This is a genomic window from Gordonia sp. 11cp, from assembly GCF_057767225.1.
The window spans coordinates 4,312,344-4,543,029 of the sequence record NZ_CM173437.1 but is presented as its reverse complement, the minus strand read 5'-3'; the positions used below and the strand labels follow the sequence as shown (position 1 = coordinate 4,543,029).

Below are 230,686 nucleotides of genomic sequence, written 5' to 3'. Positions count from 1 at the left end.
ATACGAACGAACCCGCTGCCAACGAGGTCCTGGTCTATCTGGACATCGACTCGGTCGATGGTGCGGCGTTCGAGGTCGGGGGCAACGTCTCGGTCTATGCCGGCAGCGATCTGCTCGACGAGCGCGGAGAGCTCAGGGAAGATCTGACCATCGATGTCTCACCGAGAGTCTCGGCCGCTGAATTGCAGTTCCCCGCTGGTACACGCCCGGGCGCCCTGCCGGTGACCTTGTACAGCAACGGCGACATCCGACACTGGCCGTTCGACAGCTATGTGTCCGACTCCGTGACGGTTCAGGCCTTCGGGCCGAACGACGTGGAGTTGCCGACGGACGTCGTGCTCACCGATTCGCTCATCGGCTGGAACATCGAAGCCGGAGACACGCCCTCCTCCGGCGGAAAGGCCTTCACGATCTCCTCGTCGAGAACGGCCGGATCGTTGACCTTCGATCTCGCGTTGTGCGTGATGCTGGTTGTCCTGCCGATCTGCACGCTGTTCGTCTCGATCCAAACGGTACGCCGTCGCAAGGCATTTCAGCCCCCGATGGTCACCTGGTTCGCGGTGATGCTGTTCGCTGTGCTGCCGTTGCGCAACATCTTTCCCGGTACGCCCCCATTCGGGTCGTGGGTCGATTACTCCGTGGTGCTGTGGGTCCTCGGCGGTCTCGTCGCATCGCTGGCGCTGTACGTGATCGCCTGGTGGAAGCAGGCTCCCTGATCGGACCCGGCGGCCGGACCGCGAGTTGTGGGACCGCGGGTCCTGCTGCTGTCAGTCGGGCGGTGGAGTGGTGCTGAAGATCGGCCAGTAGATCTCGGTCGTGGTGATCGATGTCGGGTTTGACGGCGTACCGCCGACGTAATGTTCGCGGATCGGCCCTGGGCCGCTGATCAGATGCTCGTTCACGTAGACCCCCAGGGCCCCGTAGCTGCGGTCGATGCCCTCATGGCCACCGGAGTGGGTGAGCACTGCGAATTCGGCGCGGGGCAAGACCTCGGCACGGATGCCCTCTGGGGGAGTCGCGGACTCCGGTGCGGGTACGAAGAGGGTTGCCTCACCTCGTGATTCGACGAACAGCGCTCGATCGTAGAGGCCGCCCGGCACGATTGCGGACGTGGCGCCTCCCACCGTGGCGACGGCGTTCCGCAGCGACCTCAGCGTCGCCGCGAACCACCCGTCGAGTTCGGAGACCTCGAGGGTGGCACCAATGGACCATACGGCGAGGGCGGGTTCATGCCGGACCGCCACCACGGTGGGGGTGTGCACGGGAGAAAGTAGTTCGCGCAGTGCGCCGACGGTGTCACGAGTCTGCTGCAGCTGGACCTCCATCTGCTCGAGATGAGTTGCGATGATCTCGGTGCGGGCCGCTGCGTCGTCGGTGCTCAGTAGCGCCTTGATGTCGGGTATGGACATTCCGAGAGATCGGAACCGGCGGATGATATGCGCATGATCGACCTGGCTGGTGTCGTAGAACCGGTAGCCCGTGCGGGAATCGATGTGGGTCGGTTGGAGAATGCCGATGTCGTGGTAATGCCTCAGGGCCTTCCGGCTCAGGCTCGTCATCACTGCGAAGTCGCCGATCGAAACCCGTGCGCCCATCGCGTCCTCCTGTGATCCGTCGCGCGTCTTACGGTCGAGGGACATCCTGCAGTCTCCCCCGGGGGGAAGGTCAACATGTCGGTGCAGTCCGACGAACTGCGCCGCCGACAGTTGACTTTCCCGTAGGGGGAAACTCCATCGTTGGGTCATGACCACAGAATGGGATGCTCTCCCGGACACCATAAAGACGTTCATGACCGCGCTCGACGCCCGAGAGGACGACCGTGCGTCCGCCACGTTCGCCGCCGATGCCGTCGTGACCGACGACGGCCGCGACTACCGGGGCCGGGATGAGATCGAAGCATGGCTGGCCGCCTCGCTCAGCGAGTACACCTATACGTCCGAGTTCACCGGCGCAACCACGACCGCTGAGATCGTCGACGTCGGGCAGCACCTGCAGGGGGACTTCCCGGGCGGCGTCGTCGACCTGCACTACCGCTTCACGTTGCGCGGCGCGCTGATCAGCCGGTTGGTGATCGAGCCATGACGCGGCATTGGTTCATCACCGGGGGCACACCCGGTGGGTTCGGGGTTGCGTTCGCCGAAGCGGCACTCGAGGCGGGGGGCCGCGTTGTGCTCACGTCCCGGCGTCCGCACGAGTTGGTGACGTGGGCCGAGCAGTTCGGAGACCGCGTGCTCGTCGTGCCGCTCGATGTCACCGATCCCGAGCAGGTGAAGCGAGCGGTGGGTGCGGCCGAGGAGCACTTCGGCGGTATCGACGTGCTGATCAACAGCGCCGGCCGCGGCTGGTTCGGATCGATCGAGGGTATGGACGAATCGTCGGTGCGGGCGATGTTCGAGCTGAACCTCTTCGCAGTGCTCTCCGTGACGCGCGCCGTACTGCTGGGCATGCGTGCCCGCGGCGACGGATGGATCGTCAACGTGAGCTCGGTGGCGGGGCTTGTCGCGGCGACCGGCTTCGGCTACTACAGCGCGACGAAGTTCGCCATCGAAGCCGTCACCGAGGCGCTGCGCGAGGAGGTCATGGCGCAGGGGATCTCGGTGCTGGCAGTCGAACCAGGAGCATTCCGCTCGAACGCCTACGCCGGCTTCGCCGACGAGCCGGTGTCGGAGCCGATTCCGAAGTACCACGAGATGCTCGAGCAGATCCGCGCAGCGTTCGTGGACATGGACGGTAGACAACCCGGCGACCCGCGACGCGGCGCCCGTGCGGTGATCGCTGCCATCGACCAGGACCAGCCTCCCCGTCGGCTGATCCTGGGCAGTGACGGTTTTGATGCCGTGACCGACACGCTGGAAGCGGCGTTGACGGACATCCGAGCCAACGAGGACCTCTCCAGGGACGCGGACTTCCCCGAAGATGTGTAACCCGTCAGTGCGTGGACGCCGCGCGTCCGACTCAGTGCGGTCCGCGATGTCGCGTAGCTGTCACATTCGCGACACCGTCGGTGTCTCGAGGATGACCACCTCGAACACCCGACGGAAGGCAGGACCATGAACACCACCGACATCATCGGATTCGACGACACGAACGCCAACGGGCATCGGACGCACGTTGTCGTCCTCGGCGCGGGCTACGCCGGCGCGATGGCGGCCAACCGGCTCCGGCGGAATCCCGCTGTCGACGTCACGGTCGTGAATCCGCAGCCGTTCTTCGTGCAGCGCATACGGTTACATCAGTTCGTATCGGGTACCGGTGATCCGCAGGTCGGTTTCGACGACGTGCTGGCCGACGACGTGCGCGTCCTCGTCGACACCGCCGTGCGCATCGACGCGCGCGGGCGCCGGGTGCAGCTCGCCTCGGGGGCTTGTCTCGAGTACGACTACCTGATCTATGCGATCGGGACCCGCCGTCGCACTCCGGAGATCCCCGGCGCGGCGGACCACGCCCTGTCCATCGCCGATTGGGCGGGCGCACAACGGATACGCGAACGCGTCCAGGGCCTCGCGGCGAATGACATGATCACGGTCGTCGGCGGGGGACTCACCGGAGTCGAGTTAGCTGCCGAACTCGCCGAGACCGGACACGACGTCCGGCTGGTCGGCGGCGGGGGGATCGCGACCTCGGTGAGCGCCCGGGCCCGGCGCGCCACGCGGACGCAACTGAACCGACTGGGTGTCGACGTCGTGGACCGGGGACGCGCCGTCGAGGTGGGGGAGCGGACCGTCAGCGTCGAGATCGACGGCCAACGGATGGTCTTGTCGAGCGCGGCAACGATTCTCGCCACGGGTTTCGAGGCTCCCGAGTTGGCCGCCGACAGCGGTCTGGTCGTCGACGAGATCGGCCGGTTGCGCACCGATGCGACCCTGGTTGCCGTCGGTGACGACCGGATCGTCGGCGCCGGGGATGCGGTTGCGGTCGAGGGCATGAGTTTGCGGATGAGTTGCCAGGCCGCCGAGCCGCTCGGTGCTCAGGCCGCTGATGCCGTCCTCGCGAAGATCGGCGGTGAGCAGCCGAACGCTGTCGACCAGGGTTTTGTCGCGCAGTGCGCCAGCGTCGGTCGCCACGCCGCCACCCTGCAGTTCACGCACCGCGACGATTCGCCTGCGCGAGCGGTCGTGACCGGTCGCGTTGCGGCCTGGGCGAAGGAGCTGGCGTGTCGCGGAACGGTGGAGAACATCCGGCGTGAGGCCGCTCGGCCCGGTAGGTTCAGCTGGTTCGGTGGGGCGAAGGCGACGACAACCGAACGCGAACCGGTCGGGCGCTGACCGGCAGGACGATGAGGAGCGGAGTGAACATGCCCGTCAGCGAGTCCGACCGTCGTGCAGTGTGTTTTGCCGAGCTTCGGCCGCTGCTGTTCACCGTCGCCTACGAGATCGTCGGGTCCGCGGCCGACGCGGACGACGTCCTGCAGGAGAGCTACCTGAGGTGGGCCCGGGTCGACGACGATGTCGTCGACCCGAAGGCCTACCTCGCCAAGATCGTCACCCGCCAGGCGCTCAACACCCTGAGGTCCCGGTCGCGGCGGCGGGAGGAGTATGTCGGACCGTGGCTCCCGGAGCCGATCCTGCTCGATGACCGCGATCTGGCCGACGACGTCGTACTCGCCGAGTCGGTGTCCACGGCGATGCTGGTGGTGCTCGAATCCCTGAACCCCGACGAGCGTGCGGTATTCGTCCTGCGTGAGGTCTTCGGCTTCTCCCACAACGAGATCGGGACGATGGTCTCGAAGTCCGCTGCCGCAGTTCGCCAGATCGCGCACCGCGCACGGGCGCATGTCGAGTCGCGCCGGCCGCGTTTCGAACAGGTCGATGCGCAGCGCGTCGGCGCGGTCGTGGCGGAGTTCCTGGCCGCCGCCCAGTCTGGGGAGATCGAGCCTCTCATGGCGATGCTCGCCCCCGATGTGGTGTTCACCGCCGACAGCGACGGCAAGGCCACCGCGGTCAAACGACCCGTTCAAGGCGCGCTGCCGGTGGCGCGCCTGCTCGCCGGGTTCGCGCGGCTCGGGACCACTGTCGACGATTACCGGGTAGAGGCGGCCGTGTTCAACCACGAGCCGGGAATGCTCGTGTACTTCGAAGGAAAACTCCAGGGTGCGTTCACATTCCACATCGTCGACGGCGTGATCGAACACGTCTACGCGATGCGCAATCCCGACAAGCTCGGCGGGGTCGAGCAGCCGCGGACACTTGCACGGTGACACGGTGGACCCGGTGGCGGCCGAGAGTCATGGCAGTGCGTGGCAGGGTCAGCACAGTGGGTGCCGATGTCAGAGGAGTGCAGCCACCTTCTCTGCGGTTTCCTTGGCCGAACCTGGATTCTGGCCGGTGACGAGGGTGCCGTCGACGACGGCGTAGGAGACGAACGGGAGCTTGGCCTTCTCGTAGAGAGCACCACGCTCCTTGGCGGCCTCTTCGGCGTTGTACGGGACAAGCTTGTCGACCCGCGCCAGTTTCTCTTCCTGCCAGGCGAATCCGGTCATCTTCTTGCCGGCGATCAGGTACGAGCCGTCGGAGAGTCGAGTGTTGAGCAGGCCGCAGTAACCGTGGCAGACCGAGGAGACGATGCCGCCGCGCTCGTAGATCTCACGGGTGATGCGTTGCAGGCCAGGGTTGTCGGGGAAGTCGTACATGACCGCGTGGCCACCGGTGAAGAAGATTGCATCGTAATCGGCGGAGTTGATGTCGTCAGGGTGGTTGGTGTTCTCCAGAAGCGCCATCTTGGCTGGGTTGGCGCGCCAGGCCTTACGGTCGGCATCGCCGCGGGCGACGCTTCCTTTAATGCCATTTGCCGGACATGAGTGCGTTGACGCCGAGCCCGTAGCTGTATGTACTCGGGTCAGCTCGAAGGAACTGCGCACTGAGGGTCGAACGTACCCCGCGAACACCCTTCGCTGGAGTCAGCTCTGAGCGAAGACCGTTGCGATTACCGCGTAAGCGAGTAATCATGTAATCACCAATCAGAGGAGTGATCATGATCAAGCAACAGGGTCGTGGCGGAGGACGTCGCGGCGGGTGGCAGCAGGCCGAACTCCCCGACGCGAGCGGCGCCCAGGCGTGGTTCGTCGGTCGCCTGCCCGACGACTGGTTCGACGGCGCCCCCGAGGTCGTCGTCGATCGCGACGAGATCACCGTGGTTGGAACGCTGGCCGCCCCCGATGCCGACGGTGACGGCACAGCGGCCGCCCAGGGCCGAGCGTCGCGGTTCCGTGAGGACACGCGCACGCAGCGAATGGCCATCGCCGACGAGGCCCAGGCACGCTACGGGCGCACAGTGTCGTGGGGTGTACGGATAGGTGACCAACGAATCATGTTCACGCACTTGGCTGTTCCGGTGATGACGCGTCTTCGACAGTCCGAGCGGCAGGTCCTCGACACACTCGTGGACGCGGGCGTCGCGCGTTCGCGCGCCGACGCGGTGGCGTGGTCGGTCAAGCTGGTCGGTGAACACACCGAGGCCTGGCTCGCCGAACTGCGGCAGGCGATGGACTCCGTGGACACCCTGCGAGCCCAGGGGCCGCAGATCTGAGTCACTGACGGCCCCTTGGGCCACGCAGCGCAGGGCCATAGAGCGCCAGCGGCACACCGCCAGCAGCTGCGCTGGTAGCGGATCAGTGATGTCGGGGGAGGCGCAGCACGTGGCGCCTCATCGGCACGCCGATGAGGGCCGAGGCGATCACGTCTGCGGTGCCGTCGGTGACGGCGCATTCGGCCGCCAGGCGTACCGGTCTGGTATCCCTGCATATTCCATCACTGCATAATGCGGTTGCAGCGCCGTGCGATTCGTTGCGAGTCTTGTCGTGTGGAAGTTATTGCTTCGAAGGAGAAGAACCAGCCGGCACCGCCGCATGTGGTCTTCGATGACCTCGTCAGCCCGAACAGGCAGCCGTCACGCCCATGGCTGCATCTGTACGACGACGAGGTTGCGCCGACGGTCCTCGAAGCGGCGCGACCCAGGCGGGTGGTGTGGTCGTCGTTGTGGACGAAGCGACCGGATGCTCGAGTGGTCTTCGATCTGAGCGGCGGGCGTAGTGGTACCAATCTCCGGTGGACGCTGCTCACCGAGCAGCCTGCACCGGATGATCGCCAACTGCGTCACCTATGCCAACGCATCGGCAACCTGATCAACGCCAACCTGCGCTACACGTACGGCCAGTAGCGTCAGCCACGCGGGTCAGTCGTAGAACGACTGGCTCTACCGTATCGGTCGGCGGGGTAAGGGCAGCGTGGACAGGTGAGTGCATCGGATAACTAGCAGTTACTTGACATAATGTATCTTATCGGCGATCCATGGGTGCCGCGTCGCAGCGCAGACGAGTCGGCTAGATCCCGTGGGTCCTGAGTGGCGGATCTTCCTTGGATGTTCTGGTGACTGTGCAGGTCCGCGCGGATGTCGGTTGTCGTCGCCGAGGTTTCGTAACTTTCGTGGAAGCTGGCTGCGGTGGCCGTGTGCGTGTCTGTAGACGCCGTGCCTGCGAGCGACGCCAACCCATAGGCTCCGGCCGCGTGGACAGTTCGCCGGCCGCATGGATGGTTCGCCCGGTCTCGCCCGCTGCGTCGTAGTCCGATCTCAAAACGTCACATGTGACGAAAGTCGAGGGACAACCAGAGGCTCCGGTAGGCGCCAATTACGGAGATCAAGGCCGTCCGTCGTCGCGGTTGGACAAACGCTCTGGTTGTGGGTGCAGGAATGTGTTCTGTGCGTGCACTTCACCCCACGTTTTTCGGCCGAATCGGTAATCTGCGCATACGTCCATTCAGCTGGGTTCATGGCCGAACACATGGAGGGATGCTGCTTGACCGTTCTATTCCGCGCTGCGGACATACCCATGTCGGAACGCCACGAGGCCACGCTGGAGGCGATCTCCGGCGCTGCCTGGCCCACCACGGTCACACTTGATGACGGAACCTCGCCGCATGGCGAGGTGTCGGTGACCTCCTTCGGGCGCGCGTCGATTCTGCGACTCGAGATGGCCGGGATGCACGCAACCCGCAGCGCCACGCAGATCCGAACCGGCCGCTCCGACCACGTATCGATCGCAGTTCAAGAAAAGGGTCACCACGCCCACGAGCAACACGGCCACCAAGTCGTGGTAGGGCCAGGTCAGTTGTCGCTCAATGATCTCGATTCGCCCTTCACGATGGGCTGGTCGGGTCGGGCAGCCAACCAAGCCCTGTGGATGCCCGTCGATGACCTCGGACTACCCCACCACGTCGTTCTGCAAGGCGGCATGCGCCTGGCGTCAAGTCCCATCCATGACCTGGTCAGCGCGCAGATACTCAACCTGACGGCCGCCGGCGATTCTCTCGCCGAAAGCGCCCACGCCGAACAGATCGGTGAGACGACAATCGACCTCATTCGGGCACTGCTGGCCTCGGCCTACGACGGTGACTACGCTCGGGGTCCCATGGCTGAGGTATTGCTGCCACGGATCCGTGGATACATCGATCAGCATCTCAGCGACCCGTCGCTCTCACCGAACTCCATCGCTCACGCGCACGGAATCTCTGTACGAAAGCTGTTCTCGCTCTACAGCGCAGCTGACATCAGCCTCGAACAATCGATCATCACACGCAGGCTCAGAGGCGCCCATGCCGACCTCGCCCGACCCGAAACTCGAAGGCAGTCAATCGCTTCCATCGCCCAACAGTGGGGCTTCAGCAATCCCTCCCACTTCAGTCGCCGGTTTCGTGAAATGTATGGGATGACCCCGATCGCCTGGCGAAACACGGCCGCTCATCAGCGCAAGCCCGTCGATGTCTGAGCGGGCCACCCCGCCCGGCATCGCCGACCGCTTCACGCTGACCGGTACGCACCGCGACCGTCCCGACCTTTCGGTCGAACACTGGGCGTTGGGATTCGACACGTACCTGACGCTTCTGAGTTACGACGGCATCGCCGTCGCATCGCTTCCTCATCGCGAGCGAGCAGCGCAGGGTCACCTGCGGCAGGTGTCGGTGGCGGTTCTCGCCGCGGGTGATTGGTGGCTGAGAATCGACGGCCGTTCGCAACTCATCGGGTCGGACAGTCCGACGTTGGTGGTCGTCAACCACCAACGGCCGCTAGATTTCCGCAACAACCGGCGCGGATCCATCGTGGCGTTGCACACCCTGTCAGCAAGGCTGATGCTCAGCGAGAACACCATTGACCGCGCGATCACTCACCTCGGTCCTTCAGTTGCGCTGTACCCGTTGGCTGTCACGCAGATCCAACATCTGGGAATGCTGGCTCGCACGGCACCGGCACTACTGCCCGAACTCAATGTGCCCACGGTGGCCCTGATCCGCTCGCTGCTTCTGAATGCAGCCGCGACGGGAGGTTCCCCCTCAGAGAGCAATCTCGTGGCTGTGATCGAGAAGTACATCGATGACAACATCCGCGACTCGTCCATGTCCCCGGCCACGATCGCAGCGGCGCACCACATCTCGGTGCGGCAGTTGTACAAGATCTGGCCCGCCGACAACACGACGGTCTCGTCCTACATCACCCGTCGGCGTGTTGAGTCTGCCTGCGCCGCTTTGGTGTCCGAGCCGCATCTCTCGATAGCCGCTCTCGCTCACCGGCACGGCTTCGTCGACCCCACCCACTTCGCACGCCGGTTCCGCGAGGCGTACGGCACGACACCCAGTCGCTTCCGCGCAGGCGACCGCCGGACCCAGCTCCCCCGCTAGCGGAGCGGTTGTCGAGCTCTTCCCCGGGGCACTCAGCTCGCTGCGGCCGATCGGGTCGCGGGTGATCGACGCCCCGCCGCCCGAACCTCTCGGTGCTCCGGTCGCCGACAGCCCTTAGATGGCCTAACATTCCTACGACTCGAGGGTACATAGCGCACGCCTGCATCATTGCGGGTGACGCCCCTCACATGACAATGCCGTTGGGACAAGGGGATCGAACTGATGCAGGATTTGACGAGGCGAGGGTTCCTCGGATTTGCCGGCGCTTCCGTGGCGGGAGCAGTGGGTCTCGTGACGGCCCAGACCGGCTCTGCGTCACCGCTTCCGGGAACCCGCTCGCCCCGCGTCGACCCGACCGTGTGGCGTGAATACGGCGAACCATTGGTACGCCCGAGCGGCGTCGGGATCCTGCAGGGCAAGTCCGTTGCGGTGAAGGATCTCTACACGATCAAGGGACACCGGGTCGGCGCGGGCAACGAGCAATGGTTGCGAGAATCACAGCCCTCGAGGACGACGGCGCGCTCGGTGGCAGCGCTACTGGCGGCGGGTGCGTCTGTCGCAGGCATCAGTCGCACAGACGAGTTCGCATACAGTTTGGCCGGTACCAACGGCCACTACGGAACTCCGCCCAATCCGAAAGCGTCGAACCGCATTCCGGGCGGCTCCTCGTCGGGTTCGGCGAGTGCGGTCGGGCTCGGCCAGGCGACCATCGGGTTGGGCACCGACACCGGCGGATCGATCCGAATCCCGTCGTCGTACCAGGGTCTGTATGGAATCCGCACGACCCACGGTGCGGTGTCCCGTGACGGTCTCCTGCCCCTCGCGCCATCGTTCGACACCGTGGGGTGGATGACCCGTTCGCGGGCCGACCTGGTCGCGACCACGAGCGTGCTCATGCCCGGACTCCCCTCGCGCGTCGACTTCCCGATCACCTACTCCGACGACATCATCGACCTCGCGAGTCCCGACGTGGCCGCCGCCGTGCGAGCCGGGATCAAGCGGCTGGGCAGCCAGATGCCGCTGCGCTCGATCCGATTCGATACGGCCGTACTGCCTGTGTGGGTCAAGGCATTTCAGACCCGGCAAGGGTGGGAGGCATGGCGGGCTCACGGTGAATGGGTGTCGCGGCACTGGGATTCGCTCAACCCCGACGTCCGATCGAGGTTCGAGACTGCCTCGAAGGTCACCGCAGCCGACCTGGCCGCAGCCGACCGGACACTTGCCACAGCGCGCAACCGGATCAACAGCGCGCTCGGTGAGACGATCCTGCTGCTGCCGTCTGCGTCGTCGACCGCTCCCACCCGCGCGAGTGCGGCCCTTGGCGGCTCGGTCATCGAGGACACTCGAGCACGCACGTTCCAGCTGACATGTCTTGCCGGAATCACCGGTCGTCCCGCGGTGAGCAATCCACTCCCTGTTGGTGGACCACCGGTGGGTCTCTGCGCGGTCGGACCCCGTGGCTCCGACCTCGCCTTGGCGACACTTCCGGTCGTCTGAGAACGGGCGGCGCGATCCGACGCCGCCCCGGGGCAGCATGAATGATGTTCATCAGAACGTCCGGGTAGATGTCGGTGGCGAATTCGCCATCCTCTACCCCGGCCGACAGGATGACGAGCGGATCGAGGAGGGCGAATTCTGTAGGTGGTCCGATGAGGCCACACTATGTTCGCGTCATCGAATTGTGTAGACCAGTCCCAGACCGTCGTCAGCGAGGGCGACCATGAAGTCTTGTGCCCGGCGGAGAAAGGCATTGGCATAGTCGGCGCTCGAGTACGGCACTGCCTCGATGATGTCGGTCTCCAGGATCGGATCGACCATGACAATGTCTTTCGCAACCTCGTCGACCACGTCGGGAGGTAACACGTGAACGAATCCGACGTGAGCACCGTACTGCCCCACCGGGGTCACGTTTCCTTTGACGAGCTCCAAGGAGATGCGCGGCTGTAGCCGCCCGTCAGTCACAGCGAAAATGTGTTGGAGCTCTCGCCACGCCTTGTCGAGATACAGCATCCGGGGGCGGTCTTCCTCAGTTCCCCATGCATCCATGAGCGGGTCAGCCGAGAGGAACGGATACGGATTCCGTCGGGCCGCGTCCACATCACTCGGCTGCAAAGGGTAGGCGTAGTAGCGAATTCCCATGTGCGGAATACTGACAGGGGAACCGGCTCGTGAACGGAGTTCGAACCCCGGTGTGGAGAACTCCAAGTGTGGCCGACGCCTTGTGGAGTGCCACCTGGGTTGATCGTCGGCGTGGATTTCTGGGTTGGTGGCTGCCGGACACATGAGGGAGAGTGGTTTCTATGTCTCACAACGAGTCACGCTTCGACCGGTCGTCGATAGCAGACATGGTCGCGCAGACCACCGGCCAGGCGATCCGTGCTGCACGCGCCTACGACTCCGAGGCGTTCGATGCCACCGCCGACCTGCTTGCGTTGCACCCCGAGTCGCGTGAGGTGCATGCGCTCATGCTGCGGGAACTACTCGAGACCGCCTTCCCAGATGGGCTCACCGGCGATGATGTGTCCGAGGTGATGACGACCACGAGCCGGGCTGTCGCCTCATGGAATCCTGCCATCAGTCCCGCATCTCTGGCGCTGGTGCTGACCGGCGCGTTGGGAGTGGGCGACACCGCTGACTCCCATGCGCTGTCGTCCGCCGGCCCGTTGGACACCGAGACCACCCCCGCTGCACTGGTGGTCATCGCCGACCTCGCCGCGCGTGCTGAGGTCGACCCGGCAGCGTACTTGACCCGGGCTGTGGAGGAGATCCGTCGCGCCCAGACGATGGAGATGCCTTGATCGGTGGTGACCCGCAGTTGTCAACCGGGTTGGCCCACCAGCCTGACTAGAGCACCCGCGCTGTCATTCGCCGGCAACGCGGACCACGATCTTGCCCCGCACATGACCGGACTGGCTGCTCTCGTGGGCACCGGCGGCATCGGCCAGGTCGAACACCTCGGCGATCTCCGGCTTGAGGTTGCCGGCCTCGCCGAGACGGGCCAGCTCCGCGAGGTCCGCGGAGTCGGGCCGTACCCACACGTAGTGACCGCCGAAGTCGTCCCGCGCGCGTGCGTCGGTGATCGAGGCGACCGTCCCGCCGTCCCGCAGCACCTCTGGCACCGAGTCGAGTGCGTCGCCACCGACGTAGTCGAGCACGACGTCGACGCCGTCGGGTGCGAGTGCGCGTACCCGGTCGGCCAGACCCTCCCCGTATGTGGTGGGCTCGGCCCCGAGGGTCCGGAGATAGTCGTGATTGGATTCTGAGGCGGTCCCGATCACTCGTGCGCCGAGAGAGCGAGCGACCTGGACCGCGAAGGATCCGACGCCGCCCGCGGCAGCATGGACCAACACCGTGTGGCCTGCCTGGACTCCTGCCCGGCGAATGGTCTGAAACGCCGTGAGACCGGCGAGGGGAACAGCGGCAGCCTCCTCGAACGACCAGCTCGACGGTTTGTGGGCGAGAGTGCGCACCGGTGCGGCGACCAGCTCGGCGAAGGTTCCGCCCGCCACTTCCCCTCCGACGACGTCTTTGCGGACGTAACCGAACACCTCGTCGCCGACCTTGAACTCGGGTGTGTCCAGGCCGACCTGTTCGACCACGCCCGCGACGTCCCAGCCCGGGACCACCGGGAAAACGGTGTCCATGATCTCGGCGAGGTAGCCCTCGCGGACCTTCCAGTCCACCGGATTGACACTCGAGGCCCGGACGCGCACCAGCACGGAGTCGGGGCCGACCTTGGGCGTGGGGAGGTCGGTCAGTTGCAGGACATCGGGACCGCCGAAGCGGTCGTAGGTGATAGCTCGCATGGTGGCACCAACGGGTGTCTCGACGGAATGATTCCACCAGCACTGCGATATGTGCCGGCGTCACATCGTGACGGATCGTGATGCGCGCGCCATCCGGCGGGAGTAGGAAGTGGTCCAACGTAGGAACGACCAGTGCAAGTCCCGGCGCGAGCCGCGGGACGGAGCCCGGTCGCAGCATGAAAGACATTGTCCCGTAGTGTATTCACCCGTGAATCTCGCTGCTACCGATGCCATCGTGACCGACTCCACTGCCCGCGCCTGCGTGTGGTGCTCATCCAGCGACGACATCGCAGAACTCCGCGGCGAACCGCGGTGCGGGCGCTGCCGAGGCGCAGAACAGATCATCGCGGCGGCCCGTGAGTTCGTCGGCTTCTATGGTCTACGACCATTGGGCGCGTCATTGACGTCCGATGACGACGAAGAACGTGAACACCGGGAGGCGGCTCGTGAAGCCTGGGCAGTGCTGAACCGGACCCGCACACAGCCCCCGCTGCGCGCCCGGTCCGGGCAGCGCGGCATCGCACGATCCGCATCCACCACCACAAGGACAGGCGGACACACGACAGCCCCCAAAGCCAAGAACGCCGTGTCCGGAAACGCCCGGCGGGCGGATGTCTCCCGGCCCGACCGCGAGGAGCTCATGAGCCGCGCCCAAGCGTTGCTGGGGCAGCTGACCGAGATCGAGGAACGGCTGGCCGTCGCGCAGGCTGACCCCGGCCTGAGCGGCAAGGCGAAGGTGTCCGACTTGACCGCCAAGCGCGATTCGGTGCTGCGTACGCTGGCCGCATTGGAAAAGGCCAAGCGGGCCCTGGAGCCGGCCTGACATTTCACGTGCCAGGACCGTTGATTCTCACGGCCACTGCGACACGATCAGCACGAGAATGAGCAGCTTCATGGCCCAGTCCCCCAGGTGTACTGCCGCCGCGGACATCGCGGTTCCTTCGTGGAACACCGCGCCGGCGAGCAGCACGAGCGGAATGAGGAACAGCCCCGCGGCGAGCAACAGTGCGCCGGTGAAATCCGGATCGAGCTGTGCGACCAGGCCGGTGACGAGCACCACGAGCACAGCTTTTCGGGCCAGTTCGACGACCGGCGTCGCCCAGGTCGGCCGGTGAACCTCTGCCGCAGCCGGTGCGCCCAGAACGCTGTAGTACAGGGCGCTCGCCACGAATGCGGCGACTACCGCGACTACGCACGCCCACACATTGACGTTGCTCATGCCTCCTCCGATCGTGTGTGTGAAGTCTGACCGCACCACCTGACGAAACTCATCGCCGGCCCACTGGCGGCGGCGCCGCCGCGAACAGCCGGTGGGCCCCGACCAACCATCTCGTCTCCAGGTCGACGGCGGTGGCTCCCTCCCTCTGCGCCCGGCGATGTCGCCGAGGGCCTGTGTCAATCTAGAACTCGTATGTACCACTCCGGAGGGCTTGTCCGATGACGACTTCGATATCCACTGCCAATCCCGGGCAGACCCCGGACATGCCGATGCGCGCCAAACTGGCGATCCTCTGGTCGTACATGCGCCCGAACCGCGGGCTCCTCGCGCTGGGTGTCTTCCTCGGATTGCTTGCTACCGCAGCCGAACTCGCAACCCCTCTGGTCACCAAGTGGGTACTCGACGGGCTGGCGATCTCGGAATCGCTGGCGGCGCCGATCACCGTCCTGGCCGTTCTGCTCGTCGCCGGATCCGTGATCAGTCTGATCCAGACGATCATGCTGGGCACACTGGCCGAACGCATCATCCTGGCCACCCGGACCGGCCTGATCGGTCACCTCCTTCGTGTCGAGATCCCCGAACTCGGCCGGAGACCGAGCGGCGAGATGGTAGCGCGCGTCACCTCCGACACCCTGCTGATCCGTGAAGCGACGACATCGAGCATCGTCAACGGTGTCAACGGCTCGGTCGGGATGGTCGGGGCGCTCGTTCTCATGGCGGTTCTGGACCTGCCGCTGTTCGCGACCACGATGGCCGTCGTCATCATGGTCGGTGCCGCCGCAGCAGTGCTGATGCCCGGACTGGCCAAGGCTCAGCAAGACGCGCAAGCCGAGATCGGTTTCCTCGGTGGCCGATTGGAGGGCGTCCTCCGCTCGATCCGCACGGTCAAGGCAAGTCGCGCCGAGGCGCGAGAATCCGCCAGGATCGGCGAATTCGCGCACAGCTCGGCGAGCAAGGGTATCCGGGCCGTCCGCATCGAGGCCTGGGCGTGGACGATCACCGGCGGCGGAATCAATCTGGCGGTGATGATCGTCCTGGCGTTCGGCGCCTGGCGTGTCGCGGACGGTTTGATGAGCGTCAGCACCCTGATCGCTTTCCTGCTCTATGCATTTCAGCTGATGATGCCGGTCTCGCTGCTGACCATGAGTGTCACTGCGCTGCAGTCGGGGCTGGCCGCCGCCGCGCGAATCTCCGAGATCTCCGACCTACGAACGGAATCTGACGATGCGGTGATCGGATCCTCACCGGCGCACGTCGACCGGACCGCCGCCGCGCTCGAACTCCACGACGTGGTGTACCGCTACGCGCCCGACGCCCCAGCCGCGCTCAACGGCATCGATTTGGTGATTCCGCGCCGCGGGCACACCGCCATCGTCGGACCGTCGGGCGCCGGGAAGACGACCATCTTCTCCCTCTTCCTGAAGTTCCTACGGCCCGATCGGGGAGAGATCCTGCTCGACGGCCGGCCGCTGGACCAGTGGACACTCAACGACTTGCGCGCCCGTATCGCCTACGTCGAACAGGACACCCCGCTCGTTCCAGGGACGGTGCGCGACAACCTGGTCTACGCGGCACCCGAGGCCTCTGACGACGACGTGTGGCGTGCCCTGGCGGCCGTGCGGATGGATGACCGGGTCCGCTCCATGCCCGATGGTCTCCTGACCGATGTCACCGCATCCACGCTGTCCGGCGGGGAACGGCAACGAATCGCACTCGCCCGAGCACTGGTCGTCGACCCCGAACTCCTCCTTCTCGACGAGGTGACCGCCCAACTCGACGGGCTCACCGAGGCGTCGGTGACCGACGGCATCCGACGACAAGCGGCCCGCGGAGCAGTCGTCACCATCGCCCATCGGCTCTCCACCATCATGGACGCCGACCAGATCGTGGTCCTCGAAGCCGGACGGGTGCGTGCGGTCGGCAACCATCGAAGCCTGCTCGCCACCGACGAGCTCTATCGGGAACTGGTGGCCGCCATGCGTATCGACACCGAGGTCGACCCCGCCGAAGCGGGTTGAATCGACACTCGCCCACCCGGATGTGCCCGGGTGGGCGAGGTCGGCTCAGAACCTGCCGACCACCACGTTGGTGGTCTGGACTCGCGCGCGGCAGTCGCCGTCGGTGAACCGGACCCGGACGAACACCTCGTCGGCGCCGTCCCGGTCCTCGTCGAGAACCGAACTGGGAACCACGAACTGGCGGAGGTATTCGAGTCCACGGTCGGACGCCCGCAAGAATCCGTCGGTACCCACTGATGTGCCCGGGAAGTTGCGATCGTAGAGGTACTGCTCCTTCCCGTCGTCTCCCAGCACGATGTAGTGCATGCCACCGCAGCCCCGATCGTTGATGTGCGTGACGAATCCGACTGCGTCCGCCCGGGTCATCGGGTACAGACCCTGGATGATGATGCGGTTCTTGCCGGCGCCGGTGATGTTCTGATCGACGATCGTCAGCGTCGCGCCCGGGGTGCGGGCGGGTGCTGCCGATGCAGTCGTCACGAGAGGTGCCGCCACACCGACGGCTGCGGCGATCGCTGTCACCGCACCGAGGCGCGTGGTGACCGTGCTGCGTCTGCGAGAAGCGTTCACGACCGCACCGCCTCGACCACCCGGTACTGCCAGTCGATCGAGATCCCGCCGGACACGGACTGCTGGTGGGATTCGGCGAGCGCGATCAGGTCGGCTCGCAGTGCCTGCCTGCCGTCCTCGTCGAGTTTCGACGCGGCGGCGAACGTCGGGCCGTAGTAGCCCAGGAACATGCTGCGGTTCCTGTGCCGTCGTATCGAGTCGATGCCCTTGGTCCTGCTCCTGACACATCGAGACCTCGAACCGCAGGCATCGGCGCGTGCGCTCCTCGCCGAGGACGTGTGCCGCATCGAGTTGCCGCCGCTCAGCGTCGCGGCGATCGCTGAGTTGGTCGAGGGTACGGGTCTCGATCCCACGCTGGTGCACGCCGCGACCGGCGGCAATCCGTACTTCGCGACCGAGGTCTCCCGCGAACCGGACCTGCCGATCCCCTCGTCGGTGCGTGACGCCGTGCTGGCGCGGACGACGAAGGTCAGCGCGACAGACTTCGAAGCACTCCAGCTGATAGCGGCGTCCCCGGAACGCGTCGCCGACACCGCGTTGCCCGTCCTGGGGATCGACTACCCCACGCTCCAGCGTCTCGCCGACACCGGACTCCTGGAGTGGCGATCCGATGGCATCGTCTTTCGACATGAGTTGGCGCGCCGGGCAATCGAATCCACCATCCCACCGGGTGGGGTCGCGCACCTGCATGCACAGCTGCTGGAGGCGCTCGAGCAGTTGGGCACCGTGCACCCGTCCGTGTTGACCCATCACGCGGTTGCCGCCCGAGACTCGGGCCGCGCCATCCGATATGCCGTCGCGGCGGCCGAGGACGCCATCCGCGGCGGTGCGCACACGGAAGCCGTTGCGTACTACGAGATCGCGAAGCGGCACCAGCGCAACGCTTCGGCGCGTGAGCGTGCGGAGTTGCTGCTGGCGCTGGCCAACGAGCAGTACATGGTCAGCCACCTCCGCGATGCGATAGCCACTGTCAACGAGACGTTCCCGCTGTGGACGGAACTGGGCGACGACACCGGTGTGGCGACAGCTCATGTCGCCGTCGGTGTCTACGAGTACTACAGTGCGCACCGGCAACGCGCCGAGTCACATCTGACCCGTGCGGCAGAGATCGCGTACGGCACCGGGGCGACCACGGTGTACAGCCAGGCCCAGATCCAGCGCGCCTTTCTGGCGTTCATGCGGGGCGACGTGTCGGGGACCGCGACCCTGTTGGCCGACACCACCTCCGCAACCGACGACGAACTGCGCCTGTGGAATCAGGTCGTCTCGGATTCGGCCGCCCTGTCCAGAGGCGAAGAACATTCGCGGACCAGGCTTCTCGCGCACATGGAAGCCGCTCGCACACTCGGTTTCGACGAACTCGCCTCGACCGTCTATTCACAGGTGGCCAGCCTCGACGTCGAACAGGGCAGGTACCGTGCGGCCGACCGGATCCTCGACGCCGGTCTCCCGTTCACGGTCGAGCGCGACATCCAGATCTGTCGGCACTGGCAGACCGCGGTGCGCAGCCGACTGCAGCTGACGCGTGGCCACTGGAACGGTGCCCTCGAGGACGCCGGAGCTGTCATCGAAGCCGACGGGATGCCGATCGCCACGTTGTGGCCGCGCCTGGTCACGGCGCTGGTGCCGCTCCGGTGTGGCGCTCCGTTCGATGTCCACGAGATCGAGAAAGCGTGGACCCTGGCCGGTCAGATCGACGAACCTCTCCGGCGACTCGCGGTCCTGGCCGCTCTCGCGGAGATCAGCTGGATGACCGGTGCCGAGGATGCGCGGGTCGTCGCGGCGGACACTCTCGACGACGACGGAACCGAGTGGGCATCGGGAAGCGTCGCCGTCTGGCGGTCCCGACTGGGCATGTCGACCCAGACCGGTCCGATCGCGGAGCCGTATCAGTTGTCCATCGACGGCCGGCACGCCGACGCCGCCCGGTGGTGGACGGACGCCGGCGACCCGTTCTCGGCGGCGTTGTGCTGGATCGACTCCGACGATCCCGGACGCGGTGTGACGATGCTCGACGGTCTCGGCGCGGTGGGTACCGCAGATCGCGCGCGAGCGATGTTGCGCGAACGCGGCTGCGACACAGTCCCCCAGCGCCCCCGTTCGACAACCCGCGTGAACCCCGGTGGCCTGACGAACCGGCAACTGGAGGTCGCGCGTCTGGTGGCAGAGGGGTTGTCGAACACGGAGATCGCCCGGCGGTTGTACATCTCGTCGAAGACCGCGGACCATCATGTGTCGGCGGTGCTGTCCAAGCTGGGCATGACCTCGCGTCGCGAAATCCTCGCTCGGGGTGTGGAGTTGGGGCTGCGATAGTTCGAAGGCCCCGGTTGTTGCGAGAACTTGTATGACGTCGAACCCGGAATCCGGGCTCATCGTCATACGGATCGAGAAAAACAGTGGCGGCCCTTGTCGGACGGTGCTAGCGTCAGCCGCGCTGTCCGACAATGGACAGCTCGAGACCTGGAGGTGTGTCGATGGTCGCCGTCGAGATCGCTGTCGTCGACAGCAGCATCCGAGCCATCCCCAATTCTCCAGCCCGTCTCCGACCCTCGTAATCTGTTCCCTCACAGGCGACTCTGTCGCAGCACTGGGGAACTTCCGGGGTCGCGGGCTCATCCCGAAGGTCTCCACAGTGAATTCTCCAGATCATTCGTCCTCCCCTATCGAGCTCACCAGCATCGGCTGGGACGAGCATTTCTCGACTCTGTTCGCCGATCACGCTGCCGACGATGATGTGCCTGCTCGCGTCGTGCGAGTGGATCGCGGCGGGTGCGACACCCTGACAGCAGCGGGTCCGGTCCGGGCCGTCCGCAGCTCCCACCACATCGGCGACCGCGAACTGGCCGTGTGCACCGGTGATTGGGTCGTGCTGCGCCGTGACGATGAGCGGGCCCAGGTCGTGGGCGTCCTGCCGCGGCGGACGGCGATCGCGCGCGCGAGCTCGGACCGGACTTCGGAACGGCAGGTGCTCGCGGCCAACGTCGACACGGTGATCATCGCGGTGTCGGTGGCGCACCGGGTGAACGTCGGCCGGATCGAGCGCCTGCTGACGCTGGCCTACGACGCCGGCACTCGACCGGTCATCGCGCTGACCAAGTCCGACCTGGTCGACGACACCCTCGCCGGCGAAGCCGCGGTCACCGCGGTCGCCCCGGGCGCCGAGATCGTGACGACGAGCACGGTCAGCGGCGTCGGTATCAATCTGCTCGCCTCGGCCATCACCGGTACCGCCGTTCTCCTGGGTTCTTCCGGTGCCGGCAAGTCGAGCCTGGCCAACGCGCTACTTGGACGAGAGCACATGGCGGCCAGGCAGATTCGCTCGGTCGACGGCAAGGGCAGGCACACCACGGCGCACCGTGAGCTGCTGCCTCTCCCGGGGAGCAAGGTGCTCATCGACACCCCCGGTCTGCGCGGGATCGGGGTGCAGGATGTTGCGGACGCGGCCGGCCGGACCTTCGCCGAGATCGAAGAGTTGTCCCGCGACTGCGGATTCCGCGACTGCGAGCACCGCAGCGAGCCCAGATGCGCGGTGCAGGAGGCAATCCGAGAAGGCCGGCTCGATGCCGGTCGATTGGAGCGCTACCGCAAACTGCTACGCGAAAGCGAGTGGTCGGCGGCTCGGGGCGATGCCCGTCGGTCGAGTAAGCGAAACAAGAGGGACAAGGCCATCACGCGAGACATCCGCGCGATGTACCGGTTTCGGGACCGGCAGGGCTGAGGCGACCCAGCCGGCCAGTCGTCAGTCGTCGTCGCCGGGACCGTCCAGGTGTGCGAGGGCGGCCCGCGCGGCTTCGAGTTCCTGACTGAGCTCCTCGATGCGACGCTGGGCGGCGGATCGTGCGGACTCGATCACGGCGTCGACTGCCGCGATCGCGGTCTCGTCGTCCAGCTCTCGCATCGCTCGTGCCACCCGATCCGCCGTGACCTCGGCAGGTTTCCCCTGCTTTCGGGTCCCGTGCGCAACTGACACCGTCCAGGTGCTCTCCCCCGACGCGGTGATCGTGACGGTCGTCGGCGCGGTCGACGCCTTCGACTTTCGCGGCGGTTTGCTCGTCGCGGGTGGGGGCGTCGGCTCCACCGCTTTCGGTTGTGTGTCCGACGCGGGCCGTGACTTCTTGGGTGCGTCAGCGGGAACTGTCGGGGTCACAGCAGGTTTGGCGACCGGGCCGGGATCGTCCTGGGCGGGTGCCCGCTTCGGTGTGCGCCCGCGAGCGGCCGTCGTCGTGCCCGGCGCCGGCCGGTTCCGCCGCAACTCGTCGGCCTCGAACGGTAACTGGTCGTCGATGCCTCTCGGGCTCACCGTCACTGTCGAACCGTCGATCGACACGACCCGCGCCGAGGCGCCGGCCTCCAGATTCAACGACGGCATCGCGTCGCGCAGATACACCGTGGCCCGTTTGCCGGAGGCGAGTGCGGCGGACAGCGACTCCAGATCTCCGGGCGTCAGTCCGGCTCTTGTCTGAGAACTCACCGAGACATTGTCGCACATGCGTGCGAACGGCTGCCGCGGGATCGGGGCGTTCAGACTGCGATCTCCGCAGCCTGAGTGGATTTCAAACCTACGGAGAGATGACCGTTACGAATTCGTTATCTTGTGCATCGGTGCGGCGTCGACCGGCGGCACCAGGGGAATCCCGAACGTTCGCGGCCCTAATGTTCTCAGGGACGGTATCGGGTCATCGGAGGGAAATCTTGTGACGAAGGCGAGTACCACAGCAGATGTCTCGACAGGCGCGCGCGAAGTCCCGATAGCCGATCATGCTCGTGCCGGCGTGACGATCGCCGCGCTGCTGTGTGTCACCTCGGCGGCGACCTTTCTCACCCTCTTCCCCTGACTCGTTCGTCCCCAAGACTCCGAGTGGAAAGCACCACAAGTGCTCCTTGCCGGTGTGTCACCTGCGTCGACTGCGGTCCGCAGGTGGCACACACCACTTAGCCAATCGAGAGTCATCGCGAGGTCTGATCGTCAGCTCGCCCTCACGCGGGTCAATTGTTCAGAGACCTCCCACAGCCGTGTCGCCGCCCCGTGATCACGGAACGGCCCCCAGAGTGGATGCGCGCCGGGTGGACCGCCCGCGTTCCCCGGCCACTGGGGTCCGTAGAACGCACCGTCGGGCACCTCGGGCGTTGTGGCGGCCATCAGCGCTGGGAGAGAAGCGGTTTCGACCGTTCCGACCCCCAGGCCATGTCGCGACAACCACTCGATGATCCGCCGGCCGCCGGTTGACGCCGTCCTGCCGACCTCCGGCCTGGCCGCGAGAAGACTGGTCGGAGCGACCCCGGGATGCGAGATCGTGCTCGTCACATCCCAACCCGCGGCGTGGCTGCGGCGTCCGAGTTCGAGGCCGAACAGCGCACACGCGATCTTGGACTGGCGGTATGCGCTCATCCCGTCGTAGTCGTGCTCCCAATTCAGGTCGTCCCACTGTATCGAGCCCCGCTTCGCGGCGATGCTCGTCTGCGAAGTAACCCGCGCCTTTCCGGCACGGAGTACCGGCAGCAGCGCGACGGTGAGCGCGAAATGCCCGAGGTGATTGGTGCCGAACTGGACTTCGAACCCATCGGACGTGGTCATCCGTTCCGGCGGAGTCATCACACCGGCGTTGTTGACCAGGATGTTGATCGGTGTGCCGTCGGCGCGGAGCCGTGCGGCGAGCGACTCGACGGAGGCCAGCTCGGACAGGTCGACGTGCTCGAGGGTGAGGGTGGCCGCGGGGTGTCGGTCGCGAATGCGTGTGGCGGCCGCCGCACCCTTGCTCGGATTGCGTACCGGCATGACCACTTCCGCGCCGGCTCCGGCGAGGGCCGCCGCGATCTCCCAGCCGATCCCGTCGCTGGCGCCGGTCACCACCGCTCGTCGACCGGTGAGATCCGGAATGGTCAGGGTGTATCTGCTGCCTGGTGACATCTGAGCTCCTCGTCGGGCCGGGTTCGTTCTCACGTCTCCGAGTGTCGCGGCCTACCGCACCGTTAACCACGGCCTGTCGATCCGTGGCTGAGCGGTACCCGTGCACGGAACAATGGCCACATGATCGATCGACCGGGCCTCGCAGACTTTCTCCGGGTGAGGCGCGCCGCGCTGCAACCCGAAGACGTGGGACTGCCGCGTGGACAACGGCGTCGCACAGGTGGCCTCCGTCGCGAGGAGGTCGCGGCGTTGAGTCACATGTCCACCGACTACTACTCGCGGCTCGAACGAGAGCGCGGCCCGCAGCCGTCGCCGCAGATGATCGCCGCCATCGCCCAGGGTTTGCACCTCTCGCGCGCGGAGCGAGACCATCTGTTCCTCCTCGCCGGCCACCAGCCGCCGATTGCGGGCTCCGACCGCGAGCACGTCGCCCCGGGCATGATGCGCATTTTCGACCGACTCGACGACACTCCGGCCGAGATCGTCACCGAACTCGGTGAAACGTTGCGCCAGAACCGTCTCGGGGTCGCCCTCGTCGGCGACCTCACGCGGTTCGACGGTCCCGCGCGAAGCATCGGCTATCGGTGGTTCACCGACGCCGGTTCTCGCCGGTTGCACCCTGCCGAGGACCATCAGTTCTACTCGCGGATGTACGTGTCGGGGCTCCGCGGAGTCATGGCGCTCCGTGGCCCTGATTCCTACGCGGCGTCACTGGCGGAACGACTCCGCGCCGAGAGCGAGGAGTTCCGCGACATCTGGGCACGGCACGAAGTGGGCATCGCACCTCGGGAGCTCAAGCGGTACGAGCACCCCGAGGTCGGGTTCCTGGAGCTGAGTTGCCAGATCCTCGTCGACCCGCGGTGTTCGCACTCACTCCTCGTCTACACCGCGACACCGGGTAGCGCGAGCGCGGAGAAGCTCCGGCTGCTCTCCGTCGTCGCCGCACCGACAGCGACCTGAGCGGTCCTCAGGGTAGCCGGGAGACCCCAGGGAGAGCGCTCAGAAGTCGAATCCACCGCCGAAGTCGCCGCCGCCGAAATCGCTTCCTCCACTGCCGAAGTCGCCGGAATCACCGCCTCCGGAATCGCCACCGCCGAAGTCGCCGGAGTCGCCGCCGCCCTCGAGTGCACCCGCTTCGGAACCGTCGCCTGCGCCGCTCTCGAATCCCTGCGCGTCGTAGGGCACGCCCGCCATTCCGGAGAACATCGCCGAGAACAAGAACATCGACCCGAGTCCCCAGGCGCCGGCCACCAGAGCCGGTTTCCACCACGGCTCCGAGTACCAACCGGCGGGCACCGGGCGACCCGCGACACGACCGCCGGGGTAGTAATTCGGTGTCTGCTCCGACGGATTCGGCGATGCCGCGACCGTTCGTCCCTCGAACTCCACGGTGCGATCCTCGGTGACCGCACCCGCACTCTTCTGACCGTCGAGTTCGGGGATGGCCGGTCCGGGGTCGAGATTCATCGCCGCGCGGGCCGCCCGGATGTAGTAGAGACCCTCGATCGCGGTCTGCTTGGCCAGCCGGGCCTGCGTCGGCGAGTTGGCCTGCTCGATCTGGGACCCCGCCGCGGTGTAGCGCTCTCCCGCGTCGGCGAGCGCTTGCTTCGACGCCGGGCCGTCGCCGACCAGCATGAACACCTGTCCCCCGAGTCGTTCGATGACTTGCCGCGCGTCGGCCTTCGCGTCGTCCAGTGTGCGGGCCGCGTTGGCGCCGGAACGCTGCTGTGCGACGACCACCACCCCGACGACGATCACGACGATGACGGCAATCAGTATCAGTGCTTCCATGATTCCCTCCGGTTTGCGTGTCCGCGGCCCGCCGTTGTCGTCATCAGACCGACAATTCGGTCACCATCGAGCCTACCGATTTCCGGCATCGCGACGGCCGCGTCGCCGAGTGGTCGACGCTACCTCCGACGGTGTCCATTCTCGTCGCGGAACCCGATCGACGCCGCGCCTTCACCGGAGTGAAACGCGCGTGGCCGGGCGAGAACGTGGCGTCGTCGTACGGCGGACGCGGAACATCGGTCACCCTTGGGGGGTGACCGATCGGGACGGAGTGGGAATACACCGCTGTCGAAGCGCGGAACAAGTGGCCGAACTTCGGTGGGAGTGGGCGCGCGAGACCGATGCCACAGTCGGACCATGGCAGGGCGACGTGGACTTCGTCGCCGCGGTCGCGACCTGGCTCGGCGACGACCGGCGAACGGTCTGGACCGCCGGCACACATGAACTCGCAATCGGAATGGTGTGCTTGACCGAGCACATCCGGATGCCCAGTCCGCGCCGGGCCGCCGGCGGCCGATGGGGCTACCTCGGCCACCTGTATGTCCGGCCGACGTTCCGCGGGTCCGGGATCGGAGAAGAACTGGTGCTGCGCACACGTCCAGTCGCCGCCGGGATCTCTACCATGGCGGTGTGTTCTTCTTGTTCGGATATGGCCGTAGGCAAAAGCATCTCGGCGCGGGCCAGACCCGTGCGTGTCCCCGCTGCCACAACACCACCCAGTGGGCGAGGATGCGTGAGTACTCACAGTTCAGTGTCTTCTTCATTCCGATCGCCCGGTGGAATCGACGCAACTTCGAGGCGTGCGGCATCTGTGGCGCGGCACTGGCTGTCTGACGGCCGTCCGAGGCCGACGAACCGGACGGTTCCGACCGCGCACCCGGTTTGCCGATGGCGAAACTGGTTACCCTCGGTAGGGTGTCCGCCTCTCCTGATTCCCCCGCACGCACGAGTGCCGCGATCGCCGGCTTCGAGCGCACTTTCGTCGATGCGCTGACGCCACTCACCGTGCCGTGGCAGGGCGCCGATGCACCCGCACCGCGCCTGCTGGTCGTCAACGAGGCACTCGCTGCCGACCTCGAGCTCGACACCGACGCCCTCCGAACCGACGACGGCATCGCGCTCCTGGCGGGTGCGGCCGCCCCTGTCGACGCCGTCCCCGTCGCGACGGCTTACTCCGGGCACCAGTTCGGCGGTTACACCCCACTTCTCGGCGACGGTCGGGCCTTGCTGTTGGGAGAGCTCGTCGATCGCCACGGTCGACGAGTGGACCTGCAGCTCAAGGGTTCTGGGCGCACTCCGTTCTCTCGAGGCGGCGACGGGTTCGCCGTGGTGGGGCCGATGCTGCGCGAGTACCTCGTCAGTGAGGCGATGCATGCGCTGGGCATCCCGACGACGCGCTCGCTGTCGGTCGTGGCCACCGGGCGCGACATCCAGCGCACCGGTGCCGAACCCGGCGCGGTGCTGGCCCGGATCGCCGCCAGCCATCTCCGCGTGGGAACCTTCGAATACGCCGCGCGTAACACCGACCTGACGCAGCAACTGGCCGATTACGCGATCGACCGTCACTATCCGGAACTCGCCGCGGCGTCGGAACCCGGCGACCACAGCCGCTACGTCGCGTTCTTCGAAGCCGTTCTCGAACGTCAGGCGGCCCTGGTGGCCCAGTGGATGCTCGTCGGCTTCGTCCACGGGGTGATGAACACCGACAACACCACGATCTCCGGAGAGACCATCGACTATGGCCCCTGCGCCTTCCTCGATGCGTTCGATCCGTCAGCGGTGTTCAGCTCGATCGACCATGCCGGTCGATACGCATACGGGAATCAGCCCGCCGTCCTGAAATGGAACCTGGCCCGGTTCGCCGAAACCCTGCTCAGGTTCATGGCGCCGACGCCCGACGACGCGATCACTGCGGCGACCGAGGTGCTGACCACCTACGAGGCGCGCTACGAACGACATTTCATCACCGGCATGGCGTCGAAGATCGGACTGGACGATGTGTCTGCCGAACCCGACCTGATCGCCGACCTTCTGACCCTGATGCGCGACCAGCGCGCCGACTGGACGGGCACCTTCCGGGCGCTGGCCGACGAGCTCCGCGGCGACCAGGTCCCGATCACCAGCCTCATTCCCCGCGAGCACATCGGTCCATGGCTCGAACGGTGGCGACGTGCACTGGCCGGTGCCGGTCGCGAGCCCGAGGCGGTCGCCGCGGCGATGGACCGTGTCAACCCGGTCTACATCCCACGGAATCACCAGGTCGATGCTGCCCTGCGTGCCGCGACCGAGGGGGATCTGGAACCGTTCGGCCGGTTGCTGACCGCGGTCACGCATCCGTTCGAACGTCGCATGGACTGGGCTCACTACGCGGCACCGGCCCCGCAGGCGTTCAGCGACACCTTCCAGACCTTCTGCGGTACCTGAGCGAGACGCCGTCGGATGGGCGCACTGTGAACCCGAGTGAGGACGTCGACTCCCGCGATGCACTGGTCGCCGAGAGGGAACGTACCGCCGCACTGATCGAGTCGTTGTCGACCCGCCTTGCTGCCGTCCTCGAGGCGACGAGCGACGCGGCAGCCGACGACGAGCACGATCCGGAGGGTTCGACGCTGGCGGTCGAACGCGGACACCTGGTTGCCCAGTTGGAACGATCGCGGGTTCGGCTCGACGAGATCGGTGCCGCGCTGGATCGTGTCGGCTCCGGTGCGTACGGGCATTGCGAGACATGCGGCGCACCGATCGGTGCGGAGCGCCTGGAGGTGCTGCCGGCCGCCCGGCAGTGCGTACGCTGTGCGGCTCGGAGCCCCTCGCGGCGATGGTGAGGTCCGACCAGGAATTCATGTCCGGTTCGCCGTAGACCTATGCGCGTATGGCCATACGCGGGTAGACCGGAGGGCGGGAGAGCACGCGAACGACTCGAACCGAAGGGTGTCCGGCATGAAAGCCATCCAGATCATCAAGCCAGGAAGTCCGCCAGAGCTCCGTGAGGTCGACAAGCCGACACCCGGTCCCGGACAGGTGCTCCTGAAGGTGACCGCTGCGGGTGCGTGCCACTCCGACGATTTCGTGCTCAACATGCCCGCAGAGGGTTTCCCTTATCCGTTGCCGATGACGCTCGGGCATGAGGGCGCAGGCGTGGTCGCCGAAATCGGTAGTGGCGTCACGTCACTCAGCGAGGGGACGGCGGTCGCGGTCTACGGCCCGTGGGGTTGCGGTGTCTGCCATTTCTGTTCGCGTGGGCTCGAGAACTACTGCACTCGCGCCGCCGAACTCGGCATCGCTCCACCCGGACTCGGCAACGAGGGCGCGATGGCGGAGTACATGATCGTCGACGACGCTCGTCATCTCGTCCCGCTCGGTGATCTCGACCCGATCGCGGCGGTCCCGCTCACGGATGCCGGGCTCACCCCCTACCACGCGATCAAACCATCGCTGCCGAAGCTCGTCGGCGGCACAACGGCGGTCGTGATCGGTGCCGGCGGTCTGGGACACATCGGGATTCAGCTGCTGAGGCACCTGACCCCGGCGCGGATCATCGCCCTCGACGTCAGCGAGGACAAGCTCGCGTTCGCGCGCGAAGTGGGCGCCCATGAGACAGTCCTCAGCGATGCCGACGCCGTGGCGAATGTCCGGTCGATCACCGGAAACGACGGGGCCACAGCCGTATTCGACTTCGTCGGACTCCAACCGACGCTCGACACCGCGATGGGGGTCGTCGGCACGATGGGTGACGTCGTGATCGTAGGCATCGGTGACGGCGTCGCCGCTGCCAACGTGGGATTCTTCTCGCAGCCGTACGAGGTGTCGGTGCGCGCCCCCTACTGGGGCGCTCGGGATGAGCTGATCGAGGTCCTCGACCTCGCTCGCGACGGAGTGCTGGAGGTCGCCGTCGAGAAGTTCTCCCTCGACGACGGGCTCGAGGCGTACCGACGACTCGCCGCGAATGAGTTGCGCGGACGGGCGGTCGTCGTCCCGGACTGACCAGAACCGCATCGCGCCGTCACAACCTACGGTACCGTAACTTAGGTGAGAGTCGAGCTGTCCGAGTCGCAGGCTGTGTACGAGCACTACCTCGTCCATCAGCAGGACCGAGCCCGGGCGCGGATGATGTACGGCGTGCTCGCCGCCCGGATTCGGCCGGTCGTTCGCTTTCGCTCGCGGGACCGGCTCAACCGCACCGTTCGCACCGGGGTGCCGATGCTCATCGCGGCAAATCACGTCTCCGAGCGGGACCCGTTGGTCCTCGCCGCAGCCGGGTTCCGCTCACCGTTGCGACGGCGGATCGGCAGTCTGCGGGTCCTCGCGAAGGACGAATTGTTCGAGGATCCGGAGCAGCGTAGGAAGATCGACACCCTGGGCGGGATCCCGGTCTTCCGCAGCAAGGACCACGGGGTGCGGGCGGCCGCGGATGCGGGGCGTCGGATGATCGGCGTCTGCGTCGAACGGATGGCCCGCGGTGACAGCATCGCGGTGTTCCCGGAGGGAACCTGCAACGAGGGTGACCCCACCCAGGTTCAGCGACTCGGTACCGGGATCGGGCACATCGCCCATCGCGCCCTGCGGAACGACGTCGAGGTGTGGATGGTGTCCGCGGGTATAGCCTATCCGAGCGGAGGCGGACGCCCCGTCGTCGCGTTGGGCGATCCGGTGGACCTCCGCGCTCGACGCGACGAGACGCCGGCTGCGGTGACGCGGTGGATCCAGCGTGATCTGCAAAGTGCGGTCGATGACGCGTGCGCCCTCGCGCGCTGACCCCGAACGCCCGGTGGGGGTTGACGACGTCGATCGGGTTTGGCTTGCGTGCCCGAGGGATATGCGCAGGAGATGCAACGAGATGACGCCGCCGACCCAGCTGAGCGAGATCCGGTCGCGGGCGACCGGGACGTTCGCGACGACCCCGATTCGGCCGATCCCGACGACCCGCGTAAGCCGGACTCGCCGACCGACCTGACCAAGCCGTCGATGCTCTTCGTACTGAAGAAGACCGCTCGCGAGTTCTCTCGCGACCAGTGCACCGACCTCGCCGCGGCGTTGACGTACTACTCGGTGCTGTCGCTGTTCCCGGCGCTGCTCGCGCTGGTCTCGCTGCTCGGCGTGTTCGGCCAGGGCGAGAAGACGACCGACGCAGTCCTGCAGATGGTCGACGACATCGGCCCGTCGTCGGCGGTGGACACGTTGCGAGGGCCCGTCGAACAACTCGTGGCCGCGCCCAGCGCCGGTTTCGCACTCGTGCTCGGTCTGCTCGGCGCGCTGTGGTCCGCATCGGGATACGTGGGAGCCTTCGGCCGCGCCATGAACCGCATGTACGAGATCGACGAGGGCCGCCCCATCTGGAAGTTGCGTCCCATCATGCTGCTGGTGACACTCGTGGCGCTTGTTCTCGCGGCCGCGGTGGCACTGATGCTCGCGATCAGCGGGCCGATCGCGAAGTCGATCGGTGACGCCGTCGGGCTCGGCGACACCGCGCTCACTGTGTGGAACATCGTTCGGTGGCCCATCCTGCTGCTGTTCGTCATCCTGATCGTCGCGATCCTGTACTGGGCGACGCCGAACGTGCAGCAGCCGAAGTTCCGTTGGATCAGTGCCGGTGCGGTGCTCGCCATCGTCACGTGGATCGTCGCGTCGGCCGCGTTTGCGCTGTATGTGTCGAACTTCGGCAGTTACAACAAGACCTACGGGGCACTCGCCGGGGTCATCGTGTTCCTGCTGTGGTTGTGGCTGACGAACCTCGCCCTGCTGTTCGGCGCCGAGTTCGACTCGGAACTCGAGCGCGGCCGGCAGCTCCAGGCGGGTATGCCCGCCGAGGAGCATTTGCAACTGCCGCCGCGGGACACCACGGCCTCGGACAAGAACGATGAGAAGGATCAGAAGTTCATCGAACAGGCGCGGGCGCTTCGCAACTCGCAGGGGAACTGAGCCGTCGGGTGGCACCCCGTAACGTCAATGGGACCGGCCGGGCACGAGCTCGGTCGATCGGCGGAAGGGACGTGGCACGATGAGCCGCAATCAAGTGACCGGCGCGGTGGACCGCGCCACCGACAGCCCGTGGTTCGAGCGCCTCGCCCGCGCCGGGCACGCAGTCAGCGGGCTGCTCCATCTGCTGATCGCCTACATCGTCCTTCGCCTCGCCTTCGGCGGGGGTGGAAACGCCGACCAGTCAGGGGCCCTGGGCATCTTCGCCGACTCGTCGGGTGGGCGAATCGTGCTGTGGGTCGCCGCGGTCGCGTTCGCCGCCCTCGCCCTGTGGCGACTCGCCGAGGCCATTGTGGGGCCACACGCGACCGAACCGGGTGAGGACAGTGACGGCGCCGAGCAGTGGTTCGACCGCGGAAAGGCGCTGTCGTTGGCCGTCGTCTACGTCGGTTTCGCTTGGTCGGCAATCCGTTTCGCGACAGGTCAGGGGAAGTCGAGCGGTCAGGAGAACGCCGGTCTGACAGCTCGGCTCCTGCAGTCGGGCGGAGGCAAGTTCGTTCTCGTCGCAGCCGGCCTGATCATCATCGGGGTCGGGATCTACCACGTGTACAAGGGAGCCAGCCGATCGTTCCTCGACGATCTCACCATCTCCGGCGACAAGGCTGCGACGGTTGCCGGCGTGGTCGGCTACTGCGGCAAAGGTGTCGTCCTCGCCGGTACCGGCATCCTGGTAATCGTCGCGGTCGCGACCGCCGATCCGTCGAAGGCCACGGGGATCGACGGTGCGGTCAAATCTCTCGCGGGCCTGCCGGCGGGCCAGGTCTTGATGGTGTTGGCAGCGGTGGGTATCGCCGCGTACGGCGTGTACTGCTACTGGCTGGCGCGGTACGCACGGATGTGACCCACACGGATGTGTTCCGCATGAACCGCGAGGAGGGGTCAGGCATCGAAGACGTTCTGCCCTTCCAGCGCCGACGCGACGAGGTTGTCCTTCTCGAGTGCGGTGCCGGCCGTGACGGCCTCGAGCCAAGCGTCGGTCGTGGCGACGGCGGCGAAGTTGGAGTTGAGCACCGTCATGAGCGTGTTGTGGACCTGCTCGGCCGACGCCTTTCCGGCCGCATTGGCGATGTGGATCGCACCCGTGGCGTCGGAGATGATCTCCGCGGTGAACCCGAGTTCCTCGGCGCCCGCCGCCGACGCGAGGTCGCAATTGTTGGTCATGTAGCCGACGAGGGTGATCGTGTCCACGCCCTCGGCCCGCAGCCACTCGGCGAGGTCGGTGCCGCCGAACACGCTTCCGACGTTCTTGTGCACCGACTTCCAACTCGGATCGACCCGTCGGGCGACCTCGGGATGCAACTGCCAGGCATCGCTGCCCTCGGCGAACACCGGAGCCTCTGACGGCAGCGTGTGGCGGACGACGACGACCGGGACGGCGTTCGCGACCGCATGGTCGATGATCCGCGCGATGTTGCGCACGCTCGTCTCGCGCGGCGGGTACTGGATGGTGAGCGGGCCGTCGAAGTACTGATTCTGGACGTCGACGAGGACGAGTGCCCGACGAGATGCTGTCACGATGTGCTCCTTGTGTCGTCGGCGTTCGCCGGTGCGCCCGCCGATGTGTCGACTCGATTCTCCGAGACCACCGGGTACGGTCGGAAGTGGCGCAACTGCCCCCTACCGATGGGATCGAGCCAGTATGCACATCGCCATCTACGCCTTCGACGGCGTATCGAGCTTCCATCTGGCCGCACCCCAGCTGGTGTTCGGCGAAGTGCGCCGGGTGTCACCACGTACGCCGTGGACGACCACGCTGTGGAGTTTCACCGAGAATGCGGTCACCCTCGCCGAGGGCTACCGCCTGAGTGGACTGTCCGGTCCCGACGCCGCCGCCACGGCGGACATCGTCGTGGTGCCGTCCTGGCCGGAGGATCTGCCGGAGCTCGACGCCCGTCTCGACGAACTGCTGACCGCGGCGCACGCCCGCGGCGCCACCATCGTGGGCTTGTGCCTCGGGGCCGTGGCCGTTGCGGACTCGGGTCTCCTGGCCGGCCGGACCGCGGTGACCCACTGGGCTGCGATGGAGGCGCTCAAGTCCCGGCACTCCGACATCGACCTCGACTCGTTGGTCCTGTACGTCGATCACGGCGACGTGATGACTTCTGCGGGAACGGTTTCCGCCGTGGACGCATGCCTGCACCTGGTGCGGGAGCGGCTCGGCGCCGACGTCGCCAACGACGTGGCGCGCAGTCTTGTGGTGGCCCCACATCGTGACGGTGGGCAGGCCCAGTACACCCGGCGTCCCGTGCCCACGACCGCCGCGGACAACCCGATCGGTGATGTGATCGCCTGGGCGCTGGGGCATCTCGACGAATCGCTGACCGTCGAGCGATTGGCCGCACACGCATGCATGAGTACGCGGAGCTTCGTTCGCAACTTCAAGATCGCGACCGGCGCCACCCCCGCACAGTGGGTCCTCACCCAGCGACTCGACGCGGCGCGCGCGCTGCTGGAGACCACGGACCTGGCCGTCGACACCATCGCCCGTCGCTGCGGATTCGGGAGCAGCGTCACGATGCGGCAGAACTTCGCGAGCGCGTTCGCGACGTCACCAGCGAGGTACCGGCAACAGTTCCGACGGACATAGCCGTCGGAGGTGGCCGTCAGCCCGATGTCCGCCGCGCGTCGGCCGCGGAGTTCTCACGCGCGGCCGCGGAAGCCGCGGAATCGCGAGCGACCGCCTGGCCCAGCAGTTGTCCGCCGCTGGTGAGGAGCGCTCGGCGCCACGGAAGTACCCCTTCGATCTCGATCTGGATGGACATCGACAGCACGGTCCGGATCACGACGATGATCCCCAGGATCAGCGCGTCCTCGATGGAGGGTTTGGAGGTGATGGTGCGGATGAGGTCGGCGGCGACCAATACCTCGAGTCCGAGCAGGATGGCTGCGCCCAGGGTGTTGCGGAGTACGGAGAACGCCACCCCTCCCCCTTCGTGACGGACCAGGGATCGTGCTCCCAGGACGATCGCGACGACGAACCCGATGATCATCGCGAGCGCACCGACCGCCTCGAACGCCACGGCCACCACGGTGAAGGTCTCCTCGAACTCCATGCGGTCAGCGTACGGTCCCGAACTCGCCGGCACCGTTCTTCCGACACGGGGTCAGGACGACGGCGCAGCCGTGGTCGCCGAAACGGTTCGCTCCCCCGCCACGGCGAATCGCAGATTGTCGTCGGCCACGTGGCCGCGGAGCAGGCGACGGTCGGTGTAGTAGCTCATGGACATGACCCACGGCGCTTCCGGACCCTGCTTGGGCAGGGTGTCGAGCGCTCGTTGCACGTAGCCCGCGCCGAAGTCGAGGAGTGGACGGGTCGGCATGTCCGGGTCGGCCACCGCCCAGACCGTGTCGTACCCCGCGGCGTCCATGTGCGCGAGGAGTTTGCAGAAGTACTCGCAGATGAGGCCGATCTTGAGCGTCCACGACGAGTTCGTGTACCCGATGGCGAGTGCGAAGTTGGGCACCCCGGACAGCATCATTCCCCGATAGACGACGGTGTCGGGCAGTGACACCCGCTCGCCGTCGACGCTGAGGTCGATTCCGCCGATGATCTTGATGTTGAGACCGGTTGCGGTGACGACGATGTCGGCGGCGAGCTCCTCGCCGCTCTCGAGCCTGATCCCGGTCTCGGTGAACGTTTCGACGCGGTCGGTGACGATGGAGGCCTTGCCCGACCGGATCGTCCGGAACAGGTCGGCATCGGGGACGACGCACAGTCGCTGATCCCAGGGGTTGTACGGCGGGTTGAAATGGGTGTCCACCGGATAGTCGTCCGGTAGCTGGGATTGATTGATCTTCCGGATGATCCGGCGGGCGGTTTTCGGGAACCGTTGGCACAGTTCGAACAGCACCCGCTGCTGGGCGACGTTCTTCTGCCGCGTCAACGCGTAACCGCGTTCGTTGCCCAACACCTTCTTCAGGGTGTTCGCGATCGCGTCCTCGCGTGGCAACGGGATGATGTAGGTGGGTGTCCGTTGCAGCATCGTCACGTGCGCGGCACGCTCAGCCATCGCCGGCAGCAGTGTCACAGCAGTGGCACCGCTGCCGATCACCACGACCCGCTTGTCCGTGTAGTCGAGGTCCTCCGGCCAGTGCTGAGGATGCACGATCTGTCCCTGGAACCGCTCGCGCGCGGTGAAGTCCGGGCTGAACCCTTCGTCGTAGTCGTAATAACCGGACCCGCAGAAGATCCACTGCGCACTGATCTGGATGTGGTCACCGGTGTCGGTGCGCTCGACGGTGACCGACCAGCGTGCGTCGGCGGACGACCACGACGCCGCGATCACCCGATGGCCGTAGCGGATGTGCGGCGCGAGGTCGTTCTCCTCGATCGTCTCGTGCAGGTAGTCGAGTATCCGGGGTGCGTCGGCGATTGCCTGCTTGTCGGTCCACGGCTTGAACGCGTAGCCGAAGGTGTGGAGGTCGGAGTCCGACCGTATTCCCGGGTACCGGAACAGATCCCACGTGCCGCCCGCCGACTCTCGGGCCTCGACGATGGCGATCGTCCTGCCCGGGTGCTCGGTTCGCAGGTACCGGGCGGCCCCGATGCCCGATATGCCTGCGCCGATGATGAGGACATCGACATTCTCCGGCGTCGTCGTCACCCGGTACTCCTCTGGTCGACTACGGTGTGCAGTCTCCAGGATGCACCACGGACGTCAGGCCGAGGTCTCGACCTCACGTCCGGCCTGTTGACCAGGACTCACGTGGCGGTGTCGACCAGGCTCATGCCTTGTCCGCGACGCCGCCGAGTCTGTCCTCGGGCGCAAACCCGGACGGAACACGCCCTGCGACAACGGCCTCGGCGAGCGCTTCACCGATCACGGGCGCGTGTTTGAACATGTTGTGGCCCGCCACCGCGACGACAGGCCCGGTACGCCAGAGCGCGACACCGTCGTCACCCCACGGGAGAGTAGTCACCCAGCAGTGCACGATGTCGCGAGGTGTGGGATCGAGGCCCGGCAGTGCAGTCGCCACATAGCGGCCGGCTGCTTCCGCGAGCTCACCCAACCGAGTCGCGTCGTCGAGGGTTCCGTCGTCGTGTGCGTCGAGGTCGTCGGCGATGCCCAGCCCATACGCCGACCGGTCCGGATACCCCGCGGCGTAGACGGCGTCCGCGCCGAAGTGTCCACTGCCGTCCTGAAGCGTCGGAAGCCGAAGGTTGCTGTCCCGCACCGCGAACGAGACCCGAACGTGCGCGCCCAATCGGACCGGGATCGCCACACCGAGGCCCCGGGCCAGCGGTGCGGTTCCGCGTCCCGCGCACACCACCGCCGCACCATGCTCCCCCACCGTCGTCGGTGTCCTGATGGTGACGGTGTCACCGTCGGAATGCGACGCGAGAACCTCCTCGTGGACGAAGGTCCCGGACAACCGGCCGCTCAGTCCCGCGATCGCGGAGCGCGTGTCGATGGAACCCCCGTCGACATCGAGCATCGCCTCGCCCTGATAGTCCGCCAGCACGGGCATCACCTCCCGAAGCCCTTGGGCGTCGAGCGGAACGACCGTCACTCCGGCCCGTTCGAGCAGACCGCGACGGCGAGGGACCGCATCGCCGAGCATCACGGCTCCGTCGGGCGAGATCAGCGGGATCCCGAACTCATCGGACCAGACGTCCCAGTGGTGCCGGGCCCGGACGGCCAGATCGACCAGGCGCCGGTCGTCGTGCGCGTGCCGGAAGATCCGCGACTGCCCCGCCGACTGGCCGTGACCCGGCCGGCCCACGTCGTACACGGTGACCGAAAGACCCTGCCGAACAAGGCGATAAGCGGCCGACAGGCCGATGATCCCGGCACCGACGACTGCGACGTCGGAGACCCTGGGCACTACTTCCCTCCGTGCCAGACCGCGTCGAAGGGGGCCTGCGAGGCCAGACGGCCGACGATGCCGTCGTGCGTGAACTGCTTGGCGGTCCGGATCGCTTCCAGTACGTCGACCCCCTTGGTGAGCTCGGCGGTCGTAGCCGCGGCGAACACACACCCGGCCCCGGAGACACGCTCGTCACCGACCTTCGGGGCGCGCAACACGGTGACGTCCGCACCGTCGAAGACGACATCGATCGCCTCGTCGCCGGGGAGTCCGACCCCACCCTTCACGACGACGACCTTCGGCCCCAGGTCGTGGATGCGGCGAGCCGCCTCGCCGAGATCGTCGATCGACGTCAGCTCGTCCATGCCGGCCAGAGTCGCGGCCTCGAACAGATTCGGGGTCACCACGGTGGCCAGCGGCAGGATCTCCGAACGCAGAGCGTTGTCGGTGTCGAGCGCGGCCCCCGGCTCCTGACCTTTACAGATGAGCACAGGGTCGACGACGACCTCGCGCCACGGTCGCGAGGCCAGTGCCGCCGCGACGGTGGAGATCGTGGCCGGGGTGCCCAGCATTCCGATCTTCACGACATCGGGCTCGTGCGCAGCGGTTGCCACCTCGATCTGATCGGCGATCACCGCGGACTCGACGGGTACGAAGCGATGCGCCCAGTCGTTGTTCGGGTCGAAGGACACGATGCAGGTGATGGTCCCCACCCCGTAGGTACCGAGCTGCGCGAAAGTGCGCAGGTCGGCCTGGATGCCCGCTCCCCCGCTGGCCTCCGATCCGGCGATCACATATGACACCACTGACATCGACATCTCCTCCTGCAGCCTGTCCTGGGCTCGGGTTCCTTTTGTACACCCCTGCCCGTGACACCGGTCTTCTCGCGCAGTGTCTCCAGCGCGATTAGTCCCGCGGACGCCGGGGTACCCGGCAGCGCATGAGCCCAGACACAATGCGAGCGATGGTCTACCGCGGGCCCTACAAGGTCCGCGTCGAGGAGAAGCCTGTACCGCAGATCGAACATCCCAACGACGCCATCGTCCGGGTGACCCATGCCGCGATCTGCGGCTCGGACCTGCACCTGTATCACGGGATGATGCCCGACACCCGCCCGGGGATGACCTTCGGACACGAGTTCGTCGGGGTCGTCGAGGCGGTCGGCGGCTCGGTCCAGAACGTGGGTGTCGGCGACCGGGTCATGGTCCCCTTCAACATCTACTGCGGAACGTGCTACTTCTGCGCGCGGGGCCTGTACTCCAACTGCCACAACGTGAATCCGAACGCCACGGCCGTGGGTGGGATCTACGGCTATTCACACACCTGCGGCGGATACGACGGCGGACAGGCCGAGTTCGTGCGTGTTCCGTTCGCCGATGTCGGACCCAGCGTCATACCGGACTGGATGGACCCGGAGGATGCGCTCATGCTGACCGACGCCCTCCCCACCGGGTACTTCGGAGCCCAGCTCGCCGACATCCGGCAGGGCGAGACCGTCATCGTGTTCGGCGCCGGACCGGTCGGACTGTACGCCGCGCGGTCGGCCTGGTTCATGGGCGCGGGACGGGTCATCGTCATCGATCACCTGCAGTATCGCCTGGACCAGGCCGCGCAGTTCGCCCACGCCGAGACTTACAACTTCGCCGAGTACGACGACATCATCGTCCACCTCAAGGAGATCACCGACAACATCGGCGCGGACCGCGTCATCGACGCCGTCGGCGCCGAGGCCGACGGCAATTTCCTCCAGCACGTGACAGCGGCCAAATTCAAACTCCAGGGCGGATCCCCGATAGCCCTCAACTGGGCCATCGACTCGGTCCGCAAAGGCGGGACCGTCTCGGTCATGGGCGCCTACGGCCCGATGTTCAGTGCGGTGAAGTTCGGCGACGCCATGAACAAAGGACTCACTCTCAACATGAACCAATGTCCGGTGAAACGTCAGTGGCCCAGATTGTTCGACCACATACGCAACGGCTACTTCAAGCCGAACGACATTGTCACCCATCGCATACCACTCGAGCACATCGCAGAGGGTTATCACATCTTCTCGGCGAAGCTCGATGACTGCATCAAGCCCATCATCGTCGCCGACGCCGGCTGAGGAGGAACCGTGCCCGCATATCCCGCAGACCGCCCCAACGATCCCGACACCTCCGCCCTCGTCGACCGGATCCCGGGCTGGGGCGTCGATCTGGACACCGCGAACCGTCCCGCGGTTCCCCGCGAACTGCCCGTCGAACCGGCGCCCGGCGTCCACTGGACCGTCCCGGACGACCAGCCCGAGCGTCGACCTCGCGAACGGTCCAACGAACACGCCTTCCTCACACCGGTTTTCGGTACATCGACGCCGCCGCGCGGGCTGTCCGGCGCGATCCGGCGATCTGCCTACCGCTACAGCGAAGGTCGCGCGGCGCACTGGCTGATCCTCCTCGGCGCCGACCGTGTGGCGTCGATCGAAGCGCACCTCGCGTCCCTGGCGAGCGCCCGACCGGACAACCCACTGACCGAGACCGGCATCGCGTCCGAGTTCACCCACCACGGCTGGTCATCGCGCCATGGCCGCACCCGCGTCGACGGCAGTCATGCCTGGATCGATCCGCTGCTCGTGGGCGGGCCGTGGGTGGTCACCGGCGCGGTCGCCGGTGTCGCGGTTCGCCGACTGGTCCGCTCTGCTCGACGGTCTCGTCGATGATCACGGTTGGCAGGCATCGTGAATCCCGGAGCAAAGACGACGCATGTCGGCGCGGCTGAGTTCGTCCCCGACTCGCACGACCTCGACGACCTCGCATCGGCGGCGCGCGCCTGTCGTGGGTGCGACCTCTACCGCGACGCCGACCAGACCGTGTTCGGCGCGGGCGATCCCGGATCGACGATCATGTTCGTCGGCGAGCAGCCCGGTGACCAGGAGGATCGTGCCGGTGAACCGTTCGTCGGTCCGGCCGGCCGCGTGTTCGACCGCGCACTCGAGGCCGCCGGCATCGACCGCGAGATCACCTATGTCACGAACGCGGTGAAACACTTCAAGTTCACCCGGGCAGCGGGTCAGAAGCGACGAATTCACGAGAAGCCGAACCGCGGTGAGGTCGTCGCGTGCCGGCCCTGGCTGTTGGCCGAACTCGACGCGGTCTCGCCCCGCATCGTCGTGTGTCTGGGCGCTACGGCCGCACAGGCGTTGCTGGGCACCGGTTTTCGACTCACTAAGCACCGTGGCGAACGCTTCGAGCTCGGAGCCGACGGAGATGTCGGTCCCGACCATTCCGAGTCCGTGGTGGCGACCGTTCATCCCTCGTCGATTCTCCGGGGACCCGTCGAACAGCGCGATCAGGCGTTCGACGCCTTCGTCGCCGATCTCTGCGTCGTCCGGGATCTCGCGAGCACCAGCTGACCGATCACGCAGCACAGCGGAAATCGCTGACAGGCGTCTGGACTGGTGTCTATAGTCGTCGACGAGGAAGCCGGCGACCGCGGGTCACCTCGGCACAGCGGAGATCGACCGACTGGAGAACGATGGATCTGCAAGAGATCAGCGACCGGTTCGGCATCGCGGACACGCTGTACAGGTACTCACGCGCCGTCGACACCAGGGACTGGGAACTTTGGCGTTCGGTGTTCACCCCGGAAGCGGTGGTCGACTACTCGTCGACGCCATTCGGTCAGGCGGGCACCCGGGACGAGATCGCGGCGTGGCTCGAGGAGAGTTTCGCGTTCGTGTCGGTGAGTCAGCACTTCATCACCAACATCGAGTACACCTTCGCCCACCCCGGCGAGGGTGATCGTGCCGACGTGCGTGCGATGTTCTACAACCCGATGCGTTTCGTCGGGATGCCCGAACTGAGCACGTGCGGCGGGAACTATCACCATTCGATGGTCCGGACCGCCGACGGATGGAAGAGCGCCGGGCTCGTGGAAGAGTGCCTGTGGTTCGAGAACTCGCCGGCGGGAGCGGAGGACGGCTCACCGGCCGACGGCTGATTCGGGTTGGTCACGTGCCCTGTGCATCGCGTCGTTACCGAACCGTGGCCGCAGAGAACGATCCGGCACCGACCCCGCCGATAGGGCGGCACGACGCGAACACTCTCCCTAGCCTGGGAAGCACATCCCAGAGCAGAGGAGTCAGGTGGACGAGTCGCGAACCTGTCTGGTCACCGGAGCAACCGGCTATGTCGGCGGCCGGTTGGCACCGCGGTTGCTGGCGCGCGGGCACAGCGTGCGCGCCCTGGCGCGGACGCCGGACAAGCTGTCCGGCGCACCGTGGTTGTCCGAACCGGGAGCCGAGGTGGTCGAAGGCGATCTCTCCGATCGCGATTCGCTGGTGAAGGCTTTCGCGGGCGTCGACGTCGTCTACCACCTGGTGCATTCGATGAGCACCGACGCCGACTTCGCCGCCGAGGAACGACGTGCCGCGGAGAACGTCGTCGCCGCGGCACAGCAGAACGGGGTCTCCCGGATCGTCTATCTGGGCGGCCTGCACCCGTCCGGCACCGAGCTCTCCGAACACCTCGCGTCCCGTGCTGAGGTCGGAGACATCCTGATCGACTCGCCGATCGAAACCGTCGCGTTGCAGGCAGGCACCTTGATCGGATCGGGGTCGGCCTCGTTCGAACTGATCCGGCACCTCACCGAGCGTCTACCGGCGATGACCACACCTCGTTGGGTGCACAACAAGATCCAGCCGATCGCCGTCGACGATGCGCTGCATTATCTCGTCGAGGCGGCCACCGCGACCGTCCCATCGTCCAGAACCTGGGACATCGGCGGACCCGACGTCCTGGAATACGGCGACATGATGCAGGTGTATGCGGAGGTCGCGGGCCTGCGTCCGCGGATCATGGTGGTCCTGCCGTACCTCACCCCGGCCCTGGCCAGCCGGTGGGTCCGGTTCGTCACGCCGATTCGTGGCAAGATCGCACGACCGCTGATCGAATCGCTCGAATGCGACGCGGTGTGCCGCGACCGAGCGGTCGACGCGATCATCGATCGTCCGGACGGCGGGCTGACCCCCTACTCGCGGGCGGTGGCACTCACCCTCGAACGGTCCGCGCGCGGCGACGGGCCGGCCTCCTGGGCCAACGCCTCCGCCGATGTGTCCCCCGCCGAGCCCCTGCCCACCGACCCGGAGTGGGCCGGTGAGGAGATGTTCGAAACCGTCACCCGCAGCAGCGAGCAGGCGAGCCGCACGACGGTCTGGGACCGGCTCGAGCGGGACGCACGGCACCGCGGCGAGATCGCACATGCGCGACGGCCGGACTTCCTCCGAGTACGCCTGCGCGACAACAGATTCGGTAGGGCTTATCGCGAACAGCAGATCCGGGACGTCGACGGTTCGCGCGGGGTCGTGGAGACCACGACCACGGAACGCTTCTTCCCACGTGGTCTGGCCGGTCTCGCCTATTGGCGTCTAGGGCTCCCGTTCCGGGCACTCGGCATTCCCGGCGCTGATCCATTTCGGTGAATCGCCGATCCGATGGCGTGTCGGACAATCAGGCCGCGTGCGGGTTACAGTCGGCACCACCGTGGTAACTCCCGGTGAATGACTCGTTCGACTGAGCGAGAAGCGCGGACGATCCGTCGAGGAGGAATGAACGGGTGTCGTTGACCGAGCGGGTCGACCGGTTCCAGCGGGACCATCCGGCGACGGGTTTCCCACTCGCCGTCATCTACAAGTTCGTCGACGATCAGGGCGCGTACCTGGCGGCACTGTGCGCCTACTACGCCTTCATCTCGCTGTTCCCGCTGTTGCTGCTCTTCGCGACCGTGCTGGGGATCGTCCTGGCCGACAATCCCGACCTCCAGGAACGGATTCTGGACTCGGCGATGAGCCAGATCCCGGTCATCGGCGGACAACTCGAGGAGCCCGAGAAACTCAGTGGCGGTGTCACTGCGATCATCATCGGGGTCGTGGTCTCCCTATACGGCGGCCTCGGAGTGGCCGTCGCCGCCCAGAACGCGATGAACACGATCTGGGCGGTCCCGCGCAACGAGCGCCCGGATCCGATCGTCGCCCGCCTACGTGGACTGTTGTTGCTGTCGACGATCGGCGTCGCGGTGATCGGCCTGACCGTCGTCAACGGCGTCTCGGCCGCCTTCGAGCTCGGGATCGTCGGGCGGTGGCTCGCGATCCTCGGGTCGGTGGCGCTGAGCACGCTGGTGTTCACGGTCGCGTTCCGGATCGGCACCGCCCGGGATGTGTCGGTGCGGGACGTGCTGCCAGGTGCTTTCGCAGCAGCGGTCGGCTGGCAGATCATCCAGACCTTCGGCGCGGTCTACGTGCAGCACGTCATCGGGAACGCGAGTTCCACCAACGGCGTCTTCGCGATCGTGCTGGGCCTGCTGGCGTTCCTGTACGTGGCGTCGATCGTGATCGTGTTGTGCCTGGAGACCAATTCGGTGCGGGTCGATCACCTCTACCCACGGTCGCTGTTGACGCCGTTCACCGACAACGTCAGCCTGACGAAGGGCGATGAGGCGGCGTACTCGGCGCAGGTTCTCGCGCAGCGCAACAAGGGTTTCCAGGAGATCGACGTCTCATTCGACAATCCACGCGACGTCGAGTCCGACGTCGAGATGGACGTGCGCTCTCCCGATTCCGAACGCGGCTGACCGTCGGGGCCCCAGCGGGGCAATTCTCCGAGCCGGAGGTCAGTGCAGCGCACCCAGCTCGACGAGGAGCACTCCGACGATGATGACGCCGATACCGGCGACCATTCGACGGGTGAGCCGCTCGCGGAACAGGAAGTGTGCCGCGACAGCCGTTGCCGCGACGCCGGCGGCGGCCCAGATGCCGTAGGCGACACCGAGCGGCACACCGTCCCTCAGCCCGAATGTCAACGCGACGAACGCCGTCAGATATCCGGCCACCACGACTGCGTAGAAACGCCGACGGCCGGTGGCGGCGGCGCGCAATGCGAGGGTGCCGGTGACCTCGGCGACGATCGCCGCGACGATGAACAGATATCCCACAGTCAGGCCTCCGTGGTGCCGGCGTCGACGGGTGGCCGGTGACCGGTCTCGACCAGGACCACCCCGATCACGATGCACACGATGCCCATCCCCATCGCGATCCCGAAGGGTTCGTCGAAGATCCAGGTCGCCAGAACCGCGGTGAGGGCCACACCCGACGCCGACCAGATCCCGTAGGCCACCCCGATCCCCATGCCGCGCTTGAGGACTCCGGCGAGGAGTGCGAACGCGAGCATGTACCCGACGGCGACCACGACGTACAGCGCCGGTTCTGTTTGTGCACCCTTGAGCGACAACGTCGCCGCCACCTCGGAGGCGATCGCCGCGATCAGCATCAGCCAGGTCATGTCTCTCATTCCGCTCGGCACCCTGACGGGGACTGTATGTCAACGACGCAGCGCCCCGGCCGAACGGGGCCGGGGCGCTGCGTCGTCAGCGGAGCGAGCGGGCCGTCAGCGCGTGGATCCCGCGAGTTCGCGCGACCGGGAGTCGTCGGCGGCCAGCCAGCTGACCTTCGAGCCCAGTGCGGCGTCGACGCTGAAACGCCCGGCGCCGATGACTGCCAGGATCAGTGCGCCGGCCCCGAGGGCGAGGACCAACTCGTAGCCGCCGTCGGAGACCCAGATGCCGTTGTCCACGTGTGCGATGAACAGTGCGCCGATCATGTTCAGGGTCAGCAGCGCGGCGATGATCGGGGTCAGCAGTCCGATGATCAGCGCGATGCCACCGAGGATCTCGAGCCAGGTGACGACGAACGCCGAGAACGATGCGGCCGGGACGCCCATCATGTCGAATCCCGTCTGCGGTCCCGTCCAGCCGTTCTGCTGGAACTTCTGCAGGCCGTGGGCCAGGAAGATGACGCCGAGAGCGACGCGTCCGAGGAGGATGCCCGCGCTGCGGACGATGGGGTTGGTCATGACTGAGCCGCCTCACTGAGAGTGTGTTCTGACTTGATGAATCAAGTGAAGGCTAGGCTATGACACTTGACGCGTCAACCTGATCACGGATGTGTTCACTTCATATACACTGCGCAGATGTCGACTGCCCCCGAGCCGAATTGGCTCGACGACGAGGAAATGGACGCCTGGATCCAGGTGGCAACCGCGCTGGCCCACCTCCCCCACGCGCTCGACGCCCAGCTCCTCCGCGACGCCCAGATCACACACTTCGAGTACGAGGTGATGGCTGCTCTGTCCGAGGCGCCGGACCACACCTTGCGGATGAGCCAGCTCGCCGAACTGTCCTACGGTTCGCTGTCGCGGCTGTCGCATGTGGTCTCCAGACTCGAGAAGCGTGGGTGGGTTGTGCGCCACCCCTGCCCGGAGAACGGGCGGTTCACCAATGCCGTTCTCACCGAGTCGGGTTGGGAGAAGGTGGTCGGCACCGCGCCCGGGTATGTGGCCAATGTGCGCGAACTCGTCATCGATCGGCTGACGCGTGCGCAGCTTCGGCAGGTGTCCGCGATCGGCCGGCGGATCAACACGCGTCCGACCGGTTCGCCGTAGTCCCACCGCGATGTGCGCTGTCGCAGCGGCCGTCGGCGCGCGTCACGGGCCGGACCGTCAGCGCGGGTCGAGCCGGAGTTGCTGAGTGCCGAGAACGTTGAGCAACTCGATCTTTCCGGCCGCGTCGGTCCTCGGTGCCGCCGTCAGCACGAGCAGGACCTGGGTCTCGTCCTCGGTGAACAACGCCTGGCAATCCACCTCGATCACGCCGACCTCGGGATGGAGCAGGATCTTGTGGTCCTCGAAGCGTCGACTCACCATGTGGGTGTCCCAGAGTGCGGTGAACTCGCTGCTGCGGCGCCGGAGCTCTGCCACCATCGCTCCGGCTCGCGAATCCGCACCCATCACACCGTAGGCAGCCCGCAGTGAGGCGACCTGTGCCCGGCTCTGCCGTTCGTGGTCGTCGGCCGGATAGCGGGCGCGCTCGTCGTCGGGGTGCACGAACCACCGGTAGATGGCGCTGCGTTCCATTCCGGTGAGGTGGTCGGTGTCGCCGAACAACGCTCTCGCGCAATCGTTCTGGATCAACGTCTCCCCCAGCGCCGAGAGGATGAGGGCGGGCGTGCCGGTCAGTCGGTCCAGGACGCGCAGAAGTCCGGGTGCGATGTGGTCCGACGCAGCCACCCGGTCCGGTGCGCTGTGCCCGGCGACCCGGAACAGGTAGTCCCGCTCATCGGCGGTGAGGCGTAGGGCGCGAGCGAGCGCCGACAGCATCTGCGTGCTCGGTTGTGGGCCGCGGCGCTGCTCGAGTCGGGTGTAGTAGTCGGTGGACATGGTCGCCAGCTGTGCGACCTCCTCACGACGCAGACCCGTCGTGCGTCGCCGGGCGCCAGCCGGGATACCCACATCCGACGGTTGCAGACTGTTGCGTCGGCTCACGAGGAACCCGGCCAGCGCATCGCGATCCATCTCGTCAGTATCACGGCGCCGGTACCACGTTGCCAGGGATCGGCGATCCCCCGATGAGCGAGCTCTGGATCGTGTCCCTGCCGGATCGGAGACTCGAGGGCATGAACCTCACCGGAAACACCATTTTCATCCCCGGCGCGACCAGCGGAATCGGTCTGGCCCTTGCCACCCGGCTGCACGACGAGGGCAACACCGTCATCGTCGGTGGGCGGCGCACCGAACTCCTGGACCGAATCCGTGCCGAGCACCCCGGGCTGCACACGATGGAGATCGACATCGCCGACCCGGACAGTGTCGATGTGGCCGCACGACAGGTCATCGCCGAGCACCCTGATCTCGACGTGCTCGTCGCGATGGCCGGGATCATGCGCATCGAGGACTGGTCGTCGCCGGCGGGCTTCCTCGACACCGCCGAAGCGACCGTCACCACCAACCTGCTGGGCCCGATCCGTCTGATCGCCGCGTTCATCGAACACCTGCAGGCGCGGCCGGCCGCCACGATCATGACCGTGTCCTCCGGCCTGGCGTTCGCCCCGCTTCGGGTGACACCGACCTACAACGCCACCAAGGCCGCCATCCACATGCTGAGCGAGTCGTTGCGCCTCCAATTCGCCGGCACATCGGTGGACGTCGTCGAACTCGTACCGCCGGCGGTACGCACCGATCTGTTGCCCGGGCAGCGTGACAGCGACATCGCCATGCCGCTCGACGAATTCGTCGACGAGGTGGTCGACCTCATCGGCTCACAGCCCACCGCCACCGAACTGCTCGTCGAGCGGGTGAAGTTCCTGCGGTGGGGCGAAGCGCGCGGCGACTATGCCGAGGTCGTCGCGACGCTGAACGAGCGCGACCCGCACGGTTCCTGAACTCGTTCGGAGCGTGATCAGCCGAGCCGGGTGATCGTATCGACGGCCGACTCCTCGACGGCGTCGCGGAACCCGCTCCCGGCCCAGAGGTTGATGCCGTCGGGATCGTTGGCGGCGGCGCGCCGGATGCCGCCGGTCAACGTGTTGACGGCCGGGTATTCGGCCACCGCGACGTCGGAGAATCTGTCGGTGAACAGGTTTCGTAGTGCGCGGGCAGGTCGGCCGCTGAACGCCCACGTGACCACGGACTCGGTTCGTTCCGGGTCGGCGAGTGCGGCCGCATGGGCGGGCTTGGTACCGGCCTCGCTGGTTCTCAGCAGAACGGTACCGACCTGTACCGCAACGGGTCCCAGGGATCGGATCTCGTCGGCCCGGGCCGCCGTCGAGATCCCGCCCGCGGCGACGATCGGCAGTTTCACCCGATCGGCCACCTCGCCGATCAAGTCAGGCAGAGGCAGTGTGGGAGGGCTGGTCCGACGGTCGAAGACCGATCGATGACCGCCGGCGTCCGGACCCTGCACAATGAGCCAGTCGGCCCCGGCCTGCCCGGCGATCTCGGCATCCGCGGCCGTGGTCACCGTGACCCCGACGTTGCACCCATGCCGGTGTAGCTCGGCGAAGACCTCAGGCCGGGGACACCCGAAAGCGAAGGAGACAAGCGAGATCCGCTCGTCGCACATCAGCCGGATCTTGGCGTCGAAATGGTCGTCGTCGCCCAGGTCGTCGACGTCGGGAAGGGTCACACCCAGACTTCGCGCATACGGCACCAGTTCGGCACGGTAGCGGGCGAGGGCGTCGGGGTCCACCGGCTCCGATTCCGGAACGAAGATGTTGACGCCGAAGACCTCGGTGCCCGCCGCCCGCACGGCCGTGATGTCGGCGCGCACCCTGTCGGGGCTCAGGTAGCCGGCGGCGAGCTGGCCGACACCGCCGGCCGACGCCGCCGCCACCACCAGCTCCGGGGTGGTCGGACCACCGGCCATGGGGGCGGCGACAACGCGGCGCGAGAGTTCGCGGAGATCGAACATTCAGCCCTTGTCCTTCGCCGCGCGGACCGCGGTGAACTGTGAGAGTCGCGCGTCTGCGACCGAATCCATCTGCTCGAGCTCCATACCCTTGGTCTCCTCGACCTTCCGGAAGACGTAGAAGAACGATGCCGCGGCGCAGAAGGCGAAGAACCCGTAGATGATCCCCAAGCCCACTGCTTCGGTCATCGGCGGGAACAGCATCGAGATGGTGAAGTTCGCGACCCAGTTGACCGCCGTGCAGACGCCCAGGGCGACGCCGCGGATCCGGTTCGGGAACATCTCCCCCAGCATCACCCACATCACCGGGCCCCAGGTCGCCGCGAAGGCGACCACGAAGAGGTTGGCGCCGATCAGTGCGACCACACCCCAGGGGTCGGGCAGCGTGATGTTCTCGCCCTCACCGATCTGCTGGGTGAACGCGATACACGCCATGAGCAGACCGATGAACATGCCCACCGACCCGCCGAGCAGGAGCCTGCGGCGTCCGAGGCGGTCGACGAACAAGATCGCCACGAAGGTCATCACGACGTTGATGACGGCGGTGATGACCGACGTCTTGAACGAGTCGGCCTCGGAGAAGCCGACGGACTGCCACAGGGTGGTCGAGTAGTAGAAGATCGCGTTGATACCGACGAACTGCTGGAAGATCGCCAGCCAGATGCCCACCCAGACGAGCGGGTGAAGTCCGAACGACGGCCCCGTGATGTCCTTGATCGACGACTTCGCCTCACGCTTGACCGTCAGCTTGATCTCTCTGACCCGCTCGAGCGGATTCTCCTCGCCGGTCACCTCCTGCAGGATCCGTGCCGCCTCGGCATCGCGGTTGCGGCCCACCAGGTATCGCGGCGACTCCGGGATCAGGAGCGCCAGCACACCGTAGACGACCGCAGGCACGACGCCGACGAGGAACATCCACCGCCACGCCTCCAGACCCCACCAGAAGTCGCTCGACGCGCTCCCGGCACTGTCTGCTAGCAGCGCGTCGGAGAGCAACGCCGCGAAGATTCCCAGTGTGATCGCCAACTGCTGCATGGAGGCGAGGGCCCCGCGATATCGGGCCGGTGCGATCTCGGAGATGTAGGCCGGCGCGATGACCGAAGCGATACCGATGCCGATGCCGCCGAGGACACGCCACAGCAGCAGGTCGGGAATCGTCTGGGTGAAACCGGTCCCGATCGCCGAGATGATGAAAAGTGCGGAGCCGAGCAGCATCACGCGCTTGCGACCCCAGACGTCGGCCAACCGGCCGGCGAACCAGGCGCCGAGCGCGCAACCGAGCAGTGCGATCGCGACGGTGAAGCCGGTCATCAGCTTGCCCAGTCCGAAATCCGCTTCGATCGAGTCGACCGCGCCGTTGACGACCGAACTGTCGAAACCGAACAGGAATCCGCCGACCGCGGCGGCGACCGTGACGCCGATGACCTTGGCAGTGTGTTGTTCGGCGACTTCGCGCTGCTGGTCGGTCATGGCGTCGTCCTGACCGTCGGAGAAGCCCACCGCAGAATGTGTGTCATGTCCGTGACCTCGCTGTCCGGTTGCATGGACGCCGGGTAATCGACGTTGGCGCTCAATCTACTCGCGTGAGTCGCCACGACTGACGCTATCGGACAACGACGAGCTCGGATCGCAGGCGCGCGCCGGTGGTCTCGTGTCGGAGCGTGGGGGCGGTCGACACACGCGCCGGGAAGGTCAGGCGTTCTCCCAGACACCGGGATTCGGACGGATCCGGAGTCCGGACGCGATGACCTCCGCCAGCGGAGCCGGGCGGCCGAAATGGTATCCCTGGGCCAGGTCGCACCCGACCTCGGCGACGATCGCGGCCTGCGACTCCGTTTCCACTCCCTCGGCGACGACCCGCATCCCGGCGGCGTGCGCCATCGTCACGATGCCGGCGAGGATCGACTTCGCGCTCGGATGTTCCTCGAGGGCGTCGACGAAGGACTTCGCGGTTTTCAGCACGCTGACCGGTAGGCGGTAGAACTCGCTCAGCGACGACGCACCGGTGCCGAAATCGTCGAGCGACACCTGTGTTCCGAGCTCGCGTACGTCCCGCAAGAGAGTGAGCAGGTCCCCGTCGAGCGGGTCGAGTGCACTCTCGGTGATCTCCAGACAGAACGCGGCGGGGTCCAGGCCGGACCGGGTGATCGTGTCCCGGAGCCGGTCCGGGAACTGCCCGTTGGTGAGTTCGCGCCGGGAGACGTTGATGCACAACATCACCCGGCGCAGTTCGGGGACGGCCGCCACCTCGGCGGCCGCGGTCTCCAAGACGTAGTTCCCCACCCGGTCGATGAGGTTGGATCCTTCTGCGAGCGGGATGAACTCGGTCGGTGAGATGGAGCCCAGCTCCGGGTGGTGCCAGCGCAGAAGACCTTCGAGTCCGACGAGGGCGCCGTCACCGGTCGACACGATCGGCTGATAGTGGACCTCGAGCTGGTCGGTGTCGGCGTCGAGAACGCGTCGCAGTTCCTCTTCGATACGCTGCTGGCGCTGCAGTTCTTCCCGGTGCTGGGTCTGGAACCGGACGTAGCTGGCTCGCGAAGCCTTGCGCGCCCGGTGCAGCGCGATGTCGGCGTCGCGCAGGAGGTCGGCGGCGGTGAACTCGTCCCCGGCGTTGACGGTCGCAACGCCGATACTCGCCCGGACAGTGAGCGGTTCGGACCGGGAAGTCACCGTGACGGGTTCGTCCACCGTTCCGCGGATCTTGTCGATCTGCGCCTCGATCTCGTCGGCGGAGCACGCTGTTCCGAGGGTGGATACGAGCACGAACTCGTCGCCACCCAGACGTCCTACCGCCGCGCAGTCGGGTGTGATCAGCGCCAGCCGCTGCGCGACGGTGTGCAACACCTCGTCGCCCACGGCATGGCCGAGTGAGTCGTTGACCAGTTTGAAGTTGTCGAGATCGATGTAGAAAATCGCGACACAGCACGAGTCGTCCTCGTCTTCCGCTTCGAGTCCGGCCATGTGCGATTCGAGCTCACGGATGATCCCGGAGCGGTTGTACAAGCCCGTCAACGGGTCGCGGACAGGGCCCCACGCGAGGTCGGTTCGTTCCCGGAAGTCGTCGGTGACATCGACGAACGACACGAGGACGACCACGTCGGTGCCGTCGTCGGGGATCGGTCGGCAGCTGCACGACAACCAGCGTGCCCCGACGGATGTCGTGACCTTCGCGGTCGTGTTGGTGACCGGCTCGCGGGTGCGCAGACACTGCGTGATCGGGGACTCGCCCTCGGCGAACTCCAGTTTCAGCTCGTCTATCCCCGATCCCGGGACCGCCTCCTGGCCCAGCAGCGTCGCCGCGGCCGGGTTCGCGAGTTCGATGTCGCCGTCCTCGCGCACGACGATCACCGCCTGATGGAGTGCATCGAGAACGACGCCGAGACGCTCGACGAAAGAACGGTGCGTCGGTTCGACGACGACGAGAAAGCCGTCGTCCATGGTCGTCACCGACGTCCGGGTCGGAAACGATCGTCCGTTGTCGTGACGGCGGTGGTGCTGATCCACCGCTCTGCCGAGCGAGACCGCCGTCTGCAGATCGACGTGGACGCCGACCACGTCGTCGAGATTCCGTCCGATCGCCTCGGAGGCGCGGCGGCCGTACATCCGCTCTGCGGCAGGGTTCCACGACAGGACGGTCAACTGGTCGTCGACGGCAACCACCGCGTTGCTGACATGCTCGAGGAGTATCGCGTGCCGGCGGAGAGCCGACTCGACCGCCTTGTGCGCGGAGACGTCGCGCAGGATGACCTGGTAGGCCGGGGAGTCGTGCCATACGGTGCGAACCGAGATGACCTCCATCGGTCGCGAGACACCGTGGGCGTCCACCATCACGACTTCTTCGGGTTTCGTCGCGGCACCTGGCGCATCGCTCATGGCCGCGATCCGCTCGACCATCCGGGGCAACTCTTCTGGATGGACGAACTCGGCGATCGGACGGCCGAGCATCGCCTCGCGGTTGTCGACGTGCGAGAAAGCGAGTGCAGCAGAGTTGACATAGACGATCAAGCCGTCCTGGTGCACGACGATGGCGTCGGGGCTCAGTTCGAGTAGGAGGCGATGACGTTCGGCAACGGCGGCGTCGCCGGGTGTTTCCCCAGCGCCGGGAACGACTCCGGCGGGCATCCCCGCGGACCCGTGGTCGTCACCTGCGGATCGTGCCATCGAGTCACCCCTCCCGCCTCCGGGATCATCCTCCCCCACACCACCACGGAATTTATGCGCTGCGCGGTGAAAGAACGTGTCCATCGGGGAATTTGCCCCGGTCGCCGCCTGAATTACCCGAATCGCGGAGTTCTCGTTTACCGCCCGCCATGTCGATGACGTTGAGACGGGTGGCCGTCGTCGGGGACGCCATGAGTGCGGATGTCCGGGCGGGACCTGCGGGCCCGGCCCCACACAAATGTGAGGCGGATTGCCGTAGTGCGCTGCGGATTGCCTCGTCGCGCCTCACAATTCAGCAATGAGCGATGATCCGACTCCGCCGGTGGCCGACTCGACGCGGACCGATCCACCGCCGACGTCGGGCGCCCGGCACGCATTGACGCTGTTCCTCAACTCGCCGTTCGCGGGTATGTCCCCGTGGATCCTCATGGCGCTGCTCGCGGGGCCCGGCCGGTTCGAGGAGGCCGCGGCGTCGGCGTTCGCGCTGTCGCTCCTGCTGGTGATCGGCGGTCACAAGCGTGGCACGAGTGTGAAGCTCCTCGAAGTCTTCGACGTCACCTACTTCGGCACGATGGCGATCATCGCGTTGTTCGCCTCCGACGGCGTCATCGACTGGCTGGAGCGCTGGGGCGGGGAGATGACCAACATCGCTCTGGTCTCGTTCGCGCTCGGGTCGATCCTCGTGCGTCAGCCGTTCACCCTCCAGTACGCGCGGGAGACCACCGAGAAGGAATTCTGGGACAGCCCGCTGTTCATCCACATCAACTACGTCATCACCTGGGCATGGGTGGCCGGGTTCGGTGTCGCCGCGATCTCGGGCGCGTTCGGCGATCTGGTGCTCGACGACCCGAACAACTTCTGGACCGGGTGGATCATCCAGATCGGTGGCACGATCTTCGCGATCGCGTTCACCGAGTTCTATCCCGACTACGCGACCTACCGTGCTGCGATTCGGGAGGGATGGGCCACCGACGAGAAGCCGGAGAGCATCCTGCATTTGTTCGGCTGGGTGCCGATCTACGTTCTCGCGATCGGCATCTCCGGGTTGGTCACCGACTCACTCGGCACCGTCGCGGGAGTCGTCCTCATCGTCGCGGGGGTCGTCGCGATCAACCTGTTCAAGCGGATGACCGCCGCGATGGACGCGCGGCTGGAGGCGGCGGCGGGTCGACCGGCGAACAGCTGAGCCGGATTCGACCGTCGCCACAACCCGATCACTCGATCGGTAGTGTCGAGGGCATGAAATTCGACGGCGTAGGAATCTGGAGTTCACCGCTACGGTACGGAGACACCGGGGAGGCCGCCGAAGCCGCGGCCGAGCTCGACGAATTGGGTTACACAGCCCTGTGGATCCCCGACGTGGGCGGTCCGGTCCTCGATGCGGTCGAGAACCTGCTCGGTGCGACCCGCAACACCGTGATCGCCACCGGAATCCTCAACATGTGGATGCATGAGCCGCATGACGTCGCGGCGGCCCACGCGCGCCTCAGCGAGCAGTTCGGCCCGCGGTTCCTTCTCGGCCTCGGCATCAGCCACGCACCGCTGATCGACGCGCAGGAAGCCGGACGCTACAAGAAGCCGCTCGCGACCACCAAGGCGTTCCTCGACGGCCTGGACGACGCGCCGCAGCCGGTGCCGGCCGATGCCCGGGTGCTGGCCGCGCTCGGACCGAAGATGCTCCAGCTCTCGGCCGACCGGACTGCCGGAGCCCACCCCTACCTGGTGACCCCGGACCACACCTCGATCGCCCGCGACACTCTCGGCGACAGGCCGCTGCTCGCCCCGGAGCAGACGGCGATCTTCGCCGCCGACCGCGACGAGGCACGCGCGATCGGCACGAAGTGGCTCAAGGGCTACCTCGCGATGCCGAACTACGCCAACAATCTTCGGCGTCTCGGGTTCTCCGAGGAGGACCTGACCTCGGCGAGCGACCGACTCTTCGACGCTCTGATCGTCTGGGGCGACGAGGCCGCGATCCGCAAGCGGATCGACGAGCACCGTGCGGCCGGCGCGGACCATGTGTGCGTGCAGGTTCTGCAGGCCGACCACCGAGGCTTCCCGCGCGAGCAGTGGCGCCGCCTCGCGGCAGCCCTGGGCTGATTTCCTGCTCCCTGAGGTGCGGACACCCGCCTGCTCCCTGAGGTGTGGACACTCTCCTGCTCCTGAGGTGTGGACACTCTCCTGCTCCTGAGGTGTGGACATCCTTCTGCTCCCTGAGGTGTGAGGAGCGAAAGCGACGAGCCACGAAGGGGCTGGCGAGACACGTTGCGAGGCCCTTCGTGGCTCGCTTCGCTCGCACCTCAGGGATCATTGGTTGGGTTCGCTCCGCAGGGATCATTGGTTGGGTTCGCTCCGCAGGGATCATTGGTTGGGTTCGCTCCGCAGGGATCAGTAGTCGGGCTCGCACTTCAGGGATCAGAAGTAGGGCTCGCACCTCAGGGGTCAGTGGTTGGGCTCGCACCCCAGGGTGCGTCTATGGCACGTCCCGCCGCCGGAACCCGGCGAACCCGAGTACGACCAGCAACACCACGACCACTCCCACCCCACACAGCCCCCACCAGTCGGGTTGCGCGGCAGAGACATCCGGCACGTGGTGGAACGGACTGACTCCCAGCGCCCACTCCGGGAGCTTGAAGCTCGGGCCCAGGATCGTCAGCACGAACGACACCAGGACGCCCAGCCAGATCGCGGGCCGCATGTGTGGTCGGGCGCCGATGACGGCGACCGCGATGCCGACGACGGCCCAGACGGCCGGGATCGTGGCAATCGACTGGACGAAGACGTCGCCGAAACCGATGTCGAGATCCGTTGTCGAGGCGAAGATCCCGATGACCGAGCCGGCGACGGTGACGAGAACGGCGGGGACGACGAGTGCGACCCCGGTGGTGGCGCCGAAGTAGCTCGACCGGCTGACGGAGGTGGCGAGTACCGCCTCCGCGCGGTCGTCGAGCTCCTCGGTACGGATTCGGTTGACGATCTGTACGCCGGCGACGGACGCGATGATCCCCACCAGACCGAGAATCGTCGTGACGAATGCCGACACCAGGTCCGCGGGCGACGCGGCGCCGGAAGCGAAGATCTGGGCCATCGCCGGATTAGCGGTCAGGAGACCGCGAACCGACCTGGTGAAGTAGCCGAAGACGACGCCGAGTCCGACGAAGGCGAGTGCCCACGACACGATCGGCGCGCGGTTGAGGCGGAACGCAAGAGACAGTGGCGAGCCGACGCGGCCCCGTGACGGACCAGGTCGCGCCGGAACGAGTCCCTGACCGAAGTCCCGCGCGCTCTGCAACACGAAAGCCGCCGCTCCCACGACGACCACGAAGATCACCCCGAGCAGCAGAGGCCACCAGTGATCTCCGGTTGCCGGTCGGGTCTCCTGAACCCATCCCAGCGGATTGATCCACGTGGTCCACGCCGGTGCGTTCACCGAGAAGAGGAAGCCCCTCAGCACGAACAGCACGCCGAGAAGCGACACCGCGATCGTGGTGGCGGCCCGCGCGTCCGAGCCCACCTGGGCACTCACCGCCGCGACGGCGCCGAACATCCAGCCGGTGACCGTGAAACCGAATCCCAGCAGAAACGACGATTCCCAGTCCCCGCCGCACAGCGACGTCGCGAGACCCGCGACGACTCCGATGGCGATGGAGCACAAGCCGGCCATGATCAGCGCGGTCGACAGCCGCGCGGCGCGCCCGAGCACACCTGCGGCGAGGAGTTCCGCCTGGCCGGAGTCCTCCTGTACGCGCGCGGCTTTGACCACGATGAAGATCGCTGCGAGGGCCGCGACGAATCCGCCGAGCGCAAGGCTGCGCCACGCGACGAAACCGTCGACGGTGGACAGGTCGTAGGCGGGCCCGAAGATGAGGCCCAGCGCGGGATTCGAGCCGATGGTCGCGGCGAACGCGGAGCGTTCCGCGGCGTCGGGAAACAACAACGGATACGCGATGACCGAGGACACGGCGAGAGCGGTCGGCAGCACGATCCACGGCAGGAAGCTGCGACCCTCGTGGTGCAGGGAGGCCCGCAACAGCGGGGCGGTGCCGATCGTCGACGCCGTCATCGCCTCACCGTTCGCCTCGGGGAAGATCGCCCGGCTCGTACAGCGACAGGAACAGACTCTCCAGCGACGGTGGTTCGACCGTCAGGGCACGCAGGCCGCAGGATGGCAGCACCGCCATGACCGATCCGATCCGATCCGAGTCCACGGTCGCGCTCAGGCGATACCCTCCGGAACCGGTGTCGCGCACGTCGACGTCGTGCAGCTGCGCCAGGAGATTCGGATCCGGAAGCGAATCCAGTTCCGCACGAACCGAAGTGCGGGTGTGTCCGCGAAGCTCGGCCAGCGTGCCGGTCGCCACGACGGCCCCGTCGCGGATGATGGAGAGCCGGTCGGCGAGGGTTTCGGCCTCGGCAAGGATGTGACTCGACAACAGCACGGTGGTACCCCGGTCGGTGGCCTCGCGCACGACTTCCTGGAATACGTTCTCCATCAACGGGTCCAGCCCGGACGTCGGCTCGTCGAGGATGAGCAACTCGACATCGGACGCCAACGCGGCCACGATCGCGACCTTCTGCCTGTTGCCCTTGGAGTACTGCCGCCCGCGCTTGGTCGTGTCGAGTTCGAACCTCGCCACGAGATCGGCACGACGCTGCTCGTCGAGACCGCCTCGCATCGAGCCGAGCAGATCGATCATCTCGCCGCCGGTCATCGTCGGCCACAGCGCGACGTCGCCGGGTACGTATGCCAGTCGCCGATGTAGCTCCACGACATCACGCCAGGGGTCGCCGTCCAGCAGTCGGACCTCTCCCCCGTCCGCTCGCAACAAACCCAGCAGGATGCGGATCGTCGTCGACTTGCCTGCGCCGTTGGGACCGAGGAAACCGTGGACCTCGCCGCGGGCGACTTGGAGGTCGAGCCCCCGTAGCGCCTCGAACTTGCCGAAGTTCTTGCGCAGCCCCCGGACATCGATAACCGGATCGGTTCCCTGATGGTTCTCGGGACGTTCCACGCCCATGCGTACCTCCGGCTCGTCACGACCTGATGATCGTTCCACAGCAAGCGATCCGACAGGTGCCGTTCGCGCCGGTCGCCCAGCCCGGTCGAGCGGGCGGCGGAGGTTTGACCGTCGTCGCCGGCGGGGCACTCTGTCGCCATGGCGATCAAGAAGAACGACACCGTGCGCTGGAACACGTCTCAGGGCGAGACCGAGGGCACGGCCGAGGAGAAGCGGACCAAAGAGTTCACCTTCGAGGGCCAGAAGTTCAAGGCCAGCGAGGACGAGCCGTACTGGATCGTGAAGTCGTCGAAGACGGGTTCGAAGGCGGCGCACAAGGAGTCGTCGCTGTCCAAGAAATAGCTGTCGCAGAGATACCCGGAAGGCCTCGATCGAGTCGGCCTCATACCTAGAGCTGCTATGCTCCTTGTAGTTCTAGGTATAGGGGTTCTATGTATATCGAGAAAGACCTGGTGGCCGCATCCGCGACGCCGCTGGTGCTCGGCATTCTCGCCGAGGGTGAGTCCTACGGGTACGCGATCCTGAAGCGCGTCCGGGAGATGTCCGGTGGCCGGATGGAATGGACCGACGGCATGCTCTACCCGTTGCTCCACCGGCTCGAGCGTGCCGGCCATGTCGAGGCGACCTGGGGCAAGGCCGACACCGGCAGACGGCGTAAGCACTACACGATCACGCCGTCGGGGCTGGCCGCCCTCGCCGAGCGCAGGTCCCAATGGGAAGTCGTGGCCGACGCGCTCGATCAGGTGTGGCGGACGGTCGCCCTGCCGCCCACCGCGGAGGGCCTGGCGTGAGCGCGGACACCGAACTCGAGAGCCAGATCGACCGGTGGCGCGGATATGTCCTGCGCCATCAGGCCATTGCCACCACCGATGCCGATGAGATGGAAGACCACCTGCGCGGTCAGATCGCCGACCTCGCCGCCGGCGGTCTCGACGACGACGAAGCGTTCCTGGTCGCCGTCAAGCGAATGGGACGAGTCGATGCGCTCTCGCGCGAGTTCGCCCGCGAGCATTCCGACAGGTTGTGGAAACAGCTGGTCCTGACCGCGGAACCGGCCGGGGACCTGGGCCGAAGACGTCACGAGCTCGGCGTCGTGATCGGTCTCGTCGTCGCGGCGGCCGCCACGGTCCGCATCGCGCTCGAGGTGATGCCCGAATGGGTTCTCGTCCGCAATGCGACTCTGCTCGTGTTGCCGTTCCTGGCAGTGTATTTCGGCTGGAAACGCCGGGTCTCGACACGAACCGCGCTCGCGGTGGCCGCCGCATTCGTCGTGACCGGCGTGGCCGTCAACATCTATCCCTTCGTCGACGAGGGGCCGACGCAGGTCATCGTCGCGATCCACGCGCCGATCGTCCTGTGGTTCCTGGTGGGCGTGACGTACGTCGGCGGCCGATGGAGATCGGGTCCCCGGCGCATGGACTTCATCCGCTTCACCGGCGAATGGGTGGTGTATGCAACGCTTCTCGGCCTGGGCGCGGCTGTGCTCACGGGACTGACCGCCGGCGCCTTCGGTGCCCTCGACATCGACGTCGACGCCGTGATCTCCCAGTGGCTGGCGCCGATCGCCGCGACCGGGATCGTGCTGCTCGCCGCCTGGCTGGTCGAAGCGAAGCAGAGCGTGGTCGAGAACATCGCACCGGTGTTGACCAAGGTGTTCACGCCGATCACCGCGGTCATGCTCGTCGTGTTGCTGGTCGCGATGGTGACCAGCGGCGACGTCGTGGACGTCGACCGCGAGTTGCTGATCCTCGTCGACCTGATCCTCGTCCTCGTTCTCGGCCTGCTGCTGTACGCGATCTCGGCGCGCGATCCGCATCTGCGCCCGGAGCTCTTCGACCGTCTGCAGCTGGTACTGGTGGTGACCGCGCTCGCGGTCGACGCGGTCATGCTGACGATCATGGCCTCGCGTATCGCGGAGTTCGGGTTCACCGCCAACAAGACCGTGGCCCTGGGCCTCAACCTCGTTCTGCTGGTGAACCTGTCGTGGGCTGCGTATCTGCTCTTCGGTTTCGTGCGTCGCCGCCACGGGTTCGACGCCACGGAGCGGTGGCAGACGGACTACCTGCCGGTGTTCGGGCTCTGGGCGGCCGCGGTGGTCGTCGCGGTGCCGCCGCTGTTCGACTTCTCCTGACGGCGCCGGGAGCGAAGCGAGCGGGCCGAAGGGGCGACGGCGCCGGGAGCGAAGCGAGCGGGCCGAATCGATGGCCGGCGCCGGGAGCGAAGCGAGCGGGCCGAATGGAATGCAGCCGCGTAGACTGCGCGACCATGGCCATCGTCAACCGAGGGTTCGTGGGACGCCGCGACCGCGATGCGCGGCGTCTCCCACCAGGGCAGTACACGACACTCGATTTCCCGGTCCTGTCCTCCGAGCCGACACCCTCCGTCGCCCCGGAGGGTTGGATGCTGGCCGTGCAGTCGGCAGACCATCGGGCGGCAACATTCACGTGGGAGCAGTTCCAAGATCTGCAGCACGACGACATCACCACCGATATCCATTGCGTCACAAGGTGGTCGAAGTTCGACACGCGGTGGCGCGGGGTCTCGTTCGACACGCTGCTGCAGGCGCTGCCGTGGGAGCCGGCACCGTATGTGATGGCGCACTGCCACGGCGGTTACACCGCCAATGTGCCGCTTGCCGATCTCGTGGGCGGGCGCGGCTGGATCGCCGACACCTACGACGGTGAACCGCTCGCTGCCGAGCACGGCGGTCCGGCACGACTCCTGGTACCGCACCTGTACTTCTGGAAAAGTGCCAAATGGGTTCGGCGGCTTCGGTTCATGGCCGAGGACGCACCCGGTTTCTGGGAGGAGCGCGGGTACCACATGTACGGCGACCCCTGGCGCGAGCAGCGCTACTCGTGACGACCTGGCATCTCACGACGGTCACCTCGGTTGTCGACATCACCCCGACCGCGCGGACGCTGCGCCTCGCCCTTCCGGAGGCCATCCATGCGCTGCCCGGCCAACACGTCGACATCCGCCTGACCGCCGAAGACGGCTACTCCACCGCGCGGGCCTACTCGCTGTCCGACGTCCGCGAGACCCGCTCGGTCGAGGTCACCGTCGAACGACTCCATGACGGCGAGGTGTCGCCGTACCTGGTCGACGTCGTCGAGCCCGGTGACCCGCTGGAGATCAGCGATCCGCACGGATTCTGGTTCACGTGGCCGTCCGGCGACGACCGCCCCGTCCAGCTGATCGGCGGTGGCTCCGGGATCGCGCCGCTCATGTCGATGATCCGCAGTCGCGAGGTCGAGGCGCCGCAGACGCCGTTCTCACTCGTCTACTCGGTCCGCAGTCCCGACCGCGTCTACTACCGGGACGAGTTCCGGCAGCTGATCGACCACCGGCGCATGGACGTTCACCTCATCCACACCCGCGTCGGGCCCGAGGACGCGACGCGACCCCCGGGGCGCCTCACCGCGGACGAACTGGCCGGACTCACGCTCGATCCCGCGACGTCGCCGACGGTGTTCATCTGCGGGCCGAACCGCTTCGTCGAGAACTGCGCCCGGTGGATGGTCGACGCCGGCCACGACCGGACCCGCATCCGGACGGAACGTTTCGGGGAGTGACCCGAAGTCCTTGGACGGTTCTCCCGAGCAAGTGCTTGATCGGCACGTAGCGTAGTGTCATGACCTCTGCGTACGACTTCACCGCCACCGGTATCGACGGCAACCCCGTCGAACTCTCGGAATTCCAGGGCAGTCCCCTGCTCATCGTGAACACCGCCTCGCAGTGCGGATTCACCCCGCAGTACCGCGGCCTGGAGGCCTTGCACCGCGACTACGCCGACAAGGGGCTGCGCGTCCTCGGCTTTCCCTGCGATCAGTTCGGGCACCAGGAGCCCGGTGATGAGGACGAGATCAAGAACTTCTGCTCGCTGACCTACGACGTGACGTTCCCGATGTTCGCGAAGGTCGACGTGAACGGTCCCGACGCCCACCCGCTGTTCGCATGGCTGCGGGACCAGAAGTCCGGCGTCCTCGGCGGGCGCATCAAATGGAACTTCACCAAGTTCCTGATCGGCCGGGACGGGTTGGTCGTCGCGCGGTATGCCCCGACCACCAAGCCGGAGAAACTCGCCGGGTCCATCGAAGAACAGCTGTGACCGAGTGGACACGCCCGTGAGCACCGACACCGCCGTCAGCCGCACCGGTTCGTTCGTCCGCGTCACCGTCGCCTACGTGATCGCCTTCGCGGTCGCCGCGGCCTGGCTGATGTGGGGTCCCGCCACCGGCCACCTGTGGCTCGACACGTTGATCGCCGATCTGCTGGCCACGCTGGTGATCTTCGCGTTCAGCAGGTACTACGGCAATTCCAGCTTCTACGACGCCTATTGGAGTGTGGTGCCGCCCGCGCTCCTCATCTACTGGTGGGCGGCAGGCGACCTCGGGATCGACGCGGTGCACTGTTGGGTCATCGCCGTCGTCGTCGGTGCCTGGGCGATTCGTCTCACCGCCAACTGGGCGATCGGCTGGCCGGGTCTGCAGCACGAGGACTGGCGCTATCCGATGCTCAAATCCGGGGCCGGACGCGCGGAGTTGCCCGTCGACCTGATGGCGATCCACGTCTTCCCCACCGTCCAGGTGTTCCTCGGCATGATCCCGGTCTACGTGGCGGTCACCCACACCGGCGGCGTCGTGGCATGGCTGACCGCCGTGGCGGCCGTCGTCGGACTCGCCGCCACGCTGCTCGAGTACGTCGCCGACGGGCAACTGCGTCGTTTCGCCGCTCACCGGACGCCGGGCGCCGTCCTGGACACGGGCGTATGGGCGTGGTCGCGCCACCCGAACTACTTCGGGGAGGTCATGTTCTGGGTGTCGATGGCCCTGTTCGGGCTCGCCGCCTCACCCGGTGACTGGTGGTGGCTGTTCGTGGGAGCGGTGCTGGTGCTGGCGATGTTCCTCCGTGCGAGCATCCCGATGATGGAGAAGCGGAGTCTCGAGCGACGCCCCAGCTATCAGGACGTCATCGACCGGGTACCGCGCTTCGTCCCACGCCCGCCGCGCTCTGCCGCGCACCCGCCGGATCAGGTCTCTGCGTGAGCCGACCGCGCGTCGTCGTCGCCGGTCTCGGTGACTCCGGATTGCTGACCGCGATCCACCTCGCCTCGCACGTCGATGTCGTGGGGATCTCGTCGAAGCCGGGACTCGTCAGCGGGCAGGAACTCGGTCTGCGGATCAGCCGGCCCGACGCCTGGGCACGTGATTACCGAATCCCGTTCGGACGCTTCCGCAAACTCGACGGTATCCGGACCGTCCACGGCACGCTGACGGCCGCCGATCTCGACAACCGCACCGTCACCGTCGTCGATGCCGCCGGCTCCGAGAGCGTCGAGGGTTTCGATGCGTTGGTCATCTCCACCGGGGTCCGCAACGGCTTCTGGCGACAACCGGACCTGCAGTCCGCCGCGGACGTCGACGCCGACCTAAGGTCGTCGCACGAGCGGTTCGCCGAGGCCGCCTCCATCGCCGTCATCGGTGGCGGGGCGGCTGCGGTGAGTGCCGCCGCCAACCTGGCGCGGACCTGGCCGGACAAGCGCATCGATCTCTATCACCCGGGCGAACGCGCCCTCCCACACCATCATCCGCGGACCTGGGCCACGGTCCTCGCGCGGCTGCGCCGGCTGGGTGTCGGCGTGCACGGCGGCCACCGCGCGGCCGTGCCCGACGGATTCGGCTGCGACGAGATCACGCCGGGGCCGGTGAGCTTCTCGACCGGACAGCCGGCGGTCGAGGCCGACGCCGTGCTGTGGGCCATCGGCCGGGTCACGCCGAACACGGAATGGCTGCTGCCGGATGTCCTCGACGCGTCGGGCTTCGTCCGTGTGACGGCCGAACTACGGGTCCCCGGTGTCGAGTTCGTGTACGCGATCGGCGACGTCGCGGCGACCGACGACCTCCGCAGCTCCGCCCGCAACCGGGCCGATCGCCTGCTCGCGCACAACATCCGCGCCGACCTCGCCGGACGGCCCGACCGGGTGCGGAGCTACGTTCCGCCGCGGCGAAGGTGGGGTTCTGTGCTCGGGGTACAGGCCGATGGTCTGCAGGTGTTCGCGCCCAACGGCCGCCCGTTCCGCTTCCCCGCCTGGTCGGTCGACACGATCCTGCAGCCATGGATCGTCCGTCGCGGCATCTACGGCGGCATCCGTGAGCCGGAGTGACCGTGCCGCTCTTCTCGGCGGTCAGCTCGCCACCCGCGCATAGACTCGGCCCATGAGCAACGAACCGTTCTCGGCGAATCCATCCGGACATCCCCCGACGCCGGGTGGACCGGGACAGCCGTCGTCAGGTGCGTACCCGCCGGGAGCGGTGCCGCCCGCCGGGTCGCCACCGGGAACCACTCCTTCGTCCGCCTCGTATCCCGTCGGGAGCGAGCCCGGTACGGCGCCGGCGACCGACCCGACGACAGACGCGACGCCGGTCAAGCCGACCGCGGGCGAACGCGCGAACGCCGTCGTCAAGAAGGTGGTGATCGGACTCGTCATCGCTGCGCTGCTCGTGGTCACCTATTTCATCCTCGAGGCATTCCTGCCCCGCTGGTGGGCCGGCCAGATCGGACAGCGTGTCGAGGGTTCGTTCAGCCGCGGCATCGGCACCGGACTGGTCCTCGGGATCGTCTGCACCTTCGTGCCCGTGCTGTTCTTCACGCTGTCCTTCGTCTACCGCGGTCGGATGAAGAACGTCCCGACGATCATGTTCGCTGTTCTCGGCGTGATCGTCGCGGTCCCCAATCTGCTCACCCTCACCGTGGTCGCCGGTGGCGGGAACGGCGCCCATGCCGGTGAGCGCATCTTCGACGTCGAGGCGCCCGGTTTCCGTGCCGCCACCGCGTGGGGCGTGATCATCGGCGCGGTTCTCGCGGTCGGCGTCGGCTACTTCATCTGGCGCTACCGGCGCCGTGGCCGCCAGCTCCGAGAGATCAAGCACCCCACCACAGATCGGACGTAGACAGATGACCGAACAGCGGATCGTCGTGGACATCGACGACGCGGGGGTCGCCACCGCGGCCCTCAACCGAGCCGACAAGCACAACGCTCTCGACCCGGCGATGTTCGACGCCCTCATCGAGGTGACCGGCACCCTGGCCGAGGACAAGCGCGTCCGCGCCGTCGTGGTGCACGGTTCGGGCAAGAGCTTCTGCTCCGGACTGGACGTGTCGAGTCTGGGTCAGGGCGGCGGCGTGAACTCGCTCCTGGAACGCGAGCCGGGCGTGCTCGGCAACCACGCGCAGCGAGTGTCGCTGGACTGGGGCCGGATCCCGGCGCCGGTGATCGCCGCCATCACCGGCAACTGCTTCGGCGGTGGCCTGCAGATCGCGCTGGGCGCCGACATCCGGTACTCGACCCCCGACGCGCGGCTGTCCATCATGGAGGTCAAGTGGGGTCTGGTGCCCGACATGGGCATCACCCAGACGTTGCCGCGACTCGTGTCCGCGGATGTGGCAAAGGAACTCACGTTCACCGGCCGGATCATCGACGGCACCGAGGCCCATCGACTCGGCCTGGTCACTCGCGTCGTCGACGATCCGCTCACCGCTGCACTCGACCTCGCGCACGAGATCGCGTCGAAGTCGCCGCACGCTGTCCGCGCCGCCAAGCGGCTCTACGACGAGTCGTGGGCGGGCACGGACCCGGCGGGAGCGCTGATGCTGGAGAGCCGACTCCAGGTCGGCCTGATGGGGTCACCCAATCAGATGGAAGCGGTACACGCCGGGATGTCGCGACGCGAGGCGCGCTTCGCCGACCCCGAGTGACTCGCTCCCGGGCCCAGTCTGTTCACCGGGTCCGGGTCGGTGACGGCTCCCGGGAGGAAACCATTCAGTCGGCCAGGCCGGCGTCCTTGCTGCCGTAGGCCTCCCGCAGTCGTGGTTTGACGACCTTGCCACCGGCGTTGCGCGGAAGTTCGTCGATGATCACCAGATCCTTCGGATGCTTGAACCGGGCGAGGTTCTCGTTCAGATGCGGTTCGAGCTCGGCCAGGGTGAGATCCTCGACGCCCTCGGCCAGCACCACCACTGCTACCGGCACCTCGCCCCACTTCTCGTCTGCCCGGCCGATGATCGCGGCCTCGCTGACACTGGGGTGTCCGTAGAGGACGTTTTCGACCTCGGCGCAGTAGATGTTCTCACCACCGGAGATGATCATGTCCTTCGCGCGGTCGACGACATAGAGGAAGCCCTCCTCGTCCTGGCGCACCAGGTCGCCCGAGTGGAACCAGCCGCCGCGGAAGGCTTCTGCGGTCGCTTCGGGCTTGTTCCAGTAGCCGATCATCATGTTGGGCCCGCGGTAGACGATCTCCCCCACTTCGCCGGGTTTGACGTCGTTCATCAGTGGATCGACGATGCGCGCGGTGACGGCCGGGACGACCTTGCCGATGGAACCCAGCTTGCGCAGCGCATCCTTGCCCTCGAGGATCGTGGTCACCGGCGACATCTCGGTCTGTCCGAACGCGGTCATGTTCGCGGCATCGGGGAAGGACTCGTTCATCGCGTTGAGGATGGTGTCCGACGCCGGTGCCGCGCCCCAGCTCATGGTGCGCAGCTTGAGGTTGCGCGGCCGCGCCTTCTGCGCGGCGCACACCGCCTGCCACTGGGCCGGCACCATGAAGATCGACGTGACCCCTTCGCGTTCGAGTGTGTCGAGCATGGTGTCGGGATCGAACGCGCCGAGTGGATGCAGGACCGCGCGCACCCCGCGGTAGAAGATCGGCGCGAACCCGCCGATCCCGGCGATGTGGAAGAGCGGCGGCACGATCGAGGCGACATCGTCGGATTGGCCGTTGGTGGTGGCGATCGTCGTCACCGCCTGCGCCTGGATGTTCTGATGGGTGAGCATGGCGCCCTTGGGTTTTCCCGTGGTTCCCGAGGTGTACATGATGACCGCCACGGTGTCCTCCGGTACGTCGACCTCCGGCAGGTCAGAAGCGTCCTCGGCGAGAAGGGTCTCGAAGTCGAGATGGGCGTCGTTGTCGCTGCCGCCGACGACGATGATGGTGTCGATCTGCCCGGTCGACCCGGCGACCGCGTCGGCGACCGGCGCGAGCAGGGTCTCGGTGACGACGACTTTGGCTCCGCTGTCGGTGACCAGGTAGGCGACCTCGGCCGGACTCATCCGGATGTTCACCGGTACCGGGATCGCACCGATCAGCGTGGCCCCGAGAATCGCCTCGATGTACTCGGTGCGATTGAGCAGGGCCATCAGGACACGATCACCGAACCGGACACCCCGCCGATGGAGTGCCGCACCGAAGGCGCGTGACCGGTCGTCGAGCTCTTTCCAGGTCGTGTTGGTGTCGAGGTAGGTGATCGCAGTGTTGTCCGGGGTCATCATCGCGTGCCGGCGAACCTGGTTGTTCCAGTGATTGCGTCGCGAGCGATACGGCTCGGTGGTCAGGTTGCTGGCGACCTCGGCACTTGCAGTCATGACTGCCTCCCATTCGTCGAGCGGACTCGACCCGTAGTGAACGCCCTCGGCGAGGGTCCGGCACTGTTGTGTCCCGTGTCACACATTAGGTCGTCGGCGTTGCCAGATTCAGGCATTCCCGCGGTTCGGGTGGTGGACGCATCCGTTGACTGTGCGTGAAATTGCGTTGACTGTGCGTTTGTCCATGGCCGTGGTGAACTCCAGTCACATCCATTTCGCGTTTTGCTTGGACGCAACCCAGTGCCTGGGCGCAATTGCTGCGACGCGACGGTCTCGTGCGGATCCGGTGGCGGCCGGGCCCCGTCGGATGTGCACAGTCGATGCAGGTCGACGCCCAGTGGACGTGAAGGCCTACCCAGTCGACGGAAGAGCCTGCCCAGTCGACGGAAATGCCTACCCAGTCAACGAAGTTCGTGACTCACGGCAAGCGCGCGTCACGTGCACGTCGTCGAAGATATTCACGCGCGCGTTTGTCGCGAGTAAGCGCTGCCGCCTGCTCATAGTGCTTTCGCGCCGCATCGTACGAACCGGCCCGAACGAGCAGATCGGCTTGCGCGGCATGGAACGGTCCGAAGTCGGCGACTCCCGGCTCGCCGTCCAGACGCTCGAGGAGTGCGAGTCCGTCCTGCGGCGAACTCGCCCGTCCGACGATCGCTGCGTGAGCGGTGCGCGCACCGAGAGTCGGCGCAATCGCGACGAGTGCCGCCGACAACGACTCCAGCGAAGCCCAGTCGACCGCACCGGTGCGAGCGCGGTCGGCGTGCACGGACTGCATCGCCGCCTCGAGTTGGAACCGACCGTGCGGGCGGCCGAACGACGACGCCCGTCGGAGCATCGCTTCGCCGTCACGGATGAGTGCCGCGTCCCAGGTCGCGGGGTCTTGCTGTTCGAGCGGGACGAACGGACCGGTTCGCGCCGGGGCACGTGACAGCGACAGCGCGATCAGCGCGGCGAGACCCCAGGCCTCCGGCTCGTCGAGCAGCGAGGCGAGCGTGACGGCCAGGTAGAGCGACTCCCCCGCCATCGATTCGACGGTGTCGGGATCGGCGCCGTCCGCATCGTTCCACGCGATTGCGAAACACCCGTAGACGGCTTCGAGAACGGCGGGCAGCCGTTCCGGCATGGCCTCCCGATCGGGAACGACGAACGGGATCCGCGCGTCGCGGATCCGGCGTTTGGCGCGCACGAGACGCTGCGACATCGTCGCCGGTGCGACCGCGAAGGCGTCCGCGATGTCGGCGGCCTCGAAGTTGAGGACCGACTGCAGCATCAGCGGGGTGCGGGCGGCAGCGTCGATGGCCGGATGAGCACAGGTGAACAGCAACTCGAGCCGCTTGTCGGGGATGGCGTCGGGGTCCACGTCGTCGAACGGGGTCACGGCGGTCGCTCCATGAGAGATGGTGTCGTCGAGGACCGTCGACGTGCGGTGCGCTGGCGACTTCCAGGCGTCGCGCTGCTGATTGCGCGCGACGGTGAGCAGCCAGCCCTCCGGATTTGTCGGCACCCCGTCCGACGGCCAGGTGACGAGTGCCCGTTCGAAGGCGGCGCCCAGTGCGTCCTCCGCGAGAGCGAGGTCACCGGAGGATGCGGCGAGAAGCGCCACCAGTCGCGAATACGATTCGCGGGCAGCGTGTTCGGCAGCGGTGTGCGCTTCTCGTCCGGTCACGTGTTGGGGGTCCACGATCCTTCGACGGTGTAGGTCGCGCCCGGCCTGATCTCGACGACTCCCCATTCGATCGGCGGTGCCTGACCTGCCCACTCGATGGCGGCGTCGAGGTCGGCGACGTCGATGACGACGGTTCCGCCGAGCTGCTCCTTGGTGTCGGCGAACGGACCGTCCTGTACGACGAGCCGGCCGTCGACCTTGCGCAACGTCGTGGTGACCTCCGAGGGCTGCAGGACTTCGGCGCTCACGAGCACGCCGGCGTCCTGGAGGGCGCGGGTGTAGGCGGAGAAGGCCGCCTGGCCTTGGGCGAGGGCCTCCTCACCGAGGGTTGCGGCGTCCATCTCCGGGTAGTGCAACAGAAGCGAGTAGTGCATGATCTGACCTCTCGTCCAGCGGGCCGCTCATCGGTCCGTGTGCAGTGATGACGACCGTGCCGTGCGCCATTCGACATCTCCCCCGAAGTTCTCTGCGTCGCTACCCCTCCCCGCTCACGGAGGGCCGTGTGCCCAGCTCCCTGAAGCGGCCTGGAGCTTGCGGACGGCCGTGCTCCCCGCTCCTTGAAGAGGCCCGGAGCTTGCGGACAGCCGTACTCCCAGCTCCCTGAGGAGGCCCGGAACTTGCGGAGGGCCGTACTCCCCGTCCCCTGAGGAGGCCCGGAGCTTGCGGAGGGCCGTCACGAAGGGTCACCCCAACCGATCGGCACGGGCCGCCGCGTCGGGCCACATCGCGGGACACGGCAGGCCGGGGACGGTGGCGATTTCGAAGTGCCACCACTCGTTGGCGAAGGTTCGACACAGGCCCCAGCGGTGACCGGTGCGTTCGAGCCAGGCGGCGCCTTCTCGTGGGCCGACGTCGATGGCCTTGCCGCGCACGTGTGGCGATTGCTCGGGCGGCAGAACCCAGCGTCGTGCCGCTTCCGGGCTGCCGTAGGTCGCGATCGCGTCCCGCCACATCTGGCGCTGCTCGGCGTGTGTCCTCTTCCCGGAAGTGATCCACAGCGGAACCCCCTGCGCGCGAGCAGAGTTCGACGCTTGCTGGTAGGCCGTCGCCAGAACTGGATCGAGGCCGGCTGTCGGCGGTGCGGCCGTCGCCGGGCCGGGACCGAGTCCTGCGATCAGCAGGGCACCGAACACGGTGGCACAGATCATCGCCAATCGGCGGGTGGTGACGTCCATCAACCTCATGACCGCAGTAAACCGTACGACCGACACTCATCGCATCAGGCCGTGAAAAGGGGTTACCGTGTGACCCGGGTGGGCCGCGCGCGAGCCTGTGGAGGGTCGGAAAAATGAAAAAGCGTCTGGTGGTCTGTTGTGACGGCACGTGGAAGTCGTCGAAAGACCCGAGAATTTCGAATGTCGAGAAGATCGCCCGAGCCGTCAAAACCGATGCCGACGACGGCGCGGTGCAGTTGGTCCACTACGTCAACGGCGTCGGTACCGGGTCGAGTTGGTCCGACCGTGTCATCGGCGGAGCTTTCGGTCGGGGTCTCGATGCCAACCTGATCGATGCCTACCGCTTTCTCGCTCTCAACTACGAGCCCGACGATGACATCTTTGTCTTCGGCTTCAGCCGCGGCGCATACACCGCCCGGAGTCTCGCCGGGATGATCTGGCACGTCGGCCTGGTCACGCCGCGCGAACTCGCCGAGAACCCGACGGAGAATCTGTTCGAAACGGTCCTGCGGTACTACCGGATGAAGCCAGAGAACCGACCGGCATCCACCCCGGGTACCCATGTGCCGGTCAAGTTCATCGGCGTCTTCGACACCGTCGGTGCGCTCGGCGTTCCCGGTATCACTCGGGTGAAGCACAAGTTCCATGATGTGAACCTGGGCAGGAACGTCGAAGTGGCCCGGCAGGCACTCGCCATCGACGAACGCCGGCTGACGTTCGACCCCTGCGTCTGGGAGGTCAAGGACGAGGATCAGGGCGAGATCGATGTCAAGCAGGTGTGGTTCGAAGGCGTCCACTCAGACATCGGCGGGGGCTTGGCGATCACCGAGCCGTCGGAGCTGAGTCTGTCCTGGATGGTGCGTGAGGCGACGCTCGCCGGTTTGCAGTTCTCGTACGACCGGTTCACCCCGATCCGATACCCCATCGACCCCGCGGATCGGAGATACACCACGAACAAGTCGATGAACGCCATGTACGGCATCGTCAACGTGTTCAAGATCGCGTTCGGGCCGCTCCGCATGCGCGGGGCGACCATTCGGCATAAAGGTCAGTCGCGATTGCTCGAGGTCGAGAACGACCACGCGACACCGCTGTTCATCGCCGCGCCGGCACTGGCCCGGTGGACCGACGACGTCGGATCCCGCAAGAAGAAGGCAAAGAACATCGGCGCATGGGAAGCGCTGCTCGAGGACCTGTCTGGCCGCGCGGTCGAGATACCTCCGCTGGCCGCACCGGTCACCGCGCCCGAACCGTTGGTCGACCAGCGGTAGTCACTGCGGGGCAGTGTCTTTCACCGCAGCGATCTGGATCAGGTTGCCGCACGTGTCGTCGAAGACTGCGACGATCGCGGGGCCGATGTCGGTGGGTTCTTGGGTGAACTCGACGCCGAGGGCGCGCAACCGTTCGTATTCGGCCGCAACGTCGTCGACGGTGAACTGGGCCAGTGGGATTCCATCTTCGATGAGCGCGTCTCGATAGGGCTTCACTGCTGGATGGCCGGACGGTTCGAGAAGGAGCTCCATGCCCTCCGGATCTTGGGGCGAGACGACCGTCAGCCACCACGTGTTCTCCCCCATCGGGATGTCGTGTCGCGTAGTGAATCCCAGGATCTGGGTGTAGAACTCGTGCGCCTTGCGCTGGTCGTCGACGAAGATGGACATCAGTGTGAGCCTCATGGGAGGTCCTTTCGAGGAGTGGGCCATCGGTCGGTGATCTCGCCGAGCGGTGCAGGGTCGAAGTAGTGAAATTTGGAGCGTCCACGTTTCTCGGTGTGAACGAGTCCGGCGGACTCCAAGACGCCCAGATGCTGCGAGATCGCCTGCCGGCTCAGGTTCAGCCCACGCCGCGATGTGAGACGACCGCAGATCTCGAACAGCGTCTGGCCGTCACGCTCGACCAGCTCGTCGAGGATTGCCCGCCTCGTCGAGTCATCGAGTGCATGGAACACATCGGCCACACCCGACAATAGGCAAGTAGTCACTTGCATGTCAATTGTGGCCGTCACGCTCGCCCTAGTGCCCTGAGGTGCCCACCCATTGCTCCCTGAGGTGCCGACCCATTGCTTCCTGAGGTGCGAGGAGCGCAAGCCGCCGGGCCGAGCAAGCGACGAAGGAGCGCGTCGAGGTCGACGAGCCACGAAGGGTTTGGCTGGCATCTCGCCAGGACCCTTCGTGACGGCCTCTGCAGGCTCCGGCCTCCTCAGGGAGCAGGGGACGGCAACTCCCTGGCGCTAGTGAGCAGCACTCCCGAGATACGCCTCCTCGATCCGGCCGATGTCACCCGCGAGGGACGCCGCGGTATCGGTGAGCGCGATGTCGCCATGGACGAGAACGACCGCCCAGTCGGCCATACCCAGTGCCAGCCGGACGTGCTGCTCGACGAGAACCACCGCCGTGCCGTCGGTGTCGGCGACATCCCGCAGGACGGGCAGGATCGACTCGACCACGATGGGGGCCAGCCCCATGCTCAGTTCGTCGACCAGCAGGACCTTCGGTCGCTGGAGTAGTGCCCGCCCGATCGCGAGCATCTGCTGTTCTCCCCCGGACAATTCGCCCGCGGCGACCTTGAGCCGGCCACGTAGCGCCGGGAAATGGTCCAGTACTTTGTCGACGGCTTCTGTTCGCGCCGACCCGCGTCGACGAACAGCGAGTTGGAGGTTCTGACGCGTCGTCAGTTGCTTGAACAGCGACCGGTCATCGGGCACCAGGACCAGTCCGGCGCGCACCGCAGCGCGGGCGTCTCCGGCGCGCACCGAATGGCCGTCGACCAGGGTCTCACCGTTCAGTCGAGGTAGCAGACCGGCGAGCGTGGTGAGCAGTGTCGTCTTCCCCGCGCCGTTCGGCCCGAGCAGGGCGACGATCTCCCCTGCCTCGACGGACAGGTCGAGGTCGTGGACGCAGGGCTTTCCGCGCGCGTATCCGGCATCCAGGCCCCGGCATTCGAGGACCGTCACGATGTCATCTCCTTCGTCGGTGAATGAGTCTCGGAGACAGTCGTGTTCGAAGCCGACGGATCGGCCGTGTCGGTGGTCCCCGCAACAGCTGACGACGGCGTACCGAGGTAGGCGCCGACAACCGCCGGCGATCGTCGGATCTCGTCCGGGGTGCCCTCTGCGATGACCGCACCGAGGTCCAGGACGATGACCCGATCGCAGAGACCGAGGACGAGGTCCATGTCGTGATCGACGAGGACCATCGCGAGGCCGTGGGCTCGGGCGGCACGTAACCTGTCCCCCAGCCACCGACTCTCGGTGGTGTCGAGCCCGGCGGCCGGCTCGTCGAGCAGTGCCACCTCCGGTTGCGCGGCGAGTACGCGGGCGACCGCGACGAGTTGACGCTGCCCCTGTGAAAGATCGGCGGCGACAACCTCGCTCAGATGGCTGATCTCGAGCATCCGCAGGACGTCGCGGACATTGTCGGCCGTGTCGCCTGGTGCACGACGCGCCGCGATCGCCAGATTCTCCGCGACCGACAGCTCGCCGTAGAGCTCGATGTCCTGGAAGGTGCGACCGAGTCCTGCGCGGCTGCGGCGGTGCGGCGCGAGACCGTCGATGGTTGTGCCGTCGAGGGTCACCGTTCCGTCGGCGGTGGCGAAACCACTGATGGCATCGATCAGGGTCGTCTTCCCGGCGCCGTTGGGCCCGATGAGGCCGACGATCTCACCAGAGCGCAGGTCGAAGCCGACGGAGTCGACAGCGGTCACCGCCCCGTACCGAACAGTGACGTCCCGTACCGAGAGAACCACTCGATCGCCGCGATCGGGAGACCTCGGCGGGATCGGTGCAGCGTCATCGGCGACGTGAGGCTGCCCCGGTGCACGACGACGTCCCGGCAGCGGGATGTTGTGCAGGTAGCCGATCACGCCGTCGGGACTGGTGACGACGGTGAGCACGAGAAGGATTCCGCTGATCAGCATGTAGTAGTCGCCGAAGGATCCGTACTTGTCGGCGACGAAGTACATCACCCCGCCCGGGGCGATGATTCCGGCGAGGACAGCTCCCGATATCGAGGTCACCCCCGCGATGTAGAAGACCGCGAAGAGTCCGATGCCGGCGAAAACGGCGTAGCTACCCGCGGTGGCCAGCGTCTGCTGGTACGCCAGAAGCGTGCCGCCGAGGCCGGCAAGGAACGAGGCGATCGCGAAGGCGATGAGTTTGGTTGCGCCGACATTGATCCCGGCGGCGGCCGCGGACCTTTCGTTGGCGCGCACGGCCAGCATCGACGCGCCGAGTCCGCTACGGCGGAGAACGGCCACCCCGAACGCCACCGCGGTCAACACCACGAGGCACATGATCCCGAACGCGATGCGCGGATACCCCTCGCCTGCTCCGATTCCCAGATCGACGCCGAACAGCGACGGGGAATCGACAGGCGCACCCTGCAACCCGCCGTTGAGCGACGGGTTGCGGAACCAGAACGCCTCGCAGAACACGGCGAGCGCGAGCGTCGCAACCATGAGTGGCAGCCCGCGGACCCGAAGTGCGGGAAGACCGACGATCACGCCGATGACCGCCGCCGCACAAGCGGCGAGCAGAGGCGCGATCGGGAACGGCAGGTTGAGGTCGTCGGTGAGTCTGCTCAGCGCGTAGGCGCCGACGCCGGCGAGGGTCAGCTGTGCGAGTGAGACCTGGCCCGCATAACCGGTGACGACGACCTGGGACAGCGCGATGATCGCGTAGATCATCGTGGCGATCACGGCCAGGCGGAGACTGCCGGAGGTGGTGACGAGGAGGAGGACGGCGACGAGGATCCCGAGGATCCCGGGAATCATCAGATGGTTCGGTCGTGGTGACCGTCCGAGATCGTTGCGGGTGACCGCGCCACGACCAGGGAGTGGTCGGCCGCGGATGAGCAGGAATCCGATGATGAGGATCAGCGGGACCGCTTCGGCGACACCGGCGTCGGGCATCCAGTCCCAGGTGGTCTGCAGTTTTGTGGCCTCGGACTGCAGCATGCCGATGGCGAGTCCGGCACCGACCGTTATGGAGATCGCGCTGAAGTTGCCGACGAGCGCCGCCGCGAGCGCCGGCACGATGAACATCGTGTAGGCGACGGGGTTCAGTGGCACGATCGGGGCGATGAGCACGCCACCGAGCCCGGCCGTGGCTGACGACAACGCCCAGTTGGCGACGGCGATCCGGTCTGGGGAGAGGCCGGTGACCAGTGCGCCCTTCTCCGATTCGGCGGCGGCCTCGGTCGCCACCCCGAATCGGGTGTAACGCAGCACGAGTCCCGCGCAGACGGCCAGTCCGAGGATGACCGCGGCGAGCAGCAGGCGGTCCGTCGGGACCGCGCTGGATCCGATCGTGAACGTGTCGACCTTGAAAATCGGGCCGACGCTGGGTGCGTTCTCGCCGACCCGCAGAGCGATCAGCGCCTGGATGACGAGCATCAGGCCGATTGCGGCGACCGCTTTGGCGAGGGCGGGGGCGGCGCGCATCGGACGGAAGACGATCAAGTAGAGGATGACTCCGAGGATCGCGGCGACGATGACGGAGATGATGAGCGCCGCAACCACTCCCAATTCGGACCCGAGCGAGATCGTGGCCGGGAAACCGGGGATCGGATTGAGGAGTTCTCCCTGGCGCAGAAAGGCGTACGTGTAGGCGGCGTACAGCGCCACCGCACCGGTGGCGAAGTTGACGACCCCGGAACTCTTGAACGTCATCACCAGTGCGAGTCCGAGCGCGGCGAAGACGGCGCCGTTGCCGAGACCGAGGATCAGGAACGCGAGATGGTCTGTCAATGGAACTCTCACTCGTGGAAGTGCGGGGATCGGGGGCCGCGCGGGAGGCGGCCCCCGATCTGTGACCGAAACTAGTTGTTGGTGACGACGGTGTTCTCCAGCTTGGCGTCGGAGGTCACGTCACTGACCAGGATCGCCTTGCTGCACAGCGACGTCAGCGGTGGGAACACCTTGCCGTCGCAAGTGAAGGTGATGCCAGGTGCGGCCGGCAGCGGGACGTCCTTCGCCTGCGACAGCGCGGTGGTGAAGGTCTGGGCGTCGACGGTGCCCTCTAGGCCGTTCAACTCCCCCAGTGCGGTCATGACCTGGTAGCCGATGTAGGCGAGACCGGCCGGATCGGTGCCGGGTGCGTATTGCGCCATGACACTGCGGTATTGGGTGACGCTCGGGTCGTCGGAGCTGAGGTTGACCGTGGTGAACGCCTTGGCGCCGGATACTGCTTCGTTGCCGACGGCGTCGAGGACAGGCTTGTCTAGGCAGCTCGCGATCAGGTACTTCGAGGCGTCGGGCGCGACAGTCTGCAAGGTCTTGAGGACCGAGATGCACTGACGGGTGTCGCCGAGGATGCTGACCGCGTCCGGGTTGTCGGCGAGTCCGGCGGTGATCTGCGGTGTCAGGTCCGCGGCGCCGACCGGGACGGTGACGACGTTGAGAGCGACGCCGGCACGCTGGAACATCGGGTCGCCCAGTGCTTTCACCGAGGCGGCCGCGTCACCGGAGTCGCCGATGATCAGGGTGACCTTCTTGAGTCCGTCCTTGGCCGCGGTCGCGGCCTGTCCCGCGAGAACTGCGACGATTCCGCCGGACAGCATGAATGAACCGGGGGTGGCCATCTCGGCCTGGGACACCGGAGCCTGTGCGACGAACGGGATCTTGGCGCCGGCGATGATCGGCAACATGACGGCACCCTGTGCGCCGAGGGGCGAAACGACGACCGAAACCTGCTGCTCCACCATCTGATTCGCGCACTTGGTGGCCGAAGCCGGCTCCTCCTGCTGCTTGCACACCACCAGCTCGATCTGGTGACCGCCGATGCCGCCGCCGTTGTTGTTGAGGTATTCGACGGCGGCTTCGCTGCCCTCGCGCACCATCGGAGTGGTCACCGCACCACCCTCGGGCACGATCAGTCCGACCTTCACCGGGTCACCGGTGGCCGGGTTGCTGGGGAGCTGGCTGGTCTCGCCTGCGGTGGACGTCTCCGAACTGTCGTCGGCGCAGGCGGTCAGCGCTCCGAGTGCGAGAACCCCCGAACAGCCGATCACCGTCGCGGTCCGAAGCACACGCCTGAGTGCACTTGGTGATTTCATGCGATCCCCTTTGATCGTGATTCCGACACGTCGCCGCCTCCGGGTGGGCAGAGCGAGCGGAATGTCGGAGTTGATGACTCGGTGGCGACTGTAACCGGCAGGCCGTCGCCACAGGATGGATTCGAAATATTCTGTCCTCCAATGAGTCTCGGCACAGATCGCGATTAGTGCGTATGGCAGCACGAACCGTCGGTCCGGCCGGAAGACCCCCGGCGGTCGACTCGTGTGATCGCGTCGGCGTACTGCCGACGAGCGCACACTGGACTCAGAGGCAAAAGTTAGACGACAATCCAACTTTTGGTGTCGGAATGCAAGAATTGGTCATTCGGGGTCGTCCCGCAAGCACGGAAGGCACCACATTGACCGAAGCTCCGGCCGTCGGCCGCCGAGAACGCAACAAGCAGCAGACGCGCGAACGCTTGCTCATCGCAGCGCGCGAGTTGCTCGCCTCCGACGGGAGTGCGGCGACGGTGGAGTCGATCGCCGAACGTGCCGAGGTGTCGCGGGCGACGTTCTTCAACTATTTTCCGAGCAAGGACGATCTGCTCACCGATCTGTACGGCCAGCTGATGGGGACCTTCTCGCACGTCGTCGACGCGATGCTCGACAAGCCGTGGAGTACATATGACCGCGTGGTGGGTGTGTTCGTCGATTTCGCGCGGTCCTCGGTCGCCGACCCGGATTACATGCGGACGGTGACGAGCGAGATCGAACGGATCTCGTCGATGTCCGGGACACTCGGCGAACGCAGCCACATGTTCACCTCGGAGGTGCTAAGGCTCATCGAGCGCGGCGTCGAGCAACGGGATGTGCGGACCGATCACCCGCCCGCGTTCCTCGCCCAGATGGTTGCGGCGATCTACGTCTCGAGCATGAGGTACTGGCAGATCGATCCCGGCTTCGAGGTGAGCGAGAGCTTCGAGCGTGCCGGCCGCTATGCCGCGGAGTCGCTCTTACCACGGTAGGACTCAGTTCTCGGGTCGCGCGACGTAGGCCTCCCACCTCTGCCGGCGCTCCTCCTCGGTCTGCTCCCACCATGGGGTCCCGCGCTCCCCGAGTGCGACCTTCGCGGCCTGGACGCCTTGGCGTGACTCGGGTGCGCCCTTCGTCCGTTTCACGTCCCGACGCCACGCCATGAGGATCGACTGGAGTTCGGCTCGGCGCTCGTGCGGGATCAACGGATCCGTCGCCCGCCACTTCCGGCCGTTGACGATGACGTGGTGGCCGTCGGGGGTGTGTTCGGGATCGGGCATGGTTCCACGGTGCCATGGCGACGATTAGCGGGTGTGACCCAGATCTCCCTGGGTGTGTGAACTGCGATTCTGTCGACTTTGAGCGAACACTCTCAGGGTCTGCTTATGTCCGCGTGGGTAACCTCGCCGTGTCCTTGCCGATACCGAACCGTTACCCAACCTGAGATGGACAACGCTGTGCCTCAACACCGCCTGAATGCCCAGACCACGACGCGCCCCGCCACCCGCGCCCTGCTCGACTCGACGCCGCGCGCGTCGGGGCCCGGGCGTCACCGCGCCGCCTCGCGCTCGACCACCCGCACGGCTGTGCGGACCGGCGCCTTCGCCGCGTTCGTCGGTGCTGTCAGCCTGACGGCCGGTACCGCAGCGCAGGCGTCGGCCCAGCCCGCTCCCCCGCCTGCGCCGAAGATCGCGTTGCCCGACAACGTGAAGCTCCCGGCCGGTCTGGTCCTGCCGCCCGAGATCGACGACTTGGCTCGCGACGTCCTGCCGCCGTCGGTGTTCACCCCCGGTAACCCCGGCATCCCTGGCATCAAGAAGGCTGTGAAGCCCGTCAGCGGCACCGTGACCTCCGGCTACGGCCCGCGATGGGGAACCCACCACAACGGAGTCGACATCGCCAACAAGGTCGGAACCCCCATCTACGCCGTGACCGATGGTGTCGTCCTCGAGTCCGGCCCCGCCTCCGGCTTCGGCCAGTGGGTCCGGGTGAAGCAGGACGACGGCACCGTCGGCGTTTTCGGGCACGTCGATCAGAGCTTCGTGCACCCGGGCCAGAAGGTCCGCGCCGGTGAAAGAATCGCGACCGTCGGCAACCGCGGCCAGTCCACCGGACCCCACCTCCATTACGAGGTCTGGGCCGCCAACGGCACCAAGATCGATCCTCAGGCGTGGCTCAACAAGCGTGGGGTTCACCCGTGATTGACGCCTGACCCTGCTGCACAGACGATCCCGCCGACATGTCGGTGGGATCGTTTGTGTTGTATCACCTGTCGGCGTTCCGATCGGACGTGATTCGACGGTCCGAACAATCCGCTCGGCATCGTCGCTCCCGCTGGTTCTCCGAGCCACCCGCTACCCCGGTGTCGTGCTGGGTTCAACATCGGCACGTTCGCCGCGGGCGGGACCGCACCGTGCGTGGCGGCCCAACTTGTCGGATCGACCGGGAACCTCGCCGGTTAGTGTGTGGTCAGTCGGGACCAGATCTGAGAGGACGTCCCGCGGTCGAGTCGTCATCGGCCATCGATCTCCGCATGGTGCTGCACCGGTCAAAGTCCTCAACAATGGTGCCGATGCAGGCCGCACTGCCAGGGAACGCCCTCGTAGAGTCGGTACTGCGACGCCTAGTTCGGTGATAAGGGCTTGCCCCAGGCTCCGCTCGGGCTGCCGTCGAAAGAGTAGCGCTCGGCGGTTTCCCGGTCGCGGATCACGACGAAGGAATCCGGAATCATCTCGATGTCGCCGTTACGATTGGTCTCGCCAAGAGCAACGCCGAGAGGCTCCGAGTGGTCGAACACGAACATTGCCGCCCACGGTGTCTCCTTCACCTCGAGGAGGGAGACTCGCCCGGTGGCAACTCGGACAGTCGCGACCTTGCCTGACACTTGAATGGACGGCGGAAATGGCTCGTCGACGGACTCGACTGTCAGCCGGACTGTGGCTGAGACCTCGCTGTAGATGCGCAAGCAAGTTTCGTCGTCGAAATGAACAAGTACGGGCCAGAATGTCTCGAACAGCACCGGATTTCTAACTGAGAACTGCGCAGGAGCGCCGCTTCCCCATTCATAACAACTGAATCCGCGTACCGTCCTCCCAACGGAACGGCACAAAAGATCAATGGACTCCGAATCAAAGCCTGTCATCGTGGTGACTACTCCATACCGTCACTTCGACACCGTAAGTGTTTTCCTCAGAGCGTGACTCGATTCGTAGTTCGGGGAACTGGGAACAGGCTTGCCGACTCCATCCCACGGCTATCCATTGTCCAACAAACTCTGCAGCGGGTCCGTCCACGTCCAGGATGTCCCAGACATGGAGGTGATTGACGACCTTTTCGACACTCTCGAGGTCGCCCAGCGTCCTGATCCAGCTATCGATACCGTCGTTGTCCGCATCCGATCGGACCAGACAATCGCGGTAGATTCGAAACTGACGCGCATGAATCATTGCAATCGCGATCGCAGTCGGCGGTTTGCCGAGGTTGTACAGGTACGACTCGGGATCGAGGCCACCGGTCGCCTCGACCTCCGGCAAGGACTGCCATATCTCTTCTTCCGTCATCCCTGCCCAGCACCCTCCTCCGGCCGTGCCTTGCGCACAGTGTTCAGTTTCGTAGGGAGAGTCGTCCCGTCACGGGCAGTGTGACGCAGGGAACTCGGCAACACGTGGGGTTGGACTTGCACCGTGTGCCCGGCCGATGACTGCCGGTGTCACTGCTCTCCTCCAACGATCTTGGACTTCGACAGTGTGTCGCTGATAGCCGAAACAGCTTCGCGCCGTCCGAGGAACTGGAATCCGTGCTCGACATCGTCGAATGCGCCAAAGGTTCCCACGACGAGCTCGTCCAGCCCAGTGGTCTGTAGCGATGACATCAGCAGGCTTTGCAGCTCGACCGGTTGACGGCCAAAAGCGGCACGAGCGAAATCTGGAACTCCCCGTGGCCTGACCGTCCCTATGGCCTGAGATCCTCGAAGCGCCGCAAAGTACGCTGCTGAGCCAGGCATGTCGGCGAAGCCCAGAGCTTGCACGGTTCCGTCGTCGTATTCGCGGACCCAGGTCGTTCTCTGGCCTCCGGTGTTGTCCAGCCCGGGGAACATCGACCAGGGTCCGTCTTTGTGTAGTCGGAGGGTCGCGAGACGGTTTGGTGGCTTCGCCGCACCGGTGAAGACGCGGAGCTGCCACGTCCATGCTGCATTCGTCCCCAGGCCTGCGGTGAGGTGATCGACGATCAGGTCGACACCTGTGGGTTCGGACGGCGCTGACCTCCGATGGAGAACCTCGAGTGCAAATAGATCAGGCAGCCCGAGTTCAGCGAAGCCCGGCCATCGGCTTGCGTCAGTGGTCTCGAACTCGATGGTCATAGAGCTCCTTGTCACGGGGCGCTGAGTGGATGTCCCGGTTCTGGGCGGAAGCAAGAGAAAGCAGTGTGCGGACGACGTCACAGACGCGGAAAGAGGCCTTCGACGAATGTTTCCGTGTCAGTGGGCGCATCCACGCGTGCGCTGATCTCTGCCAGAACCATCGTCTGTTCGTCGGAGAAAATCCAGAAGGCCTTACTGGACGACTCATTCAACTGGTCCAGCGCCCAGCTCGAGAGTTCCGTCCATCCGTAGTACCCGCCCTCGAACCTGGCCAGTCTGAGAACGATTGCATCGCGTGCAGACTCGGTTCGGACGGCGAACCTTACCGACGCGACCAAGTCCGGATCCCCGACGATGAAACCGTCGTCGAGTCGGTCCATGAGCGGCAAGAGCGATCGATGCGCGATGCTGACCCGCCACCAGTCATTCGCGAAGTGCTCTGCGGAAGGACGAATGACTTCGATGGTGTCGAAGTATCGCCCATCGATCCATCCGATCACGCCGTGGTCATCGACTGTGAGGAATCGCGACGACTCGTTGACCACAGCGTGGGCGACACAGGTATAACGGTGTCCTTCGGTCAGCGCGAATCCGGCAGTGCCGCTGAGGGCGTCAGGACGGTAGAGGTCGTTACAGACGAGAATCATCGAGCACCGCCTCGAAATCTGAGAAGAGCGATCCGATCAGTTGCTGATTCGGATCTCGATTCCTATGTAGACACACCGCGTTCTCGATTCCGATCTCCGCCCAGATCTCCCAGAGGTCGTAGTACCGCGGCCAGCCGGCGTCGCCGAGGGCATTGACGGCCGATTCCAGTCGCCAGGCGAGGCGGTCAAGAGGCAGACTGCCCGCTGTGTACGCCGCGATCAGCGAACGGTCCTCGTCGATCAGGATCGGCACTACTTCCGCTGTCGAATCAGGCACCGGCGGCTCCGTCAATGGCTTGGTGGGCAGCTCAAGGCTCGAGTGGACAGCCCACGATGGAGACGCCTGCTGCGCGATTGCTGATGAACCATGGGGCTCGTCCGGCATCCGACGTCGCAATGACGTGATGCGCGTCGCCGAACTCCAAGACGCACTGGCGAGCTGAGTACCGGACGCGTTCTAGCTGCATGCCGACAGTCGCCGGTACCGGGCCGGCTAGATGGCGGGCATACCCCACCGGTGGATCGACCTGCCAGGGGCACGCAACCAGAACGGTCCACTGGTCGGTTGACACCGACCATCCCGGTGGGAAGCTCCGCACGGTACGCACTTCGCCGAGGCCATCGAGCTCTCCGGGTTCGACCACCCGCGTTGTGGTGCGGACATGCTCGATCTCGGACGGTGAACTTCCGACCAGGAGGATGTCCGGCACCCCCATCGTCCAGGGTTCGCACGGATCGTTCGGATCTGCTGTGAGCGAGATCCGGATGCCATCGTCCAGCGAGAACGTGGGATTGTCCATGTCGTTGTTCGATTCGACGGCCGTCAGCGTCGCGCCGATCAACCGACGGGACAGTTCGTCGAGTTCGCTCAGTGCGGAGTCGTCGCTGAACTTCCCGTCAGCTGTGGCGATCGAATATGGACACGTGGCGTTCAGATGCCACTCTGAACCCCCGATGTGCAGGCTGTAGTCGATCAACTCGCATCGCGTTATGCGCAGCGGCAGTGCGTGTCGGACGATCTCGAGGGTCGTCACGGGGCGCCACACGCGCTGAGGGACGTATGCCGGATTACGGTGGCGATGGATCGGTGCACCTGCGGAACCGTCCTCCTGGTATCGGGGATGAAGTAGCGAACTATGGTGCGTCAGATGTGGCGTCGAGTCCATCGAATAGAACCGCGATGGTGCTCGTGCCCGATCGTGTGAAGCGCACACGGAGTAACCATCTCTCCTGCTCGCGGTCGATCAACGGCACGTGCAGCGGTGAACCGCTGTCAATGGACCGGAGTGCCTCGGCTACCAGCACGCGGACGTCCGTCACAGGTTCGACCGGCGTCGACGGGCGCTGAATCATGCCGACGATGTCTTCGCCCGACATGTCAGTGGATGCGCGAATCATGAACAAGGCGTTCGCATCGCCGTCCGAGATGGCCTCGACGACATCGGTCACCCGCTTAACGAGCTGCCCTTGGACGTCCGGTTCTCGCCACCGTAACCACTCGGACATTTCGTCGATCGTTGCCGAAACAATCAGTGACTCGTCCGCGTCGAGGCCCGACATGCTCCGTTGAAGACATCTTGCGAGAAGCTCTACGCGGTCGGGGGTCCATCGCGGTGAGAAATGCTTACGAGGGTCGATGGTGTCGAGCTCCTCGGCTGACGCCGCGTGCGTCTGAATGTGGTCTTCTGCCTCGATTGGGTTGCTAGTAGTCAATCCCGGAACGACCATCGACCACCAGTGGGTGGCTACCGGGTCTCTTGAGGAGTTGTCGCGCCACTCCGCGATGCTTGCCAGGTCGACAGCCCATCGTCCGGACTCGTCACGCAGATCCGCAATCGCTAAGAGAAGGAGCCCGTTCCGTTCGACGGCACCACATGCAGTCGAACGTGCTGCGAGCAATTCTCGGGCCGCTAGCGCTGCACGCTTTCGATCAGTTTCTTCGGACAGCAACCGACCGGCTAGGTCGATGACGATCCGCAAGCCGTCGGAGGGTCTGTCGTCAAAGACTTCAATCATGCGGGTCCGACTTCGGCCAACCAACCGTCGATCCTTGCCACAAGCTGGGTGATTTCTCGGTACTCGGTTTCGGACACACGATGGGTCGCCAACGCGAGATGAATCGCGCTCGACAGTTGCCGGAAGCTGTCACGGTCTCCGTACAGGTGAGGTTTGTCCGAGAGAACGATCTCCGCGTGGGGAGCTACCTCCTCGACCACGGAAATCCATCGCCTGATCTCCTGTGCGGGCGCGCTCTGAACTACTACACGCCAATCGCGATCGAGAGAGTCAGCGCCGTCTCGATTGGTGAACTGAGTCGTCGAGACGTCGCGCCCGAGTGTCGCCACGTGCGCAAGCGCGTAGCTGTTCAGACTCTGCTGGAGGCGCACCGAGTCCGTGGCGTCACGGTCAACGGCGGCAGTAATCGCTGCGATCGACGTCGCTGCTGACCAGCGGCCGTCTCGTAGACCTCGAGTGATTGAGTTCATCGGTACGGCCTCATCATTCGCAGCGTCAGACATCAGAGCCGCCCAACGAGGTCAATATCCAGTCCAGCAATCCTTCGATCTCGGCTTCGCCGATCGCGTCCCTAACCCCCTCCGAGCGGAACAACCCGGCGAGGTCGCCGAGTGTTTGCGCATCCAGATCGCCGATCAGAAGCCTGTCACGAGGATTGTCGATCAACTCCCAGAACCGGGGCGGATGTCCCCCGTCTGAGCGAGACACAATCGAGACGGCTTGAGCCTCTGTCAGACCTGCAAATGCGAACACGCGTGTGTTCAGCTCCTCCATGTCAGTCGCCCACCCTCTCGGTCAGATCGAAGTTGAAGGTGCCTTCTCTATTGCCATTCCGGAAGGCTCGCTCGTTCTTGAACACCTTCCAGACACCGCCGTTGTGGCTGTCACGGTCGTAAGAAACCACGCGCTTTCTGTCCCTGAAGACAGGTTGCCCGTGACTGGACAGCGACGGATCGGGCGACATGCCGTTCCACCTTGCCAGATCTCGTTGCTGGGGACTCGTGAGAGGCACCTGACTACCGCCGCGGTTTCGCGCACCCTGGTTCTCGCATCCTTCGGTTGGTGCCAGTCCCAGTGGGTCCGCCCTCACCGCCGGATTGTCTGGATAGGAATGCGGGTTCGGCGCGGGCCCCAGTCCCAGCGGGTCTGGACTCAGATACCTTCCGGTCCCTGGTTGGTAGTACCGGTAACGGTTGTAGTGGAGACCGCTCTCGGAGTCCACGTACTGACCCGGTAACGCCCATGGCGTCGAGAATCCAACCCACGTGCTCTCCCCGTACAGTGTTCTCGCTGAGTGCCCGGCGACGTCTCCTGTGAGGGGGTCTACGAGCGCTGTCGGTGTCGCAATCTGATCAGTGACGATCGCGAAGAACTCTCGATCGATATCGGTTTGGGTCCACTCGACCGGCCGGGACGGCGCGAACGTAGGTGCGCTGAGGTTGAGGCTCACGTCCGCGTCGGGTGCGCTGTTCCCTGAGTCAGCATCGTCCATCGCCGTGATCGATTCTGTACTGCGCGTCTGAGCGAGGGGCGTGTACTCATAAGGTGCGAACGTCCAGGTAGTCGCCTCGAAGCCAGAGTCCGACTCGGCGTCGGCCGCATCGGTCGTTGACTCCGTTTGCTCGACCATCTGCTCGCCGTGCCAGTGGAACCGAGTGATTGCCCCGGTTGCCGTGTTGGTCTTGCTGAGTCGACGTCCCAAGTGGTCGTACGTGTACGTCCACGTCGTACCGTCGGGAGTATTCACGCGGCGCAGCCGATCGTGAGCGTCCCAGACGTAGAGCCACACATCGGGTTTCCGCGACAGTCTTCGACGACTCATCGAGGTGAGGCGACCAGCGGGGTCGTAGCGGTACGACGTACGTCCGTCGTCTACGAGCAGGGTGCCGGAGTATCGCCAGCGGGGACCCTTCGAGGCTCGGCTAGCGCCTCGCACCTCAGGGAACGGAGACCGGCCGGTGTCTTGCGCATCCGGAGGCGCGGTCCCCGAGATCCCGTAATTGGTGATATTGCCGGTCGCGTCATAGGTCAGCTTCTCCGAGGTGGAGACACCGACCGCAGCGATGATCCGCCCGAGAACGTCGACCTGGTAGTCGGTCCGGCCGCGACCGGCAAGCGTCGTCGTCGAAGCTGTCAGGATCCCGTCAGCGCGGTACGTGTACTCGGCTCGTGCGACGGTGCGTTCCGGTCCCCCACCGCCTGGACCGCTCGGACCAAGGTTCAGCGTCGCCGGATTCGCAGAGACTGTCGCAACCGACCGTCCCACCAGCCGTCCGACTGGGTCCCATGACGAGTCGATCGCTGTACCTTCGAACCGTCGACGCTGCTCGCGGCCAGTGCCTGAGGTGGTGATGTCGCAGGTACGACCCGCCGACGAGATGAAGTCGAGCACTCCGCGCGGGTCGTAGCCGTAGCGGGTGTGCACCGCCGTCGGCGTCGTTACCGACGCCAGGCGGCCCGCGCCGGTCCACCCCGATGCGATCATCCAATCGGTCGATCCGTCGTTCACACCGGTCAGCTGCGGCATTCCCGCTGCCGTGTAGGTTGAGTGCCACCGCCCGAACACCCCAACGACGCTCTCGGGCCGTCCTGCGGAGTCGTAGCTGTACCCGGTGACCTCGCCATCGAACTCAGGGTTGAGCAGGTCGGCGCACCGTTCAGCGACTACACGGCCCGCCGCGTCGTACTCGAACGCCACTGTCTGCCCGGCAGCGTTCGTCCGCGTGGCGAGTCGTCCGGCTGCGTCGTAGGCGTACGTGGTTGTCGCGCCGTTGAAGTCGGTCTCGGACTGCAACGAGCCGTCCGCGCTGTAGGAATAGCTCCACACGAGACCGTCAGGGTTGGTCACCGCGACGAGCCTGCGTGCGGTGTCGTAGGTGAACGTGGTTCGCGATCCGTCGGCGTCGATCCGGGCGATCGGTAGGTCGTAGTGGCCATACTCCCAACGAGTAATCGCGCCAACCGGATCGACGTAAGCGACGCAGTTGCCTTCGCCGTCGTATTTCCAACGCGACTGTCCACCATCGGGAGCGACGAGACTGGTCCGATTCCCCATCGCGTCGTACCCGACGACCGTGATGGCGCCCTCAGCATCGACGACCTCAACCGGCCGCCCGAACGCGTCGTACGCGATCCTCGTCGTGTTGCCGAGCATGTCGGTGATCTCAGTCGGCAATCCGGCCGCGTTGTTGCGGTACCGAACCATCACGCCGTCGGGATCCGTGTGCGATGTCAGCGCACCATGTTCGTCGTAGGTGTATGACGTGACCGCGCCGGCATTGTCGGTCAGTGTCAGCGGACTTCCGTTGTCGGTGTACGTGATCTGCGTAGTGATCGGGCCAGGTTCGACGACACTGTCCGGGCGCCCCGGACCTGCGTAACTCACCTCAGTCACAGCACCGTCGGGGCCGACGATCCGCTCGACATCGCCAAACGCGTTGTAATGCAGTCGCGTCGGAAGCCCATCCGGACCCGTGAGCACCATCGGCTGCCGACTGTCGTTGTAGTCGGTCCGGGTGATCCGGCCCAGCGGATCGATCTCCTGCCGCACCCGATTGTCTGTGTCGATGCCGTACAAGGTCGTCGCGCCGATGGCATCGGTGTAGGTCGTCATCGACCCGGGACCTGCCGTTCGGAGCTGGTAGTCGAACCGCCCCGACCACACTCCGTTCATGCCGGACTGGATGGTCACCCGGCCGAGGTCGTCGTACCGGTTCCAGTACTCCATCCCGATCGAGTCGCGCCACCAGGTCATTCGGCCGGCGTCGTCGTAGCCGAAACGTGTTGTCGCACCCACGGCGTTGGTCGACGCTGCGAGATGGCCGCGATGGTAGGCGAAGGTGCACAGCTGCTGGTCGACGGGGACGCCGCCCACCCCGGCGACCAGGCGGTACCCGAGGATCCGTGCGCCGTCGCACTGCACGTCGATGCGATACCCGGCAGAATGTTCGACGGCCGAGGGTCTTCCGTGCTCGTCGAAGACGAAGCGGATCTGGTTGCGATGCCGGTCGGTCAGGGCCGAGACCGCGATGCTCCCCGCCCGCACATCAACGCCGTCGAGTTCCGGTATCGGAATGAAGAACCAGCTCACGAGCGTCCGGATGTGGGTCAGTTGATACCCGTCCGTGGCCGTCGGACGCAGCTCCCAGTCGGTGTCGTTGACACTTCGTGAAGCCGAGTCGGCCTGTGGCTTGGGGAAATTCGTCATGGTGCCGTCGGCGTCGACGATGGTCACCAGATCGTCGGTGACGATGGCACGGGCGTCGAAGGTGGACGGCGTCGTCGGTCCGAGCCAGCGTCCCCACCGGTACCGCGAGCGATGACGGTGGGTGAGCCGCAGTGGCAGGACCCCGGGCAGGTCGACGTCGGTCAACGGAAGGAAGTACTCGCCGGTTGCGACGTTGACCGGCTCACCGTTGCTGCGACACTGCTCGGGAGTTTCGTTGCCTTCGCTGGTGTCGGCGCGCTCGGTCGAGCCCGAGTCGGTGCGGTCTGGGTGCCCGGCGTCGTGTGGTTGGCCGGTGTCGTTGTCGGGGGTGGAGTTGGTGCCGTCGGGGTTGTCGCCGTCGGGTCGGTTCGACGGTTCGGGGTCGCGCGGGGACGACGGCGCGTCCGGGCCCGCTGGCCGTGGGTTGGCCGCAGCGGGGCGTTCCGGTGTGAACGGGCGGTCCGGAATCACGGCCGGCGGGATCGGCCGATCGTCGGGGCCGCTGCGGGGCGAGGGAGTGGTTTCCGGCGCGTTCCGGACGGTTGGTTCGGGCACATGATGGGTGTTCGACGGGACCGGACGTCCACGGTCGACGTCGCGCGGTGTGGTGGATTCTGGCGTGGTGCGCGCAGGAGGTGTGCGGTCCGGGGTGTGGTCGGGAGTGCGCGGAGAGGCCGCTGGAGCATCTGCCCGGCTCGGAGCGCCGGGACTGGTCGGCGTCGCGCCTGGCTTCGGTTGCGCAGCATCCGGTGTGGCATGCGGCGTCGACACTGGATGATGGGCGCCGACCGGCGCGATGGGCCCGGTTGCGGGTGTGTCTGCCTGGTCAGGCGTACGCGTTGGGGCGTCGACGGTGTCGGGTCGAGTTGTCGGCGCATCCGGGTGCGTCGACGTCGGTGACGGACGTGGACCAGGCGCGTCTGTTTCTGGTCGCGCATGAGGTGTCGCCGGCGTGGCTTCGTCGGCTTTTGCCGGGTGGCCGCCGGCCGGCTCGTCATGCCGTATCGGGGTCCGGCCGACGACGGGCTCGTCGGGTTTGGCCGGCGACGGTTCGTGGTGCGTCGGGCTCGGTGCGGCGTCGCGGTCGACCGTGTTGGTGCCGGGAGTGGATTGGCCGGGTGAATGGTCGCCACCGGGCGCGGCCGCGGGCGTGGTGGTGTCGCCGCGGTTGGGTCCGGGCGGGTCGTCGTCGCCCAGGATTCTTGGTCCGGATGGATTGTCCGCGGGTCCCGGCGTCTGCGATCCCGGCCCGTCCGAAACAGGCGACGGCGCAGGCTCGGGTTTCGGCGCAGGTGCCGGAGTGTCGGGACTGGGTGCGTGTGGGCCAGGGCCGTCGACAGGTCCGCCGGCAACGGGTTGGTCCGGGGACGCAGCGTCAGGGCGTGGTGCAGGCGATTCAGGTGATCCCCCGCTGGGCGGAGTGTCGACGGCGCCCGGCGATGGTGTGCCCGAGTCGGGGGTGGGGGCCGGATTCGGTGGGCCGGCGGGCGCAGGTGATTCGGGTGCCGGAGCGTCCGGCGCGGGACCGTCAGCTCTGGGGACCGGAGGCGCGTTGTGGTCGACAGCGAGGTCGGGACCTTGTCGTCCGGGCAGGTCGGCACTGGGACTGGCACCAGGCGTGTTCGGCGACGATCCGTGCGGGGCGGGCGTCGGGTGCGGTGACGCTGGCGGGGCGTCTGGGCGATGTGCCGTCGGGCTGATATGTGGAGTCGGCGGCGTCGTCGGGAGGTTGCGGCCTGACTTTGCGAGCCCGGTTATCAGGCTGCCGCCCTTGGGTCCCGGCGCGATCATCATGACCGTATTGCCGATGACGTTGCCCAGCGCCTGGGACGGATCCGTCGACCATCCGGACCCGGCGAAGTTTCGAACGAACTCGTCGGGATGGGCGACCTGGTGCACGATCCCGGTGACCATGGTCGCCGAGTTGCGCATGTACTGGTGGGGGTTCGCGATGTTGTACGGGTTCTGCGGGAGCATCATGTTCAGCCCCTTCACAACCTCGGTGACCGACCCGATGAGACCAGCTTCGAAGTGGTTGAAGCCGGTGAGCCCGGCAGTCCCGACGTCGCTGGCAGTCATGCGTGCCTGCTCGAACGCAGACGGCATGGGTGGTGCCATGTTCGCGGCGCCGCTGAGTTCGGCCTTGACCCCCGGGGCTGACGAGTTGCGATGATCGCGTCCGACTTTCAGGATTCGCTCCGCCTCGACTTTGTATCCGGGCCACGGGTCGGGCCCCGGATGTGTCGGCGGGGTGTCGCGACGATCGTTCTTGTAGTCGTCGAGCTCGTCGTTGTAGACATTGGCCTTGGCGACCCACTCGTCCCGTTTGCGCTCGCCCTCTTCCCAGATGCGGACGGCCTCGGCGGCCTTCTGCTGCGCGAAGGTGACGACGCCGGCCCAACCAGAGAGCGCTGCAGCCGCTTTGGAGGCGGCGTCGCCGGCTGCGAACCACTGCGGGACCTGGCGTCCAGTGGCATCGCGGAACTCGACTGCGCCGGTGCCGGACCAGTCACCGACCGAGATCCCACGTAAACCTTCACCCGCCGCGACGAAGTTGCCGGCGAAGCCCGTGAACTTCTCGGCGAGAGCGGTGATGCCGGGAGGATCGCCGAGGATCAGTTCCTTGGGGTCTTTGGTCTGGTCGAGGTTCTTCTCGTCGGGCATGGCGCCCAGCGAGTTCGCGACATTGTCGCCGAAGTCCTCGACGCCGGTGGCGATGCTGTCGAGGCCGACAGCGCGCAAACCGCCGCCGAGTATCTCGGTAGCACCGTCGACCAGACCTCCGAGCACTTCCTTGCCGCCCTCGAGGGCGTCGAAGAGGCCCACTAATCGGCCTTAGGCCGGGCAACCGGCCCGGTCTGGAGCCCGGTGTCCGGCGAGTCCGCGGTGAATCCGTCACGCTCGAAGCCGTCGATCGTGTCGGTGACAAGTGTCGACGGGTCGACCTGGTGGCGGGCGATGGTCTCGAGGTCCTCGATCAGTGTTCCTCTGAGTTCCTGGCCCAACTGCCGATGCGCGGCCATCTCCTCGGGCGTCAGGGCCCACTTCGGGTCGGTGATGGCGTTTTTGTTGTGCTCCCACAGCTCGCCCCACGACTTGTCTTTGACGTCCTCCGGGGTGAGGCTCGGGTCACCGATCAGGTCCATCGTGAAGTTCTTCAGCTGGTCGCCCGCCCATTCCTCTTCACGCTCGTAGTGGCTGGCTCCGAGTCCGAGGCCTTTCGAGATCTCGGCCGCGCCGGTGACGAGCGCTCGAACGCCCCATTCCCAGCGGTCGCAGTACTCCTCGAGTCCGCTCTTGGGGTCGGCGTGTCCGATGGTGCGGCCGTCGAGGTCGAGGTCGCCATATCCGCGACCGAGCGCAGCGCTGTAGTCCGACCCGACGCCGGTGTCGGCGAGCCCGTCGATCACGCCGTTGATGCCGGCGCTGGCCTTGGTGAGGTCGGCGGGGTCGACTTTCAGGTTGTCGGTCATCGGACTACCTCGCCCTCGTCGTCGTAGTAGCAGTGCGGCGTCAGCTCGCGGCTCGGCGGGAACGTCATCGTCGACGGTGTCGCGGGGTCGACGACGAGGCCGGTGGGTTCGGGTGCCTGGTCGAGGACGCGGTCGATGAGCGCGTGACCGGGAACATTCAGGTAGCGGACCTCGTCTACGTCGCGGTCGGTGAGGTCGGCGAACTCGCGCAGACGCTCAGGCGTCGTGAATGCCATCATCCAGGGGATACCGGCTTCGACCAGCGTGAACAGGCGTCCGTTGAGATCGAGAGGAACGGCGAGCGTGGCATCGCGGAGGGCATTGTAGAGCCGAGGTGGATCACCGAAACCGGACAAATACGCCCGCACCTCATCGACATATGTCGTCATCACCGGACTCCCCCGCAGTCATCACCGTGCCGGTTGATGCTAGATCATGGAACCGAGATTCTCGCGGTGGTGTCCACAGGTCGGTTGACGCCGACTATGTGTGGCACGAGACCGAGCACCGTCTGACTATCGTCGGCGAGAACTTTCGAATCTCGGTTCTTCTGGAGGGCCTTCCGAGGCGGTGTTCTCGGGACCTGCCACGACCCCCAAGCCGCCAGTCCCTCCACATCTCAACAGGCCCCATCACTGTGAGCGCGCGTCGTACTAGTCTATTCGACGGGTCGGCCCAGTAAGGGTCGACACCGGGAGGGGGACCCATGACCACGCCATTCGCTGACGATTCGTTGCTTCCCGAGGCTGCCCCAGTAATGCCGGTCAGCCCGCACGGACGAGCAACGGTATTCCGATCAGAGCGTGTTGACTGGGAGCGACGGGCCGCTGCGGCAAATTCAGCGGCAACGCAGTTGGCGGAGGCAGCGAGATCCTTGGATCGTGCCGCTCGTGCAAACTGGTTTGGCGACTGCGTCGAGGGTCGTGCTTTTCACAAAGCCCTAAGAGGGTCACTCGAGCGCCTATCAGAAACTCTCACTGATCAAGTGAACCGAACAATCAGCCTCCGTGAGCAGTGTCAACTGGCCGCCGACAGGATCGAGGGTGCTGACAACGAGGGCGCGGCAGGTTTTGGTGCGTGACTTCGCGAGGGCTGTAGGTCGTTACTCAATTTGTCTCGTTGCAGCCGCCCTGGCCAGTGGATGCTCTACCAAAGGCGATCCGGCAGCCGTCACATCGTTACCTAGCTCTTCAATATCGATACAGACCATGCGCCAGACGGACGATGCAGGACTTAGGCTTCCTTTCGATACCGAGTTCCCGAATCGGTGGAGTATCAACAACGATGGAAGTCCATACGAGCCATGTACTCAAGTACCGACGGAAGTGCTTCGCAACTTTGGCCTGAACCCCTCATCGGTCAGTGACGCCGCAGCTTCTGACTTTCAGACAGCTCGCGGTTGTGAATGGACTTTTCTCGACGACAACCTGTCAGCTATCTCGCAGATCGTCGGCGACATTGTGCACCCACAGGACGGGTTATCTGGGCACAAAGCCCTGAACAGCTCCGGAACGGACTGGTTTCCAGATCTGGTCGTGCAGGACCGTAGAGTGCTTGTTGGTTCGATAACACCGTCCGACTGCGCAGTTTATGTGCGTTCCGGAGATGCAGTCGTAGTCACATCGGTCATCAAGTTTGGCGACGACGTCCCCTCAACGGCTGAGATTTGCCAAATGGCTGAAGACTTCTTGGAGAGTACGATCAGCCGGATCCCGAAGTAGATTCTTATCCTGACTCATGGGCGGTTGATCAAAGACGTCTGTGTAGTCAGACCTGACGTGCAAGGTCCCTGTGTAACAAAATCCGTCGATGCTGTCGCGCCGCCCTATCGTCACCTCATGACTACCGACACGAGCGACAGAGAACGTATGTCGAGAACACGCAGGGCCTCGATACCGCACACGTTGTGGCTGGCCGTCGGATTCATGTGTACCGGTGCGAGTCTCCAGCTGATCGGCATGTTCTACGCCCTGTCACTGGTCGAGTCCATCAACGAAGAAGTTCGTGCGCGGCAGTACGTCAGGCTCGGCCCTCGACCCGCTCAGTCGAATCTCGACGCAATCGACGACGCCGTCGAGACGGGGACCACCATCGGGGTCGGTTTGATCGTGTCCTTTTGCCTCGCCTCCGCGGGACTCTGGTTGTTCTTGGCATACGCCAACGCGCGAGGTTTCGGGTGGGCACGCGTCATGGCGACAATCAACGGTGTTGTCGGACTGGTCTTCGGGTTGATGTCACTGACGGCCGACGACCGTCCGGTGGCCGAGGTGCTGAACGCTCTACTGGTCGCGGTCGAACTCGCTGTACTGCTACTCCTCTGGCTTCCAGGATCGAACGGCTACTACCGACATGTGTCGGCAACGAAGCGACGGCGCGGCCGACGGGTTGCCAGCCGCCCTTAGTTGCACAGGGGACGCGGCGCTGCATTTGGCACAATGCGGGCATGGTCGAACAGAGCATCTGGATGCAGAAGGTCGCCGAGGATCCCAACCACTCGAGCTGGTACGTCGAACGTTTTCGTGACCTCGCTCGGGAGGGCAACGACCTGGTCGGCGAGGCGCGACTCATTGACGCGATGGCCGCGCGCGGATCCCGCATCCTCGATGCCGGATGCGGCCCGGGCCGCGTAGGTGCCTACCTCGCCGAGGTCGGACACGACGTCGTTGGCGTCGACGTCGACCCGGTCCTCATCCAGGCCGCCGAAGAGGACCACCCGGGCCCGCGCTGGTTGGTGAACGACCTCGCCGAACTCGACCTCCCAGCCCGCGGCATCGATGAACCGTTCGACTTGATCGTCTCGGCCGGCAACGTTATGGCGTTCCTCGCACCGAGCACGCGCGTCACAGTGCTCGAGCGACTGCGCGCACACCTCCGCGACGACGGTCGCGCCGTCATCGGATTCGGCGCCGGCCGTGACTATGCGTTCGAAGAGTTCCTCGAGAACGCCGCCACCGCCCGCTTAGCTCAGGACCTGCTGTTGGAGTCCTGGGACGTCCGGCCGTTCACCGAGAAATCAGAGTTTCTCGTGGCTGTGTTGCGGCCGGCGTAGCCGAGTCCGTCTGGACGGCTGGCGGCCGGGCCAACTCGATTCTCGCGATCCGCGGCAAACGTCCCCTCGGTGATCTCGACCTCCGGCGCAAGCGGCTGCCGCATCCGCCAGCGTTCGGTCATCTTCGACGCGGCGATCTGCCACTCACCGTCCTCGACGACGTACTCATCGTCGTACTCCCCCGCCATGACCGTTTCGGTGCGGTCGAGCAGGTTCACCTGACGGAAGCGCAACGACCAGCATCCCACCGCGGTCGTCTCACTGGTGAGGGTGATGTCGGGATACATACCGTGGTGCATTTCGAGGATGGCGAATCGGCCGTCCTTCTTGTGCAGTTACCGCGGACTCGTGGACTACGTGGCGCATCAGGGTGAGCGGCAGATCGCGATCACGTGGCATCTGCGGCGGGCAATGCCGGTGGATGTGTTCGAGAGCGGGTCGGTCGTGGCGTGCTGACTAGGTCGCCAGCTTCCTCGCCGCACGACGACCATTGATCATCGCGGCTTCGATCCCTGGGACGGTTGTCCGCTCGCCGCTCTTGGGAAAGAGCCGCGCGGCGATGGCCCCCTGAGACGGCAGATCGTTTGCAGGATATTGCTCGGACGGCACTCGGCTGATTTCACCGATAGTCAAAGCCTCGCCAGCTTCGACACCGATAAATGCGTTGACGATGTGCTGACCGATATCACGGCGACCCGCTCCGGTACGGCGCGGTCGCCGAATCTTAATAGCGCCCCCGGTGGGCGCGCGGTCCCTATCGGGACGCAGTTCACGCTCGCTGTCGTCGATGACGTCATGCACTGGCGCGTCGTCCGGTCGCGACCAGATCGCTGCAGCAAGCTGCGCCAAAGACCTCGAACGCGCCTCGATTTGCGCGGTCGTCCATTCCGCCGGCAGTTCACGGTTAAGCGTCAGCGCCGAATTACGCAAGATCTCATCACGCTTCAGCGACCAAGCGCCATTCGAGACGCTCGAGTTTAGCGATCCGGTGATTAGGGTGAGATTTCCGAGCGTGTGCACAAGCGCATCGCGACGCTCTTCCTCATCCGCGACGTCCGCGGATGTACCGACCGGCCAATGCTCCTGCCATGTTTGCGGCATTAGGTGCTCGACGGAGAGATTCCTGCTAATCGGCACCGGCTCGGTGCGGTTGGTGGTCAGCTCGTTCTCGAACGCCAATAGAAGCCTCTGCAAACGATCACGCTTGAGAAGGCGGTAAAGAGGCAGACGAAGCAAAGAATCCGTCAGCTGGGCATCTGTTGGCCACACGCCCGACTCCGAGCGCTGGCCGACGAGAAATTGCTCAACAATGAGATTCGCGGGATCTGGTCCGGACTCCAACCGGCGCAGCAGCTCCAGGAAAAGTCTGTTGTAGTTCTTCGGAGTCAGCCGGCAGACCGCGCGGCGGATGAGGTACGCCTCCATTAGTTCGAGAGCGCGAAATCGTTCACCGCCGTCAGCGTTCGCAAACAGCCACAAGAGGGTCGGCGTGATCGTCTGTGTGTCGACGATTTCGAGACGATCCAGGATGGTTCTCTCGGCGTCGGACGCAATAGTCCGGTTATCGAGACCATCGTAGATCTCGGCATACCGCGCCAGCTCGGCAAGGAAGTCTCCGGCTCGCTCGGCGTCGCCGTCAAAATATCGTCGGGCCGAGGGAAATAGTTGGTGAGTCAATACTTCACGCTGGAGCAACACCGTAAGGAAGTAGCCGACGAAGACGTCGAGACGGGGACGATTGAGTCGACCGACCCGCACTTCCTCCTGCCAATGCTCGCTCTCCAGAGGCTCCCAGTATTCCAGGTATAATCGTTCTACGTCTTTGGCGCTGTCCTGGAGTGTGCGGAACAGTGCGTTCTTGATGAGATCCGACGCCCTCAGTGCCGTTCCCCGTGCGTTGAGTGTCTCGAAGATGACCTGTGCGTTGTCCTCGCCGTCCAGGTCGATCACCACGACTTCTAGGTGCTCGAGCATGACTTCAGCAAGGCCGTCAAGGACTTCCGCTGCCTCTTCGCTCGATGAGCACGACGCAACGAATGCTTCGAGACGGCTACGAAAGAACAGGTATGCGAGAGCAATTCGTGGGAGGGCCGGGTCTGGAGTACTTTCGCGGTATTGTCCACCCATCACGTCCGCGTAGGGCCGACGATCCCGATTGGTTGGATATAGCTTGAACTCTTCTCCAGGTTGGTCGACATAATCGGCGTCGTTCTCGAGCGTCTTCCGCAACCTGTTAAACAGTCGAGTGGTCACGCCTTCGGCTATATAAGTGTCGCGCAGCGCGGCGATGATGAGTTGCAGCGTAGTCAATCGTTGCTGCCCATCGATGACTTCACGGACCTCGAGACTGCCCAGCGACCCCCGCTTCTGCTCGAGTACGACGGCCCCGAGAAAGTGTGGCGCAGTGTCGGTATCCGTCCGACGGTCGAACGCAGCAACGATGTCGTCCCACAACGGTTCCCACTGCTCCTCTTCATCCCAGACGTATGGACGTTGGAACAGTGGCACTACTAATCTCACGTCGGTGCGAAACACCGTCTTCAGCCTGCGCGGATGCGCTTCCACTCGAGACCCTCTTTCTTCAACCCGTTTCGTCTCATCTCTATCAGAGTGAGGTCCCCGTGTCCGCGCCTCCATCGGCTGTCTTGACATCGACGGCTCCCCACCAGCGTGTCAGCATCTGCTTGATCACTTAGAGGCGCGCTCCGAGCAGCGGCTGAGGAACGCAGCGATTACAGCCGCACCCTCATGACCGTGCCAAGCCACTCGGGTGGCGTGACGAACCCAATTGGCAGGTAGGTAACGTGCGAACTGATCGTGCGGCACTACCCCCTGAAGCCGAATATATTCGCATGGAACCTTCTCAACAGGGCTAAACCGGTAGAGTCCCGAGAGGCCGGTACACGATCGGTCGATGAATCGTAGGGGTAGCAGTGACGGAGCCGTGGCTGTCCGCCGAGCACATCGCCGTCCATCTCGGCGTCACCAAGGACACCGTGTACAGCTGGATTGCAGAGAAGGGCATGCCCGCTCACAAGATAGGCCGGTTGTGGAAGTTCCAGACCAGCGAGGTCGACTCTTGGGTGCGAGGCGGCGGAGCCGCCAATAGCCCCGACACGATGGAGGGCTGACGTGCGGATCATCGACAACGTCAACGACCTGCTTGGGAACGATCTCAAGGCAGAGATCATGCCAGGCTCGAAGATACGCATCGCGGCGTCGACCTTTTCGATCTTCGCGTTTGAGGCGCTTCGCAAGGAGTTGGAGCAGGTCTCCGAGCTGGAGTTCGTCTTCACATCACCCTCCTTCATGACGGAGAAGGTGACTGACAAACTCCGCAAGGAACGCCGTGAGTTCTTCATCCCAGGCGGGCACGCCGAGTCGAGCTTGTACGGCTCTGAGTTCGAGATCCGGTTGCGGAACAAGCTCACCCAACGTGCGATTGCCAAGGAATGCGCTGACTGGGTGCGATCGAAGGTGACGTTCCGGTCGAACGCAACCAGCAGCCCGATGCAACCGCTCGCCGCTGTGGACGATGCTGCTGTCTACTTCCCGATCCAGGGCTTTACCACCAGTGACCTCGGTTACGAACATGGGCCAGCGGTGTCGAACATGGTCACCAAGTTCGAGGGCGCACCCGAGACGGAGCAGTTCCTCAGCATCTTCGACCAGATCTGGAACAACCCGAGCCAGCTCGACGATGTCACCCAAGCGGTGCATGATCACATCGTCAGCGTTTACGCCGAGAACTCTCCCGCCCGTATCTATTTCCTGATCCTCTACAACCTGTTCGCCGAGTTTCTCGACGACATCAGCGAGGACGTTCTGCCGAACGACCGCACTGGATACCAGGACACCCAGGTCTGGCAGAGCCTGTACAACTTCCAGCGTGACGCCGCGACCGGGATCATCAACAAACTCGAGACCTACAACGGCTGCATCCTTGCCGACAGCGTCGGTCTCGGTAAGACATTCACCGCGCTGGCGGTGGTCAAATACTACGAGCTGCGCAACAAGTCGGTGCTCGTGCTGTGCCCGAAGAAGCTCGCCGAAAACTGGACGAATTACAACGCGAACCTGACCACCAACATCTTTGCCGGCGACCGCTTCAACTACGACGTACTCGCCCACACCGACCTGTCCCGAACCCGCGGAGAGTCGATGGGCCTTCGTCTCGATCGGATCAACTGGGGCAACTACGACCTGGTCGTGATCGACGAGTCCCACAACTTCCGCAACGCCGACTACGCGCAGGAGAAGGAGTCACGCTACCAGCGCCTGATGCGCAAGGTCGTCCGTGAGGGTGTGAAGACCAAGGTGCTGATGCTCTCGGCCACCCCGGTCAACAATCGTTTCTACGACCTTAAGAACCAGCTCCAACTCGCGTACGAGGGCGAGTCGGAGAATCTGTCCCGCCACCTCAACATCTCGACCACGGTCGAAAAGATCTTCAAGGATGCGCAGACCGTCTTCAACGAGTGGTCGAAGTTCGATACCGAGGACCGCACGAGCGATCGCATCCTCCAGATGCTCGACTTCGACTTCTTCGAGCTTCTCGATGCCGTCACGATCGCACGGTCACGCAAGCACATTCAGGCGTTCTACGACACCACGGAGATCGGCGCCTTCCCGGATCGCCTTCCGCCGAGATCGATCCGCGAACCGCTCGCCGACCTTCCCGACGTGCCTGGATTCAACGACATTTTCGAGCAGCTCCAGGCACTGACGCTTGCCGTCTACACACCGCTGGCTTATGTCTTTCCGAGTCGAATCAGCAAGTACGAGGACCTCTACAACGTCACCGCCGGAAATGCGCGATCTAACCTCGGTCAGAGTGGGCGCGAGCAGGGCCTAAAGAAGCTTATGACCGTCAACCTCCTCAAGCGGCTGGAAAGCTCGGTCGATGCCTTCCGTCTGACCCTGAGCAAGATCGAAAACACCGTTGACCGGACGCTGAGCCTCCTAGACACCCACAGCAGTTCCACCACCGATCTCGGTGCTGATCTGTCGGGCCTCGACCTCGATGTGGACGACGTTGACGACATCAACCTCGAGGCACTGTCTTTCGGAGAGAGGATCAAGATCGACCTCGACGATATCGACATCGAGTCTTGGCGTCGGGACCTACGGAACGACCGCGCGACCCTCCGCGGACTCGTTGACGAGATGCGCAAGGTCACCCCGGATCGTGACCTCAAGCTTCAAGCGCTCAAGCAACTCGTCGAGGGCAAGGCCGCTCATCCGATCAACCCGGGTAATCGCAAGGTCCTGGTGTTCTCCGCGTTCGCCGACACTGCGAACTACCTCTACCGCGAGCTCGCGCCCATACTGTCCGGGGCGGGGCTGGAGACGGCCCTGATCACCGGTGGCGGCCACAAGGCGAAGACGACACTCGGTACCGGGTTCGACTTCCAGCAGGTCATGGCGATGTTCTCGCCCCGCTCGAAGCAGCGCCACCTGACCATGCCGAAGGAAGCACGCGAGGTCGACGTGCTCATCGGCACCGACGTCATCAGCGAGGGCCAGAACCTCCAGGACTGCGATTACCTGATCAATTACGACATCCACTGGAACCCCGTCCGGATAGTCCAGCGGTTTGGCCGAATCGACCGCATCGGCTCGACCAACACGCGGATCCAGCTGGTGAACTTCTGGCCCGACATCTCCCTTGATGAGTACATCAACCTCAAGGAGCGCGTCGAGAACCGGATGGTCATCGCCGATCTTGCCGGCACCGCCGACGACAACGTCCTCACCCTCGAGGACGGTGACGCGGCGTTCCGCAAGGAACAACTCCGCAAGCTGCAAGACGAGGTCATCGAACTCGAAGACGTCCGCACCGGCGTCTCCATCACCGACCTCGGCCTAAACGACTTCCGGATGGACCTACTGGGCTACCTGAAGGAGTACGGCGACCTGTCCACCACACCGAAGGGCCTGCACGCAGTTGTGCCGGCGGACCCCACCAAGGGATTGAGGCCCGGCGTGATCTTCGCGCTGCGGAACGTGAGCGCCGACCGAAACAGCAACCGAGGCAACCGACTTCATCCCCACTACCTCGCGTACCTAGACGGTGACGGCAATGTCATAGCTGATCACACTGAGGCCAAACACCTGCTCGACCTCATTCGCGCGGGATGCCGGCCCTACGACGAGCCCATAGCCGACGCAGTCCGCGCCTTCAATGAGGCAACTGGGGAGGGTGCAGACATGGTCAGGTACTCCGAGCTGCTCACCGATGCGATTCATTCGATGATCGACGTCACCGAGGAGCGCGACATCGACAGCCTTTTCACCGGCGGTCACACCACCGCGCTTACCCAGACCATTGCCGGCCTCGACGACTTCGAACTCATCGCGTTCATCGCTGTCGTCGATCCAGACGGCGGGGAAACCGTCGATGGGTGACGGCGGAATGAACCTGCTCTACCGCTGGCCCGACGCGGCGAAGTTCGGCAGCCGTGTCCCAAAGGAGAAGTTCTACTCCCATGGCACCGTTTCCACTGAGGTGCGCGAGAAGTTCGTTGTCGACGTGCAGCGCATTACCTGGGCGTACAAGCTTGCCGAGAGCACGATCAATCTGGCCGGCAGCACCGCCGTGCCGGAGATTCAGGTATTCGAGATTGACGCCAAGGGCAATGATGTCTCTGAACCGGTGTTGACCGCGATCGACAAGGCTATCCCGTTTCCCATCGTCTTCGAGATCAACCGCGACGACGGCGAGATCAGGACCACCCGGATGGTAGCCGCGCACAAACAACTAGGCTATGGTGCACCGAAGATCGGCGCCTACTACAACACAGACTGGCAGTCGGTTCGGACCGCACGGCAAGCCCTTCCGACCTCGATCACTCTGCCTGCCCTCTACACCGCACTACTCGATCCGCTGACACCGGTGGCTGCGCGACCCGGTGAAGACGTGGCAGGGGTCGCGGCCAGACTGGCGACGGTGCGCAAGCTCGAACGTGAGATCGCCGCGCTGGAACGCAAACTCCGCACCGAAGCCCAATTTAACCGCAAGGTCGAATTGCGGCGCGCATTGAAGACGAAGCAAGCAGAACTGACCGTGTTGGTCGAAACGTAGGCAGAGGAAACCCGTGGAGAAACTGCGCATGACATCGCCCGACCTGACCGACACCAATATCGACAAAATCGCCGAATTGTTCCCCAGCGTAGTGACCGAAATCATCGACGCCGACGGCAACTCGAAGAGGGCCATCGACTTCGACGTCCTCCGCCAGGAACTGTCCGACCACGTAGTGGAGGGACCGCAGGAGCGCTATCAGCTCGACTGGCCGGGCAAGCGTGCCGCCGCATTCGCTGCCAACGCCCCCATTGCGAAAACCCTCCGGCCAGTACGCGAGGAATCCGTCGACTTCGACACCACCAAGAACCTGTTCATCGAAGGTGACAACCTCGACGCGCTCAAGCTCCTCCAGGAGTCGTACCTCGGCAAGGTAAAGTTGATCTACATCGACCCGCCGTACAACACCGGGCGGGACTTTATTTACGACGATGACTTTGCAGAGTCGGCGGCCGACTATCTAGTTCGTTCCGGGCAAGTCACCGACGAAGGAAATCGACTTGTCGCAAATACCGAAGCCAATGGGCGTTTTCACTCAGATTGGCTAAGCATGATGTACCCGCGCTTAAAACTCGCCCGCAATCTGCTCGCGGACGATGGGGTTATTTTCATATCGATCGACGATAACGAGGTAGACAACCTTCGAGAAATCGCATCGGAGGTCTTCGGTGACCGAAATTTTGTCGCCCAAATTATTTGGCAAAAGGTATTTTCTCCCAAGAATTCTGCCAATTGGTTCTCGGAAGACCACGACTACCTTATCGTGTTCGCCCGGAACAAGGAGTCCTGGTTTCCGAATTCGCTGCCGCGAACAGCGGAAATGGATGCGCGATACACTAACGCTGACAACGACCCGCGAGGCCCTTGGACGTCGTCTGACCTAGCCGCACGGAACGCGTACGCCGCCGGGGTCTATCCAGTGACAACGCCTACCGGCCGAGTCATACCCGGTCCACCCAAAGGGCGATACTGGGGAATTTCGGAAGGTAAGTTCAAAGAACTGAATGCCGACGGACGCATATGGTGGGGGGACGGCAGAGATAATATGCCGCGATTGAAGCGCTTCCTATCCGAGATGACCGGGGGCCGTACGCCCCAAACGCTCTGGTCTTACAAAGAGGTCGGGCACACACAAGACGCGAAGAAGACGCTGCTAAAGTACGTTCCGTTCGAACACACCGAGAATGTGCTGAATTCCGTGAAACCGGTCGAGCTAATCCAACGCATCCTGCAGCTTGCGACGTCGCCTGACTCTGAGGACATCGTCCTGGACTTTTTTGGCGGTAGTGGTACCACACCGCACGCCGTGCTCACGCAGAACGCCGCAGATGGCGGAAACCGGCGGTTCATCGCCGTGCAGATACACGAGCCGCTTTCCAAGCCGGAGGCCACTTTCGATTCCATCCTCGGTATGAGCCTCGAACGACTCCGGAACGTAGCGAGAGAACTCGCCGGACGCACCGAAGTCCCGGACGTCGGCTACCGGCTCGTCCGCATCGACACCACCAACATGACCGACGTACTGCGTTCGCCAGATGAAACGGATCAGCTGTCGCTGTCGGAATTAGAGGGCAGTGTGAAGCAGGGACGATCTGGCGAGGACCTGCTGTTCCAAGTGATGCTCGACTGGGGCCTCGAACTCACCATGGAAATCAGTATCGAGCAGATCGACGGGCACGAGGTCCTCGTGGTCGAGGACGGCGCCCTGATCGCGTGCTTCGACTTGAAGGTTGGGTCCGCGTTAGTGCGCACCATCGCTGAGCGCGAACCCTTGCGCGCAGTGTTCCGCGATTCGGCCTTCGATACGGATGATGCCCGCATCAACGCAGAGCAGATTTTCCGCGAGGTCTCGCCGGCCACCGATGTAAAGGCGATCTGACCACGATGAAGCTTCAGTTCAAGGTTCAGCAGTATCAAACCGATGCAGTCGAAGCAGTGGTTGAGGTATTCGCCGGTCAGCCCAAGCACGATGGCATCTCGTACCGAATCGACCCCGGCAATCGAAAGCCAGTCGTTAGCCCAGGACTGTTCGAGACAAAGGAGACGCCGGACTCCGGCTTGCGGAATGCGGAGATCGCACTCGCCGGTGCGCAACTGCTTGAGAACACCCACAGGGTGCAGCGGTCCCGAAACCTGCCGCTGTCGACGAAGTTGGTGGACAGCAAGGCAGCACCGGGGGCACCGAATCTCGATGTTGAGATGGAAACTGGTACCGGCAAGACCTACGTCTATATCAAGACGATCATGGAGCTGCACAAGCGGTACGGCTGGTCGAAGTTCATCATCGTCGTACCGTCGGTCGCGATCCGCGAGGGCGTGCAGAAATCGTTCGATGTCACCGCCGAGCACTTTCAGCAGCTCTATGGAACGAAACCGCGGTCGTTCATTTACAACTCCTCGCAGCTGCACGAGCTTGAGAGGTTCAGCTCCGACGCCGGGGTGCAGGTGATGATCATTAATATTCAGGCGTTCAACTCGTCCGGCAAGGACAACCGTCGCATCTACGATGTGCTCGACGACTTTCAGTCGCGCCGGCCGATCGACGTCATCAAGGCCAACCGGCCGGTCGTGATTATCGACGAGCCCCAAAAGATCGGCGCGGATAAGTCTCTAGCGTCCCTGGCCGAGTTTAACGCGCTGATGGTGCTGCGCTACTCGGCCACCCACAAAGTAGAGCACACCAAAGTGCATCGCCTCGACGCTCTAGATGCCTACAACCAGAGGCTAGTCAAGAAGATCGCTGTCCGCGGTATCACCGTCAAGGGGCTCTCCGGCTCGACCGCCTACCTGTATCTGGATGCCATTGAGATCGCCAGGGGCGCCACACCCCGTGCCCGGGTCGAGATCGAAGTACAGACCAAGAGTGGTCCAATTACACGCCAGATCAAGCGGGTGGAAAAGGGGGCGAATCTGCACGTCCTCTCGAACGGTCTCGAAGCTTACAGACCGAATGGCCGAGCGCTCGTCGTCACCGATATAGACGCCAACCGTGACGTGCTCGAACTGAGCAACGGTGACGTGGTCATGGCCGGGCAACTTGCGGACCGCGATGTGACCGAGGAAACCAAGCGACGCATCCAGATCCGGGAAGTCATCCGCGCCCACCTCGACAAGGAACGCGAACTGTTCAGCCGAGGCATCAAGGTGCTCTCACTGTTCTTCATCGACGAGGTAGCCAAATACCGCGACTACGACCGCGACGACACGCGCGGCGACTACGCACGCGTCTTTGAGGAAGAGTACGAGACGATCCGCGACGACTTGCTCGGTGAACTCGCCCTTGACGATTCGACCACTGCGCACCAGGAGTACCTGCTCCGCGACGAGATCGGGAAGGTCCATGAGGGGTACTTCTCCATTGATAAGAAGACTAAGCGTCAGGTTGACGGCAAGGTCAGTGGACGGGGCGACGACAAGGGCCAGTCCACCGACTCGGACGCCTACGATCTGATCCTCAAGAACAAGGAACGACTGCTGTCGTTCGAGGAACCGGTGCGGTTCATCTTCTCGCACTCCGCTCTGCGTGAGGGATGGGACAACCCCAATGTGTTCGTGATGGGGATGCTCAAAAAGAGCGACAACACGGTCTCGCGCCGGCAGGAGATCGGGCGCGGTCTGCGATTGGCGGTCGACCAACACGGCGAGCGCATGGATAACCCGGTCTTCGTGCACGACATCAACGAACTGACGGTCGTCACCGACGAGTCCTACACCGATTTCGTGACTGGACTCCAGAAGGAGATCGCCGACTCGTTGGCGGCGCGGCCACGCAAGGCGAGCGTGAAGTTCTTCACGGGCAAGACCATTCAGACTCCAGGCGGTGAGTCTGTAGTGGAGGAAGCGCTCGCGCTCGCGCTGTACAAGTACCTCATCAAGAACGACTACCTCAACGACGACGACACGGTCTCTGAGGTGTACAAGGAGGCGAAGGAAGCGGGCACCCTCGTCGAGCCCACCTCGGAGGTTCTGCGGCCGGTCATCGATTCCGTGTGGCCGCTCGTGGATGCGCTGTATCTCGATGTGAAGGTAATTGGCGAGGACGGTCGCAAGCCGAAGAAGATCCCGCTCAACGAGGCCAACTTCGCGAAGAAGGAATTTCAGGCGCTCTGGCGCCGGATCAACCACAAGGCGGTCTACCAGGTTGAGTTCGACTCGGACGAGTTGATCCGCAAGTGCATTCAGGCGCTCGACAGCCATCTCAACGTCGCTGCGATGCAGTATGTCCTCGTCGAGGGACAGCAGAAGGACGCCCTTGACGCCGAGGATCTCACCAATACGGCCGGATTCGGCCAAACGCGGACACGGATACACACTGAGTCGGTCACCGCCGGCTCACAGGTGAAGTACGACCTACTCGGCGAGATCACCGAGAAGACGCAGCTCACCCGACGTACTGTCGCCGCCATCTTGGGTAGGGTCGCACCGGCGACATTCGCGAAGTTCCGGCTCAACCCGGAACAGTTCATCTCTGAGACGGCCAGGCTCGTCAACGAGCAGAAGGCCACCGTGATTGTTGAGCACCTGACCTACGACACATTGGAAGGCCGGTTCGGCTCGGCGATTTTCACCGAGAATCAAACGAAGCAGGACTTCACGCAGGCCGGCGACAAGCTGCGCAAGCATATCTACGACTACGTCGTCACCGACTCCAAAGTCGAACGCGACTTCGTCAACGAGATCGATACCAGCAACGAGGTCGCTGTCTACGCGAAACTCCCGCGGGGCTTCTTCATCCCGACCCCGGTCGGTGACTACAATCCCGACTGGGCGATCGCGTTCACCGAGGGCAGCGTCAAGCACGTGTACTTCGTCGCCGAGACGAAAGGCTCACTGTCGAGCCTGCAACTCAAAGGCGTCGAAAACGCCAAGATCGAATGCGCGCGGAAGTTCTTCGATTCGCTCAACAAGAAGAACGGGCAGGACGTCAAATACGACGTCGTCACGGACTACACGGAGTTGATTCAGCTCGTGACCACGTAGCCGAGATGAGCGGCCCTTCTTCTTTCCTCAAAGTGAGAAGGCCCCAGGTAACCTAACCAATGCCTGGGTGTAGACATACGACGCTGAAGCAGCTCTACCAGGATTCGGATTGCCGGACACATTCCGCGAGCCCATGACTTCCTCGACGCCATCGTCGCTCGTGGATTCGGTGCGAAGACCACCTGCATAAGTGCAGGCGAACGAAATCGGGTCGTTTCCACCGCGTACGTCGACTGAGCTCCCTCGGACATGTGCCGGTCGGGGCAGAAAGGATGAGCCTGGCGCTGAATGAGCTGGCGGCGAAGGCCTTTGTGAATGGCTAGGTCACAGCGAGGGCTGACCTGCGGGATCTGAGGGGTGCGTTCGCTGAAATCCGGCGCCCTGGATGCACAGCCCAGCTCCGGATTCGGCGCGAGCGTTCGATTCTATCACCAGCAGTGCGGCCAGATATTCCCCTGAACGACCAGTCCGCCACACGGGCTTCTGGGCGATCCAGGCATAGTTTTGGGCGGTCCGTGGTGCTTTGAGGAGCCTGGACTGTGGGCGATCAGCTGTTGGCGTCAGAAGGTGTGCTCGGTCGTTTTGGTAGTCATCAGGCACCGCTCAAGCCTAGATGTAGGAGCGTGAGCGCTGAGGTCGACTACCTAAAGCTGCGCGTCACCGGAGGTTGGCTGTCGCGACTTAAATTGTTCGCGTCGAGCTTTCCCACCGCCACGTGATGAGGGTCAGTGGTTACACCGCCCGGTCCCAGTATGGCTGGTGCTCGGGCGCCTCCGCTCACTACACCTGACAAGCCACTACCAGACCCCCGCCGAGTACGCTGCCCGAAGCACCAGCACCACCCCGTGGGCTGCGAGATCGACTGACCGAACAGCTAGAAGGAACTGGCTCTAGAACTGCCTGGACCGGTTATCGGGGACCTGCCACACCGGGCAACAAACGGTCCAGGCCAGCGGTCACGGCGATCATTCGTCCGACCACCTCTGAACTGACTGAGTGGACGATCCGGCGATCGCGACGTGGTAGTCCCGACCCAGCCGGGTGGTGACCGATGCTCCGATACCGAAATATAGTGGCAGGGGCGCCATCGACCGGCCGTCAACGACCAACTCCTCGGCAGGCTTCTTTCGGGTGGTGCGGTCAACTGTGAGGTTCACGTGAAGAAGTGGACACGGTTGGGTCGACCGGACGGTAGGTGTAGCGCAACCAGCTTCGTATTGCTTGTAGTCTTGAATTTCCCGCGCCCGGCTCGACGAATCATCCTATGTTAAATACTCTGCTCGTCATTCACGGCAGGGCGCGGCCAGCACGGCCTAATTTTCTCCGCGATTCGTTCTGTTTCAGCAATCGACAGCTCGTCGACTTGGCCCCACTCTGTACCACCTGAATCTAGAGTGCCCGCAACGTGGAAGTGAACGTGCCGGATGGACTGACTGGCTGACTCACCGTTGTTCTGCCACACAGAGATGCCCGGCCGCTTGTAAGCTACATCGATCGCTCGCGCGGTGTCCCGCACGTCGGCCATCAATGCAGAGCATTCGTCATCCGTCAAATCGAGAATGGTTTCGCGGTGGGCAATTGGGACGACCAAAAGGTGGGGTACTCCCCGCTGCTCCTGGGTAACCATGACCGCAGTCGTGCCACTCTTTCTCACAAAGGAGAAGGGCCTGCTCTCATTCAGGTATGCGCAGAATGCGCACGGCTGCGCGTCCGGAAGCCTAATTCCCGTTTGAGTCATGACGGCCTAAGTGAAGAGAGGAAGGCTTGAAGTTCGAGTCGGTCAAGCCGATCGAAGTCAGGCGGGTGCACAACTATTCGCAATTCGTCGCAGATCTTCTGAGTGCGCGACGCGAACATGAACGACATCACGATGAATCGGATCGAGTCTTGCGCTGGCATAACATGCGACAGGCGAGACTGGCCCCCACCAATAACAGGAATTGCAACTGGCGTACCATTTGCCGTCCTGGAGACTTCATCCCATAGCGAAGCGAGGCTCCGCCAAATAGCGTCCGGAGTGCTCTGCGCCTCATTATTGGCGTTCATCTCGCTGTAGGCCAGAAAGTAGAGGCGACGAGCTCCATGACGAAGCGTAGCGACGGCACCCACTCCATATTTGTCCGTCTTTCCTGGTTTCTGGATCGAACCCCCAACCGCTCTTCCCTGTAGCGCGGAAGCCAGTTCGCTATCTAATCTCTGCAAATCGCCGCCGTAGAGACGTTCAAGTGCCTGTCCTTGGATGCTACTTTTTGCAATAATATTGGGCACCGTCGTGTCAAATGTATCGCACGTGCCGACCACGATGTTGCAATCCTGGACGAACAAGTCGTCCTTCACAATGTCGATTCTCGTGTTCGGAGAATTGTACTGCTGGCTGATCGGGCGCGGCCATGCCCGTGCTAGCCCATATACGACCGAGATAGCAGCGATCAAGATGACAAGCGGCCATCCTCTGATAGGCAAGCGCCCAACTATGAAGTTGATCAATTCAAGGATGACTGTCAGAACGCCGACCGCTGAAAACGCTAAGACAAGGAACCAGCGCCAGAATCGGAGGGTCCGCAAATCATTCAGCAGGTCATGCATTTACAGTCCAAGGTTCGCATAGGTCTCGGGCTTGTAGTAATGGGGACCCACTTTGCCACTCGCCGAATACTGTGGAGCGTAGTTGTCGAGAGCATATGTGATGATTCTTGGCTGAAAAGAGACAGACAACGTGTAGTAACTAGCATCCAACAACGGCGCGGGTATAAAGTTCTTGTCGATGTTGCGGTCACCGTCGAGATTGGCAATGACGACCGGGAGATCTAGTTCGATCATGACTTTCACTTCATGGGCAAGGAATGAAATCCCGTCGCCTCCCTTCTTCTTACTATGGCTACTACCCAGAAGCACTACCTGCTTGACGTTCTTCATCCGTTCCCGAAGATTCCGCTTGATCGTCTCGGGCTTGCTGGTATCCAGTGAGATGAACAGGTCGTGTGCATCGTAGAAGGTAAAGTCGATATTATCGTTGTCGCGCCATGCCTCCATCAATCGGTACTTTCCGATGTCTTCGCTGGCGAAGGCCACATACGTCTTATTTCGGTAGCTCATCTACAGCATCCGCTCCGGTAGTCCAGTTAATGTGTACACGCTTGAGCCTATCTTCCAGGTCTGACATCGCTAGCAACGTGAGGCCCGATGCTCGTTAGCTTCTCAGACACGCTTTGGGTTAACCATGGGACACGACCGGTTGGCGCGGAGTTGGTTTGATCGAACGACAAGGGTGTCGTCATCGGACCGAACTGTCGTAAGCGCCAATGCCGCTGGTTGGTAGTTGCGCCGCCTTCCCGGCCCAATCTGTCGACAAACGGAAGCGCCACACTGAAGTCTCGAGTCCAGGCAGCGTACCCATTCGACAGTCAAACGGGCAACTGACTCCCAGACCGTCGTAACTCCGAGAACGCCTTGATTCCCGTCGACGTGGCTGTAGCGACAGGCCGCAAGTCAGGCCCAACCTCGGTCTTCGACACCATCACGACGTTGTCGACGTACGGCTGGATCGTGCTGGTGTTTTGGACCGTGGCCACGATGATCAGCTGGAAACCGAACTTCCGAAACGCGCTTAGCGCCTGCTGAGCGAACTGCGGGTCGGACTTGGAGAACGCCTCGTCGAGCATCAGCTGGGCGAAGATCGGTCGGTTGTCGTTTCCGTGGGGGCTGGCCAGGTTGAAGCTCAGCGCGCCAGCGAGACAGAAGGCCATCAGCTTCTCCTGCTCGCCGCCGGAGTTGTCGCCGGCGTTGGAGTAGGTGCGGATGGTCTCCCCCGACTCGGCGTCGTGCTCCTCGCAGTAGAAGTCGAAGCGGTTGCGCACGTCGAGGGCATCGCGCGTCCACTGGCGGTCCTCCGGGGTGTTGCCGGCGAGGCGTTCGCGCAGCAGCAGGATGTCGGAATACTGCTCAAGGATCGCCTGCTCGTCGCCAAAGCTGACCGCTGTCGCACGGTTGGAGATCTGACGGGCCTTCTCGGTCAGCTCCTCGACTGCGGCGAGCTTCTTCCGACCGGGACGCAGGCGCAGGCGGGTGCCGCGGTTGAAAGCCACCGCCCCGAGGCCCGTGTTGACGCGCTCGATCTGCTCGACGATGCGTCGTTCCTCGGCGTCGGCCGCCATGTGCAGGCCCAGGATCGCGCCGGGCGCCTGCTCGGTGATCAGTCGACGCATCCGCTCGTAGGCGGCGGGCAACTCGCGCTCGTCAATACGCCGGCAGACGGCGACATAGTCGTGCAGACGTTCGTCGAAGTCGTCGCTGTCGTTCGGGATGGCGTCCGGGAACTCCTCGTCGTAGGTGTCGAGGATGCGGGCCAGCTCATCGCGGGAACGTCGAGCATCGGACCGCATCCGGTCGCGCTCGCGGCTTGCCGCCTTGACGATCTCTTGTCGGTACGGCTCCGGGTTGAGCACATCGAGCGTCGCCGAGAGGTCCTCGCGGAAACCGTCGAGTGTCTTCTCCGCCTGCGCGGGAACATCTTCGGGCTTAAGCCGGTCGATGAGGTCGAGGAGCTGCGTACGGCGGGAGTCCTGACGGGCGATCTTGTCTTTGACCAGCGCGGCCTGCGAAATCGCGTTTCGCACCTGCTCCCAGAGGTCTTCGGCCTTGCGCTGCAACGCCTCGACGTCGGGGTTCTCTTCGATCAGGAGGTCGTACTGGTCGGTGAGCTGGTCGACGCGATCATCGACGGAATCGACGTCGATCTCGTTCCACTGCGTGAACTGCTCGCACACGCGGCGATACGCGTCGCGGCGCTTTTCCTTGGCGCTGCGCTCACGGTCGAGCTCGGCGCAGTCCTGGCGCGCATCCTCGAACGCCCGCTCCTCGTAGTCGAGTTCGTCGCGCAGCGCGGCGATCTTCGACGCGACGTCACCGACGAAGATGTACTGCGACCGACGCAACTGCTGGCGGTCGTCCTTCACCGCGAGCTTCGCCGAGTCCTTACGCAGACCCTGGTCCGTGACGGCCTTCGCGTACTGGGAGAACTCGCCGGGACTGTCGACGCACATGTGGTTGCCCAGCTTCGACAGGACGGTCATCGCCTCGGCCGCGCACGGGTGCTGCGCATCGACGGGGCGGAGCTTCGAGGCCAGGGTGCCGGGCTCCAGAACGGGCATCGGGCGAGAGTCGGCCTGGTGTAGCTGGATGCGGCCGCGCATGTCGTGCGAGTTCACGAACCGCAGGGCGGCGCGGAAGTGCTTGTCCGGCACCAGCAGACGCAGGCCGACGTTGCGCAGGACCTTCTCGACGGCCAGACGCCAGCGTTCTTCGTCGGGGTCGAGTTCGACGAGTTCGGCAACGTACTTCAGTTCGGACTCGTCGATCTGGAGTCCGTGGGCGATGGCGCGGCGCATCTCGTGTTCGGTGCGGGGCAGTGCGGAGCCGGCGTTCTCGACGCGGCCGAGTTCCTCCATCGCGGCGTCGCGGCGGGTCCGCGCTGCGACCTCGCTGGCCAGCGCCTCGGCGTAGTGGGCGCGACCGGCGTCGAGCTGGCCGTCGATCTTGGCGGCTTCCTCGGTGAGTTCCTCGCGCAGCAGCCAGAATCCCTCGGCCCGGGTGGGCGGGGTGAAGCCGAGCGCGGAGACCTTGTCCTCGTACGCGTTGCGTCGGGCGGTGACCTCGGTGCTGAGCTTCTGTGCGCCGCCGAGCTGTTCGCGCAGCGGGGCGAGATCGCCGGTGGAGGTGGCGATTCGGGACAGCAAGAGGCTGTGGTCCTGGCGGAGCTGGTCGTGCTGGGTGGTCAGCGCGGCGAGATCACCGTCGAGGCGGGTGATCTGGTCGTCGAGGTCGGCAACCTCGGGCTGCGCGTTGCGGATCCGCAGGTTGTTGACGTAACTGCGGATGGTGGTGTTGTCGATGGTGTCGAGGACGGAGAAGGTGGCCGCCTCCCCCGCGTACCGCTCGTGCACCTCCTCGATGTTGCCGAGAATGGTGCGCTTGCGGCGCGCGACGTCGAGCAGTTCGCGCGCCTCGACGAGCGGGTCGATCTGGTCGAGGGCGTCGGCGATGCCGACGATGCTGGTCGGGGCGTCGAGCATGAACTCCCGCACGAACTGCGCGAGTCCGCCGACGCTCTTGAGCGACTTGGCCTTTCCGAGCAGCTGCTGCGCGGCGTCGGAGCCGCGGATGCCGATGAGCGAGTACAGCGTCGAGAGGTACTTGCCCTCGCCGGGTCCGCCGCGCCAGCCGCGGTCGCGGAACTTGGCCGAGTTGTAGTTGTTGGCGGCCCACTCGTTGCAGGCCTCGACGATGTCGGCGTCGCCGTCGTAGATGAAGTACGAGCTGTGCGCGTCGGTCATCTTGCCCGCGGCAAGCCATTTCAGCACCAGTCCGGTGATGGCCTCACCCGAACTGGAGGTGTACGTGACCGAGATGGCGGCCCATGCCGGGCCGGTGCCGCGCAGGTACATGATCTCGCGATGAGCGTTGGTGCCGTCGCGCCGCTCACCCCAGGCGCCACGCACGTACTTGCCCACAGTGCGCTTGCCGCTCGACGATCCGGCCGCCGTCGCATCACCGGAGGCGTTGAAGTTACGCCGGTGGTCGGGCAGGAACGCCAGCGAGATGGCGTCGAGCAACGACGACTTGCCGCTACCCGACGAGCCGGTGATCAGAGAACCGTTGGGACTGAACGGGATCGAGTGATACCCGTCGAACACGCCCCAGTTGATCAGCTGCAACCGGGACAGGTGGTACTGGTCGACCTGCCCGCTCACCAGTCGTCTCCTTCGTCGTTCTCGCCGTACGCGTTGTCGCCGTCGAGGTCGGCTGCGTCGTCGTCTCGCTCCGCAGGCTCGTCGGCGAGGTCTTCCGGCGGCACTTCGCCGGTGTCACCGGATCCGATGAACTGCTCGAATTGCCTTTGTAGGTCGGTGATCACCGACGCCGTCATCACCGCGGAGATCACCGGGCTGACGATGAAGGTGTCGGCGTCGTCGCGCTGTTTGCGCAGGAACTCGAGCTCCTCCATCTTGTCGAGAGCGCGTTCGATGCGCTTGTCGAAGAGCGCGAGGTCGCGGTCGATGGTGTTGGTGACGCCGGCGAAGAGCTCGTGGATCTCCTCGCGGGTGATGAGGACCGGCTCGTCACGGGCGGCGCGCACGTACTTGGCCAGGTGCAGCGCCAGGATGGCGTCGTAGGTGTGAATCGTCTCGCGCTTGAGGATCTTTCGGCCCCAGCGGGAGTCGTAGCCGGCCTGTTCGACGAAGGCGACCTGCAGCTCGTCGACGATCCGCAGCCGGAGGTCGAGTTCGGAGAGGCGCCCGCGCAGCACGTCCTGGTACTCGGCCACCCACGACCACAACTGCGGCTGCCGGTCACCGCTGATGTAGCGGCGGGTCAACAGGTTCTGCAGCGCCCAGCACGCGCGGTCGGGCAGCTCGCTGACGTCGCCGTCGAAGCGGGGTGCGTCCGGCGTGTGGGTAGCCGCGCGGTTCGCGACGGTGGGCAGGTCGTCGAAGCCGACGAATTCGTCGGGGGTTGGGGCGCCCTTCGTGGCTCGCTGCGCTCGCACCTCAGGGGGCAGAGAATCGGCGTCGCTCGCAGGGGGCAGGTCGCCCTTCGTGGCTCGCTTCGCTCGCACCTCAGGGAGCAGAGGGTCATCCCCTCGCACCTCAGGGAGCGAAGAATCGGCGTCCACCTCAGGGGGCAAAGATGTCATTCGGCGTCGACCTCCGCAGTCGGAATCGGTTCGGTGAAGGTCAGGTCGGGCACTTCGATGGCGTGGTCGTCTCCGATGAGGGACCGGAATCGCACGGTGGTCATCGGCACCTTCTCCCCCGCCGCTTGCTGTTTGGACGCCCACGACCACAGCACGATGACGTGCGCGAGGTACGGCTCCTCGAGTCCTTCGATGACGTCGGCCAGGGCGACCGGCCCGGCGGCGACCGCGGCGTTCACGGTGTCGGTGAGTTCGGTGGTGTCGACCTGGCCGGACAGTGACGCGAACGACGTGAGATCGGCGTCGACGGCAGCCGGGAGCGCAGGTGCGGGCGGTACGTGTTCGCGGATCTCGAAGGCGAGCCGGCCGATGGAGTTCACCGTCGGCGTGGCGAGAGGAAGCTCGTACCCGATGCGACGGTCGGCCAGGGAGGTCTTCAGCAGTTCGTTGGCGGTGGCCAGCGCGTCGTTGAGCTGACGGGCCAGGCCGCGGCTCTGCTCGAGCGTGCCGGACGCGACGAAGCGTCGAATACGGCGTGCGCAGCGTTGCCTGGTCCGCCCGACCTCGGCCATCTGCTGGGTGACGAGGCCGAAGAAGTTGTCCATCACCGACCGCAGGCCCGCGTCCATGGCCGGGAAATTGTCGACGATCGTCTCGATGTCGTGCTTGAGGCGGGCCCGACGCTCCGGGTCCTGGATCATCTGCGAAAACGCCTGGTACGACGCGGACTGCGGCGAGTCGAGAAGCGCCTCGTAGTCGTCGAACAACTGGCGCTGACGGTCGCGGTAGGCGAGGTCGGAGTCGCCCGGGTCGTCGAGCAGGGCGGTGGTGATGCGGTCGAGCATCGTGCCGTACTGGCCGATGTCGGAGATGATCTGCTCCATCTGGTAGCCGATGGTGCGCGCGGCGTCCTCGGCGACGCGTAGGTCGACTGGCGGGCGTCGGCCGGCGTCGAGGTCGGCGAGCTCGGCGTCGAGGTCGGACATCTGCGCCTCGATCTCGGAGCGGATCTGGTCGGGATCGTTGCTGACCTGGCCGGCGACGCGTCGGAGCTCGGCGGCGATTCCGGTGATGGAGCCGCCGGTGGCAATCGAATCCTCACGACGCTGCCGGCGCATGAAGTCCAGGACCGACCGCGCCTCGCTGGTCAGATGGCACAGGTTGGGGGCGTTCGGGTCGGTGGTGTCGGTGACGCGGTGCAGCCAGCCCTGCCGGGCCCAGAGTTTGACCAGCTCGAGCCCGGTGGCCTGATCGGTGAGGTCGAGGTCGGTGAGATCGCGGTCGAGGCGCACCGACAGCTCGGTCTCCGACAGTTTGGTGCCGTAGTCGAGATGGCGTTCCATCAAGGTGACGTAGAGGGCCGAGTTGGTGGCCGCGAACAGCCGACCCACCGCCGACTTCTGGATCGAGCGGTTCGATTCCCACGCGTCGGCCAGTGTGAGCTGCACGGACTCGGGGCCGCTCGACGCGCCGGGGGCCTCGACCGGAGCCGGGAAGGCTGAGAACTCCATCGCCGCCTCACGGGGATCTCGGGGACTAGAGGACCCGGGTAGTCTGCCACGCCTGGCGGCCGCGGCCCCACCCGGTGGGTCGCGTGTCCAGCCGCGGGAGACGCGCGTCGCTACCCTGAGGCGCATGGTGATGGCTGATCGTCCGGAGGTCCAGACCGCGTCGGCGCCGGTGACCGCGCTGACGGTCGTCGGCCTCGCGCAGAGCATGATCAACGGCCTCGCGCGGGTGCCGTTCCGGAAGCCCTGGTCGGGTCCGTCCGGGTTGCTCGACAACCTCGGCCAGTCCGTCACCCGGCAGACCATCCGCGCTTTCATGGGCTACTCGATGGGACTGCCGATCGAGGAGTTCCGGTCGATGGAGAAGATCCTCGACGACCTGTGCCGCATCGTGATGCCGCCCTTCGTCGAGCTGACCGACGGCGTCGAACTCACCGACGACATCGTCGGCGGGGTTCCCGGGCTGTGGTGTCGCGCCAAGGCCAGCTCCGACGCCTACGTCGACGACGAGAAGGACAAGGAAGAGATCGGCGCGACGATCCTCTACCTGCACGGCGGCGGATACATCGGCACCTCGCCGATGATGTACTCCGCATTCGCGTCGTCGCTGGTGCGCATCGCCGGACACGAGGTGTTCATCGCCGACTACCGGATGGCCCCCGAATTCCCTTTTCCCGCAGGTGTTCACGACGCCGCCGACGTGTACCGGGGGTTGCTGGGTCGCGGCGTCGACCCGGATCACATCATCGTCGCCGGTGACTCCGGCGGAGGTGGGCTCGCGGCGTCGCTGGTCGCCTACCTTCACGACCACGACCTGCCTCGCCCAGGCGCACTCGCATTGTTCTCCCCCGAGATCGATTTGGACCTCGACCATCCGTCGATCACCGAGAACGCCCAATACGACATCCTGCCCTGGAGCATCCCGGTCACTCCCTACCTGCACGGTGTCCAGCCGAACGACGCGCGGGTCTCGCCCGTCAACGCCGAACCCGACCCGTCGTGGTTCCCGCCCACCTTCGTCTGCTGGGGCGGCAGCGAGATGTTCCGCGACGGCATACGCGACTTCGCTGCACGGCTCGAGGCATCGGAGGTGCCGACGCACGCCATCGAAGAACCCGGCATGTTCCACGTCTTCCCCATCCTCATGCCGTGGGCCGAGGCGTCGAAGCGCGTCTTCAGGGCGTTGTCGGAACTGGCAGACGGGCACGTTGAAGGTGATCCGGACGCTTCGCAGACGCACTGAGTTCGCCGCGCGGATCGTCGAGGCGTCGTCGTCGCCGGGTGTCGTGGGGAGCGAACGTAGCCAGGCCGAGATCCCTGGTCCCCGCCTCCCGGGCGGGCGGATCGTGACAGCGGTTTATGTTGGACGAACCAAGAGCCTCAACGGACCTCCGCTGTGGATACGGCCGATGTGGTGACCGACGCTCAGAAGAGGGGACAGACATGCCGTATCTCGGGCTGATCTACTTGGTGATCCTGGTGGTCGCGCTGATCGACATCATCAAGACCGACGACGCCGCCGTGCGCGGGCTGCCCAAGTTCGCCTGGGTGGTGCTGGTGGTGATGATCCCACTGGCCGGCGCGCTCGTATGGCTGGCGGTCGGACGCCCCACCGCCGATGAACGACCGCGCCGGCAGCACTCGGGCGCGACCAGTGAGTTCCCGGAATACGACCACCCCGGCCGCTACATTCCGCGGGACCCTGAGGCAGACCGGGAGTTCCTCCGGCAGGTGCGAGAACGCGCCGAACAACAACGTCGGACCGCGCGCGAGCAGCAACGAGCCTCCGACAGGACCGATGACGAAGGTCAGCCACCGGCCACTACGTAGAGCGCAGAAGACGGCGGCCGGATCGAGGTACGGCCGTTAGGTTGTCGGTATGACATCGTGGCCAGAGATCCGGGGTTTGTCGTACAGCACGATGGGTCGAACGGCCCGTGGCACCGTGTATTCCAGCGACGGGACAGCCAGCTTCGTGTGGTTCGCTCCGCCCACGTCATGGCGCATCGAGAACCCGGACGGTTCACCTGCATATATCGAGAATGAAACCGACGAGTACCGATTCGGTGAGGACGGCGTCGCTGTCCACACCGCGAAACACCCGCACCGACTTGTCGCGGTGGTCGGCGCGTCTCCGACGGAGTTGTTCACGGCGTACCGCACGTGGACCCCAGCGGAGCTGACGGGGCGACCGCCGCGGTTCGGTGAACCGAAACACATGACCGAGAATGAGGTTCGGGGCCGACGGGGTTGGCAGGTGGAATTCGATGATTCCTATGGCGGTCCGACGATCAATTTGGTGATCGACGCCGAGTTGGGGATCGCGCTGTCATGGAGTCAAGGTTCACAGTGGGTGCAGCTGGAATCACCGGTGTTGGATGAGGACTTCGACCCGGCACTGTTCTCATGGGAAGGCGCGACCATCGAGTCCGAGGAGCACCTCGGGTCTCGCGAACAGCTCGAGCATGATCGGAAGATGCGTGCACTGGCCGACATGCCGCCGACCCGGATCGGTTGGTTGCCCGTAGATATCAGCGTGTCGCCTGACGAGGGCGACCCGCTATCGGGCGCCCTCGATGTGACGGTGTCCGCGACGTCGACCCAGTTCGGTATTCGCCGTTGGCTGACCGAGCTGGGAGAGCCCGAGGTGGGGTTCTCGATGGAGCTCTACTCACCCCGGGCACGCACCACGATCGGGCCGTGGACTGTCGAATTGCGTTCCTACAACGAGATTTCCGCCGACGACGCCGACCGTGTTCTCGCCGAGCTGGGGTTGCCAGACCCGCCCGGCGCCGTCGGTGACATTCGGGACGCAACCACGGCCCGTCAGGAAGCTTCTGAGCAGGCTGAGATCGTCTCAGCGTTGGGTATCGGTCGTGACCTCGATGACTACTTGCACGACTCGTACGGAGTGTCGCTACTGGTGCGCACCGACTTCAGCGACGACAGACGTTGGCGCGAGATCGCTCTGGCCGCGATGGCGCCCGTGGACAGCGGCATGGACGACGAGTCCACCTTCGAGGCGGGGCTGACGTGTATCGACCACCGAGACAACGACGGTCTGACAGTCGAGGCCCTTGTCGAGCGGATCGGTGACGACCCGCCCTACTATGCGTTCGTTGCTGATTCGGTCACGATGTTCCATCCCGAGAGGGCGATCCTGGTCGTCGATTGCGGCCGAACCGACTTCGGTCACGAACCCGGCCGGACTTTCCGCGTCATACCTGAACAGATGCAGTCGGTCGAGAACAACCTCTCGATCTCGAATATGGACTTTCGTGACTTCGCCGACTCCGTCGATGACGACGGGGTTTTCCGTGGCTTCGCGCCGTCGCCGCCGCATGTGGCGATTCTGCAGCGCGACGATCTCCTCGCTCTCAGTGCCACCAACCGGTCGACCCCGGCACTGGCCCGCTTCGCCGAGGAGCTGCCTCAGGTGGACCACCCGTCCATGGTCGTCTACGAGACCACCCGAACGAAGGTCCACGACTCAGTGGCTGCGCTCGACGACCCTCCCGCCAACGAGATCCGCGTCGGAGTCGAGGACTACTTGGCAGCAACCGCCCGGGAAGGCATGTGCCGGCACGGATTCGTCCAGATCCGGGGCGGACATTGGAGTCTGGTGATCGATCCCGACACCGGCACGCTCGAAGCCGCGATGCTCCGTCAATACCAACCCTCCACGCCGTCGTGAGGCATGTACGGATGTATTGCAACACCTGCGTTTCGAAGACTTGATGGCGTATCCCCTCACTGCACCCAGCCGCACCGTTCTCCGCGCTGTTGGTTCAGGCGTGGCTCCAGCCATAAACGAGGTCATCTCCACCCAGAGGGTCACCGGAGATGACTGCCTGATCTTCGACATCCACTGCGTCGACGCAGCTCGCCTGGAGACTGTCGTCGACTACTGGCTCGATACGGCCCCGTCACGACCTCGCTGGTGCTGCACGACTAAACGAACAAGCCCCTCATGCCGCAGCCGTCGGCAAGCTCATGACCTGAACGAGCCGGCTGGCTCGGGCGGTGCCGGCGCTTGTTGCTGCGGCGCGACGACCCGCGCCCCGTGCATCACGGTCCGCCTGAGGGAGCGGTGGGAGCGGTGGGAGCGGTCACCCGAGCACGAAGGCCAGCAGGAAGCCACCAGCGGTCGCCAGTCCGACCCACCATCCGCCCTCGCGGTAGGCCTCCGGCATCAGCGAGTTGGCCAGCACTCCAAGCGTCGCGCCGCCGGCGAACGCCTGCACCACGCTGATCGCGGTCGGTGAGATGGCGTCGGCCACCGCGTACCCGCCCACCGTGACTGCCACCAGGACGACGGCGGTGAACAACCACATCGCCAGCGCCGAGCGGATCGAGGCGTCGTGCTCGCGACGCATCAACGACGCCCCACTCACCGCTTCGGGGACGTTGCCGACCGCGATCGCCACTACCAGCACGAGCGAACCGCCCGCGGTGAGCGAGACACCGAGCGCGGTGTTCTCCGGAACGCCGTCGAGGAATACGCCGATCATCAGGGCCGGTCCGATGGCCGACGACCCGAGCTTGGTTTCGACGAGTCGGTCAGCGACGACGTAGACCGCGGTGCCGGAGAACAGCGCCATCGCCGCGACCCCGGTGCCGGCCTGGGTGAAAGCCGGTTCGAACAGTTCGGTCGAGACCGCCGCGATCATCGTCCCGGCGCCGAACGCCATCAGGGTCGCGAGGATCGGGTTCGGCAGATTCCAGCGCAGCCCGATTGCAGCGCCGACTGCGATGGGAACGGCGGTCGCGAGACCGTACAGAACCGCGGTGAGCATGAGGACAAGGTTGCCTCGTGCGTCGGTCGATGGCGAGTGGGGTGAGGAGGTTCCGACGCGGCTTGCGTGGACCCTTCGTGGCTCGTCGCTTGCGCTCCTCGCACCTCATAGCTCCTATGTCAAGCGGCGTCTTGTTGTGGGGTTGCGCGGTTGTGGTGGTCGAGGGTGAGGTTGTTGTAGACGACGCGGGCCAGGCGTCGTTTGAGGCAGCGCATGGCTTCGCGTTTGGTTTTGCCTTCGTCGCGTTTGCGTTGGTAGTAGGTGTGGCCGAGGGACTCGGGCATGCGGGCTTGGGTCAAAGCGATGCGGTGCAGGGCGGCGTTGAGTTGTCTGTTCCCTGAGCGGGTGAGGCGGTGGCGGCCGGGGTTGGCTGACCACACCGGCACGGGTGCGACACCGGCGTTCCGGGCGAATTGTGCCTCGGTGCCGAAGCGGGTGATGCCGGCGGATTCGCCGAGTAGTTTCGCCGCGGTCAGTTCCGCGCAACCGGGCATCGCCAGCAGCGTCGGCACGGCGTCGCGCGCCAGGGTGGTGATCTCGCGGGTGACCTGTTTGATCTCGGCGGTCAATGCGATGATCGCGGCGACCTCGTGGCGGGCCAGTCGGGCATCGATCCCGGGGCGGTCGATCAGCCACGCCGCGAGGTTGTTCTGGTGTTTGTTCAGCGTCAACCCGCCGCGAGGCATGTGGTATTCGGGGTCGAGTTGATGCACCCGCCACAACACCCGGTTGATCTTCGATGTGCGGTCCCGCACAAGGGTTTCCCGATAGTCCACCAGCGCTTTGGCCTCATACGACACGTCATCGTGGGAGGCCACCGGCAGATCAGGTTCACGGGCGGCGGCCCGCGCCACGGCCAACGCGTCGATGGGATCGGACTTACCGCGTTCACGACCGGTGCGGCGGTGTTCGGCCATCAACCGCGGGGTGACCCGCACGACTTTCTGCTTTGCGCCGAGTAGGTCGCGTTCGAGGCGTGCGGACATGTTGCGGCAGTCTTCGATGGCCCAGAGCAGTTCGTGACCGAACTTATCGTGGGCCCAGCGCAGTGCTGTGTGATGACCGGTGGTCGTCGTGGCTACGACCGTGGATCCGAGTTTGCGGCCGACGTCATCGACGGCGACAAAGGTGTGGGAGCGCTTGTGAACATCAGCACCGATGACGATCATGGAGCTTGCCTTCCTGTCACAGGGTGGGCGGACAGTCGGGCCGGTCGGTGGACATACTTCAGTGGAGGGGCGCTGCCACGCTCCTATCAAGTCACGCCGGCCGGTCCGTCACACCAGATGTCGGCACGATGAGGCATCACCAACCCCGCAGGGGTGGCAGGGAGCAAGAGAGCCAAACACCTGGTGGACGAAACCCAATCACCACTCACGTGGCTCCACAACCCTGACACTGAAGGGAGCAATGGGGGGTCGCTTCTTTTGGATTGGCGAGTGGGGCACGCGGGGTGGTGACCGTTGGTTGCGGCGCCCTTCGTGGCTCGTCGCTTGCGCTCCTCGCACCTCAGGGAGCAATGGGGGGTCGCTTCTTTTCGATTGGAGAGCGCGGGTGGTCGCTTCTTTTGGATTGGCGAGCTGCGGGGGGTCGCTTCGCTCCCCCGACATCAGCGAGCAAGAGGCGATGAAGGATCTGCAATCCAACAGGTCACAGAATTGCGGATACCTCGATGGACCGTGCTGGGGCGCGAGGGATACACTGTGTATGTCCGACGAACCGGTCAGACCCCCGACCCGACCGGTTCGTCGGACATTTTTGTCTGCTCAGCCGGGCATGTGTGTCGGTCGACCGACCAGGGTCGTGTTACACGATTCGGCGGTTTCTTTATTCCGCCGGAAACCATTCGGTAATCGGTGGCGAGTGAACTGAGTGTCGTAGCAAGCAATCGCTACTCGATCAGACCGGATCTCCGGTCGAACCACTCCCGGGCAATGATGCCCGATCCCACCTTCGCACGTCGAGCCGCCATGCGGCCGAACACTTGCAGACACCGTCTCGCCATCCCAGGAGTTCTTGTGCCCTCTTTCGACGAAACCATCACCGAGAACATTGCCGCGTCGCTGGCGGAGATCCCGCACCCCTCACTTCCCAAGGGCTCGAGCATCTATGGCGGTACCAAGATCTTCCCGGACTACCAGGCCGAGAACGGTGAGTCCTACTTCACCCTCGTGCACGGCATCGCACACGAGTCGTCGGTGTCCTTCGTCGCAGTCCTGCAGGCCACACGCGCACTTCGCAAGGGCTTCGAGTCGGCCATGTACTTCTACGGTCCGGGTGCGATCAATTGCCTTGCCACACGCGGATTCCCGACGACCGGCGACTCGGGGTTCCCCGGCGAGCAGAACATCAACAACTCGCTGGAGACCTTCATCTCCGAGGGCGGCACCGTGTTCTGCTGTCGCTTCGGCCTCGCACTGCACGGCGGACGCGAGGAGGACCTGATCGAAGGTGTCATCCCGGCACACCCGCTCGACGTGCAGGACGCGCTCATCCACTACGCCCGCAAGGGCGCAATCATCAACTCCACCTACATGGTCTGAGGATCCGGAACACATGACCACCATCGGAACCGTCGCGGCGAACTTCACCCGCGACCTCGAGCAGAACTACGCGACGATCGAACAGTACGTCGGCGAAGCACGAACGCGGGGAGTCGACTTCCTGGTGTTCCCGGAAGCGGCGATCGGCGGATACCTGTCGTCGTTGGGCAACCACGGCGACACCCGGAAGAACAGCGCCCGGTCGTTGCCGCCGGCGATCTCCCTCGACGGACCCGAGATCGCTCGAGTGCAGTCCATCGTCGGCGATCTGGTGGTGGCGATCGGATTCTGCGAACTCGGCGAGGACGGCGAGACCCGCTACAACGCGGCCGCCGTCCTCGACGGGAACCGCATCTACGGCAGCTACCGAAAGGTGCACCAGCCGCTCGGCGAGAACATGTCGTACTCGGCGGGCGACGAATACGGCGTCTTCGACACCCCGGTCGGACGTATCGGTCTCCAAATCTGTTACGACAAGGCCTTTCCCGAGGCTGCCCGGATCATGGCACTCAAGGGTGCCGAGATCATCGCCAGCCTGTCCGCATGGCCGGCCGCGCGCACCGCGACCGCCGAGAACCTCCAAGACGATCGGTGGACCTACCGGTTCAACCTCTTCGACACCGCGCGGGCCCTGGAGAACCAGGTGTTCTGGGTGGCTTCTAATCAAAGCGGGACGTTCGGGTCGCTGCGCTACGTCGGCAACGCCAAGATCGTCGACCCGGGCGGCAACATCCTCGACACCACGCTTCTCGGGAGCGGACTGGCCGTCGCCGAGGTGGACATCCCGGAGAGCTTCACCGCCATGCGTGCCGGGATGTTCCACCTGCGGGACCGTCGGCCCGAGGTGTACGGCATGCTCGTCGAAGCCGACAGCGATTCCGACGCCGGTGCCGATTTCGCCTGGCGGGACCTCGCTCATGCCTGAGATGACCGTCCAGGTGCGCTGGCCCGACGGACTGTTCCGCCAGTACTACTCCCCCAGCCTCGTGCTGCACGACCATCTCACGCCAGGTACCTACCGCGTCGACGACTTCCGGTCGCGTGCCACCACCGCACTCGACGAGGCCAGCGCACGGGTCCGCGCCAAGTACGGCTTCGCCTGCACGTCCGCGGCGGCGTCGGCCGAGGAGATCGCCGTCGACGCCGCTCGGCACTCCGATTCCGCAGAGGTCGAGGTGGTCTCGATGTACCCGCCGTTGCCGGGTGCGGAGGTGGCTTCGACTCGGGGCGTCGCTTCGCTCCGGCCCGGCTCAACCAGCGGAGGGGACGCGGGCGTCGCTTCGCTCCGGCCCGGCTCAACCAGCGGAGGGGACGCGGGCGTCGCTTCGCTCCGGCCCGGCTCAACCAGCGGAGGGGACGCGGGCGTCGCTTCGCTCCGGCCCGGCTCAACCAGCGGGATACCCGGCCCAGCCAACACTGAGGAGCTGTCATGAACGCACACGTGTCGGTCGTGGTCATCGGCGGCGGACAGGCCGGGCTCTCGGTCAGCTGGTACCTCGGACAGGCCGGCGTCGAGCACCTGGTCGTCGAAGCCGATACCGCAGTACATGCGTGGGCCGACAAGCGCTGGGACAACTTCACCCTCGTGACCCCGAACTGGCATTGCAAACTCCCCGGTTACACCTACGAGGGTCCGGATCCCGACGGGTTCATGACCCGCGACGAGGTCGTGGAGTGGCTGCGCGGGTGGTTGCAGACGTTCGAACCACCGCTCGTCGAGCACACGAAAGTCACTCGGCTGCAGCGGTTGTCCGGTGATCGGTTCGAGCTGACACTCGACGGCCCCGACGGGATCCGTTCGATCACCTGCGACCAGGCCGTGATCGCGACGGGTGGATACCCGCTGCCGGTGGTGCCACCGTTCGCGCCGTCGCTGGATCCGGCAGTGCACCAGGTGCACTCCGAGGAGTACTTCAATCCCGAGCAACTCCCCGACGGTGCTGTGCTGGTTGTCGGGTCGGGACAGTCGGGCACGCAGATCGCCGAGGACCTGCACCTCGCCGGCCGGCAGGTACACCTCGCGATCGGGAATGCGCCGCGGGTCGCGCGCTTCTACCGCGGCCGCGACTGCATGACATGGCTGTCGGACATGGGCCTCTACGACACCCCGACCCAAGAGTACCCGGGCGGACGTGCCGCACAGGAGAAGACCAACCACTACGTCACCGGACGGGACGGTGGCCGCGACATCGACCTACGACGGTTCGCCGTCGAGGGCATGAAGCTCTACGGCGTCCTCACCGACGGCAAGGACTCGATGCTGCGGTTCGCGCCGACGCTGACCGCTGCGCTCGACCGCGCCGACGCGGTGTACAACTCGATCTGCGGCGACATCGACCGTCACATCGACAAACACGGCATCGACGCGCCCGAGAGTTCTCGGTACGAACCGGTGTGGGTTCCGGACGTGGATCCGGTCGAGCTCGACCTCGCCGCCGAGGGCGTCACGTCCATCATCTGGGCGATCGGCTACCGGCCGGACTACCGGTGGATCGAGGCCAGCGCCTTCGACGGCGGCGGTCGGCCCATGCAGACCCGCGGGATCACGGAGGTTCCCGGACTCAGCTTCGTCGGGTTGCCGTGGATGCACACCTGGGGGTCCGGACGGTTCCTCGGTATCGATCGCGACGCGCGGTATGTGGCGGAGCACGTTGTCGAGGCGGTACGGAGTGGGCAGCCGTATCTGGCTGCTGCGCAGTGATTTTGGTTCAGATTGTCGCGGGGGGTCGCCGGACCCTTCGAGGCTCGTCGCTAGCGCTCCTCGCACCTCAGGGAGCGGTGGGGGCGTCGCTAGCGCTCCTCGCACCTCAGGGAGCGGTGGGGGCGTAGCTTGCGCTCCTCACACCTCAGGGAGCGGTGGGTCGAGTCGCGAGGTAGCTCACCAGACCCTTCGTGGCTCGTCGCTTGCGCTCCTCGCACCTCAGGGAGCAGAACGGTCGTCGCTAGCGCTCCTCGCACCTCAGGGAGCAGAGAAAGAGAGTACCCATGACGGTATCCACACGAGTCGACCTGGCGTTGCTCGGTATTCGCGGTGACCCGCCGTTGCAGCGCAGTGGCGGTGCAGGGCCCAGCGACGACGGTCACCTGATGGTCGACGGGTTGCACGCCGCGATTCCGCGGAACCCGCAGAGTCCGTTCGTCTTCGACGGTGACCGAGTGTTGTACGACGGGGTCGACGTCGGTGTCGAGGTCAGCGCCATCGGACGTCCGCGGTTCTACGACCTGCAGACCGCCGAGGGCGTCAGCTACGAGAAGATCGCCCGCCTGCACGGCCGCAACGTGCTGGCCACGACTGTTCTGCAGACCTGCATCCGCTACGCCGAAGATCAGCGCTGCCGGTTCTGCTCGATCGAGGAGTCGCTGAAGTCGGGCTCGACGATCGCGGTGAAGAAACCCGAGCAGCTCGCCGAAGTCGCCCGTGCGGCGGTCGATCTCGACGGCATTACCCAGATGGTCATGACCACCGGCACCAGCGGCGGGCGCGATCGCGGAGCCCGTCACCTCGCCCGGTGCGTCCGAGCCATCAAGGCGGCGGTGCCGGAACTGCCGATCCAGGTCCAGTGCGAGCCGCCTGCGGACCTCGCCGTCCTGACCGAACTCCGCGAGGCCGGCGCCGACGCCGTCGGGATTCACGTCGAATCGCTTGACGACGACGTGCGGCGCCGCTGGATGCCAGGCAAGTCGACGGTACCGATGGCGGAGTACCGCGCGGCCTGGGCCGAGGCGGTGCGGGTGTTCGGCCGCAACCAGGTGTCGACCTACCTGCTGGTCGGTCTCGGCGAGGACACCGACGAGATGATCGCCGGCGCCAAGGAACTGGCCGATATGGGGGTGTACCCGTTCATCGTGCCGTTCCGGCGTCACGCGGGGACCCTGGCCGTCGACGTCGACGATGCTCCCGCACCCGATCCCGCGATCGTCGAGAAGATCAGCCGTGAGGTCGCCGGCCATCTGAGCTTCATCGGCATGTCCGGGTCGGAGCAGCGGGCGGGTTGCGCGGCGTGTGGTGCGTGCAGCGTGCTGCCGACGGTCGGAGGCTGAGATGCTGTCCATCCCCCGCGGTTCGTCCGCGACTCCGCTGCCGGGCGAACTGTCGATCCTGTCCGGGCTGCCGCGAACGACTCCCCGGTCCGAGTTCCTCATCACCGTTGCGGACAGCCCCCGGGAGCTGGCGGCGTATCGGGCGCTGCGACACCGCGAATTCGTCGAGCGCCAGGCACTTTTCGAGCACACCGATCTCGACGACACCGACGAGGACCCACGGACCGCCGTCCTCGTCGCGACCCTGCCCGACGGGACGATCGCGGGCGGGGTGCGGGTTGCCCCCACACCGTGGGCGGGCTCGGCACACGCCGACATCGGCTGGTGGTTCGGGAGTCGTCTCGTCGTCGCCGAGGCGGGGCACACCGCCGGACTGGGCGCAGCACTCGTCCGGGCGGCGTGCGCGCACGTTGAGCAGCTCGGTGCACTGCGGTTCGACGCCACCGTCCAGGATCGGTACGCACCGATGTTCGTCCGCCTCGGCTGGCGGGATCACGGTCCCGGGCCGCAGATCGAGGGTCGGTCACATCGGGAGATGCGCTACCCGGTCGACCGAATTCAACGCACGGTCGACGGGACGAAAGCGGTTCTCGCCGAGGCGCTCGCGCCGTTCGCGGAGATGCCCGGCGGACTGGGGTCCGCCGGATTCCGCGGGGACGACGGCGTTCCGCTGCCCGGCACCGATGTGATCGCCGCCTGCGACGCCATCGTCCCGTCGATGATCGAACGCGATCCCGAATGGGCCGGCTGGTGTTCGGTGCTCGTGAACATCAACGACCTCAGCGCCATGGGTGCTCGACCACTCGGTCTGCTCGACGCCGTCGGGGCGCCCACGACGTCACACCTGACCCGCATCATCCGGGGCATCAGCTCGGCCGCGGCGGCATGGCGAACACCCGTTCTCGGCGGACACACCCAGGTCGGCGTGCCGTCGGCGCTGTCGGTGACCGCATTGGGCACGACGGATCGTCCGCTGCGAGCCGGAGGCGGCGCCGTCGGCGATACCGTGACCCTCCATGCCGACCTCGGCGGCTCCTGGCGACCGGGTTATCACGACCGCCAGTGGGACTCGACGAGCTCCCGCAGCAGCGACGAACTGTGCGCCATGGCGTCGCACCTCGCGAACGTCCGACCCGCGTCGGCCAAGGACGTCAGCATGGCCGGCATCGTCGGCACACTGGGCATGCTCGCCGAAGCGTCGGGAACAGGCGCCGAACTGGATGTGACGGCGGTGCCGCGACCCGACGATGCCTCGATGGGCGGGTGGCTCACCTGCTTCCCCGGTTACGCCATGCTCAGCACCGACCGTGCCGGCGCCCGATCCGCGGTCCCCGCGCCTGACCCGGTGACGACTGCCGACTGCGGCCGGCTGACCTCCGAACCCGGCGTGCGGCTGCGGTGGCCCGACGGTGAGACGACCGTCGCCGTCGCGTCGACCGTCACCGGGCTGGGCAGCGCATGAGTCCACACCCGGTATCGGACCCTAGCGGTACAGTTCGCCCATGAGGACGGTCACCCTCGGCGCCCTCGCCGCGCACTTCGGACGCGACGTGGAACGCGGTGTCGCCAAAGCGGTCGGCATCATCGAATCCGCCGCACGCGACGGCGTCGACCTCCTCGTCTTCCCCGACGCCTCGCTCGGCGGTTACCTCGGCGACCTGCGCCACCCCGACCCGGCCGAACTGCCGCCCCCTCTCCACCCCGACGCTCCCGAACTCGCCGCGATCGCCGCCGCCGCCGGCGACATGACGGTGTGTATCGGTTACACCGAAGCCGTCGACGACCAGCGGTTCAACACCGCCGTCTGCGTCAACGGAGACGGAATTCTCGGTACGCACCGCAAAGTCCATCAGCCCGCGGGCGAGGCACTCGCATACGCGGCCGGCGACCGGTTCGGCGCCTTCGACACCCCGGTCGGCCGCCTCGGCATGCTGATCGACTACGACAAGACGTTTCCGGAGTCGGCGCGCACGCTGGCCCTCGACGGGGCCCGGATCATCGCGGCGCTGTCCGCATGGCCCGCCAGCGTCACGGACCGTGCCGCTCGCCTGCCCGCCGACCGGCAGTCACGCCTGTTCGACCTCTACGACTGCGCCCGAGCTGCGGAGAACCAGGTCTTCGTCGTGTCGTCGAACCAGACGGGCGTGATGGGTTCGCTGCGCTTCCTCGGACAGGCGAAGGTCGTCGGACCAGGCGGCGACGTCTTGGCCACCACCCGATCGAAGGGTGGATTGGCCACGGCAACAGTCGATGTCGATGCCGAGGTCGACCGCGCCCGGCGGGTCCTGAGTCATCTCGGCGAACTCCGGCCGGACACCTACCGGTCGACGACGTCGGCGGACCAGCGATGACCGGGGCGTCGAATCCGTCACTGCGCGTCGCACTGCTCACTTACTCGACGAAACCCCGTGGCGGCGTGGTCCACACGCTGAACCTGGCCGAGGCGATGGCCCGGCTCGGCGTCGATGTCACGGTGTGGTCATTGGCCCGCGGCGGCGACGAGGGCTTCTTTCGTGCCGTCGATCCGGCTGTCCGGGTGCGGCTCGTCACCTTCCCCGATCGCGAGAACGAGACGATCACCGAACGCATCGTCCGGTCCATCGACACCCTGCGGGCTGCGTTCGATCCCGGCGCCTACGACATCGTGCACGCGCAGGACTGCATCAGCGCCAACGCCGTCGGGACGTGTATCCGTACCATCCATCATCTCGACCAGTTCACGACGCCCATCCTCGTCGACTGCCACGAGAAGGCCGTGGTCAATCCGTATGCGCGGATCTGTGTGTCGCGCGCGGTCGCCGACGAGGTCGAATCGGGCTGGGGCCTCACCCCGAATGTGATCCCGAACGGCGTTGCGTATGAACGCTTCGCCGACGCGGCGTCGGATGATGCCGTCGCCTCCGAAGCGCGCCGACGCTGGTCGGATCGGCTCGGCGACTACGTGCTGGCCGTGGGCGGGATCGAACCGCGCAAGGGCAGCATCGACCTGCTCGGCGCGTATGCCATTCTGCGCACAGCACATCCGGAACTGACGCTCGTCTTCGCCGGTGGCGAGACCCTGTTCGACTACCGGGACTACCGTGCCGACTTCGATCGTCGGCGCGCGGAACTCGACGTCGAACCGCTCGTGCTCGGCAACGTGCCCGACGACGACCTCCCGTCGCTCGTCGCCGCCTGCCGAGTGTTCGCGTTCCCGTCGGTCAAAGAAGGTTTCGGCTTGGCCGCGATGGAGGCGCTCGCCGCGGGACGGCCCGTCGTCGCGCGAGATCTCCCCATCCTGCGCGAGGTGTTCGGCGCGACCGTCGCCTATGCCTCGACCGTCGGAGAGCTGGCGTCCGCCCTTGAGGAGTCACTCACGCCCGACCCCGACCGCGCGGTGTCGGGACGTGCCCTGGCTGCCTCGCTGACGTGGGACGACGCGGCGCGCCGGCACCTCGAGTTCTACGCGCGGCACCCGCATCCGGCGGGGCGGATCGACACGCGGGAATGAGCGACTCGCGCAGGAACGAACGCGCCGGGATGCTGGCGGTGGCGCTCACGGCCATCCTGTGGGGTACGTCGGGTACCGCGGCGGCGATGGCCCCCGCGCTGAGTGCCGTCACCATCGGTGCCGTGGCCATGTGCGGTGGCGGCCTGTTGCAGGCGTCTGTCAACGCGCGGGCCATTCGACGCTCATGGTCACAGGTGACCGCGCAGTGGCGGGTCGCGCTCCTCGGCGGGATCTGCGTGATGATCTACCCGCTGTGCTTTTTCGGATCCATGCGCGTCGGCGGCGTCGCGCTCGGCACCGTCGTGTCCCTGGCGTCGGCACCACTCGTGTCGGCGGTCATCGAACGTGTCGCCGAGGGTCGGAAGCTGACCCCGCGGTGGACGGTCGCCTGCCTGCTCGGCATCGTCGGCAGCGCGGCGCTGGCGTTGTCGCGGAGCGAGTCGTCACACGGGGACGCGCTGTCGGGCAATCAGTCGGCCGCGCTGGGCGTCGGGCTCGGGTTGCTCGCCGGGATCACGTATGCCGGGTTGTCGTGGTCGATGCGTCGACTGATGAACAGCTCCGTGCCGCGCGGCGCCGCGGCCGGGACCGTCATGGGTCTGGGCGGGATCTTCCTGTTGCCGATCGTCGCGCTCGGCGTACCGGCCGTGGTCGCGCACCCCGAGACGCTCGGTGTCCTCGCCTACCTCGTCCTTGTCCCGCAGTTCCTCGGGTACGTGTTGTTCAGCCGCGGGCTCGGCCGGATCGACAGCTCGACCGCCACCACCATCACCCTGATCGAGCCCGCCGTGGCGACCGTGCTGGCCGTCGTGGTGCTCTCCGAACCGATCACCGCGGTCGGATGGGTGGGCATCGCACTGCTCGCGGCGGCCCTGCTCGTACTCCTGGCTCCTCGCCTTCCTACATCGACCGGCCCGGCATCCATTAGCGTCGACTCAGAATCATCGACAGGGAGGTCGACGTATGAAGCAGTTCCGAGAGGCCGTCGAGGCACGTGACGAGCAGGCGATGAGTGCGCTGCTCGCCGACGACGTGGTCTTCACCAGTCCCGTCGCGTTCAAGCCGTACCCGGGCAAGGCCATCACGTCGGCCATCCTCCGTGGCGTGCTGCGGGTCTTCGAGGACTTCCGCTACATCCGCGAGATCAACGACGCCGGCGGACACGACTCGGCACTCGTCTTCGAGGCCGTGGTGGGTGGCAAGAAGATCACCGGGTGCGACTTCATCCACGTCGACGACGACGGCAAGATCGACGACCTCATGGTCATGGTCCGCCCGCTGTCGGGTGCGCAGGCCGTCGCCGCCGCGATGGGCGCGCAGTTCGATCAGATCGCCGCCGAAGCCGCTGCCGACTCCGAAGGGGCTGTCCAGTGAAACTCGGTCTGCAACTGGGCTACTGGGGCGCGCAACCGCCGACCCATCACGCCGAGATCGTCGCCGCGGCCGAGGCGTCCGGCTTCGACAGCATCTTCACCGCCGAGGCCTGGGGATCCGACGCCTACACCCCACTGGCGTGGCTAGGGTCGTCGACCGAACGTGTCCGGCTCGGGACGTCGGTGCTGCAGTTGTCGGCCCGTACCCCGACCGCCTGCGCGATGGCCGCGCTGACCCTCGACCACCTGTCCGGCGGGCGGCACATCGTCGGACTCGGGGTGTCGGGGCCGCAGGTCGTCGAAGGCTGGTATGGGCAGAAATTCGCCAAGCCCCTCGCCCGGACCCGCGAATACATCGACATCATGCGCCAGGTGTGGGCCCGCGAAGCCCCCGTCAGCAGCGCCGGACCCCACTACCCGCTGCCGTACAACGGTGAAGGCGCATCGGGACTGGGCAAGACGCTGAAGCCGATCACCCATCCCCTGCGCAGCGACATCCCGGTGATGCTCGGTGCCGAGGGGCCGAAGAACGTAGCGCTCGCGGCCGAGATCGCCGACGGCTGGCTGCCGCTGTTCTACACGCCACGGATGGCCGACACCTACAACGAGTGGCTCGACGAGGGCTTCGCGCGCCCCGGAGCACGACGCAGCCGCGAGGACTTCGAGGTGTGCGCCACCGCCCAGATCGTCGTCACCGACGACCGTGCGGGCACCTATGCCGCGATCAAGCCGTTCCTGGCGTTGTACATGGGCGGGATGGGCAGCGAGGACACCAACTTCCACGCCGAGGTCTACCGCCGCATGGGGTACTCCGACGTCGTCGACGAGGTGACCGCACTGTTCCGGAACAACCGCAAAGACGAAGCAGCACAGATCATCCCCGACGCGGTCGTGGACGACTCGGCGATCGTCGGCGACCTCGACCACGTGCGCGAACAGATCAAGGTCTGGGAAGCGTGTGGGGTGACGATGATGCTCGTGTCGCCGGGAAGCGTCGCCGAGGTCGAACAGCTCGCCGACCTCACCCGGTGATGCTCTCCCCCGCCCGTGTCACCGTCATCGATGCGGTGGTCTCATTCGACGCGCCGCTCGACGTCACTTTCGACTACCTCGCGGACCCGGCGAATCGTCCGGAGTGGCAATCGAGTCTGCGGCGCGTCGACGACCTGCGGCCGATCGGTGACCGGGCGGGTGACGCCGGGACGAGCTGGACCGACGTCACCGTCGTACCCGGGGTGTCACCGCTGATGGAAGTGACTGTGTGCCAGGCGCATCGCGTGTGGCAGGAGATCGGGCGGTGGCGGTCGGTCGACGCGGTCCTGACGTTGACCTTCGCCGAGCGTGACGGTGGGAGCCGAGACGGGGGCACCGATGTCCATGCCGAGGCGGTGTTGACGGTGCCGGCGGTCGGCGGGTTGGTGCTGACCGCGGCGCGGTGGCCCGTCGCACGAGCGGTGCGGGCCGATCTCGAGCGAGCCGCACGTGTTCTCGCCGGTCGTGGCTCTCGGTGAGTGGTCGCGGCTCGGGTAGCGTTCCCAGAGTGAACATCAAGAACGCGACACTCGTCCTCGGCACCGCCCTCGTCCTGGCCGTCGCCGGTTGCAGCTCCGACTCCGACTCCGGTTCGGGCACAACGGAACCCACCGCGACCGCGGCGACCGGCGGTGCTGAGACACCGGCAGGATCGGAGAGCTGCCCGACCGAACCCGCGAACGCCGACGCCACACCGCAGTGGACCGAGCAGGGCACCACCGGCAGCCTGCAGATGGTCGCGTCCACAGCGACCCAGGCCCCGGACATCACCGTCGAGAACCCGTTCAGCGTCGATGCCACCCAGGTCAAGGTGCTCGTAGAAGGTGACGGCGCCGTCGTGCCAGAGACCGCTTCGGTGTCGGTCTGCTATGTCGGTGTGAACGGCCGCACCGGCGAGACCTTCGACAGCGCCTACGCAAACGGCTCCCCCGCCACCTTCCCGCTCGACGGCGTGATCCCGGGCTTCAGCAAGGCCATCGCCGGGCAGAAGGTCGGGTCCAAGGTGGGCGTCGCCATGACGTCGGCCGACGGCTACGCCTCCGGAAACCCCCAGGCGGGCATCGAGGTCGGCGACACGCTCGTCTTCGAGATCAGCATCCTCTCGGCGTCGTAAGGCGGTAGTTCCCGCAGCCTGCGAGGCAGCCTTCCCCTGCTCCCTGAGGTGCGAGCGCAGCCCCCCCTGCTCCCTGAGGTGCGAGCGCAGCGAGCCACGAAGGGCCCGAACCGATTTCGCGGTGCGGGCCCTTCGTGGCTCGTCGCTTTCGCTCCTCGCACCTCAGGGAGCAGAGACAGGGGCGTCGCTTGCGCTCCTCGGGGGCCGTCAGATCTTGCGGTGCCGCAGGTTGATCGGCAGACCGTCGGCGGGGGTCGGTCCGGTGCCGTAGGTCAGCTCCGGGCGGTAGTCGGCCGGGACGTCCCACTCGAAGCGCAGCAGCATCTGGTGCAGGATCGACTTCACTTCCATGCCACCGAAATACAGGCCGATGCACTTGTGTGCGCCGCCGCCGAAAGGCGCCCACGCGAACCGGTGGACCTTGTCCTCGCGACGTTCGGCCGAGAACCGTTCGGGGTCGAAGTGGGTGGGGTTGGGCCACCACTCCTTGCGCAGCATCGTCGCCCACGGGTGGATGGCGAGCAGGGTGCCCTTCGGGATGTAGTGACCGCAGATCTCGGTGTCCTCGATCGCCATGCGGAAGAGCATGCCGACGGGGGCGTTGAGGCGCAGGGTCTCCTTGAACGCCAGCTCCATGCTGGGCAGCTTGTCGACGTCGTCGTAGTCGATCGTCGGCTTGTCGAGGGCGAGGGATTCTTGGCGCAGACGCTCCTGCCACTCAGGATGGCGGCCGAGGAAGTAGGTCAGCATCGACAGCGCGATGGTGCTGGTGTCGTGCGCCGCCATCATCACGAAGATCATGTGGTTGACGATGTCCTCGTCGGAGAACGTCTCACCCTCGTCGCTCTCGGCGTTGCAGAGGACGCTGAACAGGTCGTCGGCATCGTTGCCGCGACGCAGCGGGATCTCCGAGCGGAAGTACTCCTGCAGCGCCTCGCGGCCCCGGAGTCCCTGCGCCCAGGTCCAGTTGCCGACGTCCTTGCGGACCATCGCCTGGCCGCCGCGGACCGCAGCCTCGAAGGCATGCTCCAGGCGGTGGGCCTCGGACTCGCTGACGTGCGCACCCATGAACACCTCGGTCGCCAGCGACAGGGTGAGATCCTTGGTGCGCGAGTACATCCTGAACCCGTTGCCGACCTCCCAGTTGGCGAGGGTCTTCTCGATGTGCGGCGTCATGATGTCCAGGTAGCCGTTGAGCCGGGGCCGGCTGAACGCCTGCTGCATGATGCGCCGGTGCTGCATGTGCTCGTCGAAATCCATCAGCATGACGCCCCGGCGGAAGAACGGCCCGATCATCGGTTCCCAGCCGAGTTCGCTGGAGAAGGCCTTCTTGCGGTTCATCCAGACCGCTTCGATCGCTTCCGGGCCGACCAGGGTGACCATGTTCATGCCCAGCGCACCCGACCACGACACCTGGCCGTACTTCTCGAACCGGTCCATCGCCGACTTCAGCGGGTCGACCAGCGCTTCGAGGGTGTTCCCGAGCCACGGAATCCCCGGGTCGCCCATGACCGGCTTCAGGTCGGAACCGGCGGGCGGCTCGGCCAGCGGGCGTTCCGAGCTCGGATACATGCTGCTCGCCTTCGCCAGCACGCCTTGGATCTGCTTCTTCCGACTCGTCATGTACCTGCCACTCCCCATTGTTCCGTTGTGCGTTACATCACTATGCACCATTGGAACGGATTTTAGCGGTTGTTTCAAGGGGATCGCGCGGACGGGGTGTTCAGGCAGGTTGTGCGAGCGTGTCGGCGCCTCTCCGGGCGGCGAGTACGCGGGGCGCAGAGGCACCGAGTGCGATGAGGACCAGCAGGCCCCAGAGCAGGTACGACGACCCGATGACGTGCTGCCACCAGGACCAGGACAACTCGGCGTCGTACCGCTGCGGGATGCGCTGATGCGGCGCGACGGCGAAGATGACCAGTCCGGTGCCGAACAGCCACCACCAGATCGTCGTCGCCGCGGGGCGGGTCGCGAGGTAGGTGAGCAGGATCAGCAGCGGGACCACCCACACCCAGCTGTGGTCCCAGGCGACCGGCGAGCAGAACAGCGCGGCGAAAGCGACCGCGATCAGGGCCGCCACGTCGTGCGGTGTCGTCGTTCGAGGGCCTGCCGGTGCCGCGGACACCAGACGCCACGCCACCCACGCGATGAGCAATCCGACGACCAGCGAGACGAGGAACCATGCGAGGTCGGATTCCGCACCCAGGCGTCCGAGTTCACCCTTGATCGACTGGTTGTTCGCGAAGTGTGGGCTCCCGATCCGGTCGGTGTCGAAGAGGGTCGACGTCCAGTAGGTCGTCGAGTCGTCCGGTGTCAGCAGATGGCCCAGTGCGGCGTAGCCGACCGCAGAGAGCGCAGCCACTCCCAGTGCACGCCAGTCCCGCCGGACGAAGAAGTGCAGCAGGAAGACCGCGGGAGTCAGCTTGATCGAGATGGCGAGACCGACGAGGAGTCCGTTCCACCACCTGCCCCGGCCCAACAGGGCGTCGACGACGACGAGCGTCATCAGCACGATGTTGATCTGTCCGAAGTTGAGGGTGTCGCGGACCGGCTCGAGCCAGAGACCGACCGTCGCGGCCGCCGTTGCGAGCCACCACAGGTCGGAGGCCGATCGGTCGAGGAGGCGCGACAGCACGATTCGGCACACCACGAGCAGACAGCCGATGGACATCGCCGTGAACAGGGCCTGCCCGACTGCCAGCGGGACGAGGGTGAACGTCGAGAACAGCGCGGCGGCCAGCGGCGGATAGGTGAAGGGCAGACTCGCACCCTCGGCCAGCGGTGGCAGGACGCCGTACAGCTCGCCGCCGTCGAGCAGGACCTGACCACCCATGCGGTAGACGTCGAAGTCGATGCGGTACGGGGCGGGCGGCTGATTCGGCAGGACGACGATCGCGACCACCGAACTGATGAGGAAGGCGGCGAGAGTCGCCCATCGTGCCCAGGGCGTCTCCAGGTAGCGATCCAGCGAACTCCGGGTGGTTCCAGCAGTAGTCACGAGCCCTCACTTCCGAGCGGGATCGTATCGCGGGGCGCGCCCTGCGCATCGGAGCGGAGTCCGGGACCGGCCGTCGTTCGGTAGGTGTCAGGCCGCGCCAGCGCTGCGTCGAGGAGCGCGTGCCGGAGTCCGGGACTCTGCCGGGTAACCGTCGAGCATGATGGTCGCGACCGCGCCGAGCGCACGGTCCCATGCCAGCGTCATGGCCGGAGTCCACGAGTCGCCGGCGATTTCGCTCATGGCGGCGATCATGCATTCCGCGACTGCCGTGTACATCGGCCGCGTGACGCCGAACCCGGCGTGCCGACGCCCCAGCGCGTGCAGCGTCGTCGTCAGCCACTCGGCGTCGTCGACATGCTTCACCACCGACACGACCACGTTCCGCAACATCTCGGCCTGGGCGCGACTGTCTCGGCCGAACATCGCACGGACCGTGGGATAGCGGTCGAACAGGATCTCGTAGAAGCGAACGGTGAGTCCCGAGTCGGGCAGGTCGACGAGGGCCAGGCTCTCTTCGAGCAGTTGCTTGTCCATGTGCGGACTTTGCTGCCCGGGCATTGCGGCTGGACTCGCGACGCGGAAGGCAGAGGTAACAGTGGTCTCACACCGAAGCGCGCCCAGTGTGAGGTTCGGGATGCTTCGGTGCCGATGGTTCTCAGGTGTCCCAGTCGATCGAGCCGGCAATGTCCAGAAGCCGGCGTCGGCGCGCCTCCCCCGTTGCGCCCACCCAGGCGATGAGTCCGTAGACGTGTGCACGAAAGTCCGGGTGGTCATCATGATTCTGCGACGACGCCCCGTGGCGGCGCGCGTTGTGAAGCAGGGCCCTCAGATTGTCGTAGTCGGATCTCGCGACCTGGGGTCGGTCGTTGACGACCAGGCCGGCAAGGCGTTGGCGCTGATGGCTGTACATGATCCGGACCTTGCCCGGGTGGACGGTGAAACGCTCGTCCTCGACGATCCGGAGCATCGTCCAGAGCGCACGGTCGGCGTTTATCGCGTCGCCGGAGATCGCGAGGTCGTCGCCGTACCGGGTGTACCGGAGACCGTTGCGGCGGGCATAGCCGTCCAGGCGCTGGTCGAGTGGTCGCATCACGAGGTTGGCCAGATGCGGCGAGGTCGGCGCACCCTGAGGCAGGTGCCGGTCCCGTAGTAGCACCGCATGTTCGCGATCGAGTCCGCGAAGTTCGTCCACGGGCGTTGCCGTGGTGCACAATTCGGCGAGCAGGCGCGCGATGTGTGGCTGATAGCCGGCGTCCCGGAACACCGCACGGACACGCTGGACGGTGATGGTCTCGAAGCAGTGCCGTAGGTCGACGCGCACGACCGCGGGCCGGTCCGTGTGCGGCCAGGCGAAAGCAGCGGGCGATGACCCGGGCACGAAACCGCGGGCCGCCGGATGCGCCGGGATGCGTTCGACCAGCCGTCTGAGCAGACGCCGCTGCGTTTCTCGCATCCGCGGCTTCGGAGCTTCGATGACGCGAACACCGTCGCGTTTCTCACGGCGCCAGATGCGATAGTGCCGCAGCGGCGGACGCGCGGTTCGCAACCACTGGCCCCGGTCGGCGAACCACTCGAGCTCCGGGACGGTGAAGTCGAGCCAGTGCGCGAACTGCTCCACGTCGTAGAGATCGGGCAGATCGTCGAGCACTGCTCCCGTCGACGCCGGCTCGTGGAGCAGGATGGGCTGACCGACCGCGGGGGCCTGATGTGTCCATGGCAGCAAGGCCTCGATCATCACGGTCGCGGGATGGCGCGGTTCGTGTGGTGAGAGGTCGAAGATGCGTGCGGCCACGTCCGTGGTCACGTCAGCGGGCAGAACCGCCCGCAACGCGGTGAGCACCTCCGGCCACGTCCAGGCGGAATACGTCCGCGAAAACGCCGCAGCGACTTCGGCCGCCTCGTTCGCGTCCAGAAAAGGCTCGGTCACGGCGTCGTCGTGCGTCGGCGTGAGGGGTGTCGGTGATGAACGACGGGTGTGGTGACCAGAACTGTGGTGCAGCGGCGCCGCGTGGCACGTGGAGCGTGCGGGCCGGCGTCGGACGCAGGAACCAGCTGTGAATTGCACCCAGGGGTTACCCCTGAGACGGATCGCGACGATCCACTCTCACCTCGCCCGTCGTTCATCAAGCGACATGCTGCCACGGCGGTGGGACAACTCGGTGGAACGACGGGACGTGCGCGGGTCACCTGCGGCGGCTGCCGCTGGTGCAGTTGGCGAGAGTGCTTCGTGGGCGGCCGTTCTGCGGCTCGTCAGTGGCCGCACTGCATCTGAGGAACCCCTGGGTTGGCGGATCTCGTGGATGCATTGGTGCTCGCGTCGCTCCTGCATCGACTGAACCGTGGTCGCTGAATGTCGTTCCCCGTCATCACGGCCACGGCGTGGCCCTTGAATTGATGACCTCGGTGCTCGGCGGTACCGGCGTCCCGGCCTACCTGTGGGTTGTACGCGACAACGCACGGGCCGTGGCGTTCTACCGCAAACACGGCTTCGAACTCGACGGTGGCACACGCTACGACCCCGACTGGGACCGCCACGAAGTACGCATGACCACCACATAGGGATAAGGGACGAGAAACAACTCACATCGAAAAGGTGCAAGAACGACGCCGAGCCACTCCTACGGCGTTCGCCGGGCGTGCTCCACATCCGCGGACGCAGAAGCGCAAGTTGCCGACTGAAAGCCGACTTGCGGCCCGAATCGCGATACGGCTGTGACGGGAGTTCACCACTGTCAACGATTTACGCACAGTCGACGAAATCGACTGCACAGTCGAATATTTCGCGATCCCGGGCTTGTGGAAACTCCTCGAAATCGAACGCATGTTCCTGTACCTTGGAGTCATGCCAGAGCTCACCACCCTCCTCGATCAGCTCATCGAGACCGCACCGCCCGCCGACGACCCCACGGGCACAGCAACATTCGACGCGTTGAACGTGCTCCGGTTGATCCGCAACGCCGTCGATCACCAGATCACTACCCACACAGCACAACTCGACGAACGCGGAGTCGCACACAAGGCAGGTGGCACCACCCGGCAGCTCTTGATCGAGATGGGACATGCACCCGCCATCGCCTCACGCATCATGCGAAGCGTCGACGGCCTACCCACGCTGCCCGACCTGGCTCGTCACGCCGCCGACGGACGCCTGTCATCCGAAGTCGTCGATGCCATCGTCCGCGGGATGTCGCACATCGACAAACGCTGTCCCGAAGGACTTTCCGACAACGACAAGAGTTCGTACGAGGTCGAACTCCTCGGTCAAGCACTCTCGGGCGCGACGCCAGCACAAGTGGTTGAACACGCCCGCACCATCGCCAACACCCTTGCCGACGCCACCGTCACCGGTATCCCCGCCGCCGACGACTCGTCGTTGAACACCGTCAACGTCCACACCATCGACGACGGCCGCATCGACATCCGCGCCGACCTGACCCAGACGGTCGGCGAGAAGTTCCTCGCGATGATTGACGAACGATCCTGCCCACGACCTGAACCCGACGGCGCAGACGACCGACGCACCGCCGAGCAACGCCGCGCCGACGCCTTCGAGTTGATCCTCGACCAGGCCGCGTTGGGTGCGAGCATCGACAGTGCCGGCTCCCCGCGTACCCAATTGATGCTCACCATCCCCGCCACCGGCACAAACCCGGCAACCCTGCCGTGGACTGGATCCGTCAGCCAGGCCACCGCGAAACGACTGTCGTGCGACGGGTCGTTGACCAAGATCGTCCTCGACAGTGAGGGAGTTCCATTGCAGATGGGGCACGCCCGGCGGTTGTTCCCGGCGCACCTACGTAAAGCCGTGATCGTCAGAGACGGCTGCTGCATCAAATGTGGTGCGCCGCCGTCGCATACGCAAGTCCATCACATCGAGCACTGGGCCGACGGTGGTCCCACCGATCTCGACAACGGATGCCTGCTCTGCCAACGCTGCCACACCCAGGTCCACCACCACGGCTGGGACATCGTCCTAGGTTACGACCGACATCCCTGGCTGGTCCCGCCGGTGTCGATCGATCCGCAACGCCGGCCCCTGCCCGCCTACAACCGACGCACCATGCGACTCGACAACGCCGCCTGACACCCGCCGATCACACTTCGCGTAGCACCTTCCGCACCCGGCCGGCCCGGGACCGCGAGTCCCTTGACAACTCCATAGTGGGATAGTGAACGCCGAGAGTTAGAAGCTCGGCTCACTGGGTGCGAACGTGCAAGCGTCGCCCTGCTCGCTGAAGAGCGAGCTTGCGAGCGTTACGAAAGTTTCGCAGTCTCGGTCGCCGGAACCTTCGTGGCTCGTCGCTTACGCTCCTCGCACCTCAGGGGAGCGGAGGGGCGGACGCTGTGCACCCCAGGGGGCAAGGGCATCGCCATGGCTCCTCGCACGTCAGGGTGCATCGCCATCGTTCGTCGCACCTCAGTGTCTGCGGACTGGCGGCCGTCGTGGTCTCGGAGAGACCTGTCCCGAGGTTGCGGGCTGCAGGTCCGCGCTACTTCGACCCAATGTGCGCTAGTTGTATCAGGCGCAGATCCAGGTAGGTAGCGACCTGTTGGGCCGTCTCACCGCCGGCCGCAGAACTCTACCCGCACGGGCGCACCGTCCTCAGCCAACGCGGTCGCCTGGCGCGCGCCTACCACTCTCGTGACCGACAGACCTCAACTCGACTGGTGGACCTCGATCGAAGTCCACCAGTCGAGTTGAGGTTCATCGGTCGAATTGGTCACCGGCGCAGCGAGGTGAGTCACGTCGACTCCTCACCTCGCGGGGGGAGTTCTGCGGTTCCTCGGATCTGTGAGCGACGGCACCGCTATAGCTCCACCCGTGGGCGCCCGCTTCTGTGCGTCTGCAGGTCAGGGACTTGCGCGTTCCTCAGTCTCAGGCCCCGACGTAGTCGGCGAGGTGCTCGCCGGTGAGCGTGGACCGGTCGGCGACGATGTCGGCCGGCGTGCCCTCGAAGACGATCCGGCCCCCGTCGTGACCGGCGCCGGGGCCGAGGTCGATGATCCAGTCGGCGTGTGCCATGACGGCCTGGTGATGTTCGATGACGATCACCGACTTCCCGGAGTCGACGAGACGGTCGAGGAGTCCGAGGAGCTGTTCGACGTCGGCGAGGTGGAGGCCGGTCGTCGGCTCGTCGAGGATGTAGACGTCACCCTTCTCCCCCATGTGGCTGGCCAGCTTCAGTCGCTGACGTTCGCCACCCGACAGGGTCGTCAGCGGCTGGCCGACCTTGATGTAGCCGAGCCCGACGTCGACCATCCGATGCAGGATCTTGTGCGCTGCCGGGAGTTTGGCGTCCCCGTCGGCAAAGAAGGCCTCCGCCTGGGCGACCGACATCTCGAGCACCTCACTGATGTTGCGGCCGCCGAAGGTGTACTCGAGCACCTCGGCCTGGAATCGCTTGCCCTCGCACACCTCGCAGGGCGCGGCGACGCCGGCCATCATCGCGAGGTCGGAGTAGACGACGCCCGCGCCGTTGCAGTTGGGGCAAGCGCCCTCGGAGTTGGCGCTGAACAGTGCCGGCTTCACGCCGTTGGCCTTGGCGAAGGCCTTGCGGATCGGTTCGAGCAGACCGGTGTAGGTCGCCGGATTGGAACGCCTCGACCCCTTGATGGCGCTCTGGTCGATGGAGACGACCCCGTCTTCCTTGGCCACCGTCGAGTTGATCAGGGAACTCTTTCCGGAGCCGGCGACGCCGGTGAGCACGACGAGCACGCCGAGAGGGATGTCGACGTCGACATCGCGCAGGTTGTTCGCGTCGGCTCCGCGGACCTCGAGATGTCCACTCGGCGTACGGACCTCGTCCTTGACGGCGGCGCGGTCCTCCAGGTGGCGCCCGGTGAGCGTGTCCGCGGCCCGCAGTTCCTCGACGGTGCCCTCGAAGACGATCTCGCCGCCGTCGGTGCCGGCGCCCGGACCGATGTCGACGACGCGGTCGGCGATAGCGATCACCTCGGGCTTGTGCTCGACCACGAGGACCGTGTTGCCCTTGTCGCGCAACGCCCGCAGCAGGTCGTTCATCCGGGTGATGTCGTGCGGGTGGAGGCCGATCGACGGCTCGTCGAAGACGTAGGTCACGTCGGTCAACGACGAACCCAGGTGACGGATCAGCTTGGTGCGCTGGGCCTCCCCACCGGACAGGGTGCCGGCCGGGCGTTCCAGCGACAGGTAGCCGAGACCGATGTCGACGAACGCGTCGAGATGATCGCGCAGCGCGGCGATCAGCGGCGCCACCGACGGGTCGTCGAGGTCGGCAACCCATTGGGCGAGATCGCTGATCTGCATCGCACACGCATCGGCGATGCTGATGCCCTTGATCTTCGACGACCGCGTTTCCGCCGTGAGGCGGGTGCCCTCACAGTCCGGGCACTTCGCGAAGGTGATCGCGCGGTCGACGAAGGCACGGATGTGCGGCTGCATCGCCTCACGGTCCTTGCTCAGCATCGACTTCTGGATCTTCGGGATCAGACCCTCGAAGGTGATGTTGATGCCCTCGACCTTGATCTTCGTGGGCTCTTTGTACAGCAGGTCGTTGAGTTGCTTCTTGGTGTACTTCGCGATCGGCTTGTCGGGGTCGAAGAAGCCGCAGCCCCGATAGATCCGGCCGTACCAGCCGTCCATCGAGTAGCCGGGAATGGTCAGCGCGCCCTCGTTGAGGGATTTCGACGAGTCGTAGAGCGCGGTGAGGTCGAAGTCGGAGACGTCTCCACGACCCTCGCATCGCGGGCACATGCCGCCGGTGATGGAGAAGCTCCGGCGTTCCTTGACCTGCTGGCCGCCCTTCTCGATCGTCACCGCACCCGCCCCGCTGATCGAGGCGACGTTGAACGAGAACGCCTGCGGTGAGCCGATGTGCGGAGTTCCCAAGCGGCTGAACAGGATACGCAGCATCGCGTTGGCATCGGTGGCCGTACCCACGGTCGACCGGACGTTGGCACCCATGCGTTCCTGGTCGACGATGATCGCGGTCGTCAGACCTTCGAGGATGTCGACGTCCGGGCGAGCCATCGAGGGCATGAAGCCCTGGACGAACGCGCTGTACGTCTCGTTGATGAGGCGCTGGGATTCCGCGGCGATCGTGCTGAAGACCAGGGAGCTCTTCCCGGAACCGGACACACCGGTGAACACCGTCAGCCGCCGTTTGGGCAGATCGACGCTGACGTCCTTGAGGTTGTTCTCGCGTGCCCCGTGGACGCGGATGAGGTCGTGCGTGTCGGCGGGGTGGACATCGGCACTCGGTGCGGCGCCGTCCTGCTCGGCGGACCGTGATGCGGATCGGGCAGGCCGGGCGGTGCGCGTTGCTGGGCTCATCGTCTCTCCATCAGGGCAACGACCACCGGTCGACGGTCGTCATGGTTCGGGGCGCTCGTGTCGTTCCGGGGGTTCGGTTGCGCGGGGGGTGTGCGCGGACTCCCGGTCGATCTAACCAGGGTGGAGGGCACGGCCGCGGAGAGTTGTCCATCGACGGTGGCGACGAGTGCGTCCGAAGGCGGGAATCGACCGGGTCCGCACATCTCTCAGCCGGCCTGGTCGATACGGATGAGGTTGCCCGCCGGGTCACGGACGGCGGCGTCTCGCACGCCGTACGGCTGATCCATGGGTTCCTGCACGATGTCGACGCCGCTGCCCTGCAGCTTCTCGAACAGGCCGTCGAGGTCGTCGGTCGCCAGCGTCAGGGCACCATAGCTTCCCTTGGCGATCAGTTCGAGGATCGTCTGACGCTCGTCGTCGGTGATGCCGGGGTCGGCGGCCGGTGGATGCAGGACGATCGACGTACCGGGCTGTCCGGGCGGGCCGACGGTCAGCCACCGCATGCCGTCGTATCCGACGTCCTTGCGGAGTTCGAAGCCGAGGAGGTCGCGGTAGAAGGCGAGGGCCGCTTCGCCGTCGGTGTGTGGGAGGAAGGTGTACTGGATCGTGATGTTCATGGGATCAGGCTAGGCAGTCTCATCCACGCTGTGCTTCTCGATTCCTGATCGGTCTGGTGATGTTCTTCGCCAGGCACGCCGGTATCCCGTCCGTCGCGTCGGCCGACTGTTCGCGGTACACCGTCGGCGGTACTCCGACGAGTTCGGTGAACCGGGTGCTGAAGGTGCCCAGCGAGGAACAGCCGACCTCGAAACAGACCTCGGTGACGCTCAGGTCCCCGCGCCGGAGCAGGGTCATGGCGCGTTCGATACGACGAGTCATCAAGTACGAGTACGGGGATTCACCGTAGGTCTGACGGAACTTCCGACTCAGGTGACCCGCCGACATGTTCGCCCCGCGTGCGAGCGCCTCGACGTCGAGCGGTTGCGCGTACTCGCGATCGATGCGGTCGCGGACCTGACGCAGCAGGGTCAGATCGCGCAGGCGCTGATCGGAATCGGTTCGCGGCACGAGTCGATCGTAGTGCGCTGACGATCTGCTGCGCAGAGGGTTCAGACCTCGAGTACTGCGGCGATGTCGGCGCCGAGTGCGTCGAGACGATGCGAAGCCTCCGCACGGGGTACGAGGCCGTCCGGGCAGTTGAGCACGACCTCCAGGTAGCACTTCAGCTTGGGTTCGGTGCCCGAGGGACGGACGACGACGCGGTCGTCGGCTGCGGTCCGCAGCAAGATGCCGTCAGTCGGCGGCAGGTCGGCCGATCCGTGTGCGAGGTCCAGTTTCTCCACCACCGGCGACCCGGCGAGGTGATCGATGGACGTGGACCGAAGGCGCCCCATCATCTTGCCGATGAGGGCGGTGTCCTGGACGCGGATCGTCATGGGTGCGGTGGCGTGCAGGCCGTGGCGGCGGGCCAGCCGGTCGAGTTCGTCGGTGAGCGTGCGGCCATCGCGGGCCAGTTCCTCGACCAGCGAGATCACCCGGACCATCGCACCGATGCCGTCCTTGTCGCGGACCGTGTCGGGGTCGGTGCAGTACCCGATCGCCTCCTCGTAGCCGAAGCGCAGGCCGGGCGTGCGGGCGATCCATTTGAACCCGGTGAGCGTCGCCGCGAACCGCAGTCCGTGATCCGCGGCGATACGGCCCAGCATCCGGCTCGACACGATCGAACTCGCCAGGGTGTCGCCGGGCCGGGTCGAGTCACGCGCCGCCTGCTCCCCCAGCAACCCGCCGATCTCGTCACCCGTCAGCTGCCGCCAGTGCCCGTCGGGGCCGGGTGTGGCGACCGAGCATCGGTCGGCGTCGGGGTCCAAGGCGATCACGACGTCGGCGTCGACGTCGCGGGCGAGAGCCAGCGCGAGATCGAGTGCGCCGGGTTCCTCCGGGTTGGGGAACGGCACCGTCGGGAAGTCCGGGTCGGGATCCGACTGCGCCGACACGACATGCACGTCGCCGATTCCCGCGGCCCGCAACACATCTCGGGCAACCGAGCCGCCGACTCCGTGCAGCGGGGTCAAGACGACGCGCACCGGTGACGGACCGGGGTCGGTCCGTAACCCTGCGGTGCGCTCGATGTAGGTGCGGACGACCTCGTCGTCGAGGTGGATCACCGCCGCGGGGTCACGCGGCACCTCGTCGGCGGGCGGCGCCTGCGCGATCCGGTCCGCGATGTCGGCGTCGGCGGGCGAGATGATCTGGACTCCCCGGCCCGCATCGTCGGTGGCGCGGCCACCGAGGTAGACCTTGTAGCCGTTGTCGGCCGGCGGGTTGTGCGAGGCGGTGATCATCACCCCGGCGTCGCAGCGCAGCGATCGCGTCGCGTGGGCGGTCACCGGGGTCGGCAGTCGGGGCGGCAGCGCGAAGACGGTGAGCCCCTGCGCGGCAAGCACATCGGTCGCCGCGTCGAAGAACTCGGCGGATCCGTGCCGGGCGTCGCACCCGACCACGACGCGCGCGTCGGGACCGACCGTGTCGAGCAGATACCGGGCGAGCCCGGCGGTCGCCCGGGTGACGACGGCGACGTTCATCCGCGACTCGCCCGCCCCGACCTCACCGCGCAGGCCCGCGGTCCCGAAGGTCAGCGGCCCGCCGAAGCGTGACGCGAGTTCCTCGGCGGCAGCGTCGTCGCCGGCCTCGGCTGCGTCGATCAGTTCGGTGAGCGTGGCTCGGGTCGACGGATCGGGATCGTGGTCTCGCCAGTGTCGTGCGGTCTCGATCGTCGTCACCGGATGCGGCGGCCGGGCTCGACGCGGTCGCCCAACGCGACGCGGGCGCCACGCAGGATCTGGGTGTCCATTCCGACGAGTGTGATCTTGTCCGTGGGTACCGGGCGCGTCCGGGGGTGCCCGCCGATCACCGCATTCGGGCCGACGCGAACCCGTTCGTCGAGCACCGACCATGCGACCGAGGCGCCCGCGCCGATGACGGCGTCGGCGAAGACCACGGAATCGGCCACCACCGCGCCCTTCTCCACGACCACCCCCGGTCCGAGGACGCTACGCCGGACGGTTCCGAGAACGTGCGCGCCGCCGCTGACCAGACTGTCCTCGACGACCGCCCCGGCCTCGATACGCGCGGCCGGCCGTTGCGGTTGATTGGTGAGGACCGGCCGGTCGCTGCGGAAGACGTCGATCGACCCCGAGATGAGGTCGCGATGTGCCTGGAGGTAGGTCTCCGGACGACCGGCATCGATCCAGTAGCCCGGCATTGCATGGGCGACAGTCTTGCCGCGGTCGACGAACCAGGGCAACAGATGCTCGCCGAAGTCGCCCAGGCCGGTGTCGTCCTTCGGCGAACCCTCCGTCGTCCGCCTCTCGAGATACTCCAGGCCTTCGATGAGGGCGGCCGGGTCGTAGACGAAGATCTCGGTCGCGATCGTGCGGGTGGTGGCGCGCTCGGGCTTGTAGCGGAACTCGCGGACCGTCCCGTCGCGGCGGGTCTTGACGGTGGCGTGCTGGGCGGCCTCGTCGAGCGGGCAGGTGGTGGTGACGACGGTGCACTCGGCCCCGTGCCGGCGATGGGTCTCGATGGCATCGCGGAAGTCGAAGTCGTAGACGTGGTCGGCGCTCATGACGATGACCTCGGCCGGAGCGTGGGCGGCGATGCGACCGCGGATGCGGTACAGCAGGTCGGCGTTACCGGTGGCGAATCCGTCTTCGGTCTCCGCGGCGTCGGTCTGTTCCGGTGTCACGACGCGTAGCCCGCCGCTCGTGCGGTCCAGGTCCCAGGGACGTCCGCCCGCCACGATCTGCGTGATGGTCTCGGCCTCGTACTGCACGCACAGCCACACATCGTCGATGTGACTGTGATGCAGATTGGACAGCGGAAAGTCGATCAGCTGATAGTTGCCCGCGAACGGCAACGCGGGTTTCGCGCGCCGGTCGGTCAGCACCTCCATCCGCGAACCACGTCCACCGGCCTGCACGATCGCGAGAACCTCCGAATAACGCATCACCCCAGTCTGCCGCACGCCGCCGGGTTTGCCGGGATAGCGCGCCCGTGGAGCTGTCGGTGGCATGCTCGATCACGAGGCCCGCGGGCCGGTCTGATGAGGGAGGTACGCCGTGACCCGCATTCGCCGGGCCGAGCACGCGACGAAGGAGCGTGTCGAGGTCGACTGTCTCGTCGTCGGCGGTGGGATCGTCGGTCTGGCCGTGGCACGATCGTTCGCCCTGCAAGGGCGCGAGGTCGTCGTCCTGGAGGCTGGGGATTCCGTTGGCGCCCAAACGACGTCGCGGAGCTCGGAGGTCATCCACGCCGGCATCTACTATCCCGAGGGCAGCCTGAAGGCGAGGTTGTGCGTCGAGGGCCGGGAACGGTTGACGCGCTTCTGCAATGAGCACGACGTGTCGTGGGCGCGGCCGGGCAAGCTGATTGTCGCCACCGACGACACCCAGCGCGATCGACTGGACGGGATACTCCGGCGCGGACTGGCCAACGGCGTCGCCGACCTCCGGCGGGTCGGCGTCGACGAACTGCGCGACCGCGAACCAGAGGTCCACGGCGCGGCGGCACTGTTCTCTCCGTCGACCGGGATCGTCGACGTCGACGGTGTGGTCCGTGCGCTCCGGCAGGACCTCGAGGCACTCGGCGGAGCGATCGCGTTGCGCAGCACGGTGATCGGCGGTCGGGTCGATCCGGGCGGTGTCACCGTGCAGACGCGCGACGGCGAGGTGGCCGCGGCCCGGACACTGGTCAACTGCGCCGGCATCGGTGCATGGCAGGTGGCTCGGAGCCTGATGGGGTTCGACGGCCCGATCCCGCCGCGATTTCTCGCCAAGGGCAACTACTTCGGACTGTCCGGCGTACGAGCGCCGTTCCGGCACCTCGTGTATCCGGTACCCGCCGACGGCGGGTTGGGCGTGCACTTCACGATGGACCTCGCCGGCGCCACGCGATTCGGCCCCGACGTCGAATGGTTGACCGTGCCCGCCGAACGGGCGGTTGCCGAGGCCGAACTCGACTACGCGGTCGACGAAACACGCGCCGACGCGTTCGAACGCGCCATCCGCAGCTATTGGCCGGGATTACCCACGGGCGCACTGGTTCCTGCCTATGCGGGGATCCGGCCGAAGGTCGCGGGACCCGGCACCGCCCCCGGCGACTTCGAGATCCACGGCCCTGAAACACACGGGATCCCCGGGCTGGTCAACCTGTTCGGTATCGAGTCACCGGGCATCACGTCGTCACTGGCGATCGCCGACCACGTGGTCGGTCTGGTCACGCCCCCGACGACGTGACCAGACCGACCGGCCGACCTCAGCCCTGCTGTGCCCCGGCCCCTTTCGGATGGTGCTGGTAGGCGGCGCTCGCCTTCTCGCGGACCTTCATGGCCTGGATCGCGTCGTGGTGGCGTCGTGCGTGGTACGCCAGCGGAAAGTAGGTCAGGCGTTCGGGAAGTGTGCGGTAGGCGAACCGGAGATTGCGATGGATTCGCTCGAGGTGTCGCTGCTCGGCATCGGTCCAGGTGAGCCCGAGGATCTCGCGCACGCGCGGATCCATGACGCCGACGGTGGTCAGGTAGTTGAAGTTCTGGAACGGCACCGATGCGGTGGCGGCCGCCTTCTTGGCAGCGGGACGCAACGGCCTGGGCACCGACTTCGGGATGACCGGCGCCGCACGCATCTGACCGATCAGTTCCAGCGCGACCGGGTGCCGGACCAGCTTGTTCTCGATGAAGTCGTCGAAGTACTCGTCGAACTCTTCCAGGGTCTCGGGGTAGTCCTTCATCGGCACCTGGACGATCTTCGCGATCCGCCGGTTGTCGCGCAGGAGTTCCTTGCGCTCGTCGAGGGTGAAGTGACGGCCCAGCACCAGCGGCGCGGCGGTCTTGATGGTCGGCAGCGCGGTGGCGATCACCCAGGCATAGGCCTCCGGGTTGAGCGCACTGATGTGCTTGCCCTCGGAATTGCGCATCTGCAGCGGTTGGTGCAACTTCCGGAGTCGCTTGCCCTCCTCCAGCGCTTCCTGCCCGCCGTAGGTCCAGCGCAGCACCGAATCGGCGGACCGGATCGCACGGCCGACGGGGTCGGTGCGGAAGACCGAGTACTTGTCGACGACGTCGCCGATGACCGGGTGCATCACCTGCATCACGAACGCCGCCCCGTTGATCGGGAGGAACGTGTACATACCCGTGAGCTTGGCGGTCAGCGAGTCCGGCGGGATCAGCTCGATCTCGTCGTCGCGATGGTTGAGCAGAGGCTCACCCGTCACGACGTCACTGGTTACGGGTTCGGTCACTGTCCGTTCTTCGTGTACCGCGGTCATGGTGGCCCCCAACATCGGCTCGGAAACAAAGCTAATTCGACAACATTCGTAGTCAGATTAGCGCAGGCGTTCTCGAAAACCCACCGTTTGCCGGATTTCGGGCGCTTCGACGCCGAAGGCCGCTGTCAGGAGTCGGGACCGATGACCACGGTTCGCGAGGCGAGTTCGCGGTGGCGGACCGTGAAGATCCGCGTGCCCTTCTTACGTCCGACCCGGATCTCGCTGAGGTCGAGGCCGGCCGCCGTCAGGCGCGCGTGGGTGGCGTCGACGTCGACCGACCGCCATGCGACGCCCCAGAGTGAGACCGGCGACGAGGGCACCGGGTCAGCCGCCGGGCGAGGCGCCGCCACGACCTCGACGATCAGGTCGCCCCGCCGGAAGAACAACTGGCGGGCGTCCTGCCCGATCGGCTGGTCGAGCCGGAAATCGAGATCGAAGGTGCCGGCGAACAGGGCGACGGCGACATCCCGGTTGTCGCAGGTGAAGACCAGGTGGTCGAGACCGGTGAGGTCGCCGCCGGGGTCGGCCCCGAGGTCGGGACGCTCGGCTATCCCGACCGCGGAGGTGTCACCGAGTGCGCCGAGGGCCGAGTCGGCGAGCGGATGACCGCGTCGGCCGAGCAGCCGCCGGGTCGCCGGGACGTCGTCGACGGTGAAGTAGACGTCGTGGGTGTCGGATCCGCCGGCGCGTGGCCGCAGCGAGAGCACGACGTTGCCGACGCCCACGGCTCGACGGCCGTCGGCGCCGGCACCGACCTCGCGTCCGAGCAGCCGCTCATAGGTCTCGGCGGCCGACGGCAGATCGTCGCTTGCGAGGTCGACGAGGGCGTGCGGGCCGGCGGGGAGGTTCGTCACCGCTTCTTCTTACCCTTTCGACGCGCCGCGGGCGGCGGGACCCGTCGATGGATCAATTGCGCGGAGCTCGTGATATGCCATGCGCCGCACGAACACTCGTAGTACCGAAGTTCTGACGCGGTACCGACCAGGTGCCGACGCAGCCGATCGATGCCCTCACGCGCGTCGGCGGGCGAGGCGAACGGCAACTTGTCGGGCGTCGGGCACGCGGGGTAGTCGACACCGGAGCGGCGCGGGCGGCGCGGCTGATCACGAAACGCGGTGCGTGCCTCGATCTCGCGATAGAACGCTTCGAGATCGTCGTCGGAGAAGGGCACCCGTCGATTATCCCCCTGTGGCGCGGGTCCATCGCGCCGGGCGGCCCGGGTCGCGCGCGGTCTCTCGGGTCAGCGGGCCATCCACAGCCGCCGGCGGATGACCTCACGCATACGACGCAGCTCCGAGTCCGTCAACGCCGACGGCGGGTCGGTGTCGACCAGGCGGTCGACCTCCGAGAAGAAGTCCCGATCGGTGAGACCGAACTCCTCGCCGATCTGTCGGGAGGAGCCCCCACCCAAGGAGTACCAATTCGTCTCGAACTGGATCATCTGCTGCTGCTTGCTGTCCATGAAAGCCACCGAATCTGCGTTTTCGACCGAGAACCTGAACGTTCGCCGCGGAGCCATCCGGCTTCGGCCTCCGCGTGACGCACGTCACCGACGTCGTCATTTCTACACCTGTCGACCGACAGATGACAGCGGGTGGCCCAGGCTGATTCCAAAGGTGTCTCAAACGTTCATCGCGCGTTCGAGAAGACCCCGAGACGAACCTCAGACGGCGACACGATCGGGGCTCGCCGCCCGCGCCTCGCGCCTGTTCGCGCGGATGCTGCTCGCGAGGGAGGCGCCGATGAACGCCACGCCGACGAGCCCGGTGATCACCTCGTTGATCTCGACCTCGATGCTGATCAGCAAGATCGCGGCCAGCGCGCCGATGGCCCAGTGCGCGCCGTGCTCGAGGTAGCGGTACTCCCCCAGCGTGCCCTTGCGCACGAGGTAGATCGTGATGGACCGGACAAACATCGCGCCGATGAAACCGAGCCCTAGCGCGATGATGATCGGGTCCGAGGTGATGGCGAACGCGCCGATCACCCCGTCGAAGGAGAACGAGGCGTCCAGCAGCTCCAGGTAGAGGAAGAGGAAGAACCCGGCCTTGCCGGTGGCGACGGTGACCGGGTGCGGACCGTCCCGTCCCGTATCGGGCTCCATGAACAGCGAACTCAATCCGTCGACGGTGATGTAGGTGACCATGCCGAGAAGGCCGGCGATCAGGACCGTCGCGCGGCTCTCGTCGGGCGCCAGGAACTCGGCGGTGACCACCAGTGCCAGTGCGGCGAGCACGACGGCGAGTTGGTCCAGCTTGCCGAGGGTGGCCAGTGGCCGCTCGAGCCACGTGAGCCACGTCAGCGACCGCTCGGTCAGTACGAAGTTGAGGAACAGCAGAAGGAGGAACATCCCGCCGAACGCCGCGATCTGCGGGTGCGCCTCGGTGAGGATGGTCTCGTAACTGGGCTGTCCGTCGGCGAAGTGGGTCTGGCCCTCGGGCGGCGGGTTCATGGCCAGCTCGAGCGCCTCGACGGGATTGAGGTTCCCGGTGATCCAGACGATCACGAGCGGGAACAGCAGGCGCATCCCGAAGACCGCGATGAGGACGCCGACGGTGAGGAACATGCGCTGCCAGAACGCGCTCATCCGCTCCAGGATGGTCGCGTTGATGACCGCGTTGTCGAACGACAGCGACACCTCGAGGACACCGAGGATGGCGCAGAGCGCGAGTCCGGTCCAGCCGAGGTAGAGGTAGGCGACGACCAGCGCCACCAGGGTGACGACCAGGGACGGTGCGAAGATGCGCGCGATCATCGCAACTTCTCGGCTTCCCGGGCGAGATCCAGCAGGGTGTCGGTGAGGCCGGCGAGCACGTCGTAGTCGGCGCGTTCGGCCACGGCCGTGCCGAGGTCCTCGGCGGCACACCGGAGGGCGAACATCCGGTCGCCGAAGTCGGCGGCCTCGGCCGCGGAGAGGATGACCGCGTCGTCGGGAATGGATGTGCCCTCGAGCAGCGTTCTCTGCTCGTAGGCCCGCTGCCTGCACGAACGCTTGCAGTATTTCCGACGGCGCCCCAGCTCGGAGTCGACCATCGCGCGACCGCACCACGCGCAGGCATACGGCCGACGGCGTCGCGAAACGCCGGGTCCGACACCCGGCGATGCGCCGTTCTCCACCCGGTGCGAAGTGCCTGGTTCCACACCGAGACCGTACCGCTTACGGTCCCGCTGACGGCGCTGGGCAACACGGGTCGTCGCCGGTGACGAACCTGCGCGGGAAAGCGCGTAGAATATTCCTGTTGACGACCCGAAAGTCGTGCGCAGCGTTGCGCGCGAACCAGGAATGCAACAGAGATCTCCCGGCAGACCGGGAGATCCGACGAAGTTGAGAGGAACCCTTCATGGCAGATCGAGTACTTCGGGGTAGCCGCCTCGGCGCGGTGAGCTACGAGACCGATCGAGACCACGACCTCGCGCCACGACGCATCGTCCAGTACCGCACCGACAACGGCGAGATCTTCGACGTGCCGTTCGCCGACGACGCGGAGGTCCCGTCGAAGTGGCCGTGCAAGAACGGCATGGAAGGCACCATCCTCGAAGGCGCCGAGCCCGAGGAGAAGAAGGGCAAGCCGCCGCGCACCCACTGGGACATGCTCCTCGAACGTCGCAGTGAGGAAGAGCTCGAAGTGCTGCTCAACGAGCGCCTCGACCTCCTCAAGCAGCGACGCAAGGGCATCACCAACTGACATACGCGAGCGCCTGACGCCCCGATACGAACAGACCCGGCAGGATCACCTGCCGGGTCTGTTCGTCTGCACACAAGGGTCAGCGCGTCCGGAGGAGCCCCCAGCGCTCGAGCCGGCTCTGGACTCCCCAGCGGGCGACCATCGTGAACGCCTCGGACATGACCCCGCCGCTCATCTTCGAGACGCCGATCTCGCGTTCGGTGAACGTGATCGGCACCTCCCGGACGTCGAATCCGGCACGCACGGTTCGCCAGGCGAGATCGATCTGGAAGCAGTATCCGGCGGACTCGACGGTGTCGAGCTGGATCTTCTCCAGAACGATGCGGCGGTAGGCGCGGAAACCGGCGGTGATGTCGTGCACCCCCGCCCCGAGGGCGAGTCGTGCGTACGTGTTGGCCCCACGGGAGAGGAACTCTCGGCGCTTGGGCCAGTTCACGAGTCTGCCGCCGGGGACGTACCGGGATCCGATCACCAGATCCGCGCCGTCGTTGATGGCGTCGAAGAGTCGATGCAGCTGTTCGGGTGCGTGGCTGCCGTCGGCGTCCATCTCGACGATGACGGCGTAGTCGCGGTCGAGTCCCCACGCGAAGCCGGCGAGATAGGCCTTGCCCAGGCCGTCCTTGTCGACGCGGTGCATCACGTGCACGCGCGTGGTCTCGTCGGCGCGGGCGAGTTCGTCGGCGACGTCGCCCGTACCGTCCGGGCTCGAGTCGTCGACGACGAGAACGTGCGCCCCCGGCAGCACGTCCTGCAGACGTCCGATGATCAGCGGCAGGTTGTCGCGTTCGTTGAACGTCGGCACGACGACCAGTGCGCCCGTGCCGTCGGCGCCGACCACGCGTTGCGGCGCGTCGTCGGGCCGCCGCTGCCCTGCCGTGGCGTCAATCCCCGATGCCATCGAGCTCCTTCGTGTCACCGGTCGCCCGTGCGGCGACCCTGCGTGGCCTGAGTGAGAACCTAGTACGCGAGCGCAGCGCAAACAAAAGTCCGGCCACCGCCGCGATGATCGCCAGCACCTCCGGCCACGGGCCCAGGCGGGTCGCGAGGGTCATGTCGTCGTGCAGCGGAAGACGTCCGGTCAGGACGTCGGAGGTGAACACGCCGGACTGTCGGCTGATGGATCCGTCGGGCTCGATGACGGCGCTCACCCCGCTGGTGGCCGCGACGACGACGGCACGTCCGTGTTCGACGGCGCGGACCTGTGACATGGCCAACTGCTGGTAGGTCATCTCGGTCCGGCCGAAGGTCGCGTTGTTGGTGGGCACGAAGAGCATCTCGGCGCCCTCGCGCACGGACTGTCGCGCGGCCCGATCGAAGGCGACCTCCCAGCAGGTCGCGACCCCGACGGTCACCGTCCCGGAGCGACCGGGCACGTCGACCACGGTGGGTCCGGTGCCGGGGCGGAAATCCCCGGCCATGTCGGCATAAGACGAGAACAGACGGAAGAACGGCCGCCACGGGAGGTACTCACCGAACGGCTGGACGATGTGCTTGTCGTAGCGGGCGACCGGACCCCGCGCGCCGTCCCAGACGAGCACCGAGTTGGTGGGCCGCCCGTCGGGGTTGCGGATGAGGGTTCCCACCAGGATGGGTGCGTCGACGGCCTCGGAGGCGGCGGTGATCTCGGCCGCGGCGTCCGCGTTGTCCAGAGGTGAGATGTCCGAGGCGTTCTCCGGCCAGAGGACGAAGTCGGGTTGCTCGGTCTGTCCGGAGTCGATCGCCCCGCCGTAGGCCATCGTGGTGCGTACGTGATTGTCGAGGACGGCGCGGCGCTGGGCGTTGAAGTCCAGGCCGAGGCGCGGGACATTCCCCTGGACGGCGCCGATGCGCGCCGAGGTGGTGGCGATGTTCCGGTCGAGGCTGGCGGGGGTCGCCGCGATCGCCGCGATCGGGGCGAGCAACGCGATGGCGACCGCGGTGGTGGCGATGCGCACCACGCCCGAGGAACGTTCGGGGAGAACCGGGCCGTCGGAATCCGGGATCGGGGTCCAGGTCGTGCCGGTGCTGGTGCGCCGGTAGGCGCGGACGAGGACCACGAGCAGCCAGGCGACCGAGGAGCCGAACAGCGCGACGCCTGCCGACAGTCCCGGCGCGCCGAGCACCGAGGCCAGCGGCAGCAGCGGACCGTCGACCTGACTGAAAGCTGTTCGTCCCCAGGGGAAACCGCCGAACGGAAAGGCAGAGCGCAGTGCCTCCACGAGCACCCAGGACACCGTGAACCACACCGGCGGCACGGGCAACCGCATCGTGACGGTGGCGATCGCGCCGAACAGCGCCAGGTAGCCGGCGAGTATCGCGGCCAGCGCCAGCCACGGGAGCGGTCCGACGTAGACGCCGATCCACGGGAGCAACGGCACGAAGAACGCCAGGCCGAAGACGAAACCGACCCAGGCGCCCGTGCGCGCGCGGGGTGCCCCGACAAAGAGTGCGGCGAACAGGAGGCCGAGTCCCAGGACCGCGAGGAACCACCAGTTGCGCGGCGGGAAGGCCGCCCACATCGCGATCCCCGCGGCCGCGGCGGTCGCGGTGCGTGCGAGCCAGGACCGCGAGACCCGCGGCGGGCTCACCCGGCGTCCCGGTCGTACAGGGTCCGGCCCCGGTGCACGGTGCGCACACACCGCGGGAGCACGGCCCCCGGCGAGACGTCCGGCAGCGCCGGGACCCGGGAGCGCGGGTCGGTCGACCACCGCTGGACCTTCTCGTGGGATCCGGCGACGACGAGTTCGTCGACCTCCCAGACGGCGTAGCTCGCCGGAGCGCCGGGCGTGAGGGTCCCGGTGACGCCGTCGTTGACTCCCCCGGCACGCCAGCCGCCCCGGGTCGTCGCGGCGAACGCACCGCGCGCCGAGATCGCGTTGGTCGGCTGATGATGGTGCACGGCGGCCCGGATCGTCGACCACGGGTCGATGGCCGTGACCGGCGCATCCGACGAGAACGAGAGGGCCACACCGGTTTTGGCCAGCATCGCGAAGTCGTTGAGCGTAGCCGCGCGACTCGACCCGAGACGCGCGTCGTACAGATCACCCGGCCCGCCCCATTCGGCGTCGAACAGCGGTTGCATGCTGGCGATGACGCCGCAGCGAGCGAGGACCTCGGCGTCGGCGGCCGTGACCATCTCGGCGTGTTCGAGCCGGTGGGCGCAACGCGCGAGCGCGGGAGTGCCGAGTTCGTCGGCGAGTTCGGCGAGTGCTCCGACGACCGCATTGGTCGCGGCGTCGCCGATGACATGGAAGCCCGCCTGGATTCCCGCGATCGTGCAGGCGCGCAGATGGTCGCGGATCTGCTCGGCAGAGAGGTAGCTGATCCCGCGGGTGTGCGGGTCGTCGGTGTAGGGCTCGGAGAGCCACGCGGTGTGGGAGCCGATGGCACCGTCGATGAACAGGTCGCCGCCGAGCGCGTCGGCCCGGGTGATCGACATCAGTTCGCGGGCGTGATCGGCGTCGGTGACCGCCTGTCCCCAGTAGCGCCGGATCTCGACGGGATGGTCGAGCTCGGCGAGGGCCAGGAAATCGTCCATACCGCTGATGTCGGGTCCGCCGTTCTCGTGGACCGCGACCACACCGTGAGCGGCGGCCACGTCCAGCGCGCGACGCTGGGCCCGTTCGCGGTGTGCGGCGGTCACCAGGAGCCGCGCCGCTCCCCGGACGAGGTGGTGGGCTTCGGCGACCAGCGGCTCCTCCGGGTGGTAGCCGACGGCGTCGGCCAGATCCGGGATCAGGCGTCGCAGCGCGGTGGACGCCACGGCCGAGTGCTCGTCGATCCGGGCGAGGTAGACCGGCCTCGTCCCGACCACGGCGTCGAGCTCGCTGGTCGTCGGAAAGCGGCCGTCGTCGGGTTCGGCCCCCGCCCAGGTCGAGTCGTCCCAGCCGAGACCCCAGATGAGGTCGCCGGCGTCGTGGGCGGACTCGGCGGCCACGGCCTCCTGCACCAGCCGCAGACAATGCGTGCGGCTCGACGCCTCGTTCAGGGTCAGACCGTCGAGGCCGAGTCCGGTGGAGGTCAGATGCACGTGGGAGTCGACGAAGCCGGGACTGACGAAGAGCCCGCCGAGATCGATCACCTCGGCGTCGGGATGAAGCGCGCGGCCGACGTCATCGGTTCCGACCCACACGACGATTCCGTCGGTGACGGCCATCGCGGTTGCGTCGGGGGCTGTCGGTGAGTACACGGCGCCGCCGAGGAGCAGTTGGGTTGCCACGATCGTTCAGTCTGCCTTGCCGTCGGTGGAGGGTGGCGAGGGGTCCGGGTGCGCGTGTGTCGGCACCGCGGGCGGTGCCGACACGTTCCAAGCGCAGATCAGGACGGGTCAGTGACCCTGCGGCAGGCCTCGGGTCCCGAACGGTGTCGAGGTGGACCCCGGCTCGGGGGTGTCGGATTCCACGACGGAACCCTCGACGACGGTTGCGCCACGTCCCGGGCCGTAGACACCGGTGGCATACACCCCGGCCCGGTCCATGGCGGTCGCGACCCGACGCGCGCCGACCGCGACGACGACCGGTCGCATCACACGGCGCATCGGCGGGAACAGCAGCAGGGTCCCGGCCACGGTGGACACGACACCCGGGATGACCAGCAGAAGAGTCGACACGGCGACGAGCGCGGTGTCGGCGAGCGGGGCGCGGGCGTCCACCTCGTTCCGGGACGCGCGGCGCAACTCCCCGAAGACCTTGCGGCCCTGCCAGCGCAGGACCACGACTCCGAGGACGACGGCGGCGAGACTGATGAGCACCGCCCAGCCGAATCCGAGGGTCATGACCATCGCGACGAATGCGGCGATCTCCAGAACGGCGTAGGCCGCGAACCAGCGGAGTGCCATGGTGCTTCACCTGTCCTTCGGTGCCGTCCGGCACCCGTTGACGTCAGGGTCTGCACCGGTAACGAACGACGAGGCGATTTTTCTCCCGAGGGGTGGTTTCGACAAGCTCAACCAGCGGAAGGCGGCTCAACCAGCGGAAGGGGGCTCAGCCGGCACAGGGAACGAACTCAGCCGGCAGAGACGTTCTCGCCGCGGCCCTCGATGTCGCCCTCGGTCTGCAGGTAGACGTTGCGCAGGGCGTCGAGCAGCTCGGCCGGGGGTTCGCGCCACATGTCTCGCTCGACGGCCTCGAGCAGCCGTTCGGCGATACCGTGCAGCGCCCAGGGGTTGGACTGCTGCATGAACTGCTGGTTGGTCTCGTCCAGGACATAGGACTCGGTGAGCTTCTCGTACATCCAGTCGGCGACGACGTCGGTGGTCGCGTCGTAACCGAAGAGGTAGTCGACCGTCGCCGCCATCTCGAAGGCGCCCTTGTACCCGTGCCGCTGCATCGCCGAGATCCAACGCGGGTTGACGACGCGGGCGCGGAACACACGGCTGGTCTCCTCCGACAGCGTCCGGGTGCGGACGGAGTCGGGCCGGGTGCTGTCACCGATGTACGCCTCGGGCGACTTGCCGGTGAGTGCGCGCACCGTGGCCACCATTCCGCCGTGGTACTGGAAGTAGTCATCGGAGTCGGCGATGTCGTGCTCGCGGGTGTCGGTGTTCTTCGCCGCCACGGCGATCCGCTTGTAGGCGGCGCGCATGTCGTCGACCGCGGGCACACCGTCGAGGTCACGTCCGTAGGCGTAACCGCCCCACTCGGTGTAGACCCGTGCCAGGTCCTCGTCGCTGCGCCAGTCCCGGGAGTCGATGAGCTGCAGGATCCCGGCGCCGTAGGTGCCGGGCTTGGATCCGAACACGCGCGTCACGGCGCGTCGCCGGTCGCCGTGGTCGGACATCGAGGCGCGCACATGGGCGGCGACGAAGTTCTGCTCGTCGGACTCGTCCTCGGCCGCCGCGGCGAGCGCGACCGCGTCGTCGAGCATGGTGACGACGTGCGGGAAGGCGTCCCGGAAGAAGCCGGAGATGCGGACTGTCACATCGATGCGGGGGCGGCCCAGTTCCTCGAGGCCGATCAGCTCCAGCGAGGAGACACGCCGGGACATCTCGTCCCACACGGGCATGACCCCGAGCAGCGCGAGCACCTCGGCGACGTCGTCACCGGACGTGCGCATCGCGCTGGTGCCCCACACCGAGAGGCCCACCGATGCGGGGTACTCACCGTGATCGGTGAGGTAGCGCTCGAGCAGCGAGTCGGCCATCGCCCGGCCGGTCTCCCACGCCAGCCGCGAGGGCACCGCCTTCGGGTCGACGGAGTAGAAGTTGCGTCCGGTGGGCAGCACGTTGATCAGGCCGCGCAGCGGGGAGCCGCTCGGTCCGGCCGGGATGAACCCACCGTCCAGGGCGTGCAGCACGCGCGGGACCTCGCCGGTCGTCTGACGCAGGCGCGGCACGACCTCGGTGGCCGCGAACGTGAGCACGTCCCCAACCGCCGCGGGCAGTCCCGCAGTGGCCGCGGCGACGGATGCCGCCGACCAGTCGTCCTTGGCGCACGCGGCGACGAGTTCGCGGGCCTGGGCCTCCACGGCGTCGACGGAACTCCGCTCGGCCGAGCCGTCCTCGACGAGGCCGAGTGCCTCGCGCAGGCCGGGCAGGGCCGACGTGCCGCCCCAGAGCTGGCGCGCGCGCAGCATCGCCAGGACCAGGTCGACCTCGGCGTCGTCGCGCGGGGGCTCGCCGAGTACGTGCAGTCCGTCGCGGATCTGCACGTCCTTGATCTCGCACAGCCAGCCGTCGACGTGCAGCAGCATGTCGTCGAAGACCTCTTCGTCTGGCCGTTCGGTGAGACCGAGGTCGGAATCCATCTTCGCCGCGGTCAGGAGCGTCCAGATCTGCTGGCGGATCGCCGGTAGCTTCGCCGGGTCGAGAGCGGAGATGTTGGCGTGTTCGTCGAGCAGCTGTTCCAGGCGGGCGATGTCGCCGTAGGATTCGGCGCGCGCCATCGGCGGGATCAGGTGGTCGACGAGAACTGCGTGTGCACGTCGTTTGGCCTGCGTCCCCTCCCCCGGGTCGTTCACCAGGAACGGGTAGACGAGCGGGAGGTCGCCGAGAGCGGCGTCGGTGCCGCAGTCCGCCGACATGCCGAGGTTCTTGCCGGGCAACCACTCCAGGTTGCCGTGTTTGCCGACGTGCACGATCGCATCGGCGCCGAAGCCGGTGTCGTGGGCGGCGAGCCACCGGTACGAGGCCAGATAGTGATGCGACGGCGGCAGATCGGGGTCGTGATAGATCGCCACCGGGTTCTCGCCGAATCCGCGCGGCGGCTGCACCATGATCGCGATGTTGCCGAAGGTCAGTGCCGCGATCACGATGTCGCCGTCGGGATTGTGGGTGCGGTCGACGAACAGCTCACCGGGTGCGGGTCCCCAGTGCTCGGTGACCGCCGTGCGCAGCCCCTCGGGCAGGGTGTCGAACCACGCCCGATAATCCCGCGCCGACAGACGGATCGGGTTGGCCGCGAGGGTCTCCTCGGTGAGCCAGTCCGCATCCTGGCCGCCCGTGGCGATGATCTGATGGATCAGCGCATCCGAATCATCCTCTGCGAGACCGGGAATCGCTTCCGGTCCGGACTCGGGCCCGATGTCGTATCCGGCCTCGCGCATCGCGGCGAGCAGGCGCAGCAGGCTGCGCGGGGTGTCGAGGCCGACGGCGTTGCCGATCCGGGCATGCTTGGTCGGGTAGGCCGACAGCATGACCGCGATGCGCTTGTCCGCGGCCGGTGTCCGCCGCAACCGGGCGTGCGCGGTCGCGATACCCGCCACCCGCGCGCAGCGCTCGAGATCCGGCTGGTACCAGGGCAGTCCGTCGTCGTCGAACTCCTTGAAGGAGAACGGCACGGTGATGATGCGGCCGTCGAACTCGGGCACCGCCACCTGGGTCGCGACGTCGAGTGGCGACAGGCCGTCGTCGCTGTCCTCCCAGTCCGCGCGGGACCCGGTGAGGCAGAGACCCTGCAGGATGGGGACGTCGAGGGCGGCCAGTCGTTCGATGTTCCACGCCTCGTCGTCGCCGCCGGCCGATGCCGTGGCCGGGGTGGCGCCACCGGCGGCCAGCACGGTGACCACGAGCGCGTCGGCGGTGCCGAGCAGCTCGAGGAGGTCGTCGGGCGCGGTCCGCAGCGACGCGCAGAAGATCGGCAGCGCACGGGCACCCTTCGCCTCGATGGCGTCACACAGGGCGGCGATGTAGCGCGTGTTCCCCGCGAGGTGCTGGGCGCGGTAGTAGAGGACCGCGATGGTGGGGGCATCGGCGGGCACCTCAGGGAGCGGGGAAGGCGTCCGTTCCAGCACGCCCCAGGCGGGGGTCTGTTGCGGGAGTTCAAAGCCGTTGCCGGTGAGCAGGACGGTGTCGGACAGGAAGTGGTGCAGGTTCACCATGTTGGCGACGCCGCCGGCGGCGAGGTAGTCGTGTGCTTGCGCGGCGACGCCGGAGGGCACGGTGGAGTGCGCCATGAGATCGGGGTCGGGCTGCTGCTCACCGGAACACACGACGAGCGGCTTGCCGGTCGCCTCGACCGCGGCGAGCCCGTCCTCCCAGGCGCGGACGCCGCCCAGGATGCGCACGACGATGAGGTCGGCGTCGGCGGCGAGTCGCGGGATGTCCTCGATCAGGATTCGCGACGGGTTGGCCCCGCGGTACGCGACCGGGGCGAGTGCTGAACCGGGTTCCGGATCGTGGGCGGCCGAGGCCGTGAGCAGATCGGTGTCCGAGGTCGAGAGCAGCAGGATCATCGTGTCTCCTCGCCGGGTTGTCGCGCCCGGTGCGTGTCGGTGCCGTGTACGGCGGGTGCAGTGCGAGGGACTGGTCTGACTCCCGGATGGCCGGTCGATCCCGGCCCCCGATCACAGTGGCGCGACCGCGCCGGAATCGCACCGGCTTCAGCCCGCTCGCGGTGCGTTCAGCCTACGGCCACCGCACGAGCCGGTCGTAGGCTGGTGGGATGAACCAGCCAGCCCGGCCCGCCGCCGACCGTTGCCCGGGGGTCTTCGACACGCATCCGGCGGCCGACGGCGCGCTGGCCCGGGTCCGGCTGCCGGGCGGTCGAATCCGTCCGGACCAGCTGGAGCTGCTCGCCCGGGCGGCGGCCGAACATGCCGACGGACACCTCGAGCTGACGGTGCGCGGCAATCTCCAGTTGCGCGGGATCACCGACGTCGAGGCCGTCGCCGAGGCGGTCGTCGCCGCCGGACTCGCGCCGAGCAGCACCCACGACAAGGTGCGCAACATCGAGCTCAGCCCGCTCACGGGCCGTATCGGCGGGATCGCCGACGCACGGCCCCTCGCCGCGGCACTTGACGACGCCTTGCGTGCCGATCCGGCCGCGGCGTCCCTGTCGGGCCGGTTCCTGTTCGGCATCGACGACGGCCGCGGGGACATCGCCGCCCGGCGGCCGGATGCCTGCGCGGTGATCCGGGCCGGCAGCTCTGTCGTGGCCGACACTCCCCTCGCGGCCGACATCGTCATCGGCGGGGTCCCGGTCGGCTCGGCCACCGGTTCGGAAGCGATCGTGCGTGCTCTGATCGCGGTGGCCGCCGGTCTGGGCGACGTCGCGCCCGGCGCGTGGCGGGTGCGCGACCTCGACGCCGACTCCCGGCGCCGGCTCGCCGATCTCGCCACGTCGTCACTCGACCCCGTGATCGGCGACGACCCCGACGCCGCGCCGGTCGTGACCCGAGAACCGATCGTCGGCTGGTTCGACCAGGACGACGGAGCGGTACTGCTCGGCGCGGTCGTCGAACTGGGACGGCTGCCGGCCCGGCTGGCCGAGTTCATCGCGGCTGTACAGGCGCCGGTCGTCTTCACACCCGACCGCGAGATCCTGCTGTGCGACCTCGACGAGGGCGTGGCCGAGACGGTCGTCCGCGTGCTGGCCCCGATGGGCCTGATCTTCGACGCCGCCTCGCCCTGGGCATCCGTCAGCTGCTGCGTCGGGGCCCCGGGATGCTCGTCCGCGCACGCCCCGGTCCGGGACGACCTGATGGCCCGGGTGCGGGACGGCGACCCTGTCGACGAACGCGAACACTGGGTGGGTTGTGCCCGGGGTTGCGGATCGCCGGCCGAATCACACGTCTCGGTGCAGGCCACGCCCGACGGCGGATACGAACGGCGGCGCCGTTAGGCTCGTCAACACCATGACCGAGTACCTGCGTGACGGCGCCGCGATCTACCGCCAGTCCTTCGCCACGATCCGCGCCGAGTCCGACCTCTCCGCCTTCGCGCCCGACGTGGCGACCGTGGTCGTCCGAATGATCCACGCGTGTGGCCAGACCGACCTGACGCGTGACGTCGTCGCGACGCCCGGTGTCGTGGCCGCTGCGCGCGGTGCGCTCGCGGCCGGCGCCCCGATCCTCTGCGACGCCAACATGGTGGCCTCCGGGATCACGCGCAAGCGTCTGCCCGCGGACAACGAGGTGCTCTGCCACCTGTCCGAACCCACCCTCCCGTCGCTCGCCGAGCAGATGGAAACCACGAGAACCGCTGCCGCACTGCAGTTCTGGCTCCCACGCCTGGAAGGCGCGGTGGTCGCGATCGGCAACGCGCCGACCGCACTGTTCGCGCTCCTGGACATGATCGACGACGGTGCACCGCGGCCCGCCGCCATCGTCGGGGCACCCGTCGGTTTCGTCGGCGCAGTCGAGTCCTGCGCTGCACTCGCCGAGCGCGACGACCTCGAATTCATCACGGTCACGGGCCGGCGCGGTGGCTCGGCGATCACCGCGGCCGCGGTCAACGCGCTCGCGACCCCGCAGGAATGATGGTGGCTCCCATGAATTCTCACAGCACCTCGACGAACCCGGACGGCACCTCGACGGCCGGGAACGCGTCTCGCCAGGGCACGCTCTACGGCATCGGCCTGGGCCCGGGCGACAGCGAACTGATGACCGTGAAGGCCGCCCGCCTCATCAGCACCGCGGACGTGATCGCGTATCACTCTGCGCGCCATGGCAACAGCATCGCGAGGTCGGTCGCCGAACCGTACCTGCGCGACGGCCAGACCGAGGAACGTCTGATGTACCCGGTCACCACCGAGACCACCGACCATCCGGGCGGCTACCAGGGCGCGCTCGACGACTTCTACGCCCAGAGCGCCGAACGCCTCGCGGTGCACCTGCGTGCCGGCCGCGACGTCGTCCTCCTCGCCGAGGGTGACCCGCTCTTCTACAGCTCCTACATGCACATGCACAAGCGCCTGTCGCCGCACTTCGACGCCGAGATCGTGCCCGGTGTCACCTCGGTCAGCGCGGCGTCGGCGGCGACCGGGGTCCCGCTCGTCGAAGGCGAGGAGACCCTGACGGTCGTTCCGGGTACGGCGTCGACCTCGGAACTGCTCTTCCGGTTCCGTTCCGCGGACGCGATCGTGGTGATGAAGCTCGGTCGCACGTTCGAGCGGGTGCGCGATGCACTCCGCGAGGCCGGGCGTCTCGACGAGGCGTTCTATGTCGAACGCGCCTCCACGACGGTCGAACGGGTGCTGCCGGCGGCCGACGTGGATCCCGCGGAGGTGCCGTACTTCTCCATCCTCGTCGTCCCCGGACGCCGCAACAATCCGATGTTCGAGCCGAAGCCGGTCCCCGGTGAGCTCGTCGTCGTCGGACTCGGACCGGGTCACGACAGCTGGACCACCCCCGAGGTGCGCGCCGAGCTCGCCACGGCCACCGACCTCGTCGGGTACACCACCTACCTCAAGCGCGTCACCCCGCGCCCGGGTCAGCGAGTGCACGCGAGCGACAACCGGGTCGAGGCCGAGCGCGCCGAGTTCGCACTGGATCTCGCCCGCCGCGGCGCTCGCGTCGCCGTCGTCTCGTCCGGCGATCCCGGCGTGTTCGCGATGGCCGCCGCGGTCGCCGAGGTCGCCGCGCAACCGCGGTGGCACGAGGTGCCGGTACGCGTGGTGCCCGGCGTCACCGCAGCCACCGCCGTCGCCGCGGCGGTCGGAGCGCCGCTCGGGCACGATTTCGCGATCATCTCGCTCTCCGACCGGCTCAAGCCGTGGTCGGTCATCGAACGGCGCATCCGCGCCGCCCTCGGTGCCGACCTGGTGATCGCCATCTACAACCCGGGGTCGGCGAGCCGCACCTGGCAGGTCGGCGCCCTCCAGCACACCCTCGCCCAGACGGTGTCGCCCGATCGCGTCGTCGTGCTCGGTCGGGATGTCGGCGGTCCGGAAGAGCAGCTCACCATCACCACGGTCGCGGATTTCGATCCCGCCGTCGTGGACATGCGGACCATGATCATCATCGGGTCGTCGGCGACGAGGGTGGTCCCGCGCGCGGCGGGTGCGCTGGTGTTCACGCCACGCAGTCACCGCCCGGTGGACAGCGCCGATGAGACTGCCGATCAGTCAGTCGAGCAGCGCCTCGAGCCAGTGCCGGGCGGCACCGACATCTGAGACGACCGGCGAGTCGGGTTCGGCGGGCCGGTCGACCATGATGACCTCGATCCCCAGTTCGGCCGCGGCCACCAGCTTCGCCGAGGTCAGTGATCCGCCGCTGTTCTTGGTGACCAGTAGGTCGATGTCGTTGTCGCGCAACAGCCTCGACTCCGAGGCATGGTCGTAGGGACCGCGCGAACGCAACACCTCGTGGCGGGGCGGAAGCGCTCCGGTCGGGGCGTCGACGACCCGGATCAGAAACCACGCCGAACGGATCCCCGCGAAGACGCCGACATCCTGGCGACCGGTGGTCAGGAAGACACGTCCGCCACGGGCGTCCACCTCCCGCGCGGCCGAGGGGAGGTCGGGTACGCGGGTCCACGTGTCGGTGTCCCCGGGCACCCACGGGTCCCGGCGCAACCGCAGCAGCGGGACACCCGCATCGGCGGCGGCCCGAGCAGCGTTGCGGGTGATGGTCGCGGCGAACGGGTGGGTGGCGTCGACCACCGCACGAATCCGATTGCTCCGCAGCCAGTCCCGGAGCCCTTCGGTTCCGCCGAACCCGCCGATTCGCACGGGACCGACCGGCAGGCGAGGGTCGTTGACCCGACCCGCGAGTGAGCTGATGAACTCGATGCCGGACTCGGCCAGACTCGAGGCCAGCGCACGCGCCTCCCCCGTTCCGCCGAGGATGAGCACATGCTCGGTGGGATCCGGGGCGGAACCGTTCACCGCGACGAGTCGCGGTCGGCGCGGAGTTTGGTCATCCGCGCATGCGAGTACAGGTAGCTGTCGGTGGCGTCCGATGTCGACGGATCCAGCACACGCCCGACGAAGATGACCGCGGTCTTGCGGATGTCGGCGGCGTCCAGGGTCTCGGGCAACCGGGACAACGGGCAGCGCACGATCTGCTCGTTCTCGCGACTGGCGAAAGCAACTGTCGCGGTGGGGCAGTCGCTGCCGTAGTGCGGGGTGAGCGCCTCCACGATCTGTTCCGCGCGATGTGCCGCGAGATGCAGTGCGAGTGTCACTCCGGTCATGGCGAGGCTCGCGAGGTCCTCCCCCGGCGGCATGTCCGTCGACAGTGTCGACACGCGCGTGATCAACAGGCTCTGGCCGACGCCCGGCACGGTGAGTTCGGTGTCGAGTGCGGCCGCGGCGGCCGCGAACGCCGGCACACCGGGCACGATCTGATGAGGGATACCGCGTGCGGTCAGTTCACGCTGTTGCTCGGACATCGCCGAGTAGACGGCGAGATCACCCGAGTGCAGGCGGGCCACGTCATGCCCCCGTGCGTCGGCGGCCGCGATGACATCGATGATGTCCGACAACGGCATCCGGGCGGTGTCGACGAGTTCGGCACCCTCGGGACACAGTGCGAGAAGCTCGGCGGGCACCAACGATCCGGCGTAGACACAGGTCTCGCACTCCCCGAGCACCCGTGCTCCCCGCAGCGTGATCAGGTCGGGCGCCCCCGGCCCGGCGCCGATGAAGTACACGGTCATCGGACAGCCTCCGCGAGACCGGCATCCGGAAGCCCCGTCGTCGGTTTGTCGACAGACCACTGCACGATCGGGAGGGCCGGACGCCAGGTGGTCATCGTGCCGAGGGGCGCGACGGTCTCCACCGACAGGCGCCGCAGGGTACCGCCCTGGTCGGCGTGCCGTTGTGTCACGAGGGCCTGGTTCTCGACGGTCACCGCGTTCACCACGAGCCGGCCCGAATCCGCCAGCGCATCCCAGGCGAGCGCGAGGATCTCCTCGTCCAGTCCGCCGCCGATGAAGACCGCATCGGGTTCCGGCGCGTCGGCCAGCTCGTCGGGAGCCGGTCCTCGCACCGAGAGCCGGTGCGCCACGCCGTGACGAGCGGCATTGCGTCGCAACCGATCGGCGCGCTCGGGGTCGCGCTCGAAGGCGACCGCGAGTCCGCGGTCGTCGGCGCGTAACCATTCGATCGCGACGCTGCCCGACCCGGCCCCGATGTCCCAGAGGATCTGCGCCCCGGCCGGCGCGAGCGCGCAGACGGTGAGGGCGCGGATCGTCGACTTGGTGATCTGGCCGTCATGCTCGTAGGCCTCGTCCGCCCGACCGGGAAGCCGGGTCCGGTGTGGTCCGACGCAGTCGACGGCGACGATGTTCAGCGAATCGCCGGCCCTGCGGTGCCAGCCCTCCGCGGTGTCGGTGGCGATCTGTTCGGCGGGGCCACCGAGCTGCTCGAGGACGGTCATCGCCGACGCACCGAAACCGGCATCTGTGAGGAGTTCGGCGACGGCGGCGGGAGTGGTCTCGTCGCGGCTCAGGACCAGCACGCGAGCACCGTCGGTGACCTCGCCGAGCACGACGCCCGGCTCGGTGCGAACCGCGCTGACGATCCGGGTCGTCGCAAGGTCCCAGCCGAGGCGCGCGCAGGCCAGACTCGCACTCGACACGGCCGGATATACCCGCACCCGGTCGGCACCCACGCGGGCGACGATGCTCGCGCCGACCCCGTGGAACATCGGGTCGCCGCTGGCGAGGATGTGCACGGTGTCCGGGTGGGCGTCGTCGACGCCCCCCGTCTCGACGAGCTCGGCCAGGTGCTCCGACATCGGTGAGCGCCACGGCCGCAGTTGTGCACCGAGTCGGGGCGCAGCACCGTCGAGAAGCGCCAATTGCCGTGCAGCGCCGTAGATCACCCGTGCACGGCGTAACTCGTCGCGTGCCGGCTCACCGAGGCCGGGCCAGCCGTCGGCACCGATGCCGACCACCACGAACTCGGATGTGGGGACCGTCGACGTGACGGCTGCCCCCGGTGACCTCATCGGGGAAGCCTCCGCCACACCGCGCGTGGCAGCAGCCGCATACCGAAGAACACGGGACGTAGCACCCCCGGGATCCAGACCTCGCCGCGTCCCTTGCGGTACGCGTGCGCCACGGCGTCGGCAACCTGCTCGGGATTGCGGGACAACGGAGCCGGTTTCACGCCGGAGTCCATCAGGTCGCGGGTCATCGCGCCGACCACGAAGCCGGGGCGCGCCAGCAGCAGACGAGCACCGCTGCCGTGCAACGCATCTGCGAGACCGCTGGCGAACCCGTCGAGTCCGGCCTTGGTCGAGCCGTAGACGTAGTTGGCCCGGCGCACCCGGATGCCGGCCACCGAGGAGAAGACGATGATCGTCCCGGAGGCCTGAGCGCGCAGCACCGATGCGAGCGGTGTCAGCACGCTGACGTGCGCGTAGTAATCGGTGTGCGCGATCTGAAGTGCGTGTGCCACATCGGTTTCGGCCCGGGCCTGGTCACCGAGGATGCCGAACGCGACGATCGCGATCCCGATCGGACCGAACCGTTCGGACAGCGATTCGACGAGCGCGGGATGGGTGTCGGTGTCGTTCGCGTCGAAAGCCACGGTGTGTACCGCGACCGCCCCGGCCTCGAGCAGTCGTGCCGACTCGTCGCCCAGGTCGTCGGGACGGCGGGCCGCCAGGACGACCGTCCGCCCGGACGCGAGACGCGCGGCGGTGGCCACGCCGATCTCACTGCGGCCGCCGAACAGGACGAGGGCACCGACCGGGTCGGAATCCGGACCCGCTGATGCCCCTTTGCTGCGTGACGCCATGGCTAGCAGTATCGCATCGGCCCCGAGACCGGTCGTGCGCGCCGTCGCCACTACCGTGGGGCCATGCCCCGCACCGCCGCCGACCTCGGATCCGATGCCCTCGCGTTCCTCACCGAACGCCACCTCGGCACCCTCACCACCCTGCGCGCCGACGGCACCCCGCATGCCGTCGCGGTCGGATTCACCTGGGATCCCGACGCCGGCCTCGCCCGGGTCATCACCTCCGACGGCAATCAGAAGGTCCGCAACACCGAGCGCGGCGGATATGCGGCAGTCACCAACGTCGACGGCCCGCGCTGGCTGACCCTCGAGGGACCCGCGACCGTCCGCCGCGAACCCGACCAGGTCCGTGAGGCCGAGCAGCGCTACGCGCAGCGATACCGGGAACCCCGGCCGAATCCCCGCCGCGTGGTGATCGAGATCAGGGTGAGCCGCGTACTGGGTTCGGCGTCGCTGTTCAGCGAGTCGCGGCCGGCCTGACCCCTAGGAGTTCGATCCGTCCAGCCGGACCAGTTCATGCGGGCGGTTGTTGACGGACTCGCAGCCGTCGTCGGTGACGATCACGATGTCCTCGATCCGGGCTCCCCAATGCCCGGACACGTACACCCCCGGCTCCACGCTGAACGCCATTCCGGCCCGCAGCGGGATGTCGTTGCCGCCGACGATGTAGGGCTCCTCGTGCACCGACAGCCCGATCCCGTGCCCGGTGCGGTGGATGAACCGCTCGGCCAGGCCGCGTGCGGCGAGGAGATCGCGAGCCGCGGCATCGATCGACGACGCGCTCACCCCGGGCCGGACGGCGGCCACGGCCGCACGCTGCGCCTCGAGCAGCCCGGCGTATGCATCGGCGATGTCGGCGGGCGGGTCGTCGAAGCAGTAGGTGCGCGTGGAGTCGGAGTTGTAGCCCGGCTCTACCGGACCGCCGATGTCGACGACGACGATGTCGGACCGCTCGATGACCCGGTCGGAGAACTCGTGGTGGGGATCGGCGCCGTTGGGACCGGACCCGACGATGATGAACGCCGCCTCGGTGTGCCCCTCCTCGAGGATCGCGGCGGCGATGTCGGCGGCGACCTCGCGTTCGGTGCGGCCGGGGATCAACCAGTCGCCCATCCGCGCGTGCACCCGGTCGATCGCGGCACCCGCACGGCGGAGTGCGTCGATTTCCGCGGCATCCTTGATCATTCGGAGCTCGCGCAGTACGTCGGTCGCCAATTGCGGTGTGGCGCCGGTGTGCCGGGCGAGCGGGATCACGTGCAGGGCGGGCATGGAGTCGGAGACGGCGATGCGCGGCTGCGAGGGCAACCCGGCCAGTGCCAGCGCATGGGCGTCGTCGCCGTCGACCCAGTCGGCCACCTCGATGTCGAGATCGCCGACCGCCGAGGAGGACAGCGACGGGACCTCGAGGCGCGCGATCACGAGCCGTGGGTCGCCGGTCGCGGGGATCACGAGCGCGGTGAGCCGTTCGAAGGTCTCCGCCCGTGACCCGACCAGGTAGCGCAGGTCCGGTCCGGGAGCGACGACGAGCGCGTCCAGATCCGCGGCGCGGGTGAGTTCGGCGGCACGGCGAACCCGGTCGCGGTACACCTCTGCGCCGAAGAGCGGCGCGGCCCCCGCCCCTGCCTCCGACGTCGCCACCCGTGCTGTTCCGGTCCCAGATGCCATGCGACGAAGACTACCGCCGACTCATGACAGAGTGTGGGGGTGACGGATTCGTTGATGCTGCTCGACGGCGCGAGCCTGTGGTTCCGATCGTTCTTCGCCCTGCCGGAGAAGATGACCAGCCCGGACGGACGCCCGGTCAACGCGGTGCGGGGCTTCCTCGACACGATCGCCAATCTCGTGGTGCGCGAACGACCCACGCGACTGGTGGTGTGCCTGGACCTGGACTGGCGCCCGGAGTTCCGCACCGACCTGATCCCCACCTACAAGGCCCACCGGGTGGCGGTTCCCGACGGCGGTACCGACGTCGAGGGCAGGGACATCGACGTCGAAGAGGTGCCCGACACGCTCACCCCGCAGGTCGACATGATCATGGCCGTCCTGGCGGCTTCGGGTATCGCGACCTCGGGCGCCGTCGGTTGTGAGGCCGACGACGTGATCGGCACGCTCGCCTATGACGAGGCGGAGGATCCGGTCATCGTGGTCAGCGGTGATCGGGACCTGCTGCAGGTGGTCGCCGATGATCCGGTCCCGGTGCGCGTCCTGTACGTCGGCCGCGGCCTGGCCAAGGCCGAGATGATGGGGCCGGTGGAGGTCGCCGAGAAGTACGGCGTGCCGGTCGATCGCGCCGGGATCGGCTACGCGGAGATGTCGATGTTGCGCGGGGATCCCTCGGACGGGCTGCCGGGCGTGGCCGGCATCGGTGAGAAGACCGCGGCGAAGCTGATCAGCGAGTACGGCAGCCTTGATGCACTCGAGGCAGCTGCCGCCGACCCGTCGTCGGGGGTGCCGACCCGGAGCCGGAAATCGCTGCTCGCGTCGGTCGACTACCTGCAGGCGGCGCGAATCGTCGTCTCGGTGCGCACCGACGCCGAGACGATCGACAGCGGCCCGGATGTACTCCCGGACGAGCCCGCCGACCCCGCGGCCCTCGCCGAACTCGTCGAGGAACTGGGAATCGGGGCGTCGGTGGGGCGGCTGGCCAAGGCCCTCGACTGGCCCCAGGCCGGTTGAGGCCCCTAATCCGAGAGAACCGCATAACCCCTGGTCCCTGAGGTGCGAGGAGCGATAGCGACGAGCCTCGAAGGGCCTGGTGAGGCACGTTGCGATGCCCTTCGTGGCTCGCTTCGCTCGCACCTCAGGGAGCAGAGAATTCGGACGCTCACTAAGGTTCTTTCGTAGTCCACGACGGCCGCCAGGCCGCAGATACTTAGGTGACAGCCGGCTGAGGCTCCTTGCCGGTCAGCTCGGGCGTGAGACCTCGTAGCGGCCGTCGTCGTCGATGAACGTGACGGTGACCTGCTGCTGCTGACCGCCGACGGTGACCGAGCAGGTGAACGACGCACCGGTCTCGACCCGCTGACCCGACGGGCACTGCACATCGGAGACGTCGCTGGCCTGATAATCCTCGGTGAGGATCTGCTGCACACCGTCCTGCGCAGCCTGCTGGTCGAGGTTCTTCGGTGCCCACCCGGGAAAGAGGAACGCGGTGATCAGCACGATCGCGGCGATGAGGATCAGCGCGCCGCCGCCGACGAACATCAGTGTCCGGGCGGTCTTGTTCGACTTCCCGGCCGCCATCCCGCTGAACTGATCGCCGCCACCGTACGGATTCTGACCGTACTGGTTCTGACCGTAGGGCTGTTGACCGTAGGGGTTCTGCGCATTCGGTCCCGTGGCGCCCTGCGGGTTCTGGCCGTAGGGCTGCTGGCCGTACTGCCCCTGTCCGGGCGCCCCGTATTGGCCGGACCCGTATTGACCTGGGGCCCCGTACTGCCCCGGTGCACCGTACTGCTCGGCGCCGTACTGGGCACCCGGCTGGCCATACTGTTGACCACCGGGCTGACCGTACTGTCCGGGGTTGCCGACCTGCGTCGGCTGGGACTGGGCCGGACCGGAATGGGGAGGCTGGCCCGCAGGTCCAGCTGGTTGCTGATACGGGTTCTGCTGATACGGATCCTGTTGCGGCTGGCCGTAACCCGGGGTCTGCGCGGCCGGGTTCGGCGCCATGGTGGTCGGGTCGGCCGGTGGTGCGCCGGCCTGGCCGGCGCCGGGGAGGTTCACGATCTCGGTCTTGCCGTCCGGACCCGACTGGTCACCGGACGCTCGCGGGCCGGCCTGCGGATCGGGGCCGGAAGAATGTGGGCCGGGGGGATTCGGTTGGGACGGGTTGGGGTTGTACGGGTCGGTCATGAATCCCTCCCACTCGGCCGTTCACCCGGCGACGGGTGTCGGCGAACTGTGACGTCGCGGCGGTATCGAGGCGGGCACGCCGACACCGGATGCGGGATGAACGTTACCTCAGCTGCCTGGGACTATCAGCAAACATCGCACGCGCCCCGCGGGCGCGTCGTCCGGTGAACCGACACCCACCGACCGACCGATGCATGCACCCGAGCTCGGCCGAAACGATCAGCCGAGTTCGGCTGAAACGATCAGCCGAGTTCGGCGGCGACCACCCCGCGACGGATCGCCTTGACCGCTGCCCGGGCCGTCCCACCGAGACGGGTGTCGGACCCCACGCCGAGCCGGATCTGTTCGAGAAGATCCACGACCTGCCGGTTCCACCGCACGAAGTCCCCCGGCGAGAGCAGTTGTCCGCGTTCGCCTGCCAGGAGCAGGGCCTCGCCGAGCGAACGGCCCGATGCCCACGTCGCCACGGCGACAGAGAATCCGGTGTCTGGTTCGCGTGTCGGGCTCACCCGATGCCGCTGCTCCACCGCGGTGACCCGCGACCAGATCCCGACCGTCGCCGCCATTGCGGCGCGCATCGAGCTGCTGCCCGGAAGAGCATCGACTCCGCTGTAACTGTCGCGCCGGCTCTCGTAGACCAGTGCGGCGACCACCGCGGCGAGATCGGGCGCGGAGAGATCGTCCCAGACGCCGGCCCGGATGCACTCGGTCACCACCAGGTCGCTCTCGCTGTAGATGCGGCCGAGCAGCTTGCCCGAGTCGGTCACCAGCATCGTGTGGCCGGTGGACTCGGTCGATTCGGCGACGCGCTCGAGATAGCCCAACTCGCTGAGGACACCGACGATGTGATCGAACGTGACGCCGAGGGTCGACGTCCGGTCCCCGATACTGCGCTCGGCGTTGACGATGTCGCGCAGCAACCGGTTGCGGCGTTCGGCGAGCCGGAACAACTCGTCACCGTTCGGCAACTGATGCGCCGGATGCGCACGCAGGGTGCGTCGAAGGCGCGCGAGCTCGGTGTCGTCGGCGGCGTCGGCGCGCTTCTTCTGCCGTCCGCGCGGCATCTCGATGCCGGTCGATCGCAACGCCGACGCCAGATCGCGTCGGCCGCGACCGGTGCGACGGTCGGCGTTCTTCGGCAGTCGCATGTTGCCCAGCACCTCGGGCGGATTGACGAAGTCGCGGGTACCGACGCGACCGCACCAGGCGTCCTCGGTCAGTACGAGCGGCTTGGGATCCTGCGCCTGCGTAGCCGGTTCGATGATGACCGCCAGACCGCGGTGCCGTCCGACGGGTACGCCGATGACATGCCCGCGTTTGAGCGCGGCCAGGTCCGCGGTGATGGCGTCGTGCGTGTCGGTGCGCCTGCGGAACTTGAGATCGCGTTCGCGGCTGCGGATGTCCTCGCGCAGCGTGACGTAACCGAGAAAGCCGGCATAGGGCTCTTCTTCCGAATCAGCTTCGGCCTCAGCAGGTTCCAGCCCCCGCGCCTGCGCCGTGCGCGCCAGCTCGCCGTCGAGTTTGCGCAGCGCCCGCTGGGCCTCGTCCAGTTTGCGCGCCTGCCCGACGACCGACCGGTCGGCCTGGAACTGCGCGAACGACCGATGCAGCAGCTCGCGGGCGCCGTCGAGGCCCAGCCGTCCGAGGAGGTTGACCGCCATGTTGTACTCCGGCGAGAACGAGCTGCGCAGCGGGAAGGTACGCGCGCCGGCGAGGCCGGCCACCTCCTCCGGGACAACCTCGGGTGTCCACACGACGACCGCGTGGCCCTCGACGTCGATCCCGCGGCGACCCGCCCGCCCGGTCAGCTGCGTGAACTCGCCGGGGGTCAGATCGACATGGGCTTCACCGTTGTACTTGACGAGACGTTCGAGGACCACCGAGCGCGCGGGCATGTTGATGCCGAGCGCGAGCGTCTCGGTGGCGAACACCATCCGCACCAGGCCCCGCACGAACAGCTCTTCGACGGTGTGCCGGAACGTCGGGAGCATGCCCGCGTGGTGCGAGGCCAGCCCCCGGCGCAACCCCTCTCGCCATTCGTGCACACCCAGCACATCGAGGTCGGTCGGCGACAGTTCGGTGAGATGGCGGTCGACGATCGCGTCGACCTCGCCGATCTCGACGGGGGTGAGGAGCGAGATACCCGACCGCAGACACTGCGCCAGGGCGGCGTCGCATCCGACGCGCGAGAAGATGAAGCCGATGGCCGGGAGCAGGCCCTCCCGGTCGAGACGCGTGACGAGGTTCGGCCGCGACAGCGCCGGTCCCCGTCCGTCACGCCGGGGGCCGCTGCCGCGACCGCGTCCACGGCCGCGCGACGACTCCCGCTCGTCGTCGGCCATCAGGATCCGGTGCCGGATCTGGCGTTTCAGCTCCGGATTGACCCGGGGCCGGGTACCGGCCTTGCGTGCCGGACCGGTGTCGGCGGGGTCGAACAGGTCGAACAACCGTTGCCCGACGAGCATGTGCTGGGACAGCGGCACCGGCCGGTGCTCGTCCACGATCACCGAGGTGTCGCCGCGAACCGTCTGAATCCAGTCGCCGAACTCCTCGGCGTTGCTCACCGTCGCCGACAGGCTCACCACCCGAACCGATGGTTCGAGGTGCAGGATGACTTCTTCCCACACCGCCCCGCGGAACCGGTCGGCCAGGAAGTGGACCTCGTCCATGACGACGTGCGACAACCCGTCCAGAGCTCGTGACTCGGCGTAGATCATGTTGCGCACGACCTCGGTCGTCATCACGACGACCGGCGCATCGGGGTTGATCGAGCTGTCGCCGGTCAGCAACCCGACCGACTCGGTCCCGTGGACCGCCACCAGGTCGTTGTACTTCTGATTGCTGAGCGCCTTGATCGGCGTGGTGTAGAAGCACTTCGTGCCCCCGGCCAGCGCCAGATGCACGGCGAACTCACCCACGATGGTCTTGCCCGCGCCGGTCGGCGCGCACACCAGCACACCGTGCCCACCTTCGAGCGCCTCGCACGCGCGGAGCTGGAAGTCGTCGAGCCGGAAAGCGAGTCTCGACGTGAACGAGTCGAGTTGTGTCACAGGACGTCGTCGAAGGTCGCGCGCGCCCGCGTCGACGTGCGGGTGGCGCCGGCGCCGACATGGTTCGCCGGCGCCGGGATCGGCGACGCCGGAGCGATCGGCTCCGTCGGCGGCAGCGGGCTGGCCTCGTCGTCGGAAAGGTTCGCCCAGGCCGACGCCTTCTTCGCCTTGCGCTTGTCGAAGATGCGCGCGAACTGGATCGCGAACTCGAGCAGGACGGTGAGCGCGAGCGCCAGGGCCAGCATCGTGAACGGGTCCTGGCCCGGCGTGACGATGGCCGCGAAGACGAAGACCGTGAAGATGAGGCCGCGCCGCCAGCTCTTCAACCGGGCGTAGGTCAGCACTCCCACCACGTTGAGCGCGATGATGAGGAGCGGGAGTTCGAAACTCACGCCGAAGATCACGAGCACGTTGAGCATGAATCCGAAGTACTGGTCACCGGCCAGGGCCGTGACCTGGACCTCGTTGCCGACGGTCAACAGGAAGTCGAAGGCCTTGGCGACCACCAGGTAGGCCAGCACCGCGCCGCTGACGAACAGGGTCGTCGCCATCGCCACGAACAGGATGCCGTATCGGCGTTCGTGGTCGTGGAGACCGGGGGTGATGAACTGCCAGATCTGGTAGATCCACACCGGGCAGGCCATGACGACACCGGCGGTGAGCGCCACCTTGAGGCGAAGCATGAACTGGTCGAACGGGCCGGTCGCCAGAAGACGACAGGAGTCGTCGGCGGTCAGCGAGGCACGCGACGATGGCGGCAGATCACAGTACGGACCGCGCAGCATGTCGCCGAGCGAGGAGATGCCGAGGAAGCCGTGGCTGTACCAGAGGAACCCGAGGATCGTCGTGGCGATGATGGCCAGCATCGAGATGACCATACGAGTGCGCAACTCGTACAGGTGCTCGACCAACGACATGGTGCCGTCGGGGTTGAGCTTTCGTTTGCGCTGCCGGGGGTCGAGACGTCGGGGAATCGGAAGAGTGCGCACTGGCGATGCTCCGACGCGCCCCTATGCCGATTTCTTGACGTCGGCGTCGCGCTGCGTGGCGGGCTGGGTGGAGTCACCCGCGGGCAGCTCACGGCGCGACGGGTCGGCCGGCGTCGCGTCGGCGGTGGCCTGCGAGTCCTTGTCGTCGTCCTTCTGCATCTCCTTGACCTCGCTCTTGAAGATGCGCAGCGACTGTCCCAGACCTCGGGCGGCGTCCGGCAACTTCTTCGAGCCGAACAGGATCAGCAGCACAATGGCAACGATCGCCCAGTGCCACCATGACGTGAAGCCCATGAGATCACCCTTCAGTTCGGATCAGACAGTGTCCAATGCTACCTGAGACGCGCCCGGCGGGGAGCGGGCCCGACCGGATGATCCGCCCGGCCCCGCGGTGGGCGGTCCTCAGCGATATCGCCTGCGTGCCGCGGTCGCGGTGTCGGCGACCGCTGCGGCGACGGCCGGCGCGTCGACGACCCGGACGGCTCCCCCGAATCCGAGCAGGAACCGGGTGAGCCACTCCGGCGAGCCGTAGACGAGCCGGGCGCGGACCGGCAGGTCGGCGTCGGGCCGGTCCTCGACCTTCTCGACGGGTTCGAGCGGGTAGTAGTCGAGGATCCACAGATGGTCGGCGTCGATCTCGATCTCGACAGCCGGGAGATCGGGGTTCTGGGCCACCAGCACCGACTGATTCGACGACGCGGCCTCGGCCGGCGGACGGCTCGGTTCGTCCAGTTCGGACGCGGTGTCGACGCGGTCGAAGCGGAACAACCGCACGCCCTCGGCCATCCGGCACCACGCCTCGAGATAGGTGTGTTGATCCATGACCTGCAGACGGATCGGGTCGACCACCCGGTCGGTGACGCTGTCGCGGCCGGCCGAGTAGTAGCGCAGGCGCAGCGCACGAGCGTGCTTGGTGGCCTCGCGGATCGTCATGTAGGTGGGGTTCTCCCCCGACGGATCGGGAGCCGAGTCGGACGCACCGGCGACCCCGGGCACCGTCGCACCCACCGCTTGCTCGATCTTCGCGATCGCCCGACGAGCCGCCGCCACATCGACGACGCCCGGCGTCTCGACGAGCGCTCGCAGTGCGACGAGGAGCGTGCTGGCCTCCACGGTGGTCAGCCGCAGGGGCCGGTCCATGCCCGCGGTGAACCCGACCGTCACGTAACCCTCACTGAACTCGAGTTCGATGAGGTCATCGGGGTAGTACCCGGGGAGTCCGCAGACGAAGAGGAGTTCGAGATCCTTCGTGAGCTGCGCCTGGGTCACACCGAGTTCGGCGGCGGCCTGGACGATCGAGATGCCGCGGCGGGCCTGGAAGTACGGGACCATCGCCAGCAGGCGGTTGAGGCGGGACGGTGCTGCGGCGGCCATCAGACCGTCACCCCGCTGAGGCGGTCGAGGCTCGCGATGACGAGGTCGCGCAGCTCCGGCGGGTCCAGGACGACCGCGTCGCGGCCCACACCCAGGACCATGCGTGCGACCGTGGTCAGCGAGTGGATCTCCAGGGTCACGATGTCGCCGGGATCGCCGTCGAGGTCGGCGGGCTCGGTCGCCGTCGCGGCCCGGCGGAGGCCGAACGCCCGGTCGGCCGCGACCCAGATCCGCGCGGTGCGGCCGTCGGAACCAGAAGCGGAATCGACAGCCGCCGAGACGATCTGCTGGAGATCGGTGCCCGCCGGCACCACGACGGCGTCGGCGGCACCGACCGCGGAGACGGCCGTGATCCGCGACAGCCGGAACGTCCGGGTGGCGTCGCGATCGCGGTCGTGACCGACGACGTACCAGCGGCCCCGGTGCGACACGACTCCCCACGGTTCGACGCGCCGGGTGGTCGGTGCGGCGGCCGCCGACGACCGGTGCCGGAACTCGACCGCACGTCTGTCCTGGACCGCGGCGAGAAGGCCCGCGATGACCTCTTCGGAGCCGAGTGATCTCGACGACCCGCCCGTGGTGATCCCCAGATCGTCCTCGGAACGGACGTCGAGCCCGGCTGCCCGCAGCTTGAGGATCGCCGTCTGCGACAGCGTCGAGACCTCCGGCGTGTCCCACAGCGCGGCGGCCATGGCGATCGCCGCCGCCTCGTCGGATTCCAGGGAGATCTCCGGCAATTCGTAGGAGTCGCGGTCGATGCGGTATCCCTCGCCACCGGCCGCCATCGGCGACCGGCCGGTGACGAGCGGGATCCCGAGATCCCGCAGTTCGTTCTTGTCCCGTTCGAACATCCGGTTGAACGCCTCGTCGGACTGTCCGTCATCGGAGTAGCCGGCAACGTTGCGGCGGATGTACTCCGCGGTGACGTACTGCCGCGTCCACAGCAGGCAGATCACGAGGTTGAGCAGACGCTCGACTTTGGGGGTTGCCACCGAGTCAGGTTAGAACGTGGCCGCTCACCGCGTGCGGAGGCACGCTGCGTTCGCGGGTAACCCGGGCACTCACATCGACGCGATGAGGCGATCGACGCGCTCGTCGACACTGCGGAACGGGTCTTTGCACAACACGGTCCGCTGAGCCTGGTCATTGAGTTTGAGGTGCACCCAGTCGACGGTGAAGTCGCGGCCCGCCTTCTGCGCGGCCGAGATGAAGTCGCCACGAAGTTTTGCGCGGGTGGTCTGCGGCGGCTCGTTGACCGCCGTCTTGATCGCCTCGTCGGTGGTCGCGCGGGCGACCAGTCCCTTGCGCATCAACACGTCGAAGACGCCGCGGCCGCGTTTGATGTCGTGGAAGGCCAGGTCGAGTTGCGCGATCTTCGGATCCGACAGTTCCATCGAGTACCGGTTCTGGTAGCGCTCGAAGAGCTTGCGCTTGATGACCCAGTCGATCTCGGTGTCGACCTTGGCGAAATCGTTGCTCTCCACCGCGTCGAGCATGCGGCCCCAGAGGTCGACGACCATGTCCATCTCCGGGTCCGGTCGGCGGTTGGTGAGGTGCTCGACGGCGCGGGCGTGGTACTCGCGCTGGATGTCTAGGGCGCTGGCCTGCCGACCGCCGGCGAGTCGTACCGGCCGGCGCCCCGTCGGGTCGTGGCTGACCTCACGGATCGCGCGGATCGGGTTGTCGAGCGCGAAGTCACGGAACGCGACGCCGGCCTCGATCATCTCCAGCACGAGCGCCGCGGAACCCACCTTGAGGAGGGTCGTCATCTCGGACATGTTCGAGTCGCCGACGATGACGTGCAGCCTGCGGTACTTCTCGGCGTCGGCATGCGGCTCGTCGCGCGTGTTGATGATCGGACGCGACCGGGTGGTCGCCGAGGAGACGCCCTCCCAGATGTGCTCGGCGCGCTGCGACAGGCAGAACGTCGCCGCCTTGGGGGTCTGCAGCACCTTGCCGGCGCCACAGATCAGCTGGCGGGTCACGAGGAACGGCAGCAGGACGTCGGAGATGCGGGAGAACTCCCCCGCCCGCACGACCAGATAGTTCTCATGGCATCCATACGAGTTGCCGGCCGAGTCGGTGTTGTTCTTGAACAGGTAGATGTCGCCGCCGATGCCTTCGTCGGCGAGACGCTGTTCGGCGTCGACGAGCAGGTCCTCGAGCACGAGCTCGCCCGCCCGGTCGTGGTTGATCAGCTGGATGAGGCTGTCGCACTCCGCGGTCGCGTACTCCGGGTGCGAACCCACGTCGAGATAGAGGCGGGCGCCGTTCTGCAGGAAGACGTTCGACGACCGGCCCCACGACACGACCCGCCGGAAGAGATAACGGGCGACCTCGTCCGGACTCAGGCGGCGGTGGCCGTGGAAGGTGCACGTGACACCGAACTCGGTCTCGATGCCCATGATTCGTCGCTGCACTTGACCAACCCTACTCGCGCGGGCCGCGGCGGACCGGTCGACACGCACCGGCCGCCGCGAGCCGCAGCGTTCTCATCACTGTTCGGTGGACGGCGTCTCACCAGGGGATTCGCCGGAATCGGCGGTCGCGGTCGCGGCCGCCGGGAGCAGACCTTCGACCGTGGACGTCGTGAGGCGCCGGAATGCGCGCCGCGGACGGTTGTGGTCGAGGACCGCGACTTCGAGGTCACCCGCGGCCAACGCCCGACGTTCGGTCGGGGTCCCGCCGCCGTTGTCGGCCGGAGCCGTCAGCGCGTCGACCGCGACACCGATGGCCCGTCCGAGTTCCATGTCCGGCTCGTAGCTCTCCTTGAGCGCGGCCGCGATCGGCTCGGTCGCCCCGCCCATCACGAGGAAGCGTGTCTCGTCGGTGATCGACCCGTCGTAGGAGATCCGGTAGAGCTGCGAACGCTTCGGTTTACCCGGTCGGGCGACCTCGGCGACGCAGAGTTCCACCTCGAACGGCTTGGCCTGCTCGGTGAAGACACTGCCGAGTGCGTTCGCGTAGGTGTTGGCCAGGGACAGCCCGGACACGTCGGCACGGTCGTAGCTGTAGCCGCGCATGTCCGCGATCTGGATCCCGGCCTTGCGCAGGCTCTCGAACTCGTTGTACTTGCCCACGGCCGCGAATCCGATCCGGTCGTAGATCTCGCTGGTCTTGCGCAGCGTGTTCGACGGGTTCTCCGCGACGAACAGCACGCCGTCGGCGAAGGTGAGGATCACGACGCTGCGACCCCGGGCGATGCCCTTGCGGGCGAGCTCGGAGCGATCGCGCATGATCTGCTCGGCGCTGGCGTAATACGGGAAGGTCATCGTGCACCCCCCTGGTGTTCGGCACTCCGGCGTTCGATGACGGCGCGCGCCGCCGCCTCGATGTCGGTCGCGTCCACCTCCCGCGCCCCGTCGGCCCCGACGATCGCGGCCATCGGGAAGATCTTGCGGACCAGATCGGGCCCGCCGGTCGCCGAATCGTCGTCGGCCGCGTCGTACAGCGACTCGACGGCGATCGCGAGTGCCTCGTCGGCGGTCAGGTCGGGGCGGTACAGCTTTTTCAGCGACGACTTGGCGAACACCGACCCCGAGCCGATGGCGGTGTACCCACCGAACTCTTCGTGGCGGTCACCGGCGACGTCGAAGCTGAAGATCCGTCCGCGTTCGCTCGGGTCGTCGTGATCGATGTCGTAACCGACGAGCAGGGGGATGGCGGCCAGGCCCTGCAGGGCGGCGCCGAGGTTGCCGCGCACCATCGACGCCAGCCGGCTGACCTTGCCGTCGAGGGTCAGCGGGACGCCCTCGATCTTCTCGTAGTGCTCGAGTTCGACGGTGAACAACCGCACCATCTCGATCGCGATACCGGCGGTGCCGGCGATCCCGGCGGCCGAGTACTCGTCGGTGATGTAGACCTTCTTGACATCGCGGGTGGCGATGAGATTGCCCATCGTGGCCCGGCGGTCTCCGGCCAGGACGACCCCGCCCGGGTACGACACCGCGACGATCGTCGTGCCGTGCGGGATGTCACCGGCGCCGTCGGTGCCGCCCGCGAACGACCCCACGCGGTCGATCTGCGCCTGCGGGAGCTGTTCGGGCGCATGCGTCCGGAGGAAGTCGGTGAACGACGAGATGTCGGCACCGAAAGCGGAACGGGACTGGGACAGCGGGGGCAGTGAACCGAACCTGTCGCTCACTGGCCGCCCTTCTGGACGTAGGCGCGCACGAAGTCCTCGGCGTTCTCCTCCAGCACGTCGTCGATCTCGTCGAGCAGGTCGTCGGTGTCCTCGGCCAGCTTCTCGCGACGTTCTTGTCCGGCGCCGGAATCGGGGCCCACGCCCTCGTCGTCGCCGCCGCCACCACGCTTGGTCTGTTCCTGCGCCATCTGCTGCCTCCTTGAAACCGATCGCCCCTTGGCGGGCTACCGCGGTCGAGGGAGAGTCGGGATCGGGTGTCGCTGTCGCGGCGGTGATCCCTGGTGTCTCGACCCTGCGGAATCGTGTGCTCCCACACTACCTGTGGGGACGACAAGTGTGGCGGAACGAGGCACAAGCCCCGCGTCACGTCAGGTGGTGAGCTGATCCACCAGTTCGGCGGCCGAGTTCACCGAGTCGAGGAGCTTGCCGACGTGCGCCGCGGTACCGCGCAGCGGTTCCAGTGTGGGGATGCGGACCAGCGAGTCCCCGCCCAGGTCGAAGATGACCGAGTCCCAGCTCGCCGCGGCGACGTCGGCACCGAATCGGCGCAGGCACTCACCGCGGAAGTAGGCCCGCGTGTCGCGCGGCGGCTCGCTGATCGCGGCGAGCACGTCGTTCTCGTCGACCAACCGCTTCATCGATCCGCGCGCGACGAGCCGGTTGTACAGCCCCTTGTCGAGCCGGACGTCGGAATACTGCAGGTCGATGAGCTGCAGGCGCGGCGCCGACCATGACAGGTTCTCGCGCTGGCGGAAGCCCTCGAGGATGCGCAGCTTCGCCGGCCAGTCCAGGATGTCGGCGCACTCCATCGGATCGCGCTCGAGGCGGTCGAGCACGTCGGCCCACGTCTGCAGGACGTGGGCGGCGCGCTCGTCGTCGGAGTGTTCCTGCTCGTGGAATTTCTGGCAGCGTTCCAGATACTCCCGCTGCAGGGCCAGCCCGGTGAGTTCGCGGCCGTTGGTCAGGGCGACGGTCGCCGTGAGCGTCGGGTCGTGGCTGATGGTGTGCACGGCCTGCACCGGTCGCGCGAGTTCGATGTCGGAGAAGTCGACGCCGGCCTCGATGAGATCGAGGACGAGCGCCGTGGTCCCGACCTTGAGGTAGGTGGAGGTCTCGGCGAGGTTGGCGTCGCCGATGATGACGTGCAGGCGCCGGTACCGCTCGGGATCGGCATGCGGTTCGTCGCGGGTGTTGATGATGCCGCGCTTGAGGGTGGTCTCGAGCCCGACCTCGACCTCGATGTAGTCCGACCGCTGTGACAGCTGGTAACCGGCCTCATCGCCGGACTGTCCGATGCCCACCCGTCCCGAACCGGTGATCACCTGGCGCGAGGCGAAGAAGGTCGTCAGCCCGGCGATGATCGCGGTGAACGGCGTGTCCCGCGCCATGAGGTAGTTCTCATGGGTGCCGTACGACGCGCCCTTGCCGTCGATGTTGTTCTTGTAGAGCTGGAGTTTCGGGGCGCCCGGGACGCTGGCCACGTGGCGGGCCGCGGCCTCCATCACGCGCTCGCCCGCCTTGTCCCAGATGACCGCGTCCATGGGGTCGGTGACCTCGGGGGCGGAGTACTCGGGGTGGGCGTGGTCGACGTAGAGCCGGGCGCCGTTGGTGAGGATCATGTTGGCTGCACCGATCTCGTCGGCGTCGATGATCGGAGCCGGCCCGGACCCGCGGCCGAGGTCGAAACCACGGGCGTCGCGCAGAGGCGACTCCACCTCGTAGTCCCAGCGTGTCCGCTTCGCGCGCGGTACTCCCGCGGCCGCGGCGTAGGCGAGAACGGCCTGCGTGGACGTCATGATCGGGTTCGCGGTCGGGTCGCCGGGCGCGGAGATTCCGTACTCGACCTCGGTCCCGATGATTCGCTGCATCCTTCGAGGGTAGAGGTTCATTCGCCGCCGGTCGCAACCACCGCATGTGCGCAGTACGGTCGACGCCGTGAAAGCATTCCGCCGGTTCACCGTTCGAGTCCCGCTGCCCGACCGCATCGCGGACCTCGCGCCGTTGTCGCACAACCTGCGCTGGGCCTGGCACCTCCCCACCCAGGAACTGTTCGCCACGATCGATCCGCACCTGTGGTCGACGACCGGCGATCCGCTCCGGGTCCTCGCCGAGGCCGACCCGCGACGACTGGCCGAACTGGCGGCCGACGAGGACTTCGTGGCGCGGGTGACCGACGCATACGCCGACCTCCGGGAGTATCTCGACGCACCGCAGTGGTTCCAGAGGTACGCAGCGGGATCATCGGGCGAGGACCGTGCCGGGCAGGACCGGGTGGTGCCGCGGGGAATCGCCTACTTCTCCATGGAGTTCGGCGTCTCGGAGGTCCTCCCGATCTACTCCGGCGGCCTCGGCATCCTCGCCGGTGACCACCTGAAGGCGGCCTCCGACCTCGGCCTGCCGCTGATCGGCGTCGGATTGCTGTACCGGTCCGGCTACTTCCGCCAGGGCCTCGACCACGACGGATGGCAGATCGAGCGGTATCCCGTGAACGACCCCGCCGAACTCCCCCTGACCCTTCTGCGCCGCGGGGAACACGACGGAACCGGCGGCGGCGTCAGCCGCGTCGACGACGCGGACCCGGTCATCATCGAGGTCGCGATGCCCGATGGCGCGACCCTGTCGGCTCAGGTGTGGGTGGCGACCGTGGGGCGAATCCCGTTGCTGCTCCTCGACTCCGACATCGCCCACAACGACGATCAGCCCGACGGGGCCGCCCTGCGCGCCGTGACCGACCGGCTGTACGGCGGCGACCAGGAGCACCGGATCGCGCAGGAGATCCTGCTGGGCATCGGTGGCGTGCGCGCCCTGCGCGAGTACGTGCGCATCGCCGGCCGGGACGAGCCGACGGTGTTCCACATGAACGAAGGACACGCAGGCTTTCTCGGCGTGGAACGCATCCGGGAGCTCGTGGCCGGCGGTCTCGACTTCGACACCGCGGAGGCGGTGGTCCGCGCGTCGAACGTCTTCACGACCCACACCCCCGTGCCGGCCGGTATCGACCGGTTCCCCGCCGACCTCGTGGCCCGGTATCTCGACGCCGACGACGGTGGCGGGTCCCGCCTGCTCCCGGGGCTGGCCGCGGCGACGGTCGTCGAACTCGGCGACGAGGCCGACCCGGGTGTGTTCAACATGGCACACATGGGATTTCGGCTCGGACAACGCAGCAACGTGGTCTCCCGACTGCACGGCGCGGTGAGTCGCGAGATGTTCGCCGACCTCTGGCCGGGTTTCGACGCCGCCGACGTCCCCATCGGAGCGGTCACCAACGGTGTGCACGGTCCGACCTGGGTGGCCCCTCAGTGGCGCGACTTCGCCGGCGGAGACGAGGATTCCGCGGCCGAGGTGTATGCGGGCCTGTCCGACGAGACCATCTGGCAGACGCATGAGGAGTTACGCGCGGGACTCGTCGGTGAAGTGCGCCGCCGTGCTCGCGCCAGCGGCCTCGAGCGGGGCTTCACCGATGCCGAACTGGGTTGGACCGCCGACCTGTTCGACCCGCACGTGCTGACGATCGGGTTCGCCCGGCGGGCGGCCACGTACAAACGCCTCACCCTGATGCTCCGCGATCCCGATCGCATGCGCGCCATCCTCACCGACCCCGATCGGCCGGTGCAGCTCGTCATCGCGGGCAAGGCGCATCCCGCCGACGACGGGGGCAAATCACTGATCCAGCAGGTCGTGCGGTTCACCGAGGATCCGGAACTGCGCGGCCGAATCGTGTTCCTCCCCGACTACGACATCTCCATGGCTCGCGCCATCTACGCGGGTTGCGATGTGTGGCTGAACAACCCGGTGCGGCCGATGGAGGCCTGCGGGACGTCGGGGATGAAGTCGGCGCTGAACGGAGGGCTCAATCTGTCGATTCTCGACGGCTGGTGGGACGAGATGGCCGACGGCGAGAACGGCTGGGCCATCCCCTCGGCGGAGGGCATCGCCGACGAGCACCGTCGCGACGACCTCGAGGCGCAGGCGCTGTACTCGCTCCTGGAGGAAACGGTGATCCCGCTGTTCTACCGCCGCGACGAGAACGGGGTGCCCCGCCGGTGGGTGGAGATGATGCGTCACACGCTCACCCGATTGGGGCCGCGAGTGCTGGCGTCGCGCATGGTCCGCGACTACACCACCGACCTCTACTGCCCGGCGGCGAAGGCCTACGAATCGGCGTGCGCCGACTCGTATGCGGGTGCACGCGACCTCGCGGCCTTCCGCCGGACGCTGGAGACCGGATGGTCGTCGGTACTGGTGGCCGGGGTCGAGGACGAGACGCGCGCGGACGGCCTCCACGTCACGGCGCACGTCGCACTCGGAGACCTGGCACCGGAGTCGGTGGCGGTCCAGGTCGTGCTCGGCCGGGTCGGCGACGACGATGACATCCTCGATCCGACGTTCACCGACATGACGCCCGAACCCGACCGCGATGCATCGGACCGGGTGGTGTTCTCCGCACTCGTGCCGCCGTCGGCGTCGGGCCGACTCGGCTACACCGTCCGGGTGCTGCCGAGTCATCCGCAGCTGTCCGCCGAATCCGAACTCGGCCTGGTGCGCTTCCCGACGACGACCGGTGGGAGTCCACACCTGGCCTGACCGGCGGCCGTGGGACAGATCCGCCGGACACCGGAGGAGAATTCAGGGTTGTCCCGGATGTCGCCACCCGCGTCGTGCCGCGACACTGATCGGACGGTGCGGTGACGGGAGAAGCGAATGGCCTTGTCGTCAGCGGTCGCTCGGACGGCCTCGCGGATCGCCTCGCTGCTGGGTCAGCGCCGGATGCGCCTGGTCGCCGTGCTGAACAAGTACGTGACCAATCCGGTCGTGCGGCTCTGGGCCGGACGGGTGCCCGGCATGGCGGTGATCGAGCACGTGGGCCGCCGTAGTGGGCGTCGCTACCGCACGCCGGTCATGGCCGTCGTATCGGATCACCGATTCTGGGTCGTCCTGAACTACGGCGCCGGATCGGACTGGGTGGCCAATGTGATCGCCGCGCAGGGAGCCACGGTGCGGCACCGCGGCCGGCGGCACCGGATCGAGAACGTGCGCGTCGAACCGGCGTCAATCAGTGCGATACCACTCCCCGATCGTCTCGACGCCGACCGGAAGGTGCTGTGCGCCACGATGCGGGACGCCTGAGGAACCCGCACGTCAGCGTTTCGTGAGACCGAGCGTCAGCGCTTCTTCAGACGCAGACGCGAGTAGGTGAACGCGAGCAGCAGCGCGCTGATCACCGCGAGCACCCCGTACGCCAGCGCGGTGTGGGCGATCGACGTCTCCCACAGCGTGATCCGCTGCGGGGCGGCGACATTGATGCTGTAGAGGTCGACACTGCCGGCCGCGGCCACGTAGCCCCAGAAGGACGGGAAGATCCACGACAACTGCTCCAGCCCGACGCCGTCGAGCTTGAAGAGCCCGCCGCAGAACACCAACTGGACCATCACGACGATGACCAGCGGCGGCATGACCTGCTCGTTGGACTTCACCGCCGACGAGATGGCCAGTCCGACCAGCGTGCTCACACAGGCCAGGACAGCCACCGCGACCAGCAACGCGAGCGGCGGCGGCAGGATCGGTCCGCCGAAGTCGGGCAGCCCGCGACCGGCGAAGGTGATGCCGACCATGATGATCGTCTGCAGGACCGCGGCGATGAAGAACACGACGATCTTCGCGAAAAGGTATGCGCCGGGCCGCAATCCGACCGCACGCTCGCGCTCGAAGATGTCGCGCTCACCGACCAGATCGCGCACGGTCAGTGCCGCACCCATGAACGCCGCGCCGACGACGAGCACGACCAGGATCTGGATCGCCTCCGCGCCGTCCTTGGGTGGAGGCGCGTTGGGGATCACCTCGAGACGCGCGAATCCGCTCGAACCCGGGATCACCAGCGTGAGCAACCCCAACACGACCGGCAGCAACACGAGGAACACCAGGTAGCCGACGTCGGCGAAGATCAGCCGTACCTGACGTCGGGCGATGGTCGACGACTGGCGGGGGAAGCTCGTGTGCGGCACCGGTATCGGTGGGCCGGGAGGACGCTGGGGCGGCGGTGGAGCGGGTGCGCGGCGGTGCCGGTCCAGGTACCGCATGTGCGCGGTGTCCGGCTGGTCGGCGACGTAGGCGAAGATCTCGGCCCAGTCGGAGGTGCCCATCTCGCCCTCGACCTGTCCGGGCGGGCCGCAGAAGGATGTCTTGCCGCCGGGGGCGAGCAGCAGCACCTGGTCGCACATGGACAGGTAGGTCAGTGAGTGCGTGACCACGAGAACCACACGTCCGGCGTCGGCGAGCCGGCGGAGCGTGGCCATCACCTGGCGGTCGAGAGCGGGATCGAGACCGGAGGTCGGCTCGTCGAGGATCAGCAGCGACGGGCCCGTCAGCAGCTCCATGGCCACCGACGCACGCTTCTGCTGGCCGCCGGACAGCTTCTCCACCCTGGTGTCGACGTGCTCGGTCAGCTGCAGCTCACTGAGCACCCCGTCGATCACCCGGTCCCGGTCGGCCTTCGAGAGGTCGGGTGGCAGGCGCAGTTCCGCGGCATAACGCAACGCCTGTCGTAGCGTCAGCTTGTGGTGCAGCACGTCTTTCTGCGGCACCATGCCGATGCGGGTGCGCAGCGCGTCGTACTCGGCGTGGACGTTGCGGCTCTCGAAGGTGACCAGGCCGCTCGTCGGCGAGTTGAGTCCGGCCGCGATCCTCGACACCGTCGACTTACCCGCGCCCGACGGGCCGATCACGGCGGTCAACGTGCCGGGACTGGCACTGAACTCGACGTCGGCCAGCAATCGCTTCCCGCCGTCGACGACGAGGCTGACCCCGTGGACATGGAGCCCGTCGGCGACCGCGGCACTCTCCTGGCCGCGCATCAGGGTGCCGCCGGACACCACGAAGTCGCTGTTGCCGATCGTGACGACGTCACCGTCGGTCAGCGGGGCGCTCGACACCCGCCGGCCGTTGACGAAGGTCCCGTTGACGCTGCCGAGATCCTCGATGACGAGGGCGGCCCCGCGGCTGGACACCTGCGCGTGATGCCGCGACGCCAGCACATCGCTGACCACGATGTCGTTGTCGGGCGTGCGACCGATCCGCTGGACCCCGCGCAGTGAGATCGACTCGCGCTCCGGCGGAGTCGGCGCGCCGGGCAGCCGGTAGACCGCGGACACGTTCTGCTGCAGCGCTTGCAGATGCGGCGCGTTCAACACTTCCTGCGGCATCGGATCCGTGCCGCCGAATACCCGCCCGCCCGCTCCGCTTCCGGCGCGGTCGCCGGGACGGCCGTATCCGCCGGGTGCGCGCGCGGGCATCTGCCCGGAGGCCGGGACTCCGGCGGGCGGGAAACCCGCCGAGCGGGGACCCGACGCGGGATGGCCCGACTGCATCGGGCGCGAGACCGGCGGAACCGGCCGGGGCGGCATACCGCGACCGGGAGCCGGCGAGTCGACCACGAGATCGACGACCGGACCGGTCGTCACGTCGCCGAGGCGCACCTGCATCGAGCCCGGCACCATGAACTCGGCCATCCGCTGACCGTTGACGAAAAAGCCGTTCGTGCTCCCGATGTCGACCAGACACCAGGCCGCCCCGCGCCACTCGATGGCCAGATGCCGGCGCGACACCATCGGGTGGTTGATCACGATGTCGTTGTCGGGCTCACGCCCGAGGGTGACGCGCGGGGACCCGCCCAGTGGATGCGGTGCCCCACCGTCGACGATCACTCGTCCACGCGCCATCGATGTGTTGTTCATCGCCGACAACTCTAGTGCCTGAACGCGCTGTTCACGCGGTTCTGTCGAGCAGACAGCCGACCCCGTGGGAGTCGGCTGTCTGCTCGGCGGATGTGTCGGTCGTTACAGGTACTGGCCCGTGTTCGTCTCGGTGTCGATGGCGCGGCTCGCGCCGGCGCTCTTGCCCGTGACCAGGGTGCGGATGTAGACGATCCGCTCGCCCTTCTTGCCCGAGATCCGGGCCCAGTCGTCGGGGTTGGTCGTGTTGGGCAGGTCCTCGTTCTCCGCGAACTCGTCGAGGATGGAATCGAAGAGATGCTGCACACGCAGACCCGGCGCACCTGTGTCGAGTTGCGACTTGATCGCGTACTTCTTGGCGCGGTCGACGACGTTCTGGATCATCGCGCCGGAGTTGAAGTCCTTGAAGTACATGATCTCTTTGTCGCCGTTGGCATAGGTGACCTCGAGGAATCGGTTGTCCTCGCTCTCGGCGTACATCCGCTCGACGACCTTCTCGATCATCGCGTTGACGCAGGCCGTGCGGTCACCGCCGAACTCGCCGATGTCGTCGGCGTGGATCGGCAGCTCCTCGGTCAGGTACTTCGAGAAGATGTCGATCGCCGACTCGGCGTCGGGACGTTCGATCTTGATCTTCACGTCGAGACGTCCCGGACGCAGGATCGCGGGATCGATCATGTCCTCGCGGTTCGACGCACCGATCACGATGACGTTCTCGAGGCCCTCGACACCATCGATCTCGCTGAGCAGCTGCGGGACCACGGTGGTCTCCACGTCCGAGGAGACACCCGAGCCACGTGTGCGGAAGATCGAGTCCATCTCGTCGAAGAACACGATGACCGGTGTGCCCTCCGAGGCCTTCTCCCGCGCGCGCTGGAAGATCAGCCGGATGTGCCGCTCGGTCTCACCGACGAACTTGTTCAGCAGTTCGGGGCCCTTGATGTTGAGGAAGTACGACTTCGCCTCCTTGGCGTCGTCGCCGCGCACCTGCGCGATCTTCTTCGCCAGGGAGTTGGCCACCGCCTTGGCGATGAGCGTCTTTCCACACCCGGGCGGACCGTAGAGCAGCACGCCCTTCGGCGGACGCAGCTGGTAGTCGCGGAACAGGTCTTTGTGCAGGAACGGGAGTTCGACGGCATCGCGGATCTGCTCGATCTGACGACCGAGGCCGCCGATGTCCTCGTATCCGACGTCCGGAACCTCCTCGAGGACGAGATCCTCCACCTCGGCCTTGGGCACCCGCTCGAAGGCGAAGCCGGCCTTGGTGTCGATGAGCAACGAGTCACCGGGGCGCAGCTTGCGGCGCAGACCGTCCTCACCGTCGACCTCGCCGAGGAGCGGTTCGGCCAGCCAGACCACCCGCTCTTCGTCGGCATGGCCGACGACCAGGGCGCGCTTGCCGTCGCCGAGCACCTCACGCAGCGTGCTGATCTCGCCGACGGTGTCGAACTCACAGGCCTCGACGATGGTCAGCGCCTCGTTCAGGCGCAGGGTCTGGCCCTTGGTCAGCGTCTCGGTGTCGATGTTGGGTGAACACGTCAGCCGCATCTTGCGGCCGGAGGTGAACACGTCGACGGTGGCGTCGGGATGCACGTCCAGCAGTACGCCGTACCCGCTCGGCGGCTGACCGAGACGGTCGACCTCCTCGCGGAGTGCGATGAGTTGCTGGCGGGCTTCCTTGAGAGTGTCGAGCAGCTTCGCGTTGCGTGCGGTGAGGCTGTCCACACGCTCCTGGAGATCCCCGGCCGGCCGGCCGGCTGCGCCTCGCGCAGACGGGTCCGAGCCGCTCCGCGACAGTGGCGGAGTGTAGGCGGGGACGAAGCCCTCGTCGGATGCACTGGCGCTCTCGGGAACCGCGCGGTCCCCCAGTGCGTCGTGGCGGTCAGATTCGGTCATTGCTGACTCCTCTCGCCGGCAATCACCCGATCCCTCGATCGGAATGCTCGCGCCGTATCCCTACGCTACCGGCCGCGACGCGGAATCGCCGTCTGCCGCGCAATCGCCGGTGTTGACGGTGTGTTAAATGTGCGTCTTCGCAACGTATTCGCGATGTTTCACCGCGACCGCGGGCGGGATCAGCCCTTGCTGGGGCGGCGCTGCGGACGCAGCGTGGTGGTTCCGTCGGCCAGGCGCCGAGCGGTGATCAGAAAGGCCGTGTGGCCTTGCATTTTGTGCTCGGGCCGCACCGCGAGTCCCACCGCACTCCACTCACGCAGGAGCGTCTCCCACGCCCGGGGCTCGGTCCAGCACTCCTGCTCGCGCAGGGCTTCCATCACCCGGGACAGCTGGGTGACGGTCGCCACGTACACCGTCAAGACCCCGCCTGGTTTCAACACCGTGCGGACGACGTCGAGGGGTTCCCAGGGCGCGAGCATGTCCAGGATGACCCGGTCGAAGCGTTCGTCCTGGTCCACGTTCGCCAGGTCGTCGACGGTCAGGTGCCAGTTGGCGGGGCGGCCGCCGAAGAAGGTCTCGACGTTGCGGATCGCGTGCTCGGCGTGGTCGTCCCGGATCTCGTAGGAGACGACTTCGCCCTCGGCGCCGACCGCCCGCAGCAACGAACACGTCAGCGCACCCGAACCGGCACCGGCCTCGAGAACACGAGCACCCGGGAAGATGTCGCCCTCGAGCACGATCTGCGCCGCGTCCTTGGGGTAGATGACCTGGGCTCCGCGCGGCATCGACAGCACGTAGTCGACCAGCAGCGGCCGCAACGCGAGATACTGGGTCCCGCTCGTCGCGGAGACGATGCTGCCCTCGGGCGAGCCGATCAGATCGTCGTGCGAGATGGCACCCCGATGGGTGTGGAACTGCTTCCCCTCGTCGAGCAGCACCGTGAACTTGCGCCCCTTCGCATCGGTCAGCTGAACCCGGTCGCCGACGACGAACGGTCCGGTGGTGGGCACTGGTGCTTCCTCTCGTGAACGATCCGAACCCGCGCGACTCGGCGCCGGTTCGTGGGCCGTGTGGACGTTACCCGACGACGTGGGACGAACCCGCCTCGTGTCGCCCCGCCCGACCGGCGAGCGACTTTCCGGTGTGGCGACTGCGAGTGTCGGGACGCCGGCCTGTCGGGACCGGCGCCTACCCTGCGAAGGGTGAGCACGATGACCGGAGTCGGGGACACCTCCACCAGCACGACGCGGGCAACGGCACCGGACACCCCCGGGTCGGACGGCCGGGGCATCGTCGGGCGGCCGCTGGCCCTGTCCCCGTCCCGGGCCGCCGACTTCAAGCAGTGCCCCCTCCTCTATCGCTACCGCGCGATCGACCGCTTCCCGGAAACACCCACGACCGCCCAGACCCGGGGCACCGTCGTGCACGCTGCCTTGGAGAACCTGTTCGACCTCCCGGCCGAACTCCGCACCCAGGATTCGGCCGAGCTGCTGGTCGAGGGCGCCTGGGCGGCGCTGTGCGAGGGCGACCCGGAACTGGCGAAGGTCGTCGGAGTAGACGGGCAGGAGGCGTTCCTCGCGGATGCGCAGAAGCTCATCGCCACCTACTACACGATGGAGAACCCCACCGCCTTCGACGCCGACGCGGTGGAGGAACACGTCGAGATCGACGCCGACGACATGCTGATGCGCGGCTTCATCGACCGCATCGACGTCGCGCCGACCGGTGAGATCCGCGTCGTCGACTACAAGACCGGGCGATCCCCGGGCCAGGCCTACGAGGCGAAGGCGCTGTTCCAGATGAAGTTCTATGCGCTCGCGATCCTGCGCACCCGCGGGGTGGTTCCGGCCCGGTTGCAACTGATGTACCTCTCCGACGGGCAGCAGTTGATCTATCGCCCGGACCACGACGAACTGCTCCGTTTCGAGCGCACCCTGCGTGCGATATGGCAAGCGATCCGCGCAGCCGTGGTCTCGGGTGATTTCCGGCCGAAGAAGTCGTGGCTGTGCAAGTTCTGCGAGCACCACGCCCGCTGTCCCGAGTTCGGGGGCGAGGTCCCGCCGTACCCCGGTCCACCGGCGGGTTTCGCGGCCTGACCGACACCGGAACCGGGGTGCGGGTGCCCCCGTACCGGGTGACTATGCCGACAGTCATAAGGTGACCGCGTGGAGAACTCGTACTACGAACCCGTCGACGCCCCGTCGGACTCTGCCCACACTGATTCCGAAGGCGACTTCGAGTACTTCCGTCCGACCGACGCCACGCTGAGCGTGTGGTCGCCGACCATGCAGCACGGCGGTCCCCCGTCGGCCCTCCTGATGCGTTCGCTGCTGCGATGCGAGCCCGATCCGGCCCAGCACTTCACGCGGGTGACCACCGAGATCCTCGGGCCGGTCGGGTTGGGCATCAACCGGGTCGCCGCCCGGGTCATCCGGCCCGGCCGCCAGATCAGCCTCGTCGAGACCGAACTGCAGGTGCAGCAGGCCGACGGGTCGTTCCGCGCCGCGGCACGATCGGTGGGCTGGCGACTGCGCGTCGCCGACACCGCCGAGATCGCCAACGGTCCCGCTCCCCTGGCTCCCGGTCCCGACGAGTCGGCAGCGGTGATCGGCTTCTCCGACGACAGCGGCGAGGCCGTCGACTGGGGCACCCTGGGTTTCATCGGCACCATCGAGTCGATCCGGGCCGAGGGACGCAACGGCTCGACTCCCGCGGTGTGGCTGCGCCCTGCGATCCCGCTCGTCGCCGGCGAGAAGACGGAGGACCTGGAGTCGGTGTTCACCGTCATCGACGTCGCCAACGGGCTGGGTACCCGACTGCGCCCGGACCAGTGGACCTGGATGAACACCGACACGACCGTGCACCTGACGCGCGTCCCGAGCGGACCGTGGGTCGGGATCGACGCCCACATGATCGCCGGCCCGGACGGGTTCGGCAGCACTTTCGCCGACCTTTACGACGCCTCCGGTCACATCGGGCGGTCGGCCCAGACGGTGATGCTCAGCGCGGTGCGGTAGCCACGCCTTCTGCTTTCTGAGGTGCGAGCAGTGCCAGCCACCCACTGCCCCTCAGTTGCGGGCACAGCCAGCCACCCACTGCCCCCTCAGTTGCGGGCACAGCCAGCCACCCCTACCCCCTCAGGTGCGGGCGAAGCCAGCCACCCGCTGCCCCCTCAGGTGCGAGCGAGCGCGTCACCCACTGCTCCCTGAGGAGGCCGGAGCCTGCGGAGGCCGTCTCGAAGGGTCCTGGTGAGATGCGTCGCCACGCCCTTCGTGGCTCGTCGCTTGCGCTCCTCGCACCTCAGGGAGCGGGGAGTTCGTCGCTTGCGCTCCTCGCACCTCAGGGAGCGGGGAGTTCGTCGCCTGCGCTCCTCGCACCTCAGTATCTGCGGCCTGGCGGCCGGCCGGCGTGGACTACGCAAGCCCCCCGCTCCCTGAGGAGCGAGCTTGCGAGCGTCACGAAGGGTTTCGCAGCCTCGGTCGCCAGACCCTTCGTGACGCGCCCTCCGCAAGCTCCGGGCGCTCCTCAGGGAGCAGGGCGGGCCAGCGGGTCTGTGGTTCTTTCGGATTAGGGAGCAGGGGCTGGTGGATCTACCGAAACGGCTAGAACCGGCAGGAGCGGATGTCGGTGGCGAGGATCGCCTTCGCGCCCAGCTCGGACAGCTCGTCCATGAGGTTCTGGTGATCCTTGCGGGGCACCATCGCACGGACGGCGACCCAGTCCGGGTCGGCCATGGGTGCCACGGTCGGTGACTCCAGGCCCGGGGTGAGCACCGATGCCCGGTCGAGAAGTGAACGGGGGCAGTCGTAGTCGATCATCACGTACTGCTGTCCGAACACCACACCCTGGACCCGGGCGACGAATTGCCGTTCGGCCTTGGTGAGTTCGGCGTCGCGCCGGGAGATGAGGACGGCCTCGGAATCGCACAGCGACTCCCCGAAGGCCACCAGGCCGTGCTGGCGCAGCGTGCGACCGGAACCGACGACGTCGGCGATCGCGTCGGCGACGCCGAGCTGGATCGAGATCTCGACCGCACCGTCGAGCCGGATGATGTCGGCGGTGATGCCGTGACCGGCCAGGTCCTCACGCACGAGGTTCGGGTACGACGTGGCGATCCGTTTGCCGGCGAGATCGGCCACGCTCCACTGCTGGTCGGCCGGCGCGGCATAGCGGAAGCTCGACGAGCCGAAACCCATCGCCAGCTGCTCGCCGACCTCGGCGCCGGAGTCCCGGGCGAGGTCGCGCCCGGTGATGCCCAGGTCCAGGCGGCCGGACGCCACGTAGATCGCGATGTCCTTGGGGCGGAGGAAGAAGAACTCGACGTCGTTGTTGTTGTCGAGGACCGTGAGGTCCTTGGCGTCGGTCCGGCGTCGGTAGCCGGCCTCGGAGAGGATGGCCGACGCGGATTCGGAGAGCGCACCCTTGTTGGGTACGGCCACTCGCAGCATCTCGATGTCCTTTTCGTGGGGTGCGCCCGCGGGCGCGGTGATGGAGCGGAACTGTGTCGTGCGGGAGGCGTGTCCGGACCGGGTCGCCCCGGTCACAGATGTCGGTACACGTCCTGCAGAGTCAGCCCCCGCTTGATCATCATCACCTGCAGCCAGTAGACGAGCTGGGAGATCTCCTCGCCGAGCGACTCGTCGGACTCGTGTTCGGCCGCGAGCCAGACCTCACCCGCCTCTTCGATGATCTTCTTGCCCAGGGTGTGCACACCGGAGTCGAGGGCGGCGACGGTACCCGAACCCTCGGGACGGCTCTGCGCCTTGTCGCTGAGTTCGGCGAACAGCTCCTCGAAAGTCTTCACGATTCCTCATTTTTGCATGTCGTCATGCGCGCGAGACCGCCGGTCCATGCGTCGGCCACATCGTCGAGGTCCAGCCCGACGAGGGATGTCCGGAAGACCCGCAGCCGACCCGGTTCGACCGGTGCCGCCGACTCGACGACGAGCGTCGGGCATCCGGCGGCCGACGCCGCCTGAGCACCGGTCGGCGAATCCTCCACGGCCAGGCAGTCGGCCGTCGGGACGCCGAGGAGTTCCGCGGCGCGCAGGTAGGGATCGGGCGCGGGTTTGCCCACGGCGACCTCGTCACCGCAGACCGTGGTGGCGAAGCGTCCTCGCCCGATGGTCTCCAGGGCCACCTCGGTGAGCTCCCGCACCGTGTTGGTCACCAGGACCATCGGGATCCCCGCCCCGGCCACCAGGTCCAGCGCTTCGGGGGCGCCGGGACGCCACGGAAGTGCCTGTGCGAATAATTCGGCGACCCGGTCGAGGGTCCACCGCCCGTCGGCATCCGGATCCCGTTCCGCGGCGGACAGACCGGCCGCGTCGTGCACCTTGGCAAGCGCGTCGGGCAGCGAGTTCCCGAGGGTGGATTCGCGGAGTCGGGGCGACATGACGATGCCGTGCCGCGCGGCCAGCTCGGCCATCGCGACGTCCCAGATCGGTTCGGAGTCGAGCAGGGTCCCATCCATGTCCCACAGCACGGCGGCGGGCAGGCGCGCGCCCGAGGGCGAGGTCGCGGGGACGGACGTACCGACGGGGGCGGGCCGGCTCGGTCGGGCGGTGTCTGTCACCCCTGCATCATCGCAACCCACCGTTCGGTGGGCTCGTCGGCGGGGTAGAACAGCTCGATGGTCAGCTCGTCGAGCGTCACATCTCGCGGTGACCCGAACGTGGTGAGCGTGCTGAAGAACGACAACACCTGGTCGCCGAGTGCGAGCCGGAACGGCACCAGCAGTTCCGCCCGGTCCCGGGGTTCGGCACGCTCGCGCGCGGGGCGACCGTCGAGTGCCGCGACGGACGGGTACGCCGACACCTCGCGTTCCAGGTCGGCCAGGCGCTGGTCCCCGGTGATCCGGGCCATCCGCCGAAGCAGGTCGAGCAGGTAGGTCGCCCATTCGTCGAAGTTGTGCGTCCGCTGCGCGAACCCGTCCGGATGGAGAGAGACCCGGAACAGATTGACCGGACCCGATCGCAGGTCACGCGGGAGCATGTCGAGAAGTGTGAGGGCGGTGTCGTTGGCCAGGACGACGTTCCAGGTCCGGTCGAGCGCCATGCCCATGTTCGGGTTGTGGGCGTCGAGCAATCTCTGCACCGACGAGCGCACGCGCGCCATGGCATCCGCGTCCAGCGGTTCCTCGCTGTAGCGGGGTGCGTGACCCGCGGCGAGAAGAAGCGAATTGCGTTCTCGCAAAAGGGACATCGAGACGTTCGGCGAGCGCCTCGAGCAGCGCCGGGCTGGGCCGTGACCTGCCGGTCTCCACGAAGCTGAGATGGCGGGGTGAGACGCCGACCTCGTAGGCGAGATCCAGCTGACTCAGCGAGCGACGAGAGCGCCACTGCCGCAGCATGCTTCCCACCTCGACGGCCATGTGCGTCATGGTAGGTCCCGGGTGGGACCGTGACGACTACCTCACGGGTAGCGGTCGTGATCCGGCAGTCAGGACCGCAGACAGGACTCGATCAATGCCAGCGAGTGTCCGATGGTCTTGGCCAGGACTTCCTCGGGTTCGCCGTCGAACACCTCACGCGACGCACTGACCCTGCCGCGGTGGTCCAGACCGAACCACACCGTGCCCGGCGCAGCCTCGTCCGGTTCGGGTCCGGCTTCGCCGGTCACCGCGACGACGAGATCGGCGTCGAAGAGGCGGGCGGTCGTCGCCACCATCGCGCGCGCCGCCGTCTCGCTCACCACCGGCCCCTCGGGCACGTCGAGCAGGCTGTACTTGACGTCCTTGTGATAGGCGACGACGCCACCGCGGAACCACGTACCCGCATTCGGCGCCTTGCTCAGCTCCGTCGCCAGATTGCCACCGGTCAGCGATTCTGCGACCGCGATCCGCACACCGGCCTCCATCGCGGCGTCGGCCACGCGCCGGCAGGTCTCCGAGAAATCACTCACATCGGACATGTGTCGCTCCCTTCGCGTCGGCGTCGATCACCGATGGTTCGTATCCATTCGACGGCGGCCTGAAACGACTACCTGGTAGGTGGTGGTGCCGACGGCGTCGGGCTGCGATCTCGAGGACAGGACCCGCCCCCACAACGACCCTGAGTCCGCGCGTCATATCTCACGCCGTCCAGATGCCCGACGTGGACTCGAACCGGTCGCGGGTACGTACCGCTGTCCGGGCCGCCCAGGCGCCGGTGGCGAGGTAGGCCAGCGCCGTGACGGCCACGCCGCACAGGGTCACCACCACCCAGAAGGGACGCGCGTTCGACGCCAGGTCGTCGGCCACCGCTCCCGCCGTTCCCGAGAACGCGATGGCCCCCGAGACCGCCACGCCCAGCGCGGTACCCACCTGGCGACCGGTGGACGCCATCGCGGAGGCGAGACCGGCCTGGGTCTGCGGCATTCCCGAGACCGCGGCGTTCGTGATGGGCGCGTTGACCAGTCCGAACCCGATGCCGAACACGAGGTAGGCCGCGCCGAGGTGGCTGAACGCGGTGTCGGGGCCGACGCCGAGGAGCAGCAGCCCGCCCGCCGCCATCCCGACTCCACCCGCGGACAGCGGCGTCCTCGCGCCCCGGGCGGCCACGAGACGCCCGGAGACGGGTGCACAGCACGCGGAGGCGACCGCCATCGGCAGCAGCATCAGACCTGCCCCGAGCGGGGTGAGCCCCCGGACTTCCTGCAGGTAGAGGGTGTTGAGGAAGAGAAACCCCCCCGGTGGCCGCGAACGCGATCACCGCGCAGACGACCGCGATGCCGAACGGCGCACTGCCGAAGAACCGGGGGTCCAGGAGAGGTTCGTCGCGTCGGGACTCGTACCAGACGACGATCACCGACGAGCATGCGGCGACCACGAAACAACCGACGATGGCGCCGGACGTCCAGCCCAGGACATGGCCCTCGATGATCCCGAAGGTCAGGGTCGACAGCAGGACGAAGATCAGCAGCTGACCCACCACGTCGGTCCGCCGACCGCGCGGCGCCCTCGACTCCGGGATGTACCGCCTGCTCAGGACGACGGCGAGAACGCACACCGGAACGTTGAGCACGAAGATCGCCTGCCAGCCCAGACCGGACACCAGTGCCCCGCCGACGACCGGGCCGAAGGCCAGACTCGCCCCGAATGCGCCTCCCCACAGCCCTATTGCGCGAGCGCGCGCTCGCGGCTCGGTGAACACGGCGGTGACGATCGACAGCGCCACCGGATTCAGCATCGATCCCCCGACCGCCTGTACCGCGCGGGCGGCGATGAGGACCTCCGGTGTCGGCGACACCGCGCAGAACACGGAGCCGGTCCCGAAGATCACCAGGCCGACCCCGAAGATGCGCCTGCGTCCGAGCCGGTCTCCGGTGGTGCCGCCGAGGATGAGCAGGCTCGCGACCACCAGCGTGTAGGAGTCGACCACCCATTGCAGCTGCGACGGCGTGGCGTCGAGATCGGCACGGATCGACGGAAGTGCCACGTTGACCGCGGAGATGTCGAGTCCGACGAGGAACATGCTCAGACAGCAGACGACCAGGATCACGCGTGGACGTCCGGTCGTGGACATGGGGCCAATCTAGAACGATCCCCGCGGTGCGGGCGTCAGCTCGACGAGGATCCACGCTCGCGGAACGACACCCACGATCTGCCGGGATCGTCGTAGTCTGGGCCCACGCGTCGTCGCCCAGGGAGAAAGCCGAGGTCCCATGTCGAAGATCCTGGTGTTCGGACACCGCAACCCCGACACCGATGCCATCGGGGCCGCGATCGGCCTCGCCGGCCTCGAAGCCGCGCTGGGCAGTGACGTCGAAGCCGTGGCCCTGGGCCATCCGAGCCTCGAAACCGCCTTCGCGCTGGAGCATTTCGGCCTCGACGCACCGCGTGTGATCGAGACCGCCGCGCCGTCGGACGTCATGCTCGTCGATCACAACGAACGACAGCAGAGTGTCGCCGACATCGCCGACGTCACCGTGCTGAAGGTCATCGACCACCATCGGATCGCCAACTTCGAGACGGCGGCGCCGCTGTACGTCCGCGTCGAGCCCGTCGGGTGCACCTGCACGATCCTCACCCGGATGTATGCGGAGAACGGCGTCGAGATCCCCCGCCCGGAGGCGGGCATCATGCTCTCGGCCATCATCTCCGACACCCTGCTGTTCAACTCGCCCACGTGCACCGACGCTGATCGTGCGGCTGCGGCGGAGCTCGCCGCGATCGCCGGTGTCGACGTCGATGAGTACGGCGACGCACTGCTCCGCGCGGGCACCGCACTCGGTGACGAGCCGGCGTCGGCGATCATCGGCCGGGACTCCAAGAGCTTCGCGATGGGACCGAAGACGGTGCGGGTCTCGCAGCTCACCACCGTCGACTCCGCCGAGGTCCTCGACCGGCGCGACGAGTTCTTCGCCGCGATGACCGCCGAGAAGGACGCCGCGGGGTACGACCTGTATCTGCTGCTCATCACCGACGTGATCGCCTGCGACTCCGACCTCCTCGTGGTCGGCGAGCCGGCCGCGGCCGTCGAGCAGGCTCTGGGGGTCTCCGTCATCGACGGTCATGCCTTCGGCAAGGGCATCGTGTCGCGCAAGAAGCAGATCGTGCCGCAGTTGACGGAGGCGCTGGCCGGTTAGGCGCCAGACCGGCGCCTATCCGACGCCCTCGCCGTGCCGGCCCGCCCCACCGGCGAATCTGGTTGCGCCCGCGAGTGTGTCGGCCGCCAGCGAGGCCATGCCGTGGCGCAGTTCATTGGCGATCGCCGCATCGGTGTCCAGGCCGTCCTGTTCGAGAACCGACAGCCGGTCCTCACGCATGCACGTCTGCGGAAACGCCGCGATCTCGGTGGCCAGGGCGATCGCGGCCGTCAGCGCCGTCCCGGACGGTACGACGCGGTTGGCGAGCCCGATCGACAGCGCCTCCTGCGCCGGTACCGCCCGGCCGGTCAGCACGAGGTCCATCGCCCGGCTCTCCCCGATCAGGCGCGGCAGACGGACCGTACCGCCGTCGATCAGCGGAACGCCCCAGCGACGGCAGAACACCCCGAAGACGGCGTCGTCGTCGGCCACGCGCAGGTCTGCCCACAACGCGAGCTCGAGCCCGCCCGCCACGGCGTGCCCGGAGACCGCCGCGATCACCGGCTTGGACAACCGCATCCGCGTCGGACCCATCGGACCGTCGCCGTCGGGTGCCACCCGGTTCGGCTCGCCCGCCGAGATCGCCTTGAGATCGGCACCGGCACAGAATGTCCCGCCCTCGCCGTAGAGCACCGCGACGGACACCGAGTCGTCGGCGTCGAACCGGTGGAACGCATCCGCCAGCGCGTCGGCAGTCGCCCGGTCGACCGCGTTGCGCCGATCGGGCCGGTCGATCCCGATGATCCGCACCGGCCCCTCGGTCCGCTCCCGAACCGTCATCTCGTGTCCCCGATCAGGTGTTGAAGTACTTGGCCTCCGGATGGTGCAGCACGAACGCGTCGGTCGACTGCTCGGGATGCAACTGCAACTCCTCGGACAGTTCGACGCCGATCCGGCCGGGCTCGAGCAGCTCGATCATCTTGGCCCGGTCCTCGAGGTCGGGGCAGGCACCGTAGCCGAACGAGAAACGCGCACCGCGGTATTCGAGGTCGAAGAAGCCCTGCGCGTTCTCCGGGTCCTCGCTGTCCATCGTGCGGTTGCCGAACGTCAGCTCGCTGCGCACGCGCTGATGCCAGTACTCGGCGAGCGCCTCGGTGAGCTGGACGCCGATGCCGTGCACCTCGAGGTAGTCGCGGTAGGCGTCCTCGGCGAACAGCTTGTTGGCGAAGTCGGCGATCGGCTGTCCCATGGTGACGAGCTGGAACGGCAGCACGTCGACCTTGCCCGCCGCTTTCGCGTCGTCGCGCGACCGGATGAAGTCCGCGATGCACAGGAACCTCGACCGCTGCTGGCGCGGGAACGTGAAGCTGAACCGTACCGGCGCATCCGGTTCCGGCTCGGTGAGCACGTGGACCGTGTCCCCCTCGCTCACCGCCGGGTAGTAGCCGTAGACCACCGCGGCGTGCTGCAGGATGTTCTCGGTCGACAGGCGATCGATCCAGTAGCGCAGGCGCGGACGGCCCTCGGTCTCCACCAGCTCCTCGTACGACGGTCCGTCACCGCCGCGCGCACCGCGGAGACCCCACTGGCCCAGGAACAGGGCGCGCTCGTCGAGGAGCTGCATGTAGTCCGCGATCGGGACGCCCTTGACGATCCGCGACCCCCAGAACGGCGGCGTCGGGATCTCGTTGTCGGCGGCCACATCCGAGCGGGCCGGCACCTCGACGGGCGTCTCGGCGGCCTTGCGCTTCGCGGCGATGCGCTTGGACCGGTCGTGCCGGGCCTTGCGTTCGGCGGCCTTCTCCGCCGCCGCCTTCGCCTCGGCGCTGTCCGGGTCGGGTCCCCCGCCGCGCTTGGCCGCCATGATGTCGTCCATCAGGCGCAGACCCTCGAAAGCGTCGCGCGCATAGTGCACGTCGCCCTCGTAGGTCTCGGAGAGATCGTTCTCGACGTACGAGCGGGTGAGCGCCGCGCCGCCCAGGAGGACCGGGTACTCGTCGGCGAGACCCCGGGAGTTGATCTCCTGGAGGTTCTCCTTCATCACCACGGTCGACTTCACCAGCAATCCGGACATGCCGATGACGTCGGCCCGCTTGTCCGCGGCGACGTCGAGGATGGTCGCGATCGGCTGCTTGATGCCGATGTTGACGACCTCGTAGCCGTTGTTGGACAGGATGATGTCGACGAGGTTCTTGCCGATGTCGTGCACGTCGCCCTTGACCGTCGCCAGGACGATGCGGCCCTTGCCGTCCTCCCCGGTGGCTTCCATGTGCGGTTCGAGGTGTGCCACCGCGGTTTTCATGACCTCGGCGGACTGCAGCACGAACGGCAGCTGCATCTGACCCGATCCGAAGAGCTCGCCGACGGTCTTCATCCCAGACAGCAGTGTGTCGTTGATGATCGACAGCGGCGGCACCTGCGTCATCGCCTCGTCGAGATCGTCGGTGAGCCCGTTGCGCTCGCCGTCGACGATCCGGCGCTCCAGCCGCTCGAACAGCGGCAGCTTGGCGAGTTCCTGGGCCCGCGACTCGCGCGCCGAGGCGGCGGAGACACCCTCGAAGAGCTGCATGAGCTTCTGCAGCGGGTCGTAACCCTCGCGCCGGCGGTCGTAGACGAGATCGAGCGCGACCTCGCGGTGCTCCTCGGGGATCCGGGCCATCGGCAGGATCTTCGACGCGTGCACGATCGCGGTGTCGAGGCCGGCCTGCACGCACTCGTGCAGGAACACCGAGTTGAGCACCTGTCGCGCAGCGGGATTGAGTCCGAACGAGATGTTCGAGATGCCCAGCGTGAAGTGCACGTCGGGGTGCGCTTCATGCAGCCGGCGGATGGCCTCGATGGTCTCGATGCCGTCGCGCCGGACCTCCTCCTGACCCGTCGAGATCGGAAAGGTCAGGGTGTCGAGGATGATGTCCTCCTCGGCCAGGCCCCAGTTGCCGGTGATGTCGGCGATGAGCCGCTCGGCCACCCGGACCTTCCAATCGGCGGTGCGCGCCTGTCCCTCTTCGTCGATGGTGAGCGCAACGACCGCCGCGCCGTGTTCGACGACCAGTTGCATGATCTTGGTGAACCGGGAGTCCGGTCCGTCGCCGTCCTCGTAGTTCACCGAGTTCACCGCGCAGCGCCCGCCCAGCGACTCCAGACCGGCCCGGATGACCTCCGGCTCGGTGGAGTCGAGCATGATCGGCAGCGTCGACGACGTCGCGAATCGACTCGCGAGGGCGGTCATGTCGGCGGCACCGTCGCGGCCGACGTAGTCGACGTTGAGGTCGAGCATGTGGGCGCCGTCGCGGGTTTGGTCCTTCGCGATGTCGAGGCACTTCTGGTAGTCCTCGGCGATCATCGCCTCGCGGAAGGCCTTGGAACCGTTGGTGTTCGTGCGCTCACCGATGACCAAGAAGCTCGCGTCCTGGTCGAAGGGCACCGCGGAGTAGAGCGACGACGTCTCCGACTCGTGCTCCGGGGTACGGGTCGCCGGGGTCACCTCGGCGACCGCCGCCGCGACCTGCCGGATGTGTTCGGGCGTCGTCCCGCAGCAGCCGCCGACGAACTCCAGTCCGAATTCCCCGACGAACTGCGCCATGGCCTGCGCGAGTTCCTCGGGTGTCAGCGGGTACTCGGCACCATTGGGGCCCAGGACCGGCAGACCGGCGTTCGGCATCACCGACACCGGGATGCGGGCGTGCTTGGACAGGTACCGCAGGTGCTCGCTCATCTCCGCCGGTCCGGTGGCGCAGTTCAGGCCGATGAGGTCGATCCCGAGGGGCTCCAGCGCGGTCAGCGCGGCGCCGATCTCCGATCCGAGGAGCATCGTGCCGGTCGTCTCGACCGTGACGTGGGTGATGATCGGGATCCGGCGACCCACCCGCTCCATCGCGCGACGGGCGGCCACCACCGCCGACTTGACCTGCAGCAGATCCTGGGAGGTCTCGATCAGGACCGCGTCGGCCCCGCCTTCGAGCATGCCGATGACGCATTCGAGGTAGGCGTCGCGGATGGCCGCGTACGTGGTGTGGCCGAGGCTGGGCAGCTTGGTGCCCGGCCCGATCGATCCGAGTACGAACCGGTCGATGCCGTCGGCCGAAGGACCCATCTCGTCGGCGACGCCGCGCGCGATCGCCGTGCCCTTGTACGACAGTTCACGGATGCGGTCCGCGATATCGTAATCGCCCAGATTCGACAGGTTGCAGCCGAAGGTGTTGGTCTCCACGGCGTCGGCGCCGGCCTCGAAGTAGGCGCGATGGATGCTCTCGAGGACGTCGGGACGGGTGTCGTTGAGGATCTCGTTGCAACCCTCGAGGCCGCGGAAGTCGTCGAGAGTCAGATCGGCGGCCTGCAGCATGGTGCCCATCGCCCCGTCGCCGATCAGCACCCGGCGCGACATCGACGACAAGAATGTCGTGTCGAAATCGCGAGGATCGGTTCCGGAGTATTCAGGGGACATGGTTGACAGCGTAGTTCGCCCTCTCTGCGTGTTCGGTCGTAGGCTGGATCGGTGAACGCTGAGCAGACGTCGAACCTTCCCCAGCTGCGCAGACCCATTCTGCTCGCGGCCTTCGAGGGATGGAACGACGCCGGGGACGCCGCCAGCAGCGCCGTCGAGCACCTGGCACTCGAATGGGACGCCCGACCCCTCGCCGACATCGACTCCGATGAATACTACGACTTCCAGGTCAATCGCCCCACCGTGAATCAGATCGACGGTGTCACGCGCCGGATCGACTGGCCGACGACGTCGATCTCGTACTGCAGTCCGCGCGGCGCCGACCGCGACATCGTGCTGGTCCGCGGGATCGAACCCAACATGCGGTGGCGGGCGTTCTGCGCGGAGATCGTCGACCTCGCGCAGGAGCTCGGGGTCGAGACGACGGTGATGCTGGGCGCCCTGCTCGCCGACACCCCGCACACCCGCCCGGTGCCGGTGACCGGCGCCGCCTACAGCAGCGAGTCCGCGGCCCGCTACAACCTCGCCGAGAGCCGCTACGAGGGGCCCACCGGCATCACCGGGGTCCTCCAGGACCTCTTCGTCCAGGCGGGCCTGCCGGCCGTGTCGTTCTGGGCGGCGGTCCCCCACTACGTGTCGACGCCGCCGAACCCGAAGGCGACGGTGGCGCTGCTGACCCGGGTCGAGGAGGTCCTCGACATCGAGGTGCCGCTGGGCACGCTCCCCGAACAGGCGGAGGAATGGGAACGCGCGGTCACCGAGATGACCGAGGACGACGAGGAGATCGCCGACTACGTGCGCGGGCTCGAGGAGCGCGGCGACGCCGAGGTCGATCCGGACGAGGTGATGGCGAAGATCGACGGGGACGCCCTGGCCGCCGAGTTCGAGCGCTATCTCAAGCGCCGCGGTCAGGGTCCGTTCGGGTCCTGAGTCCGGGTGCCGGGCGTCAGCCGATCTTCTCGATCGACACCACGGGCGTGGTGATCCGCCAGGTGCGGACGTCGGGATCGTCGGCGGCGCGCACCCAGAACTGCGCGGATTCCCCCAGGCGACAGGACTTCACGCCGAGCAGCGGGATGTCCTCGGAATCACGCCGGAGCCGGCTGACCGTCCAGTCCTCGTTGTCGGTGCCACCGACCCCGGGGGCTCGCAGGAGCGTCATCTCGCTGAAATCCAGCAGATAGGTCGACGTCCGGGTGACGACGGTGTACACCCCGGCGTCGGTCTCTGGTCGGATCTCTTGCACGCGCGTCACGCCAGCACTCTACCCAGACGCCGCCGAGCAGACATCTCGGTGCGCAGGACAGCGCTCCTCAGACGCCGGCCGCCGGTGGGATCCCGAGCAGTGCGTCGACCGCGGCCGCGAGTTCGGCGGGCGCCGTCGTCGACGAACCGATGCCGTTGCGCACGTCCGCGCACCAACCGTCGACTGCGGCAAGCGCTTTGGGGGTGTCGAGGTCGTCGGCGAGGTGCTGGCGGAGGCGCGCGATGACCGGCCCGGCGTCGGGTCCGGTGCTCGCGCCGAGCGCCGCACGCCACCGGGCGAGTCGTTGCACGGCGGTGTCGAGGACCTCGGCGGTCCACATCCGATCACCGCGGTAGTGGTCGGCGAGCAGTGCGAGGCGGATGGCCGCCGGGTCCACCCCGTCGCCGCGCAGCACCGAGACGAACACGAGGTTGCCGCGGCTCTTGGACATCTTCTCGCCGTCGAGGCCGACCATTCCGGTGTGCACGTAGTGACGGGCGAACCGTCGCGAACCGGTGAGGGCCTCGCCGTGCGCGGCGGAGTACTCGTGGTGCGGGTAGATGAGATCGTTGCCGCCGCCCTGGATGTCGAACTCGATCCCGAGCCGGTTCAGCGCGATCGCCGAACACTCGATGTGCCAGCCCGGGCGGCCGGGTCCGAACGGCGACTCCCACGACGGCTCGCCGGGACGTTCGGCGCGCCACAGGAGCGCGTCGAGCGGATCGCGCTTGCCGGGACGATCGGGGTCGCCGCCGCGCTCGGCGAAGAATCGCGCCATCGTCTCGCGGTCGTAGCCCGACTCGTACCCGAACTGTTCGGTGGCGTCGGTGCGGAAGTAGACGTCCGGGAACTCGGCGTCGTCCACGGTGTAGGCGGCACCGGAGGCCAACAGCTTGTCGACGACCTCGACGACCTCGTTGACCGACTCGACCGCGCCGATGTAGTCGCGCGGCGGCAGTACACGCAGGGCGGTCATGTCGTCGCGGAACAGCTGCGTCTCCCGAGCACCGAGGTCGCGCCAGTCGATGCCGTCGCGGTCGGCCCGCTCGAACAACGGGTCGTCGACGTCGGTCACGTTCTGGACGTAGTGGACCTCGTGACCCTGATCGCGCAGCACCCGATTGACCTGATCGAAGGTCACGTAGGTGGCGGCGTGCCCCAGGTGGGTGGCGTCGTAGGGGGTGATGCCGCAGACGTACATGGTCGCCGTCGCCCCGGGCGAGACGGGACGGACCGCACGGTCGGCGGTGTCGTAGAGACGGAGGGCGGGTCCACTGCCCGGAACGGCGGGGAGTTCGAGATCGGGCCACGACTGCATGCGTCCACTGTATTGCCCACGGCGCGCGAGCTGTTCACTCCCCTCGCGCCCGACTGACCGTACCGCCTTCGGATGTCTCAGGACACCTCAGAACGGCGGCCACGGAATCGGCCGATGGCCGGGCGGATGCGGCATGGTCGCGCTCTCGGCGACCACGATGGCCCGGATCGCCAGCGACTCGACCTCGTCGGGGGTGATGTGTTCGACGAGCTGCGTGCGCAGCGCCGATCCGTCGGTCTCCAGACTCTCGGCGAGCTCGGCGATGTCGGCCACGAGGTGCCCGGGGACCGGCTCCCCCGCCCAGCCCCACAGCACCGTCCGCAGCTTGTCCTCGCTGTGCAGGCAGATCCCGTGATCGATGCCGTAGACGCCGCCGTCGAGCCCCTCCAGCACATGCCCGCCCTTGCGGTCGGCGTTGTTGAGGATCACGTCGAGCACCGACATCCGCTGAAGTCGCGGGTCGTCGGCGTGCACCAGCACGACGGGGTCGCCGTACGGGTCGTAGGCCTGGAGCACGGCGAGGTATCCGGCGGGTACGGCACCCACCGGGCACAGGTCGACGAGGTCGACCCGCGGTTCGGTCTCCGGGATCGGGTGATCGGTGTTGTCGGGTGTCTCGACCCAGCGCTGCACCATCCCGGGCCCGAGCGGGCCGTCGCGGTGCACGGTGGTCGGGATGGTGTCCCAGCCGAGCGCTTCGGAGATCAGGTACGACGCGACCTCCCGTCCGGCGAGGGTGCCGTCGGGGAAGTCCCACAGCGGGACCTCCCCGCGCACCGGCTTGTAGACACAGCGCACGGAGGTCTGCGTGTCGAGCACCGCGTCGCACACGAGCGTCGCGTTGCTGGCCGACGGGATCCGGCCGAGGATCGTGAGTTCGCCTTCGCGGAGGACGTGGTCGGCCGCGGGCTCGTCAGTCACGCGCGGAGGGGTCGGCGTCACCGGGCTCGTCGGGGTCGTCGGACTCCCCGGGCGGCGGTGCGCCCCCCTCTTGGCCCAAGGGGTCCTCGTCGACCGCCAGGCCCGGATCGCCCTGTGCAGCAAGGCTGTTGAAGACATCGGGGTCGATGAAGTCGAGGGACTTGCTCAACTCCGCATCCCGCTTGTAGCCGTTGGTCCGGATGCACAGGTGGCCCTCGGGGTCGAGCGGTTCGCTGCACAGCGGGCACGGCTGCCGACCCGCCGAGATCACCTTCGACGACCGCGCGGCGAACTCACGGGCGGCCGCGGTGGTCAGGAAGACCCGCACCGCGTCCGGACCCTCGTCGGTGTCGTCGAGCACGACGCTCTCGTCGAACTCCCCCTCGGTGACGGCGAGCAGCTCGACCACCACGGCCTCGGACTCCGCGTCCCATCCCAGACCCATCGTGCCGACCCGGAATTCGGCATCGACCGGCATCACCAGCGGACTCAGGTCGCCGACCCGGTCGGTCTCCGGCGGGATCGGGGTGCCGAATCGGCGGTGGATCTCGTCGAGCAGTGCGCCGATCCGGTCCGCCAGGATCTGGACCTGCTGCTTCTCCAGCATCACGCTGATGATGCGAGCCTCGTGGACCGCCTGGAGGTAGAACGTACGGTCACCGGGTTGCCCGATCGTGCCCGCCACGAAGCGGTCCGGGCTCCGGAACACATGGATGGCTCGAGACATCACACCTCCTTCGTCGTCTGGTTCATTATCCCGATGTCGCCGGGATCGTCGCGGTCCCGTTCGGCGACGGCGCGACATCGGCCCCGGTGTCGCCGCCCACGACCGCGTCGTCGGCGGGCCGCTGCCCGTCCTCGGCCGGCGGCGGGGGCTTCGGTATGGACAGGTTCTCGGTGGTGTTCACCGTGTGCACGTACGGGCGCGACGACGCGTACCGGATCACGCTGATCGACGCCGGCTCGACGACGATGCGCTGGAAGGCGTCGAGATGAGTGCCCATGGCGTCGGCGATGATCGACTTGATGACGTCGCCGTGCGAGCAGGCGATCCACACCCCGGAGCCGTCGGGTCCACCATGGATCCGGTCCAGTTCACGGATCGCACGCACGGCCCGGGCCTGGACGTCGGCCAGACCCTCTCCGTCGGGGAACACCGCGGCCGAGGGCTGCTGCTGCACGACCTTCCACAGCGGTTCCTTCAGGAGTTCCGAGATCGACCGACCGGTCCATCCGCCGTAGTCGACCTCCGCGAGATCGTCGACGACGATCTCGGGCGGGGCCTGCCCGTCGGTGCCCAGCGCGGCCAGCAGTGGCGCGACCGTCTCGGCGCACCGGTCGAGCGGCGACCGCGCCACCGCCCGGATGGAGCCGAGATGGTCGCCGAGGCGTCGAACCAGATCGTCGGCCTGGGCGCGCCCGCGGTCGTCGAGATGGACGCCGGCGCTGCGACCGGCGAGCACCCCCGAGGTGTTCGCCGTCGAACGGCCGTGCCGGAGAAGGATCACGGTCATCCCACAACCATAGGCACCGGCCGCGCGGGCCCGCACGGCGCGCGGAGTCCGGCGCGGCGGGCGCGGCGTCATGTCGCCGAGATCACGCCCGTCGACAGCAACACGATCAGCGTCACGCCGAGCACGATGCGGTAGGCGCCGAACCAGTTCATCGAATGCGCGCTGACGAATTTCAGCAGCCAGGCGATCGCGGCGTAGCCGACGACGAAGGCGATCAGCGTCGCGACGAGCAGCTGCGCCCCGCTGGCCTGCATGCCCTCTCCGCTGGGGTCGAAGGCGTCGGGGAGGCTGAACAGGCCCGACGCGGTGACCGCGGGGATGGCCAGCAGGAACGAGAAGCGGAACGCGGCTTCACGTTCGAGCCCGAGGAACAGACCCGCACTCGCGGTGGCGCCGGAGCGCGACACCCCCGGGATCAGCGCGAGGCACTGCGCGCCGCCCATCACGAGGCCGTCGCGCAGGGTCAGCTGCTCGAGGTTCCGTTGCTTCTGCCCGTACCGTTCGGCCAGCCAGAACACCCCGGCGAACAGGATGAGCATGATCGCGACGAGCCACAGGTTGCGACCGGTGGTGCGGATCTCGTCTTTGAACAGATAGCCGATCAGTCCGATCGGGATGGTCGCGAAGATCACATACCAGCCGATCCGATAGTCGACGTTCCGCTCGTCGGCGTGGCGCAGACCCCGGAACCAGGCGGTGACGATGCGGATGATGTCGCGGCCGAAGAACACGAGGACCGCGGCCTCGGTCCCGAGTTGGGTGACCGCGGTGAAGGAGGCGCCGGCGTCCTCGCCGAACATCAGCTCGGAGGCGATCCGGAGATGTCCGGAGGACGAGATCGGCAAGAACTCGGTGAGGCCCTGCAACGCCCCGAGGACGATCGACTGGGTCCACGTCATGGTGTCGGTCACGGCGCCCGATGCTACTTGGGACCGCCCCGGTCGACCCGACTGGCGACACGGCCTCGACCCTCCCGACCGGCGTTCGGATGCGGTCACGCAAGATGGGGACATGTCCTCGCCGCGACCATCCCAGCCCCCTCACCAGTTCCGCACGGGCGTCTCGCGATTGCGCGGTCCGGTCGCCGCGGCGGCGGCACTGGTGATCGGTGTGGGCATGATCACCGCGTGCGGATCCGACGACGGCACGCCGGACGTACCGACCGTGACGCCGGCGACCGCACCCGAGGCGCCGGCGAGTTCGACGTCGGCGCCCGCCGGCACCGTCGTCCCCGCGCCCGCGGGGGCGCGCGCGCTCGCGACGTCGGGCGGGACCGTCGCCGTCCTCTCGGCCGACGGGAACCAGATCCTCCGCTACGACGCGGGAAACGTGACCGCGCCTCCGCAGACCATCGCCGTCCCGGGCCTCGTCGCCCTGGCGGCGGGTGACGACGGCGGGTATGTCGGCGCCGGCCCGGGTGTGCTCGTCGTCGTCGACGCCGAGGGCCGGGTCCAGACCGGCGATCTCGAGTCCGACCAGCCGACCGCGGTGACGCGCACCCCGACCGGCTTCCTCGTCGTCGGCACGGCGGACGGACGGGTTCTCGTGTACGACGCCGACTTCGCGAAGAAGCACGATGTCGATCGGTTCGTCCGGGTGGACTCGTTGACGGCCGCGCCGGAATCGGCCGGGGAGCTCGGCGGGCAGGTCGTCGTGCTGGATCGCGCACAGTCGTCGGTGACCCCCGTCGACCCCGGGTCCGGCGAACTCGGGCCGGCTCTTCGTGCGGGCAACGGGGCGACCAACTCCACCGTGGACGAGTTCGGACGGGTGCTGGTGGCCAACACCCGCGACGGCGAGATCCTCGGCTTCTTCGGATCCCCTCTGGTGATGCGCTTTCGCTACCCGGTGGCGGACGGACCGTACGCCGTAGACTACGACGACACCCGGGACCGGCTCTGGGTGTCGACGACCGGCAACAACGAGGTGGTGGCCTATGACCTGGCGGACGGCGAACCCACCGAGGTCCAGCGGTTCGCCTCGGTCGTGCAGCCCGACCGGATCGCGGTCGACGAGTCGGGCACCGTCTACGTGCTCTCCGCGCGCGACGGCGGCCTCCAGGTGGTCACCGATGAGCGGGCCGAATGAGTCCTGATAGGTCGGGCACGCGACCCGCACGCACCTCGGCTCGGCACGGCTCTCGCTATCCGGACGGCTGGGAGGTCACCACGGAGGACGTCGAGTGCGTCCTGTTGCGTCTGCCACCCGATGTGACCCGAGTGACCGCCTCGATGCGCCTTGCCCTCGAAGCCGAGTTCGGCGGCTGGGAACTGTCGCGGGTGCGGCTCTACTCCGACGGCACCCGGAAAGTGCTGCTGAAGCGGCGCCGCCCGCCGCGTGGTTCACGCGGCTCCCACAGCGACGACTCGGCCGACGATCGGTCCCCCGACCAGAACGGCCACGACCCCCGGAGCGCACGCGCATGCTGACGTCCCGCAATGCCACCGGAGTACTTCCCGTCCTCAACCGGTGGTGCTATCCCCTCCTGCGCTCGATCATGTTCCGCGTCGATCCGGAGCGGATCCACCACATCGTCTTCGCGGTCCTGCGCGTCGTCGGACGGTTTCCGCCGCTGGCGTTCCTGACCGCCAAGCTGCTGGCCCAGCACGACCCGGTCCTGCGCACACGGGTCTTCGGTGTCGACTTCCCCGCCCCGATCGGTCTGGCGGCCGGGTTCGACAAGACGGCCGGTGCGGTGAACACCTGGGGCCAGATCGGGTTCGGCTTCGCCGAGATCGGCACGATCACCGGTCAGGGGCAGCCCGGCAATCCGACGCCGCGCCTGTTCCGTCTTCCCGCCGACCGTGCGCTGATCAACCGGATGGGCTTCAACAATCCGGGTGCCGAGGTGGCCGCGCAGCACCTGATGGATGTCCGACGGGGGCCGGTCTCGGTGCCCATCGGCGCCAACATCGGCAAGACCAAGGTCGTCCCGGTCGACGACGCGATCGACGACTACCGGCGCTCGGCCGAATTGCTGGGACCCCTGTCGGATTTCGTCGTCGTCAACGTGAGTTCGCCCAACACCCCGGGGCTGCGGGATCTGCAGGCCGTGGACTCGCTGCGGCCCATCTTGACCGCGGTACTCGGTGTGGTTCACGTCCCGGTGCTGCTCAAGATCGCGCCCGATCTCGTCGACGACGACGTCGACGCCGTGGCGGATCTGGCGGTCGAACTCGGCCTGGCCGGAATCGTCGCCACCAACACCACGATCGGTCGTGAGGGTCTGCGCAGTTCGTCGGACGAGGTCCGGGAGATCGGTGCGGGTGGCCTGTCCGGGCCGCCGGTCGCCGCGCGCTCGCTGACCGTCCTGCGCCGGCTCTACAACCGGGTGGGCGGCCGGATCGCACTCGTCAGTGTCGGCGGCATCGAGACGGTCGACCAGGCCTGGGAACGGATCTGCGCCGGCGCAGACCTCCTGCAGGTCTACACCGGCTTCATCTACGGAGGCCCGGTGTGGTTGACGGAGCTCCACGCCGGCCTCGCACAGCGGGCGCGGGCGGGTGGCTTCGCCTCGATCTCCGACGCGGTCGGTTGCGCGGCTCGCAACCAGCCGTGACGGTCACCGTAGGCCCGGCGGTCTCGCACCACCGGGCCATCGATGGCCGGAGTCAGACGTTCTCGCCGGGTTGTTCGTAGGTGCCGACGAGGGTTGCGCGCGCGATCGCGTGGGAGAACAGGTTGAATCCCAGGTACGCGGGCGTCGCGTTCTCCGGCAGACCGAGGGACTCGGTGTCGACGGCGTGCACGACGACGAAGTACCGGTGCGGACCGTGTCCGGGCGGCGGCGCCGCACCGATGTAGCGGCGCAGCGAGGCGTCGTTGCTGAGGGTGACCGCGCCCTCGGGCAACCCGGAACCCTCCTCGTCGCCTGCGCCCTCGGGGAGGCTCGTGACCGAGGCGGGGATGTCGGCGACAGCCCAGTGCCAGAACCCGGCGGCGGTGGGGGCGTCGGGGTCGTACACGGTGACGGCGAAACTCTTGGTCTCGGCGGGGAACCCGGACCAGCTCAGCTGCGGCGAGAGGTCCTCGCCACCCGCGCCCATGATCCCGCTCACCTGTCCGTTGGCCAGCGCGGCCCCGTCGGTGAGGCTCTCCGAGGTCAGGGTGAAGCCGGGGAGGCTCGGTAGCGGGGAGTACGGGTCGAATGACGACATGTGTTCACCTTTCTCACGTTTCGCGCGTCGGAAGAGTGCGGGGCATTCTCCGACCGATAGGTCAGGGTCGCCGAAGAAGCCGTGCTGCTCACTCTAGGTGAGGGTTCAGCTGTGCCGCAGAAAGTGCTCGAAGACCTTGGTGCCGAACAGAACCGAGTCGACGGGCACGCGTTCGTCGACGCCGTGGAACAGCGCCGCGAAATCGAGTTCGGGCGGTAGTCGCAACGGCGCGAAGCCGAAGCACCGGATGCCCAGCTTCGCGAACGCCTTGGCGTCGGTGCCGCCGGAGAGCATGTACGGCACCGTCTTTCCCTGCGGGTCGTGTTCGAGGACGGCGGCGTTCATCGCCTCGACCAGATCGCCGTCGAAGGTGGTCTCGTAGGAATCGAGATGGGTGATCCACTCGCGCCGCACGTTGGGACCGATGAGTTCGTCGATCTCCTTCTCGAAGGCGGCCTGGCGTCCGGGGAGCACGCGGCAGTCGATGACCGCCTCCGCCTTCTGCGGGATGACATTGGCCTTGTAGCCGGCCTTGAGCATGGTGGGATTGGCGGTGTCGCGGAGCGTCGCGCCGATGATCCGCGCGAGATTGCCGAGTTTGAACAGCGACGTCTCCAGGTCGGGCGCCTCGGGACTCAGGTCCAGGCCCGTTTCCGCGCTGACCTCGGCCAGGAACTGGCTCACCGACTCGGTCATCACCAGAGGGAACCGGTGCCGTCCGATCCGGGCGACCGCCTCGGCGACCTCGGTCACGGCGTTCTCCTCGTGCAGGAACGATCCGTGTCCCGCGCGGGCCTCGGCGGTGAGTCGCATCCACGCGAGGCCCTTCTCGGCCGTCTCGACCAGATAGAGCCGCCGCTGCGTGCCGTCGGGCCGGTCGACGGTGAGTGAGAAGCCGCCGACCTCGCCGACCGCCTCGGTGATGCCCTCGAACAGGTCGGGCCGGTTCTCGACGAGCCAGTGCGAACCCCACGACCCGCCGGCCTCCTCGTCGGCGAGGAAGGCGAACACGAGCTCGCGGGGCGGGACGGTGCCGTCCCGTTTGAACTGTCGCGCGAGCGCCAGGGCCATGCCGGCCATGTCCTTCATGTCGACCGCGCCCCGACCCCAGATGTAACCGTCCTTGATGGCCCCGGAGAACGGATGCACACTCCAGTCGGCCGGCTCGGCGGGCACGACGTCGAGGTGGGCGTGGATGAGCAGTGCGCCACGGTCGGAATCCGGAGGTCCGGCGAGCCGCGCGAACACGTTGCCCCGGCCCGGCCGCCCGGATTCGACGTACTGGGTCGTGTAGCCCACCTCCTCGAGCTGCTCGGCCACCCAGCGGGCGCACTCCTCCTCGCCCTTGGTGGTCTCGGGCTCGCCCGTGTTGGAGGTGTCGAAACGGATCAATCGACTGACCAGATCGACCACTTCGTCGGTCGCAGACTGTGTAGACACCCCTCACTCCTACGGGATTTGGGATACACGGGCAACCTCGGTTAGGGTTATCCCGCTGCAGCGAGACGGGTCGAAAGATCACCGGCGAGAGATCGCCGGAACACTCACCGCGGCACGCAGGTCCGAGTGGCGGAATGGCAGACGCGCTAGCTTGAGGTGCTAGTGTCCTATTAACGGACGTGGGGGTTCAAGTCCCCCCTCGGACACCACGAGAACAACGAGAAGAACCCCGGCTCACCGCCGGGGTTCTTCTCGTTGTGGGTTGATCGTCTTGTGGGTTGATCGTCCCGCCGCAGCCCTCAGGGCGCGACGGAATCCGCCAGCGCCCCCCAGGCCCGCGAGTACGGCAGGTCGATCGAGTTCTCCACGAACGACCGCAGGATCGCCCGGCGTAGTCGTCGCTGCACCGCCCACTGGCCGTTCGGCTTGGTCTTCACCGTCAATCGCAAGACGACCTGATCCGACGACACCTCCTGGACGCCGAGCATCTCGATCTGTCCGAGGATGTCCGTCGAGTCCTCCTCGATCGCGGTGCGGGCCGCGTCATCGGCCACCTGCTGCGCCTTGTCGATGTCGGCGCCGGGTGCCACCGGGACGTCGACGCGCGCGACCGCGAACTCCTGGCTCATGTTGCCCACGCGGGCGATCTCACCGTTGCGGACGTACCAGAGGGTGCCGTCGATGTCGCGCAGGGTGGTCACACGCAGTCCCACCGACTCCACCTCGCCGACCGCCTCGCCGAGGTCGACGATGTCACCCACGCCGTACTGGTCCTCGAGCAGCATGAACACACCGGTCACGAAGTCGCGCACCAGATTCTGCGCACCGAAACCGATTGCGAGGCCGACGATCCCGGCCGAGGCGATGAACGGTGCGATGTTGACGCCCAGCACGCTGAGCACCGACAGCACGACCCAGACGAGCAAGACGATCGAGACCGTCGATTTCAGTACCGAGCCGATCGTCGCGGCCCGCTGGGCCCGCCGCGCGGCGATCTGCGCGTTGCGTTCGGTGGATGCCGACTTGGAGCGCAGGCCGCGCATGAGGGCCGCACCCCGGCCCGGCTCCCCGCCGGCGGCCCGTGGCCGGGTGGCGCGGTCGATGGAGCGGTGGATGACGAACCGGACGATCAACGCGACGATCACGTAAGCGACGATGCGAGCGGGATTCTCGATCAGCCATTCGCGATTCGTTTCCGTCCATTCGAAGGCAGAGTCCTGAATCGACATGGGTCCGACCGTACGGACGATGACATCGTTGTCCAGTCACCACAGCACCCCGCCGGCGCGGCAGGGCGGATGTGCGGGATCGGAAACCGTTGTCAGCCTGCGGTGAACGTGACGATGTTCTGATCGAGGATCATCTGATCCTCATGTGTGCTCTCCGTCACGCCGGGTAGGAGCCGCAGCGGCACCCCGGTTCCCTCGGAGACGTCGAAGGCCGCGGTGTCGGCCACCCGCCCGGTGATGGTGAACTCCTCGGTCACACTCGGGACGCCCTGGGACCCGAGGAACTCCGGTCCGTTCATGACATGCACATGCAGGTGTGGTGCCACCGAGTTCCCGCTGTTGCCTACCTTGCCGATGACGTCGCCGCGCCGTACGCGATCGCCCGGCGCGAAACGCACCGAACCGGGTTGCATGTGCGCATAGTTCACATAGAAGCCGTCGCCGATGTCGAGAACGAGGTTGTTGCCGTCGGCGTCTGCGATCGCCAGATCCGCGGGAAACGACCCCGGCGTCTGCTCCGGCAGATCGTTGCGACTGGCGACGACCGTGCCGTCGGCCACGGCGAGCACGTCGTCGCCGAAGATCCGATAGCTCGCGGGGTCTTTCGCGTCACCGACGAAGATCCGTCCGTCCGCGTCGGCCTGCTCCCAATCCACCGCGTAGCGCTGGGCGAGGACGGGAGACCCGTTCAGCGGGAGGATCGCGCGGGTGTGCCGGACCGCGTCGCAGCACGCGTCGGCGGCGATGTAGCGTTCGCCGACGAGCGGGGGTCCCAGGACCGGGACGGTCGAGTCGCTCACCGTGACGGGCGCGATGCGTTCGTCGACCTCCCGCATACCCGGCGGTGCCGCGTCGGCGCGCACCGAGACCTCGTGGACGAGTTGCTTCGGCGCTTCCGACGAGAAGACCACATGGAGGAAGAGGACTCCGTTCTGTCCCGGCGCCAGCACCTGCGAGTACTCCTCCGGTGCTCCCGGGGCCGGCGGCACCGACGGTGCGCCGGTGGGCTTGAGCCGACTGCGGACCCCGTTCTCGTCGAGGGCGAGGAGCGGTTCGTCGTCGGCGGTCGCGTCGAGCACCTCCACCCCGACGATCGTCACCGGTGTGCGCATGTAGTTGGTCAGCGAGACCTCGTAGACGAGGTGGTTGTTCCCGTCGGAACCGGCGAACGGCGTCGGGGCGAACATCACCGAGCCGACCACCGGTGTGACGACGGGCTCCGATGGTGCGCCGCTCGACGAGGCCGCGGCACTGCCCGAGGAGGCGTCCGGATCCGACGAATCCGTGCCGCACGCGCTCACCAGGAGTATCGCGCCGGCGCCGAGGGCGGCCAGCGCGAGTCGTGTCGAGGCCATCGGCTCCTCCGGGACTCATCAGGCCGACGACCGTTCGTCCCGGCTGCGGTGAGCGTAGGGGCCCGGCGGGGTGGGGCGCCGACCTTCGGGCCGCACCCGGCACAATTGTGTGGTGACCCAGCGCCTATTCTTCGACTGCGACACCGGAATCGACGACTCGCTCGCGCTGATCTACCTGCTCGCTCGCGCCGATGTCGACCTCGTCGGCGTGGCGTCGACCGCAGGCAACGTGCCCGTCGACGTCGTCACGGCCAACAATCTCTCGTGGCTGGAACTGTGCGGTCGCACTGAGGTACCGGTCCACACCGGTTCGGCCACTCCCCTGGTCGCCGCCCTGATGACCACCGAGGACACGCACGGACCGCTGGGCGTCGGACACGCCGAGCTGCCGGCTCCGACGACGACACCGAGCCATCTCGACGCCGCCGACGCCTGGATCGAGGCCTCGCAGGCACACGACGGCGAACTCGTCGGCCTGGTGACCGGACCGCTCACGTCTCTGGCGACCGCGATCCGACGGGATCCGGGCCTACCGGCTCGTCTGCGGCGTCTGGTCATCATGGGCGGCGCCTTCCACACGCACGGCAACACGACGCCCACCTCGGAGTGGAACGTCGCCGTCGATCCGGAGGCGGCCGCCGAGGTGTTCGCCGCGTTCGGCACCGCGGGCGCCACCGAGCCCATCGTCTGCGCACTCGATATCACCGAGTCGGTCATCCTGACCCCCGACCACGTGGTCCGGCTCGCGGCCGCCGCCGGCAGCACACCCGTCGAGTGCCCGGACCCGACCGACGACCGCGGACTCCGATCGGTCGCCGACAACGAGCTGATCCGGCACCTGGTCGACGCCCTGCGGTTCTACTTCGAATTCCACGACGACCACGACGAGGGCTACATCGCCCACCTCCACGACCCGTTCGCCGCGCTGGTCGCGCTGGCCCCCGACACGGTGCAGACGCGCGCCGCGCGCGTCGACGTCGAACTCGCAGGCACCCTGACCCGGGGCATGACCGTTGCCGACGAACGGTGGATGACCTCGCCGGGACCCAACGCCCGTATCGCGACCTCCGTCGACGTGGACGCCGTGTTCGACGAACTCATCGAGACGATCGGCGCGTTCGCCCGCAGCCGTGCTCCCGAGGTCGTCGGCGCCGCCCCGGAGAAGTCCACGGACTAGTCTGGACGGGTGACTCGACTCGGTTACCAGATCCCGAACTTCACCTACCCCGGAGTCCCCGCCGACCGGTTGTTCCCCACCGTGGTCGCGCAGGCACGCGAAGCCGAGGACTCCGGCTTCGACACCGTGTTCGTGATGGACCACTTCTATCAGCTGCCGATGCTGGGCGAGCCCGACGATCCGATGATCGAGTGCTACACCCTTCTCGCGGCTCTTGCCCAGCACACCTCGACGGTGCGCCTGTCGTCGCTGGTCACCGGAAACACCTACCGCAACCCGACCCTGCTCGCGAAGACGATCACGGCACTCGACGTCGTGTCCGGCGGTCGGGCCCAGCTCGGCATCGGCGCGGGATGGTATGAGCTGGAACATGATTCCCTCGGCTACGAGTTCGGGACGTTCACCGACCGGTTCGAGCGTCTCGAGGAGGCGCTGCAGATCATCCTCGGCATGCTCGCCGGGGAGGCACCGAGCCTCGACGGCAAGCGCTACCGGGTCGCGAAAGCCCTCAATGTGCCGGCGCCGCTGTCGAAGATCCCGGTGATGATCGGTGGCGGGGGCGAACGCAAGACGTTGCGGATGGTCGCGCAGTACGCCGACGAATCGAACCTGCTGTGCTTGCCCGCCGACATCCCGCGCAAGCTCGACGCCCTCGCCGAACACTGCGAACGGCTCGGCCGGGACCGCTCGGAGATCACCGTGACCGTACAGACGTCGGCGTGCGTGGCTCCCACCCACGACGAGGCGAGTGCCGAGCTGGAGGCCTACCTACAGCGCACACCGGCGGCCGAGGTGCGCCGCGGGTCGACGATCGTCGGCGACCCCGACGAGGTCGCCGCCCGCTACGCCGACATCCTGGCCACCGGGGTCGACGGCGTCACGGTGAACGCACCCGCCAACGGCCATGTGCCGGGGCGGGTCTCGCTGCTCGGCGAGACGCTCGCGCCGCTGCTTGCCTGACCGCGGCCACCACTGCTCCCTGAGATGTGTTGAGCGAAACCACCACTGCTCCCTGAGGTGCGTTGAGCGAAACCACCACTGCTCCCTGAGGTGCGAGCGAAACCACCACTGCTCCCTGAGGTGCGAGCGAAACCACCACTGCTCCCTGAGGTGCGAGCGAAGCGAGCCACGAAGGGTCGTAGTGAGACGAGTCGCCGGACCCTTCGTGGCTCGTCGCTAGCGCTCCTCACACCTCAGGGAGCAGATGAAACCGGCTGCCGCTCAACGCACGTCGGGGGCGAGCACCGTAACGGCCACTCAGCGCTCGTCGAACGCGTCCACGATCCGCTGGGCGGCGAGCGCCGGGGTCAGCGACCCGTCGCGCAACTGCTGCTCGACCTCGCCGCGGATGCCTCGGACGGCGGGCGAGTCACCGAGCCGGGACAGCACGATGTCGTTGACCATCGCCCACGTCCAGTCGATCTGCTGCTGATTGCGTCGTGCGGTGAACTCCCCTGCCTCGGTGAGTGTCTCGTTGTGACGCACGACGGTCTTCCAGAACTCGTCCACCCCGGAGTTCTCGATCGCGCTCATGGTGAGCACCGGTGGCATCCACAGCGCATCGTGCGGGTAGATGAGCTTCAGCGCGTTCTTGAGCTCGCGAGCCGCGCCCTTCGCCTCGTTGAGGTGTTTGCCGTCGGCCTTGTTCACGACGACCACGTCGGCGAGTTCGAGCACACCCTTCTTGATGCCCTGCAACGAGTCTCCGGTCCGGGCGAGGGTGAGGAACGTGAACGTGTCGACCATGTTGGCGACCGTCACCTCGGACTGGCCCACGCCCACGGTCTCCACCAGCACCACGTCGAACCCCGCGGCCTCGACCAGCACGATGCTCTCCCGGGTGGCCTTGGCCACGCCGCCGAGTGTGCCCGACGTCGGCGACGGCCGGATGTAGGCGTTCTCCGCCGTCGACAACCGGCCCATCCGGGTCTTGTCGCCGAGGATCGAGCCCCGCGTGCGCGTCGAACTCGGGTCGACGGCGAGCACCGCCACCTTGTGACCGAGCTCCAGCAGATGCATGCCGAGCGCCTCGATCGTCGTCGACTTGCCCACGCCGGGGACACCGGTGATGCCGACGCGGAACGACTTTCCCGCGTGCGGCGTCAGCTTGAGCAACAGCTCTTGGGCGGCCGCCCGATGGTCGGCGCGCTTGGACTCCACGAGCGTGATCGCGCGCGCCAGATCGGCGCGGCGATCGGCCAGTACGGCATCGGCCAGCGCGTCGACGTCGATCTGACGTCGAGGTTGGACCGCCATCAGTTCGCGGTCGCCCCGGGCAGCTCCAGGCCGAGGGTGTCGGCGAGCTTGCCGATGAGTTCCACGGCCGAGTCGGCGATGACGGATCCGGGCGGGAAGATCGCGGCGGCGCCGGCCTCGTACAGTTCGGCGAAGTCACCGGGCGGGATCACGCCGCCGACGACCACCATGATGTCCTCGCGGCCGACCTCCTTCAGCGCCTCCCGCAGGGCGGGAACCAGCGTCAGGTGTCCGGCGGCCAGCGACGACACACCCACCACGTGCACGTCGTTGTCGGCGGCCTGTGCGGCCACCTCCTCGGGCGTGGCGAACAGCGGGCCCACGTCGACGTCGAAGCCGAGGTCGGCGAACGCGGTCGCGATCACCTTCTGGCCGCGGTCGTGCCCGTCCTGACCCATCTTCGCGACCAGGACACGCGGCTGACGGCCCTCTGCCTCGGCGAACTGGCGCACGGCCTCGATCGCCGCGTCGATGTTGCTCACCTCGCCCGCCTCATGTCGATACACACCACTGATCGTCTTGATCTCCGCCTGATGCCGACCGTAGACCTTCTCGAGCGCCTCGGAGATCTCGCCGACCGTCGCCTGATGGCGCGCGGCCTCGATGGCCAATGCCATCAGGTTGTTCTCCAGGCCGCCTTCCGACGACGCGGCGGCGCGCGTGAGATCGGCCAGGGCCGCCTCGACCGCCGCCGAATCGCGCACCGCGCGCAGTCGGTCCAGCTTCTCGAGCTGCTCGGCGCGCACCTTGGAGTTCTCGACCTTGAGGACCTCGATCTCCTCGTCGTCGGCGACCTGGTATTTGTTCACGCCGACCAGCGGCTGCTGGCCCGAGTCGATACGTGCCTGGGTGCGTGCCGCGGCTTCTTCGATTCGCAGCTTCGGCAGGCCCTCGTTGATCGCCTGCGTCATGCCGCCGGCCTCTTCGACCTCGCGGATGTGCTTGCGCGCCTTCTGCGCGAGCTGATGGGTCAGCCACTCGACGTAGTTCGAACCGGCCCACGGATCGATCGGCCGCGTGGTGCCCGACTCCTGCTGCAGGAGCAGCTGGGTGTTGCGCGCGATGCGCGCGGAGAAGTCCGTCGGCAGCGCGATCGCCTCGTCGAGGGCGTTGGTGTGCAGCGACTGGGTGTGCCCCTGGGTCGCTGCCATCGCCTCCACGCACGTGCGGGCCACGTTGTTGAACACGTCCTGGGCGGTCAGCGACCATCCCGAGGTCTGCGAATGTGTCCGCAGCGAGAGCGATTTCGCGTTCTTCGGCTCGAAGTCGGCGACCAGCTCACTCCACAGGAGGCGTGCCGCCCGCAGCTTGGCGACCTCCATGAAGAAGTTCATGCCGATGCCCCAGAAGAACGACAGTCGCGGGGCGAACTTGTCGATGTCCAGACCGGCCTCGAGCCCGGCCCGGATGTACTCGACGCCGTCGGCGAGGGTGTAGGCGAGTTCCAGATCGGCCGTCGCCCCGGCCTCCTGGATGTGGTAGCCCGAGATCGAGATCGAGTTGAACTTCGGCATCTTCTGGCTGGTGTACTCGAAGATGTTCGAGATGATCCGCATCGACGGCTTCGGCGGATAGATGTAGGTGTTGCGGACCATGAACTCTTTGAGGATGTCGTTCTGGATGGTCCCGGCCAGCTTCTCGGGCGGCACACCCTGTTCCTCGGCGGCCACGACGTAGAGCGCGAGGATCGGCAGCACGGCGCCGTTCATCGTCATCGACACCGACACGCTGCCGAGGTCGATGCCGTCGAAGAGCTGGCGCATGTCGAGGATCGAGTCGATGGCCACACCGGCCATGCCGACGTCACCGGCGACGCGCGGGTGATCGGAGTCGTAGCCGCGATGCGTGGCGAGGTCGAACGCGACCGACAGCCCCTTCTGCCCGGCCGCGAGGTTGCGTCGGTAGAAGGCGTTGGATTCGGCGGCGGTCGAGAAGCCGGCGTACTGGCGGATGGTCCACGGCTGATTGACGTACATCGTCGGGTACGGGCCCCGGATGAACGGCGCGGCACCGGGAACCGAGTCGAGCGGGTACGGATGCTCGGCGTCGTCGAGGACGGCGTCGCGTTCGGCGCGCGTGTACACCGGCGTGACGTCGATCTGCTCGGGGGTGTTCCAGGTGACCTGGTCCACCGAGTAGCCGTGTGCGGAGGCCAGTTCCTCGGTGACGGCGGCCGCGGACCCGGAAGGTCCTCCGGCAGCGGCCGGGGCGGCGGGCTGCTCCGATGACAGCCCGATTCCGGCGAAACTCGGGATCGACTGTGTCAGATCGGGTTCGGTCTGGGTCATGCCGTTGCTCCCGCCGTCTTCAGGGATGTCGAGACCAGCTCGTCGAGGAGGTCGCCGAGGGTGCTCACCGCGTCGATGCCCACCCTCAGTGAACCGTCGGGACGATCGTCGCCCTCGGGCCACTCCCGGTCCGGTCCGGCGAGCAGGACCTTCGACAGCCCGGCCGCCCGAGCGGCCGCGAGTGCCGCGGGCCCCTCCTCGGCGTACCGCGCCTTGGTGCCGCAGAGCACCGCGATCGGGGTGTTCGCCCCGGCCACCGTGTCGCCGACCTTGTCCGCGGTCAGCGGGCCCGGGTTGACGACGGTGATCCCGCCGGCCCCCAGGAAGTTCGCGACGAAGGTGGTGCGCCCGTTGTGTTCGGCGACGCTGCCCAGCGGGATCAGCAGGATCGACGGCCGCGCGCCGTGCTCGGCGAGCACGACGTCGGAACGATCGCGCAGCGCCTCGAAGGCGCGTCCGATCCGCGCGAGGCGTGGCGTCCCGGTGACGACGTCGGTGACCGCCGAGGCCGGCGCCCCGGTCGTCTCCGACAGTGCGCGTTCGTCGATGTTGGGGAATTCGTTGACGCCGGTGACCGAGATCCGACGGTGCGCGACCTCGGTGTCGCGGCGTGCCAGTGAGGCGTCGACCTTCTCGGCGATCCAGCCGGTGTCGAGCGCGGCGCGGTATCCGCCGGCGGCCTCGACCTCGGTGAACGCCTCCCAGGCGTTGGTCGCGAGGTCGTCGGTGAGGGACTCGACGAACCACGAACCGCCGGCCGGATCGAGGACGCGTCCGATGTTGGACTCCTCGAGCAGCAAAAGCTGGGTGTTGCGGGCGATACGACGTGAGAACGACGCACTCGAGGTGCGCTTGTCCGCCGGGATGGTCGCGTCGTAACCCAGGACGGTGAGCTGGTCGGCACCGCCGACACCGGCTCCGAACGCCGCGATGGTGCTGCGGAGCATGTTCACCCACGGGTCGCGCTGGGAGTACATCGACAGGTCGGTCACTCCGTGGGTCAGCGCGCCGCCGGCCTCGGGTGCACCGAGCACCTCGGCCACCCGGGCCCAGATCTTGCGCAGCGCACGGAATTTCGCGATCGTGGCGAACTGGTCGTCGTCGGCCGAGACGCCGAAGGTGATCTGACCCAGCGCCGCCTCTGCCGACAGGCCGGACGCGGTGAGGTCACGGAGATGGGCGACCGCAGCCGCCACCGTGAGGGCCAGTTCGAGGCCGTTGTCGGCACCCGCGGTGGCGAAGTCGCTTCCGTCGACGCGGAACGTGCGCACGCCGACGGGCAACCCGGAGGCCGCGAGCCCGGTCGCCTCGTCCGGATCGACGGTGGGTCGGCCGGAGAAGGCGGCCGTCAGCGGCGACAGCCCGAAGGAATGGACGGTGGCCGCGGTCGGAGCGGCGGCCACCGGGGCGGCCTGCGCATGCTCCTTGAGGGACAGCAGCTCGCGGGCCGCCGCGATCCCCTCGGTGCCCGCGTCGAGGGTCACCGGCACCAGATCGAGGTAGACGCCGCGCAGCGCGGTCGCGAGGTCGGCGACCCCGAGCCCGTCACCGGGCCTGCTCACCGAGAGCCAGAGGCCGCTCGTCCCGTTGGACATCGCCTCGAGGATGAGCTCGTTGAGATCCTCCGCAGCGGTCGCGTCGTCGCCGAACCTCTCGGTGACGCGCCAGCCGGTGGTGACGTCACGAGCGGGGTCGGCGCCGCGGACGAACGGGAAGCGGCCGGGCACACCGGGTTCGGCGAGCTCGTCGCGACGCGTGTACAGCGGCCGGATGGTCAACCCGTCGGCGGTGTCGGTCGAGAGCAGCGCCTCGGGCGTGTCGGGCAGCTCGTCGACGTCGACACGTCGCGACTTCGCCAGAACGGCCGCCGCGGCCGTGGACCAGGTCTGGTAGGCCTGATCGAGTTCTGGGTCCGTTGTGGGCTGGTCAGTTTGCTGTGGCATGTGGGGAAGCACACCTCCGTGAATGCACTGTGATGAGCGCGTAGACGACACTAGCCGATCGCTCGCTCGGCTCGGCGTCGAGGTCGGCGTGACATGGCGCACTCGCCGGAACCGGTCCACCGCTGTTGTCCAGAGTAGAGTGTCCGGGTGCCCGATCCCTCCACTGTCAGCGAAGACATCGCCGACGCGACCGGGGACGACGCCGGCGGTGTCGCGGACGCCCGGACGACCGGTGACGGCCGGGCCCAGTCGGCGGATCGCCGGGGATTCGATCGTCGGGTCATCCGCCGGGCACTGGTTGTCGCAGCGCTTCTCGCGGCCGTCCTGGCCGGGTCCTACTTCGTCCCGCTGCCCTCGGTCGCGAGCGTGCGCGACTGGGGCGCCGACCTGGGACCGGCCTTCGTGTGGTTGTTCTTCCTCGCCTATGCGGTTATCACCATCGCCCCGATCCCGCGTTCGACGTTCACCGTCATGTCCGGGATCTTCTTCGGGCCGCTCGTCGGGTTCGCGGGTGCGATGATCGCCTCCTCGATCGCGGCGGTGGCCGCCTTCGCCCTGGTCCGCAGCGTCGGGCGTGATCGCGTGCAGCCGTACCTGAAGAGCCCGGTGGTCCGCGCGGTCGAGTACCGGCTGGAGCGTCGCGGATGGTTGGCAGTCGGTTCGCTGCGGTTCATCGCGGTCTGCCCGTTCTCGGTGGCGAACTACTGTTCGGCACTGTCGTCGGTGCGCCCGGTGCCGTACACGGTGGCCAGCATCCTCGGCATGGCGCCGGGCACCGCCGCCGTGGTGATGCTGGGCGATTCGCTGACCGGCGACACGCATCCGCTTCAACTGGCGGTGACCGGAGGTCTCTTCGCGATCGGCATCGCGGGCCTGGTCCTGGACTCCCGCTTGCCCGTGGCGAACGCGACAGCAACAACCCCTCGGACTTGATCGTCGTCGATCAAGTCACCGGCATTGATCAATCCAGTCATAGGACTTGATTCTTGTAGATCAAGTACATAGCCTTGAACGATGTTCGTTCTCACCGTCGACCAGCGCGGAAGCCGCCGCGACATCGACCGAGTCGACACCGTCCTCGCCGCACTCGACGCAGTCGACACGGTGCGGGCCTTCGAACGCACCGCGGGAGATGAGATCCAGGGCATCCTCGCCGACCCGGTGGCCACCGCCCGACTGGCCGTCGAACTCACCGCCGACGGGCACTGGAGCGTCGGCATCGGCGCCGGGGCGGTCGACGAGCCGCTCCCCCCGTCCACCCGTGCCGGGCGCGGGCCCGCCTTCGTCCATGCCCGCGACGCTGTCGAGGCCGCCAAGCGGCAGCGGGTCCCGCTCTGCGTCCGCGGCACCGACACCCGCTGGTGCCGTCATGCCCAGACCGCCGGGCGACTCATCGCCGACGTCATCACCGCTCGCAGTTCCGCCGGCCGCGAGGCGGTCGAACTGATGCGCCGCGGGCTCACCCAGGTCGAGGCCGCCGCCGAGCTCGACATCACCCCGCAGGCGATGAGCCAACGCCTACGCGCCGCGGGATGGGACCTCGAGTCCGATTCCCTCGATCTCGTCGCCGACGCGCTCGCCGAAGCGGACCGACACACCCCGACCGGAGGATCGGAATGACCATCGCCGCGGTCGTCCTCCTCCTCGTGACCGCCCTGACGACGCCGATCTGGTCTCTCGCGACGCGGAAGCGACGCCGCGACGCGCCGGAGGCCGTCGTGCGCAGGCTCGACGTGATCGGGGCCGTCGTCCTCCTGGTGCCGGCCGCGGTCGCCGCTGCCCTCGCCGCCGCGGCCGGGCCGGCCACCGGCTTCCTCGCATCGGCGGTCCCGGTCGTCGCCGCCCTCGCCGCGGTCACCGGCGGTGGACCCGTGGTCCGCACGGTTCTCGTCGCCGGTGGCGTCGGCGTGCGCCCGGACACCGGATCCGACGCTCCGGGGGCGCCGGACCACGAGCCCGGGAACGACGCCGACACGCCCGATTCGACGGAGAACCCTGGTCCCGGGCCGGCCGGGACCGGCGAAGCCGGACCGCTCCGCGGCGGCCGGGTCATCGGATATCTCGAACGTCTCGCGGTCGTCACCACACTCATGGCCGGGTGGCCCGAGGGCCTCGCGATCATCCTCGCCGTGAAGAGCCTCGCCCGCTATCCCGAACTCCGTGCGCCGCACGCCGCCGAGCAGTTCATCATGGGCACCTTCGCCTCGGTGATGTGGGCGGTCGGGATGGCGGGCATCGAACATCTCCTCACCCACTGACCTGGCACGACCACCTCAGCATCTGCGGCCCGACGGCCGTCGCGGACAACCAGAGCGTGCGTTGGTCACAGCCAGCGCTGACAGACAGACTTCACCTCGACAGCCAGACTTCGATCGAAGTCCATCGGTCGAGTTGAGGTCTGGCGGTCGCGGCGCGACCACCGGCGCCGGCCATCTGCTGCGACTCCGGCCGCCTCCGAGGATCACGATCCACTGACTCCGGACCCACCGGTCGGCCGGTTCCTTCGGATCAGGAGGGTTCGGTCGGTGCGGTGTCCGGCTGCTCGGGCGGGGCCCAGCCGGCGTCGGCGAGTTCGGCCGGCTCGGACCCCACCGGCGGCACATGGCGGGAGGCCCGCGCCGCGCGAGCGGTGATCTCGGGGGCCACCGGGGTCCGGGCCACGGCCTCGGCCTCGGCGACGGCCTGGGCGACCTTCGGATCGGACGCGAGGGAGAACCAGTCCTCGGTCTCCGACTCGTCGACCTCGGAG

209 protein-coding genes, 1 tRNA gene, 4 pseudogenes and 1 riboswitch (2 of these 215 only partly in view) are annotated in these 230,686 nt (G+C 66.9%); of the genes and pseudogenes, 97 read left to right on the top strand and 117 right to left on the bottom strand.

Features of this window, described 5'->3' with window-relative positions:
* Positions 1–716 carry the 3' portion of a DUF4436 family protein gene (locus tag AC3B6C_RS20405; RefSeq protein ID WP_488373925.1) on the top strand. It extends 61 nt beyond the left edge of the window, so 716 of the gene's 777 nt are visible here — the last part of the coding sequence; its start codon lies off the left edge, out of view; its stop codon occupies positions 714–716.
* A 51-nt stretch (positions 717–767) separates the two neighbouring features.
* Here the strand turns inward: AC3B6C_RS20405 and AC3B6C_RS20400 are convergent, their stop codons facing one another.
* Positions 768–1,595, bottom strand: coding sequence for a MerR family transcriptional regulator (locus AC3B6C_RS20400; RefSeq protein WP_488373924.1), 828 nt, complete (start codon positions 1,593–1,595; stop codon positions 768–770).
* Positions 1,596–1,743: 148 nt separating this feature from the next.
* Between AC3B6C_RS20400 and AC3B6C_RS20395 the strand changes: the two genes are divergently transcribed.
* The 4 genes from AC3B6C_RS20395 (at position 1,744) to sigJ (ending at position 5,197) form a co-directional block, all read left to right on the top strand.
* Positions 1,744–2,082, top strand: coding sequence for a nuclear transport factor 2 family protein (locus tag AC3B6C_RS20395; protein ID WP_488373923.1), 339 nt, complete (start codon positions 1,744–1,746; stop codon positions 2,080–2,082).
* Positions 2,079–2,924, top strand: a complete 846-nt coding sequence (locus AC3B6C_RS20390; RefSeq protein ID WP_488373922.1) for an SDR family NAD(P)-dependent oxidoreductase — start codon at positions 2,079–2,081, stop codon at positions 2,922–2,924. The genes AC3B6C_RS20395 and AC3B6C_RS20390 overlap by 4 nt, the downstream gene beginning before the upstream one ends.
* A 126-nt stretch (positions 2,925–3,050) precedes the next feature.
* Positions 3,051–4,265 carry an NAD(P)/FAD-dependent oxidoreductase gene (locus tag AC3B6C_RS20385; RefSeq protein WP_488373921.1) on the top strand — a complete coding sequence of 405 codons (1,215 nt, stop codon included), beginning with the start codon at positions 3,051–3,053 and terminating at the stop codon, positions 4,263–4,265.
* Between the two features lie 29 nt (positions 4,266–4,294).
* Positions 4,295–5,197, top strand: a complete 903-nt coding sequence (gene sigJ / locus AC3B6C_RS20380) for an RNA polymerase sigma factor SigJ (RefSeq protein ID WP_488373920.1) — start codon at positions 4,295–4,297, stop codon at positions 5,195–5,197.
* A gap of 69 nt (positions 5,198–5,266) precedes the next feature.
* On the opposite strand, the pseudogene AC3B6C_RS20375 reads toward sigJ, so the two are convergent.
* A pseudogene (locus tag AC3B6C_RS20375) lies at positions 5,267–5,755 on the bottom strand (type 1 glutamine amidotransferase domain-containing protein); the annotation flags it as partial.
* A 215-nt stretch (positions 5,756–5,970) separates the two neighbouring features.
* On the opposite strand from AC3B6C_RS20375, the gene AC3B6C_RS20370 reads away from it, so the two are divergent.
* From AC3B6C_RS20370 to AC3B6C_RS20350, 5 genes are all read left to right on the top strand, one after another.
* Entirely contained in the window at positions 5,971–6,525 is a 555-nt protein-coding gene (locus tag AC3B6C_RS20370; RefSeq protein ID WP_488373919.1) for a hypothetical protein, read from the top strand.
* Positions 6,526–6,798: 273 nt separating this feature from the next.
* Positions 6,799–7,155 carry a hypothetical protein gene (locus AC3B6C_RS20365; RefSeq protein WP_488373918.1) on the top strand — a complete coding sequence of 119 codons (357 nt, stop codon included), beginning with the start codon at positions 6,799–6,801 and terminating at the stop codon, positions 7,153–7,155.
* Between the two features lie 670 nt (positions 7,156–7,825).
* Positions 7,826–8,761 (top strand): helix-turn-helix domain-containing protein, encoded by a 936-nt coding sequence (locus AC3B6C_RS20360; RefSeq protein ID WP_488373917.1) that lies wholly within the window; start codon positions 7,826–7,828, stop codon positions 8,759–8,761.
* Entirely contained in the window at positions 8,754–9,668 is a 915-nt protein-coding gene (locus AC3B6C_RS20355; protein WP_488373916.1) for a helix-turn-helix domain-containing protein, read from the top strand. Before AC3B6C_RS20360 ends, AC3B6C_RS20355 begins: the two co-directional genes overlap by 8 nt.
* 291 nt (positions 9,669–9,959) lie before the next feature.
* A complete protein-coding gene (locus AC3B6C_RS20350) occupies positions 9,960–11,165 on the top strand; it encodes an amidase family protein (protein ID WP_488373915.1) in 1,206 nt (401 codons plus the stop codon).
* 174 nt (positions 11,166–11,339) lie between these two features.
* On the opposite strand, the gene AC3B6C_RS20345 is transcribed toward AC3B6C_RS20350, so the two are convergent.
* Complete coding sequence (locus AC3B6C_RS20345) at positions 11,340–11,807, bottom strand: hypothetical protein (protein ID WP_488373914.1); 468 nt, start codon at positions 11,805–11,807, stop codon at positions 11,340–11,342.
* A gap of 161 nt (positions 11,808–11,968) precedes the next feature.
* Here AC3B6C_RS20345 and AC3B6C_RS20340 point away from each other — a divergent pair, with 161 nt between their 5' ends.
* Positions 11,969–12,466, top strand: coding sequence for a hypothetical protein (locus AC3B6C_RS20340; protein ID WP_488373913.1), 498 nt, complete (start codon positions 11,969–11,971; stop codon positions 12,464–12,466).
* Positions 12,467–12,529: 63 nt separating this feature from the next.
* On the opposite strand, the gene AC3B6C_RS20335 is transcribed toward AC3B6C_RS20340, so the two are convergent.
* Positions 12,530–13,474 carry an NADP-dependent oxidoreductase gene (locus AC3B6C_RS20335; RefSeq protein WP_488373912.1) on the bottom strand — a complete coding sequence of 315 codons (945 nt, stop codon included), beginning with the start codon at positions 13,472–13,474 and terminating at the stop codon, positions 12,530–12,532.
* A gap of 235 nt (positions 13,475–13,709) precedes the next feature.
* Between AC3B6C_RS20335 and AC3B6C_RS20330 the strand changes: the two genes are divergently transcribed.
* A complete protein-coding gene (locus AC3B6C_RS20330; RefSeq protein WP_488373911.1) occupies positions 13,710–14,297 on the top strand; it encodes a hypothetical protein in 588 nt (195 codons plus the stop codon).
* A 27-nt stretch (positions 14,298–14,324) separates the two neighbouring features.
* Here the strand turns inward: AC3B6C_RS20330 and AC3B6C_RS20325 are convergent, their stop codons facing one another.
* Positions 14,325–14,693: a DUF1761 family protein gene (locus tag AC3B6C_RS20325; protein ID WP_488373910.1), complete on the bottom strand. Its 369-nt coding sequence runs from the start codon at positions 14,691–14,693 to the stop codon at positions 14,325–14,327.
* Positions 14,694–14,911: 218 nt separating this feature from the next.
* Between AC3B6C_RS20325 and AC3B6C_RS20320 the strand changes: the two genes are divergently transcribed.
* Positions 14,912–16,711 (top strand): ABC transporter ATP-binding protein, encoded by a 1,800-nt coding sequence (locus AC3B6C_RS20320; protein ID WP_488373909.1) that lies wholly within the window; start codon positions 14,912–14,914, stop codon positions 16,709–16,711.
* Between the two features lie 45 nt (positions 16,712–16,756).
* Here the strand turns inward: AC3B6C_RS20320 and AC3B6C_RS20315 are convergent, their stop codons facing one another.
* The gene (locus AC3B6C_RS20315; RefSeq protein ID WP_488373908.1) at positions 16,757–17,281 is read right to left on the bottom strand and encodes a hypothetical protein; all 525 of its coding nucleotides are present in this window, start codon (positions 17,279–17,281) and stop codon (positions 16,757–16,759) included.
* Complete coding sequence (locus tag AC3B6C_RS20310) at positions 17,278–17,451, bottom strand: hypothetical protein (RefSeq protein WP_488373907.1); 174 nt, start codon at positions 17,449–17,451, stop codon at positions 17,278–17,280. Before AC3B6C_RS20310 ends, AC3B6C_RS20315 begins: the two co-directional genes overlap by 4 nt.
* Here AC3B6C_RS20310 and AC3B6C_RS20305 point away from each other — a divergent pair.
* On the top strand, positions 17,450–19,594 hold the full coding sequence (locus AC3B6C_RS20305) for a LuxR C-terminal-related transcriptional regulator (RefSeq protein ID WP_488373906.1): 2,145 nt from the start codon (positions 17,450–17,452) through the stop codon (positions 19,592–19,594). The genes AC3B6C_RS20310 and AC3B6C_RS20305 overlap by 2 nt on opposite strands.
* Before the next feature lie 319 nt (positions 19,595–19,913).
* Positions 19,914–20,999, top strand: a complete 1,086-nt coding sequence (rsgA, locus tag AC3B6C_RS20300; RefSeq protein WP_488373905.1) for a ribosome small subunit-dependent GTPase A — start codon at positions 19,914–19,916, stop codon at positions 20,997–20,999.
* A gap of 21 nt (positions 21,000–21,020) precedes the next feature.
* On the opposite strand, the gene AC3B6C_RS20295 is transcribed toward rsgA, so the two are convergent.
* Positions 21,021–21,770 (bottom strand): DUF6319 family protein, encoded by a 750-nt coding sequence (locus tag AC3B6C_RS20295; protein WP_488373904.1) that lies wholly within the window; start codon positions 21,768–21,770, stop codon positions 21,021–21,023.
* Between the two features lie 205 nt (positions 21,771–21,975).
* Between AC3B6C_RS20295 and AC3B6C_RS20290 the strand changes: the two genes are divergently transcribed.
* Positions 21,976–22,116, top strand: a complete 141-nt coding sequence (locus tag AC3B6C_RS20290) for a hypothetical protein (RefSeq protein WP_156354248.1) — start codon at positions 21,976–21,978, stop codon at positions 22,114–22,116.
* A 131-nt stretch (positions 22,117–22,247) separates the two neighbouring features.
* Here the strand turns inward: AC3B6C_RS20290 and AC3B6C_RS20285 are convergent, their stop codons facing one another.
* Positions 22,248–23,189 carry an SDR family oxidoreductase gene (locus tag AC3B6C_RS20285; protein ID WP_055476002.1) on the bottom strand — a complete coding sequence of 314 codons (942 nt, stop codon included), beginning with the start codon at positions 23,187–23,189 and terminating at the stop codon, positions 22,248–22,250.
* A 120-nt stretch (positions 23,190–23,309) separates the two neighbouring features.
* Here AC3B6C_RS20285 and AC3B6C_RS20280 point away from each other — a divergent pair, with 120 nt between their 5' ends.
* On the top strand, positions 23,310–24,149 hold the full coding sequence (locus tag AC3B6C_RS20280) for a helix-turn-helix transcriptional regulator (protein WP_488373903.1): 840 nt from the start codon (positions 23,310–23,312) through the stop codon (positions 24,147–24,149).
* A gap of 39 nt (positions 24,150–24,188) precedes the next feature.
* Here the strand turns inward: AC3B6C_RS20280 and AC3B6C_RS20275 are convergent, their stop codons facing one another.
* Entirely contained in the window at positions 24,189–24,980 is a 792-nt protein-coding gene (locus AC3B6C_RS20275) for a DUF1542 domain-containing protein (protein ID WP_488373902.1), read from the bottom strand.
* On the opposite strand from AC3B6C_RS20275, the pseudogene AC3B6C_RS20270 reads away from it, so the two are divergent.
* The 8 genes and pseudogenes from AC3B6C_RS20270 to AC3B6C_RS20235 form a co-directional block, all read left to right on the top strand.
* A pseudogene (locus AC3B6C_RS20270) lies at positions 24,952–25,554 on the top strand (GNAT family N-acetyltransferase); the annotation flags it as partial. The gene AC3B6C_RS20275 and the pseudogene AC3B6C_RS20270 overlap by 29 nt on opposite strands.
* Positions 25,555–25,610: 56 nt before the next feature.
* Entirely contained in the window at positions 25,611–25,814 is a 204-nt protein-coding gene (locus AC3B6C_RS20265; RefSeq protein ID WP_014926875.1) for a zinc-ribbon domain-containing protein, read from the top strand.
* Between the two features lie 54 nt (positions 25,815–25,868).
* Entirely contained in the window at positions 25,869–27,404 is a 1,536-nt protein-coding gene (locus AC3B6C_RS20260) for a protein adenylyltransferase SelO (RefSeq protein ID WP_488373901.1), read from the top strand.
* Between the two features lie 26 nt (positions 27,405–27,430).
* Positions 27,431–27,802, top strand: coding sequence for a TraR/DksA family transcriptional regulator (locus AC3B6C_RS20255; RefSeq protein WP_010842548.1), 372 nt, complete (start codon positions 27,431–27,433; stop codon positions 27,800–27,802).
* Between the two features lie 115 nt (positions 27,803–27,917).
* Positions 27,918–28,961 carry an NAD(P)-dependent alcohol dehydrogenase gene (locus tag AC3B6C_RS20250; RefSeq protein ID WP_488373900.1) on the top strand — a complete coding sequence of 348 codons (1,044 nt, stop codon included), beginning with the start codon at positions 27,918–27,920 and terminating at the stop codon, positions 28,959–28,961.
* A 45-nt stretch (positions 28,962–29,006) separates the two neighbouring features.
* The gene (locus tag AC3B6C_RS20245) at positions 29,007–29,732 is read left to right on the top strand and encodes a lysophospholipid acyltransferase family protein (RefSeq protein WP_488373899.1); all 726 of its coding nucleotides are present in this window, start codon (positions 29,007–29,009) and stop codon (positions 29,730–29,732) included.
* Between the two features lie 72 nt (positions 29,733–29,804).
* Entirely contained in the window at positions 29,805–30,896 is a 1,092-nt protein-coding gene (locus AC3B6C_RS20240) for a YihY/virulence factor BrkB family protein (protein WP_035717335.1), read from the top strand.
* Between the two features lie 79 nt (positions 30,897–30,975).
* Positions 30,976–31,794, top strand: a complete 819-nt coding sequence (locus AC3B6C_RS20235) for a DUF1206 domain-containing protein (RefSeq protein ID WP_014926870.1) — start codon at positions 30,976–30,978, stop codon at positions 31,792–31,794.
* A 38-nt stretch (positions 31,795–31,832) separates the two neighbouring features.
* Here the strand turns inward: AC3B6C_RS20235 and AC3B6C_RS20230 are convergent, their stop codons facing one another.
* Positions 31,833–32,468 (bottom strand): isochorismatase family protein, encoded by a 636-nt coding sequence (locus AC3B6C_RS20230; protein WP_488373898.1) that lies wholly within the window; start codon positions 32,466–32,468, stop codon positions 31,833–31,835.
* 124 nt (positions 32,469–32,592) lie between these two features.
* Between AC3B6C_RS20230 and AC3B6C_RS20225 the strand changes: the two genes are divergently transcribed.
* A complete protein-coding gene (locus AC3B6C_RS20225; protein WP_488373897.1) occupies positions 32,593–33,540 on the top strand; it encodes a GlxA family transcriptional regulator in 948 nt (315 codons plus the stop codon).
* Between the two features lie 16 nt (positions 33,541–33,556).
* Here AC3B6C_RS20225 and AC3B6C_RS20220 read toward each other — a convergent pair whose 3' ends face one another.
* The 4 genes from AC3B6C_RS20220 to AC3B6C_RS20205 all read right to left on the bottom strand — a co-directional run bounded on the left by AC3B6C_RS20220 (position 33,557) and on the right by AC3B6C_RS20205 (position 37,573).
* Positions 33,557–34,006, bottom strand: a complete 450-nt coding sequence (locus AC3B6C_RS20220) for a DUF1622 domain-containing protein (protein ID WP_488373896.1) — start codon at positions 34,004–34,006, stop codon at positions 33,557–33,559.
* Between the two features lie 51 nt (positions 34,007–34,057).
* Complete coding sequence (locus AC3B6C_RS20215; RefSeq protein WP_488373895.1) at positions 34,058–35,557, bottom strand: flavin-containing monooxygenase; 1,500 nt, start codon at positions 35,555–35,557, stop codon at positions 34,058–34,060.
* 121 nt (positions 35,558–35,678) lie between these two features.
* The gene (locus AC3B6C_RS20210; protein WP_488373894.1) at positions 35,679–36,779 is read right to left on the bottom strand and encodes an NAD(P)/FAD-dependent oxidoreductase; all 1,101 of its coding nucleotides are present in this window, start codon (positions 36,777–36,779) and stop codon (positions 35,679–35,681) included.
* Positions 36,779–37,573, bottom strand: coding sequence for a PfkB family carbohydrate kinase (locus AC3B6C_RS20205; protein ID WP_488373893.1), 795 nt, complete (start codon positions 37,571–37,573; stop codon positions 36,779–36,781). The genes AC3B6C_RS20210 and AC3B6C_RS20205 overlap by 1 nt, the downstream gene beginning before the upstream one ends.
* 143 nt (positions 37,574–37,716) lie before the next feature.
* Here AC3B6C_RS20205 and AC3B6C_RS20200 point away from each other — a divergent pair, with 143 nt between their 5' ends.
* The 6 genes from AC3B6C_RS20200 to AC3B6C_RS20175 all read left to right on the top strand — a co-directional run bounded on the left by AC3B6C_RS20200 (position 37,717) and on the right by AC3B6C_RS20175 (position 43,364).
* A complete protein-coding gene (locus AC3B6C_RS20200) occupies positions 37,717–38,865 on the top strand; it encodes a zinc-dependent alcohol dehydrogenase (protein WP_010842559.1) in 1,149 nt (382 codons plus the stop codon).
* 9 nt (positions 38,866–38,874) lie between these two features.
* Complete coding sequence (locus tag AC3B6C_RS20195; protein WP_488373892.1) at positions 38,875–39,456, top strand: hypothetical protein; 582 nt, start codon at positions 38,875–38,877, stop codon at positions 39,454–39,456.
* An 18-nt stretch (positions 39,457–39,474) separates the two neighbouring features.
* Positions 39,475–40,149: a UdgX family uracil-DNA binding protein gene (locus AC3B6C_RS20190; protein WP_488373891.1), complete on the top strand. Its 675-nt coding sequence runs from the start codon at positions 39,475–39,477 to the stop codon at positions 40,147–40,149.
* Positions 40,150–40,271: 122 nt separating this feature from the next.
* Entirely contained in the window at positions 40,272–40,736 is a 465-nt protein-coding gene (locus tag AC3B6C_RS20185) for a nuclear transport factor 2 family protein (RefSeq protein ID WP_010842562.1), read from the top strand.
* Between the two features lie 145 nt (positions 40,737–40,881).
* Positions 40,882–42,216 (top strand): NAD(P)H-binding protein, encoded by a 1,335-nt coding sequence (locus AC3B6C_RS20180; RefSeq protein WP_488373890.1) that lies wholly within the window; start codon positions 40,882–40,884, stop codon positions 42,214–42,216.
* A gap of 134 nt (positions 42,217–42,350) precedes the next feature.
* The gene (locus tag AC3B6C_RS20175) at positions 42,351–43,364 is read left to right on the top strand and encodes a YihY/virulence factor BrkB family protein (RefSeq protein WP_488373889.1); all 1,014 of its coding nucleotides are present in this window, start codon (positions 42,351–42,353) and stop codon (positions 43,362–43,364) included.
* 39 nt (positions 43,365–43,403) lie between these two features.
* On the opposite strand, the gene AC3B6C_RS20170 is transcribed toward AC3B6C_RS20175, so the two are convergent.
* The 3 genes from AC3B6C_RS20170 to AC3B6C_RS20160 all read right to left on the bottom strand — a co-directional run bounded on the left by AC3B6C_RS20170 (position 43,404) and on the right by AC3B6C_RS20160 (position 44,641).
* Positions 43,404–43,724, bottom strand: a complete 321-nt coding sequence (locus AC3B6C_RS20170; RefSeq protein ID WP_488373888.1) for a DMT family transporter — start codon at positions 43,722–43,724, stop codon at positions 43,404–43,406.
* 2 nt (positions 43,725–43,726) lie between these two features.
* On the bottom strand, positions 43,727–44,071 hold the full coding sequence (locus tag AC3B6C_RS20165; RefSeq protein ID WP_488376327.1) for a DMT family transporter: 345 nt from the start codon (positions 44,069–44,071) through the stop codon (positions 43,727–43,729).
* A gap of 105 nt (positions 44,072–44,176) precedes the next feature.
* The gene (locus tag AC3B6C_RS20160) at positions 44,177–44,641 is read right to left on the bottom strand and encodes a DoxX family protein (RefSeq protein WP_055476018.1); all 465 of its coding nucleotides are present in this window, start codon (positions 44,639–44,641) and stop codon (positions 44,177–44,179) included.
* 117 nt (positions 44,642–44,758) lie between these two features.
* On the opposite strand from AC3B6C_RS20160, the gene AC3B6C_RS20155 reads away from it, so the two are divergent.
* Entirely contained in the window at positions 44,759–45,229 is a 471-nt protein-coding gene (locus tag AC3B6C_RS20155) for a MarR family winged helix-turn-helix transcriptional regulator (RefSeq protein ID WP_488373887.1), read from the top strand.
* Between the two features lie 57 nt (positions 45,230–45,286).
* On the opposite strand, the gene AC3B6C_RS20150 is transcribed toward AC3B6C_RS20155, so the two are convergent.
* A complete protein-coding gene (locus AC3B6C_RS20150) occupies positions 45,287–46,138 on the bottom strand; it encodes a helix-turn-helix transcriptional regulator (RefSeq protein ID WP_488373886.1) in 852 nt (283 codons plus the stop codon).
* Between the two features lie 101 nt (positions 46,139–46,239).
* On the opposite strand from AC3B6C_RS20150, the gene AC3B6C_RS20145 reads away from it, so the two are divergent.
* Positions 46,240–47,004: an SDR family oxidoreductase gene (locus tag AC3B6C_RS20145; RefSeq protein WP_488376325.1), complete on the top strand. Its 765-nt coding sequence runs from the start codon at positions 46,240–46,242 to the stop codon at positions 47,002–47,004.
* Positions 47,005–47,021: 17 nt separating this feature from the next.
* On the opposite strand, the gene AC3B6C_RS20140 is transcribed toward AC3B6C_RS20145, so the two are convergent.
* From AC3B6C_RS20140 to AC3B6C_RS20130, 3 genes are all read right to left on the bottom strand, one after another.
* Positions 47,022–48,032, bottom strand: coding sequence for a nitronate monooxygenase (locus AC3B6C_RS20140; protein WP_488373885.1), 1,011 nt, complete (start codon positions 48,030–48,032; stop codon positions 47,022–47,024).
* A complete protein-coding gene (locus AC3B6C_RS20135; RefSeq protein WP_055476049.1) occupies positions 48,033–49,499 on the bottom strand; it encodes a sugar porter family MFS transporter in 1,467 nt (488 codons plus the stop codon).
* Positions 49,500–49,721: 222 nt separating this feature from the next.
* On the bottom strand, positions 49,722–52,193 hold the full coding sequence (locus tag AC3B6C_RS20130) for a sensor domain-containing protein (protein ID WP_488373884.1): 2,472 nt from the start codon (positions 52,191–52,193) through the stop codon (positions 49,722–49,724).
* A gap of 298 nt (positions 52,194–52,491) precedes the next feature.
* Here AC3B6C_RS20130 and AC3B6C_RS20125 point away from each other — a divergent pair, with 298 nt between their 5' ends.
* Positions 52,492–53,379: a hypothetical protein gene (locus AC3B6C_RS20125; protein ID WP_193363191.1), complete on the top strand. Its 888-nt coding sequence runs from the start codon at positions 52,492–52,494 to the stop codon at positions 53,377–53,379.
* 53 nt (positions 53,380–53,432) lie between these two features.
* Entirely contained in the window at positions 53,433–54,293 is an 861-nt protein-coding gene (locus AC3B6C_RS20120; RefSeq protein ID WP_488373883.1) for an LLM class F420-dependent oxidoreductase, read from the top strand.
* Positions 54,294–54,666: 373 nt separating this feature from the next.
* On the opposite strand, the gene AC3B6C_RS20115 is transcribed toward AC3B6C_RS20120, so the two are convergent.
* Both AC3B6C_RS20115 and AC3B6C_RS20110 read right to left on the bottom strand, forming a co-directional pair.
* Positions 54,667–56,256 (bottom strand): ABC transporter permease, encoded by a 1,590-nt coding sequence (locus tag AC3B6C_RS20115; protein WP_488373882.1) that lies wholly within the window; start codon positions 56,254–56,256, stop codon positions 54,667–54,669.
* Positions 56,257–56,260: 4 nt separating this feature from the next.
* Complete coding sequence (locus AC3B6C_RS20110; RefSeq protein WP_488373881.1) at positions 56,261–57,211, bottom strand: ABC transporter ATP-binding protein; 951 nt, start codon at positions 57,209–57,211, stop codon at positions 56,261–56,263.
* A 138-nt stretch (positions 57,212–57,349) separates the two neighbouring features.
* Here AC3B6C_RS20110 and AC3B6C_RS20105 point away from each other — a divergent pair, with 138 nt between their 5' ends.
* From AC3B6C_RS20105 to AC3B6C_RS20060, 10 genes are all read left to right on the top strand, one after another.
* Positions 57,350–57,553 carry a hypervirulence associated TUDOR domain-containing protein gene (locus AC3B6C_RS20105; protein WP_004018570.1) on the top strand — a complete coding sequence of 68 codons (204 nt, stop codon included), beginning with the start codon at positions 57,350–57,352 and terminating at the stop codon, positions 57,551–57,553.
* 89 nt (positions 57,554–57,642) lie between these two features.
* Positions 57,643–58,002: a PadR family transcriptional regulator gene (locus AC3B6C_RS20100; RefSeq protein ID WP_010842578.1), complete on the top strand. Its 360-nt coding sequence runs from the start codon at positions 57,643–57,645 to the stop codon at positions 58,000–58,002.
* A complete protein-coding gene (locus AC3B6C_RS20095; protein WP_488373880.1) occupies positions 57,999–59,342 on the top strand; it encodes a permease prefix domain 1-containing protein in 1,344 nt (447 codons plus the stop codon). Before AC3B6C_RS20100 ends, AC3B6C_RS20095 begins: the two co-directional genes overlap by 4 nt.
* 134 nt (positions 59,343–59,476) lie before the next feature.
* A complete protein-coding gene (locus AC3B6C_RS20090) occupies positions 59,477–60,073 on the top strand; it encodes a sulfite oxidase-like oxidoreductase (protein WP_488373879.1) in 597 nt (198 codons plus the stop codon).
* Positions 60,070–60,786, top strand: coding sequence for a ferredoxin reductase (locus AC3B6C_RS20085; protein ID WP_488373878.1), 717 nt, complete (start codon positions 60,070–60,072; stop codon positions 60,784–60,786). The genes AC3B6C_RS20090 and AC3B6C_RS20085 overlap by 4 nt, the downstream gene beginning before the upstream one ends.
* A 59-nt stretch (positions 60,787–60,845) precedes the next feature.
* Positions 60,846–61,322 (top strand): glutathione peroxidase, encoded by a 477-nt coding sequence (locus AC3B6C_RS20080; RefSeq protein WP_488373877.1) that lies wholly within the window; start codon positions 60,846–60,848, stop codon positions 61,320–61,322.
* 4 nt (positions 61,323–61,326) lie between these two features.
* On the top strand, positions 61,327–62,259 hold the full coding sequence (locus AC3B6C_RS20075; protein WP_488373876.1) for a DUF1295 domain-containing protein: 933 nt from the start codon (positions 61,327–61,329) through the stop codon (positions 62,257–62,259).
* Entirely contained in the window at positions 62,256–63,377 is a 1,122-nt protein-coding gene (locus AC3B6C_RS20070) for an FAD-dependent oxidoreductase (protein ID WP_488373875.1), read from the top strand. The genes AC3B6C_RS20075 and AC3B6C_RS20070 overlap by 4 nt, the downstream gene beginning before the upstream one ends.
* 52 nt (positions 63,378–63,429) lie before the next feature.
* Complete coding sequence (locus tag AC3B6C_RS20065; protein WP_014926840.1) at positions 63,430–64,164, top strand: hypothetical protein; 735 nt, start codon at positions 63,430–63,432, stop codon at positions 64,162–64,164.
* A 4-nt stretch (positions 64,165–64,168) separates the two neighbouring features.
* Complete coding sequence (locus AC3B6C_RS20060) at positions 64,169–64,969, top strand: crotonase/enoyl-CoA hydratase family protein (protein WP_488373874.1); 801 nt, start codon at positions 64,169–64,171, stop codon at positions 64,967–64,969.
* A gap of 64 nt (positions 64,970–65,033) precedes the next feature.
* Here the strand turns inward: AC3B6C_RS20060 and fadD5 are convergent, their stop codons facing one another.
* The 4 genes from fadD5 to AC3B6C_RS20040 form a co-directional block, all read right to left on the bottom strand.
* Positions 65,034–66,638 (bottom strand): fatty-acid--CoA ligase FadD5, encoded by a 1,605-nt coding sequence (gene fadD5 / locus AC3B6C_RS20055; RefSeq protein WP_488373873.1) that lies wholly within the window; start codon positions 66,636–66,638, stop codon positions 65,034–65,036.
* Positions 66,639–67,056: 418 nt separating this feature from the next.
* Positions 67,057–68,304 (bottom strand): RNA polymerase sigma factor, encoded by a 1,248-nt coding sequence (locus tag AC3B6C_RS20050; RefSeq protein ID WP_488373872.1) that lies wholly within the window; start codon positions 68,302–68,304, stop codon positions 67,057–67,059.
* Positions 68,301–68,678 carry a YciI family protein gene (locus AC3B6C_RS20045; protein ID WP_055476032.1) on the bottom strand — a complete coding sequence of 126 codons (378 nt, stop codon included), beginning with the start codon at positions 68,676–68,678 and terminating at the stop codon, positions 68,301–68,303. The genes AC3B6C_RS20050 and AC3B6C_RS20045 overlap by 4 nt, the downstream gene beginning before the upstream one ends.
* A gap of 309 nt (positions 68,679–68,987) precedes the next feature.
* Entirely contained in the window at positions 68,988–69,479 is a 492-nt protein-coding gene (locus AC3B6C_RS20040) for a M15 family metallopeptidase (protein WP_488376322.1), read from the bottom strand.
* 113 nt (positions 69,480–69,592) lie between these two features.
* On the opposite strand from AC3B6C_RS20040, the gene AC3B6C_RS20035 reads away from it, so the two are divergent.
* Positions 69,593–70,750, top strand: a complete 1,158-nt coding sequence (locus AC3B6C_RS20035; protein WP_488373871.1) for a T6SS phospholipase effector Tle1-like catalytic domain-containing protein — start codon at positions 69,593–69,595, stop codon at positions 70,748–70,750.
* On the opposite strand, the gene AC3B6C_RS20030 is transcribed toward AC3B6C_RS20035, so the two are convergent.
* From AC3B6C_RS20030 to AC3B6C_RS20010, 5 genes are all read right to left on the bottom strand, one after another.
* A complete protein-coding gene (locus AC3B6C_RS20030; RefSeq protein ID WP_488373870.1) occupies positions 70,751–71,155 on the bottom strand; it encodes a VOC family protein in 405 nt (134 codons plus the stop codon).
* Positions 71,152–71,466, bottom strand: a complete 315-nt coding sequence (locus AC3B6C_RS20025) for an ArsR/SmtB family transcription factor (RefSeq protein WP_488376319.1) — start codon at positions 71,464–71,466, stop codon at positions 71,152–71,154. Before AC3B6C_RS20025 ends, AC3B6C_RS20030 begins: the two co-directional genes overlap by 4 nt.
* A gap of 243 nt (positions 71,467–71,709) precedes the next feature.
* Entirely contained in the window at positions 71,710–72,432 is a 723-nt protein-coding gene (locus AC3B6C_RS20020; RefSeq protein ID WP_488373869.1) for an ABC transporter ATP-binding protein, read from the bottom strand.
* Positions 72,429–75,224 (bottom strand): ABC transporter permease subunit, encoded by a 2,796-nt coding sequence (locus tag AC3B6C_RS20015; protein ID WP_488373868.1) that lies wholly within the window; start codon positions 75,222–75,224, stop codon positions 72,429–72,431. The genes AC3B6C_RS20020 and AC3B6C_RS20015 overlap by 4 nt, the downstream gene beginning before the upstream one ends.
* A gap of 71 nt (positions 75,225–75,295) precedes the next feature.
* Positions 75,296–76,531, bottom strand: coding sequence for an ABC transporter substrate-binding protein (locus AC3B6C_RS20010; RefSeq protein WP_488373867.1), 1,236 nt, complete (start codon positions 76,529–76,531; stop codon positions 75,296–75,298).
* 359 nt (positions 76,532–76,890) lie between these two features.
* Here AC3B6C_RS20010 and AC3B6C_RS20005 point away from each other — a divergent pair, with 359 nt between their 5' ends.
* Positions 76,891–77,496, top strand: a complete 606-nt coding sequence (locus AC3B6C_RS20005; protein WP_488373866.1) for a TetR/AcrR family transcriptional regulator — start codon at positions 76,891–76,893, stop codon at positions 77,494–77,496.
* Between the two features lie 3 nt (positions 77,497–77,499).
* On the opposite strand, the gene AC3B6C_RS20000 is transcribed toward AC3B6C_RS20005, so the two are convergent.
* The gene (locus AC3B6C_RS20000) at positions 77,500–77,784 is read right to left on the bottom strand and encodes a hypothetical protein (RefSeq protein WP_488373865.1); all 285 of its coding nucleotides are present in this window, start codon (positions 77,782–77,784) and stop codon (positions 77,500–77,502) included.
* Positions 77,785–77,949: 165 nt separating this feature from the next.
* Here AC3B6C_RS20000 and AC3B6C_RS19995 point away from each other — a divergent pair, with 165 nt between their 5' ends.
* Complete coding sequence (locus AC3B6C_RS19995) at positions 77,950–78,705, top strand: M23 family metallopeptidase (protein WP_488373864.1); 756 nt, start codon at positions 77,950–77,952, stop codon at positions 78,703–78,705.
* A gap of 422 nt (positions 78,706–79,127) precedes the next feature.
* Here AC3B6C_RS19995 and AC3B6C_RS19990 read toward each other — a convergent pair whose 3' ends face one another.
* From AC3B6C_RS19990 to AC3B6C_RS19935, 12 genes are all read right to left on the bottom strand, one after another.
* Positions 79,128–79,523, bottom strand: a complete 396-nt coding sequence (locus AC3B6C_RS19990; protein WP_488373863.1) for a hypothetical protein — start codon at positions 79,521–79,523, stop codon at positions 79,128–79,130.
* Between the two features lie 109 nt (positions 79,524–79,632).
* The gene (locus tag AC3B6C_RS19985) at positions 79,633–80,064 is read right to left on the bottom strand and encodes a hypothetical protein (RefSeq protein ID WP_488373862.1); all 432 of its coding nucleotides are present in this window, start codon (positions 80,062–80,064) and stop codon (positions 79,633–79,635) included.
* 149 nt (positions 80,065–80,213) lie between these two features.
* A complete protein-coding gene (locus AC3B6C_RS19980; RefSeq protein ID WP_488373861.1) occupies positions 80,214–80,864 on the bottom strand; it encodes a hypothetical protein in 651 nt (216 codons plus the stop codon).
* A 77-nt stretch (positions 80,865–80,941) separates the two neighbouring features.
* Complete coding sequence (locus AC3B6C_RS19975) at positions 80,942–81,511, bottom strand: hypothetical protein (RefSeq protein WP_488373860.1); 570 nt, start codon at positions 81,509–81,511, stop codon at positions 80,942–80,944.
* Complete coding sequence (locus AC3B6C_RS19970; protein WP_488373859.1) at positions 81,495–81,788, bottom strand: hypothetical protein; 294 nt, start codon at positions 81,786–81,788, stop codon at positions 81,495–81,497. The genes AC3B6C_RS19975 and AC3B6C_RS19970 overlap by 17 nt, the downstream gene beginning before the upstream one ends.
* A gap of 31 nt (positions 81,789–81,819) precedes the next feature.
* The gene (locus AC3B6C_RS19965) at positions 81,820–82,545 is read right to left on the bottom strand and encodes a hypothetical protein (protein ID WP_488373858.1); all 726 of its coding nucleotides are present in this window, start codon (positions 82,543–82,545) and stop codon (positions 81,820–81,822) included.
* 100 nt (positions 82,546–82,645) lie between these two features.
* Positions 82,646–83,527, bottom strand: coding sequence for a hypothetical protein (locus tag AC3B6C_RS19960; protein ID WP_488373857.1), 882 nt, complete (start codon positions 83,525–83,527; stop codon positions 82,646–82,648).
* Positions 83,524–83,997: a hypothetical protein gene (locus tag AC3B6C_RS19955; RefSeq protein ID WP_488373856.1), complete on the bottom strand. Its 474-nt coding sequence runs from the start codon at positions 83,995–83,997 to the stop codon at positions 83,524–83,526. The genes AC3B6C_RS19960 and AC3B6C_RS19955 overlap by 4 nt, the downstream gene beginning before the upstream one ends.
* A gap of 25 nt (positions 83,998–84,022) precedes the next feature.
* Positions 84,023–84,301, bottom strand: a complete 279-nt coding sequence (locus AC3B6C_RS19950) for a hypothetical protein (protein WP_488373855.1) — start codon at positions 84,299–84,301, stop codon at positions 84,023–84,025.
* Between the two features lies 1 nt (position 84,302).
* Entirely contained in the window at positions 84,303–90,560 is a 6,258-nt protein-coding gene (locus AC3B6C_RS19945; RefSeq protein WP_488373854.1) for a putative T7SS-secreted protein, read from the bottom strand.
* Positions 90,560–91,207 (bottom strand): WXG100 family type VII secretion target, encoded by a 648-nt coding sequence (locus AC3B6C_RS19940; protein ID WP_010842607.1) that lies wholly within the window; start codon positions 91,205–91,207, stop codon positions 90,560–90,562. Before AC3B6C_RS19940 ends, AC3B6C_RS19945 begins: the two co-directional genes overlap by 1 nt.
* Positions 91,204–91,596 (bottom strand): SseB family protein, encoded by a 393-nt coding sequence (locus tag AC3B6C_RS19935; protein WP_488373853.1) that lies wholly within the window; start codon positions 91,594–91,596, stop codon positions 91,204–91,206. The genes AC3B6C_RS19940 and AC3B6C_RS19935 overlap by 4 nt, the downstream gene beginning before the upstream one ends.
* Positions 91,597–92,214: 618 nt before the next feature.
* Here AC3B6C_RS19935 and AC3B6C_RS19930 point away from each other — a divergent pair.
* The 3 genes from AC3B6C_RS19930 (at position 92,215) to AC3B6C_RS19920 (ending at position 94,256) form a co-directional block, all read left to right on the top strand.
* Positions 92,215–92,928 (top strand): DUF3558 family protein, encoded by a 714-nt coding sequence (locus AC3B6C_RS19930; protein WP_488373852.1) that lies wholly within the window; start codon positions 92,215–92,217, stop codon positions 92,926–92,928.
* A gap of 117 nt (positions 92,929–93,045) precedes the next feature.
* Positions 93,046–93,609: a hypothetical protein gene (locus AC3B6C_RS19925; protein WP_488373851.1), complete on the top strand. Its 564-nt coding sequence runs from the start codon at positions 93,046–93,048 to the stop codon at positions 93,607–93,609.
* A gap of 41 nt (positions 93,610–93,650) precedes the next feature.
* Entirely contained in the window at positions 93,651–94,256 is a 606-nt protein-coding gene (locus AC3B6C_RS19920; protein ID WP_488373850.1) for a class I SAM-dependent methyltransferase, read from the top strand.
* Here AC3B6C_RS19920 and AC3B6C_RS19915 read toward each other — a convergent pair.
* Positions 94,172–94,555 (bottom strand): nuclear transport factor 2 family protein, encoded by a 384-nt coding sequence (locus AC3B6C_RS19915; protein ID WP_488373849.1) that lies wholly within the window; start codon positions 94,553–94,555, stop codon positions 94,172–94,174. The genes AC3B6C_RS19920 and AC3B6C_RS19915 overlap by 85 nt on opposite strands.
* A 157-nt stretch (positions 94,556–94,712) precedes the next feature.
* Positions 94,713–96,821: a DUF262 domain-containing protein gene (locus AC3B6C_RS19910; RefSeq protein WP_488373848.1), complete on the bottom strand. Its 2,109-nt coding sequence runs from the start codon at positions 96,819–96,821 to the stop codon at positions 94,713–94,715.
* A gap of 368 nt (positions 96,822–97,189) precedes the next feature.
* On the opposite strand from AC3B6C_RS19910, the gene AC3B6C_RS19905 reads away from it, so the two are divergent.
* The 5 genes from AC3B6C_RS19905 to AC3B6C_RS19885 are packed head-to-tail and all read left to right on the top strand — an operon-like array spanning position 97,190 to position 106,320.
* Positions 97,190–97,387, top strand: coding sequence for a helix-turn-helix domain-containing protein (locus AC3B6C_RS19905; protein WP_488373847.1), 198 nt, complete (start codon positions 97,190–97,192; stop codon positions 97,385–97,387).
* 1 nt (position 97,388) lies between these two features.
* Complete coding sequence (locus AC3B6C_RS19900) at positions 97,389–100,664, top strand: helicase-related protein (protein WP_488373846.1); 3,276 nt, start codon at positions 97,389–97,391, stop codon at positions 100,662–100,664.
* Positions 100,657–101,340: a DUF4391 domain-containing protein gene (locus tag AC3B6C_RS19895; protein WP_488373845.1), complete on the top strand. Its 684-nt coding sequence runs from the start codon at positions 100,657–100,659 to the stop codon at positions 101,338–101,340. Before AC3B6C_RS19900 ends, AC3B6C_RS19895 begins: the two co-directional genes overlap by 8 nt.
* A 13-nt stretch (positions 101,341–101,353) precedes the next feature.
* A complete protein-coding gene (locus AC3B6C_RS19890; RefSeq protein WP_488373844.1) occupies positions 101,354–103,219 on the top strand; it encodes a site-specific DNA-methyltransferase in 1,866 nt (621 codons plus the stop codon).
* Positions 103,220–103,224: 5 nt separating this feature from the next.
* Positions 103,225–106,320: a type III restriction-modification system endonuclease gene (locus AC3B6C_RS19885; protein ID WP_488373843.1), complete on the top strand. Its 3,096-nt coding sequence runs from the start codon at positions 103,225–103,227 to the stop codon at positions 106,318–106,320.
* A 1,267-nt stretch (positions 106,321–107,587) separates the two neighbouring features.
* Here the strand turns inward: AC3B6C_RS19885 and AC3B6C_RS19880 are convergent.
* From AC3B6C_RS19880 to AC3B6C_RS19855, 6 genes are all read right to left on the bottom strand, one after another.
* Entirely contained in the window at positions 107,588–108,058 is a 471-nt protein-coding gene (locus AC3B6C_RS19880) for an HIT family protein (RefSeq protein ID WP_488373842.1), read from the bottom strand.
* On the bottom strand, positions 108,055–108,906 hold the full coding sequence (locus AC3B6C_RS19875) for a macro domain-containing protein (RefSeq protein ID WP_488373841.1): 852 nt from the start codon (positions 108,904–108,906) through the stop codon (positions 108,055–108,057). Before AC3B6C_RS19875 ends, AC3B6C_RS19880 begins: the two co-directional genes overlap by 4 nt.
* Entirely contained in the window at positions 108,907–109,392 is a 486-nt protein-coding gene (locus AC3B6C_RS19870) for a TIR domain-containing protein (RefSeq protein WP_488373840.1), read from the bottom strand.
* Between the two features lie 332 nt (positions 109,393–109,724).
* On the bottom strand, positions 109,725–113,069 hold the full coding sequence (locus tag AC3B6C_RS19865) for an ATP-binding protein (protein WP_488373839.1): 3,345 nt from the start codon (positions 113,067–113,069) through the stop codon (positions 109,725–109,727).
* A complete protein-coding gene (locus tag AC3B6C_RS19860; RefSeq protein WP_488373838.1) occupies positions 113,066–114,013 on the bottom strand; it encodes a DUF4194 domain-containing protein in 948 nt (315 codons plus the stop codon). The genes AC3B6C_RS19865 and AC3B6C_RS19860 overlap by 4 nt, the downstream gene beginning before the upstream one ends.
* The gene (locus AC3B6C_RS19855) at positions 114,010–115,524 is read right to left on the bottom strand and encodes a DUF3375 domain-containing protein (RefSeq protein WP_488373837.1); all 1,515 of its coding nucleotides are present in this window, start codon (positions 115,522–115,524) and stop codon (positions 114,010–114,012) included. Before AC3B6C_RS19855 ends, AC3B6C_RS19860 begins: the two co-directional genes overlap by 4 nt.
* Positions 115,525–115,648: 124 nt before the next feature.
* Here AC3B6C_RS19855 and AC3B6C_RS19850 point away from each other — a divergent pair, with 124 nt between their 5' ends.
* From AC3B6C_RS19850 to AC3B6C_RS19840, 3 genes are all read left to right on the top strand, one after another.
* Positions 115,649–116,764, top strand: coding sequence for an alpha/beta hydrolase (locus AC3B6C_RS19850; RefSeq protein WP_488373836.1), 1,116 nt, complete (start codon positions 115,649–115,651; stop codon positions 116,762–116,764).
* A 200-nt stretch (positions 116,765–116,964) separates the two neighbouring features.
* Entirely contained in the window at positions 116,965–117,351 is a 387-nt protein-coding gene (locus tag AC3B6C_RS19845) for a PLD nuclease N-terminal domain-containing protein (protein ID WP_488373835.1), read from the top strand.
* 427 nt (positions 117,352–117,778) lie between these two features.
* Positions 117,779–119,215, top strand: coding sequence for a DUF6924 domain-containing protein (locus tag AC3B6C_RS19840; protein ID WP_488373834.1), 1,437 nt, complete (start codon positions 117,779–117,781; stop codon positions 119,213–119,215).
* A gap of 415 nt (positions 119,216–119,630) precedes the next feature.
* Here AC3B6C_RS19840 and AC3B6C_RS19835 read toward each other — a convergent pair whose 3' ends face one another.
* Positions 119,631–120,317 (bottom strand): ZIP family metal transporter, encoded by a 687-nt coding sequence (locus tag AC3B6C_RS19835; protein ID WP_010842624.1) that lies wholly within the window; start codon positions 120,315–120,317, stop codon positions 119,631–119,633.
* Between the two features lie 119 nt (positions 120,318–120,436).
* Positions 120,437–121,486: an IS110 family RNA-guided transposase gene (locus AC3B6C_RS19830; protein ID WP_488373833.1), complete on the bottom strand. Its 1,050-nt coding sequence runs from the start codon at positions 121,484–121,486 to the stop codon at positions 120,437–120,439.
* An 849-nt stretch (positions 121,487–122,335) separates the two neighbouring features.
* Here AC3B6C_RS19830 and AC3B6C_RS19825 point away from each other — a divergent pair.
* From AC3B6C_RS19825 to AC3B6C_RS19765, 13 genes are all read left to right on the top strand, one after another.
* A complete protein-coding gene (locus tag AC3B6C_RS19825) occupies positions 122,336–122,860 on the top strand; it encodes an MSMEG_0572/Sll0783 family nitrogen starvation response protein (protein ID WP_010842625.1) in 525 nt (174 codons plus the stop codon).
* 13 nt (positions 122,861–122,873) lie between these two features.
* Entirely contained in the window at positions 122,874–123,785 is a 912-nt protein-coding gene (locus AC3B6C_RS19820) for a carbon-nitrogen hydrolase family protein (RefSeq protein ID WP_488373832.1), read from the top strand.
* A complete protein-coding gene (locus AC3B6C_RS19815) occupies positions 123,778–124,293 on the top strand; it encodes an MSMEG_0570 family nitrogen starvation response protein (RefSeq protein WP_488373831.1) in 516 nt (171 codons plus the stop codon). Before AC3B6C_RS19820 ends, AC3B6C_RS19815 begins: the two co-directional genes overlap by 8 nt.
* The gene (locus AC3B6C_RS19810; protein ID WP_488373830.1) at positions 124,290–125,561 is read left to right on the top strand and encodes an MSMEG_0569 family flavin-dependent oxidoreductase; all 1,272 of its coding nucleotides are present in this window, start codon (positions 124,290–124,292) and stop codon (positions 125,559–125,561) included. Before AC3B6C_RS19815 ends, AC3B6C_RS19810 begins: the two co-directional genes overlap by 4 nt.
* 284 nt (positions 125,562–125,845) lie before the next feature.
* Positions 125,846–126,901, top strand: coding sequence for an MSMEG_0568 family radical SAM protein (locus tag AC3B6C_RS19805; protein ID WP_488373829.1), 1,056 nt, complete (start codon positions 125,846–125,848; stop codon positions 126,899–126,901).
* A 1-nt stretch (position 126,902) separates the two neighbouring features.
* Positions 126,903–128,363 carry an MSMEG_0567/sll0787 family protein gene (locus tag AC3B6C_RS19800; RefSeq protein ID WP_488373828.1) on the top strand — a complete coding sequence of 487 codons (1,461 nt, stop codon included), beginning with the start codon at positions 126,903–126,905 and terminating at the stop codon, positions 128,361–128,363.
* 40 nt (positions 128,364–128,403) lie between these two features.
* On the top strand, positions 128,404–129,252 hold the full coding sequence (locus AC3B6C_RS19795) for a carbon-nitrogen hydrolase family protein (protein WP_488373827.1): 849 nt from the start codon (positions 128,404–128,406) through the stop codon (positions 129,250–129,252).
* A complete protein-coding gene (locus AC3B6C_RS19790; protein WP_488373826.1) occupies positions 129,249–130,391 on the top strand; it encodes an MSMEG_0565 family glycosyltransferase in 1,143 nt (380 codons plus the stop codon). The genes AC3B6C_RS19795 and AC3B6C_RS19790 overlap by 4 nt, the downstream gene beginning before the upstream one ends.
* On the top strand, positions 130,388–131,389 hold the full coding sequence (locus tag AC3B6C_RS19785; protein ID WP_488373825.1) for a DMT family transporter: 1,002 nt from the start codon (positions 130,388–130,390) through the stop codon (positions 131,387–131,389). The genes AC3B6C_RS19790 and AC3B6C_RS19785 overlap by 4 nt, the downstream gene beginning before the upstream one ends.
* A complete protein-coding gene (locus tag AC3B6C_RS19780; protein WP_010842634.1) occupies positions 131,355–131,765 on the top strand; it encodes a nuclear transport factor 2 family protein in 411 nt (136 codons plus the stop codon). Before AC3B6C_RS19785 ends, AC3B6C_RS19780 begins: the two co-directional genes overlap by 35 nt.
* Positions 131,762–132,796, top strand: coding sequence for an LLM class F420-dependent oxidoreductase (locus AC3B6C_RS19775; protein ID WP_488373824.1), 1,035 nt, complete (start codon positions 131,762–131,764; stop codon positions 132,794–132,796). Before AC3B6C_RS19780 ends, AC3B6C_RS19775 begins: the two co-directional genes overlap by 4 nt.
* Complete coding sequence (locus AC3B6C_RS19770; protein ID WP_488376317.1) at positions 132,796–133,275, top strand: SRPBCC family protein; 480 nt, start codon at positions 132,796–132,798, stop codon at positions 133,273–133,275. Before AC3B6C_RS19775 ends, AC3B6C_RS19770 begins: the two co-directional genes overlap by 1 nt.
* A gap of 29 nt (positions 133,276–133,304) precedes the next feature.
* Positions 133,305–133,910, top strand: coding sequence for an FKBP-type peptidyl-prolyl cis-trans isomerase (locus AC3B6C_RS19765; protein ID WP_010842637.1), 606 nt, complete (start codon positions 133,305–133,307; stop codon positions 133,908–133,910).
* 207 nt (positions 133,911–134,117) lie between these two features.
* Here AC3B6C_RS19765 and AC3B6C_RS19760 read toward each other — a convergent pair whose 3' ends face one another.
* The 4 genes from AC3B6C_RS19760 to AC3B6C_RS19745 form a co-directional block, all read right to left on the bottom strand.
* Positions 134,118–135,533: a cytochrome P450 gene (locus AC3B6C_RS19760; RefSeq protein ID WP_010842638.1), complete on the bottom strand. Its 1,416-nt coding sequence runs from the start codon at positions 135,531–135,533 to the stop codon at positions 134,118–134,120.
* A gap of 100 nt (positions 135,534–135,633) precedes the next feature.
* Positions 135,634–136,908: a glycosyltransferase 87 family protein gene (locus AC3B6C_RS19755; protein WP_488373823.1), complete on the bottom strand. Its 1,275-nt coding sequence runs from the start codon at positions 136,906–136,908 to the stop codon at positions 135,634–135,636.
* 87 nt (positions 136,909–136,995) lie between these two features.
* Positions 136,996–137,442, bottom strand: coding sequence for a globin domain-containing protein (locus tag AC3B6C_RS19750; protein WP_014926767.1), 447 nt, complete (start codon positions 137,440–137,442; stop codon positions 136,996–136,998).
* A gap of 121 nt (positions 137,443–137,563) precedes the next feature.
* On the bottom strand, positions 137,564–138,835 hold the full coding sequence (locus AC3B6C_RS19745) for a reverse transcriptase family protein (protein ID WP_488373822.1): 1,272 nt from the start codon (positions 138,833–138,835) through the stop codon (positions 137,564–137,566).
* A 278-nt stretch (positions 138,836–139,113) separates the two neighbouring features.
* On the opposite strand from AC3B6C_RS19745, the gene AC3B6C_RS19740 reads away from it, so the two are divergent.
* Together AC3B6C_RS19740 and AC3B6C_RS19735 are read left to right on the top strand one after the other, a co-directional pair.
* Positions 139,114–139,467, top strand: coding sequence for a GNAT family N-acetyltransferase (locus AC3B6C_RS19740; RefSeq protein ID WP_488373821.1), 354 nt, complete (start codon positions 139,114–139,116; stop codon positions 139,465–139,467).
* Positions 139,468–139,729: 262 nt separating this feature from the next.
* Positions 139,730–140,992, top strand: a complete 1,263-nt coding sequence (locus tag AC3B6C_RS19735) for an HNH endonuclease (protein ID WP_488373820.1) — start codon at positions 139,730–139,732, stop codon at positions 140,990–140,992.
* 792 nt (positions 140,993–141,784) lie between these two features.
* Here AC3B6C_RS19735 and AC3B6C_RS19730 read toward each other — a convergent pair.
* The 5 genes from AC3B6C_RS19730 to AC3B6C_RS19710 form a co-directional block, all read right to left on the bottom strand.
* Positions 141,785–144,220 carry an ATP-binding cassette domain-containing protein gene (locus AC3B6C_RS19730; protein ID WP_488373819.1) on the bottom strand — a complete coding sequence of 812 codons (2,436 nt, stop codon included), beginning with the start codon at positions 144,218–144,220 and terminating at the stop codon, positions 141,785–141,787.
* 206 nt (positions 144,221–144,426) lie between these two features.
* Positions 144,427–144,837 (bottom strand): VOC family protein, encoded by a 411-nt coding sequence (locus AC3B6C_RS19725; protein ID WP_010841123.1) that lies wholly within the window; start codon positions 144,835–144,837, stop codon positions 144,427–144,429.
* Positions 144,838–144,856: 19 nt separating this feature from the next.
* Complete coding sequence (locus tag AC3B6C_RS19720) at positions 144,857–145,288, bottom strand: helix-turn-helix transcriptional regulator (protein ID WP_010841122.1); 432 nt, start codon at positions 145,286–145,288, stop codon at positions 144,857–144,859.
* A 41-nt stretch (positions 145,289–145,329) separates the two neighbouring features.
* Positions 145,330–147,000, bottom strand: coding sequence for a phospho-sugar mutase (locus AC3B6C_RS19715; protein ID WP_488373818.1), 1,671 nt, complete (start codon positions 146,998–147,000; stop codon positions 145,330–145,332).
* Positions 146,997–148,226: a glucose-1-phosphate adenylyltransferase family protein gene (locus tag AC3B6C_RS19710; protein WP_488373817.1), complete on the bottom strand. Its 1,230-nt coding sequence runs from the start codon at positions 148,224–148,226 to the stop codon at positions 146,997–146,999. Before AC3B6C_RS19710 ends, AC3B6C_RS19715 begins: the two co-directional genes overlap by 4 nt.
* Before the next feature lie 112 nt (positions 148,227–148,338).
* Here AC3B6C_RS19710 and AC3B6C_RS19705 point away from each other — a divergent pair, with 112 nt between their 5' ends.
* A complete protein-coding gene (locus AC3B6C_RS19705; protein WP_488373816.1) occupies positions 148,339–149,514 on the top strand; it encodes an NAD(P)/FAD-dependent oxidoreductase in 1,176 nt (391 codons plus the stop codon).
* 19 nt (positions 149,515–149,533) lie between these two features.
* On the opposite strand, the gene AC3B6C_RS19700 is transcribed toward AC3B6C_RS19705, so the two are convergent.
* The 6 genes from AC3B6C_RS19700 to AC3B6C_RS19675 form a co-directional block, all read right to left on the bottom strand.
* A complete protein-coding gene (locus AC3B6C_RS19700) occupies positions 149,534–150,541 on the bottom strand; it encodes an oxygenase MpaB family protein (RefSeq protein WP_488373815.1) in 1,008 nt (335 codons plus the stop codon).
* A 125-nt stretch (positions 150,542–150,666) separates the two neighbouring features.
* Positions 150,667–151,395: a VOC family protein gene (locus tag AC3B6C_RS19695; RefSeq protein WP_488373814.1), complete on the bottom strand. Its 729-nt coding sequence runs from the start codon at positions 151,393–151,395 to the stop codon at positions 150,667–150,669.
* Positions 151,392–151,712: a hypothetical protein gene (locus AC3B6C_RS19690; RefSeq protein WP_055474566.1), complete on the bottom strand. Its 321-nt coding sequence runs from the start codon at positions 151,710–151,712 to the stop codon at positions 151,392–151,394. Before AC3B6C_RS19690 ends, AC3B6C_RS19695 begins: the two co-directional genes overlap by 4 nt.
* A 69-nt stretch (positions 151,713–151,781) precedes the next feature.
* The gene (locus AC3B6C_RS19685) at positions 151,782–152,003 is read right to left on the bottom strand and encodes a DUF3263 domain-containing protein (protein WP_010841115.1); all 222 of its coding nucleotides are present in this window, start codon (positions 152,001–152,003) and stop codon (positions 151,782–151,784) included.
* 201 nt (positions 152,004–152,204) lie between these two features.
* Positions 152,205–153,293, bottom strand: coding sequence for a DUF475 domain-containing protein (locus AC3B6C_RS19680; RefSeq protein WP_010841114.1), 1,089 nt, complete (start codon positions 153,291–153,293; stop codon positions 152,205–152,207).
* Positions 153,290–153,655: a hypothetical protein gene (locus tag AC3B6C_RS19675; RefSeq protein WP_488376314.1), complete on the bottom strand. Its 366-nt coding sequence runs from the start codon at positions 153,653–153,655 to the stop codon at positions 153,290–153,292. Before AC3B6C_RS19675 ends, AC3B6C_RS19680 begins: the two co-directional genes overlap by 4 nt.
* Before the next feature lie 224 nt (positions 153,656–153,879).
* Here AC3B6C_RS19675 and AC3B6C_RS19670 point away from each other — a divergent pair, with 224 nt between their 5' ends.
* Complete coding sequence (locus AC3B6C_RS19670) at positions 153,880–154,224, top strand: RNA polymerase-binding protein RbpA (protein WP_004019027.1); 345 nt, start codon at positions 153,880–153,882, stop codon at positions 154,222–154,224.
* A 79-nt stretch (positions 154,225–154,303) separates the two neighbouring features.
* Here the strand turns inward: AC3B6C_RS19670 and AC3B6C_RS19665 are convergent, their stop codons facing one another.
* The 5 genes from AC3B6C_RS19665 to cobN all read right to left on the bottom strand — a co-directional run bounded on the left by AC3B6C_RS19665 (position 154,304) and on the right by cobN (position 162,873).
* Positions 154,304–155,122: a polyprenol monophosphomannose synthase gene (locus tag AC3B6C_RS19665; RefSeq protein ID WP_051129753.1), complete on the bottom strand. Its 819-nt coding sequence runs from the start codon at positions 155,120–155,122 to the stop codon at positions 154,304–154,306.
* Complete coding sequence (gene lnt / locus AC3B6C_RS19660) at positions 155,106–156,791, bottom strand: apolipoprotein N-acyltransferase (RefSeq protein ID WP_488373813.1); 1,686 nt, start codon at positions 156,789–156,791, stop codon at positions 155,106–155,108. The genes AC3B6C_RS19665 and lnt overlap by 17 nt, the downstream gene beginning before the upstream one ends.
* On the bottom strand, positions 156,788–158,422 hold the full coding sequence (locus AC3B6C_RS19655) for an amidohydrolase (protein WP_488373812.1): 1,635 nt from the start codon (positions 158,420–158,422) through the stop codon (positions 156,788–156,790). Before AC3B6C_RS19655 ends, lnt begins: the two co-directional genes overlap by 4 nt.
* A 108-nt stretch (positions 158,423–158,530) precedes the next feature.
* Positions 158,531–159,040, bottom strand: coding sequence for an FxsA family protein (locus AC3B6C_RS19650; protein ID WP_010841109.1), 510 nt, complete (start codon positions 159,038–159,040; stop codon positions 158,531–158,533).
* Between the two features lie 167 nt (positions 159,041–159,207).
* A complete protein-coding gene (gene cobN / locus AC3B6C_RS19645; protein WP_488373811.1) occupies positions 159,208–162,873 on the bottom strand; it encodes a cobaltochelatase subunit CobN in 3,666 nt (1,221 codons plus the stop codon).
* 78 nt (positions 162,874–162,951) lie between these two features.
* Positions 162,952–163,022, bottom strand: a riboswitch (cobalamin riboswitch).
* Between the two features lie 60 nt (positions 163,023–163,082).
* Here cobN and cobG point away from each other — a divergent pair.
* From cobG to AC3B6C_RS19630, 3 genes are read left to right on the top strand one after another with little or no spacing between them, the layout of a single operon-like run.
* Positions 163,083–164,261 (top strand): precorrin-3B synthase, encoded by a 1,179-nt coding sequence (gene cobG, locus AC3B6C_RS19640; RefSeq protein ID WP_488373810.1) that lies wholly within the window; start codon positions 163,083–163,085, stop codon positions 164,259–164,261.
* Positions 164,262–164,274: 13 nt separating this feature from the next.
* Complete coding sequence (locus tag AC3B6C_RS19635) at positions 164,275–164,898, top strand: precorrin-8X methylmutase (protein ID WP_014926749.1); 624 nt, start codon at positions 164,275–164,277, stop codon at positions 164,896–164,898.
* An 11-nt stretch (positions 164,899–164,909) separates the two neighbouring features.
* Positions 164,910–166,532, top strand: coding sequence for a precorrin-2 C(20)-methyltransferase (locus AC3B6C_RS19630; protein WP_044506656.1), 1,623 nt, complete (start codon positions 164,910–164,912; stop codon positions 166,530–166,532).
* On the opposite strand, the gene AC3B6C_RS19625 is transcribed toward AC3B6C_RS19630, so the two are convergent.
* Genes AC3B6C_RS19625 through dprE2 form a run of 4 tightly spaced genes read right to left on the bottom strand, consistent with a single transcriptional unit; the run spans position 166,485 to position 170,108 of the window.
* On the bottom strand, positions 166,485–167,246 hold the full coding sequence (locus AC3B6C_RS19625; protein ID WP_488373809.1) for a cobalt-precorrin-6A reductase: 762 nt from the start codon (positions 167,244–167,246) through the stop codon (positions 166,485–166,487). The two genes, AC3B6C_RS19630 and AC3B6C_RS19625, sit on opposite strands and share 48 nt — an antisense overlap.
* Positions 167,243–168,019, bottom strand: a complete 777-nt coding sequence (gene cobM / locus AC3B6C_RS19620) for a precorrin-4 C(11)-methyltransferase (RefSeq protein ID WP_488373808.1) — start codon at positions 168,017–168,019, stop codon at positions 167,243–167,245. Before cobM ends, AC3B6C_RS19625 begins: the two co-directional genes overlap by 4 nt.
* Positions 168,016–169,314, bottom strand: coding sequence for a precorrin-6y C5,15-methyltransferase (decarboxylating) subunit CbiE (gene cbiE / locus AC3B6C_RS19615; RefSeq protein WP_488373807.1), 1,299 nt, complete (start codon positions 169,312–169,314; stop codon positions 168,016–168,018). The genes cobM and cbiE overlap by 4 nt, the downstream gene beginning before the upstream one ends.
* A complete protein-coding gene (gene dprE2 / locus AC3B6C_RS19610; protein ID WP_044507909.1) occupies positions 169,311–170,108 on the bottom strand; it encodes a decaprenylphospho-beta-D-erythro-pentofuranosid-2-ulose 2-reductase in 798 nt (265 codons plus the stop codon). The genes cbiE and dprE2 overlap by 4 nt, the downstream gene beginning before the upstream one ends.
* Before the next feature lie 63 nt (positions 170,109–170,171).
* On the opposite strand from dprE2, the gene AC3B6C_RS19605 reads away from it, so the two are divergent.
* Positions 170,172–170,588, top strand: coding sequence for a PPOX class F420-dependent oxidoreductase (locus tag AC3B6C_RS19605; protein WP_488373806.1), 417 nt, complete (start codon positions 170,172–170,174; stop codon positions 170,586–170,588).
* A gap of 3 nt (positions 170,589–170,591) precedes the next feature.
* Here AC3B6C_RS19605 and AC3B6C_RS19600 read toward each other — a convergent pair whose 3' ends face one another.
* Positions 170,592–171,773: a M24 family metallopeptidase gene (locus tag AC3B6C_RS19600; protein WP_488373805.1), complete on the bottom strand. Its 1,182-nt coding sequence runs from the start codon at positions 171,771–171,773 to the stop codon at positions 170,592–170,594.
* A gap of 54 nt (positions 171,774–171,827) precedes the next feature.
* Between AC3B6C_RS19600 and AC3B6C_RS19595 the strand changes: the two genes are divergently transcribed.
* The gene (locus AC3B6C_RS19595) at positions 171,828–172,784 is read left to right on the top strand and encodes a 5'-3' exonuclease (protein WP_488376313.1); all 957 of its coding nucleotides are present in this window, start codon (positions 171,828–171,830) and stop codon (positions 172,782–172,784) included.
* A 228-nt stretch (positions 172,785–173,012) separates the two neighbouring features.
* On the opposite strand, the gene AC3B6C_RS19590 is transcribed toward AC3B6C_RS19595, so the two are convergent.
* From AC3B6C_RS19590 to dop, 11 genes are all read right to left on the bottom strand, one after another.
* Positions 173,013–173,963, bottom strand: a complete 951-nt coding sequence (locus AC3B6C_RS19590) for a DUF4333 domain-containing protein (RefSeq protein WP_488373804.1) — start codon at positions 173,961–173,963, stop codon at positions 173,013–173,015.
* A gap of 242 nt (positions 173,964–174,205) precedes the next feature.
* Positions 174,206–177,013, bottom strand: coding sequence for a DEAD/DEAH box helicase (locus AC3B6C_RS19585; protein WP_488373803.1), 2,808 nt, complete (start codon positions 177,011–177,013; stop codon positions 174,206–174,208).
* Entirely contained in the window at positions 177,010–177,930 is a 921-nt protein-coding gene (tatC, locus tag AC3B6C_RS19580; protein WP_488376312.1) for a twin-arginine translocase subunit TatC, read from the bottom strand. The genes AC3B6C_RS19585 and tatC overlap by 4 nt, the downstream gene beginning before the upstream one ends.
* A 93-nt stretch (positions 177,931–178,023) precedes the next feature.
* Positions 178,024–178,296 (bottom strand): Sec-independent protein translocase subunit TatA, encoded by a 273-nt coding sequence (gene tatA / locus AC3B6C_RS19575; protein ID WP_010841094.1) that lies wholly within the window; start codon positions 178,294–178,296, stop codon positions 178,024–178,026.
* Between the two features lie 108 nt (positions 178,297–178,404).
* Positions 178,405–179,376, bottom strand: a complete 972-nt coding sequence (locus AC3B6C_RS19570; protein ID WP_488373802.1) for a helix-turn-helix transcriptional regulator — start codon at positions 179,374–179,376, stop codon at positions 178,405–178,407.
* Positions 179,376–180,368 (bottom strand): helix-turn-helix transcriptional regulator, encoded by a 993-nt coding sequence (locus AC3B6C_RS19565; RefSeq protein WP_010841092.1) that lies wholly within the window; start codon positions 180,366–180,368, stop codon positions 179,376–179,378. Before AC3B6C_RS19565 ends, AC3B6C_RS19570 begins: the two co-directional genes overlap by 1 nt.
* Positions 180,369–180,437: 69 nt before the next feature.
* Complete coding sequence (pafA, locus tag AC3B6C_RS19560) at positions 180,438–181,796, bottom strand: Pup--protein ligase (protein WP_010841091.1); 1,359 nt, start codon at positions 181,794–181,796, stop codon at positions 180,438–180,440.
* Between the two features lie 75 nt (positions 181,797–181,871).
* Positions 181,872–182,648, bottom strand: coding sequence for a proteasome subunit alpha (gene prcA / locus AC3B6C_RS19555; RefSeq protein ID WP_014926735.1), 777 nt, complete (start codon positions 182,646–182,648; stop codon positions 181,872–181,874).
* A complete protein-coding gene (gene prcB / locus AC3B6C_RS19550) occupies positions 182,645–183,520 on the bottom strand; it encodes a proteasome subunit beta (RefSeq protein ID WP_010841089.1) in 876 nt (291 codons plus the stop codon). The genes prcA and prcB overlap by 4 nt, the downstream gene beginning before the upstream one ends.
* Positions 183,517–183,708, bottom strand: coding sequence for a ubiquitin-like protein Pup (locus tag AC3B6C_RS19545; RefSeq protein ID WP_004019064.1), 192 nt, complete (start codon positions 183,706–183,708; stop codon positions 183,517–183,519). The genes prcB and AC3B6C_RS19545 overlap by 4 nt, the downstream gene beginning before the upstream one ends.
* Before the next feature lie 180 nt (positions 183,709–183,888).
* The gene (gene dop, locus AC3B6C_RS19540) at positions 183,889–185,388 is read right to left on the bottom strand and encodes a depupylase/deamidase Dop (RefSeq protein WP_010841088.1); all 1,500 of its coding nucleotides are present in this window, start codon (positions 185,386–185,388) and stop codon (positions 183,889–183,891) included.
* 67 nt (positions 185,389–185,455) lie between these two features.
* Between dop and glgP the strand changes: the two genes are divergently transcribed.
* Both glgP and AC3B6C_RS19530 read left to right on the top strand, forming a co-directional pair.
* Entirely contained in the window at positions 185,456–188,104 is a 2,649-nt protein-coding gene (gene glgP / locus AC3B6C_RS19535) for an alpha-glucan family phosphorylase (RefSeq protein ID WP_488373801.1), read from the top strand.
* Positions 188,105–188,221: 117 nt separating this feature from the next.
* Complete coding sequence (locus tag AC3B6C_RS19530) at positions 188,222–188,647, top strand: nitroreductase family deazaflavin-dependent oxidoreductase (protein WP_488373800.1); 426 nt, start codon at positions 188,222–188,224, stop codon at positions 188,645–188,647.
* Positions 188,648–188,682: 35 nt separating this feature from the next.
* On the opposite strand, the gene AC3B6C_RS19525 is transcribed toward AC3B6C_RS19530, so the two are convergent.
* The 3 genes from AC3B6C_RS19525 to AC3B6C_RS19515 all read right to left on the bottom strand — a co-directional run bounded on the left by AC3B6C_RS19525 (position 188,683) and on the right by AC3B6C_RS19515 (position 194,153).
* A complete protein-coding gene (locus AC3B6C_RS19525) occupies positions 188,683–191,235 on the bottom strand; it encodes an FHA domain-containing protein (protein ID WP_488376311.1) in 2,553 nt (850 codons plus the stop codon).
* A 117-nt stretch (positions 191,236–191,352) separates the two neighbouring features.
* The gene (arc, locus tag AC3B6C_RS19520) at positions 191,353–193,143 is read right to left on the bottom strand and encodes a proteasome ATPase (protein WP_010841084.1); all 1,791 of its coding nucleotides are present in this window, start codon (positions 193,141–193,143) and stop codon (positions 191,353–191,355) included.
* Between the two features lie 179 nt (positions 193,144–193,322).
* Positions 193,323–194,153, bottom strand: coding sequence for a tRNA (adenine-N1)-methyltransferase (locus tag AC3B6C_RS19515; RefSeq protein ID WP_010841083.1), 831 nt, complete (start codon positions 194,151–194,153; stop codon positions 193,323–193,325).
* 201 nt (positions 194,154–194,354) lie between these two features.
* Between AC3B6C_RS19515 and AC3B6C_RS19510 the strand changes: the two genes are divergently transcribed.
* On the top strand, positions 194,355–195,239 hold the full coding sequence (locus AC3B6C_RS19510) for a RecB family exonuclease (RefSeq protein ID WP_010841082.1): 885 nt from the start codon (positions 194,355–194,357) through the stop codon (positions 195,237–195,239).
* Between the two features lie 69 nt (positions 195,240–195,308).
* Positions 195,309–196,160, top strand: a complete 852-nt coding sequence (locus AC3B6C_RS19505) for a thioesterase family protein (RefSeq protein ID WP_488373799.1) — start codon at positions 195,309–195,311, stop codon at positions 196,158–196,160.
* A 585-nt stretch (positions 196,161–196,745) separates the two neighbouring features.
* Here AC3B6C_RS19505 and hisG read toward each other — a convergent pair.
* The 6 genes and pseudogenes from hisG to AC3B6C_RS19475 form a co-directional block, all read right to left on the bottom strand.
* Positions 196,746–197,591: an ATP phosphoribosyltransferase gene (gene hisG / locus AC3B6C_RS19500; RefSeq protein ID WP_010841080.1), complete on the bottom strand. Its 846-nt coding sequence runs from the start codon at positions 197,589–197,591 to the stop codon at positions 196,746–196,748.
* 92 nt (positions 197,592–197,683) lie between these two features.
* The gene (locus tag AC3B6C_RS19495; RefSeq protein ID WP_014926729.1) at positions 197,684–197,947 is read right to left on the bottom strand and encodes a phosphoribosyl-ATP diphosphatase; all 264 of its coding nucleotides are present in this window, start codon (positions 197,945–197,947) and stop codon (positions 197,684–197,686) included.
* The gene (locus tag AC3B6C_RS19490; protein WP_488376310.1) at positions 197,944–198,615 is read right to left on the bottom strand and encodes an HAD family hydrolase; all 672 of its coding nucleotides are present in this window, start codon (positions 198,613–198,615) and stop codon (positions 197,944–197,946) included. The genes AC3B6C_RS19495 and AC3B6C_RS19490 overlap by 4 nt, the downstream gene beginning before the upstream one ends.
* Before the next feature lie 98 nt (positions 198,616–198,713).
* Positions 198,714–199,515, bottom strand: a pseudogene (locus AC3B6C_RS19485) (MmyB family transcriptional regulator).
* Positions 199,516–199,583: 68 nt separating this feature from the next.
* A complete protein-coding gene (locus tag AC3B6C_RS19480) occupies positions 199,584–200,054 on the bottom strand; it encodes a CinA family protein (RefSeq protein WP_014926726.1) in 471 nt (156 codons plus the stop codon).
* Positions 200,055–200,214: 160 nt separating this feature from the next.
* Positions 200,215–201,646: pseudogene (locus AC3B6C_RS19475) on the bottom strand (MFS transporter).
* Positions 201,647–201,785: 139 nt separating this feature from the next.
* Between AC3B6C_RS19475 and AC3B6C_RS19470 the strand changes: the two are divergent.
* Entirely contained in the window at positions 201,786–202,709 is a 924-nt protein-coding gene (locus AC3B6C_RS19470; protein ID WP_014926724.1) for a manganese-dependent inorganic pyrophosphatase, read from the top strand.
* 15 nt (positions 202,710–202,724) lie between these two features.
* Here the strand turns inward: AC3B6C_RS19470 and AC3B6C_RS19465 are convergent, their stop codons facing one another.
* Both AC3B6C_RS19465 and metH read right to left on the bottom strand, forming a co-directional pair.
* On the bottom strand, positions 202,725–203,489 hold the full coding sequence (locus tag AC3B6C_RS19465) for a crotonase/enoyl-CoA hydratase family protein (RefSeq protein WP_010841072.1): 765 nt from the start codon (positions 203,487–203,489) through the stop codon (positions 202,725–202,727).
* 13 nt (positions 203,490–203,502) lie between these two features.
* Positions 203,503–207,093: a methionine synthase gene (metH, locus tag AC3B6C_RS19460; RefSeq protein WP_488373798.1), complete on the bottom strand. Its 3,591-nt coding sequence runs from the start codon at positions 207,091–207,093 to the stop codon at positions 203,503–203,505.
* A 51-nt stretch (positions 207,094–207,144) separates the two neighbouring features.
* Here metH and AC3B6C_RS19455 point away from each other — a divergent pair, with 51 nt between their 5' ends.
* The gene (locus AC3B6C_RS19455) at positions 207,145–208,023 is read left to right on the top strand and encodes a PAC2 family protein (RefSeq protein ID WP_004019089.1); all 879 of its coding nucleotides are present in this window, start codon (positions 207,145–207,147) and stop codon (positions 208,021–208,023) included.
* A 16-nt stretch (positions 208,024–208,039) separates the two neighbouring features.
* On the opposite strand, the gene AC3B6C_RS19450 is transcribed toward AC3B6C_RS19455, so the two are convergent.
* From AC3B6C_RS19450 to AC3B6C_RS19425, 6 genes are all read right to left on the bottom strand, one after another.
* Complete coding sequence (locus tag AC3B6C_RS19450; RefSeq protein WP_010841070.1) at positions 208,040–208,348, bottom strand: hypothetical protein; 309 nt, start codon at positions 208,346–208,348, stop codon at positions 208,040–208,042.
* 58 nt (positions 208,349–208,406) lie between these two features.
* Complete coding sequence (mshC, locus tag AC3B6C_RS19445) at positions 208,407–209,657, bottom strand: cysteine--1-D-myo-inosityl 2-amino-2-deoxy-alpha-D-glucopyranoside ligase (RefSeq protein ID WP_010841069.1); 1,251 nt, start codon at positions 209,655–209,657, stop codon at positions 208,407–208,409.
* An 87-nt stretch (positions 209,658–209,744) separates the two neighbouring features.
* Positions 209,745–210,599 (bottom strand): SCO1664 family protein, encoded by an 855-nt coding sequence (locus tag AC3B6C_RS19440; protein ID WP_055474591.1) that lies wholly within the window; start codon positions 210,597–210,599, stop codon positions 209,745–209,747.
* The gene (locus AC3B6C_RS19435; RefSeq protein WP_035716969.1) at positions 210,571–211,305 is read right to left on the bottom strand and encodes a DUF3090 domain-containing protein; all 735 of its coding nucleotides are present in this window, start codon (positions 211,303–211,305) and stop codon (positions 210,571–210,573) included. The genes AC3B6C_RS19440 and AC3B6C_RS19435 overlap by 29 nt, the downstream gene beginning before the upstream one ends.
* Positions 211,306–211,330: 25 nt before the next feature.
* Complete coding sequence (locus AC3B6C_RS19430) at positions 211,331–212,092, bottom strand: MSMEG_4193 family putative phosphomutase (RefSeq protein WP_044506631.1); 762 nt, start codon at positions 212,090–212,092, stop codon at positions 211,331–211,333.
* A 68-nt stretch (positions 212,093–212,160) separates the two neighbouring features.
* Positions 212,161–213,003, bottom strand: coding sequence for an undecaprenyl-diphosphate phosphatase (locus AC3B6C_RS19425; RefSeq protein ID WP_035716968.1), 843 nt, complete (start codon positions 213,001–213,003; stop codon positions 212,161–212,163).
* Between the two features lie 100 nt (positions 213,004–213,103).
* Between AC3B6C_RS19425 and AC3B6C_RS19420 the strand changes: the two genes are divergently transcribed.
* From AC3B6C_RS19420 to AC3B6C_RS19410, 3 genes are read left to right on the top strand one after another with little or no spacing between them, the layout of a single operon-like run.
* The gene (locus tag AC3B6C_RS19420; RefSeq protein ID WP_488373797.1) at positions 213,104–214,180 is read left to right on the top strand and encodes a YncE family protein; all 1,077 of its coding nucleotides are present in this window, start codon (positions 213,104–213,106) and stop codon (positions 214,178–214,180) included.
* Entirely contained in the window at positions 214,177–214,521 is a 345-nt protein-coding gene (locus AC3B6C_RS19415) for a DUF5703 family protein (protein ID WP_010841063.1), read from the top strand. Before AC3B6C_RS19420 ends, AC3B6C_RS19415 begins: the two co-directional genes overlap by 4 nt.
* Entirely contained in the window at positions 214,515–215,651 is a 1,137-nt protein-coding gene (locus AC3B6C_RS19410) for a quinone-dependent dihydroorotate dehydrogenase (protein ID WP_488373796.1), read from the top strand. The genes AC3B6C_RS19415 and AC3B6C_RS19410 overlap by 7 nt, the downstream gene beginning before the upstream one ends.
* Positions 215,652–215,703: 52 nt before the next feature.
* On the opposite strand, the gene AC3B6C_RS19405 is transcribed toward AC3B6C_RS19410, so the two are convergent.
* Positions 215,704–216,249, bottom strand: a complete 546-nt coding sequence (locus AC3B6C_RS19405) for a YbhB/YbcL family Raf kinase inhibitor-like protein (RefSeq protein ID WP_010841061.1) — start codon at positions 216,247–216,249, stop codon at positions 215,704–215,706.
* Positions 216,250–216,354: 105 nt separating this feature from the next.
* The gene (locus AC3B6C_RS19400; RefSeq protein WP_488373795.1) at positions 216,355–217,689 is read right to left on the bottom strand and encodes a M20/M25/M40 family metallo-hydrolase; all 1,335 of its coding nucleotides are present in this window, start codon (positions 217,687–217,689) and stop codon (positions 216,355–216,357) included.
* Positions 217,690–217,809: 120 nt separating this feature from the next.
* On the opposite strand from AC3B6C_RS19400, the gene AC3B6C_RS19395 reads away from it, so the two are divergent.
* Positions 217,810–217,898 (top strand) — tRNA-Leu (locus tag AC3B6C_RS19395).
* 90 nt (positions 217,899–217,988) lie between these two features.
* Here AC3B6C_RS19395 and AC3B6C_RS19390 read toward each other — a convergent pair.
* Together AC3B6C_RS19390 and AC3B6C_RS19385 are read right to left on the bottom strand one after the other, a co-directional pair.
* The gene (locus AC3B6C_RS19390) at positions 217,989–218,918 is read right to left on the bottom strand and encodes a mechanosensitive ion channel family protein (protein WP_014926711.1); all 930 of its coding nucleotides are present in this window, start codon (positions 218,916–218,918) and stop codon (positions 217,989–217,991) included.
* A 92-nt stretch (positions 218,919–219,010) separates the two neighbouring features.
* Positions 219,011–220,273 carry a M23 family metallopeptidase gene (locus AC3B6C_RS19385; protein ID WP_488373794.1) on the bottom strand — a complete coding sequence of 421 codons (1,263 nt, stop codon included), beginning with the start codon at positions 220,271–220,273 and terminating at the stop codon, positions 219,011–219,013.
* 112 nt (positions 220,274–220,385) lie between these two features.
* On the opposite strand from AC3B6C_RS19385, the gene AC3B6C_RS19380 reads away from it, so the two are divergent.
* Both AC3B6C_RS19380 and AC3B6C_RS19375 read left to right on the top strand, forming a co-directional pair.
* Positions 220,386–221,450, top strand: a complete 1,065-nt coding sequence (locus AC3B6C_RS19380) for a nucleoside hydrolase (protein WP_488373793.1) — start codon at positions 220,386–220,388, stop codon at positions 221,448–221,450.
* Positions 221,451–221,459: 9 nt separating this feature from the next.
* Complete coding sequence (locus AC3B6C_RS19375; RefSeq protein ID WP_488373792.1) at positions 221,460–222,410, top strand: LLM class F420-dependent oxidoreductase; 951 nt, start codon at positions 221,460–221,462, stop codon at positions 222,408–222,410.
* Positions 222,411–222,707: 297 nt separating this feature from the next.
* Here AC3B6C_RS19375 and meaB read toward each other — a convergent pair whose 3' ends face one another.
* The 3 genes from meaB to AC3B6C_RS19360 are packed head-to-tail and all read right to left on the bottom strand — an operon-like array spanning position 222,708 to position 227,937.
* Positions 222,708–223,706 carry a methylmalonyl Co-A mutase-associated GTPase MeaB gene (gene meaB, locus AC3B6C_RS19370; RefSeq protein ID WP_014926707.1) on the bottom strand — a complete coding sequence of 333 codons (999 nt, stop codon included), beginning with the start codon at positions 223,704–223,706 and terminating at the stop codon, positions 222,708–222,710.
* Positions 223,706–225,994, bottom strand: a complete 2,289-nt coding sequence (gene scpA / locus AC3B6C_RS19365; protein ID WP_488373791.1) for a methylmalonyl-CoA mutase — start codon at positions 225,992–225,994, stop codon at positions 223,706–223,708. The genes meaB and scpA overlap by 1 nt, the downstream gene beginning before the upstream one ends.
* Positions 225,991–227,937: a methylmalonyl-CoA mutase family protein gene (locus AC3B6C_RS19360; RefSeq protein WP_488373790.1), complete on the bottom strand. Its 1,947-nt coding sequence runs from the start codon at positions 227,935–227,937 to the stop codon at positions 225,991–225,993. Before AC3B6C_RS19360 ends, scpA begins: the two co-directional genes overlap by 4 nt.
* Positions 227,938–228,084: 147 nt before the next feature.
* Between AC3B6C_RS19360 and AC3B6C_RS19355 the strand changes: the two genes are divergently transcribed.
* The 3 genes from AC3B6C_RS19355 to AC3B6C_RS19345 all read left to right on the top strand — a co-directional run bounded on the left by AC3B6C_RS19355 (position 228,085) and on the right by AC3B6C_RS19345 (position 230,195).
* Positions 228,085–228,870, top strand: coding sequence for a TVP38/TMEM64 family protein (locus AC3B6C_RS19355; RefSeq protein ID WP_488373789.1), 786 nt, complete (start codon positions 228,085–228,087; stop codon positions 228,868–228,870).
* Positions 228,871–228,951: 81 nt separating this feature from the next.
* Positions 228,952–229,557 carry a hypothetical protein gene (locus AC3B6C_RS19350; RefSeq protein ID WP_014926703.1) on the top strand — a complete coding sequence of 202 codons (606 nt, stop codon included), beginning with the start codon at positions 228,952–228,954 and terminating at the stop codon, positions 229,555–229,557.
* Complete coding sequence (locus AC3B6C_RS19345) at positions 229,554–230,195, top strand: hypothetical protein (RefSeq protein WP_488373788.1); 642 nt, start codon at positions 229,554–229,556, stop codon at positions 230,193–230,195. The genes AC3B6C_RS19350 and AC3B6C_RS19345 overlap by 4 nt, the downstream gene beginning before the upstream one ends.
* Before the next feature lie 250 nt (positions 230,196–230,445).
* On the opposite strand, the gene AC3B6C_RS19340 is transcribed toward AC3B6C_RS19345, so the two are convergent.
* A protein-coding gene (locus tag AC3B6C_RS19340; RefSeq protein WP_010841049.1) for an SPFH domain-containing protein crosses the window boundary here: on the bottom strand, positions 230,446–230,686 show its 3' end. 986 nt of this gene lie beyond the right edge of the window; 241 of the gene's 1,227 nt are visible here — the last part of the coding sequence; the start codon falls outside the window, past its right edge; the stop codon is at positions 230,446–230,448.

Bases quoted from the DNA above. Each gene is read 5' to 3' on its own strand.
- AC3B6C_RS20400 (WP_488373924.1), bottom strand. From the start codon at position 1,595: ATGGGCGCACGGGTTTCGATCGGCGACTTCGCAGTGATGACGAGCCTG.
- AC3B6C_RS20395 (WP_488373923.1), top strand. From the start codon at position 1,744: ATGACCACAGAATGGGATGCTCTCCCGGACACCATAAAGACGTTCATG.
- AC3B6C_RS20390 (WP_488373922.1), top strand. From the start codon at position 2,079: ATGACGCGGCATTGGTTCATCACCGGGGGCACACCCGGTGGGTTCGGG.
- AC3B6C_RS20385 (WP_488373921.1), top strand. From the start codon at position 3,051: ATGAACACCACCGACATCATCGGATTCGACGACACGAACGCCAACGGG.
- sigJ (WP_488373920.1), top strand. From the start codon at position 4,295: ATGCCCGTCAGCGAGTCCGACCGTCGTGCAGTGTGTTTTGCCGAGCTT.
- AC3B6C_RS20370 (WP_488373919.1), top strand. From the start codon at position 5,971: ATGATCAAGCAACAGGGTCGTGGCGGAGGACGTCGCGGCGGGTGGCAG.
- AC3B6C_RS20360 (WP_488373917.1), top strand. From the start codon at position 7,826: ATGTCGGAACGCCACGAGGCCACGCTGGAGGCGATCTCCGGCGCTGCC.
- AC3B6C_RS20355 (WP_488373916.1), top strand. From the start codon at position 8,754: ATGTCTGAGCGGGCCACCCCGCCCGGCATCGCCGACCGCTTCACGCTG.
- AC3B6C_RS20345 (WP_488373914.1), bottom strand. From the start codon at position 11,807: ATGGGAATTCGCTACTACGCCTACCCTTTGCAGCCGAGTGATGTGGAC.
- AC3B6C_RS20340 (WP_488373913.1), top strand. From the start codon at position 11,969: ATGTCTCACAACGAGTCACGCTTCGACCGGTCGTCGATAGCAGACATG.
- AC3B6C_RS20335 (WP_488373912.1), bottom strand. From the start codon at position 13,474: ATGCGAGCTATCACCTACGACCGCTTCGGCGGTCCCGATGTCCTGCAA.
- AC3B6C_RS20325 (WP_488373910.1), bottom strand. From the start codon at position 14,693: ATGAGCAACGTCAATGTGTGGGCGTGCGTAGTCGCGGTAGTCGCCGCA.
- AC3B6C_RS20320 (WP_488373909.1), top strand. From the start codon at position 14,912: ATGACGACTTCGATATCCACTGCCAATCCCGGGCAGACCCCGGACATG.
- AC3B6C_RS20305 (WP_488373906.1), top strand. From the start codon at position 17,450: ATGCTGCGGTTCCTGTGCCGTCGTATCGAGTCGATGCCCTTGGTCCTG.
- AC3B6C_RS20310 (WP_488373907.1), bottom strand. From the start codon at position 17,451: ATGTTCCTGGGCTACTACGGCCCGACGTTCGCCGCCGCGTCGAAACTC.
- AC3B6C_RS20295 (WP_488373904.1), bottom strand. From the start codon at position 21,770: ATGTGCGACAATGTCTCGGTGAGTTCTCAGACAAGAGCCGGACTGACG.
- AC3B6C_RS20285 (WP_055476002.1), bottom strand. From the start codon at position 23,189: ATGTCACCAGGCAGCAGATACACCCTGACCATTCCGGATCTCACCGGT.
- AC3B6C_RS20280 (WP_488373903.1), top strand. From the start codon at position 23,310: ATGATCGATCGACCGGGCCTCGCAGACTTTCTCCGGGTGAGGCGCGCC.
- AC3B6C_RS20275 (WP_488373902.1), bottom strand. From the start codon at position 24,980: ATGGAAGCACTGATACTGATTGCCGTCATCGTCGTGATCGTCGTCGGG.
- AC3B6C_RS20260 (WP_488373901.1), top strand. From the start codon at position 25,869: ATGGCGAAACTGGTTACCCTCGGTAGGGTGTCCGCCTCTCCTGATTCC.
- AC3B6C_RS20250 (WP_488373900.1), top strand. From the start codon at position 27,918: ATGAAAGCCATCCAGATCATCAAGCCAGGAAGTCCGCCAGAGCTCCGT.
- AC3B6C_RS20240 (WP_035717335.1), top strand. From the start codon at position 29,805: ATGCAACGAGATGACGCCGCCGACCCAGCTGAGCGAGATCCGGTCGCG.
- AC3B6C_RS20235 (WP_014926870.1), top strand. From the start codon at position 30,976: ATGAGCCGCAATCAAGTGACCGGCGCGGTGGACCGCGCCACCGACAGC.
- AC3B6C_RS20225 (WP_488373897.1), top strand. From the start codon at position 32,593: ATGCACATCGCCATCTACGCCTTCGACGGCGTATCGAGCTTCCATCTG.
- AC3B6C_RS20220 (WP_488373896.1), bottom strand. From the start codon at position 34,006: ATGGAGTTCGAGGAGACCTTCACCGTGGTGGCCGTGGCGTTCGAGGCG.
- AC3B6C_RS20205 (WP_488373893.1), bottom strand. From the start codon at position 37,573: ATGTCAGTGGTGTCATATGTGATCGCCGGATCGGAGGCCAGCGGGGGA.
- AC3B6C_RS20200 (WP_010842559.1), top strand. From the start codon at position 37,717: ATGCGAGCGATGGTCTACCGCGGGCCCTACAAGGTCCGCGTCGAGGAG.
- AC3B6C_RS20185 (WP_010842562.1), top strand. From the start codon at position 40,272: ATGGATCTGCAAGAGATCAGCGACCGGTTCGGCATCGCGGACACGCTG.
- AC3B6C_RS20165 (WP_488376327.1), bottom strand. From the start codon at position 44,071: ATGACCTGGCTGATGCTGATCGCGGCGATCGCCTCCGAGGTGGCGGCG.
- AC3B6C_RS20160 (WP_055476018.1), bottom strand. From the start codon at position 44,641: ATGACCAACCCCATCGTCCGCAGCGCGGGCATCCTCCTCGGACGCGTC.
- AC3B6C_RS20155 (WP_488373887.1), top strand. From the start codon at position 44,759: ATGTCGACTGCCCCCGAGCCGAATTGGCTCGACGACGAGGAAATGGAC.
- AC3B6C_RS20150 (WP_488373886.1), bottom strand. From the start codon at position 46,138: ATGGATCGCGATGCGCTGGCCGGGTTCCTCGTGAGCCGACGCAACAGT.
- AC3B6C_RS20145 (WP_488376325.1), top strand. From the start codon at position 46,240: ATGAACCTCACCGGAAACACCATTTTCATCCCCGGCGCGACCAGCGGA.
- AC3B6C_RS20140 (WP_488373885.1), bottom strand. From the start codon at position 48,032: ATGTTCGATCTCCGCGAACTCTCGCGCCGCGTTGTCGCCGCCCCCATG.
- AC3B6C_RS20135 (WP_055476049.1), bottom strand. From the start codon at position 49,499: ATGACCGACCAGCAGCGCGAAGTCGCCGAACAACACACTGCCAAGGTC.
- AC3B6C_RS20130 (WP_488373884.1), bottom strand. From the start codon at position 52,193: ATGGCACGATCCGCAGGTGACGACCACGGGTCCGCGGGGATGCCCGCC.
- AC3B6C_RS20125 (WP_193363191.1), top strand. From the start codon at position 52,492: ATGAGCGATGATCCGACTCCGCCGGTGGCCGACTCGACGCGGACCGAT.
- AC3B6C_RS20120 (WP_488373883.1), top strand. From the start codon at position 53,433: ATGAAATTCGACGGCGTAGGAATCTGGAGTTCACCGCTACGGTACGGA.
- AC3B6C_RS20115 (WP_488373882.1), bottom strand. From the start codon at position 56,256: ATGACGGCGTCGACGATCGGCACCGCCCCGCTGTTGCGGGCCTCCCTG.
- AC3B6C_RS20110 (WP_488373881.1), bottom strand. From the start codon at position 57,211: ATGGGCGTGGAACGTCCCGAGAACCATCAGGGAACCGATCCGGTTATC.
- AC3B6C_RS20105 (WP_004018570.1), top strand. From the start codon at position 57,350: ATGGCGATCAAGAAGAACGACACCGTGCGCTGGAACACGTCTCAGGGC.
- AC3B6C_RS20100 (WP_010842578.1), top strand. From the start codon at position 57,643: ATGTATATCGAGAAAGACCTGGTGGCCGCATCCGCGACGCCGCTGGTG.
- AC3B6C_RS20090 (WP_488373879.1), top strand. From the start codon at position 59,477: ATGGCCATCGTCAACCGAGGGTTCGTGGGACGCCGCGACCGCGATGCG.
- AC3B6C_RS20080 (WP_488373877.1), top strand. From the start codon at position 60,846: ATGACCTCTGCGTACGACTTCACCGCCACCGGTATCGACGGCAACCCC.
- AC3B6C_RS20065 (WP_014926840.1), top strand. From the start codon at position 63,430: ATGAGCAACGAACCGTTCTCGGCGAATCCATCCGGACATCCCCCGACG.
- AC3B6C_RS20060 (WP_488373874.1), top strand. From the start codon at position 64,169: ATGACCGAACAGCGGATCGTCGTGGACATCGACGACGCGGGGGTCGCC.
- fadD5 (WP_488373873.1), bottom strand. From the start codon at position 66,638: ATGACTGCAAGTGCCGAGGTCGCCAGCAACCTGACCACCGAGCCGTAT.
- AC3B6C_RS20045 (WP_055476032.1), bottom strand. From the start codon at position 68,678: ATGCACTACTCGCTTCTGTTGCACTACCCGGAGATGGACGCCGCAACC.
- AC3B6C_RS20040 (WP_488376322.1), bottom strand. From the start codon at position 69,479: ATGGACGTCACCACCCGCCGATTGGCGATGATCTGTGCCACCGTGTTC.
- AC3B6C_RS20035 (WP_488373871.1), top strand. From the start codon at position 69,593: ATGAAAAAGCGTCTGGTGGTCTGTTGTGACGGCACGTGGAAGTCGTCG.
- AC3B6C_RS20030 (WP_488373870.1), bottom strand. From the start codon at position 71,155: ATGAGGCTCACACTGATGTCCATCTTCGTCGACGACCAGCGCAAGGCG.
- AC3B6C_RS20025 (WP_488376319.1), bottom strand. From the start codon at position 71,466: ATGCAAGTGACTACTTGCCTATTGTCGGGTGTGGCCGATGTGTTCCAT.
- AC3B6C_RS20010 (WP_488373867.1), bottom strand. From the start codon at position 76,531: ATGAAATCACCAAGTGCACTCAGGCGTGTGCTTCGGACCGCGACGGTG.
- AC3B6C_RS20000 (WP_488373865.1), bottom strand. From the start codon at position 77,784: ATGCCCGATCCCGAACACACCCCCGACGGCCACCACGTCATCGTCAAC.
- AC3B6C_RS19995 (WP_488373864.1), top strand. From the start codon at position 77,950: ATGGACAACGCTGTGCCTCAACACCGCCTGAATGCCCAGACCACGACG.
- AC3B6C_RS19985 (WP_488373862.1), bottom strand. From the start codon at position 80,064: ATGACGGAAGAAGAGATATGGCAGTCCTTGCCGGAGGTCGAGGCGACC.
- AC3B6C_RS19980 (WP_488373861.1), bottom strand. From the start codon at position 80,864: ATGACCATCGAGTTCGAGACCACTGACGCAAGCCGATGGCCGGGCTTC.
- AC3B6C_RS19975 (WP_488373860.1), bottom strand. From the start codon at position 81,511: ATGATTCTCGTCTGTAACGACCTCTACCGTCCTGACGCCCTCAGCGGC.
- AC3B6C_RS19960 (WP_488373857.1), bottom strand. From the start codon at position 83,527: ATGATTGAAGTCTTTGACGACAGACCCTCCGACGGCTTGCGGATCGTC.
- AC3B6C_RS19955 (WP_488373856.1), bottom strand. From the start codon at position 83,997: ATGAACTCAATCACTCGAGGTCTACGAGACGGCCGCTGGTCAGCAGCG.
- AC3B6C_RS19950 (WP_488373855.1), bottom strand. From the start codon at position 84,301: ATGGAGGAGCTGAACACACGCGTGTTCGCATTTGCAGGTCTGACAGAG.
- AC3B6C_RS19940 (WP_010842607.1), bottom strand. From the start codon at position 91,207: ATGACCGACAACCTGAAAGTCGACCCCGCCGACCTCACCAAGGCCAGC.
- AC3B6C_RS19935 (WP_488373853.1), bottom strand. From the start codon at position 91,596: ATGACGACATATGTCGATGAGGTGCGGGCGTATTTGTCCGGTTTCGGT.
- AC3B6C_RS19925 (WP_488373851.1), top strand. From the start codon at position 93,046: ATGACTACCGACACGAGCGACAGAGAACGTATGTCGAGAACACGCAGG.
- AC3B6C_RS19920 (WP_488373850.1), top strand. From the start codon at position 93,651: ATGGTCGAACAGAGCATCTGGATGCAGAAGGTCGCCGAGGATCCCAAC.
- AC3B6C_RS19915 (WP_488373849.1), bottom strand. From the start codon at position 94,555: ATGCACCACGGTATGTATCCCGACATCACCCTCACCAGTGAGACGACC.
- AC3B6C_RS19895 (WP_488373845.1), top strand. From the start codon at position 100,657: ATGGGTGACGGCGGAATGAACCTGCTCTACCGCTGGCCCGACGCGGCG.
- AC3B6C_RS19885 (WP_488373843.1), top strand. From the start codon at position 103,225: ATGAAGCTTCAGTTCAAGGTTCAGCAGTATCAAACCGATGCAGTCGAA.
- AC3B6C_RS19880 (WP_488373842.1), bottom strand. From the start codon at position 108,058: ATGACTCAAACGGGAATTAGGCTTCCGGACGCGCAGCCGTGCGCATTC.
- AC3B6C_RS19875 (WP_488373841.1), bottom strand. From the start codon at position 108,906: ATGCATGACCTGCTGAATGATTTGCGGACCCTCCGATTCTGGCGCTGG.
- AC3B6C_RS19860 (WP_488373838.1), bottom strand. From the start codon at position 114,013: ATGACATCTTTGCCCCCTGAGGTGGACGCCGATTCTTCGCTCCCTGAG.
- AC3B6C_RS19855 (WP_488373837.1), bottom strand. From the start codon at position 115,524: ATGGAGTTCTCAGCCTTCCCGGCTCCGGTCGAGGCCCCCGGCGCGTCG.
- AC3B6C_RS19850 (WP_488373836.1), top strand. From the start codon at position 115,649: ATGGTGATGGCTGATCGTCCGGAGGTCCAGACCGCGTCGGCGCCGGTG.
- AC3B6C_RS19845 (WP_488373835.1), top strand. From the start codon at position 116,965: ATGCCGTATCTCGGGCTGATCTACTTGGTGATCCTGGTGGTCGCGCTG.
- AC3B6C_RS19835 (WP_010842624.1), bottom strand. From the start codon at position 120,317: ATGCTCACCGCGGTTCTGTACGGTCTCGCGACCGCCGTTCCCATCGCA.
- AC3B6C_RS19830 (WP_488373833.1), bottom strand. From the start codon at position 121,486: ATGATCGTCATCGGTGCTGATGTTCACAAGCGCTCCCACACCTTTGTC.
- AC3B6C_RS19820 (WP_488373832.1), top strand. From the start codon at position 122,874: ATGACCACCATCGGAACCGTCGCGGCGAACTTCACCCGCGACCTCGAG.
- AC3B6C_RS19815 (WP_488373831.1), top strand. From the start codon at position 123,778: ATGCCTGAGATGACCGTCCAGGTGCGCTGGCCCGACGGACTGTTCCGC.
- AC3B6C_RS19810 (WP_488373830.1), top strand. From the start codon at position 124,290: ATGAACGCACACGTGTCGGTCGTGGTCATCGGCGGCGGACAGGCCGGG.
- AC3B6C_RS19805 (WP_488373829.1), top strand. From the start codon at position 125,846: ATGACGGTATCCACACGAGTCGACCTGGCGTTGCTCGGTATTCGCGGT.
- AC3B6C_RS19800 (WP_488373828.1), top strand. From the start codon at position 126,903: ATGCTGTCCATCCCCCGCGGTTCGTCCGCGACTCCGCTGCCGGGCGAA.
- AC3B6C_RS19795 (WP_488373827.1), top strand. From the start codon at position 128,404: ATGAGGACGGTCACCCTCGGCGCCCTCGCCGCGCACTTCGGACGCGAC.
- AC3B6C_RS19790 (WP_488373826.1), top strand. From the start codon at position 129,249: ATGACCGGGGCGTCGAATCCGTCACTGCGCGTCGCACTGCTCACTTAC.
- AC3B6C_RS19785 (WP_488373825.1), top strand. From the start codon at position 130,388: ATGAGCGACTCGCGCAGGAACGAACGCGCCGGGATGCTGGCGGTGGCG.
- AC3B6C_RS19780 (WP_010842634.1), top strand. From the start codon at position 131,355: ATGAAGCAGTTCCGAGAGGCCGTCGAGGCACGTGACGAGCAGGCGATG.
- AC3B6C_RS19770 (WP_488376317.1), top strand. From the start codon at position 132,796: ATGCTCTCCCCCGCCCGTGTCACCGTCATCGATGCGGTGGTCTCATTC.
- AC3B6C_RS19760 (WP_010842638.1), bottom strand. From the start codon at position 135,533: ATGACGAGTCGGAAGAAGCAGATCCAAGGCGTGCTGGCGAAGGCGAGC.
- AC3B6C_RS19750 (WP_014926767.1), bottom strand. From the start codon at position 137,442: ATGGACAAGCAACTGCTCGAAGAGAGCCTGGCCCTCGTCGACCTGCCC.
- AC3B6C_RS19735 (WP_488373820.1), top strand. From the start codon at position 139,730: ATGTTCCTGTACCTTGGAGTCATGCCAGAGCTCACCACCCTCCTCGAT.
- AC3B6C_RS19730 (WP_488373819.1), bottom strand. From the start codon at position 144,220: ATGAGCCCAGCAACGCGCACCGCCCGGCCTGCCCGATCCGCATCACGG.
- AC3B6C_RS19725 (WP_010841123.1), bottom strand. From the start codon at position 144,837: ATGAACATCACGATCCAGTACACCTTCCTCCCACACACCGACGGCGAA.
- AC3B6C_RS19710 (WP_488373817.1), bottom strand. From the start codon at position 148,226: ATGCGTTATTCGGAGGTTCTCGCGATCGTGCAGGCCGGTGGACGTGGT.
- AC3B6C_RS19700 (WP_488373815.1), bottom strand. From the start codon at position 150,541: ATGACCGCGGTACACGAAGAACGGACAGTGACCGAACCCGTAACCAGT.
- AC3B6C_RS19685 (WP_010841115.1), bottom strand. From the start codon at position 152,003: ATGGACAGCAAGCAGCAGCAGATGATCCAGTTCGAGACGAATTGGTAC.
- AC3B6C_RS19680 (WP_010841114.1), bottom strand. From the start codon at position 153,293: ATGATCGCGCGCATCTTCGCACCGTCCCTGGTCGTCACCCTGGTGGCG.
- AC3B6C_RS19670 (WP_004019027.1), top strand. From the start codon at position 153,880: ATGGCAGATCGAGTACTTCGGGGTAGCCGCCTCGGCGCGGTGAGCTAC.
- AC3B6C_RS19665 (WP_051129753.1), bottom strand. From the start codon at position 155,122: ATGGCATCGGGGATTGACGCCACGGCAGGGCAGCGGCGGCCCGACGAC.
- AC3B6C_RS19650 (WP_010841109.1), bottom strand. From the start codon at position 159,040: ATGGCACTCCGCTGGTTCGCGGCCTACGCCGTTCTGGAGATCGCCGCA.
- cobN (WP_488373811.1), bottom strand. From the start codon at position 162,873: ATGATCCTGCTGCTCTCGACCTCGGACACCGATCTGCTCACGGCCTCG.
- cobG (WP_488373810.1), top strand. From the start codon at position 163,083: ATGAACCAGCCAGCCCGGCCCGCCGCCGACCGTTGCCCGGGGGTCTTC.
- AC3B6C_RS19635 (WP_014926749.1), top strand. From the start codon at position 164,275: ATGACCGAGTACCTGCGTGACGGCGCCGCGATCTACCGCCAGTCCTTC.
- AC3B6C_RS19630 (WP_044506656.1), top strand. From the start codon at position 164,910: ATGAATTCTCACAGCACCTCGACGAACCCGGACGGCACCTCGACGGCC.
- cobM (WP_488373808.1), bottom strand. From the start codon at position 168,019: ATGACCGTGTACTTCATCGGCGCCGGGCCGGGGGCGCCCGACCTGATC.
- cbiE (WP_488373807.1), bottom strand. From the start codon at position 169,314: ATGAGGTCACCGGGGGCAGCCGTCACGTCGACGGTCCCCACATCCGAG.
- dprE2 (WP_044507909.1), bottom strand. From the start codon at position 170,108: ATGGCGTCACGCAGCAAAGGGGCATCAGCGGGTCCGGATTCCGACCCG.
- AC3B6C_RS19605 (WP_488373806.1), top strand. From the start codon at position 170,172: ATGCCCCGCACCGCCGCCGACCTCGGATCCGATGCCCTCGCGTTCCTC.
- AC3B6C_RS19600 (WP_488373805.1), bottom strand. From the start codon at position 171,773: ATGGCATCTGGGACCGGAACAGCACGGGTGGCGACGTCGGAGGCAGGG.
- AC3B6C_RS19595 (WP_488376313.1), top strand. From the start codon at position 171,828: ATGCTGCTCGACGGCGCGAGCCTGTGGTTCCGATCGTTCTTCGCCCTG.
- AC3B6C_RS19590 (WP_488373804.1), bottom strand. From the start codon at position 173,963: ATGACCGACCCGTACAACCCCAACCCGTCCCAACCGAATCCCCCCGGC.
- tatC (WP_488376312.1), bottom strand. From the start codon at position 177,930: ATGTCGTTGGTCGAGCACCTGTACGAGTTGCGCACTCGTATGGTCATC.
- tatA (WP_010841094.1), bottom strand. From the start codon at position 178,296: ATGGGCTTCACGTCATGGTGGCACTGGGCGATCGTTGCCATTGTGCTG.
- AC3B6C_RS19570 (WP_488373802.1), bottom strand. From the start codon at position 179,376: ATGGCCGCCGCAGCACCGTCCCGCCTCAACCGCCTGCTGGCGATGGTC.
- prcA (WP_014926735.1), bottom strand. From the start codon at position 182,648: ATGACCTTCCCGTATTACGCCAGCGCCGAGCAGATCATGCGCGATCGC.
- AC3B6C_RS19545 (WP_004019064.1), bottom strand. From the start codon at position 183,708: ATGGCGCAGGAACAGACCAAGCGTGGTGGCGGCGGCGACGACGAGGGC.
- dop (WP_010841088.1), bottom strand. From the start codon at position 185,388: ATGCAGCGAATCATCGGGACCGAGGTCGAGTACGGAATCTCCGCGCCC.
- AC3B6C_RS19530 (WP_488373800.1), top strand. From the start codon at position 188,222: ATGGCCTTGTCGTCAGCGGTCGCTCGGACGGCCTCGCGGATCGCCTCG.
- AC3B6C_RS19525 (WP_488376311.1), bottom strand. From the start codon at position 191,235: ATGGCGCGTGGACGAGTGATCGTCGACGGTGGGGCACCGCATCCACTG.
- arc (WP_010841084.1), bottom strand. From the start codon at position 193,143: ATGACCGAATCTGACCGCCACGACGCACTGGGGGACCGCGCGGTTCCC.
- AC3B6C_RS19510 (WP_010841082.1), top strand. From the start codon at position 194,355: ATGACCGGAGTCGGGGACACCTCCACCAGCACGACGCGGGCAACGGCA.
- hisG (WP_010841080.1), bottom strand. From the start codon at position 197,591: ATGCTGCGAGTGGCCGTACCCAACAAGGGTGCGCTCTCCGAATCCGCG.
- AC3B6C_RS19490 (WP_488376310.1), bottom strand. From the start codon at position 198,615: ATGGATGGGACCCTGCTCGACTCCGAACCGATCTGGGACGTCGCGATG.
- AC3B6C_RS19480 (WP_014926726.1), bottom strand. From the start codon at position 200,054: ATGTCCGATGTGAGTGATTTCTCGGAGACCTGCCGGCGCGTGGCCGAC.
- AC3B6C_RS19470 (WP_014926724.1), top strand. From the start codon at position 201,786: ATGTCGAAGATCCTGGTGTTCGGACACCGCAACCCCGACACCGATGCC.
- AC3B6C_RS19465 (WP_010841072.1), bottom strand. From the start codon at position 203,489: ATGACGGTTCGGGAGCGGACCGAGGGGCCGGTGCGGATCATCGGGATC.
- metH (WP_488373798.1), bottom strand. From the start codon at position 207,093: ATGTCCCCTGAATACTCCGGAACCGATCCTCGCGATTTCGACACGACA.
- mshC (WP_010841069.1), bottom strand. From the start codon at position 209,657: ATGCAGTCGTGGCCCGATCTCGAACTCCCCGCCGTTCCGGGCAGTGGA.
- AC3B6C_RS19435 (WP_035716969.1), bottom strand. From the start codon at position 211,305: ATGTCTCGAGCCATCCATGTGTTCCGGAGCCCGGACCGCTTCGTGGCG.
- AC3B6C_RS19430 (WP_044506631.1), bottom strand. From the start codon at position 212,092: ATGACCGTGATCCTTCTCCGGCACGGCCGTTCGACGGCGAACACCTCG.
- AC3B6C_RS19420 (WP_488373797.1), top strand. From the start codon at position 213,104: ATGTCCTCGCCGCGACCATCCCAGCCCCCTCACCAGTTCCGCACGGGC.
- AC3B6C_RS19415 (WP_010841063.1), top strand. From the start codon at position 214,177: ATGAGTCCTGATAGGTCGGGCACGCGACCCGCACGCACCTCGGCTCGG.
- AC3B6C_RS19410 (WP_488373796.1), top strand. From the start codon at position 214,515: ATGCTGACGTCCCGCAATGCCACCGGAGTACTTCCCGTCCTCAACCGG.
- AC3B6C_RS19405 (WP_010841061.1), bottom strand. From the start codon at position 216,249: ATGTCGTCATTCGACCCGTACTCCCCGCTACCGAGCCTCCCCGGCTTC.
- AC3B6C_RS19390 (WP_014926711.1), bottom strand. From the start codon at position 218,918: ATGTCGATTCAGGACTCTGCCTTCGAATGGACGGAAACGAATCGCGAA.
- AC3B6C_RS19385 (WP_488373794.1), bottom strand. From the start codon at position 220,273: ATGGCCTCGACACGACTCGCGCTGGCCGCCCTCGGCGCCGGCGCGATA.
- meaB (WP_014926707.1), bottom strand. From the start codon at position 223,706: ATGGCGGTCCAACCTCGACGTCAGATCGACGTCGACGCGCTGGCCGAT.
- scpA (WP_488373791.1), bottom strand. From the start codon at position 225,994: ATGACCCAGACCGAACCCGATCTGACACAGTCGATCCCGAGTTTCGCC.
- AC3B6C_RS19360 (WP_488373790.1), bottom strand. From the start codon at position 227,937: ATGCCACAGCAAACTGACCAGCCCACAACGGACCCAGAACTCGATCAG.
- AC3B6C_RS19350 (WP_014926703.1), top strand. From the start codon at position 228,952: ATGTTCGTTCTCACCGTCGACCAGCGCGGAAGCCGCCGCGACATCGAC.
- AC3B6C_RS19345 (WP_488373788.1), top strand. From the start codon at position 229,554: ATGACCATCGCCGCGGTCGTCCTCCTCCTCGTGACCGCCCTGACGACG.